Source organism: Dyadobacter pollutisoli, from assembly GCF_026625565.1.
Taxonomy (GTDB): Bacteria; Bacteroidota; Bacteroidia; order Cytophagales; family Spirosomataceae; genus Dyadobacter; species Dyadobacter pollutisoli.
The window spans coordinates 5,135,261-5,365,946 of record NZ_CP112998.1 but is presented as its reverse complement, the minus strand read 5'-3'; the positions used below and the strand labels follow the sequence as shown (position 1 = coordinate 5,365,946).

Annotated in this window: 175 protein-coding genes, 1 tRNA gene and 1 pseudogene (2 of these 177 cut by a window edge); 99 read left to right on the top strand and 78 right to left on the bottom strand. The window is 45.5% G+C overall.

All coding sequences use genetic code 11. From position 1 onward, the window contains the following. The 5 genes from ON006_RS21785 to ON006_RS21770 all read right to left on the bottom strand — a co-directional run. Positions 1 to 679, bottom strand: partial view of an RHS repeat domain-containing protein gene (locus tag ON006_RS21785; RefSeq protein ID WP_267609904.1) — the 5' portion only. It extends 380 nt beyond the left edge of the window; 679 of the gene's 1,059 nt are visible here — the first part of the coding sequence; it begins with the start codon at positions 677 to 679; its stop codon lies beyond the left edge, outside the window. A gap of 236 nt (positions 680 to 915) precedes the next feature. After that, the gene (locus ON006_RS32445; protein WP_445438772.1) at positions 916 to 1,092 is read right to left on the bottom strand and encodes a DUF7683 domain-containing protein; all 177 of its coding nucleotides are present in this window, start codon (positions 1,090 to 1,092) and stop codon (positions 916 to 918) included. A 147-nt stretch (positions 1,093 to 1,239) separates the two neighbouring features. Then, positions 1,240 to 1,497, bottom strand: coding sequence for a DUF7683 domain-containing protein (locus tag ON006_RS21780; RefSeq protein WP_244825185.1), 258 nt, complete (start codon positions 1,495 to 1,497; stop codon positions 1,240 to 1,242). A 7-nt stretch (positions 1,498 to 1,504) separates the two neighbouring features. Next, positions 1,505 to 2,515, bottom strand: coding sequence for a colicin E3/pyocin S6 family cytotoxin (locus ON006_RS21775; RefSeq protein WP_244825184.1), 1,011 nt, complete (start codon positions 2,513 to 2,515; stop codon positions 1,505 to 1,507). A 177-nt stretch (positions 2,516 to 2,692) separates the two neighbouring features. Beyond that, positions 2,693 to 3,214 (bottom strand): hypothetical protein, encoded by a 522-nt coding sequence (locus ON006_RS21770; protein WP_267609903.1) that lies wholly within the window; start codon positions 3,212 to 3,214, stop codon positions 2,693 to 2,695. A gap of 82 nt (positions 3,215 to 3,296) precedes the next feature. On the opposite strand from ON006_RS21770, the gene ON006_RS21765 reads away from it, so the two are divergent. Both ON006_RS21765 and ON006_RS21760 read left to right on the top strand, forming a co-directional pair. Beyond that, a complete protein-coding gene (locus tag ON006_RS21765) occupies positions 3,297 to 3,581 on the top strand; it encodes a transposase (RefSeq protein WP_244825190.1) in 285 nt (94 codons plus the stop codon). Between the two features lie 5 nt (positions 3,582 to 3,586). Next, on the top strand, positions 3,587 to 4,417 hold the full coding sequence (locus ON006_RS21760; protein WP_267609902.1) for an IS3 family transposase: 831 nt from the start codon (positions 3,587 to 3,589) through the stop codon (positions 4,415 to 4,417). Between the two features lie 219 nt (positions 4,418 to 4,636). Here ON006_RS21760 and ON006_RS21755 read toward each other — a convergent pair whose 3' ends face one another. From ON006_RS21755 to ON006_RS21740, 4 genes are read right to left on the bottom strand one after another with little or no spacing between them, the layout of a single operon-like run. Beyond that, positions 4,637 to 5,467, bottom strand: a complete 831-nt coding sequence (locus ON006_RS21755; protein WP_267609902.1) for an IS3 family transposase — start codon at positions 5,465 to 5,467, stop codon at positions 4,637 to 4,639. A gap of 5 nt (positions 5,468 to 5,472) precedes the next feature. Continuing rightward, positions 5,473 to 5,757 (bottom strand): transposase, encoded by a 285-nt coding sequence (locus ON006_RS21750; RefSeq protein ID WP_244825190.1) that lies wholly within the window; start codon positions 5,755 to 5,757, stop codon positions 5,473 to 5,475. A 38-nt stretch (positions 5,758 to 5,795) separates the two neighbouring features. Beyond that, positions 5,796 to 8,936, bottom strand: coding sequence for a DUF6443 domain-containing protein (locus tag ON006_RS21745; protein WP_267609901.1), 3,141 nt, complete (start codon positions 8,934 to 8,936; stop codon positions 5,796 to 5,798). A gap of 48 nt (positions 8,937 to 8,984) precedes the next feature. Beyond that, on the bottom strand, positions 8,985 to 12,521 hold the full coding sequence (locus ON006_RS21740; protein WP_244824462.1) for a T9SS type A sorting domain-containing protein: 3,537 nt from the start codon (positions 12,519 to 12,521) through the stop codon (positions 8,985 to 8,987). A 267-nt stretch (positions 12,522 to 12,788) separates the two neighbouring features. On the opposite strand from ON006_RS21740, the gene ON006_RS21735 reads away from it, so the two are divergent. The 9 genes from ON006_RS21735 to ON006_RS21695 all read left to right on the top strand — a co-directional run bounded on the left by ON006_RS21735 (position 12,789) and on the right by ON006_RS21695 (position 28,923). Then, positions 12,789 to 12,983 (top strand): hypothetical protein, encoded by a 195-nt coding sequence (locus tag ON006_RS21735; protein ID WP_244824461.1) that lies wholly within the window; start codon positions 12,789 to 12,791, stop codon positions 12,981 to 12,983. 42 nt (positions 12,984 to 13,025) lie between these two features. After that, entirely contained in the window at positions 13,026 to 16,391 is a 3,366-nt protein-coding gene (locus ON006_RS21730) for a SusC/RagA family TonB-linked outer membrane protein (RefSeq protein WP_244824460.1), read from the top strand. 24 nt (positions 16,392 to 16,415) lie between these two features. Then, the gene (locus ON006_RS21725; RefSeq protein ID WP_244824459.1) at positions 16,416 to 18,074 is read left to right on the top strand and encodes a SusD/RagB family nutrient-binding outer membrane lipoprotein; all 1,659 of its coding nucleotides are present in this window, start codon (positions 16,416 to 16,418) and stop codon (positions 18,072 to 18,074) included. A gap of 287 nt (positions 18,075 to 18,361) precedes the next feature. Next, positions 18,362 to 21,766 (top strand): SusC/RagA family TonB-linked outer membrane protein, encoded by a 3,405-nt coding sequence (locus ON006_RS21720; protein WP_244824458.1) that lies wholly within the window; start codon positions 18,362 to 18,364, stop codon positions 21,764 to 21,766. A gap of 36 nt (positions 21,767 to 21,802) precedes the next feature. Continuing rightward, complete coding sequence (locus tag ON006_RS21715; protein WP_244824457.1) at positions 21,803 to 23,443, top strand: SusD/RagB family nutrient-binding outer membrane lipoprotein; 1,641 nt, start codon at positions 21,803 to 21,805, stop codon at positions 23,441 to 23,443. Positions 23,444 to 23,552: 109 nt separating this feature from the next. Then, positions 23,553 to 24,818 (top strand): hypothetical protein, encoded by a 1,266-nt coding sequence (locus tag ON006_RS21710; RefSeq protein WP_244824456.1) that lies wholly within the window; start codon positions 23,553 to 23,555, stop codon positions 24,816 to 24,818. A gap of 38 nt (positions 24,819 to 24,856) precedes the next feature. After that, the gene (locus ON006_RS21705) at positions 24,857 to 26,218 is read left to right on the top strand and encodes a PhoPQ-activated pathogenicity-related family protein (RefSeq protein WP_244824455.1); all 1,362 of its coding nucleotides are present in this window, start codon (positions 24,857 to 24,859) and stop codon (positions 26,216 to 26,218) included. A 56-nt stretch (positions 26,219 to 26,274) separates the two neighbouring features. Continuing rightward, on the top strand, positions 26,275 to 28,053 hold the full coding sequence (locus ON006_RS21700) for a purple acid phosphatase family protein (RefSeq protein ID WP_244824454.1): 1,779 nt from the start codon (positions 26,275 to 26,277) through the stop codon (positions 28,051 to 28,053). A 21-nt stretch (positions 28,054 to 28,074) separates the two neighbouring features. After that, entirely contained in the window at positions 28,075 to 28,923 is an 849-nt protein-coding gene (locus ON006_RS21695) for a glycerophosphodiester phosphodiesterase family protein (RefSeq protein WP_244824453.1), read from the top strand. 94 nt (positions 28,924 to 29,017) lie between these two features. On the opposite strand, the gene ON006_RS21690 is transcribed toward ON006_RS21695, so the two are convergent. Then, positions 29,018 to 30,304 carry a hypothetical protein gene (locus ON006_RS21690; protein WP_244824452.1) on the bottom strand — a complete coding sequence of 429 codons (1,287 nt, stop codon included), beginning with the start codon at positions 30,302 to 30,304 and terminating at the stop codon, positions 29,018 to 29,020. Between the two features lie 140 nt (positions 30,305 to 30,444). Between ON006_RS21690 and ON006_RS21685 the strand changes: the two genes are divergently transcribed. Further along, a complete protein-coding gene (locus ON006_RS21685; protein ID WP_244824451.1) occupies positions 30,445 to 31,677 on the top strand; it encodes a DegT/DnrJ/EryC1/StrS family aminotransferase in 1,233 nt (410 codons plus the stop codon). Positions 31,678 to 31,702: 25 nt separating this feature from the next. Here ON006_RS21685 and ON006_RS21680 read toward each other — a convergent pair whose 3' ends face one another. Together ON006_RS21680 and ON006_RS21675 are read right to left on the bottom strand one after the other, a co-directional pair. Then, entirely contained in the window at positions 31,703 to 32,095 is a 393-nt protein-coding gene (locus tag ON006_RS21680) for a DUF4240 domain-containing protein (RefSeq protein ID WP_244824450.1), read from the bottom strand. Positions 32,096 to 32,132: 37 nt separating this feature from the next. Beyond that, the gene (locus ON006_RS21675) at positions 32,133 to 38,246 is read right to left on the bottom strand and encodes an alpha-2-macroglobulin family protein (protein ID WP_244824449.1); all 6,114 of its coding nucleotides are present in this window, start codon (positions 38,244 to 38,246) and stop codon (positions 32,133 to 32,135) included. A 243-nt stretch (positions 38,247 to 38,489) separates the two neighbouring features. On the opposite strand from ON006_RS21675, the gene ON006_RS21670 reads away from it, so the two are divergent. Continuing rightward, on the top strand, positions 38,490 to 39,560 hold the full coding sequence (locus tag ON006_RS21670) for an efflux RND transporter periplasmic adaptor subunit (protein WP_244824448.1): 1,071 nt from the start codon (positions 38,490 to 38,492) through the stop codon (positions 39,558 to 39,560). Between the two features lie 22 nt (positions 39,561 to 39,582). Continuing rightward, positions 39,583 to 42,696, top strand: coding sequence for an efflux RND transporter permease subunit (locus ON006_RS21665; protein WP_244824447.1), 3,114 nt, complete (start codon positions 39,583 to 39,585; stop codon positions 42,694 to 42,696). A gap of 29 nt (positions 42,697 to 42,725) precedes the next feature. Here ON006_RS21665 and ON006_RS21660 read toward each other — a convergent pair whose 3' ends face one another. The 4 genes from ON006_RS21660 to ON006_RS21645 form a co-directional block, all read right to left on the bottom strand. After that, on the bottom strand, positions 42,726 to 43,808 hold the full coding sequence (locus ON006_RS21660; protein WP_244824446.1) for a fatty acid desaturase family protein: 1,083 nt from the start codon (positions 43,806 to 43,808) through the stop codon (positions 42,726 to 42,728). A gap of 215 nt (positions 43,809 to 44,023) precedes the next feature. Continuing rightward, positions 44,024 to 45,304 (bottom strand): methionine adenosyltransferase, encoded by a 1,281-nt coding sequence (metK, locus tag ON006_RS21655; protein ID WP_244824445.1) that lies wholly within the window; start codon positions 45,302 to 45,304, stop codon positions 44,024 to 44,026. Positions 45,305 to 45,526: 222 nt separating this feature from the next. Then, positions 45,527 to 46,405 (bottom strand): lipoyl synthase, encoded by an 879-nt coding sequence (gene lipA / locus ON006_RS21650; RefSeq protein WP_244824444.1) that lies wholly within the window; start codon positions 46,403 to 46,405, stop codon positions 45,527 to 45,529. 63 nt (positions 46,406 to 46,468) lie between these two features. Then, positions 46,469 to 47,242: a hypothetical protein gene (locus ON006_RS21645; RefSeq protein WP_244824443.1), complete on the bottom strand. Its 774-nt coding sequence runs from the start codon at positions 47,240 to 47,242 to the stop codon at positions 46,469 to 46,471. Positions 47,243 to 47,549: 307 nt separating this feature from the next. Between ON006_RS21645 and ON006_RS21640 the strand changes: the two genes are divergently transcribed. Further along, complete coding sequence (locus ON006_RS21640; protein ID WP_310590226.1) at positions 47,550 to 48,716, top strand: 3-deoxy-D-manno-octulosonic acid transferase; 1,167 nt, start codon at positions 47,550 to 47,552, stop codon at positions 48,714 to 48,716. A gap of 40 nt (positions 48,717 to 48,756) precedes the next feature. Here the strand turns inward: ON006_RS21640 and ON006_RS21635 are convergent, their stop codons facing one another. Next, positions 48,757 to 49,980, bottom strand: a complete 1,224-nt coding sequence (locus ON006_RS21635) for an ROK family transcriptional regulator (RefSeq protein WP_244824441.1) — start codon at positions 49,978 to 49,980, stop codon at positions 48,757 to 48,759. Between the two features lie 356 nt (positions 49,981 to 50,336). Between ON006_RS21635 and rsgA the strand changes: the two genes are divergently transcribed. Both rsgA and mce read left to right on the top strand, forming a co-directional pair. Further along, positions 50,337 to 51,269 (top strand): ribosome small subunit-dependent GTPase A, encoded by a 933-nt coding sequence (rsgA, locus tag ON006_RS21630; protein ID WP_244824440.1) that lies wholly within the window; start codon positions 50,337 to 50,339, stop codon positions 51,267 to 51,269. Between the two features lie 15 nt (positions 51,270 to 51,284). Beyond that, on the top strand, positions 51,285 to 51,686 hold the full coding sequence (mce, locus tag ON006_RS21625) for a methylmalonyl-CoA epimerase (RefSeq protein WP_244824439.1): 402 nt from the start codon (positions 51,285 to 51,287) through the stop codon (positions 51,684 to 51,686). 8 nt (positions 51,687 to 51,694) lie between these two features. Here mce and tamL read toward each other — a convergent pair whose 3' ends face one another. The 4 genes from tamL to ON006_RS21605 all read right to left on the bottom strand — a co-directional run bounded on the left by tamL (position 51,695) and on the right by ON006_RS21605 (position 62,621). Beyond that, positions 51,695 to 54,139, bottom strand: a complete 2,445-nt coding sequence (tamL, locus tag ON006_RS21620; protein WP_244824438.1) for a translocation and assembly module lipoprotein TamL — start codon at positions 54,137 to 54,139, stop codon at positions 51,695 to 51,697. Next, positions 54,129 to 59,069, bottom strand: coding sequence for a translocation/assembly module TamB domain-containing protein (locus ON006_RS21615; RefSeq protein WP_244824437.1), 4,941 nt, complete (start codon positions 59,067 to 59,069; stop codon positions 54,129 to 54,131). The genes tamL and ON006_RS21615 overlap by 11 nt, the downstream gene beginning before the upstream one ends. 135 nt (positions 59,070 to 59,204) lie before the next feature. Next, positions 59,205 to 59,918 carry a hypothetical protein gene (locus ON006_RS21610; RefSeq protein ID WP_244824436.1) on the bottom strand — a complete coding sequence of 238 codons (714 nt, stop codon included), beginning with the start codon at positions 59,916 to 59,918 and terminating at the stop codon, positions 59,205 to 59,207. 276 nt (positions 59,919 to 60,194) lie between these two features. Further along, positions 60,195 to 62,621 (bottom strand): TonB-dependent receptor, encoded by a 2,427-nt coding sequence (locus ON006_RS21605; RefSeq protein WP_244824435.1) that lies wholly within the window; start codon positions 62,619 to 62,621, stop codon positions 60,195 to 60,197. 248 nt (positions 62,622 to 62,869) lie between these two features. Here ON006_RS21605 and ON006_RS21600 point away from each other — a divergent pair, with 248 nt between their 5' ends. The 5 genes from ON006_RS21600 (at position 62,870) to lolA1 (ending at position 69,739) form a co-directional block, all read left to right on the top strand. After that, positions 62,870 to 64,498: a beta-N-acetylhexosaminidase gene (locus ON006_RS21600; protein WP_244824434.1), complete on the top strand. Its 1,629-nt coding sequence runs from the start codon at positions 62,870 to 62,872 to the stop codon at positions 64,496 to 64,498. Positions 64,499 to 64,778: 280 nt separating this feature from the next. Next, on the top strand, positions 64,779 to 65,270 hold the full coding sequence (locus tag ON006_RS21595) for a hypothetical protein (protein ID WP_244824433.1): 492 nt from the start codon (positions 64,779 to 64,781) through the stop codon (positions 65,268 to 65,270). Positions 65,271 to 65,367: 97 nt separating this feature from the next. Next, entirely contained in the window at positions 65,368 to 66,399 is a 1,032-nt protein-coding gene (locus tag ON006_RS21590; protein WP_244824432.1) for a quinone-dependent dihydroorotate dehydrogenase, read from the top strand. A gap of 48 nt (positions 66,400 to 66,447) precedes the next feature. Next, entirely contained in the window at positions 66,448 to 68,949 is a 2,502-nt protein-coding gene (locus tag ON006_RS21585; RefSeq protein ID WP_244824431.1) for an FtsK/SpoIIIE family DNA translocase, read from the top strand. Positions 68,950 to 69,088: 139 nt separating this feature from the next. Continuing rightward, positions 69,089 to 69,739 carry an outer membrane lipoprotein periplasmic chaperone LolA1 gene (lolA1, locus tag ON006_RS21580; protein ID WP_267609900.1) on the top strand — a complete coding sequence of 217 codons (651 nt, stop codon included), beginning with the start codon at positions 69,089 to 69,091 and terminating at the stop codon, positions 69,737 to 69,739. 95 nt (positions 69,740 to 69,834) lie between these two features. Here the strand turns inward: lolA1 and ON006_RS21575 are convergent, their stop codons facing one another. The 5 genes from ON006_RS21575 to ON006_RS21555 form a co-directional block, all read right to left on the bottom strand. Beyond that, entirely contained in the window at positions 69,835 to 70,305 is a 471-nt protein-coding gene (locus ON006_RS21575) for a ferritin-like domain-containing protein (protein WP_244824430.1), read from the bottom strand. A gap of 162 nt (positions 70,306 to 70,467) precedes the next feature. After that, entirely contained in the window at positions 70,468 to 71,568 is a 1,101-nt protein-coding gene (locus ON006_RS21570) for a DNA topoisomerase IB (RefSeq protein ID WP_244824429.1), read from the bottom strand. 150 nt (positions 71,569 to 71,718) lie between these two features. Next, positions 71,719 to 74,004 carry an ATP-binding protein gene (locus ON006_RS21565; RefSeq protein WP_244824428.1) on the bottom strand — a complete coding sequence of 762 codons (2,286 nt, stop codon included), beginning with the start codon at positions 74,002 to 74,004 and terminating at the stop codon, positions 71,719 to 71,721. Between the two features lie 15 nt (positions 74,005 to 74,019). Continuing rightward, positions 74,020 to 74,625 (bottom strand): biliverdin-producing heme oxygenase, encoded by a 606-nt coding sequence (locus ON006_RS21560; protein WP_244824427.1) that lies wholly within the window; start codon positions 74,623 to 74,625, stop codon positions 74,020 to 74,022. Positions 74,626 to 74,651: 26 nt separating this feature from the next. Next, positions 74,652 to 75,245, bottom strand: coding sequence for a response regulator (locus tag ON006_RS21555; protein ID WP_267609899.1), 594 nt, complete (start codon positions 75,243 to 75,245; stop codon positions 74,652 to 74,654). Between ON006_RS21555 and ON006_RS21550 the strand changes: the two genes are divergently transcribed. The 24 genes from ON006_RS21550 to ON006_RS21435 all read left to right on the top strand — a co-directional run bounded on the left by ON006_RS21550 (position 75,244) and on the right by ON006_RS21435 (position 100,763). After that, the gene (locus ON006_RS21550; protein WP_244824425.1) at positions 75,244 to 75,807 is read left to right on the top strand and encodes a DUF4142 domain-containing protein; all 564 of its coding nucleotides are present in this window, start codon (positions 75,244 to 75,246) and stop codon (positions 75,805 to 75,807) included. The two genes, ON006_RS21555 and ON006_RS21550, sit on opposite strands and share 2 nt — an antisense overlap. 251 nt (positions 75,808 to 76,058) lie before the next feature. Further along, complete coding sequence (locus ON006_RS21545; RefSeq protein ID WP_244824424.1) at positions 76,059 to 77,561, top strand: sulfatase family protein; 1,503 nt, start codon at positions 76,059 to 76,061, stop codon at positions 77,559 to 77,561. Between the two features lie 15 nt (positions 77,562 to 77,576). Beyond that, positions 77,577 to 79,034, top strand: a complete 1,458-nt coding sequence (locus ON006_RS21540) for a phytoene desaturase family protein (RefSeq protein WP_244824423.1) — start codon at positions 77,577 to 77,579, stop codon at positions 79,032 to 79,034. A 10-nt stretch (positions 79,035 to 79,044) separates the two neighbouring features. Continuing rightward, the gene (locus tag ON006_RS21535) at positions 79,045 to 80,133 is read left to right on the top strand and encodes a formylglycine-generating enzyme family protein (RefSeq protein ID WP_244824422.1); all 1,089 of its coding nucleotides are present in this window, start codon (positions 79,045 to 79,047) and stop codon (positions 80,131 to 80,133) included. Positions 80,134 to 80,154: 21 nt separating this feature from the next. After that, the gene (locus tag ON006_RS21530) at positions 80,155 to 80,724 is read left to right on the top strand and encodes an RBBP9/YdeN family alpha/beta hydrolase (RefSeq protein ID WP_244824421.1); all 570 of its coding nucleotides are present in this window, start codon (positions 80,155 to 80,157) and stop codon (positions 80,722 to 80,724) included. 102 nt (positions 80,725 to 80,826) lie between these two features. Continuing rightward, a complete protein-coding gene (locus tag ON006_RS21525) occupies positions 80,827 to 81,429 on the top strand; it encodes a YceI family protein (RefSeq protein WP_374760246.1) in 603 nt (200 codons plus the stop codon). 99 nt (positions 81,430 to 81,528) lie between these two features. Next, entirely contained in the window at positions 81,529 to 82,683 is a 1,155-nt protein-coding gene (locus ON006_RS21520) for a beta-1,2-mannosidase (protein WP_244824419.1), read from the top strand. Positions 82,684 to 83,092: 409 nt separating this feature from the next. Continuing rightward, positions 83,093 to 83,812 carry a 3-keto-disaccharide hydrolase gene (locus tag ON006_RS21515; RefSeq protein ID WP_244824464.1) on the top strand — a complete coding sequence of 240 codons (720 nt, stop codon included), beginning with the start codon at positions 83,093 to 83,095 and terminating at the stop codon, positions 83,810 to 83,812. Between the two features lie 67 nt (positions 83,813 to 83,879). Further along, the gene (locus tag ON006_RS21510) at positions 83,880 to 84,731 is read left to right on the top strand and encodes a sugar phosphate isomerase/epimerase family protein (RefSeq protein WP_244824418.1); all 852 of its coding nucleotides are present in this window, start codon (positions 83,880 to 83,882) and stop codon (positions 84,729 to 84,731) included. A 103-nt stretch (positions 84,732 to 84,834) separates the two neighbouring features. Further along, the gene (locus ON006_RS21505) at positions 84,835 to 85,896 is read left to right on the top strand and encodes a ThuA domain-containing protein (RefSeq protein ID WP_244824417.1); all 1,062 of its coding nucleotides are present in this window, start codon (positions 84,835 to 84,837) and stop codon (positions 85,894 to 85,896) included. Positions 85,897 to 85,935: 39 nt separating this feature from the next. Beyond that, on the top strand, positions 85,936 to 86,763 hold the full coding sequence (locus ON006_RS21500; protein WP_244824416.1) for a sugar phosphate isomerase/epimerase family protein: 828 nt from the start codon (positions 85,936 to 85,938) through the stop codon (positions 86,761 to 86,763). Positions 86,764 to 86,926: 163 nt separating this feature from the next. After that, entirely contained in the window at positions 86,927 to 87,730 is an 804-nt protein-coding gene (locus tag ON006_RS21495) for an alpha/beta fold hydrolase (protein WP_244824415.1), read from the top strand. Positions 87,731 to 87,787: 57 nt separating this feature from the next. Further along, positions 87,788 to 88,861 carry an aldose 1-epimerase family protein gene (locus ON006_RS21490; RefSeq protein ID WP_244824414.1) on the top strand — a complete coding sequence of 358 codons (1,074 nt, stop codon included), beginning with the start codon at positions 87,788 to 87,790 and terminating at the stop codon, positions 88,859 to 88,861. 79 nt (positions 88,862 to 88,940) lie between these two features. Next, on the top strand, positions 88,941 to 90,155 hold the full coding sequence (locus tag ON006_RS21485; RefSeq protein WP_244824413.1) for a class I mannose-6-phosphate isomerase: 1,215 nt from the start codon (positions 88,941 to 88,943) through the stop codon (positions 90,153 to 90,155). A 116-nt stretch (positions 90,156 to 90,271) separates the two neighbouring features. Then, positions 90,272 to 91,309, top strand: a complete 1,038-nt coding sequence (locus tag ON006_RS21480) for a sugar phosphate isomerase/epimerase family protein (RefSeq protein WP_244824412.1) — start codon at positions 90,272 to 90,274, stop codon at positions 91,307 to 91,309. A 48-nt stretch (positions 91,310 to 91,357) separates the two neighbouring features. After that, the gene (locus tag ON006_RS21475) at positions 91,358 to 92,518 is read left to right on the top strand and encodes a Gfo/Idh/MocA family protein (protein ID WP_244824411.1); all 1,161 of its coding nucleotides are present in this window, start codon (positions 91,358 to 91,360) and stop codon (positions 92,516 to 92,518) included. Positions 92,519 to 92,650: 132 nt separating this feature from the next. Next, the gene (locus ON006_RS21470; protein WP_244824410.1) at positions 92,651 to 94,153 is read left to right on the top strand and encodes a sugar ABC transporter ATP-binding protein; all 1,503 of its coding nucleotides are present in this window, start codon (positions 92,651 to 92,653) and stop codon (positions 94,151 to 94,153) included. Positions 94,154 to 94,234: 81 nt separating this feature from the next. Continuing rightward, on the top strand, positions 94,235 to 95,209 hold the full coding sequence (locus tag ON006_RS21465) for an ABC transporter permease (protein WP_244824409.1): 975 nt from the start codon (positions 94,235 to 94,237) through the stop codon (positions 95,207 to 95,209). Between the two features lie 64 nt (positions 95,210 to 95,273). Next, positions 95,274 to 96,209, top strand: a complete 936-nt coding sequence (locus ON006_RS21460; protein ID WP_244824408.1) for a sugar ABC transporter substrate-binding protein — start codon at positions 95,274 to 95,276, stop codon at positions 96,207 to 96,209. Positions 96,210 to 96,303: 94 nt separating this feature from the next. Continuing rightward, on the top strand, positions 96,304 to 96,867 hold the full coding sequence (locus ON006_RS21455; protein ID WP_244824407.1) for a hypothetical protein: 564 nt from the start codon (positions 96,304 to 96,306) through the stop codon (positions 96,865 to 96,867). Next, the gene (locus ON006_RS21450) at positions 96,864 to 97,568 is read left to right on the top strand and encodes a nucleotidyl transferase AbiEii/AbiGii toxin family protein (RefSeq protein WP_244824406.1); all 705 of its coding nucleotides are present in this window, start codon (positions 96,864 to 96,866) and stop codon (positions 97,566 to 97,568) included. The genes ON006_RS21455 and ON006_RS21450 overlap by 4 nt, the downstream gene beginning before the upstream one ends. Positions 97,569 to 97,661: 93 nt before the next feature. Then, positions 97,662 to 99,029, top strand: coding sequence for a Gfo/Idh/MocA family protein (locus ON006_RS21445; RefSeq protein WP_244824405.1), 1,368 nt, complete (start codon positions 97,662 to 97,664; stop codon positions 99,027 to 99,029). A gap of 91 nt (positions 99,030 to 99,120) precedes the next feature. Then, a complete protein-coding gene (locus ON006_RS21440; RefSeq protein ID WP_244824404.1) occupies positions 99,121 to 100,062 on the top strand; it encodes a glycoside hydrolase family 43 protein in 942 nt (313 codons plus the stop codon). A gap of 125 nt (positions 100,063 to 100,187) precedes the next feature. Then, positions 100,188 to 100,763, top strand: coding sequence for a DUF4136 domain-containing protein (locus ON006_RS21435; RefSeq protein WP_244824403.1), 576 nt, complete (start codon positions 100,188 to 100,190; stop codon positions 100,761 to 100,763). A gap of 340 nt (positions 100,764 to 101,103) precedes the next feature. On the opposite strand, the gene ON006_RS21430 is transcribed toward ON006_RS21435, so the two are convergent. Further along, positions 101,104 to 102,561 (bottom strand): TlpA family protein disulfide reductase, encoded by a 1,458-nt coding sequence (locus tag ON006_RS21430; protein WP_244824402.1) that lies wholly within the window; start codon positions 102,559 to 102,561, stop codon positions 101,104 to 101,106. A 123-nt stretch (positions 102,562 to 102,684) separates the two neighbouring features. Between ON006_RS21430 and ON006_RS21425 the strand changes: the two genes are divergently transcribed. After that, a complete protein-coding gene (locus tag ON006_RS21425; protein WP_244824401.1) occupies positions 102,685 to 105,636 on the top strand; it encodes an FAD-binding and (Fe-S)-binding domain-containing protein in 2,952 nt (983 codons plus the stop codon). 1 nt (position 105,637) lies between these two features. Here the strand turns inward: ON006_RS21425 and ON006_RS21420 are convergent, their stop codons facing one another. Further along, the gene (locus ON006_RS21420; RefSeq protein ID WP_244824400.1) at positions 105,638 to 105,895 is read right to left on the bottom strand and encodes a hypothetical protein; all 258 of its coding nucleotides are present in this window, start codon (positions 105,893 to 105,895) and stop codon (positions 105,638 to 105,640) included. A gap of 210 nt (positions 105,896 to 106,105) precedes the next feature. On the opposite strand from ON006_RS21420, the gene ON006_RS21415 reads away from it, so the two are divergent. Then, positions 106,106 to 106,846, top strand: a complete 741-nt coding sequence (locus ON006_RS21415) for an outer membrane beta-barrel protein (RefSeq protein ID WP_244824399.1) — start codon at positions 106,106 to 106,108, stop codon at positions 106,844 to 106,846. Between the two features lie 81 nt (positions 106,847 to 106,927). Here the strand turns inward: ON006_RS21415 and ON006_RS21410 are convergent, their stop codons facing one another. Together ON006_RS21410 and ON006_RS21405 are read right to left on the bottom strand one after the other, a co-directional pair. Beyond that, entirely contained in the window at positions 106,928 to 108,388 is a 1,461-nt protein-coding gene (locus tag ON006_RS21410; protein ID WP_244824398.1) for a SusD/RagB family nutrient-binding outer membrane lipoprotein, read from the bottom strand. A gap of 23 nt (positions 108,389 to 108,411) precedes the next feature. Further along, on the bottom strand, positions 108,412 to 111,549 hold the full coding sequence (locus tag ON006_RS21405; protein WP_244824397.1) for a SusC/RagA family TonB-linked outer membrane protein: 3,138 nt from the start codon (positions 111,547 to 111,549) through the stop codon (positions 108,412 to 108,414). Positions 111,550 to 111,921: 372 nt separating this feature from the next. On the opposite strand from ON006_RS21405, the gene thrA reads away from it, so the two are divergent. The 6 genes and pseudogenes from thrA to ON006_RS21375 all read left to right on the top strand — a co-directional run bounded on the left by thrA (position 111,922) and on the right by ON006_RS21375 (position 117,580). Then, complete coding sequence (thrA, locus tag ON006_RS21400; RefSeq protein WP_244824396.1) at positions 111,922 to 114,378, top strand: bifunctional aspartate kinase/homoserine dehydrogenase I; 2,457 nt, start codon at positions 111,922 to 111,924, stop codon at positions 114,376 to 114,378. A 37-nt stretch (positions 114,379 to 114,415) separates the two neighbouring features. After that, positions 114,416 to 114,754 carry a nucleotidyltransferase domain-containing protein gene (locus ON006_RS21395; protein ID WP_244824395.1) on the top strand — a complete coding sequence of 113 codons (339 nt, stop codon included), beginning with the start codon at positions 114,416 to 114,418 and terminating at the stop codon, positions 114,752 to 114,754. Further along, positions 114,751 to 115,143: a HEPN domain-containing protein gene (locus ON006_RS21390; protein ID WP_244824394.1), complete on the top strand. Its 393-nt coding sequence runs from the start codon at positions 114,751 to 114,753 to the stop codon at positions 115,141 to 115,143. Before ON006_RS21395 ends, ON006_RS21390 begins: the two co-directional genes overlap by 4 nt. Further along, positions 115,140 to 116,076, top strand: a pseudogene (locus ON006_RS21385) (homoserine kinase). The gene ON006_RS21390 and the pseudogene ON006_RS21385 overlap by 4 nt, the downstream one beginning before the upstream one ends. Positions 116,077 to 116,164: 88 nt before the next feature. Continuing rightward, positions 116,165 to 116,491 carry a HesB/IscA family protein gene (locus tag ON006_RS21380; RefSeq protein ID WP_244824392.1) on the top strand — a complete coding sequence of 109 codons (327 nt, stop codon included), beginning with the start codon at positions 116,165 to 116,167 and terminating at the stop codon, positions 116,489 to 116,491. A gap of 189 nt (positions 116,492 to 116,680) precedes the next feature. Continuing rightward, positions 116,681 to 117,580 carry a nucleotidyltransferase family protein gene (locus ON006_RS21375; protein WP_244824391.1) on the top strand — a complete coding sequence of 300 codons (900 nt, stop codon included), beginning with the start codon at positions 116,681 to 116,683 and terminating at the stop codon, positions 117,578 to 117,580. Positions 117,581 to 117,640: 60 nt separating this feature from the next. Here the strand turns inward: ON006_RS21375 and ON006_RS21370 are convergent, their stop codons facing one another. The 4 genes from ON006_RS21370 to modA form a co-directional block, all read right to left on the bottom strand. Beyond that, positions 117,641 to 118,318 carry an SGNH/GDSL hydrolase family protein gene (locus tag ON006_RS21370; RefSeq protein ID WP_244824390.1) on the bottom strand — a complete coding sequence of 226 codons (678 nt, stop codon included), beginning with the start codon at positions 118,316 to 118,318 and terminating at the stop codon, positions 117,641 to 117,643. A gap of 71 nt (positions 118,319 to 118,389) precedes the next feature. Next, positions 118,390 to 119,286 (bottom strand): sulfate/molybdate ABC transporter ATP-binding protein, encoded by an 897-nt coding sequence (locus ON006_RS21365; protein ID WP_244824389.1) that lies wholly within the window; start codon positions 119,284 to 119,286, stop codon positions 118,390 to 118,392. Then, on the bottom strand, positions 119,267 to 119,941 hold the full coding sequence (gene modB / locus ON006_RS21360) for a molybdate ABC transporter permease subunit (RefSeq protein ID WP_244824388.1): 675 nt from the start codon (positions 119,939 to 119,941) through the stop codon (positions 119,267 to 119,269). Before modB ends, ON006_RS21365 begins: the two co-directional genes overlap by 20 nt. 52 nt (positions 119,942 to 119,993) lie before the next feature. After that, the gene (modA, locus tag ON006_RS21355) at positions 119,994 to 120,746 is read right to left on the bottom strand and encodes a molybdate ABC transporter substrate-binding protein (protein ID WP_244824387.1); all 753 of its coding nucleotides are present in this window, start codon (positions 120,744 to 120,746) and stop codon (positions 119,994 to 119,996) included. Positions 120,747 to 121,014: 268 nt separating this feature from the next. Here modA and ON006_RS21350 point away from each other — a divergent pair, with 268 nt between their 5' ends. The 3 genes from ON006_RS21350 (at position 121,015) to ON006_RS21340 (ending at position 124,095) form a co-directional block, all read left to right on the top strand. Continuing rightward, positions 121,015 to 122,172, top strand: coding sequence for a pyridoxal phosphate-dependent aminotransferase (locus tag ON006_RS21350; RefSeq protein WP_244824386.1), 1,158 nt, complete (start codon positions 121,015 to 121,017; stop codon positions 122,170 to 122,172). Positions 122,173 to 122,205: 33 nt separating this feature from the next. Next, positions 122,206 to 123,063 carry a prephenate dehydrogenase gene (locus ON006_RS21345; protein ID WP_244824385.1) on the top strand — a complete coding sequence of 286 codons (858 nt, stop codon included), beginning with the start codon at positions 122,206 to 122,208 and terminating at the stop codon, positions 123,061 to 123,063. Positions 123,064 to 123,330: 267 nt separating this feature from the next. Beyond that, positions 123,331 to 124,095, top strand: coding sequence for a murein L,D-transpeptidase catalytic domain family protein (locus ON006_RS21340; RefSeq protein ID WP_244824384.1), 765 nt, complete (start codon positions 123,331 to 123,333; stop codon positions 124,093 to 124,095). On the opposite strand, the gene ON006_RS21335 is transcribed toward ON006_RS21340, so the two are convergent. From ON006_RS21335 to ON006_RS21325, 3 genes are all read right to left on the bottom strand, one after another. Next, the gene (locus ON006_RS21335) at positions 124,068 to 125,264 is read right to left on the bottom strand and encodes a L,D-transpeptidase family protein (protein WP_244824383.1); all 1,197 of its coding nucleotides are present in this window, start codon (positions 125,262 to 125,264) and stop codon (positions 124,068 to 124,070) included. The genes ON006_RS21340 and ON006_RS21335 overlap by 28 nt on opposite strands. A 194-nt stretch (positions 125,265 to 125,458) precedes the next feature. After that, positions 125,459 to 128,125 carry a permease prefix domain 2-containing transporter gene (locus ON006_RS21330; protein WP_244824382.1) on the bottom strand — a complete coding sequence of 889 codons (2,667 nt, stop codon included), beginning with the start codon at positions 128,123 to 128,125 and terminating at the stop codon, positions 125,459 to 125,461. Positions 128,126 to 128,128: 3 nt separating this feature from the next. After that, positions 128,129 to 128,482 (bottom strand): PadR family transcriptional regulator, encoded by a 354-nt coding sequence (locus ON006_RS21325; RefSeq protein ID WP_244824381.1) that lies wholly within the window; start codon positions 128,480 to 128,482, stop codon positions 128,129 to 128,131. A 515-nt stretch (positions 128,483 to 128,997) separates the two neighbouring features. Here ON006_RS21325 and ON006_RS21320 point away from each other — a divergent pair. From ON006_RS21320 to ON006_RS21300, 5 genes are all read left to right on the top strand, one after another. Continuing rightward, a complete protein-coding gene (locus tag ON006_RS21320) occupies positions 128,998 to 129,591 on the top strand; it encodes a 2OG-Fe(II) oxygenase (protein ID WP_244824380.1) in 594 nt (197 codons plus the stop codon). A gap of 61 nt (positions 129,592 to 129,652) precedes the next feature. After that, positions 129,653 to 133,906, top strand: a complete 4,254-nt coding sequence (locus tag ON006_RS21315) for a T9SS type A sorting domain-containing protein (protein WP_244824379.1) — start codon at positions 129,653 to 129,655, stop codon at positions 133,904 to 133,906. Positions 133,907 to 133,949: 43 nt separating this feature from the next. Next, entirely contained in the window at positions 133,950 to 134,570 is a 621-nt protein-coding gene (locus ON006_RS21310) for an START domain-containing protein (RefSeq protein WP_244824378.1), read from the top strand. 228 nt (positions 134,571 to 134,798) lie between these two features. Next, complete coding sequence (locus ON006_RS21305) at positions 134,799 to 135,158, top strand: ISAon1 family transposase N-terminal region protein (protein ID WP_267609898.1); 360 nt, start codon at positions 134,799 to 134,801, stop codon at positions 135,156 to 135,158. Then, positions 135,142 to 136,125, top strand: a complete 984-nt coding sequence (locus ON006_RS21300) for an ISAon1 family transposase (RefSeq protein ID WP_445440900.1) — start codon at positions 135,142 to 135,144, stop codon at positions 136,123 to 136,125. The genes ON006_RS21305 and ON006_RS21300 overlap by 17 nt, the downstream gene beginning before the upstream one ends. A gap of 331 nt (positions 136,126 to 136,456) precedes the next feature. Here the strand turns inward: ON006_RS21300 and ON006_RS21295 are convergent, their stop codons facing one another. The 3 genes from ON006_RS21295 to hflX form a co-directional block, all read right to left on the bottom strand. Then, a complete protein-coding gene (locus ON006_RS21295; RefSeq protein WP_244823873.1) occupies positions 136,457 to 137,518 on the bottom strand; it encodes a hypothetical protein in 1,062 nt (353 codons plus the stop codon). A 361-nt stretch (positions 137,519 to 137,879) separates the two neighbouring features. Continuing rightward, positions 137,880 to 137,951 (bottom strand) — tRNA-Arg (locus tag ON006_RS21290). Positions 137,952 to 138,128: 177 nt separating this feature from the next. Beyond that, entirely contained in the window at positions 138,129 to 139,364 is a 1,236-nt protein-coding gene (gene hflX, locus ON006_RS21285; protein WP_244823872.1) for a GTPase HflX, read from the bottom strand. A gap of 329 nt (positions 139,365 to 139,693) precedes the next feature. Here hflX and ON006_RS21280 point away from each other — a divergent pair, with 329 nt between their 5' ends. The 6 genes from ON006_RS21280 (at position 139,694) to ON006_RS21255 (ending at position 144,519) form a co-directional block, all read left to right on the top strand. Further along, positions 139,694 to 141,079 carry an MATE family efflux transporter gene (locus tag ON006_RS21280; RefSeq protein WP_244823871.1) on the top strand — a complete coding sequence of 462 codons (1,386 nt, stop codon included), beginning with the start codon at positions 139,694 to 139,696 and terminating at the stop codon, positions 141,077 to 141,079. A gap of 229 nt (positions 141,080 to 141,308) precedes the next feature. Next, complete coding sequence (locus tag ON006_RS21275) at positions 141,309 to 142,700, top strand: MBL fold metallo-hydrolase (RefSeq protein ID WP_244823870.1); 1,392 nt, start codon at positions 141,309 to 141,311, stop codon at positions 142,698 to 142,700. Positions 142,701 to 142,745: 45 nt separating this feature from the next. Beyond that, positions 142,746 to 142,955, top strand: a complete 210-nt coding sequence (locus ON006_RS21270; RefSeq protein WP_244823869.1) for a hypothetical protein — start codon at positions 142,746 to 142,748, stop codon at positions 142,953 to 142,955. After that, on the top strand, positions 142,940 to 143,302 hold the full coding sequence (locus tag ON006_RS21265; RefSeq protein ID WP_244823868.1) for a type II toxin-antitoxin system VapC family toxin: 363 nt from the start codon (positions 142,940 to 142,942) through the stop codon (positions 143,300 to 143,302). The genes ON006_RS21270 and ON006_RS21265 overlap by 16 nt, the downstream gene beginning before the upstream one ends. A 99-nt stretch (positions 143,303 to 143,401) precedes the next feature. After that, positions 143,402 to 143,977, top strand: coding sequence for a YeeE/YedE family protein (locus tag ON006_RS21260; RefSeq protein ID WP_244823867.1), 576 nt, complete (start codon positions 143,402 to 143,404; stop codon positions 143,975 to 143,977). 77 nt (positions 143,978 to 144,054) lie between these two features. Then, positions 144,055 to 144,519, top strand: a complete 465-nt coding sequence (locus ON006_RS21255) for a DUF6691 family protein (RefSeq protein ID WP_244823882.1) — start codon at positions 144,055 to 144,057, stop codon at positions 144,517 to 144,519. Here ON006_RS21255 and ON006_RS21250 read toward each other — a convergent pair whose 3' ends face one another. The 10 genes from ON006_RS21250 to ON006_RS21205 all read right to left on the bottom strand — a co-directional run bounded on the left by ON006_RS21250 (position 144,520) and on the right by ON006_RS21205 (position 152,721). Beyond that, complete coding sequence (locus tag ON006_RS21250; RefSeq protein ID WP_244823866.1) at positions 144,520 to 145,263, bottom strand: class I SAM-dependent methyltransferase; 744 nt, start codon at positions 145,261 to 145,263, stop codon at positions 144,520 to 144,522. A gap of 54 nt (positions 145,264 to 145,317) precedes the next feature. Next, positions 145,318 to 146,709: a hypothetical protein gene (locus tag ON006_RS21245; protein ID WP_244823865.1), complete on the bottom strand. Its 1,392-nt coding sequence runs from the start codon at positions 146,707 to 146,709 to the stop codon at positions 145,318 to 145,320. 20 nt (positions 146,710 to 146,729) lie between these two features. Next, positions 146,730 to 147,071 (bottom strand): heavy-metal-associated domain-containing protein, encoded by a 342-nt coding sequence (locus ON006_RS21240; protein WP_244823864.1) that lies wholly within the window; start codon positions 147,069 to 147,071, stop codon positions 146,730 to 146,732. 27 nt (positions 147,072 to 147,098) lie between these two features. Continuing rightward, positions 147,099 to 147,335, bottom strand: a complete 237-nt coding sequence (locus tag ON006_RS21235; RefSeq protein ID WP_244823863.1) for a heavy metal-binding domain-containing protein — start codon at positions 147,333 to 147,335, stop codon at positions 147,099 to 147,101. Positions 147,336 to 147,361: 26 nt separating this feature from the next. Next, positions 147,362 to 147,940: a helix-turn-helix domain-containing protein gene (locus ON006_RS21230; RefSeq protein WP_244823881.1), complete on the bottom strand. Its 579-nt coding sequence runs from the start codon at positions 147,938 to 147,940 to the stop codon at positions 147,362 to 147,364. A gap of 6 nt (positions 147,941 to 147,946) precedes the next feature. Then, positions 147,947 to 150,172: a TonB-dependent receptor gene (locus ON006_RS21225; protein WP_244823862.1), complete on the bottom strand. Its 2,226-nt coding sequence runs from the start codon at positions 150,170 to 150,172 to the stop codon at positions 147,947 to 147,949. Between the two features lie 87 nt (positions 150,173 to 150,259). Then, on the bottom strand, positions 150,260 to 150,724 hold the full coding sequence (locus ON006_RS21220; RefSeq protein WP_244823861.1) for an HYC_CC_PP family protein: 465 nt from the start codon (positions 150,722 to 150,724) through the stop codon (positions 150,260 to 150,262). An 18-nt stretch (positions 150,725 to 150,742) separates the two neighbouring features. Further along, the gene (locus ON006_RS21215; protein WP_244823860.1) at positions 150,743 to 150,952 is read right to left on the bottom strand and encodes a heavy-metal-associated domain-containing protein; all 210 of its coding nucleotides are present in this window, start codon (positions 150,950 to 150,952) and stop codon (positions 150,743 to 150,745) included. Positions 150,953 to 151,079: 127 nt separating this feature from the next. Then, complete coding sequence (locus ON006_RS21210) at positions 151,080 to 152,273, bottom strand: alginate lyase family protein (RefSeq protein ID WP_244823859.1); 1,194 nt, start codon at positions 152,271 to 152,273, stop codon at positions 151,080 to 151,082. A gap of 109 nt (positions 152,274 to 152,382) precedes the next feature. Continuing rightward, positions 152,383 to 152,721 (bottom strand): tRNA-binding protein, encoded by a 339-nt coding sequence (locus tag ON006_RS21205; protein WP_244823858.1) that lies wholly within the window; start codon positions 152,719 to 152,721, stop codon positions 152,383 to 152,385. A gap of 107 nt (positions 152,722 to 152,828) precedes the next feature. Here ON006_RS21205 and ON006_RS21200 point away from each other — a divergent pair, with 107 nt between their 5' ends. Beyond that, positions 152,829 to 153,932, top strand: coding sequence for a lactonase family protein (locus ON006_RS21200; RefSeq protein WP_244823857.1), 1,104 nt, complete (start codon positions 152,829 to 152,831; stop codon positions 153,930 to 153,932). On the opposite strand, the gene ON006_RS21195 is transcribed toward ON006_RS21200, so the two are convergent. Continuing rightward, positions 153,933 to 155,339: a TlpA family protein disulfide reductase gene (locus tag ON006_RS21195; RefSeq protein WP_244823856.1), complete on the bottom strand. Its 1,407-nt coding sequence runs from the start codon at positions 155,337 to 155,339 to the stop codon at positions 153,933 to 153,935. 107 nt (positions 155,340 to 155,446) lie between these two features. Between ON006_RS21195 and ON006_RS21190 the strand changes: the two genes are divergently transcribed. Beyond that, positions 155,447 to 156,220, top strand: a complete 774-nt coding sequence (locus ON006_RS21190) for a YdcF family protein (RefSeq protein ID WP_244823855.1) — start codon at positions 155,447 to 155,449, stop codon at positions 156,218 to 156,220. Positions 156,221 to 156,231: 11 nt separating this feature from the next. Here ON006_RS21190 and pfkA read toward each other — a convergent pair whose 3' ends face one another. Then, positions 156,232 to 157,206: a 6-phosphofructokinase gene (gene pfkA / locus ON006_RS21185; RefSeq protein WP_244823854.1), complete on the bottom strand. Its 975-nt coding sequence runs from the start codon at positions 157,204 to 157,206 to the stop codon at positions 156,232 to 156,234. Positions 157,207 to 157,525: 319 nt separating this feature from the next. On the opposite strand from pfkA, the gene ON006_RS21180 reads away from it, so the two are divergent. The 5 genes from ON006_RS21180 to ON006_RS21160 all read left to right on the top strand — a co-directional run bounded on the left by ON006_RS21180 (position 157,526) and on the right by ON006_RS21160 (position 162,720). After that, on the top strand, positions 157,526 to 160,015 hold the full coding sequence (locus ON006_RS21180) for a glycosyltransferase family protein (RefSeq protein WP_244823853.1): 2,490 nt from the start codon (positions 157,526 to 157,528) through the stop codon (positions 160,013 to 160,015). A gap of 3 nt (positions 160,016 to 160,018) precedes the next feature. After that, positions 160,019 to 160,546: a YfiT family bacillithiol transferase gene (locus tag ON006_RS21175; protein ID WP_244823852.1), complete on the top strand. Its 528-nt coding sequence runs from the start codon at positions 160,019 to 160,021 to the stop codon at positions 160,544 to 160,546. Beyond that, positions 160,536 to 161,123 (top strand): Crp/Fnr family transcriptional regulator, encoded by a 588-nt coding sequence (locus tag ON006_RS21170; RefSeq protein WP_244823851.1) that lies wholly within the window; start codon positions 160,536 to 160,538, stop codon positions 161,121 to 161,123. The genes ON006_RS21175 and ON006_RS21170 overlap by 11 nt, the downstream gene beginning before the upstream one ends. A 74-nt stretch (positions 161,124 to 161,197) precedes the next feature. Continuing rightward, a complete protein-coding gene (locus ON006_RS21165) occupies positions 161,198 to 161,899 on the top strand; it encodes a DUF8737 domain-containing protein (protein WP_244823850.1) in 702 nt (233 codons plus the stop codon). A 65-nt stretch (positions 161,900 to 161,964) separates the two neighbouring features. Further along, the gene (locus ON006_RS21160; protein ID WP_244823849.1) at positions 161,965 to 162,720 is read left to right on the top strand and encodes a GDSL-type esterase/lipase family protein; all 756 of its coding nucleotides are present in this window, start codon (positions 161,965 to 161,967) and stop codon (positions 162,718 to 162,720) included. Between the two features lie 21 nt (positions 162,721 to 162,741). Here the strand turns inward: ON006_RS21160 and ON006_RS21155 are convergent, their stop codons facing one another. The 3 genes from ON006_RS21155 to ON006_RS21145 are packed head-to-tail and all read right to left on the bottom strand — an operon-like array spanning position 162,742 to position 164,776. After that, positions 162,742 to 163,845: a Fic family protein gene (locus ON006_RS21155; protein ID WP_244823848.1), complete on the bottom strand. Its 1,104-nt coding sequence runs from the start codon at positions 163,843 to 163,845 to the stop codon at positions 162,742 to 162,744. Between the two features lie 56 nt (positions 163,846 to 163,901). Then, entirely contained in the window at positions 163,902 to 164,273 is a 372-nt protein-coding gene (locus ON006_RS21150) for a DUF983 domain-containing protein (protein WP_244823847.1), read from the bottom strand. Next, positions 164,273 to 164,776, bottom strand: coding sequence for a hypothetical protein (locus tag ON006_RS21145; protein ID WP_244823846.1), 504 nt, complete (start codon positions 164,774 to 164,776; stop codon positions 164,273 to 164,275). The genes ON006_RS21150 and ON006_RS21145 overlap by 1 nt, the downstream gene beginning before the upstream one ends. A 301-nt stretch (positions 164,777 to 165,077) precedes the next feature. Here ON006_RS21145 and ON006_RS21140 point away from each other — a divergent pair, with 301 nt between their 5' ends. Continuing rightward, positions 165,078 to 165,446: a hypothetical protein gene (locus ON006_RS21140; RefSeq protein ID WP_244823845.1), complete on the top strand. Its 369-nt coding sequence runs from the start codon at positions 165,078 to 165,080 to the stop codon at positions 165,444 to 165,446. A 201-nt stretch (positions 165,447 to 165,647) separates the two neighbouring features. Here the strand turns inward: ON006_RS21140 and ON006_RS21135 are convergent, their stop codons facing one another. From ON006_RS21135 to ON006_RS21110, 6 genes are all read right to left on the bottom strand, one after another. Continuing rightward, on the bottom strand, positions 165,648 to 167,426 hold the full coding sequence (locus ON006_RS21135; protein ID WP_244823844.1) for a RagB/SusD family nutrient uptake outer membrane protein: 1,779 nt from the start codon (positions 167,424 to 167,426) through the stop codon (positions 165,648 to 165,650). A 21-nt stretch (positions 167,427 to 167,447) separates the two neighbouring features. After that, positions 167,448 to 170,966, bottom strand: coding sequence for a SusC/RagA family TonB-linked outer membrane protein (locus ON006_RS21130; RefSeq protein ID WP_244823843.1), 3,519 nt, complete (start codon positions 170,964 to 170,966; stop codon positions 167,448 to 167,450). Positions 170,967 to 171,182: 216 nt separating this feature from the next. Continuing rightward, positions 171,183 to 172,190, bottom strand: coding sequence for a FecR family protein (locus tag ON006_RS21125; RefSeq protein WP_244823842.1), 1,008 nt, complete (start codon positions 172,188 to 172,190; stop codon positions 171,183 to 171,185). Between the two features lie 66 nt (positions 172,191 to 172,256). Next, on the bottom strand, positions 172,257 to 172,841 hold the full coding sequence (locus ON006_RS21120) for an RNA polymerase sigma factor (protein ID WP_244823841.1): 585 nt from the start codon (positions 172,839 to 172,841) through the stop codon (positions 172,257 to 172,259). 230 nt (positions 172,842 to 173,071) lie between these two features. Then, entirely contained in the window at positions 173,072 to 174,199 is a 1,128-nt protein-coding gene (locus tag ON006_RS21115) for an aldo/keto reductase (RefSeq protein WP_374760237.1), read from the bottom strand. A 17-nt stretch (positions 174,200 to 174,216) separates the two neighbouring features. Further along, positions 174,217 to 175,125 carry a helix-turn-helix domain-containing protein gene (locus ON006_RS21110; protein ID WP_244823840.1) on the bottom strand — a complete coding sequence of 303 codons (909 nt, stop codon included), beginning with the start codon at positions 175,123 to 175,125 and terminating at the stop codon, positions 174,217 to 174,219. 193 nt (positions 175,126 to 175,318) lie between these two features. On the opposite strand from ON006_RS21110, the gene ON006_RS21105 reads away from it, so the two are divergent. From ON006_RS21105 to ON006_RS21070, 8 genes are all read left to right on the top strand, one after another. Then, positions 175,319 to 175,759: a carboxymuconolactone decarboxylase family protein gene (locus ON006_RS21105; RefSeq protein WP_310590219.1), complete on the top strand. Its 441-nt coding sequence runs from the start codon at positions 175,319 to 175,321 to the stop codon at positions 175,757 to 175,759. An 8-nt stretch (positions 175,760 to 175,767) separates the two neighbouring features. Next, positions 175,768 to 176,583 carry an isocitrate lyase/PEP mutase family protein gene (locus ON006_RS21100; protein ID WP_244823839.1) on the top strand — a complete coding sequence of 272 codons (816 nt, stop codon included), beginning with the start codon at positions 175,768 to 175,770 and terminating at the stop codon, positions 176,581 to 176,583. A 133-nt stretch (positions 176,584 to 176,716) separates the two neighbouring features. Then, positions 176,717 to 177,292: a helix-turn-helix domain-containing protein gene (locus ON006_RS21095; protein ID WP_244823838.1), complete on the top strand. Its 576-nt coding sequence runs from the start codon at positions 176,717 to 176,719 to the stop codon at positions 177,290 to 177,292. A 319-nt stretch (positions 177,293 to 177,611) separates the two neighbouring features. Then, positions 177,612 to 178,319: an HAD-IA family hydrolase gene (locus ON006_RS21090; RefSeq protein ID WP_244823837.1), complete on the top strand. Its 708-nt coding sequence runs from the start codon at positions 177,612 to 177,614 to the stop codon at positions 178,317 to 178,319. Positions 178,320 to 178,346: 27 nt separating this feature from the next. Next, positions 178,347 to 179,477 (top strand): TIGR03364 family FAD-dependent oxidoreductase, encoded by a 1,131-nt coding sequence (locus ON006_RS21085; protein WP_244823836.1) that lies wholly within the window; start codon positions 178,347 to 178,349, stop codon positions 179,475 to 179,477. Positions 179,478 to 179,498: 21 nt separating this feature from the next. Continuing rightward, entirely contained in the window at positions 179,499 to 181,163 is a 1,665-nt protein-coding gene (locus tag ON006_RS21080) for an alkaline phosphatase family protein (RefSeq protein ID WP_244823835.1), read from the top strand. Positions 181,164 to 181,168: 5 nt separating this feature from the next. Then, entirely contained in the window at positions 181,169 to 182,527 is a 1,359-nt protein-coding gene (locus tag ON006_RS21075) for an aspartate aminotransferase family protein (RefSeq protein WP_244823834.1), read from the top strand. 21 nt (positions 182,528 to 182,548) lie between these two features. Then, entirely contained in the window at positions 182,549 to 183,850 is a 1,302-nt protein-coding gene (locus ON006_RS21070; protein ID WP_244823833.1) for a DUF5690 family protein, read from the top strand. Positions 183,851 to 183,908: 58 nt separating this feature from the next. Here the strand turns inward: ON006_RS21070 and ON006_RS21065 are convergent, their stop codons facing one another. After that, entirely contained in the window at positions 183,909 to 184,136 is a 228-nt protein-coding gene (locus ON006_RS21065) for a hypothetical protein (RefSeq protein ID WP_244823832.1), read from the bottom strand. 256 nt (positions 184,137 to 184,392) lie between these two features. Between ON006_RS21065 and nhaA the strand changes: the two genes are divergently transcribed. Then, positions 184,393 to 185,562 (top strand): Na+/H+ antiporter NhaA, encoded by a 1,170-nt coding sequence (nhaA, locus tag ON006_RS21060; protein ID WP_244823831.1) that lies wholly within the window; start codon positions 184,393 to 184,395, stop codon positions 185,560 to 185,562. A gap of 17 nt (positions 185,563 to 185,579) precedes the next feature. On the opposite strand, the gene ON006_RS21055 is transcribed toward nhaA, so the two are convergent. After that, the gene (locus ON006_RS21055) at positions 185,580 to 186,089 is read right to left on the bottom strand and encodes a hypothetical protein (protein WP_244823830.1); all 510 of its coding nucleotides are present in this window, start codon (positions 186,087 to 186,089) and stop codon (positions 185,580 to 185,582) included. A gap of 56 nt (positions 186,090 to 186,145) precedes the next feature. Between ON006_RS21055 and nfi the strand changes: the two genes are divergently transcribed. Then, positions 186,146 to 186,886 (top strand): deoxyribonuclease V, encoded by a 741-nt coding sequence (gene nfi, locus ON006_RS21050; protein WP_244823829.1) that lies wholly within the window; start codon positions 186,146 to 186,148, stop codon positions 186,884 to 186,886. Here nfi and ON006_RS21045 read toward each other — a convergent pair. The 6 genes from ON006_RS21045 to ON006_RS21020 form a co-directional block, all read right to left on the bottom strand. Further along, complete coding sequence (locus tag ON006_RS21045) at positions 186,878 to 188,041, bottom strand: glycoside hydrolase family 18 protein (RefSeq protein ID WP_244823828.1); 1,164 nt, start codon at positions 188,039 to 188,041, stop codon at positions 186,878 to 186,880. The genes nfi and ON006_RS21045 overlap by 9 nt on opposite strands. A gap of 94 nt (positions 188,042 to 188,135) precedes the next feature. After that, positions 188,136 to 188,909, bottom strand: coding sequence for a non-homologous end joining protein Ku (ku, locus tag ON006_RS21040; protein ID WP_244823827.1), 774 nt, complete (start codon positions 188,907 to 188,909; stop codon positions 188,136 to 188,138). Between the two features lie 129 nt (positions 188,910 to 189,038). Continuing rightward, positions 189,039 to 189,791, bottom strand: coding sequence for a LytR/AlgR family response regulator transcription factor (locus ON006_RS21035; protein ID WP_244823826.1), 753 nt, complete (start codon positions 189,789 to 189,791; stop codon positions 189,039 to 189,041). Then, positions 189,788 to 190,846, bottom strand: a complete 1,059-nt coding sequence (locus tag ON006_RS21030; protein ID WP_244823825.1) for a sensor histidine kinase — start codon at positions 190,844 to 190,846, stop codon at positions 189,788 to 189,790. The genes ON006_RS21035 and ON006_RS21030 overlap by 4 nt, the downstream gene beginning before the upstream one ends. A 27-nt stretch (positions 190,847 to 190,873) precedes the next feature. Continuing rightward, complete coding sequence (locus tag ON006_RS21025) at positions 190,874 to 191,524, bottom strand: hypothetical protein (protein ID WP_244823824.1); 651 nt, start codon at positions 191,522 to 191,524, stop codon at positions 190,874 to 190,876. A gap of 53 nt (positions 191,525 to 191,577) precedes the next feature. Then, complete coding sequence (locus ON006_RS21020) at positions 191,578 to 193,743, bottom strand: TonB-dependent receptor (protein ID WP_244823823.1); 2,166 nt, start codon at positions 193,741 to 193,743, stop codon at positions 191,578 to 191,580. 341 nt (positions 193,744 to 194,084) lie between these two features. On the opposite strand from ON006_RS21020, the gene ON006_RS21015 reads away from it, so the two are divergent. From ON006_RS21015 to ON006_RS20995, 5 genes are all read left to right on the top strand, one after another. After that, positions 194,085 to 194,297: a hypothetical protein gene (locus ON006_RS21015; protein WP_244823822.1), complete on the top strand. Its 213-nt coding sequence runs from the start codon at positions 194,085 to 194,087 to the stop codon at positions 194,295 to 194,297. Between the two features lie 29 nt (positions 194,298 to 194,326). After that, a complete protein-coding gene (locus ON006_RS21010; protein WP_244823821.1) occupies positions 194,327 to 194,521 on the top strand; it encodes a hypothetical protein in 195 nt (64 codons plus the stop codon). Positions 194,522 to 194,657: 136 nt separating this feature from the next. Further along, on the top strand, positions 194,658 to 195,887 hold the full coding sequence (locus ON006_RS21005) for a multidrug effflux MFS transporter (protein ID WP_244823820.1): 1,230 nt from the start codon (positions 194,658 to 194,660) through the stop codon (positions 195,885 to 195,887). Positions 195,888 to 195,913: 26 nt separating this feature from the next. Further along, positions 195,914 to 197,809 carry an AAA domain-containing protein gene (locus tag ON006_RS21000; RefSeq protein WP_244823819.1) on the top strand — a complete coding sequence of 632 codons (1,896 nt, stop codon included), beginning with the start codon at positions 195,914 to 195,916 and terminating at the stop codon, positions 197,807 to 197,809. A gap of 92 nt (positions 197,810 to 197,901) precedes the next feature. After that, entirely contained in the window at positions 197,902 to 200,697 is a 2,796-nt protein-coding gene (locus ON006_RS20995; RefSeq protein WP_267609897.1) for a DUF5686 and carboxypeptidase regulatory-like domain-containing protein, read from the top strand. A gap of 155 nt (positions 200,698 to 200,852) precedes the next feature. Here the strand turns inward: ON006_RS20995 and ON006_RS20990 are convergent, their stop codons facing one another. Together ON006_RS20990 and ON006_RS20985 are read right to left on the bottom strand one after the other, a co-directional pair. Then, positions 200,853 to 201,062, bottom strand: coding sequence for an alkylphosphonate utilization protein (locus ON006_RS20990; RefSeq protein ID WP_244823878.1), 210 nt, complete (start codon positions 201,060 to 201,062; stop codon positions 200,853 to 200,855). A 62-nt stretch (positions 201,063 to 201,124) separates the two neighbouring features. After that, positions 201,125 to 202,138, bottom strand: a complete 1,014-nt coding sequence (locus tag ON006_RS20985) for a PDDEXK nuclease domain-containing protein (RefSeq protein WP_244823817.1) — start codon at positions 202,136 to 202,138, stop codon at positions 201,125 to 201,127. A gap of 212 nt (positions 202,139 to 202,350) precedes the next feature. On the opposite strand from ON006_RS20985, the gene ON006_RS20980 reads away from it, so the two are divergent. Beyond that, the gene (locus ON006_RS20980; protein ID WP_244823816.1) at positions 202,351 to 203,001 is read left to right on the top strand and encodes an NAD(P)-dependent oxidoreductase; all 651 of its coding nucleotides are present in this window, start codon (positions 202,351 to 202,353) and stop codon (positions 202,999 to 203,001) included. A 28-nt stretch (positions 203,002 to 203,029) separates the two neighbouring features. Here the strand turns inward: ON006_RS20980 and ON006_RS20975 are convergent, their stop codons facing one another. Then, positions 203,030 to 206,014 carry an FAD-binding and (Fe-S)-binding domain-containing protein gene (locus ON006_RS20975; RefSeq protein WP_244823815.1) on the bottom strand — a complete coding sequence of 995 codons (2,985 nt, stop codon included), beginning with the start codon at positions 206,012 to 206,014 and terminating at the stop codon, positions 203,030 to 203,032. 442 nt (positions 206,015 to 206,456) lie between these two features. Between ON006_RS20975 and ON006_RS20970 the strand changes: the two genes are divergently transcribed. The 5 genes from ON006_RS20970 to ON006_RS20950 all read left to right on the top strand — a co-directional run bounded on the left by ON006_RS20970 (position 206,457) and on the right by ON006_RS20950 (position 218,388). Beyond that, positions 206,457 to 209,510 carry a SusC/RagA family TonB-linked outer membrane protein gene (locus tag ON006_RS20970; protein WP_244823814.1) on the top strand — a complete coding sequence of 1,018 codons (3,054 nt, stop codon included), beginning with the start codon at positions 206,457 to 206,459 and terminating at the stop codon, positions 209,508 to 209,510. Between the two features lie 18 nt (positions 209,511 to 209,528). After that, complete coding sequence (locus tag ON006_RS20965) at positions 209,529 to 211,019, top strand: RagB/SusD family nutrient uptake outer membrane protein (protein WP_244823813.1); 1,491 nt, start codon at positions 209,529 to 209,531, stop codon at positions 211,017 to 211,019. 121 nt (positions 211,020 to 211,140) lie between these two features. Then, entirely contained in the window at positions 211,141 to 211,683 is a 543-nt protein-coding gene (locus ON006_RS20960; protein WP_244823812.1) for a hypothetical protein, read from the top strand. Further along, positions 211,684 to 215,019: a VCBS repeat-containing protein gene (locus ON006_RS20955; protein WP_244823811.1), complete on the top strand. Its 3,336-nt coding sequence runs from the start codon at positions 211,684 to 211,686 to the stop codon at positions 215,017 to 215,019. It begins immediately after the preceding gene. A gap of 36 nt (positions 215,020 to 215,055) precedes the next feature. After that, positions 215,056 to 218,388: a VCBS repeat-containing protein gene (locus tag ON006_RS20950; protein WP_244823810.1), complete on the top strand. Its 3,333-nt coding sequence runs from the start codon at positions 215,056 to 215,058 to the stop codon at positions 218,386 to 218,388. Here the strand turns inward: ON006_RS20950 and ON006_RS20945 are convergent, their stop codons facing one another. The 6 genes from ON006_RS20945 to ON006_RS20920 form a co-directional block, all read right to left on the bottom strand. After that, positions 218,389 to 220,782 (bottom strand): TonB-dependent receptor, encoded by a 2,394-nt coding sequence (locus tag ON006_RS20945; protein WP_244823809.1) that lies wholly within the window; start codon positions 220,780 to 220,782, stop codon positions 218,389 to 218,391. A gap of 15 nt (positions 220,783 to 220,797) precedes the next feature. Further along, on the bottom strand, positions 220,798 to 222,009 hold the full coding sequence (locus ON006_RS20940; protein ID WP_244823808.1) for a DUF4249 domain-containing protein: 1,212 nt from the start codon (positions 222,007 to 222,009) through the stop codon (positions 220,798 to 220,800). A gap of 1 nt (position 222,010) precedes the next feature. Beyond that, the gene (locus ON006_RS20935; RefSeq protein WP_244823807.1) at positions 222,011 to 224,752 is read right to left on the bottom strand and encodes a TIM-barrel domain-containing protein; all 2,742 of its coding nucleotides are present in this window, start codon (positions 224,750 to 224,752) and stop codon (positions 222,011 to 222,013) included. 95 nt (positions 224,753 to 224,847) lie between these two features. Beyond that, positions 224,848 to 225,852: a hypothetical protein gene (locus tag ON006_RS20930; RefSeq protein WP_267609896.1), complete on the bottom strand. Its 1,005-nt coding sequence runs from the start codon at positions 225,850 to 225,852 to the stop codon at positions 224,848 to 224,850. An 81-nt stretch (positions 225,853 to 225,933) separates the two neighbouring features. Beyond that, complete coding sequence (locus ON006_RS20925) at positions 225,934 to 227,130, bottom strand: hypothetical protein (RefSeq protein WP_244823805.1); 1,197 nt, start codon at positions 227,128 to 227,130, stop codon at positions 225,934 to 225,936. Positions 227,131 to 227,357: 227 nt separating this feature from the next. Further along, complete coding sequence (locus ON006_RS20920; protein ID WP_244823804.1) at positions 227,358 to 228,146, bottom strand: SDR family oxidoreductase; 789 nt, start codon at positions 228,144 to 228,146, stop codon at positions 227,358 to 227,360. A gap of 137 nt (positions 228,147 to 228,283) precedes the next feature. Here ON006_RS20920 and purH point away from each other — a divergent pair, with 137 nt between their 5' ends. Both purH and ON006_RS20910 read left to right on the top strand, forming a co-directional pair. Next, entirely contained in the window at positions 228,284 to 229,819 is a 1,536-nt protein-coding gene (gene purH, locus ON006_RS20915; protein WP_244823803.1) for a bifunctional phosphoribosylaminoimidazolecarboxamide formyltransferase/IMP cyclohydrolase, read from the top strand. Positions 229,820 to 229,897: 78 nt separating this feature from the next. Continuing rightward, positions 229,898 to 230,686: the 5' portion of a hypothetical protein gene (locus ON006_RS20910; RefSeq protein ID WP_244823802.1), read on the top strand. It continues 87 nt past the right edge of the window; only the first 789 of its 876 coding nucleotides appear in the window; it begins with the start codon at positions 229,898 to 229,900; its stop codon lies off the right edge, out of view.

Below are 230,686 nucleotides of genomic sequence, written 5' to 3'. Positions count from 1 at the left end.
GAATGCCATTACTGTTGACTTTCTGTCCGTCATATGCTCGCCCATTCCAAATGTAATCCGCCCAATCTGCAACTCCTGATACTAGATACATAACTTGTGTACCAACAGTAGGTGCCGAAATATCAGCATTCGTAGATCTTTTAATACTTACCTGAGCTAATTGAACATCATCCTTAATTACATCAAATTTACTCATGTCAAGATCATTGACATTATAAGTCGTGTCACCGGATGGATCGACGTATAAAAATGGGTTATTCAAACCATATGAATATGGAGAGAAATGCTCAAATACATCTACCGCCCCATCTATACCAGTCATCCTTCCAACCTCAGGCATATACATTCTCGCCCCATAATCTGCAAGCCCCGTCCCAACCTGCAACTCCTTCCCATTATACAGAAACCGGTTCACATTATTCCTAGCCGAAGGTGTCTGCACAGGAGCATTCCGGTCAATCTCCAACGCAAAAGGATAATAATCCGTCCGCTGCAAAATTCTCCCCCTCTCATCAAATACCACCCGGACATTGCCCAAATGGTCTTTCAGGAAATAATCAAAACGAATGGTATCCTTCCTGTAAACAGCCTGCCCGTCACTGATTGCCAACCTTTTAAAAACATTCAGCTGATTATACTCAAAACCACCGTCGTACTTAACAGTCAATGTATCAGCCATATATCCCATTCTTCACAGCTAAATTACTTCTGGAGGCATCACTGACAGCCGATGTAAGCTAAAAAACTGACCGGGGAACTGAAATGCGAAGACAGCATCTTTAAACTCGTCGATAAAATGCTCACCAGCAATAAGTTTGAAGGGTTTATTAATAAAATGAGGCAGCTCTGTTATAGCAAAAATACCCCGGATTGGATTAATCCGGGGGCATGAGATTTAATGCTTAAACTTTTAAATCATTCTTCTGCCGAATATGCTTCTATAAAATATGAATATTTCAAAAAGTCGAAAGAAACAGAGGGCAAGAATTTATGAATCCATTCGACTTGCTCTAAATTAATCTCGTAGGGTTGGTAAAGAAGCGGATCATCTTCTCTAGGAGAGAAAACATTCAGCATCTCTTCAAAAGGGATTATTCAATATTGAAGTCTCCTTGAAAACTATCGTCTAAATTGTTATATTTTGTGATTACTCTCTCGATTTTCATAGCTTCTAACACAGACATCAAACAACCTCAAAATGAGGTCGGCCGATTAGATTTCTGAGATTACTAAGATATGTTAGGTACCTGCTGTAAAACAATCCAATTGATAACTGTACTTCTCAAAATCAAAAGAAAAAGGGAAGTACTTATTTAACGATACTCCAATTTCAGGAGATATATCATATACCATATACATCAAAGGATCATCGGGGTACGGGTCAAATATTGTTTTCAATTCATCTAGACTGATAAGGACTTCAATATTATATTCACTTATTAATGAGTCCGTTTCTTTATCAAACCAGCTTATTAGCCTTTGTACTTCTGTTTCCATAGGTTCCTTAGTTCTGTGTTTTTCTTCCAGGTTCGCGAGGTTTGGTTTGCTCTCCGGTATTAGGATCAAATTCCCCTTTGTGACTTCCTCTTTTATCATAACGCTCAACTCTGCCATGCTGATAATCCCATTCCAAAATATCTCCATCTGGTGTTTTCCACCTAGCTCTACCTGATTTGTTTTTATCTCTCGCTGCTCCTGGGAACCCTGGTAAAGTTCTTGGTGGTATATTGTAGTTCACAGTTGCCGGATTTACCGTCGAACCTTCCCCCGCTGATGTTGGGCTCAAAACAAAAGCCAGCGTCATCAAAGGTATTGTTACACCCACTTTAAGGGCATTCAAACCTACTTGTGGCGCATTTTCGGCAAAGGCACCTAAGCTATACCATAAGGGCAGGCCGATGGTGGTGGCTTCGGAAGGCCTTGCGGCCCGCTCTGCCATTTCTCCCTTGCTATTGTATACGCTGGCGGTTTTCCCATCATAAGTAAATAATTCCTTAGAATCCCGGTAAATATCATATGCTTTGTCCTTGGTACAGCTCGGGCAGTCACCTATTACCCGCTTGTCCATACTCCCAAACCGTGTTCCGCGTTTTAAAATTTCGTCATCTGAGCCGTTAACACTAAATGACATCATGCCATCAGGATCAATATTTGTGACCGGGTTGTTTTCCGTGTAATTATAAGGGGATAGGCTCTGGTCAAACTCTGCCATCGGATCGCTCACACCCCACCTACCAATCTCCGGCATATACATCCTGGCCCCATAATCCAGAAGCCCCGTCCCAACCTGCAACTCCTTCCCATTATACAAAAACCGGTTCACATTATTCCTGCTCGAAGACATCGGCAACGGAGCATTCCGATCAATCTCCAACCCAAATGGATAATAATCCGTCCTCTGCAAAATTTTCCCCTTCTCATCAAAAGTCACCCTCACATTACCCAAATGGTCTTTCAGATAATAGTCAAAACGAATGGTATCCTTCCGGTAAACAGCAGGAGGTGTAGAATGCATTTCATTAACCAGTTGTTAAGGTGATGTCTTTTAGACGGATTCCTTAACAACTGGTTACAGTTTTATGAAAATTTAAAATAACATAACTTATGAGTAATGGGTAGCTTATTTTCTTTAAAAGTCTTCTGAGATTCTAACCAGCAAGAAGCTTCTCTGTAGTTATTATCCCCTGCCAATTTAATCCAGGGAAACCGTTCGCAAATTATTGATCAACTCACTGTCAGGTAGTACTTCTTTATTTTCCGTTGGCACTACTTGAATATTGTACCCGTCTTTTGCGTAAAACTGCTTGTAGATAAAATACGATGATTTCGAATAAGGCATGTTCTCTCCCAGCACACCAATAGAGAACGGTACAAACCGCTTATCCCCATCAATAAATTCAACTGTGGAAACAACTTTTTTATCCTTTATGAAAATCAAAAGTAAATTTCCCTCAGTAATAAATCCCATGCCTCCACCAAACTCCCATGGTATGCCAATTTGCTTTTCAATCTCTCTTTTCAATACATTGCCCGGAATCGAATACATCTTGTCCCACTTAAATTTCGTCAATGTATCGAGCCTAAAAAAAGCGCGCTCGCCTTTTTTTAATTTCAGGTCGGCTTTCTTGACGACTTCGTTCAGTGCATTCTTGAATTGTTTGTCTTCGACAGACTCGAATGTACGGACGTCCGAACAGGTGCCCAGTATGAGCATCACTAAGAAAGTTGATGCTACCAGTATATAATACTCCCCAATAATTGGACAGCTACTAAAATTTCTAATTTAGTAGTTGACTATGAAAAGGGAACGTAGAAAATTCAGCGCGAGCTTCAAGGCCAAAGTGGCCATAGAAGCCATCAAGGAGGTAAGCACCGTCCAGGACTTAGCTTCTAAGTACCAAATCCATCCAACGCAGATTGCGGCCTGGAAACGAGAGTTTTTAGAGAAAGCCGAGTTGGTTTTCGACAAAGAGGCACCGGCAATAAATGAGGCAGAGAACTCTAAGGAGCAGGAACTGTACGCCAAGATCGGGGAGCTTCAGGTCCAGGTGGATTTCCTAAAAAAAGTCTTGGGGAAATGACAACCATGGAAAAACGCGAACTTATTTCTCCGGAATACATCAATCTCAGCGTTTCAGCACAATGTAAACTAATTGGTTTACAGAGGAGTAGCTATTATTTTAAGCCAAAGGGAGAATCGTTGGTAAATCAACGCCTGATGAAAGCCATAGACCGAAAGTTTCTGGAATGTCCATTTTATGGAGTGGAACGCATGACTGATTACCTGCGTGGCTTAGGTTACCACGTTGGAGTAAAGCGTATACGAAGGCTATATAGGCTCATGAATTTGCGCACGATTTATCCCAAACGCAACCTGAGCAAGGCCAAAGCAACAGACTACAAATATCCATATCTGTTAAAGGGCTTGAAAATTGAGTGTCCTAATCATGTCTGGCAGGCCGATATCACCTATATCCCGATGTTTCGTGGATTTATGTACATGTTTGCCATCATCGATGTGTATAGCCGAAGGATTGTCGGATGGAGCATATCGAACACAATGAGCATGGAATGGTGCCGGGAAATCCTCTTGGATACTATTCGTACCGAGGGACGGCCCGAAATATTTAATACCGATCAAGGTAGCCAATTCACTAGCCCCCACTTTGTTAACTCATTGTTAGGCAGTGGCATAAAGGTGTCAATGGATGGGAAGGGAAGAGCACTTGACAACGTTTTCATCGAACGATTTTGGAGGTCGCTCAAACAAGAATATGTATACTTAAACCCTCCCAACGGCGGTATGGATCTGTATAGAGGAGTAAAAACATATGTGGAATTTTACAACGGTCAACGCAAACACACCGGTACTGGATTTATCCCTAATGACTTGTTCTTTGAATCAAAAGCATCTTAATTAAAATTAACTTTATCCATTTGGCTGTCCAGTAAAACGGGAGTGTTTCAGTATTCTATTTTTGATTCGGTTATTAATGTTTAAAATCATCTTCCTGTTTTCTCATAGTTTTAATGATCTCCCTAATTTTCGATACTTGACTTTCATACTTGTTTTCTGACAGATTTACTGAAACACTCCCGTTTTACTGGACAGCCAAATGGATAAAGTTAATTTTAATTAAGATGCTTTTGATTCAAAGAACAAGTCATTAGGGATAAATCCAGTACCGGTGTGTTTGCGTTGACCGTTGTAAAATTCCACATATGTTTTTACTCCTCTATACAGATCCATACCGCCGTTGGGAGGGTTTAAGTATACATATTCTTGTTTGAGCGACCTCCAAAATCGTTCGATGAAAACGTTGTCAAGTGCTCTTCCCTTCCCATCCATTGACACCTTTATGCCACTGCCTAACAATGAGTTAACAAAGTGGGGGCTAGTGAATTGGCTACCTTGATCGGTATTAAATATTTCGGGCCGTCCCTCGGTACGAATAGTATCCAAGAGGATTTCCCGGCACCATTCCATGCTCATTGTGTTCGATATGCTCCATCCGACAATCCTTCGGCTATACACATCGATGATGGCAAACATGTACATAAATCCACGAAACATCGGGATATAGGTGATATCGGCCTGCCAGACATGATTAGGACACTCAATTTTCAAGCCCTTTAACAGATATGGATATTTGTAGTCTGTTGCTTTGGCCTTGCTCAGGTTGCGTTTGGGATAAATCGTGCGCAAATTCATGAGCCTATATAGCCTTCGTATACGCTTTACTCCAACGTGGTAACCTAAGCCACGCAGGTAATCAGTCATGCGTTCCACTCCATAAAATGGACATTCCAGAAACTTTCGGTCTATGGCTTTCATCAGGCGTTGATTTACCAACGATTCTCCCTTTGGCTTAAAATAATAGCTACTCCTCTGTAAACCAATTAGTTTACATTGTGCTGAAACGCTGAGATTGATGTATTCCGGAGAAATAAGTTCGCGTTTTTCCATGGTTGTCATTTCCCCAAGACTTTTTTTAGGAAATCCACCTGGACCTGAAGCTCCCCGATCTTGGCGTACAGTTCCTGCTCCTTAGAGTTCTCTGCCTCATTTATTGCCGGTGCCTCTTTGTCGAAAACCAACTCGGCTTTCTCTAAAAACTCTCGTTTCCAGGCCGCAATCTGCGTTGGATGGATTTGGTACTTAGAAGCTAAGTCCTGGACGGTGCTTACCTCCTTGATGGCTTCTATGGCCACTTTGGCCTTGAAGCTCGCGCTGAATTTTCTACGTTCCCTTTTCATAGTCAACTACTAAATTAGAAATTTTAGTAGCTGTCCAATTATTGGGGAGTATTATATACCTTATTCGCTGTTGGATCATTGTTCTTATCAAAAGTAACGATTGTTAACTCACCGTTGAGGCCAGCTTCCAGGACTTTACTTAAAACGTCGGAATTGGAAGCTGTAAAGGAAAGACCGTCACCAATTTCAACTCCAAGCTGGTTATTCGCTAAATCCATGCTAAGAAGTGGGTCGTGCTTTTGAGTCAATTCATTTAAGTTAGTAATTTCTTTACCGTCCAATTTGCCAATCCGCATGGAAACAAGCGCCGATGAAAACGCATGCTTTACTGCATTTTTTACTCCTCCGTCATGAGGCGATTTTGTTCTGTCAGTAGTCTCTCCATTCATTCCGAGACCATTACCCAGTTTTGCTTCCAGGCTTTCACCTTGCAATGCTATTTTCTGAGCCATTAAAGCATTAATGGGGTGCTTTCTGGCATAATCTTTAAAATGCTCTGGAATTTTATTCCAGTCGGACCGATCTTTTATTGATTCTTTGAATCGATTCCAGAGCCCTTGTCCAGGCCACATTCCATCGGGATCGATAAATCTCATAGGGTTATCAAAACCGTAGGTGTATGGGCTCCAACGCCTTCCGTTCTCGCTCATCGGATCCACCACCCCCCACCGCCCCACCTCCGGCATATACATCCTCGCCCCATAATCTACAAGCCCCGTTCCAACCTGCAATTCCTTCCCATTATAAAGAAATCTATTCACATTATTCCTGGCCGAAGGCATCTGCAACGGCGCATCCCGATCAATCTCCAACCCAAAAGGATAATAATCCGTCCGCTGCAAAATTCTCCCCCTCTCATCAAATACCACCCGGACATTGCCCAAATGGTCTTTCAGGAAATAATCAAAACGAATGGTATCCTTCCTGTAAACAGCCTGCCCGTCACTAATGGCCAGCCGCTTGAACACATTGCTTTGGTTATATTCAAAATCCCCCGCATATTTAGCAGTCAATGTATCAGCTACATATTTGTGCTTTGTACCGCTGGCATCGTAGTCATAAGTTAGTGTTTTGCCTGCAATGGTTACTGTTTTGGGCAGGTTTAAATAATTATAAGTGAGCACTGCTCCCCGGTTTCCATCGCTGGTCATGTTGCCATTGCCGTCATAACCATAATTGCTAGCCCCATTCTTCACACCTGTATTACTCCCGGAGCCATCCGTGACGGCCGATAGCCGATTGCCGACGTAAGCATAACTCAAATTATCCAAAACAACCCCGCTCCTGATCAATGTCTTGATATTCCCATTCTTATCGTAACTGATGCCGCCTTCTGTTTCCGCGTAATTGTTCAGTCCTGTAGACCCTAAAAGCCGGTTAGCTCCATCATAGGTAAAAGCCAGCCCTTTTGTAAAAGTGTTTTCTGCTTTACCGCTCCATTGCATCTGGCTGATGTTGCCATTGGTATAGTTGTTCCCGTTGGCATAGCTGAGTGAAAAGTTGTAAAATGAAGAATCTGGCTCGTTTTCTTTGGTTTTGTAAAAAGTCTGTTCCTGGGTAAGCCAGCCACGGATGTTGTGGATGTAGGTGGTCCTTCTGCGGAAATTAATGCCATCATCTGAATGGAACCACTTGTGCTGCAACTGGCCCAATGCATTGTAACGCTGCGCAAGGGTGATAGCTTCCCTGGATTTGCTGCCGTTGACAACCTTTTCTTTCACGCTCAAAAGTCGGTCAGCATGGTCATACTCGTAAGTTTTTAAATGCACATTCGTACCAGTGGAAATGATTTGTTCGGTCTTTTCCTGGGCTATCACGGGTGCCAGATCATATTTATATTGCATTGAAACCCGCTCGATGGCGCCGGCACCGAGATCATACAATTCCCTGACTGTCTGGACAGGCCGGTACTCAGAATCATAGTAGGTTGCGCTGGTCAGCCACTGATTGGCACCTGCCAGCATCCGTGCCCGGCTTCCGGTTTGCAGGCCTTTGGCAGAGTTTATTGCATTGATGCCGTAAGTATTGGCATAGCCCAGGTTAGCTGGTTTTGGGAAAGAGTAATCGTCATAATAGTTGACTACCAGTACATTGGCCTCGACAATATTGGGAAGTGTATTGCCAAGCGAGTAACCAACCCCACCAGCAGCCTTGTCTTCATGGTGCACCTGGTTGGCATTGATACTGGCCTGCCAAGTAGCGCGGCTGGATGCGGAAGCGATCTCGCCAGTCAGTATTGCACGGTTCAATGCATCGTATTTGGTAAATCCCCAAACACCGCGGGCCAGCTGCGCGGCGTCCTGGGAGAGTACCTGCCTGTCGAAGTTATCGTAAACCAGATTTACAATGTCTGCACCAGGTATTTTCTTCACTACCACGCGTCCACGGTTGTCATACTCATACAGGAAAGCGTAGTCAGCGGTGCTGGCATTGTCCTGATACTGGGGCTGCAACACGGACCGAAGCTGGCCATAGTCGTCATATACATAATAAGTAGCCAATATTTCATTGCCGGAAGCAACGGCTTTCCGGCAGACAAGCCTTCCCTGCATGTCCGTAAACTCAGTGCTGATCTTTCCGTTTTCATCGGTGGTTTGAATGCGGTACAGCTTTCCCGCCGCGTAGTCACCATTGCTGCTGACGGTCAGCAGGATATTGACATTGGGTACATAATCGTAGCGTTTTACTTCACCGGCAGTGTTGGCACCGTTACTGATGTTGGCCTGGGTACTTTTGTTGCCGGGAGACCTTTGTGTTAACGGGCGATTTAGTGGGGAAAGCTCAAAACCAGTTTCCGAATAAGGCCTTGCCAGGTCTGCGGGTTCCAAACCGGCTGAATTGGCGGAGTAAAACCCGGCCTGGGCACCGGGAGCAGCAGGCTGAAAAGCACCGCTACCTGCGACCGCATAGGGAAGATATTGTTTCACCTGGCGACCAAAAGCATCGTATTCAATGGGCTGAACAAGATCTGTACCTATCGGACTTTTTCCAACCGTCACATTTTGCAAAGGCCTGCCCAGGCCATCGAGGTACTGAACTTGAATGTTTACTTTGCTGACATCATTGGGATCCGCACCGGTTTGTTTGTAAGCGCGGTTGATGATGTAATTTTTACTGCCCGTCTGTCCAATGCAAAAAATGGGCAAAAGGATGAGCAAAAAGGATAAATTATGCCTCATAGTGATGTGAATTTTACAGTTAATAAATGTTGCGACCGAAAGGCAAGCTTACTTTTTAATGATACGATGAGTACTCACCGCGCCGTTGGTAGCTGTGATTTGAACAATGTAGATTCCTGCCGCCAGGTGACTGGTACTGATCATCCCGTTTTCGGTTTTTCCGGAATAAAATACATTGCCCGACAAGTCGTAAATCTGCACTTGACTAACCTTTTCAGGTGTATCCAGATGCAATTTATCGCTGATGACAGGGTTGGGGTAAACCTTTATACTGTTGTCAAAATGGAGATTTTCAATGTGACTGTATGCGAAAGTGCCATCCGAATCCATCATTTTTAGCCGGTAAAAATTATCTCCGGATATTGGACTGTTGTCTCTAAATGAATAAAATTTAGTTGTGCTGCTTTCTCCATGCGCGGCTATGCTCCCTATTTTGGTCCATTCTTTCCCGTTGATACTGTGCTCGATATCAAACCTTTCACTGTTGGTTTCTGATGAAGTGTTCCACGTCAAGAGTGCTGCGAATTCATCTTTCACGGCCGTGAAACGCACCAGGGTTACCGGCAATGGAGTACTTTTGGAATCGGGCAATAGGAACAAAGGGATAGGATTTATGGTACCGGCCGCTGCGATAACGGCGCAGTCTATTGGTTGCCCGGCATAGTTGTAGCAATAGGAGGCACGAACGGGTCCAGCCGCATTGTTACCGCGGACATTTTTCAAGCGATTGAATGAGTCGTAATCGTAAAATGTGACCTTCCCATTTGCATCGGTCATACTTTTAATCCCTACAAGCGGCTGGTATTGATATGACTTGGTTTGAGCGAATGCAGTATTCAATCCGGTGGTCTCAGCAGACAATAAATTAGCATTGCCTCCATTGACGTGCCATTCCAATCCGGTGACCATGCCGTTTCGGGAGGTGTATTCGGTCGCATAACCCCGGTCTGTGTAGCTATTGAATGTGACTTCCGGAAAAACGGGGCCAGCTACATTGTTTTCGATTCTTTGAGAAGAAATGATGGAAGGTACATATATACAGGGGTTTGAAGTTCCCCAAGCACCCGCGGCGCAAGCGTAATCCGTTTTGCTTGCCACGACAAGGTTACCTTCTTTTGCAGTTTGCAAAATCACCGGGGTTACCACATTTGCATTGGTCATATTTGAGTACGCCGGGAGATCAAAAGGATAGGTATAAGTCGTTTCAATGACCTGGCCTTCACTATTGCTGAATGTTTTTGATTTAGGTAAAAGATAATCGGCCGGGTATTGATAAGTTTCTGTCGTACTGATTCCTCCATTGCTGTTTGCATTTTTTATAACCTGCTTTTGGCTCAGCAAGGCCGAGCCTGTTTTGATTTTATAATCAAACAGCCTGAAAGCGTCCATCGTATGGCCGCACACAAGGTGAGCGAAGGACGGTTCACCGGTGTCAGCATCTATGGTAAAAGGTTCGATGTATTGTGCTTGAAGCGAATCGCGGATTATGTTGGTATACTGGTAAGTTTCCTTTTCAATGGAGGTGTAAGTGCCTCCCAGATGTCCCAGTGTTTCTTTTGAAAGTAAATTCGAGCCCTTCCAGAAATCTACATTCGCCAGATACCTGATAAATGGATTGTTTGAAAAAAACAGACTCGGACTGTCATAAGTGAATACCGTTTTGCCCTGATTGGCATTGACATTGCCAATATATTCGGTTGCATTGGTGTACAATACAGGACTGGTTTGAAAATAGGCTGAACCGTCTACAATATCAGAAGACACTTTGAGCACGTAGGTATTTTCTGCCTCACAGCCACTTTGAAGGGTTACATGTTTGTTCATATAGCCCATTGTCCAGAAACTTTCCGTCTGAAATGGGTTGAGCCGTATAAAACCACAACCCGCACATTGCTCGCCGCCATATTCGTAACTCTTGATTTCCTGCTGGCCTTCGACATGATTGATGATCCTTTTCACACGTAAGCCGCCCGCGCTTGTGGCAGTACTTGCCCACCAAACTTTGTTCCCTTCATATTCAAATTCCGTTGAACCGGCAGTAGGGTAATTGATTTTCTTTAAAACATAGTATTTAGTTGTCGTTTCATTCGCTTCCCGATTGGCAGTGCCCGACGAATAACTGGTTTGCCCGCCGCCTTTACCTGTGACTAATACCTTGTAATTTCCGGGTATTAGACTACCATTAGCATTCATACCATTGTAATACCCCCAATAATCGAGGCCTTTCAAGTCGACAGGATTGTTAGGGGCTGGTTGGGGCGGTTCGTTGTATTCGAAGCTGTGGGTCTCAGATGTAGCACCGGCCGGGACACCAAAACGTTCGAGTTTGGTGAGTTTGTAGCGCTTGACATCGCCTGTGTACATGCCCTGGGAAAAGGAATGTTTTTGCACCAAATTATTGCCAGCATCAAAAACTTCCATGGTTTTCAGTTTATTGCCGTCAAAAGTGGTGGGTGCATTACCGCCTGTTTCATAAGAAAATAACACCTTACCATTCTCCCATTCAATGGACTTAAGTAATGTTACATAATGCGTAGAGGTGATGATCCCCTGTGAGATATTGATCTGTGAGAAAGCGTTTGCGCCAGGCGTAACAAAACTGTTAATAGACTGTGGCGGGTTTCCGATATCAAAGCTGTTGATCTTTCCGAGGTCCGTTCTGTTACTGCTACTATAATAAATCCCGGTTGTATACTTCAATGTAATGTGCTCCTTACCTCCCTGGGAAATGATATCCGTCAGCAACCAGCTGGTGGTAAATGACCTGCCTGCATTCTTCTGATCGGGGTAGGTCGTTTCGATCACATCTACATTAGCTACCGAACGTCCATAGCGATACGTCACGCCATCCTCATCAATTATTTCAAAATGGGTGAAGGTTGAGTTAAAGGAAGCTGCATTCGAGGAAATCTTAATGGGCCGATATGGCACTGTTATCGGTTTGTTAGCACCGGTATAGTTTCCGCTGGCATCGAAAATATTTTTCAGCATAAATTTCCCGCCATCAGAAGGGAAATTGTAATAGAAAATATCCGGCTGTAAATCCGTTCCCGAGGCTGTTTCATCAGCGGCAAGTTGCAATTGATAAAGCCGTCTGTCAGCATCAATAGCATCAATGGTTGTTCCGGTTAGCTGTCCTGCCGGAACTATCTTGGCAGGCGTTGAGGCCAGCTCGTCCGGGTCTCCGATCACAGTTCTGGAAATGCGCCCTCCCGCGTTCAAAGACCAGCCGAGACCAAGTACTCCGCTATTATCCCGTGGTTTGAAACCTGCGGCATGGTAAGACATTGATATGGGCAGTATAAGTTTGCCTGTATTGATTGTAAAAAGAGGAATGTTAATTTCAGGGACACCAGTTACGTGACCCACCGGGTAGTCGCCGTAACGTTGAAAAGAGGCAGACTGCGGGGATGGTGGCGATACCTTGGTATAACCGCTTTCGGCCTGTATCGCATTTTCAGGATCGACAGGCTCTATAACATTGACAGTATCGACAGGTGACTCTGGATCTGATGGCAGCTGAGCCATAGCAGAATGACTGACCCCACTGATAAAAAAGAAAAAAAGAAGGACAAGATGTTTCATAAAAAGTCAAAATGGATGTATAGTTTGGAAATAATACAGATGATGGTTTTCTGTATTTAGACGCCCATTCCAAAATAGGTAACGGCTGTTTGAGAAATATTTCTAGAAATGCGGTGGCCCGGTGTAAATCAGCGAGTATGTGGTGCGAGAGCGCGGGAAGTGGCGTTGCTGAATTAATGCTGTGTTAACTTTTTTAAAAAAAGTATATACGAATAGTCTTTTCCATAACACTGCCAGTATCCTACACAACTAAACCTTGCTAATACTATGTCACTTTCCCGGGCTGAAAAATTGATTAATAAACTGATCAGCAACAAACTCACGGGAGAAGAACTGTCCGAACTGCTGGAAGGCATTACGAGCGAGGAAGACCAGCAAAAATATTCCGATGCGCTGGAGATTTACTTTAACAATCTTTTAAAGGACAATCAATCGAATGGTGAAGCCCCCGAGGGGAAATAGAATTGTAAACCCGATGTATTTAAACCGTTACCCATTTATAGTATGAATTCAGTTTCTACATTTCGTAAATTTTTACTGCGCACACGCTTTGCCATTGTTCTGGCGGTGGTACTCGCCTCTGCGGCTGAGGCACAGGTAGTGAAAGGAAAAGTTACCTCCAGAGAGGATGGTACTACTATGCCAGGTGTTAATATTCTGATTAAGGGCTCGCAGACTGGAACGAGCACCGACGCGTCTGGGGCATATTCGCTGGAAGTTGGCCCAGGAAATCCCACACTTGTATTTTCATTTGTTGGTTATGTTCAGGAAGAAGTTTTGGTGTCAGGCCGCAGCGTTATCGATGTAGCTATTGCGCCAAGTGCTGAAAACCTGAAAGAAGTAGTGGTGACAGCCCTCGGCATTAGCAGAGAAGCCCGGTCGCTGGCTTATTCGGTGAGTAGCATTAAAGGAGAGGATATGGTGAAAGCCGGTAACCCGAACCTTTTGAAGTCGCTCGACGGTAAAGTGAGCGGTGTGAACTTCACCAACCTCAGCAGCGACCCTACTTCGTCAGTATTGGTCAACATCCGGGGAACTACGGCTATGCCTACTACAAGCAATGGCGGTACCAACGTATCCATCAGATCGCAACCACTTTATGTTATCGACGGTATCCCGGTGGGCACGCAGTCATTTACACAAAAAGACGGTGTCGATTTTGGTAACATCCTTTCTCAGCTCAACCCGAACGACATTGCTTCGGTAACGATCCTGAAAGGCGGTAGCGCGGGTGCATTATATGGTGCAGAAGGCGGTAATGGCGTCGTGATGATCACAACCAAGTCGGGCAAGGGTGCCAAAAAAGGCCTGGGTGTTTCATACAACAGCATGATAAGCGTTGAAAAACCTTACCAATTCATTGAAAGCCAGACCGAATTCGGTCAGGGCGAACGAGCGTATGAATGGCAGTATGACAATACTGATACCTGGGGCCCTAAGCTGGATGGCAAGTTTGTTTCAGACTACTGGGATGTGAAATCAAAGGCGTGGAAAAATGGTCCGATGGTATCATCAAATGAAAACCGCGTGAAGGCATACCTTCAAACGGGAAGCACATTCAGCAATAGCGTAGGCGTTACAGGAAATTATGAGAAAGGCTCTTTCCGGCTTTCTTTATCCAATATGACCAACCACGGGGTAATGCCTAATACCAAAACCCAGCAGAAATCGGTCACCTTTAACTCGCAGTACAACATCACCAACCGTGTCTCAGTGTCGGTGAATGCGAGTTATATCAATACATTCAATCCTAACAAAGCCAATACAACAGGTTCAAACAGCGTTCTGAACAGCTTGTTGTTCAATATGCCAAGCAACCTTCAGCCGCTCAGCGATATGAAAAGCTACTGGATGGATGGCTTTGAAGGCGTACGTCAGAATGGTGCCCTCATGAAAGATAATGGTATCGACGTCGCTGAAAGCAATCCATGGTGGACTACTTATGAGAAAATCCACCGTTTCGGCCGTGACAATTACTTTGGCAAGATCCAGTTGAACTGGCAGCTTACTGATAACCTGTCCTTCTTGCTCCGTACAGGTACTCAGAACGTGAAAGAAAACTATGAGCTTCGTAAATCATGGGGTGACAAAGGCGATGCTTACGGTCAGTATGTACAGGGATCGAACAGCAGTGTGGAAGCCAATACGGACGCTATCCTGACTTACAGCAAGAATTTCGGAAGACTTTCCCTGACTGTTGCGGGTGGTGGTAACTATCGCTACACCAATTCGAGCAGCATGGAAATTTCCGGTGGTGACCTGAACTCTCCGGCATTATTTACACTTGCCAACATTAAAGCTGGTACGATGACTGTCGGTGGAGATCCTTTCATTACAGAGAAATCGATGAGCGTTTACGGAACAACCACCGTGGGATGGGACGACAAATTCTTCCTGGACGTGACCGCCCGCAATGACTGGAAAGGTATCCTGGCAGAAGAAAAAATACATTACTTCTATCCATCGGCTTCATTTAGCTGGCTGGCTTCGGAAACATTCAAATTGCCTGAGGCATTCAACCTGGTGAAATTCCGTCTCGGACTTGCAGATGTAGGAAATGGTTTGGTAAGACAGCGTTCTATCGACACTTACAGCTACGACGCAAGTCCATGGGGAGCGATCAACACGGTGTCGATGAATGCAAGATTGGTTGATCCGAATATTCGGGCACAACACTCAGTTACACAAGAGGCCGGTCTTGATCTTGGCTTGTTCAGAAACAGGGTAAAGTTTGATTTTACTTACTTTATCAAAACCCAAAAAGATCAGATCGATAACATTCCGCTTCCAAAAGGATCGGGTTATACGGGAATGCTGACAAACATTGGTGACGTTCGCAGCAAAGGATATGAATGGGGACTGACTTTTACACCGGTTAAAACTGCTAATTTCTCATGGGATGTATCAGGCAGCTTTACACATTATAAAGCTTCGATCATTGGCTTATCCAGCGTTTTTGCACCAAATGGCTATGTGTTCGCAAGCTATGACGGTAAGACGAAAGTGAAAATTGCAAAAGGTGAGACAGTTGGTAACATCTACGAGGAAAATCCTATTCTTCGCGTAAAATCGGGTAAATATGCTGGCATGCCTTTGCTGGACAGCGACGAAGGAAAGATCCAGAAATCGTCTGACGAACGTGACCGTGGCCAGTTAGGTAACTTCAATCCCGACTTTATCTTCGGCCTTAACACGACCCTGCGTTACAAGCAATTCACATTGAACATGGTAGGTAGCCTAAGAAAAGGAGGTAAATACATCTCGGTAAATCAGCAATACCTTGAATCGAACGGACGTGCGATCACTACATTGGGCTCAGGCGATAACAACCAATGGTGGGTAGGTGGCCGCGATGCGGAACATGGTGGTATGGTTTGGCCAGCGGTAGGTGCTAGTCAGTATGAGGCTATCAATAACAATAATGATGGCAAACGGTCTGATTTCCAGGATGCTAGTTACGTAAAAGGCGTGTTCCTGAACCCGGCTTACGAAGGCAAGCCTGAGGATGCAAAGGAATCTGACTATATCGTGAATGGAGCTGACGCTAAAAACACTTTCTATGATTTCCCTTACAATGGCTATGGTGATGTGATCTGGAACTTTACAGCAACCCGTACCTACGATGCAACGAATTTCAAGATGCGCGAAATTTCCCTCGCCTATACTTTGCCAACAGCATTGACAAGACAATACAAGCTGAACAATGTGACCCTGGCACTGGTAGGACGTAACGTATTCCAATGGAACAAGTCGGGCCGTCATGAGGATCCTGAGTCAGCGTTCAGCGGCGTAGGAACAAACCAGGGGGTTTTGAGGGCAACACTGCCAAGTATCCGGTCGTACGGCTTCAAACTATCTCTTGACTTTTAATTACCATTTTCATTCAGAATTAACATGAAATCGATAAAAATATTTGCCATAGTTGCAATCGCCGGACTGTTCTCCTGCAGTGACGATGAGCTCCGTACCTACGATGCATTGCAGCAGAAAGACGCCATTGAATCCGTTAACGATCCTTACCTGCTGGCGTCGATCATTAAAAAGACTGCATTGTTTTACCAGAAAATGGGGTACGATACCCGCATGCTGCCTGGTGCAGTGCAACACATGGGAAGCAATTACCAGAGTGGCGACAACTTCTACTCAGGGTTCAAATCGCCGGTAACGGACATGTATACTTCGATGGAAATCCTGAAACTCATCGACGGCTCCATCGGGCTTGCGGAAGATCGGGGCTCCAAAACACACGAAGGTATTTTCAAGGTATTTCGCGTGTTGCTTTTTTCTTACATGACTGATTTTTACGGTGACGTATATTACTCAGAGGCACTTAAAGCAAGAGAGGGAGTTCTTTATCCGAAGTATGATAAACAGGTCGATATTTATAACGGGCTTTTAAAAGAACTCGACGATGCCAATGCATTAATGGATGCTGGTACCGAGACGGTTTCAGGAAGCTATGACCTGATGTTTGGAGGAAGTAAGGAGAAATGGAAGAAGTTTTCGAATTCGCTGAAACTGAGATTGCTCATGCGCGCATCAAACAAATTGCCGGATGCCGGTGCCCGCATTGCGGCGCTTGCTAATGCCCCGGTATTGAGCGATCCTACTGACAATGCTTCTATTTCTTATATAGGAACAACTGGCCCAATAGGTAGCGACCCGGGAAACTCCTGGACAGGTGGCCCGCTAAACTGGGGTACTATCGACAACTTTGATACCCGCAGACCATGTAAGACGCTGATCGACAAGCTGACAGAGCTGAATGACCCACGTATGCAAGTATGGTTTGCGCCGGTGGAAAAACCCTGGACAAGCGATCCCGCAAAGCATGGCGTGAGTTTCACAACCACAGATCCAAACGGATATACCTATACATCTACGTGGGAGTACATCGATCGTAAGAACAAGGACATCGCGGCTTATGCGACTAAGGAGATCCTGCTTGATTCGAACAAGGTGTATGCAGGTTTTGTAGCTGGTATGCTAGCGGACTGGAAAAATGGAAACGGTCATTACGATGTTGCTGCCGGTGGAGCAGTTGGTAATTTCAAGGTTTCCAAATTCTCTAAGTTGTTCAGGGAAAACAAACATTCACTGCTTAAAGCCATGGTGATGAACAGCGACGAAGTACAGTTTATTCTGGCTGAGGCGGCTGCAAAAGGCCTTATTCCAGGAAGCGCCGACGCTTATTACCGCAAAGGGATTACAAATTCACTTTTACGCTGGGGAGTTAACCAGGTTGCTGTGGATAAATACCTGGCACAGGCTGTTGTTGCGCTACCAGCGGACAAAGCAGGGCAACTTGCAAAAATTGCCGATCAGAAATGGATCAGTTTGTTCCTCGTGTCATCAGAAGCTTATCTGGATCTTCGCCGCACGAAGTTGCCGAATATATTTAGCAATGGCCGTTTGAGCGGATTCCCATTCCCGGAACGCTATCGCTACCCGGGTGACGAGCTTGGACAGAATAAGCCGGCGTACGACCTGGGCGTGTCTTCACTGACTCCGGCGGTTGACGATCAGTTTTCAAAAATGTGGTTATTAAAATAACTTGAATTGTTCAGGCAGGGAGGTCAAAACAGCGCCCTGCCTGAATAAATAATGCAAACCCTCCTCTGTTATATATAATAGTTTTGAATAAATTAAAAATGAGGTACTTACGATAGTACTTAAGTTGGAATACCAAGTAATGTAGATAGGATTAAAAGAGAAGGGTAATCATTTACGCTGTATAAATTCTTAGACGCTAGTTATATAAGTTTTTCGGGCTGTTGAATTCTTTAATAAGCTCTGTTTCAGTAATAATGCATGTGACAATCACCTTAAACTCAAAACTTATGGATCCAAATTCTATTATTGGCCTGCGTCGAACACTATGGTGCTTCCTCGTAGCGGTATTAATGGCGATGCCTGACTTTTCGCAGGCTTCCGGTGCCCCCAGACTGGACAAGACTATTAAAGGTAAGATCACGGCAAAGACCGATGGTTCGGCCATGCCCGGTGTGAACATTATCGTCAAAGGTACGCAAGTCGGTACCTCGTCCGATGCCTCAGGTAATTATTCTATTACAATTAGTGACCAACCCAGGCAGGTACTGGTGTTCTCTTACATTGGTCACGAAACCCAGGAAGTAACTGTTGGAAATGAGTCAGTTATTAATATTTCGCTAGTAGAAGGAGCCGAAACACTGGGCGAATACGTCGTTACAGCCCTCGGCCTTTCGCGTGAAAAACGCTCATTGGGTTATTCTGTGGGAGAGATCGATGGCAAAGACATCAGTCGGGTAGCACAGGAAAACGTATTGAATTCGATGGCCGGCAAAGTACCGGGCGTAACCATCAGCTCAACCGGCGGAACAGGCTCCTCAGTGAGTATGATCATTCGCGGCGCGACCTCGCTAAGTAATGATAACCAGCCACTTTTCGTGGTAGACGGTGTGCCCATTGCCAACACTTTGAACAACGTTAGCCAGATCGGTAATGACAACCGCGTGGATTATGGTAATGCAATTTCAAGCATTAACCCTGACGATGTGGAAAGTGTATCCATTCTGAAGGGGCCGAACGCTGCTGCCTTATATGGTTCGCGCGCAGGCAATGGCGTTGTCCTGATCACTACAAAAAGCGGAAGCAAATCGAAAAAAATGACGGTGTCGGTCAATTCCAATACGGTTTTTGACAGACCTTATAGATACTTGAACATGCATTCCAAATTTGCGACAGGTATCCTTCCATTTACACCCGACAACAACCCATATCCAGGCGGAGTCCTGATGATTGAGGAAGGTTCGGCCGGTGGTGTAGGTCCTGAGCTGGACAAAGGCTATAAGGCAATACAATGGAACAGCCCGAAAGATGCAAACGGCAATCCTATTGCAACCGAGCTGGTTTCCCACCCGGATAACGTTAAAAACTTTGTTCGCACCGGTATCACCACCACAAATGGGGTCTCTATTGCCAACAGCACAGATCTGGTATCATACCGTTTGTCGTATTCGAACATGACCAACAGAGGTATCATCCCGAATTCAGACTTGTTCCGTAACTCGCTGAACATGAACTCATCGGTGAAGCTCAGCAAAAATGTGAGAATTAGCAGTAACATTGATTTCAGCCGCAATAATTCCAATAACCGCCCCGCTACGAACAGGGGAGCAAACCCATTGCAATGGGCGTATGCAGTTTCCCCTCATATTGATATCAGAGATTTAAGAGACTATTGGGTACCTGGGCAGGAAGGTCTGCAGCAACTGTCGCAAGCAAAGGGCGCATATAACAACCCTTATTTCCTTGCTTATGAGGTGAATAACGGCTTCGTTCGTGACCGTGTATTTGGTAACATGAAGGCCGACTGGCAGATCACCCCACATTTGAGTTTAATGGGACGGTACTCTTTGGATACTTACCGCGAAGAACGCGAAACCAAGATCGGCAACAGTTATACTAATGACAGCCGTGGTGCTTACGGTGTGATCAATTTGTCGAGATTTGAGCGTAATGCAGACTTTCTCGCTACTTATAAAAGAGACGTGAGCGATTTCAGCGTATCGATTTCGGCAGGTGGTAACTCACGTTATCAGAAAAATACTGACATCAGCTCAGCTACCAGAAATGGTACAGGTTTGATCATCCCAGGTCTTTTCACGATTTCCAACATTGCTCCTGCCAGCCTTAGTTACGGAAATTACAAATCAGAACGGGCGGTGTTCAGTGTGTATGGTTTGGCTAACTTCGGGTTTAAGGACATGGTTTACCTGGACGTTACAGCTCGTAACGACTGGTCCAGCACGCTGCCAAAGGCAAACAGATCCTACTTTTATCCATCAGCTTCGCTTAGCTTATTATTGAATCAGGCACTTCGGATGCCTAATCAGATCAGCCTGCTGAAACTGAGAGGTGGTGTTGCCCAGGTAGGTAATGACACAAATCCATATAGCTTGCTGGCAACATTAGGCAATGCAGGCGCATGGGATGGCATAACCAGACTGAGCAAATCAGGTACTATTCTGCTACCTGATCTGAAACCTGAAATCGCTACATCTTACGAGTATGGCCTGGACCTGAACATGTATGCCAACAAGTTGCGTTTTTCAGCCACTTATTATCAGGTTGAAAATCGTAACCAGATCATCCCAACCAAACTTCCCGGGTCAAGTGGATTTAATTCTAAAAACATCAACGCCGGTCTGCTTGTCAGCAAAGGTCTTGAATTGACATTGGGAGGAACACCTATTGATAAGGACGGATGGAGATTGGATGTCAACGCCAACTGGTCTAGAAACCGTACCACTATCAAATCGTTGTCAGATGGACTTGACCTCTATACGCTCTGGACTGACGCAAAAGGTGGTGCCTGGACGTATGTTGGAGACAAGATCGGAGATTTGTATGACTCGGAGATCGTAACTGTAGAAGACAAAGCATCGCCTTACTTCGGCTACCCAATTCTTGACGAAAACGGATCGTGGCAGAGTATTGCGGCTGCCAGGACCAAAAATAAGATCGGTAATTTCAATCCGGACTTTATTCTGGGAATGCAAACTTCACTGTCTTACAAAGGTTTCAGCCTTAATATGACATTCGATTGGAGAAATGGCGGAGACTTCGTATCACAGACTTACCGCTACGGTGAATCGGATTTGAAATCACAACGCTTCCTGGATAACCTGATCAATCCAAACGGAATGACCGGCGATCAGCTGAGAAACTACCTGGTTGACAACAATAAGGTGATCATTGAAGGTAACAAGTTCAACATTGTGGGTGGGCCGACAGCTGAGTATGGCGGATTCCCATTTGAATACGGTGGAAATACTTACAACTATGCCGTGTTTAACCCGGGTGTAATTGCTGAGTACAATTCAGAAGGCGAGATCACTGGTTATACCGAAAATTTAGGTGGTGCCGGTACTAAGTACATTCCTTACGGAGACAATTATCCATGGGATTTCACCCGTGCCGCTACATTTGATGCATCTTTCGTAAAGCTTCGTGAAGTTTCCCTGGGCTATGATCTGCCAAGCGCATTTGTGAAAAGAATCGGCCTGCAAAATGTAAATGTTGCCGTGTACAGCCGTAACATTATCTTGTGGACAAAAGCCAAGATTGGTATTGACCCTGAAATGGCATTCCAACAAGAATCCGGCGCTCAGGCAGGAACTCAGTTCAAGCAAGGAATTGAGCGGTACAATGTAACTCCCTGGGTGATGCCAATCGGTTTCAAACTTGGTCTAACATTCTAAAAACAGTCACATAGTCTATTTAATATAAATAAACTCATGAAAAAATTGATCAAAAAATCCATCATATTCCCGTTGCTGGCGACGATGTTGATCTTCTCTTGTAAAGATCTGTCGGAGCTCAACGAGAACCCGAACGGAGTAGGGCCAGAAAGTGTAAATCCCAACTTGGTCATGCCTACGGTGCTGACAGAGGTGGCCAAAAGCTATGTAAACCTGGGTTATCAGGATATCGCGGGTGTTGTTCAGCATACACAAAAGGACGCGTGGTCCAGCGGGCATAATGATTATGACTGGAGTAATCAGAGCTGGAATGGTTACTACGATATTTTGAGAAACAATGATCTGTTTTATAACAGGTCTGTCGAGCTTAATTTTGAATTCCATCAGGGAGTATCACTAGTCATGAAATCTTTCGTTTTTGGATTGATCACTGACCTTTGGGGAGATGCGCCTTATACCAATGCTCTAAAAGGAGAAGCCGGAGCTGTTGGTGATATTTTGCCTGCATTTGACGGCCAGGATAAAATTTACGCCGGAATTATTGCCGATCTTGAAAAAGCCAACACATTGCTTTCCAAACCCAAAGCCGAATACGAAGGTATTGTTGACAATGTGGATGTGTACTACGGTGGCGATCCAACGAAATGGAGGAAAATGGCAAACTCGCTGCTGCTGCGTTACTATATGCGTTTGTCGGTAAAACAGCCTGATATTGCCAAAGCAGGAATTGAGAAAATCGTTGGCAATGCTGCACAGTATCCTATCATTACGACCAATTCCGAAGATGCGACCATGGGTTTCCCTGGTAACAGCGATGCCGATGCGTGGCCTGCCAATGCGGTGTTCGATGCGAGTGGAAGCAACTATCGTCGTATCAAAATGTGTGCGACATTGGTTGAAAAATTACAGACATTGAAAGATCCGCGCCTGGGTATCTGGGCTAATAAAGTGGAAGTGCCCTTAGTTGTGGACGCTACACAACCTGCCGGAACTGACAAAATTGTAGACGGAAAAAGGATTTTATCTCCGGAAAAAGTGAAAAATACGCTGTACGATACAGATCCTGAGTACGTTGGGCTGCCACCAAGCTTCTCTGCTTTGCCATCAGCATACAACCTCAACCCGACTCCCGGACAAACATCGTTTAACCCGCATGCATCTTTCCTGAATAACATTTACAAAGCGGCAAAGGGACCACTGCTCCGGGCACGTTTGATCTCGGCTGCCGAAGTGCATTTCATTCTGGCCGAAGCGGCATTGAAAGGATGGGCTGCTGGTGTTGCGAAAGACCACTACGAAGCTGGCATCAAAGCATCCATGGATACGTGGACAGTAGGGAGTTCCTACACAGCCTACATTGCTACGCCTGGTGTTGTTTTTGATAAAACGATCAAGCAAGTTTTGGAACAAAAATGGATCGCCAGCTGGACAGCCGCAACCGAAGCCTGGTTCGATTTCAGAAGAACGGGTTTTCCAGAGTTGAAAGCGGGACCTGCTGCCAAAAGAGAAGTGCTGCCGGTTCGTTTCTACTATATGCAGGATGAACTTCAAATCAATAAGGCCAATGCGGAAAGTGCGGTGAGTAAGCTGGAAATCACCAGTTATTCCCAGGCCGACAAAGGAAATAGTGCATGGTCTAAACAATGGCTTATACAGGGAACTGCAAAGCCCTGGTAATATTTTTTTGGTGGAGTAATTGAAACCGGGGCTGTCCAATGTGTACCGACAGTTCCGGTTTACTTTTGAAACGCATAAAATTTTGAAACAAATTCCTAAACCCTTTACAATGAAAGCAAGAATCATACTTATTCTCAGCCTGGTTTTTATTATTCCGCAAGTGATGTATGCCCAGCATTTCAGGGCTGCTGCTGCGGTCAGGATCATTACACCTGATCCGCTACTGCCAGTTTCTGGCGGGATTGGGACACCGAAAAAAGCGACTGAGAAAAATGGTGATCTGTACGCAAGAGCATTGGTACTGGAAAAAGGCAATGTCAGAATTGCTGTCGTGAATATAGACAACCTGGGTTGGCCAGCCGCATTAGGCAACAAATCCAGGGCATTGATTAAAGGTATCGCCCCCGAAAATGTATTGATCGGCGCCACGCACACGCACAGTGGGCCCGATGCTTACGGTTTCCCCAACGAAAAGGGAGAATCGTTCGCAGACCTGAAATACCTTGATTACTGCACCAAGCAAATCGCGGACGCAGTAAATGAGGCCGTTAAGAACCTCGAAGATGCCTCATTGAAAATCGCAGTAGGCGAGGCCAAAGGCAAAATTGCCTATAACTATTACGCGGATCAGCTGTACGATCCACGTTGCGGAGTGATACAAGCAATAGCTACATCGGGCGCGAAAAAAGGGAAAGCCATCGCCACATTGGTAAACTACGCCGTACATCCGGAAGTGATCGGTTCAGGCAGAGGTATTCTGAGCCCCGATCTCTGCGGGCCACTTTATGACCGGATCGAAACGCAGGGAGGAGGTATTGCGGTGTTTATGAATGGTGCACAAGGAGGAATGGTTACTGCGGATAACCGTCTGGAAAATGGCAAAGAAGCAAGTGACTGGAACGAATGCAAACGGATCGGTGAGCTGCTGGCTGATGAGGCATTGCGGATCGTGAAAGATGCGCCATTACAAGAAGACCCGCAATTGTACTGCGCGGCAAAGAAGATCGAATTTCCGGTAGACTCGGAAATCATGCGGTATATTCTCAAAAAATCACCGATTGTAAATGAAATAACAGGCGATAACCGGGTAGTTACGCAGCTCAACCTGCTGAACATCGGCACGGCCCAGGTACTGAGCATTCCCGGAGAAGCATTGCCCAACATTGGTTTTTACGTAAAACGCCATATGAGCACGAAACAGCCGTTTTTGTTTGGTTTAACCAATGATGCCTTCGGATATATGCTGACGAAAGTGGATTTCCAAAGCTTCAAAAGATACGACTATGTGAGCCGGACGAGCCTGGGGGAAATGACCGGGGAAATTTATATAGAGCAAGCACTCAAACTAATTCAGGAAAGTCCTAAACCACAGTAAATTAAATAACCTTAGCCAACTACTAAAAGCTTCAATCTATGTCTGTGAAAATGATCAAGATCACATTGAAATTACTGCTGATCCAGTTTTTGTTTGTATTTACCTCCAATGCTCAGAAAAAGATCACTCCCGAAACTGCATTGGAAAGTTACCTGAACAATGGTGATAAAACCTTCAAATGGGAGCTCAAAGACTCATTTACAAAAGAAAACCTTACTTTTTATAATGTACTCGTTACGTCGCAGAAGTGGCGAGAATTTATCTGGACGCACCAGCTGACCATTATCGTTCCAAAGGACAACCAGCATGATGATGCCTTGCTTTTCATAACTGGTGGTTCTAATACAGACGGCCTTCCGAATTGGAATGGTAAAAAAGACGAGAAGATGTATGCGTCGCTGGGCGAGGTGGCGAAAACCAATCACGCTATTGTGGCTTTGCTGAAGCAAACACCTAATCAGCCGTTTTTCGGGGATTTGACCGAAGATGCATTGATTTCATATACGCTGCACAATTGGAAAAAAGATAAAGATTATAGCTGGCCGCTGCTGTTTCCGATGGTTAAAAGCGCGGTGAAGGCCATGGATGTGGTACAGGAGTTTTCAAAACAAAAACTCAATCATACCGTGAACAAGTTCGTAGTGACGGGTGCCTCCAAACGCGGCTGGACTACCTGGCTCACAGGCGCAAGTGACAAACGGGTGGAAGCGATAGCGCCAATGGTGATCGACGTGCTGAATATGCCGGTTAGTCTCGACTATCAGATCAAATCCTGGGGTGATTACAGCATTCAAATTGAAGATTATGTAAAGCTGGGCATTCCGCAATCGACTGGTTCTACCGACGGCGAAGCAATCACAAAAATGATCGATCCGTACTCATACCGCGCCAAACTGACCATGCCAAAAATGATTTTTATGGGCACCAATGACGAGTACTGGGTGGTGGACAACATTAAAAATTACCTGGACAAAATCCCCGGCAACAACATGCTGCATTATGTACCGAACGCGGGACACGACTTGGGTGATGGTACGCAGGCGATGCAGGCTTTGAGTGCTTTCTTCGGAGCTACGATTACCAAAAGACCTTATACCGAATGCAAATGGACACAATCGGTGGCTGGTAAGGAGATCAAGCTGGATATTAAAGCGACTTCTGATGCATTGGTTGACGTCATTCTTTGGTCGGCCAGTTCGACGGATCAGGATTTGCGTAATGATACCTGGACGAGCAAAAGCCTTGGTATAAGCAGTAAGTCAGCTGTGAAGGTGACCGAAACATTTCCTGCAAGTGGCTTTCGGGCATTTTATGTGGATTTGAAATACAAAACACCCAAAGGCGACACTTATACAGAAAGCACAAGGGTTTTTCTGACAAACAGTAAAAACGTTCTATAAACTAAGGTTCCTGAAAGAGTAAATTGGCATTGATATAGTTGAAAATACTAGCCCTGATGAAAATAAAATATATACTGCTGCACGGACTGATCATGTCCGTAGCAATGATGGCTTGCCAAAAACAGGAGCAGCTCCCGACCGGAACTGTGAAGGAAGTGGTAGATAATACTGTGACACGGTTTTACAAAACGCTTAAACCCGCACAGCTCGACACCATTTCGGATGCTTATGTGCTTGGGTTTCTCAATGATGAGGAAAAGGCAGTTTTGGCAAAAAAATTCTGGACATTCGAGGCTAATGTACCGGTGACGGTTTCACTGATGCGGCATACTGAGCAGAAAATACTGCCTTTCTGGTTGGAAAGCAGTGGTTTTAAGAAGACCTCGATGCTGGTCAAAAATGAAGAATTTACCTATGAAGTATGGCAAAGGGATTTTGACAAAGGCGCCGTCGGGCTCGGAATCAATGGATTTGACATGCACCGGCCCGTCTATTTTATCAGTGTTGCTCCGCAAAACAAAAGTGACAAGCTTGAAATTACCAATGTCGCGCCTGCCGAGTACAAACTCGACACGATGCGCGTCGGCGCATTTACCTATCATGACTGGGACGGCCTCGTGCTGGACGAAGTTCCCGACCAATTAAAAGGACAGGTGCTTTTCACAACGGTACGTGGCAGGGCACGCGAGGCCCATCTCGTGCATGCATTCAGGACAACGGACACGCCGTCTTCTACCGAGCCAGATCAGGTAATGCTGACATGGAGCGGCGACCCCAAGACCTCGGTTAATGTGCAATGGAGGACGAGCCCTGAAATAGCATCGGGGAAGGTTAAATACTGGGTGCCGGGAAGGCAGGATACGGTCAGTATGGACGCCTCAGTCTTTAAAATGGAAGACAGACTGCTACAAAATGACCGGTACGTGAACCGTTTCACAGCCAAACTAAAAGACCTGAAACCGGGGACGACTTACCAGTACGCCATCGGAACAAATCCGAACAAATGGTCGGCGCCTACGTCATTCAAAACAGAATCTGCACAAAATGACGGCTTTTCATTCATATGGTTTGGCGACACGCATTTCTCGCCCATTTGGGGAGATATGGCTAAGAAAGCGGTGAAACGCCATCCCGAAACAGCATTCTTTTCAATAGCGGGAGACCTGGTGAGTACAGGATTGCACCGCGATCATTGGGATCAGCTCTGGGACCATAGTAAAGGAGTTTTCACTGGCAAATCGCTTATGCCGGTTCCGGGAAATCACGATAGTCAGGACGGACTTGGGGCGTGGATGTACAAAGAAATGTTCAGCCTGCCGGAAAATGGCCCGGCTGGACAACCCTCGGAAATGACGTATGCATTTAATTATCAGAATGCGTTGTACCTGATGATCGATGCGACGCTGTCGGTTCCCCGGCAAAGTGCTTGGGTGGAGGAAAAACTCAAAAATTCCGATGCCAAATGGAAGTTTGTAATGTTTCATTTTCCACCTTATAATTTCGAAGAGCCATATGATGAGATCAAGAAAGAATGGTGCACGCTTTTCGACAAATACCATGTGGATATGGTTATGAACGGGCATATGCATTATTACCTCCGCACGAAACCAATGAATGGCGATAAAGCTGTTGCTACCCCGGCACAAGGCACCATTTACACGATGTCGATCAGTATTCCCGGTAAGCAGGTGCGGTGGCCGGATGAAGAATATGCGGTAGTGAGGTACAAAGACGGCCCGCTTTATCAGCACATGACGATCAACGGAAATACGCTCTCCTACAAATGTTATACCCCCGACGGTGAGGTGAAGGATGAGCTTATCATTACCAAGTAGTTTTCAATAATTTCAATTATAATGATCAGGATTACATTACCCGCTATTCTCTTATTTTTTGTTGTTTGTCAAACCCAAGCACAAAAGCAGCTTGATCCTATTAAAAAGGACTTTCTGAATCCCAATTCAAAAAATATACTGGTGGCATCGCATCGTGCGGTCCATCATCAATTTCCCGAAAATTCAAGACCCGCCATCCAGGAAGCCATACGGCTTGGTGTCGACATTGCTGAAATTGATGTGAAGGTCAGCAAGGACGGTATTCCAATGCTTATGCACGACGGGAAAGTCGACCGGACTACGAATGGTAAAGGTAGTTTTGAAACACTGACGTTCGAGGAATTGCGCAAACTGAGACTGGTTTCCAACGGCAAGGTAACGGACGAAACTATTCCGACGCTGGAAGAAGCCCTGCAAATTGCAAAGGGCAATATTCTGGTAGATCTCGATCTGAAAACAGACCAGATAGATAAAGTGATAGAAGTAGTGAAAAAGATGGAGGCGACCGGGTTCGTTTTCTTTTTCGACAGTGATTATGAAATACTTTCCAAAGTAGATTCCGCCTCCAAAAAATTTATGATCATGCCCCGTGCATATTCCCACGCGATGGCAGACTCGGCGCTGGCCCGTTTCAAGCCGGAGGTAGTGCACATTGATTCGAAATTCTATACTCCCGAGGTAACATCCCTGATCAAGGGAAAGAAAGCGCGGATATGGATCAATGCACTCGGCCAGCCGGATGCGGAAATCAGGAAGGGAAAGGCGCGTGAAACATTGATATCTCTCACCAAACAAGGCGCTAATATCATTCAGACGGACGAACCTGAGAAGATGATCGCCACGTTACGTGAAATGGGACTGCACCGCTAGACTTTTAAAGCGTTACCGCAGCTATTGCGCCAAAAAGGGGCCTGGAAATATTTCCCGGCCCCCTTTTTTGTTGTGCGATCTCAGATCGCAAGAATTATTCAAACCGACTATTAGCCCCTTTCAGCTCGCCATGCGAACTGACTGCAACGGCTGTTAATATCGCGAACAGGGCCATTACAAACAGAAAATTAACCGCCCAGCGACTCACATTCAGTCCCCGGTTACTAAACGACGGCTGAAATTTATTGATCAGAAATCCGATAACGATCAAATTGGCAATGTACAGGTACTGCTCGATCCGGTATAGACTCATGAAGGCGCAGGTAATAAGCAGGCTGTAAACGGTATACAAGCCCAGATTTCCGAAGAAAAATAGCTGTAATGCTCTGTCGTCATGTTGTAGCAGCTCGCCATGTTTTAAAATATAATATTTGTAGAAAGACAATCCGGCAAATGCGATAACCAGCAGCAAAGCAACCCATTGAACATAGGTGGTAATGCCGGCGGCGTCAGCTATCGGGTCAAAGCCTTTGATGGTTTCGATCAGACGTTCTGTTTCAAAGGATTGGTCCCATACAAAAAATGGAATGAGCAATGTGAGGATGATAATGGGTGCTATGATGCTTTTTTTGCTGATCGAATCGCCGGAACTCTCCCATTCGGAAGTGAATGTGCCGTAAGCCATTCCCGCCCCGCCAAAAAATCCGATCGAATATTCCATGACATTCCAGAAATTGAATTTGACGCCGGAAACGTGTCCCATTACCTGTAAGAAATTGCCGAATGCAAACCCGAACCCACCTCCGAGTCCAGCAAAAACCGCGACCCGTATCGCAGCATACTGTTTGTTCCTGAGCATAAACCAAAACATGGCCACCGTCATTCCAAAACAAGCAGCCCAGGCCTCAGACCGCGGAGGAGTCATGGTCCAGCCGAACTCCTCGATCAATAAATAATAGAATATAATCGCCCCAACCGTCATCTCAACAATCAATTGTGGCCATTTGACAGGCTTTTCTTTGGTAGACGCCAATGTTAGACCGAACAATCCTCCTCCGATCAACCCGAACAATCCGCCGATCACGAACAGCATCAGAAATCCATAATACACATTCCCGAATTCCAATCCTCTGGCGTAGCCCACCACTTTGCCATAACTGATAATACCACCCACTCCCCAGCCGGCCGCGGAAGCCAGCGCCAGATGAAAAGCTTTTGCATACCAGTCTTTTCTTTTGGCAAGGAGCACGATGATCAGCCCTCCGATACCGCCAGCCCAAGCAGCCCCTTGCTCATGTCCGAATTGCCCTCGGATGGCCCACGCGGTGCCGAGCGACATGCCCGCAATGAGCAGAGAATAAAGTAATTGTCGGTTATTCATTGTAAATAAGGTTGTAAGGATTGTGGGATAAATACTTTTTCATCTGGAAAACGGACTATAATTTTCGATAGAACCTCAAAAAATAGCCTGAAAAAGATTTTACCTAGTATAAATGGAAACACGATCACAGTACGATACCCATGAAAGCAATCGAGATGGACCAGAACCTGGCAATTAACGGAGGAACCAAAACAGTTACCAAGGCCTTTCCATGGCCGATATATGATGAGCAGGAAGTGGATGCGGTTGCCGAAATCGTGAGAAGCGGGAAGTGGGGGAATCCGGATTGTGGCGACCAGGTAGCGAAATTTGAAAACGAATTTGCCGCTTATTGCGGAAGTAAATATGCGATAACATGTGTCAATGGCTCCGTTTCGTTGCGTCTGGCGTTGATAGCCTGCGGCGTGAAACCGGGCGACGAGATCATCGTCCCACCTTATACCTTCATCACAACGGCTTCTTCCGTAATAGAATGCAATTGTGTGCCGGTGTTTGTCGACATTGATCCTGACACTTACAACATTAGTCCGGCTGCTATTGAAGCCGCGATTACGCCAAGGACGAAAGCCATCATTCCTGTGCATTTCGGAGGTTTGGCCTGTGATATGGGTGCGATCATGGACATTGCAAACAGGTACGGATTGAAAGTAATCGAAGATGCCGCGCATGCGCACGGTGCCGAATATAAGGGGAAGAAACTGGGGTCAATTGGCCATGTGGGTAGTTTCAGTTTTCAGTCTTCCAAGAACCTAACATCGGGAGAAGGCGGGATCGTAATCACCGACGATGACGAATTATATGCCATGATGCATTCATTGCGGAATGTTGGGCGGATCGAAGGCGGACAATGGTACGACCATTATAACCCAGGCTGTAACTACCGGATCACACAAATGCAGGCGGTGTTACTTTCGAACCAGTTGAAAAGACTGGAAGGACAGACTCGCCGGAGAAACGAAAACGGCTTGTACCTGAATCAGCTTTTGGAAACTGTGGACGGCATTACACCGTTGCAGCGGGACGAATCCATTACGATGCATTGCTATCACATTTATATATTCAAATACGATTCAGCGAAATTCGGAGGGTTGCCCAAAGACACTTTTGCTGAAATGCTGGCCGCCGAAGGAGTACCTTCTTTCAAAGGTTATCCTCATCCATTGTACCGGCAGCCTCTTTTTCAGAATAAGAACTTCATGTGTTACGCGATCCCTGAAACCGCCGATTACAGCGAGGTCAACTGCCCTGTGGCCGAGCAGGCGTGCAACACGGATGCTGTGTGGATTTTGCAGCATGCAATGTTAGGAGAAAAAGAGGATATGGAATTGTTTGTGAAAGCGATTTTGAAGATTCAGGCGAGGGAAAAGGATTGAGTCAATCCCGCGCCATTTTTCATCATCATTCTTCCTCAGCGCTCCAAATATCTTCCTCAAATCGACGGAAAAACACTCTTGGGATCTCATAATACACTTGTTGCTTTGAATGTGGTTCGACACTGGCCGGAGTTTTTTGAGGATGTTCGTAAATATCGAGGTAATAGTCGCGACCCTGGCCGACGATCCATCTCGTAACATCATCCGCACCGTCTTCAGAAGTACCTGGATCCATATACTGGATGTATTCTTGACCTAAAATTGCTGTCGCCAGGTTCAAAAACTGATTATGAAAAGAGATAATTTCTTCGCGGGTCATCAATTCAAGAATTAAAGCCATTTTCGCCCGCTCGCGATTTGCCTTGTCGATAATTGCCCAAAAATCGGTGGAAACTTCCAAGGGACTCAGTGTGCTCATTTTGCTTCTATTTATTCGATTAATGCTTTTCTTAACATCATTTCTTATTCACCACTTTCATCCTTACACCTTCACTGTGGGCCGTGAATTCTGGCGCGTACATGCATTGAATGCTGGTGATGCCATTGCTGAAATCCCCCTCGTGAGTTACAAAAAGCGGATATTCAAACACATAGGTGCCTTTTCTTAATGTGCTGAAAAAGAAATTGGTGCTCGCGTCCCTGGTGCTTTCATAGTAACCCAGTCCGTCTTGCCATTTGAAGCCACTCAGTACATTCACGGGTTCGAGACCAGAAGCGCGCATATCTTTCATATGAACATACTCCATGTCCCTGTCCGCGCGCAGCTCTACCCGCACCTTGATTTTGTCGCCAACATGAAGAATGTCTCCATTTTTGACTGGTGAAAGTACAGGGCCGTTATCCGAGTTTTTTTCAAGAAACAGCTGTTTCGATAGTTTCAATGGAGTTTCAGCCATTGAAATTTTGTCGAGATCTTCGAAATACTGCCAGTAAACGGCTCCCCAGCCGGGTTGCTTCGAAACATTAGCAGTACCACTTACCTCAACCTCGATATTTCCCATAGTGGCCACTACATTTTCAGCATTGATGGATTTTTTGAAATATCCGGTGCCCGATTCCACACTGTTTTCTTCCTGTTTAATAGAAGTGTCGCCCAATTTCACTGTGGTAATTCTTTCATCCGCCAGCCAATTGATACCCTGAGATAATAATGCATAACACGCTTCGGCAGTTGCTTTTGTACTTTCCCAATTGTTGGTTTGTTTGTTTTTCAAAAGCCAGGTTTTCAGATCATCGACTGTTTGAACGTCATTAGTAATTTCCTGAAAAGCCTCAATCAGCAAAGCCTGGCGCTCAATGGGCGCTTCGTGCCACCACCAGCCACGTTGGTTGTTTTTCCAGTACATTCCTAATTCCTCGCTGCGAATCGCGGTCTCTTTCAATGATTTCAAAATGGCTTTTGGGGTAGTCACATCATTGGTTCTTTGTAATGCCAATGCGGTAAGTCCCTGTAAATATTTGGATTGGGAAGTCCAGGTAAGTTTTGCTCGTTCTTTGAAGAATTGATAAGCTTTTTGAGACGCGGCCGGAATAGGCTTCCCTGGGAAGAAACTTCTCATATACAAGTACTGCAACTCGTTTGGCCCGGGCGTGTATTTGGCCAGCATAGTTTTTGCCTTGACCAACTCATCATAACGTTCCTTTATTCTTTTGTCCAGATAAGGAATAGCGGCCGTTTCAATGGCATTTATTTTTGGCAGCTGATCTTTTCGAAGCGCATTGATTTTTTTCAAATGGCCGATACCTGTTAAAATATATTGTGTCATATAAAGGTCATCTGGTCCGCCTTTAAACCAAACGAAACCGCCATTGGAACTTTGCATTTGAATGAGTTTGTCCAAACTTGCGGTTAGCTCGCTACTCATTTTCACAAGATCAAAAAGCAGGGCAATGTTCCTTTTTTGCTCAGCCTCCGTTTTTGCAGCGAGTACCCAGGGCGTTTCTTCGAGCAACACCGATTTTAGCTCCTGGTTTTTTTGCAAATTACTCATCAGCGCAGTCGTGTCCGTGGTACGCCATTTCTCGAAAACCTGGGCAATGCGGGGACTGCTTCCGACAACGTAGGTAGCGAGCGAATTGGCGTAGTACCTGTTCCACGTCTGTTCGGCGCATTCGTAGGGATACTCCATCAGGTAAGGCAATGCCTGTATCGCGTACCAGGCGGGATTGCTGGTGTATTCTACGGTCAGGGATTTGCTTTTCAATGTCTTTGAGCTTCCCGAATTGAGCAGTTTTTGGAACTTGAAATTCTTTGTGCCGGTACCGCGTGTTGCGATCGGCAGGCTTTCTGTTACCAGCATTCGGTTCGATAGTACTGGTAAAATATTCTCCTCTCCATCGGAAAGATTACCCGATTTGGCTACTACCCGCCAAATGACTGCTTTGGTGTAGTCCTTCGGTATTTCAATCGGGAAAATGATCGTAGCGCTTTGCCCGGCTTGTATTTCAAAAGGCTTTTCGGCTCCTATGTTTTTGAACAAATCATTTATGCTCAGATTCGTCTCTGCATCCATTAGTTGCAGCGAAACGATACCATTTAATGCGTGATCGGTCAGGTTTACGACTTTGGCCGGAAAACTGAGCTGATCGCCTTCCCTCAAAAAACGTGAAGCATTCGGCTGCACCATCAGCTCTTTCTGGGTCACTATTTCCTTGCTGCTATATCCGAGAGCGAGGTCTTTGGTATGTGCCAGCGCCTGAAATTTCCAGCGGGTTAATGCCTCAGGCATGGTGAATGAAAACGAAATATCTCCATTTTCATCTGTTTTCAAGTCTGGGAAAAAGAATGCAGTTTCATTGAAATTTTTGCGGATTGCGGGTGCATTTTCACTTGCTCCATTCTCTCCATGAGCCGGTTGTTCCTTTTTAGTTTGGGAACCATAACCTACGGTCACCACTGAAAATAACTCCTCTTTATCTTCTCCAATCATAGGTGGAGCGCCTGGGGCCTGGCCTTTTACCTGATCACGCGCTATCCCACCCACCTTCATAGCAAGAGCTTCGTTTATGTTTCTGTTCCGCACATTCCTTCCGCCGCCAGCCATTGATTTCTTCTGAACGTTGCTAATCGATTCAACTCGAATTAGTTGGTCATAGCTTTTGTCATGAGACTTATAATCGCCCGCGTACAGATAGCGTGTTTCGGCATTGGAGGAAGCAAAATTCTCACTTCTATTCCAGTCGGGTAATCTGTGAGACATTCCCCAGACATTGGGTTTGATCCAGTTATGAACATAAAACTGCTCCAATGAAGCATCGTACATGCTGGCGAGCATTTCCGCTGCTACTCTTTCCTTCTTATACCCGCTGATTCTGACTCTCCATTTTTCATCGCTTCCCGGTAAGGTTTTGTCACGGAAAGTTTCATAAGTAATGAGGAGTTCCTTATTAGTCCAGGGAACAGCGATTGTTTCCGAATGTTGATATACGCGGTTATGCTTGACAAAAAGGTAATTCACCGTGTAGCCCCCGCGGTCTTCCTCTGTTGCAGAAAAATTCAAAACTCGCTTCTCATTTTGTAATCCAAAAAATTGATATCCTTCTTTCTTATCAGATTTCTTGCTGGAACTGTTGATCACAAACACATTGTCTGCCGTCGTGCCAATTGTCAATGTAGCGTTTTTACCCGGTTCAATGGGTCTGCTTTCATTGGTCCAGAGATACTCAGGTTTAGCCAGTTTGGCCGAAGATGGGTTGGTCAATTCAATGTGCTTGGTATCTGTGACTTCCTCGCCGCTTTCATTCTTGGCGGTAACCTGAATTTTATAAAAACCCGCATTCAGGCTGAGGTCAGAAATATCAAAAGGTTTATACTTGTCAAGGCTGGCCAATTTTGTTTTCGGCTGTCCCGTTTCCCGCCAGTTTTCCATTTCGGTCTCCTGGTCAAATTCGTCATTCGGGAAATGTGTGATGTAGTCATTTTTGGTCATCACAAACAAATCCGGCCCGTGCCAGTAGCGCTCTCTGATCAAACGGCTTTCGGGTTCAATTTTGGTGACTTTAATGGTAATATCCGACTTGACGAATTCTCCATTCATGTTTTCGGTCCTTAGAGAAAGTGTTTTCAGTTCACTTGCTTCGGCTTTTTCTGGAATGCTGGCTTGGAGGAGGAAGGATTTGTAGCTCACTGAAATAGTGGATTCTGCACTTCTCGTTTCGCCATTGGAATCCGTCACGTCCGCATAAATCGTGTAGTCGAAGATCGGATCCAATTTTTTGTCGGTTTTCAGGTCCGGTATCGCTTCAAATGTTAGCTTGAACTTCCCATTCAAATCCGTCACAGCTTCTCCATGCGTAATTTCCATGGTCGAAGGCGGTAGCCACCAGCGTTTGAATGACCAGGCATAAATGAAACGGGAGTTTCGAACTACACGATAAGTAACTTTGGCACCGTCAATCGCATTTCCAGCATAAGCCGTGGCAGCGCCGCTGACCGTGATTGTATCATTGACTTTATAGCTGTTTTTCAGCGTGTCCAGAGCGACGGAGAATTTGGGTCGCTTATAGTCTTCGACATGGAATTCGGTCCTGTACACATCATCGGCTTCAATGTAAAACGAGCCGTTCAAGCCAGTTTTAGGTAGGTTAAATGTCCCGGAGAAGCTTCCGTATTCATTGACTTTATGCGTGGCTTTTCCTACCTCCTCGCGATTTGCATTATACAGAACAACATCTATTTCATAAGTTTTGTCTTTCAAAACAGCATTTGAATCTCGCGTAATGCCTTTGTAGTGAACCATTTGTCCCGGCCGGTATAGACTACGGTCTGTGAAAAGGTAAATGGCATCCAAATCTCGCTGATCTGCCCGCTCTTCATTATAATAGTAAGTATTGTTCTCTTTCTGCAAAAACAGCCGATCTTCTCCGTGCGTTATTTCCAGAAGTTCGTTGCTATTTGTTTTGGTGTCGCGCTTTGGTTTTTTACAGTATCCATTCCGGTCCGAAATAAGTAATGCGCCTTTAATTTTAATGTATTTTCTCAAACCATAATCATAGCTGCTTTTCCATATCCGCACATTCGCTTTTTCCAATGGCTGGCCCGTATCCCTGTTGAGCACAAAAATATCATCCTGCTTTTGCACGTAGCTGATGTTGGAAATATGAAAAGAGCGGGCACCAAGTACTGCTTTGCTATCCTTAAACGAAGCCTCATTGCTTGCAATCAATATATATTCACCGACCGGCAGCGCGTCAATTTTTATTTCAACCCGATGTACCTGATAGTCTTTGGTATCAACCAGTGACTGCTCCCAGGCGCGTATCGGCTGCATGGAAGTGATTATATTCCATTTAGAATTGTTATTGTCGTTTTCCAGGAGATTATTGATCACGTCCGTGGCCTTGACTAGCCGGAGGTATAGCCTGTAGAAATTCCGATACTCTACCAACGTACGAAATGGTTTTGAAGGAATATTAACATTTTCGACAGAGAATGTCAGGCTCTTTTCCGTCATACCCGTCAACAGGTTGTAAGCACCGATCCCGCCTTGTGTATCGGGGTTTTCTTTAATGATCTTTTTACAAATTTCGATAGCCTTTACTCTGTCAAACCGGTTCGTGGAATCTTCGCCTGCTACATAACGCGAACTTTGATCATTATACCAAGCCGCTTTTAAAAACCAGGCCTGTGCCGCTGCCGGTGTAGACTGGTACTGTTCGGCCAGATGATTGATGGCCATCAAGTATAGGTCATTAGCGTCAGGGTGAACAGATTTTTGCTTCACAAACAGCATTCTTTCAATGTCCGCGTCGATCAGCGCGTCGGGTTGCGGATCATTGATATGAAAAGCAATGATCTGCTGGTAAAGTTGAAGCGCATAAAATTCGAGGGACGTGGAATCCTTTGTCTCAAATTTCCGGTGAATAAAATCAGCCGCCGGATCAAATGCCGACGCGTTATTGATTTCAAATGCATAGGCCGGTTTCTTAATGTTCCGCTCATCGGACGAAAAATATGGCAGGGCTGTGAAAACAAGCAGATCATACAAGGTAGGGCGTAGCTTTCTTGCATTGCCTTTTATGATAATAGCCTCATAATGTTCCAGTTTCGTTTGTTTTAATAGCGCATCATGTTGCAAGGAGGCGAGATATAACGCAGTTATTTTTTGATGGAAATCCTCCGTTCCCCAGGTACTGACGTCTTCTTTGGAATATGCCGAAGTAGCAGTGCGGTTGTACAACTGCCAGCGAATGTTTTGATAATACTGATGATATTGGGACGCAAGCAGGCTCGTCAGGATAGATTTCGCAGGTTCTGCGCTCGCTTCGACTTCTTTTTCCAACGCCCGGATAGCTGCAATGTCATGATCTTCCTGGTTTTCGGCTTGCAGCGTGATCATATATACAGCCGCCTTGATCACCTGAGCGTCCTGTTTTTCCTTTTTTGCCAGCTGGTAGATCTTTTCTACCTCTTCCAGGGCAGATTTTGGCAGACCTTTTGTTTGATGACCTTCGACGATCTTCCATTGAGCGTCGTAGTTTTTGATGATATTCTGACCATTCGTGTGCATAGTTAACAATAAGGTAACGAGTGTAAGCAAGTAGCCGAACGGCTTTGGATGTATTTTCATTGTAGCCGGATGAAGTAATGTTCCAGAGAAAAATAAATGTAAGCGAAAGGAAGAATTTTTTACAAACCAATTATCCAAAGGCCGTATTTAAAAAGCATTGGTTACGAGAAATATGGATTACAGGAAAAGTATAAAACTATCTAATTGCCGCTTTGTACAATATGAAGTATCTTTAAAATAGGACTTTACAGAAATATAATTTATTAGTATTCTAATTGAACGAAATTTATTTTTAATTGATCTATGCGTACCATCATGTTGGTTGGAGGAGTTATTATCTTACTGATTTTGGGCAAACTTTTTGTTTTCTCGAAACCCGGAAAAGATAAGCCTTCGGAAATGAAAAAAGGCGGGGCTAGTAAGGGTTCAAATACTGGTGGAGGCGCTGTGCCGGTCAATGTGTACGTCGTCGGCAGGGAGACTATTGAGAACCAGATTTTTGCGTCGGGTACTGTTTTGCCCAATGAGGAGGTAAACCTGATGGCTGAAACTTCCGGAAAGCTGATTAAACTGGACATTCAGGAAGGCGCTTATATTACCAAAGGCCAGCTTATCGCCAAGATCAATGACCGAGAGCTACGGGCGCAACTTCAAAAAGTAACTTATAATCAAGAGCTTAGTAAGAAAATAGAAGCCCGCCAGAAGAAATTGCTGAATGTGGAAGCCATTAACCTGGAAGAATACGATGTTACTTCCAATAACATCAGGGTGCTGGAAGCGGAGCGGGAAGTGATAGAGGCGCAGCTTGCCAAAACGGAGATCCGCGCACCATTTAGCGGAAGGATAGGATTGAAATTCATCAGCGAAGGCGCATATATGTCACCGGGTACGCCCATCGTCACCATTGTCCAAAGCAATCCTGTTAAGATCGACTTCACCGTTCCAGAAAAATATACACCGAATATCCGGGTAGGTAATGTCGTCAAATTTAACCTCGACGGCGATCCTTCGACCTTCAATGCGAGAATCCTGGCGGTGGACCCGAAAGTGGACGAAAACCTGAGAACATTACGGGTGAGGGCGGTTGCGCAAAATCCCGAAGGACGATTTTTTCCGGGCATGTTTGTGAAAGTTTTGGCCGATCTGGACGCTAATAAAAAGGCAATGATGATCCCGACAGAGGCCATAGTCCCTGTTTTGAAAGGAAAAAAGGTCTTTTTGGTTAAAAACGGAAAAGCGCAGGAGGTGATGGTAACGACCGGCCTCAGAACGGACAAGAAAATACAGGTCATTGAAGGATTGCAGCCGGGCGACTCACTGATTACTTCCGGTATCATCGCGATTAAGCCTAACACCGCTGTTAAGGTGAATTGAGCACCCACATTAATTCTCCATTATGAGTATTTCAACTCTCTCTATCAAGCGACCGGTTCTTGCGATTGTCATGAACCTGCTGATCATTCTTTTCGGTTTTTTGGGGTATAAATTCCTGGGGATGCGGGAATTTCCATCCATTGACCCGCCGGTCGTGTCCATCCGGACCAGTTATACCGGTGCCAATGCCGACATTATTGAATCCCAGATCACTGAGCCGCTCGAAAAACAGCTGAACAGCATCGAAGGGATCAAATCCATTAACTCTACCAGCAGCCAGGGAACAAGCCAGATCACGGTGGAATTCGACATTGGGGTGGATATGGAACGTGCTGCCAATGATGTGCGGGACAAAGTAGGGTCGGCGTCGAGGACATTACCGCTTGATATCGATGGCCCGCCGGTGGTGGCCAAAGCGGATGCCAACTCGGAACCGATCATTGTACTGACATTCAAAAGCGATACAAGATCTCACCTCGAAGTGAGTGACTATGCCGAAAATGTAATCGCGCAGCGCTTGCAGACCATTGAAGGCGTGAGTGAGATTCGGATATTTGGTCAGAAAAAATATGCAATGCGCGTTTGGATGGACCCGATAAAAATGGCTGCATTGGGTATCACGACGCAGGATGTGAAAGTGGCTTTGGACCGGGAAAATGTAGAATTGCCAAGCGGAAAAATCGCCGGGGATAATACCGAGCTTACCGTAAAAACCATTGGCCGGTTTCGTACCGAAGAGGATTTTAACGAGCTGATCATTAAGAATTCAGCCACGCAAACCATTCATTTAAAGGATATTGGCTATGCCCAGCTTGGGCCGGAGAATGAAGAGACGATTTTACGGCTCGATAATGTTCCGATGATCGGTCTGGCGATCTCCCCGATGCCCGGCGCCAATTACCTCAACATCGCCGAGGAAGTAAATAAGCGGATGGCGGATATCAAAAGAGAGCTGCCGAAGGATTACCAGCTGGACACGCTGATCGACAATACGATTTTTGTAGAAAGGTCCATTGAAGAGGTAGGCGAAACGCTTTTGATCGCGATTATTCTGGTGGTGATCATCATCTACCTGTTTTTCCGCGACTGGCTGATCGCTTTCAGGCCGCTGATCGACATTCCGGTATCGCTGATCGGGACTTTCTTTGTAATGTATATCATGGGATTCTCCATCAATGTGCTTACGCTGCTGGCGATCGTACTGGCGACCGGGCTTGTGGTGGATGACGGTATTGTAGTCACGGAGAATATTTTCAAAAAGATAGAGCAGGGGATGAGTCCGATAGAGGCGGCTATCAAAGGGGCTAACGAGATCATTTTCGCAGTTTTATCAACTTCCATCACATTGGCGTCTGTGTTTCTTCCGGTGATATTTATGGAAGGTTTTGTCGGAAAGCTCTTCCGGGAATTTGGTATCGTGATCTCCGCAGCGGTTTTGATCTCTGCATTTGTTTCGCTGACATTGACTCCGATGCTCAATGCTTACCTGGTTCGTAAAACACACAAAAAGAGCTGGTTTTATGAAAAAACAGAACCTTTCTTTGAGAAAATCACAGAGAATTATGGCAATGCATTAGGTCAGTTTCTCAAAATGCGCTGGGTTGCTGTCCCCATTGTATTGATAACAGTGGGTATGATCTGGTTTTTTGGAAAAGGCCTGCAATCGGAACTGGCGCCCCTGGACGACCGCAACTGGTTTCGTATCAACATGACAGCGCCGGAGGGTTCTTCGTTTGAATTTACCGACAGATATGTTCAGCAGGTAGGCAATATGTTAATGGACTCGATGCCGGGCAGAAAAGGCCTGATGTTAATAACTTCACCTGGAAATTCCGGGCTTGGGGCAGCTAATACAGGAAGCGGCCGTATAGCATTGGTAGACAGGAAATTTCGTATAGAATCGCAGCAGGAAATTGCGGATTATATCAATCAAAGACTGAAACAAATGCCGGACGCGAAGTCTTTCGTGGTGCAGCAGCAAACGATATCTGTGGATTCGCGAGGCGGTTTGCCGATCCAGTATGTCATTCAGGCGCCGGATTTTGAAAAATTACGCGAGTATCTTCCCAGATTCATGGAGGAAGCGTCCAGTGATCCCACATTCGCGATCACTGATGTGAACCTGAAATTCAGCAAGCCTGAAATCCAGATCAAAATCGATAGGGAGAAGGCGAAGTCGTTGGGAGTATCGGTGCAGGATGTCGCTCAAACCATGCAGCTGGCTTTCGCGGGGCAGCGTTTTGGCTATTTTACAATGAATGGGCGGCAGTATCAGGTGATAGGCCAGTATGACCGTGTCAACCGCGACGAGCCGCTGGATTTGAAAAGTATGTTTGTCAAAACCAATACCGGGAGATTGGTACAGCTGGACAACATTGTGAAGGCCGAAGAGGAAAGCAGTCCGCCGCAATTATTCCATTATAACCGTTATATGAGCGCTACCGTGCAGGCTGCACTGGCACCGGGTAAAACCATCGGCGACGGCATAGCAGCTATGGACAGGATCCGGGATAAGCTTAAAGACGAATCGATACAGACTTCTCTGAGCGGATCATCGAGGGATTATGCTGAAAGTTCTTCCAATACCATGTTCTCATTCTTTTTGGCATTGGTACTGATCTATTTTATCCTCGCGGCGCAGTTTGAAAGCTTTATCGATCCGTTTATCATCATGTTTACAGTTCCGCTGGCGATTGGCGGTGCGGTGTTCTCATTGTGGTATTTTGATCAGACATTGAATATTTTCAGCCAGATCGGGATGATCATGCTGATTGGTCTTGTGACGAAAAACGGAATTCTGATCGTAGAATTTGCCAATCAGCTGCGGGAGCAGGGAAGAAGCGTGCGCGAGGCTGCATTGGAAGCCGCTACCCTGCGTTTCAGGCCGATTTTGATGACCAGCCTTGCTACGGTGCTGGGTGCGCTGCCGATTGCGATGGCGCTGGGTTCTGCCGGTAAGAGCAGGATGTCGATGGGGATTGTAATTATGGGAGGATTGCTCTTCTCGCTGGTACTTACATTATACGTAATCCCGGCCATCTATACATTCTTTTCAAGGCCCAAAAACTTTGAGAAAATGAAAATGATAGAACGCGTCGCCCGCCAGAGTGAACTGGAAGAACAAACACATTTGTAATGAACGAATGTGTGAAGGATCGTGTGGGGTTATCTGGTGCCCATACTTTTCAGCATACGAATGTGAGAGCCAAGTGCGTTTGCAAAATTGGCTTTCGCATTATAATGCAATCCAAATTCCAATGCCGTTTGCCGCACAATAGGGGACAAAGCGTGGTAATGGATATGAGAAATGGAAGGAAACAAATGATGCTCTATCTGATAATCCAACCCTCCGATATACCACGATAAAAAGCGGTTTTTACCGGCAAAGTTAGAGGTCGTTTGCAACTGGTGAACTGCCCATGCGTTTTCTACACAGCCTGTGTTATTTGGCTCAGGCTGATCTACGCCTTCCACCACATGCGCCATTTGAAATACAGTACTCAGAATCATTCCAGCTGTGCAATGCATGGCAAAAAAGCCAATAAGCCATTGTCCAAAGCTCAGTGACGTGAAATAGAGCGGGATAACGCAGATAAAGACCACATAGGCCAGTTTGGTAATGATCAACCTAATGAGTTCTTTTTTAGGGAACGGCTTGGTCATCCCCGATTTTGACATTTCGTTAAACAGGGAGATCTCCTTAAAATCCTTCCATAAAAATGACAATGTCATCAGGCTGTATAGAAAGAATGCGTAAATATGCTGGAAACGGTGAATGCTCTTTTGTTTTTCCTGAAACGATAAACGCAGCAGAAATTTGCCTGTAATGTCTTCATCTACTTCGTGAATGTTGGTGTATGTGTGGTGCAACCTGTTATGCTGTACCTCCCAGTTGTAAGCATTGCCACCCAGCAGGTAAATAGAGGCCCCGAAAAATTTATTCAGAATGTTGGACGTCGCCAGCGAGCCGTGAATGGCGTCGTGCATAACCGACATTCCCACTCCTGCCACACCAAATCCCATGACGATCGTCATCGCAAACATCGCATAGGCTGAAAAGTATCCCGACAGGATCAACAGATAAGGGATCAGGTACAAACTCAACATGAAGAAAGCCTTGTAAATGATCTTCTTCCCACCCGACTTGCAGAGATTGTTCGTGGAGAAATGCTGATCGACCCGCTGTCGCAGTGTTGGGAAAAAGGTGCTTTTTTCGAGATTGTTAAATTTGATTTTCTGATATTTCATATGGAAGAGGGGATGCGCGGGATCGTTATAGAAGTTTTACTCAGCCCCTTAGGAACGGTAATATCCCGAATTTATTAGTGAAAGGTAAACATTAGTTGGGCATTCAAATTATTATTCTGCAAAAATGGCAACTTTCCGAATAAAATTAATGTCGTGGCAAAATAAAAAAATAAGGCCGGTAACTGGCCGGCCTTATTTGTCATATCTGAGAAAATTTACAGAGAGAATTTTGATTTGATTGCATCAACGAAATCAAGTTTTTCCCATGTAAACAATTCAACCTCAACTTCTTTTTCTTCTCCGTTTGCTCCTTTGAATGATTTCTTGACGAACTCATTTTTGCGGCCCATGTGACCGTAAGCGGCAGTTTCAGAGTAAATAGGATTACGCAATTTCAGGCGCTGCTCGATAGCATACGGGCGCAGGTCAAAAATCTCTCCGATCTTCGAAGCGATTTCGCCATCGTTGCCAGCTACTTTGGATGTACCATAAGTATTGACATACAAACCACAAGGCTCAGCCACACCGATCGCGTAGGAAACCTGAACGAGTACTTCGTCGCACAAGCCTGATGCTACCATGTTTTTCGCAATGTGGCGGGTTGCATATGCCGCGGAACGGTCAACTTTGGAAGGATCTTTACCAGAGAATGCGCCACCGCCGTGGGCACCTTTTCCGCCATAGGTATCGACGATGATCTTACGGCCAGTAAGCCCGGTATCACCGTGAGGTCCGCCGATTACAAACTTCCCGGTAGGGTTAATGTGGAAAGTAATGTCGCCGGAGAAAAGCTGCTGCAATGCAGGGGTAAGTTTTGCTTTAACGCGAGGGATCACAATGTTGATCACATCGGTTTTTATTTTGGCAAGCATGGAAGCCTCTGAATCGAAGTCATCGTGCTGCGTAGAAACTACAATGGTATCAATGCGCAATGGAACGTTTTCGTCGCTGTATTCGATCGTTACCTGCGATTTCGCATCAGGACGAAGGTAAGGGATCAGCGCTGACTCGTTATTGCGGATAAAAGACATTTCCTGAAGAATCTTGTGGGCAAGATCCAAAGCAAGCGGCATGTAGTTTTCAGTTTCGCGGGTGGCGTACCCGAACATCATTCCCTGGTCACCTGCTCCCTGTGCGTTCGCTTTTTCCTCGAAACTCTCAGTAGCTACGGCTCTGTCTACGCCCTGATTAATGTCTTCGCTCTGATCATGAATGGCCGATAAAATTCCGCAGGAATTGGCTTCAAACATGTATTCACTCTTCGTGTAACCAATTTTTCTAATGACTTCACGTGTGATTTTCTGGACGTCAAGATAAGTATTGGTCTTTACTTCTCCGGCCAAAACCACCTGTCCGGTAGTTACCAATGTTTCGCAGGCTACTTTACTATTGGTATCCCACGCTAAAAAATTGTCAATTAAAGCATCTGATATTTGATCGGCTACCTTGTCAGGATGTCCTTCAGATACGGACTCCGAGGTGAATAAGTATGGCATAAATAAAAAAATATTAATGGTTAATTCCGTCCGGAACTGCGCTCTTAGTGTATGGATTAAAAAACAAAATTGAATTTTTTTAAGACATTAACCAAATTAAAATGACGGAAAAAGCAGGCTTAGTCTATTGGTTTTGAATGGAACTGCGATTTGTTATAAATTAAAAACCCTGCTTAAAGAAAGTAAGCAGGGTTTTTAATTTATGCTTTTCAAAATCAATGTTTAAATCGGCACATTCACGTGACGTTCGGCATGATAGCTGGAACGCACCAGCGGGCCTGATTCTACATATTTCAATCCTCTTTTCAGCCCTTCTTCTTTGTAGTTTTCAAACATCTCCGGCGTGATCCATTCGATCACCTCATGGTGCATTTTGGTAGGTTGCAGGTATTGTCCCAATGTAAGGATATCAAGACCATTCTCTACCAGATCGTCCATTGCCTTGTGAACTTCGTCAATGGTTTCGCCAAGTCCCAGCATAATCCCGGATTTGGTACGCTGGCCGAATTCTTTGGTCCGTTTGATCTGTTCAAGGCTTCTGGTATATTTTGCCTGAGGACGTACCGCACGGTATAAACGTTCCACGGTTTCCATGTTATGCGAAACCACTTCCTGGCCTGCTTCAATCATATGGATCAGCGCATCCCAGTTGTTTTTCACATCGGGAATAAGCGTTTCAATCGTAGTCTCGGGAGTGTTTTCCTTTACCTGGCGTACAGTCTGGTACCATATTTCAGCGCCTCTGTCTTTCAATTCATCACGGTTAACGGAAGTAATCACGGCGTGTTTCACCTGCATCAGTTTGATCGCCTCAGCCACGCGTCTCGGTTCATCCGCGTCATATTCATTTGGCCGGCCGGTAGCTACTGCGCAGAAACTGCAGCTTCTGGTGCAAACATTGCCAAGGATCATAAATGTAGCAGTACCCGCACCCCAGCATTCACCCATATTCGGGCAGCTCCCGCTCTCACATATCGTATGCAGTTTATAATTATCAACCAGCTGCCTTACTTTCCTGAATTCAGGTCCTGCCGGAAGTTTCACTCTTAACCAATCGGGTCTTTTTCTACGCTCCGAAGGGATCACTGGTAATTCAATCATATCAATCTGTAATCTCTGACAGCCCGGTCGCTTAAGTGCCGGAACGTCAATTAGTAATATTAACTATCTTTTTTTGCTTCCAAAATAAAGGGTCAGGTAACCGGAAGTATAGAAGCTTCTGTTTTCAGCAAATGCCATAATCTGAATTTTTCTGGTAAATGCTTCTGCAATAAAACCTATTTCCACACCTGTCACATTTTCCCTGAATGCGCTTAGTTCAAAACTCATCGCTGTTTTTACGTGAAGCCCCGGAACGATTTTCGTTTGTCCAAAACCCTGAAAAAAGCTTCCTGCGCCTACTATTCCCGTTGTTTGAGAACTTCCGGCGTGTTTTACAGGGTCAAAAGGTTCTGTCACCACGCGGCCGTCGGAAGTCTGAAATTGAACCATATACGGCTTTTCAAGGCCGAGTGAAGGACCCGCTGCTACAATCGCGCTGATGGATATACCTTCATCTTCATGTCTGTTGAATAATGTCAGCTCCCGGCCATATTCTGGTCTGAGAACAAACAGGTAATTCTGCTTTCCGTAAACAAGCCTGGCGCCTGTTACAAAATCCTGGGTAGAAAGTTCTTTAGGGTGTTTTACATTCACCAGTTCCAGTGCCAGATATCTGTATTGATTTTTACCGAACAGCTTGGAAGAAATGGCTGATGACTGACGAAATACAGCGCCTCCCAGGATTCCTGAGTTAGTATTTGTGGTAATACCCACAGAAGTGAATGATTTATAGCTCTCCTCACTGTCCTCAGTCTTCGTCGTCCGGCGTTGAGCGTATATATCTGTCGATAGTGCAAACAGAATAGATACTGAAAGTAAAAGTTTTACACGCATCATATTATAAATAAATTCTCTGTGACTATGTATGTGTCGTATGAACAGTGAAAGTACAAAATAATAGCGTAAGCAGCTGTATACCGACACCACTTTAACGGTTTTTTGTACATTTATGTTCTTTAAACGAAAAAAGAAGTAAAAAAGCCTGCCAAAGACTGCGGACCTGTGCGGTTTTTACAAATAAATTTTTCCATAATATCCTTTTAATCAGAATCCTTTGGCCGAAATCGCTTATCAATTTACAATAAATCTGTTCGCATTTTTAATCCAATTTGTTGCACCTTTTAACCGGAAAATAAAGCTTGGCGTGACCGGGAGGAAAGGGCTCATCGATGAGATGGAAAAGTCGTTTCAAAGCCTGGCAGCTGGCAGGCCGGTCGTATGGTTCCACGCAGCATCTCTGGGCGAATTTGAGCAGGGCAGGCCAGTGATGGAGGCTTATCGAAACCAGTATCCGGGTCATTTTATTCTGCTAACATTCTTCTCTCCGTCCGGTTACGAGATCCGTAAAAGTTACAGCGGCGCGGATTATATCTGTTACTTACCCTTTGATACATTATCGAATGCAAAGCGTTTTGTGGAAATTGTCAATCCGCGTATCGTCTTTTTTATCAAATACGAATTCTGGTTTAATTACCTGATTGAGCTCAAAAAAAACGGGAGTTATATTCTGTCTTTTTCTTCCATATTCCGGCCAGGGCAAGTATTTTTCAAATCTTACGGAGGGTTTTTCAGAAGAATGCTTGAAAGTTTCAATCATATTTTTGTGCAAAATGCGCAGTCCATTGAATTGCTTCACGGAGCGGGAATTATGTCATGCAGCATTGCCGGGGACACAAGGTTTGACCGTGTTAAAACCATTGCAGATAATGCCCGTGATCTGCCGGAAATCGCACTTTTCAGGAATGAAAAAATTTGCATGGTGGCAGGCTCGGTCTGGGCGGCAGATATGCAGGTTTTGATCCCGGTTCTTAATGGTTCAAAAGGTAAACTGAAAGCGATCATCGCGCCGCATGAAATCAAAAAAGACGAGATTTCAGGCTGGCGAAACAGTCTGGAAGGGAAATCATTGCTGTACTCTGAGTTAGACAAAACAGCTGATACCGAGCAATTTGACTATCTGATTATTGATAATATCGGTATGCTGTCATCGCTGTACAGGTATGGTGACATGGCCTACATTGGAGGTTCATTTGGTGCAGGTCTTCATAACATTCTCGAAGCGGCTACATTCGGATTACCGATTATTTTTGGCAATAAAGGGTACCACCGGTTTCAGGAAGCCGTGGATCTGAAAGAGAAAGGCGGTGCCATAGCGGTCGCAGACTCGGATTCAGCAAGAAGTACTATCAATCAATGGATTGAGAACCCTGGCGATAGAATGGGTGCCGGAAAGGTAAACGAACAATATGTGCTTTCGGGAATTGGTGCAACCGACACCATTATGGACAAAGTGAAAGAAACATTGGGCTAATGTCGCTTTGTAAATGGCGGCACTAACCCAATGTGAAATGTCAGGAGAATTCTTTACCGATAAGGTGTTCAAATAAGTGAACCTGGGTGCCCAAAAGTCTCGCTTTTGCGCCCAGCTTCGAAATGTGGATCGAGAGCGGATTTTTGAAATCTGACAAACAGTATTTGTTGATAGCCTGTTCGATCGGATTGGAAATAAATGGCCCTGCTTCGGCCAGTAAGCCACCTACAATGATCACTTCGGGGTTGAACAAGTGTACTGCCGTTGCCAGCCCTTTTCCCAGCTCGGTACCCACAGTACTCAAAAGATCTATCGAAAATTCGTCGCCAGCATGTACCGCTTCAATGATGTGCGAGGTATCCAGCAAGTCGAGATTATTGTTAACGATCTGGGTAAGGATAGTGGCCCTGCCGCTGCTGATACCTTCTTTTGCCTGACGGATCAGGGCCAGGGCGGAAGTAATGGTGTCGAGACAGCCTATTTTTCCACAATGACAGAGCAGTCCGTCAGGTTTTACCTGAATGTGACCAAGCTCCCCAGCAAAACCCGAAGCGCCGTTAAAAACCTCTCCATTAATGATAATACCGAGTCCGACGCCCCAGTCAATGTTAATGGTCAGTACCTGCGTTTTCTCAACGGCAAATCCAAACCGGTGCTCACCAATGGTAGTAGCCTTTGTATCATTGAAAAGGCATACAGGAAGTTTGAAATGCTTTTTCAGGTGCTCAACCAGCGGTACGCCAGGAGGTGTGAGGTTCAGATACGTAAGGTTAATACCCTGAGATGAATTGATCAGTCCCGGCATGGAAACCCCGATACCCCATAATTTACTATGGCTTATGTTGTTCGATTTGAGGAAATCGTCCGTCGATTGGAAAAGTTGTTCCAGAAATGTTGCGGAGTCATCCAGTCTGATATCTACTTTTCTTCTAAGGATCAGCTGGTTATGCAAGTCAAAAATGACGAGCTGCGTGTCATGACGATTAACGTCCATGATCAATGTCAGATACTTCTTGGCGTTCAGTCCATAAAGCACCGGTGGTCTGCCTGCCCTTGCCGGGCCGGTTCCGGTTTCGGTGATCCAGCCTTCCCGCATCAGTTCGTTTACGATACCGGTGGCGGACGGAATGCTGGCATGGAACAACCTTGCCATTTTGTTGATTGAAGTATCGCCCGATTGGTATAAATGAAGCAACAGGTTGCTCCTGATACGGTTTTTACGGATATCAATGACCGAATTCGGTTCTTCTACAACTAAGTCCATTATTGGGGGGAGTGTAAATTTATTGTGGCGATGTTTTTTAATATTCTTTATTATCAAAGGATACTAATGTATGGAAAAAGTATTAAAATGCCCTGTAATATTAAAAAATATTATTATTTGTATTTTTAAACTGAGCGAGACTAGATTTTCTTGTTAGAAAATAGGTTGAGAGCAAAACCGGAGGATGAGCAACTGACACGTTATTGTCTGCAATGATTGTTTTAAACGTAAAAAACAGTCTTGTTGATAAAACTACTTAAATTAGGTTCTGACAATTTAGCGCAGTGCTTTAATTTTTACATTGTTCTGCGAAACTCCTCTTAAATTCGCTAATTGCAGAAAAAATTGATCAGAGAATGTTAGTAAAAGGGTTGGTGCTGCGCTCCACGGGCTCGTGGTATGATGTGAGAGACAGCAGGGACGGTCACATCTGGCAATGCAGGTTAAAAGGGAAATTTAAGGCACTGGGATTAAAGGTTACCAATCCCATTGCAGTAGGTGATTCTGTGAATTTTGAAATAGAAGACGACGTACAGAATTTCGGTATCATTCACGAGATCATGCCGCGTGAAAATTACGTAGTTCGTCAATCGGTACATAAAGCGGCTCATTCGCACCTTATCGCTGCTAATGTTGACCAGGCAATACTAATCGTTACATTGGTATTCCCGAGAACATCCCTGGGTTTCATCGACCGTTTTCTGGTGGCGATTGAGTCTTTTCGCATTCCTGGGATATTGGTTTTCAACAAACAGGATTTGCTCAATGACGACATGAAGGAATTTCAGTCGGAGCTCATGGAGTTGTATGAAGGGCTAGGCTATCATTGCATAACTACTACTGCCTTAACGGACGAGGGCCTCGAACCATTTTCCGAATTGCTCAAAGGGAAAGTTTCATTGCTTTCGGGGCATTCCGGCGTAGGCAAGTCAACATTAGTCAATGCAATTGCCCCCGATCTGGCGATCAAGACGCAGGAGGTTTCCACATTTGCCAATAAAGGGGTCCATACTACTACTTTTGCTGAAATGTTCGAATTGGAGCCTGGCACCTTTATCATTGACTCTCCCGGAATTAAGGAGCTTGGCCTGGCCGATATGAAACCAGAGGAGATCAGCCATTACTTTCCTGAAATGCGTGATTTGCTGAACCAATGCCGTTTTAATAATTGCCAGCATATCAACGAACCCGGCTGTATGGTAAAGCATGCGGTCACAGAAGGCGAAATTGCGATGAGCCGGTACGAAAGCTACCTCAGTATGGTAGGCGGTGGCGATAACCGCAAGTAATGTAACCCTGGTCCTATGAAAAACGTAGAGCACATTGGTATTGCCGTAAAGGAGCTGGCCGCCGCTGAGCAGCTTTTTTCAGCGCTTTTTAATGCCAATCCATACAAACGCGAAATGGTAGAATCAGAGGGTGTTGCTACCTCATTTTTCAAGATCAATGAGACGAAAATAGAGCTACTGGAATCACTATCGGCCGATGGTGTAATCGCCAGATTTATAGAAAAAAAAGGCGAGGGGTTTCACCACATCGCCTTTGAAACAGAAGATATTATTGCCGAAATGAAGCGTTTGCAAGAAGAAGGTTTCATCCTTCTGAATGACACTCCCAAAAGAGGCGCAGACAACAAGCTGGTCTGTTTTCTCCACCCCAAAAGTACTAATGGGATTTTGATTGAGCTTTGTCAGGAGATTAAGTAGCGACTGCGCTAAAACGGCAGCCCGACCGCAATGTTCAGGATCAGGTTCTCCTTTCTCCAAGCTTTGCTGCCGAAGTTAATTTCATTAAACACCCACGGATTTTTGTATGTAACCTCGCCTTCGGGAGTTTCTGTGTCCACAACCTGAGTATACCATGGTTTTCTGAAAGGTGTAGCCAGGTCTAAGCGGAAAATAAGGTACGAAAAGTCAAGCCGCAGACCGATTCCACCGCCAACTGCAATCTGTTTTAGGAATTTGCTGCTTATTAAAGCATTCTTGTCAAAATAGCCAGCTCTGGCGCCGTCTCCAAAAGACCAGATATTTCCTGCGTCCATAAATACGGCCCCATTAATGATGTTTGTGAATTTAAGGCGGAGCTCAGTGTTAAACTCCATTCGTATATCGGCAAAATTCTGGTAACCGAGGAGGCGAATTGACGCCGTATCTGGCGCAAGGGCACCTGGGCCGAGTGCTCGCGCCCGGAAGGCTCTAATTCCGGTACTACCTCCACCAAAATATTGCTTGAACTGAGGTGTTGTCATGTTCTTAGAATTCCCGTATGGTTTTACTGCCCCCAACATCAATCGGCTCGCCCATTTGATACCAGGTGTTATCGTTCGGTAATACCTAACGTCACCATCCAATTTGACATACTGGAATACTGGAACGTGCAAAAACTCTTTTGCATATATTCCCAAAGTGTCATCAGAAGCTCTTTTTGCAAAAAGACTTAGCAAATTGCCACCATAGTCTATGCCACCCGTCAAGGCGTATTGATTTCTGCTGAAAGGTTTCGGAATAGGGCGATATGATATCGAGTAATTGGAACCTGCTATGAAGTATTTTTGATCGACAAGTTTATAAAGCCTGTCAATATCTATCGGATTGGTATTAGGATCTGTAACGATTTCGGCCAATAGTTCAGTATTGACATTTCTCGACTGTACCAGGTTAATAGAGAATGGAGTGAGCGTATGCTCAACTTCCGAATTCTTCCTCCAAACATAAGACCAGTCGCCACGGATTGAGGTTATGGTGTACAGGTTTTTTTGAATCCGGTTTTCATAGTTCAATGACAAAATGGTCTTGGGCAGCGCCTGACTTTTTTCAGGTCGTATTCTCACGAATGGAATGATGAATCTTGGAAAGGCAAGATCTGCGCTGGCACCATACCGATAGTATTCATTTCCAACCTTGTTGGGATTGGCCGCTTTATTGCCTCCTAGTTGAACGTCAAATCCAAAGTAGCCTCTTACCGACAACATCTCCGCACCTCTGAAAAAATTTCTGTTCCGCCAGGTAACATCCAACTGTGATCCACCAAGGTTGTTCGATTTCGTGCTGGCACTTATGGTGGTCTGTAGCGACTTCTTCTTCATCGGTGCCAGGTCGTAATGCACGTCCAGCATTGCTGAGTCTGAGCGTGGGACCAGATCAAAGCGGTTTTTTACAAAACGGAAATTTTGAAGATTGACCAACCGCTGCAACGATACATCGTGCATCGTGTTCGTATACATATTACCTCGCCGGAAACCGATCGCATCATAAAAAATCCGACGTTTATAAAGGTTACCCGGGTCTTTAATGGTTAATCCCCGCCGTAACCGGCCCTGGTTCACGACTGTGTCGGCAGATTTGTTTTCCTCCGTGCCAGTATTCACGTAAATACGGTTGATGAAATACTGTTTCAACGAAGTTTGCGCGGTTTCTTTTTTTACTTCGAGAAACAGATTTACCTGCTGAGGGCCTAGTGTGGAATCGGCCTTACCAATGGTCGAATCTACTTTGACGATCAGGTAATCGGGATTGAAATAATAATAGCCTTTCCCTTTCAGCTCACTGTCGATCCGCGTCCGTTCTGCCGTTATGACGTCGAGCCGGATCGGATCTCCTTTTTTTAAATACGTGTCTTTTTTTGAAAAAACGAGGTCTCTGTTGAAAAGAGAGCTATCCGGTACCACGTAGCTAATCTCATTGATCACATACCGTGGCATCACATAAGCCTCATATTCCGCAACCGCGGTCCTGCGTTTTTTCTTTTTGCTGGGCACCAGTTTTCCCCTGGCCGATGACCGGTAGTAGCCTTCATTATCGAGAAAAGACACCATATTTTTGGCATTGATATCGACAATACGCTGTGTCGCATACTTTGGAGGTTCACCCAGTTTTTTCCGGAACCAACTCCTTAGCCCGCCTTCATCTTTGGGTTCGCCAATCCAATAGTAGAACCATACTTTCCATGCAAACCCGAAGATCGTCTTATTAGGCGGCGGCTTAATGATCCCTTCCAGCTGATCGGCAACCCCCGAAACATTGGGTTTCGATATGCTGTCAGCAGTTACTTTGACATTGTTACCAATATATAGACTCTGGCCCTCCGGCACATACTTATTGACCGAGCAACTGCTCAGCAATATGCCTATGACCATGATGCCGAATACACTATTTTTCATTTCGTTGCTTTTGAAAAATTTCACGAAGCAGATCGTAATCCGCGGTTATTATAAAGCTCACCCCGGTTTCAATTATAAAACCTTCAAGAATGGACTGATATTGGTTTTTACGGTATCCCCGGAACATATATCTGCCATCCCTGGTAATCGAATAATCGAGCGCAATATTGTCAAACACTTCATTGGAGTTTGCAGACTTGTTCTGACTTTCCAGTTCAAAGTTTTTACCGACCGAAATTTTGAGACGGTCATTTAAAAATGCTTTACTCAAGCCTAGATTAAGGTCAGTACGGGCACCGGTTGTCTGGTCGGCCGTTGAGTTGAGGCCAATGTTCAGGTCAACGCCTTTGATCAGGTCAGACGCAAGGTTGTTCAACTGGTCGCTTAATAACTGGCTCACACTCTGCCTGGCAACCGCTTCCGCGCTGGATCCGACATTGAAACCGGCCGTCGACTGATCGGTGATGAATTTATTGGTGATCAATAACGCGAAGGCCTGTTTGTTCGTTTCGGACGGGTTCCCGATCATATCTGACCAGAAAATCTGGCTTGTGATGTCCTTTTTGATCTGCTCGTCAATATTTTTTCCGGGAACAATATTGAATGTAATGTTCGGGGTGGTGAGGTTCCCTGTGATGATGATCTGTACGTCAATGGGTATCTTGCTCGCTCCCTGAAATTTAGTGGCAATGGATCCTGGGTCCACCATGACCCGGTAGGAGGCAGTAATATTCAGATCGGCTTTCATAGGGTCGCCTGTCCAGAGCAATGTACTTTCTTTCTGAATTTCAAACTGTCTTTTCAGGATCTGTAAAGTCAAATCGTAAGAGCCTTCGGTAAGATCATATGAGCCCAGCAAAAACAACTGACCATTCGGTGCGATACCGGTATTAAGCTGCGCATTACCTTTCAGCCTGATATTATCTCCGTTCAATTCATCGATCACGACCTTAAATTCAGATTTGTCGTCCACCGCAATTTCCAGATTAATTTGCGACGCAAAGTCTACCATAAGTTCGGTGGCGATGGAATCCGCCTGCGCTACTTGCGTCGAATCGCTCATATCTACAAACTCAATCACGCCTTTGGTAGCGTCGCCAGCTTCCGTGGCATCATTGGGCATCACTACGGTAATATTGCTACCGGGGTCAACTTTGATGTTTCCATCAATCACCGACTTGCTTCCCTGTCCTTTTACGGTCAGGTTGGCGTCTATATTAGCTTTTCCGAAAAATAGCTCATTTTGTTTCTGGGTCGAATTAAGGACATTGAAATTCTTGGCGTTAATGGTCAGATTATAGCCCACATTAGGAATGTCGGCAATGCTTACATTTCCGTCGATTTTCATTTGCTGGTTCACAGAGTCCGCAATAATGAAATTGTTGAAAACGATGTTTTGACCATTGAAATTGATCTTCTGATTAGCCAGCGAATATCTAGCCCCCAGCTGTGTAGCATTAAATGCTACTTTGTCAAAATTCACAGCACCATTTAATCTCGGGCTGTCGGTCGATCCTGTGATAGCAATGTCGCCGGTCAGATTTCCCTCAGCGTTGCGCAGCTCGCCAAAGCTGAATGCTTCGATTGTTTTGGCGCTTAGTTTTTTCAAATCCATTTTAAAGTCCATCGGACTGTCGGATTTTAAATTATAGCCACCAGCGACGCGCATATCATTCTCACCACTGGTCAGCGACATGTCCACCCGGATCAGGTTCTCAGTTTCATTCGTCGATTTCAAAGCCAGGTTTCCGACCGGTATTTTGGTTACGGCAAGGCTGTCAATAGTCAGGTCGCCAGTGTAAACCGGGGCTGTCATGTAGTTGCTCAGGAGTATCTTGCCGTTCAGGATCCCCGACGCCATGGTGGAGTCGAGGGTAACGATTTCAATCAGTGGGCCAATTGAAATATTACTCAACGCAATGTCCAGCGGGCTGTTTGGTGCAGCGGTAGTGGAATTGATTTTAATGGCCTGTCCTCCATTTTTGATCACAAAATCTTTGACATATAAACTGTCCGTAGCATATTGAATGTACCCTGCGGTGTCCGTTTCCCATTCCACGTAGTTCAGTAAAAGGTCGTCCCGGAGGTTCAGGCGGTAGTGGCTTCCTGCAACCGCCAGGTCTCCCTTCAACATGTGCCGGTCGGTATCTACGGAATCCTTAACAATGAAGTCGAATTTTACATCATTGTTGACGATTTTACTTTCCAATGATGCATTCTGCATTCGGAAACTGCCGGTATTTACAAGTCCTACATATGCATTTAAAGTCGCATTTTCTTCGACATTAGCGAAGTTCACCGACACGCGCTCGGTGCGGATGCTATCATAATCCACCATCGGAATTGTAAGCCTTGCAACGATCGAAGAATCTTTTTGGTTGTCGAGCTGCGCATGCAGCTGAATATCCTTCATCTCCTTCAACTGCGGTACGAACATTTGGAGAGCCGGATGGTTGGTCACGGTAGCATCCAATGTAAAGTTAACGGGTTTGGTAATGGTGTTATAAGTAAGGTCGGGGGCTTTAAAATGCTTTCCTACTTCGGTCAAAAGTACGTCGGCGATCTCAGTATACACAAAGTCACCCTTCATTTTGGCTTTCAAAAACGGCGATTCAATGTCCGCCTGTTTTAGACCACTCGAATCGGTGAGCGCCACATTGATACTATCGATTCCGATGGGCTTGCGATGGTGGGTAAGTACCAAATCATTAATACGGATATTGCCCAGCGGATTTTCGGGGTTTGCCGCAGGCATATCTACCTCAATATCGCCTTTTACCCGCAACGAGTCCTCATATAAATGCAGTGCGGTAAGATCCAGATTGTCAATAGAAACATCTGCTTTGACCGATGGGAATTCTTTGGACAAATCAGCCTGGGCTGTCAGGTTAACATCAATGTTCCTGTCATCCATATTGGCCGCAATGTTGGCCATACCATTATCGACGTCTCCGCGAAGTGAAAGGTTGTTGTATACATAGCCCTTAATATCTGCACTTTGAATGGTGCCGTCCAATCGTGCTTTCATGGTCTTGGGGGCGTATCCAATACCTTCAATGTCGGTTCTGAGGCTCAGCTTGCCCATTTGCTCGGGCGGCTGCTTCATCAATTTGCCCAGATCAAAGTCATTGAAAGCCAATGTACCATTGTACTGGGCTTTCAAGCTATCGGTAATGTTTTTGAGGTTACCCGAAAATGTGCCGTTACCGAATGAAGTGTTGATCGTCGTCGTCAAAGTCAGGTTTTCCATTGATCCTTTGACCTTTCCCGAGATCTTGATTTGCTCAGGAAGTTCAATGGAAGCCGGCACCGTGCTGTCGGGAAGCATTTTGAGCAAGTCCTGTCTGGTCGACGATATTTCGTTGATCGCCAGGTCCATGTTCAATTTATTTGCATCAGGCAATCCACGCAGCCTTCCATCCGCACTCAGTACGGTTCCGTCGAGCATCGTGAACCGCGCTTTGGAAATCAGCATATCGTCGACCGAACCTGCAATCTGCCCCGATCCTTTCACCATTCCACTGGGTTCCTTGTCGAAAGGAGGTGTTTTGGCCAGGTCGGGAACCAGCAACAGAATGTCTGAAAATGCAATTTGACTGTTCGTAAGCCGCAGTTTGATCTTGACTTTGCCAATGTCTTTGGTAAGGTCGTCGAGGCTGTTGTATCGCAGACTAAGTTCGTCTCTCAGTAATGTTTTCGGGGTTTTTACAAACAGGTTTCTGAGGTAAGTTTCCTTATCACCATAAGCGAAATTCGTGCGAAGTTCCTGTAAAGTAAATCCGCTCTTTTCTTTGAAAGAAGCTGATTTCAATGCGCCGGCTATTTTTTCAGGAGAAAAAACGAATTCCTGCAAGGCAACATTCAAATCTTTTACATTCAAATGTGCATAGTCCAGGCCTTTGGGTATGGCCGGGCTATTAAAGTCATCGTAACGGAGATCATTATTGACCAGCTTGATGTCTCCTACTTTTACATGCCAGCCTTGCGTTTCGTCAGCCGGGGCATTCGTTGCCGTAGTGACAGTATCTTTTAAAGCTTCTGCTTTCACCTTTTTTGCAAACTCTGCATACAGCGACATATTTTCCAGGGACACATTTTTCACTTCTACCCGCTGGCTTCCCATGAAAATTTTGTTGACGTGGCCTTGCAATCTGCCCACGGTCACGCCATTCTTTAATCCTGAAATTTCATCATCAAACTGAAATTTGAACTGGCTGATATCAATGTCGCCCAATTTCAGGTCGAGCGAATCGGTCGGGTCTGGTTGTGGGGCAGGCCCGGCTGCGGCTACTTTTAGCGCCTTGTACATTCTTACTTTCGCCTGGCTGTTCAGAATGGCCAAAGTAGTGGGGTGGTATTGGGAGAGGGTAGGGTTGAATTTGTCAAATTTCACCAATGCCGAATCAATGTTGGTCGATGCGTCGGTTCCTGTCACCGCGTCGCGATAAGACAGCTTTACATTTTTCAGGCTGATCTGGTCAAGACGCATTTCCATCGGCGCAGAAGCAGTATCCGTCTGAACCGTGTCGGTACTTGCAAAAGCATCGACGATAAACTGAAAATTGAAAACGGTATCCGGCAGTACCCGGTTGATATTCGCCGTTACACCTTCCAGTTCAACTTTATTGATGCCTACATTGCCTTTGATCAGGCTGTACATATCAAGATCTACATAAAGTCTTTTGCCCGCAAGCAATGTATCTCCGTGTGTGTCTTCCAGATAAACGCCTTCGAGCATGATCCAATCAGGAATGTCGAAGCGCACTTTCTCAATATTGACTTTTGTTTTGAGCTTTTTCCGTAGAAAAGAATTGGCCTGCGATGTCAGAAAATTCTGCCCAAAAGGTGTCTGAATGCCCCAAATCAAGACTCCTACCAGAATCAATACGGTCAAAATTACAATGGCCAATACTTTTAGTGCTTTCTTCATTCCTACGTATTAATCCTGGACTTAAACTTCGCCAGGTGATTGGAAACTGGGCTATTCGTAAAAAATCTGGATAGTCAAACTTTGGAAAATTTAACTATCCAGAAATAAATGTTTTAATCTGCCTGAATTGGATTGTTATCGTTTGAACAACTCCATACTCACCGGACCATTGATGGTAGCAGTGGATCTGATGGTTACCGGTTTTTTGTCGACGGTGTTTATTTCCACAAGTTTGGTCGGATATAATATCCCATACGCTGACTTGGCATAATCTGAAAAATCAGTTGTGGTTTCCACGCCAGCCTGCGTCTCCTTCTGGCGAACGAGCAAGCCGGTTTTTGCGTCAAAATAAAGATTATATTTCACGCCCTGTCCCTGCAATTCCACTTGATTTACCTGCACGCCGTTCAATGTTTCGGTGCCTACCGTGGTCGCGATCAATTGTCTGTTTTTGTAATCGATAAATGGCACAAGAGAGCTGTAAATCTCCATGCGCATGTTTTGCTGCTCAGCCTGACTAAGATCTTTCACATCTATTTTTTGTCCAATAGGTACTTTCAGCCAGCCCTGATTGCCTTTTACGGTATATACGAAGCTGCGTTTCATAATAGTCTTTGTTTTGGACATCGATTGGTCCGGAATGGATACCGTAATGTTGGCGTCGTAAGGTGCTGCGGACGCTGCGGTGTAGCCTCTTTTCAGGTTATAAGATTTAATGCCGTCCCAAAGCGCTTTCCCCCCGGTAGCCTGGTAGTACTTCGCGAAAATAGAGTCTGCGGGGAGTTTCTGGGCGTGCGATGCGACAGAAATCAGCAGCAGCATCGTTAAAACTTTCAATGATCTTTTCATGTCAATGTGTTTTTTATTGTGTTAAAACCTGTTTCTAATTTGTTCGAAGAAGCTGTTGTTTCTTCCTGGATTAGATCATGAAACGGGTTCGGGGTTTAATTAAGTAAAATTTATCGACTACTGCTATGGTTTGTAATTGCAAAAACCATTCCACCAAACCTCAATTACGTATATTCCCGACATTTGAATAGCATAAAAAATCGCGGAGCCCTTTAAAAAAAGAAAGGAAGGATAATCGATACCCTTCCTTTTTCTAATATAAGTTATTGACTGTGACTATGCATCGTCTCCGCTTGCCGTGATTTTTCCAAATCTGTATTGGAAAGTGAGGTTAACAAGACGGTTGGTTTGCTGCCAGAGCGAATTTTGAGAATAGGTAGCGGTGTTCAACTGGCTTTTGTAGGCCCTGGACAAAAATATGTCCTGAACATTAAACGAAATTGTTGCTTTTTTTTCCAGGAGATCCTTTCTGATACCCATATTGGCGATAAAAACACCTTCGCGGGTACCTTGTGCGATAGCGCGCGGGCCCTCGTAGTTCACATACGCGGATGCACGGAAATCCATTGGTAATTTTATAAATGCATTCAGGTTCCCCGAATAACTCCATGTGCGGTTATCAATTTGTGCTATTTGCGATACTACCTCACTGCGGAATACCCTGCCGCTTCCATTAATTTTTAATATCTCGCCGATTGTCTGAGAGAAATCGGTTTCAAATCCGTAAGATAGTTCACGGCCCACATTGTCGAAACGGGTAAGTGAAATACCGCTTTCATCAATCGTCCTGATCTGGGTAATTGCATTGTTGGAGTAATCCATAAAGAGAGAAGGCCCAAAGCCGCCGGACGCTTCATAATTGGAATAACCCATTTCGGCCTTATGTGTAAACTCAGGTTTCAGGTTAGGATTGCCGGATTTTACGTTGCGCGGATCGGAAATATCGGTATAAGGGTTGAGCCAGTCAGCTTCCGGACGCTGTACGCGGCGGCTGTAATTCAATTTTAGCTGTGAAGTTTCGCCCAGTTTTCGGGTCAATGCAAGTGAGGGTACCAATGTGAGAAAATGTACGCTGAATTCACGGTTAACGCTGATCTGGTTGATCTCCTGGTTGTAATCTGTCACACGCAAGCCGGCACGCATTCCCCATAGATCGGTTTTTTGGGAAAATGTCATAAAACCGGTGTAGGTAGCATCCCTGTACCCGAAAATGTTACTGATGTTCGGATCAAATCCATAGCTGCCTGTTTCCTTGCTCATGGTATAGAAAGCATTGGTGTTGTCATTAGAGCTTGTCCGTGACCGTAAACCTACTTCCAACGTTGATTTTGGCGTAATGGGCCAGGTATAGTCCGTATTCAGGAAGAGAGACCTGCGTTTGGCATCCCTTATATTTTGCTGATTTCTCAACAGGCTATCAATTTCGCTTTCCTGTGAAAGGTATGATTCTCCGTCGGACGAGCCGAGGGAGTAGCTGCTGGTAAAGTTGAGCTGATGATCTTTATCGGCGAATTTTTTCCGATAATCAAAGCTAAAGTTCATGTTATTGCCATTACCGCTGGTATTGTTGAGGCGACGGAAGCTTTCGGAAACGATACCCGGTGTTACGCTCGTTTCGTTGAGAATGCTGCTGTTGTTTTTGTTTTCATCCAATGAATAGTTCACCCCGACTTCTACTGAGTTCTTATCATTGAAATCGTAATTCATTCCCACGCGGCCAAATGCGTTTTTGCCTTTATTTCCGCCTGTCCCTGATTGTTGCAGGTGAGAGGTGTTCTCAGAAATAAAATTGTCGCGGCTGAGGTTTCGTTTCCAGGTCATTTGTCTGCTTTGGCCACTTAACGAAGCATTCAGGCCAAATTTTCCAGCTTTGTAATTAATGTTGCCAGATAAATTGTGATTGTTTTTGTTTCCCAATGTAAGCCGCATTCCGCCGTTGGTACCACGGATCTTCGTTTTTTTGGTAATAATATCAATAACCCCTGAAGCACCTTCACCTTCATATTTTGCCGAAGGCGTGGTCATGACATCGATTCGTTCGATCAAGTTGGCAGGAAAAGACTGCAAAATGGTAGGAAGGTCACTGCCGTATAAATTGGATGGCTTCCCGTCGATCAAAACGACCACATTACCTTTTCCACGAACCTGCGGGTTGCCGTTTTCGTCGAGCGATACTGCAGGTACCTTTTCCAGCAGGTCACTTACATTGTTACTGGTTGCAAGCATATCCTTCCCAATGTTGACCATTTTCTTATCGATGTCGTCGACGATCATGCTCTTTTCGCCCCTCACGATGACTTCATTGAGTTTTTTTGCTTCTGGCAGGATTGTGATATTTCCAAGATCAAGCAGGTTACCTTCTGCTGCTACGCTGACATTGGGTACAAACAGGGTTTGGTAACCCATATTGGTAATCCGAAGAATGTATTTTCCGGGATTAACATTAGCAATGGTAAAGACACCGTTTTCATCGGCAACTCCGCCATTGGTAAGTGCTGAATCCTTGACCATCAGCAAGGCTACGGTTGCAAAACTAACGCCAACGTTTCCAGGCGACTCGACGATTTTACCTACCAGTTTGCCACCGTCTACGTACCCGGTTTTTGTACCGTTTACAGGAAATGCAATGGCTGGAAGTGAAACGAAGAATGTGTTTGTGAGTAAAAATAGCGCAATAAGGTTTAGAAAAGAGGTTCTCTTCACGGGTATAGGTTTTAGATTTTTATTAGGAGTCAAGTCATTTATTCAGTCAAGCAGGGTACCCGGATATAACAAAACCTTGCCATGTAAAATTTGGTGTGATATCGTTACCAGGAATCTTTTCAACGCCTTATTCTTTCAAATAATTACATAAAATTATAAAAAAATTAAGAATGGTAGTATTTTAAAAGCTAACAAACTTAATTTGTGAATTCTTAAATAATTTTAATAAGTCATACCTTTTCAATTGAATGAAACATTTCCTGCTCACATTTCTTTGCCTGGGACTACTTCATGTAGTCGGCGCGCAACCCAATATCATTCCAAAACCTTCCCAGATTTTGCTGGCGAGAGGGGAATGGACAATGAAATCGAAAACGAAGATCGGCGCACCGGAAGATGCGAAATGGTCACATGTAGCGGGCATGCTGGCCTCTCAGCTGAGCAAAGCAACCGGAATGGACATTAAAACAGCAAAAGGAAAAGGTGACATTACGCTCGCTATTTCTTCGGATGCCAGCTTGGGTGAAGAAGGTTACAGGTTGCTATCCACGCCAAAAGGTGTTACCATTCAAGCTCAAACTGCGAAAGGTGCATTTTATGGTGTGCAAACTTTGCTACAAATGCTTCCGGCCGAGATATTTAGCCCTGTGGCGGTTCCGGCAGTGAAGTGGACTGTACCATTGGCGACGATTAAGGACGTTCCTCGCTACGGGTACCGTGGTTTAATGCTGGATGTCTGTCGCCATTTTATGCCCATCGAGTTTGTGAAAAAATACATTGATCTGATCGCTTTGCACAAACAAAATCAGTTTCACTGGCATTTGACGGACGATCAGGGTTGGAGGATTGAAATTAAAAAATATCCTGAACTGACAACAATCGGCTCCAAACGTCGTGAGACTATGAAAGGCCATTACTCAGATCAAAAGTATGACGGCATTCCTTACGAAGGCTTTTATACTCAGGAACAGATCAAGGAGGTTTTGAAATATGCGGAAGACCGTTTTGTTAATGTAATCCCCGAAATTGAAATGCCTGGACATGCTTTGGCTGCTCTGGCTGCGTATCCTCAATTGGGCAATAACCCGGATAAGATATATAAGGTAGGAACGAAATGGGGTGTTTATGACGATGTTTTCATGCCTCGTGAGGAAACACTGCAATTTTTGGAAAATGTACTTTCGGAAGTGATCGAGCTGTTTCCGAGTAAGTACATTCACATTGGCGGTGACGAATGTCCTAAAACACAATGGGAAGAAAGCAGGTTTGCACAAGACCTGATCAAAAAGGAAAATCTGAAAGACGAGCACGGATTGCAGAGTTATGTGATCAAGCGGATCGACAAGTTTATTACTGCCAAAGGTCGCAGGATGATCGGCTGGGACGAAATACTGGAAGGCGGACTATCGCCTAATGCCACTGTGATGAGCTGGCGCGGGATAGAAGGCGGGATTACCGCTGCGAAGGAAAATCATGACGTAATCATGACTCCCGGTAATTTTGTGTATCTGGACCATTATCAGGCGGATGCCAAAACCCAACCGGTCGCTATCGGTGGATTTACTGATCTGGCGGAGTCATATTCTTACGATCCTACTCCCAAAGAATTGTCAACGGAAGAAGCAAAGCATATTCTGGGTGTGCAGGGAAATGTATGGACAGAGTACATGAAAACACCGGCTTACGTGGAGTATATGGTCTGGCCGCGTGCCGTTGCGTTGTCGGAAGTAGGCTGGACGTCGAAAGAATCCAAGAATTTTGAAGATTTCAGCAAGCGTCTCGAAACGCATAAGAAGCGCCTCGACTACCTGGGAGTCAATTATTTTGGCGCTCCGATCAATGACAAATTCGAATACGTGTGGCCTGCGAAGAAGTAAGGTAGCGTTTGAGTTGTAACGAGAAGGTATCCTGCGCGGCGGGATACCTTTTTTGTTATATTTGTTTGTAATTCTTTATAATAGCTATGAACAAGGGAAGAGTCATAACAATTTTTAAGGATCTAAATGATCCTTATATCCAGTCCATGATAGATGGCGCAAAGGAAAGTCCTGAGGAAAGAAGTATTAAATTTTTCCAACAATGGAGAGAGATGGACTATTTTTTTGGCAACATCCAGCCAACTGACGGAGAGCGCAAAATTACAATCCGTAAGGCAGAATGGATTTAGAGAATAGTGATTTCCTGAATTTCACGAGGTGTGCACAGCAGTATAATCTGGAATACATGGTTGTGGGAGGTTTTGCTTTGTATCTGAATGGATTGAATAGAGCTACAAATGACATAGATATCTGGATCAACCCAACACAGGCAAACGGGATGCGGTTGGTCGAAGTGTTTCGCTGCATGGATTTGGATGAAAGCGAGCTAGCCAAAATAGGGCAATTGGATTTTACACAACCTCAGATATTTGGTTTTGCAGGACAAATTGATATCCTAACCAGAATTCATAGACGTTTTGAGTTTCAGGAAGTTTTTCAAAGATCCAGAACATTTGAAAATACGGAAGGTAGTCTCATTCATTTTTTACATTTGAACGACCTTCGCGAAATTAAAATCCTGGCGCGGCGCCCACAGGATGTCAGGGACGTTATCATGATTGACGATTTTCTCAAGGTGCAGGAAAATCGTGACGATGCGGACAAAGCCTGACATTACCGGCCCGCATGATTTCTCCCCCTCCTCCCCACAAAAAATAAAAATCTCCCTCTCCGCCTGCCCTTCCTCTTAAACATTATATTTTTGCAGGATGTATAAAATTCTCATTTCCCCTATACTTTTCCTGTTTGATGCTGAGCGAATTCATTACTTCGTTTGCGAAGTGCTGCATATTGCATTCAAAATCCCTTTTGTGCCTGACATTCTGAGGTCCATGTACACCTTTGAGCATCCTGACCTGGTTCAGGAAGTGGCCGGGCTGCGTTTTCGCAACCCTGTGGGACTGGCGGCTGGGTTTGATAAGAATGCGGAAATGGTGGATCAGCTGGAAGCACTGGGGTTTGGTTTCATTGAAATAGGTACCGTGACGCCGCGCCCGCAGCCGGGAAATGATAAACCCAGATTGTTCCGATTGAAGCAGGATCAGGCATTGATCAACCGTATGGGGTTCAATAATAAGGGCGCTACTGTGGCGGCAGCGAAGTTGAAACAACGCAAATCCAAAATTCTGGTAGGCGGAAATATCGGTAAGAATAAAGACACACCAAACGACCAGGCGCTGAGCGATTACCTGATCTGTTTCCGGGAATTGTTCGATGTGGTAGATTATTTCGTGGTCAATGTAAGTTCTCCCAATACGCCCGGACTGCGTGATTTGCAGGAGAAAGAGCCGCTCACCGCATTGCTTCGTGAATTGCAAACCAAGAACAAAGAAAAGTTTAATCCAAAACCTATATTTTTAAAGATAGCACCCGATCTGACATTCAGCCAGCTGGACGATATTATTGACATTGTAAAACAAACCGGGATCGCCGGCGTTATCGCAACAAACACGACCATAAGCCGCGAGAAACTCCGTACCAGCAAACAGGAAGTTGAAAAAATAGGAGCGGGCGGGTTGAGTGGCGCGCCACTTGCACATCGGTCGACTGAAGTAATTCGTTACCTTTGCGACCGGTCGAACCACGCATTTCCGGTGATAGGCGTAGGTGGAATAGTTTCGCCTTCGGAAGCAATGGAGAAGCGAAAAGCCGGGGCCGGGCTGATACAATTGTACACCGGTTTTATTTATGAAGGACCTGGCCTGGTGAAAAAGATCTGCAAAGCAATGGTTAACCAATAAGAGTACCAGAAGCAAAATACCACTTCACGCATCCCAGAATTGAAATAAATGTCAGTAAATAAGCCAAGAGAAAACACACAACGCCAGAAAGCAGACGAAGCAAGCGGTTCCCGTTTTCGTGTCTCTCTGGACTGGGAACATATATTTACAAGTCCGAAAAATACTTTGGCATGGGGTACATTCTTCATCGTGATGGGTGTCATCCTGGAAATATCTTTCCTGTCTTACATTATCACCGGGCTGTCCGATCAAAGTGTGGTCGATGGGCTTGGCCAGCAATCCATCCGGGATGCAGGCCGCCAGACGCGTAACTTTTTCGGGGTACTGGGCGCGGTTGTTTCCCATTTTTTTGTGTACCGCTGGTTTGGGGTAGGCGCATTGCTTGTGCCGCTGGTTCCGTTCGTTGCAGGCTGGAAAATTGCTTTCGGGAAGGAGATTCTGCCTTTGACCCGTACTACTAAGGAGATTATCTTTTTTACACTTTGGGTAAGCGTTTTAATGGGGTATGTGGTGCTGATGAGCAACACTGAAAACACATTAAGCTTCGTTTCCGGCGGGATAGGTTACATTGTCAACATTGCATTGTTCGACTGGCTGAAATGGGGTAGCATTATCCCCATTATTTTCGCATTGTTTGTGTTCGCGGTATTCTTTTATGATGCCAAATCCGCATACGAAGCGTGGCAGCTGAAACACGCAAGACCTGAACCGGAAGCAGAACCGGTTGTAGGAGAAGAGGAAAAAGTGAAGGCTCCCGAAAGCACGTATGTATCCGTGGTGGATGATACTTATGACGACGAATTCGCTGCGGTAGAAGAGCCTGTCACAGAGAAAGAGGTCGTTTTAGAAAAAAATGTAACTCCCGTATCAGTTCCACTCATCACTGTACCACCGGTAATACCTGTTATTCCAGTAACACCTCCAGCGCCCGCCGACCTGAAGCTTGAACTGGAAGTGGAGGATACGGCGCATGTTACCGAGGAAGTTATTGAAGAGGACGAAGACATCAATGCTTCTGTATTAAGGGAATTTGGGCAATATGATCCAATGCTGGATCTTCCTTCGTATCAATTTCCCAACATTGGATTGTTGAATGAAGTGTTTGAAAATCAGCATGAAAAAGTAAGCCAGGAAGAGCTCGAAAGCAATAAGACGAAGATCGTTGACACGCTGGGAAGCTACGGGATCAACATTTCCAAGATCAAAGCCACCATCGGGCCGACGGTAACATTATATGAGATCATTCCGGAAGCGGGAGTAAGGATTTCAAAAATCAAAAACCTGGAAGGTGACATTGCTCTGAGCCTTGCCGCGCTTGGGATACGGATCATCGCGCCTATGCCGGGCCGCGGTACGATTGGTATAGAGGTTCCCAACAAGAACCGGGAGACGGTATTTATCCGCTCGGTACTGGCGAGTGAAAAGTTTCAGAAAGCGAATTATGACCTGCCGATTGTGCTCGGGAAGACCATTTCCAATGACATTCACATTGTCGATCTGGCCAAAATGCCCCACTTGCTCATGGCCGGTGCTACCGGGCAGGGAAAGTCAGTCGGGTTGAATGTGATCCTTGCTTCGCTGATCTATAAAAAGCATCCCGCCGAGTTGAAATTCGTACTCGTCGATCCGAAGAAGGTGGAATTGACACTTTTCAACAAACTGGAAAGGCATTTCCTTGCCAAGCTTCCTAATGCAGAGGAAGCGATCATTACGGACACTAAAAAGGTAATTTTTACATTGAATTCGTTGTGTATCGAAATGGATTCGCGGTATGACCTGCTCAAAGAAGCGGCGGTGAGGAACCTGAAAGAATATAACGCCAAATTTGCCCAGAGGAGGCTGAATCCTGAAAAAGGGCACCGCTTTTTACCTTATATAGTCCTGGTAATTGATGAGTTGGCGGATTTGATGATGACAGCCGGCAAAGAGGTGGAAACACCTATTGCCCGACTTGCCCAGCTGGCCCGCGCTGTCGGTATTCACCTGGTCGTAGCTACCCAACGTCCTTCTGTAAAGGTCATTACCGGTTTGATCAAGGCCAACTTCCCGGCACGTTTGTCATTCCGTGTAACGTCCAGCATCGATTCGCGCACGATCCTCGATATGGGCGGGGCCGAGCAGCTGGTGGGGCAGGGAGATATGCTTTTGGCGATCAATTCGGAGGTGATACGCCTGCAATGTCCGTTTATTGACACAAGAGAAATAGAGGATGTCTGCGAATTTATCGGTGCCCAGCGTGGCTACGATGATGCCTATGCGCTTCCTGAATACGAAGGCGAGGATGCCGCAGAGGGGAAAAGTGACCTCAATCCGGAAGATTTTGACGGCTTGCTGCCCGATGCTGCCCGACTGATCGTGACGCACCAGCAAGGCAGTACTTCGCTGATCCAACGTAAAATGAAGCTCGGTTACAACCGTGCAGGCCGGATTATGGATCAGCTGGAAATCCTGGGTGTAGTAGGGCCGTTTACAGGAAGCAAGGCCCGTGATGTCATGTTCCACGATCTCAGCGGACTGGAAGAACACCTTCGCGTAATGGGCGTAATTTAACCATTCAGTTTACATTGACCCCTTTTACCGTTTCTTTGAAGTTCATTTTTAAACCTTCATAGTACATGTTGGTCTAAATTTTGTTATATCATAAATAAGCCCCTGTTTTTAAGTAAGTCACAGTATCAAAACGTTAAATATGAAAAATTTGAAAATTAGTAATCGTTGGTTTTTTGCAATAGCAATGTCACTTTTTACGGTCGTGAGCGTCAGTGCGCAGGGAGATAAAAAGTCGTCGGCTATACTGGAAGCAATGAGCGATAAATATCAGAAGATCAAATCCTTCAAAGCAATATTTACCTACCTCCCGGGAGGTGGGAAGCCGCTTAAAGGAGAGGCTACTGTGAAAGGAACGAAGTTCAGGCTGAAAATGGCCGGACAGGAGATTTTTAATGACGGAAAGCTGATGGCAACCTACATTAAAGAGACCAACGAAGTAAATCTTCAGGACTTTGACCCAGCTGCAACCGGAGACCTGGATCCTACCAAGATCTATTCTGCCTATAAAAAAGGATTCAAATATGTCTTTTTGAAAGAAAGAAAAGAGGGTAATAAATCACTGGAAGTAGTCGAACTGACTCCAACCAAAAAGGACAGTCAGATAAGCAAAGTGCAGATTGAAGTGAACAAAGCTGATAAATCGATCAATAGCTGGAAGATTTTCCAGAAAAACGGCCAGGAAGTGACCTATAAAGTAGATCAGTTCCAGCCGGATGTGAATGTAGCGGACAGTTATTTCGCATTCAATTCAAAACAATATCCTGGTGTGGAAGTAGTAGACCTGAGATAAGAATTCAATATTTCTTCCATCAAAAAAGAGGTGAAACCGATTAGGTCTCACCTCTTTTTCATGATAGCATGTGTCTGATAGTGTGCGTCGTGTAATCAATTATTAACCGCCTGATGCACGTCACGGTATTTCTTAATCAAATTGTGTGATTCGAGCAGCTCTGCTTTCTGGTTGGTGATCATCTGGCGAATGTCAACCGGCAGGTCTGCGTCAGTAGCGAGCGCATCGTCATAAGCTTCCTGCGCAGCGTCCTCGCCATATTCACAGCTTTCGAGTGCGGAAGTTCGGTCGTGGCCGGTGAATGTCGCTTTAATGTCCATCCACACTCTGTATATTTTGCCTGAGCCGGTCGTGCCGGTTGCTACTTCGCCACCCAGATTTCTGACCTCAGCACTTAGTTCGTTTATATTTTCACGGCTTTCATTGGCCATTTTTTGAAATATGCCTTTCAGATCAAGATCGATATCTTCTACTTCGTTGATCGCTTTTTCATATCCATCGATACGGTCATTATTGATTCTGATCAGGTCATTCAAGACCTCCACTAGATTTTCATTGGTTTCCATAATACTGTAACTTTTAAGTTTGTGATAAGTTTTATATCCCTTTTGCGATCTGCTTTAAAATCCTGCGCCATGACAGAAGGGTACTTCTCAGCTCAGATGTAAATACTTAAAAACCAACGTATATGTAGTGGTTTTTGCACGATGTCGCACAGAGTCGGCACTTTATCCCTGATGCGCCAACAATGATTTCACGAGTTGCTCGCTGGCCGAGAAATGTTTCAGTTCGTGAGTCGGTTTGTTCAGATATCGCTGGATCCTGCCATTTTCATAAGCCCGGAAAACCGCCGGATGCACGTAATACTTCTTGCAGACGGTGCGGGTATTTCCCAAATGCGCAGCTACCACATCCAGGCAGGAATTGACTGTCCGTGTGAGCTGGCGCTGGGTTTCATATTTTTCCTGTTCAATGAGATATTCAAAAGCAGTAACAGTTCCCATCCATGTCCGGAAATCCTTGGCAGAGAAATTGGCGCCTGTATGCTGTCTGATATAGTCGTTCACCTGGGATGCATTCAGGGAACATTTGGAGCCATTTTCGGTGGTATACTGAAAAAGCCGCTTTCCTGGCATTTCCTTGTATTGCTTCACGAGCCGGGCTAGCTGAGTGTCCCGGAGTGTAATGTCCTGTTTGATACCTTTTTTTCCCGTAAACATAAACCTGATCTTGCTGCCCTTGACTGTAGCACAGCGCGCATCAAGCGTGGTAATGCCCGACGAGCCATGCTTTACCTTGTAGCGTTGGTTTCCGACACGAATGCAGGTTTTGTCCATGAGCTTAATGACCAGGGCAATGGATTTATTCACATCGAAATTCCTTTTTCTGAGATCATGTTCCACTTGCTCCCGCAACTGGGGGAGTGCTTCCGAAAATGTCAGCAGCCGGTAATATTTGGTCTGGTTGCGGATCAGGTTCCAGTGGGGGTGATACCGGTACTGTTTACGCCCCGCTTCGTCCACCCCTGTCGCCTGCAGATGCGCGTCCGGGTCGTTGCTGATCCATACTTCTTTCCAGGCAGGCGGCAATACCAATGCTTTGATCCTGGCGATGATGGCTTTGTCTTTGCATCGGTTACCGTTTTGATCTGTATAATAAAAACGCGGAGCTTTACCTTTACGGAAAAATCCGGGTGCTTCACCGGACCGTATATAATGTAATCCTGCCGCTTCTGCTGTCAATGCGGGGTCTTTACGAAGTTTTTTGAATTGTCTTACAGAGATAACAGGTGCGTCTGTTAATGTTCCTACTGCTGCGGCTACCGACATGTGGTTTACTTTAAACTGTTTGCCGATGCTAATACCAAATTGATACCAGTCTGAAAAGCACACTACAGACCCAATAAAAATCCTCAGCAGGCTTCCGGATGGAAGACGGCTGAGGAACATTCTACTCATTTTCTAAAATCAATAGGCGATTCAGGCAGGGAAATAGAGGCTGAACACCGATCCTTTTTCAGGTTCTGAATGTGCCCGGATAAAGCCATTGTGGTTTTCCATGATCTTCTTGCATATCGCCAAACCAATGCCCGTGCCTGGATATTTGTGCGCAGGATGCAATCTTTGAAATACGTCAAAAATCCGGTTTTCATATTCCTTCTCGAACCCAATCCCATTATCTTCAAAACTGATCCTGTGATAGGATGTAAGCCGTGAGGCTTTTTCATAGCTGATATCCGCACCAGTTTCAACCGAGGCCGTAATGCGTATTTCCGGATTTGTGCCGGGTTTTGTAAATTTGATTGCGTTGCTGATCAGATTAATAAACAGCTGATGAACCTGAAAAGGAATAATTTTCAGCGTTGGTAGCCTTCCTGCTGTGACTATGGCGTTTTTTTCCTCAACGTTATCACGAAGCTCGGCGACTACGGCACCGAGGATCAGGTTCAGATCAATGGTTTCAAAAACCTTTTCCATAGTCCCGGCTTTGGAATAGGCGAGAATGTCTTCGATCAGCAGCTGCATTTTTTCAGCCGCGAACCGCATCCGTTCCACCGAATCCTTCACCTGCGCCGACAAGTCCGGATCTTCCCGATCCAGTACCTTCGAAGCAAATATCTGGATTTTCCTCAATGGCTCTTTCAGGTCGTGGGTGCTGATCCAGTTCAGGTTGGCCAGTTCCTTGTTGGCAGTTTTGAGCTCTTCGTTCAGGATGCGGTTTTTGTCCTCCTGAGTGCGGATCAAATGAAAATTAATGTGTTTTTGCAAAGCATAGGAAAAGCTTGAAGCCGCATTGATCTCAGATTTCTTCCAGGGCAAACTCTTGTTTTTTACCACTTCCATCCAAAGTTCAAACGACTTGCGCGGCGAAAGCCTCACACCTTCTTCATTGGGCAGCACCGCTTTATCAGGGTTTCCTGCCCAGTTGATGGTCTCAATTTTCTCTTGCCGTAGCCAGAGAATGCCGTCGTTAGCGCCCGAAGGCAGCGCGTGATAAATGATCCCGGCTGCACGTTTGGCAATCGGTTCCGCTGCCGGGTATATGTCGAGAAGGCGGTCGGTATGAAAGTCGTGCGTTGGGTGTTTGTTTGCAAGGAAACTCATCAAATCAGTTAATGCCTCATCCGCTGGGCATGATCCGTTCTTGGAAAGCTTTCCTTGATAATATATAGCAGCTCCGGACGCGTTGGCTAGTCTCAGCAGCTCAGGGGATTGGAAATGTGCTCCAATAAAATCCTCATTTTCATGAAGTGACGCGAGAGAAGCAACCAATGCTTTTTCTACACCCTGGGATACTTCAAATTCTTCGGCTGTTTCCCTCACAGCAATCTGCGAAGTAAGGAAATGTCCCTGCAACATGGCCGAAAGCCTGGTATAATGCGGGAGTACCTTTGGTGAGTAATGATGGCAGGCGATCAGGCCCCACAGCTTCTGATTTTGTAACAATGATATCGTCAATGTAGCCCCTACACCCATATTTTTCAGATATTCAATATGCATAGGAGACACGCTACGCAACACTGAGAGGCTCAAATCCAGCGATTTATTGGTTTTGTCGGCGTTATTATCAATGGTTAGTAAAGGCACCGGCGTGTAATTGATATCGGCGATCATACGCAGCGGGTTGCGGATGTACAGTTCCCTCGCCTGCACAGGTATATCGGTATGTGGGTATTTTTGTCCTGCAAACGAATTCAGGTCGTCCCTTTTACTTTCTGCAATGACTTCACCATTATAATCCTGGTCAAATTTGTAAATCATGACCCGGTCGTATCCGGTGATCGAACGGGTCTCCTTTGCAATCTCTCCGCATAGCTCAATCAAATGGCTGGATTTCTCCATCAGCGACACGAATGTCCGGGTTTGATTATATAGGTTGGGCAAATTGAGCGTGCCGTCGGGGAAAGGTTCGAGTTCCAAAATCAGCGTTTCGCCACTTTCATGAACCGTTGTATTGAATAAGGTACCGTTAATGGTAAACACAAATGGCTTTGCTGAGTCGATCACGTCGGCATTTGCGTACTGCCTGAAATTATTGACAATGGAGTCAGTGAAAATAGCGGCCAGAGGTTTACCCAGAAGCTGCTCAGGGGCAAGTCCCGAATAAACGGCGCAGTTTCCGCTGCAAAATTCGACCAGATAATTGTCTTTGGTAAGTCCCAGCAAAAATCCGTGGGGCTGTATACTTCCCGGGATATGAATGGGTTCGCTCTCACAGTTCGTCAGATTGACAATATCCCGGTTTACGATATCTCTAATGTTCATTAGTTAACTATTCAATTACTGCTTGCTAAGCCAGTTATCTATAATTATAAAAGTTTTGACTGCGCTGTCTGTGATCTGACTGCTGTTGTCATTTTCTACCGCAAATTGTGAGAAGGCAGATATGAAAGACTTCCACAAAATGCCGGTCTGCGTACCGTATCCCCAAAAATAAGCCGCGCCTCTCTCCGGGTCGAAACCGAGCGTTTCGTGGATGTGCTTGTACAAAATCCGTCCGCCCAATGTGGAGCCTTCGATCACATACATGATCCCAAGTGCCTCGGAAGGTGAAGAAAATTCAAACCGGCAAACAGGCAACGCATCTATCTGAACGTCGGACATTCCGGTAAACGAAAGGTCTTCAATGATCTTGTTAGATTTGTAACGATCCTGTAAATCAGGGATAATAGCACTGATGGCAGGGAAAACCTGGTCTTCGCAGGCAATGGTCACGGCATATAAAGCGGAAAGGTATGCCTGATAGTCTGATAGGGAAACCGAAGGGCTCAGTATTGCTTTGGAAAGCCTGTTCTCTTCTAATTGCTGGTGGCTGGCTGCCGTTTCCTGTCTTAAATTTTTGATAAATAAATCCTGATCGTTCTTGAAAACAGTCGTTTCACTCATAGAATGCAAATTGAAAACCAGTAAGATTAATTTGTGATCAAAAATTGTTCCACATCGGGAGATGCATCATTTTCCGGAGAGATACATTTTTTCAGAATCTCAACAAGTCCTGTAAAGCTCGTAGGTTTTTGCACATACCTGTTCGCACCGTTTTTATAGGCCGATTCCCACAGATACCGCGCCACGGAAGTAGATAGGATCACGATGGGTATATTTTCAAATCCGTTAAAATTTCGGATGTCTTCCAGGCATTCCAGCCCGTTCTTCACCGGCATGTTCATGTCGAGGAAAATCAGGTCAGGTTTCGGAACGCCTGATTTCAGGACTTTCATCAGTTCCATGCCGTTTTCAGTCACAGTCAGCTCAGCCTTGATTGGGATTTGTTCGAGCGCTTCCTGAAACAGAAAGGTATCGTCATCATCGTCCTCGGCAAGAAGGATTCGAAAAGGCTTCATTGGATTCATCGGTTCCGAGGATAGGGAGGTGTAATGTTGGTAACCACTGCAATAATAAAGAAAAACCGTCCGATCAGCAATTTCGGTTCTGGACGGAACAGCTCTGCTGGCACGCTTTTTTACAAACGGGTATCCATAATTCATCAAAAAAATGAAATTAATCATGAAAAAGATAACATTAAGTTCGCTTGTAATTGCTTCCATGCTAATGTTTTCGGCGTGCAGCAATAATAAATCCGACGACACAAAAGAAATTGCAGAGGAGCAAAATGAGCAAAAGCTCGATGATACGAACCTCGAAGATGACTCCGAATTTGCAGTTGCCGCGGCGGATGGCGGAATGATGGAAGTACAGCTCGGCGAGTTGGCCCAGACTAATGGTGCAAGCCCTGACGTGAAAAAGTTTGGAGAAACCATGGTGAAGGATCATTCCAAGGCCAATGAGGAGCTAAAAGCCCTTGCACAGCAGAAAAACATCACACTACCCATGCAATTGAGTGACGACAAACAAAAAAAATACGATGATTTTTCGAAAAAGAAAGGGGCCGAATTCGATAAGGCATACATTTCGTATATGGTAGATGACCATAAGAAGGACATCAGCGAGTTTGAGGAAGCAGCCAAAGACGCCAAAGATCCGGAGGTGAAGTCCTGGGCTGCGGGAAAAGTGCCGACATTGAAACACCATCTCGAAATGGCACAGGCGCTTAATGACGCTAAGAAGTAGGATTATTGGATTAATGTGAAGCCGGGGCCTGCGATGTGGGTTCCGGCTTTTGTTTAAGTGCCTAATGGTAAAAAGATAAGATCAATTTGTAATTTTAGGCTCTGTCAAAACCGTAACAAGTAATTCTGTTAAAAACTTGTTTAATCCTTTAGTATAAGTTTATTTTGTCTACCAGTTATATAGAGTAATTCATGTTTACAATGCTAAACCTATCCCGCCGACTGTTAAGTTGCCTTTTTATTTTTTCGCTGATGGCCTCAGAGCAGGTTTTTGCCCAGCAGTCGCAGCGGCCCAACATCATTTTTATTTTTTCAGATGATCATGCGTATCAAGGAATCGGGGCCTATGGGAACAAGATCGCAAAAACGCCAAACATCGACCGTATCGCCGGGGAAGGTGCATTGCTGACTAATAATCTGGTCACCAATTCGATATGCGGCCCCAGCCGGGCAACATTACTGACCGGTAAGTACAGCCATTTGAATGGTTACAAACGTAACGATAACACAAGGTTTAATACCAACCAGACATTGTTGTCGGAAACACTTCGCAAGAGCGGCTACCAAACGGCCTGGATCGGTAAAATGCACCTGAACAGCCTGCCCGCCGGGTTTGACTACTGGAATGTACTACCAGGGCAGGGACATTATTACAACCCGGATTTTATCGGACAACCTAACGATACGACCCACTATACAGGTTACGTTTCAGACCTGATCACCAAGTTTTCCACAGAATGGCTTGAAAAGCGGGATAATTCCAAGCCGTTTTTCCTCATAGTGGGCCACAAGGCTACCCACCGCGAGTGGTTGCCGGATTTGCAGGACCTGGGCGCTTATGACGATGTTACATTTCCTTTGCCTGCCAATTTTTATGATGATTACAAAGGCAGAACAGCGGCCAGGCAACAGGATATGACCATTGATAAAACAATGCGATTGAAACAAGACCTGAAAGTGGATGTGGATTATGAGAAAGATTTTACCTACAAACGATTGAACCCGGAGCAAAGGAAGGTTTTCAAAGCCTATTTTGATAAAGTAAATAAGGAGGTTACCGACAAAAATTTGACTGGTAATGCACTGATCGAATGGAAGTACCAGCGTTACCTGAGAGATTATTTTTCCACAGCTAACTCTCTGGACAGAAATATCGGGAAATTGCTGGATTATCTCGACAAATCAGGTTTGTCTAAAAATACGGTAGTCATTTACGCGTCAGATCAGGGCTTTTATCTGGGCGAACATGGCTGGTTCGACAAACGGTTTATTTACGAAGAATCTCTGAAAACACCATTTGTGATCCGTTATCCTGGGGTGATCAAGCCGGGTACCAAAGTGGACGACCTGATCCTGAATATTGACTGGGCGCCCACGGTACTGAACATTGCCGGAGCTAAGATTCCAGCGGATATTCAGGGGAAATCATTCCTGCCGCTATTGAAACCAGCAACCACGGCGCAAATACCATGGCGCAAAGAAGCATATTACCACTATTACGAATTCCCTGAGCCGCACCACGTGTTCCCGCATTTCGGGCTGCGCACCAGCCGTTACAAACTGGCATATTTCTACGGAGGCGCTGATTCGTGGGAATTGTATGATCTGGAAAAAGATCCGACGGAAGTTGCTAATATATATGGTCAACCCGGCACAGAAAAAATAACGGCAGACCTGAAAAGCAAGCTGAAAACTTTGATGGGCCTTTACAAAGATGACGAAGCATTGAAAATTCTGGCGACTGCTAAGAACTAGTAACCGACATTAAAAGTGTATAAAACAGAATACGACGCAGTGGTGGTAGGTTCCGGGCCGAATGGGTTGGCTGCGGGGATCACCATGCAACGGGCGGGATTATCTGTTCTAATTGTAGAAGGCAAGCCCACGGTGGGCGGAGGAATGCGTTCGGCAGCGTTAACATTGCCCGGCTATGTTCATGATGTGTGTTCGGCAGTACATCCCATGGCATTGCTTTCACCATTCTTTAAAGATTTGCCTTTACACGAGTTTGGGTTGGAGTTTATACAGCCAACATTAGCAGCCGCCCATCCATTTGACGATGGTACGGCAGTTACGTTGGACCAATCGCTCGCCAAAACAGCGGAACGATTGGGAGAGGACGGAGAAGCATATCTGAATTTTATGGAACCGCTTGTCAATGATATACCCCGGTTGCTGCCGTCGTTACTGGGGCCATTGGCCTGGCCGGAAAATCCGTTGGCATTGGCGAAGTTTGGTCTGAAAGCATTGCCGTCGTCGCTGAGAAGCAGTAACCGTTTTAAAACCAAAGCAGCGAAAGGACTTTGGGCAGGAATGGCGGCTCACGCGATACAGCCTTTGGGAAACCTGGCGACGTCCGCGTTCGGTATTATGCTGATGGCGGCGGCGCATTTGAACGGCTGGCCCATACCAAAAGGAGGAAGTCAATCCATTGCAGATGCATTGGCTAGTTATTTCAAAGCGATCGGAGGAGTTGTTGAAACTGGATTTCAGGTAAATGATTTAAACCAGTTACCACCTTCGAAAGTAGTATTGATGGACGTAACGCCCCGTCAGCTGCTGAGTATTGCAGGAGATCAATTGAGCAGTTCATACCGTAGCAGGCTGGAAAAGTATAGATACGGTTCCGGTGTTTTCAAAATAGACTGGGCGCTGAATGATGTGATACCCTTCAAAGCCGAGGAATGTAAACTGGCCGGAACGGTACATTTAGGGAATACTTTGGAAGAGATCGCACATTACGAGAAAAGCATTGCAGAGGGGGAACCTGCCGGGAAGCCGTTTGTATTATTGGCCCAGCAAAGTGTTTTTGACCCAAGCCGCGCCCCGGAGGGAAAGCATACAGCATGGGCATATTGCCACGTACCGAACGGATCGCAGCTGGATATGACCGCCGCTATTGAAAACCAGATAGAACGTTTTGCTCCCGGTTTCCGCGATTTGATTATTGAAAAAAGCATTATGAATACCAGGGAAATGGAAGCCTATAACCCGAATTACATTGGTGGGGACATTAATGGTGGCATTCAGGATCTGTGGCAGCTTTATTCCAGGCCAGTCTGGAGCGTTTCACCTTATCGTACCTCCGCCAGCAATATATATTTGTGCTCGTCATCGACACCGCCGGGCGGGGGAGTACATGGAATGTGCGGATATCATGCAGCCAAACAGGCGATGAAGGACGTTTTTAAAATGAATAAAATTGATTCTTTGGAAGTACGAGTATAATAGACGGGTTATGAGATTTTTTGGGAAAGATTTTTTGGGAATATATCTGATCGGGTTCGCAGCGGTAGCAAGTCTGGGGTGTGAGAAGAAGCAAACGGCTGAGGAGAGAAGGGCCGACAGCCTGGCACATTGCATTGCCGACGGCATTCCGTCCAGGGCGGCTGCTATTCAGAATGCAAGTTATGTAGCGGAAGGTAAGGGTGATACCAAAGGCATGGTTTGGATCAATGGAGGCAAATTCCTGATGGGCGCCGATGAGTTCCCTGATTCCCGGCCGATGCACGAAGTGGCTGTGAATGGATTTTACATCGACGAGCATGAAGTGACCAATGCGGAATACGGGGAATTTGTAAAGGCAACCGGCTATAAAACCGTGGCAGAAAGGCCATTGAATCCGGCTGATTATCCGGGCGTTCCCGCTGACAAACTCGTTCCGGGATCGGCGGTGTTTACGCCAACTCCCACACGGGTTTCGCTGGACAATCCGTTGCAATGGTGGAATTATGTGGCAGGCGCAAGCTGGGCGCATCCCGAAGGACCGGCAAGTTCAACCAAGGGAAGAGAGAATTTTCCGGTGACCCAGGTTTCTTACGAGGATGCTGCGGCTTATGCCAAATGGGCCGGCAAAAGGTTACCAACAGAGGCTGAATGGGAATACGCGGCGCAGGGAGGAAAGGGAAACCATACCTACTACTGGGGCGATCAGCTGAAACCGGGTGACAAGTGGGTGGCCAATATTTACCAGGGAAGCTTTCCGGATAAAAACACCAAAGAAGATGGGTATCTGACTGCTGCGCCAGTGAAATCCTTCCCGGCAAATCCCTATGGATTGTACGATATGGACGGTAATGTGTGGGAATGGTGCGAAGATCTTTACCGCCCCGATTATTACCAGAAAAGCCCGAAGGATAACCCGAAAGGACCTTCGGATAGTTACGATCCCGATGAGCCGGGAGCTGTTAAAAGAGTTCAGCGGGGCGGATCTTTCCTGTGCAGCGACGACTATTGCATTCGTTACAAAGCAGGAAGCCGCGGCAAGGGAGAAGTGACGAGCGGTAGTAACAATCTGGGTTTCAGATGTGTTAAAGATAAAAAGTAAGATTAAGTAAGCGTATTTTATATGACAACCCACTTTCTGACCGTTCCTGGGCTGGCTAGTTCAGGGCCGCAACATTGGCAGACCATCTGGGAGAATCAGTATCCGCATCTATTTAGCAGGGTTCAGCAGGAAAACTGGGACTGGCCGGTAAAAGATGACTGGGTTGGGCAGCTGCAAAAACAAATTAGCGAACTGAGCGTTCCTACTGTGCTGGTTGGGCACAGCCTGGGCTGTATCACGATCGCACATTGGGCGCAAGAGCATTTTTCGGAATATATCAAAGGCGCATTACTGGTAGCCCCGGCGGATGCGGAGCAGTCGAAAAGGTTGAACTTTGTAGTAGGTTTCAAGCCGATCCCTGTGCGGGCGCTGCCATTTAAAAGTATCGTGGTAGCGAGTACCAATGACATTTACGCCAGCATTCTCCGGTCCAAGGTTTTTGCTGCAAACTGGGGCAGTGATTTTGTCAATATTGGTAAGAAAGGGCACATTAATGCAGTATCGGGGCTGGAAGACTGGCAGGAAGGGAAAATTATCCTCGAAGAGCTGGGCTCGTTAGAGTTGGTTCAAAACGAAGCAACGAAAAGCTGAAAAATTACGTAACACAATTTTAAAACCATTTTTTAAATTCATCTTATTACCTTACAAATCAAATTTATTTAACTCTAAACAATTGGAATGACTATGAAAAAAATGTTTGTTTTCGCGATAGCTGGTTTGCTATTCAATGTAGCTGCTATTGCTAATGGTCCTGATAAATCCAAAGCGGCTGATAAAACGCTGGCTGTTGATACAAAAAGCAGCACGGTAGTTTGGGGTGCAAAAAAAGTGACTGGCACGCATGCGGGCACAGTAGCCCTGGAAAGCGGAGCCCTGATTGTTGACAATGACAAGTTAAAAGGCGGAAACTTCGTAGCTGACTTGAAGTCGCTTGTAGTAACGGATGTGACTGATAAAGACATGAATGGCAAATTGACCGGCCACTTGAAAAGCGATGATTTCTTCTCGGTAGAAAAACATCCACAGGCGAAACTGGTGATCACTTCGGTAACACCGAAAGGAGGCGACGCTTATGACGTTACAGGTAAACTGACTATCAAGGGCATTACTGAGGAGGTGAAATTTCCCGCAACTGTAAAAGCAGATGCTAAGAAAATAACTGCTAATGCGAAAGTTAAGATCGATCGTACGAAATATGATATCAAGTTCCGTTCAGCTAATTTCTTTGAAAACCTTGGAGACAAGGCGATTGACAATGATTTTACACTGGATGTGAATCTTGTTGCTAACAAATAAGCTGTTATAATACTACAATGAGAATCCGGTTTGACCTTGGTCAGGCCGGATTTTTTGTTGCTATATTTGAAATAGAATTCAATAACTTAAAGAAAATATATGAAAAATTTGATGACCGGGCTGGCCATTTGTGCCTTGATAGCGTCAGGAAATGTTTTCGGCCAGACAGAAAACAAGCTTCCCGACTGGACCTTTGGCGGTTTCAAGCGTCCGGCCAATGTCAACCCCGTGATTTCTCCGGACACTACATCCACGTTCTTTTGCCCAATGAATAAAAGGCAGATCGACTGGGAGTCCAATGATACATTCAATCCTGCCGCGACCATTAAAAACGGTAAAATAGTGGTGCTCTACCGTGCGGAAGACAAGGCGGGCCGGGCGATCGGCAAGCGTACTTCCAGGCTGGGTTACGCAGAAAGTGAGGACGGGATTACATTTAAAAGACGAAAAGAACCGGTACTATATCCCGCCGAAGACAGCCAGAAAGCAATGGAATGGCCGGGCGGCTGCGAAGACCCGCGGGTGGCAGTGACCGAAGACGGATTATATGTGATCATTTATACACAATGGAACCAGGATAAAGCCAGGCTCGGCATTGCGACATCAAGAGATTTGCTGAAATGGGAGAAGCATGGTCCGGCTTTTACCAAAGCATATGGTGGGAAATTCAATCAGATATGGTCTAAATCGGGCTCTATACTTACCAAACTGGTAGGCGATAAGCAGGTGATCGCCAAAGTGAATGGAAAATATTGGCTCTACTTCGGGGAGGCGAACGTGAATGTAGCCACCTCGACTGACCTGATCAACTGGGAGCCGGTAGTGGATAAAAGCGAAAATCTGGTGAATCTGATCTCTCCCCGCAAAGGATATTTCGACAGTAACCTGACCGAATGTGGCCCGCCTGCCATTATCACCGACAAAGGAATTGTGCTGCTGTATAACGGTAAAAATGACAAAGGCGAGGACGGCGACAAACGTTTCACGCCGAATAGCTACTGCGCAGGACAGGTACTGTTCGATAAAAACGATCCGACCAAAGTACTGGCCCGGCTCGACGTGCCATTCTTCCGTCCGATGGAATCTTTCGAAAAAAGCGGACAATACGTAGCCGGTACGGTTTTCATTGAAGGAATGGTTTATTTCAAAAAGAAGTGGCTGCTATACTATGGCTGCGCAGATTCGCGTGTTGGCGTAGCTGTGTACGATCCTAAAATGAAAGGTCCGGGAGACCCGCTTCCGGCGGCTCGCTAGAATTGTTTTTGAACAAATGCATCCGGACGAAGCCGCTGGTCGTATATCAAAGTAAATCAACAAGCACTGATTTACAAAGTTTTGATGCCTTGATGGTGATAGTGAAGTTGGTTGAGGTGAATGGTTGTTTACAAGCGGGAGAGCGATATGCTTTCCCGCTTTTTTGGCTTAAGACTTACCAAGTCTTCAAGACTTGGCAAGTCTCTACTCGGAAGCAGGTTAGTACAGGATAGTCCGACAGATAATTTTAGGAATTTTTGGATATTATTTTCTTCTTTTTAAAGAGTAATATAATCAAAACTTCCCCTTGTGATAAGGGGAATCAGTCGTTCAGAAGTCACTAAACCTATAAATGCAATCAAAAATGAATTCCAGATTTATCAGTGCCAGAGTTCTGCTGGCCGTTTTAATGATCATTGGATGCCAGATCAGCGGCATCGCGCAAAAAAAAGAAAAAGGATTCGTTTCAATATTTGATGGCAAAACGCTGAAAGGCTGGGACGGCGATCCAAAGTACTGGCGGGTTGAAAACGGCAGCCTGGTAGGAGAGATCACACCGGAAACATTGCTGAAAACCAATTCATTCATCATCTGGCGTGGTGGTGAGCCCGGCGATTTCGAGCTCAAAGGATCATTCAAAATTGCAGTGGCAGGTAACTCAGGGATCAACTACAGAAGTGAGCAGCTGACCGATGTTCCATTTGCATTGAAAGGATATCAGGCCGATATTGACGGAAAAAGAAACTACACCGGCCAGAATTACGAAGAAAGAAAAAGAACTACCTTGGCTTATCGTGGTCAAAAAACAACCATTAAGGAATATACAGGAGAAAAGACGCCGGAAGCAATTAGAAGCAATGTGAAGGCCAATGCCTGGACAGGGTTTGAAGTAACCGGTTCATTGGGAACATCCGATTCTCTGAAAACTTTGATTAAAAGCGAAGATTGGAATACTTTTCATCTTGTAATAAAAGGAAACCGTTTGCAGCATTACATCAATGACGTCCTGATGAGCGATGTGACTGATAATGATACCGTAAATGGTGCAAAAAAAGGATTGTTAGGCGTGCAGGTCCACGTCGGCCCGCCTATGAAAGTGGAATACAAAGACCTAAGGATCAAACAATAGTAAAGTGTCCAAAAGCTAACGGGCTAAAAGCTACCAGCCGTTAGCTTTTCAGCCAAAGCCAGTAAAAATGAATAAAATAGGATTTAATGTGCTTGCCTGGACGGCAGCGGTCTCCGATGACGTTTTTCCGATCATTGACAGACTAAAAACGATCGGGTATGATGGAGTAGAATTTTATCTGGGCACGCAGGATGCCCCCGCTTACCAGAGGATGGGTAATTATACCAAAGATCTTGGCCTGGAAACCACGGCGGTGATGACGCTGGGAAAGGACGATAATCCCGTCAGTGAATCCGCGGAAATCCGTCAGAAAGCACTGGATAAGATCAAATGGGCTGTTGATCGCGCGCATGAGCTGAATTCAAAGATCATTTGTGGGCCATTTCATTCGGCACATACCGTTTTTGTAAACCGCCCGGCTGAGGATCGTGAGTATGCGCTAGCCGGTGAGGTGTTGAGCGCTGCTGCCGATTACGCGGCCCAGGCCAATATTGTGTTTGCTCTCGAAGCACTCAACCGCTTTGAATGCTACCTCTGCAATACCATGGAGCAACTGACCAAGCTGGTTAAGGCGGCCAATCACCCCAATGTGAGGGCGATGTTCGACACGCACCATTCCAACATTGAGGAAAAGAAGTACTCCACTGCATTACAAACCATCGCACCGGTGCTTGCTCACGTGCACATCAGCGAGAACGACCGCGGTACACCCGGTGACGGACAAGTACTGTGGGACGATGCCTTTTCATCCTTAGCTGCTATCAAATACCAGGGATGGCTTACTATCGAAGCTTTTTCAAGAAATGACCCTGATTTTGCCAATGCAATCGGAGTGTGGCGGGAGTTCTCAGATCCTTGGGACATTGCGGAAAACGGCTACAAGTTTATCCGTGAAATGTCTTTGAAGCATGGATTGTAGGGGCATCGTCCGTCGGCTATCAGCTATCGGCTTTTGTCCTGTTTCGATATTATTATTATTACAAAAAAGTCGACGGCCGACTGCCGAAAGCCGATTGCCAAACATGAAAACCACATTGTTATCCATACTTGTTTTCCTGCTTTTCATTTCCCAGTCCAATGCTACGGACTTGTCGACTCAGCAGGATGATGTCAGCAAGTACCGCGTCGTTTACAAAGGCGATAAAGGCCCGGGGGTGGGTAAAAACATCGTTTTCATAGCCACAGACCATGAGTACCGGGGCGAAGAGTCACTGCCCGCGCTCGCCCGCATACTGGCGAAGCGCTACGGGTTTACCTGTACCGTTGTGTACGCGCTCGACGAGCAGGGTAACATCCTGCCGGGAGGCTCCAATGTGAAAGGTCTGGAAATACTGGACAAAGCTGACCTACTGGTGATGTTCATGCGGTTTGCGCATTTTGAAGACAAAGAAATGCAGCATATTGACAATTATATCAAAAGAGGAGGCCCCATTGTCGCCTTCCGGACTTCTACCCACGCATTTGATATTAAAAATGATCCTAAATGGGAACATTACGGTTGGAACTACAACGGTCCCAAAACAGACTGGAAAGATGGTTTTGGTGAATACGTGCTGGGAGAAACCTGGGTTTCGCATTATGGTACTAATCATAAGCAATCATCAAAACTGATCATTGAAAAATCGCAGGCGGCGCATCCGATCATGAGGGGCGTGAAAGATATGTGGGTGCAGTCAGGCGGCTATACTGCTGAACCAAAAGGTACCGTACTGGCGCGCGGCCAGGTACTTAATGGAATGACCGTAACTTCCGAGCCTGACAAAACCAAAGAACTGCTTCCTGTGGCCTGGATACGTGATTATCAGGTCGAGTCAGGCAAAAAGGGCCGTGCATTTACGACAACTCATGGCGCATCCGAAGACATTTTGAATGAAGGTTTTAGAAGAATGGTGCTCAATGCAGCGTTTTGGGCGATGGGTATGGAAAGAAGCATCAAGCCGGATAACGACATTGCTTTTGTCGGTCCGTACAAGCCTACCACATTCAATTTCAGCGGCTACAAAGCCAATGTAAAACCTGCCGACCTGGCCGGATGGGATTCACTCATCATGCCCGGAGAAATTGTCAAAAAGAAGGGCAAATGATCATTTAATGAATTGATTAACATAGTAACAGTATTTTAAATGTCACAAAATATTCCATTCCGTTTTGGTTCAGAGGTTTACACCTGGTTTATGAGCAATAGCGGCCAAACGCACCACGGGCGATTGGGCCACATGATCGAAGTAATCGCAAAAGCAGGTTTCACAGGGATTCAGCCAATTTTTACCTGGATGGGTGATCTGATCGACCCAGACAAACTGGAAGCAAAACTGAAAGAACAGGGCATAGAGCTGGCTGCGCTGGCACTGGCGTTGGACTGGAATGAGGCAGAAGAAACGGAACGCGAACGTGAAGTGGCGGATCATGCGATCAGAGTGCTGGAACGTTTTCCGGGGGCAGTTTTAAATACCGTTCAAATCCCTACCGGCCGCCATGACCTCGCCGAGAGACAAAAACGATTGATCAATATTGTCAATACGGTTTCCAAAAGAGCCGCAGATAAAGGAGTAGCGTGCAGCTACCATCCCAATTCTCCCCACAGCTCCATTATCCGCACCGAGGAAGACTACAAAATTGTACTGGAATCGTTGGATTCGTCGGTTACCGGCTGGACGCCGGACGTGGGCCACATTATCAACGGGGGTATGGACCCGCTTGCCAAAATGAAGGAATATCAGTCGCTGATCAATCACGTGCATTTCAAAGATTGGGACGGTAACCCTGAATTTGCGTTGATGGGCAAGGGAAAAGTTGACCTGCTGGGCGTAACGCAATGGCTGAAAGACATCAATTACAGCGGCTGGATTATTTGTGAGGATGAAGGCGAGGAAGCGTTGAAAGATCCGGACTTTGTAACATTACACGACGGAAAATGGATTCAGCAAGATCTGATTCCGGCATTGAAATAACGTCGGCAATCGGCTGTCGGCCGTCAGGTTTAAAAATGGCCCCATCGGGGCCACCTGTTTATAGAAAAAAGATACAAAATAGTTTATGCCCCGGAGGGGCTACCTGTTTATAGAAAAAAAGGTACAAAATAGTTTATGCCCCGGAGGGGCTACCTGTTTATTTATGCCAACGATAAAGACAAACGGAATTAACATGTATTATGAAGAGCGTGGCTCGGGCGAGCCGCTTCTTCTGATAATGGGTATTACTGCGACGGGTGCTTCATGGAATGTACACGTTGCCGACTGGAAACATCATTTTCGCTGCATTATCGGGGATAACCGCGGTGTTGGCGAAACAGATAAGCCAGCCGGGCCGTATTCGACAGAGCAAATGGCCGATGATTATGCCGGTTTGCTTGACTCGCTGGGCCTTGATAATGTTCGTGTGATAGGCTGCTCGATGGGCAGCACGATTGCACAGCAACTCGCGATCCGGCACCCTAATAAAGTAAAATCGCTCGTCCTAATGTGTCCCTGGGCGCGTTGCGACAATTATGCGAAGGCGCTTTTTCAACATATTATGAACAGTAAGGCGCGGTTCCGGCCGGAAGAGTTCAGCCTGTATATTCAGTTGCTTATTTTTTCCAAATCATCGTGGGACAATGAGCAGAAGCATGCGGAACTGGAAACCGGGAGGAAGCAAGACGCTTTTAATCCATACCCCCAACCATTGCACGGGCTGGAAGGACAGGCGGCCGCTTGTATCAACCATAATGCACTGTCCGATCTTGGTAAAATAAATAAACCGACATTGGTTATCGGAGGTAGAGAGGACATTTTTACCCCGGTTTGGATGGCAGAGGAAGTAGCGAACGGAATACCGGGCTCAGAGTTATTTCTATATGAAAAGTTGGGGCACGCATTCCACTTCGAGAACACCGAGGATTTTAATGAAAGAACAAGAAATTGGCTGCAAACACATTAAAACAGGCCCGTTTAGGTCTTTTTCAAATTTAGATTGTCATTGATTAAATAACAAATAATGGAGAGTGCCGAAGCAATAAATCCGGACTGGAAGGATAAGGTATCCAATCATTTTCAATTGGGAGGAATAGAAACTTCCATCATTGACAATGGGGCTGGAAGAGGCACAAGAATAGCCTGGATTAATACTGGCACCGGTTTGCGTTTCAAGGTGGTGATCGACAGGGCTATGGATATTGCGGATGCATTTTTCAATGAGCATAGTCTGGCTTGGCTGAGTCATGGCGGCATTACTTACCCGCAGCCATTTTCAGATAAAGGCATTGACTGGCTGAGAACTTTTGGTGGCGGTTTGCTCACTACCTGCGGATTAACGCATGTCGGAGGGCCGGAATCAGATAGTTACGGCGACCGCGGCCTGCACGGGCTGATCAGTAACACGCCAGCTGAAATTGTATCGATCATTCAGCCGGACCCAAGGGCGGGGAAGCTGGAAATGAGCATTACGGGGATTATCAGAGAGACAAAACCATTTGGTCCAAGCCTGGAATTGAGAAGGACGATTTCGGCCACATTGGGTCAACCAGGGCTGCGCATGCATGACGAAGTAAGTAACAAAGCCAATACGCCGTCGCCTCATATGCTGCTGTATCATTTCAACTTCGGCTGGCCGCTGGTGGATGAAGGCACTGATATTCTTTGGAATGGTAAATGGTTTCCGCGGCATGGAGAGGAAAACGCGAAGATCTTCAAAGAAGGAAATGATTTCAAAAAATGCCCTGCACCGCTGGAAAGCCATTTGGGTTCGGGCGAAGAAGTAGCGTTGATCGATGTAGAGGCGGATATTTTCGGGGACAGCATTTGTGGTCTGCATAATTCTAAAATAGGACTGGCGGTTGCATTGAAATTCAAAAAAGAACAATTACCGTGGTTAGCCAACTGGCAACATTGGGGGAAGGGCGAGTATGTAACAGGTATAGAACCTAGTACGCATCCATTGACAGGGCAGGCGAAAGCACGTGAAGACGGGAATTTGATCTTTATTGAACCGGGCGCGTCGAAGTCTTATGAGCTGGAATTGAATGTGTTGACAAATAAGGAAGCGATCGAAGAATTTATTTTGAGTACGTAGACTTGGCAAGTCTGCAAGACTTACCAAGTCTTTTTTGAAATCAAGTATTAACTAAACCAATTTTATTAAAACAATAGCAATGGGACTTTCAAGTATAGCTGAAAAGGCATTAGAGCAGGGAAAAGGAATTTTACGTTTGGCTCCTACCTGGGTGCCCCGTTCATTTTGTGTACCTGGTCGGAGAATAAAATTGCATCCCGACGATTATTATATTTTGGGGGGAGAACGTGGCGGTATCGATGAGCGTTGGCTTTCATCAACAACTCCGGCTGAAAACGGACCGCTTACCGGAGAAAATGAAGGTTTAAGCCAAATCGTCTTTAACGATGGATCGGGCGATCAAAAAGTAACATTGAAAGATGCCGTTGAAGAACTGAAAGGAGCGATCATAGGCGACAGGCTGTGGGATCAATATAAAAGCTGGCCGATGTACTCCAAGTTTTTTGACAATATGGGACCACTTCCGCACCATATCCACCACAGGGACGAGCACGCTGCGATGGTAGGCCAGAACGGGAAACCGGAGGCATATTATTTCCCGCCGCAGTTAAATAACCATGGCGGTGATTTTCCCTACACATTTCTAGGCATCGCTCCTGGTACGACCAAGGAGGAGATCAAGGAGTGTCTGATGAATTTCACGAAAGGCGACAACAAAATCACGAACTACTCGCAGGCATTTCGTCTTGAGCCCGGAACAGGATGGGATGTTCCTCCTGGCATGTTGCACGCTCCCGGTAGCTTATGTACTTATGAGCCACAAAAAGCTTCGGACATTTTCGCTATGTATCAATCTCTTGTTAACGAGGCGATTATTCCGGAGGAACTCCTTTGGAAAGGTACACCGCAAGACAGAATCGGTGATTACGACTTGTTGATGGAAGTAATCGACTGGGATTTGAATGTGAATCCGAACTTGATGGAAAAACACTTCATGAGACCCAAACCAGTAAAAGACGTGGCGGAGATGGCAGCTGAAGGATATAGCGAAAACTGGATATGCTACCGAAATGAGGCATACAGTGCGAAAGAACTTACTGTTTTCCCTGGCCAAACCGTAACAATCAAAGACGGCGGAGCCTATGGTATGATCGTGATGCAGGGACATGGCAAGTTTGGTGTTTGGGACATTGAAACGCCAGCGCTGATCCGTTACGGGCAATTGACCAACGACGAGTTCTTCGTAAGCGAAAAAGCCGCTCAGGAAGGTGTTGTTCTCAGCAATCCATCTGCGAATGATCCAATCGTGATATTGAAACACTTTGGTCCGCTTAATCCCGATTTAGTATTGTAGAGACTTCGGCTGTCGGCTTTCGGCAGTCGAAAATCATGAATATTGATTTATAAATAAGTAAAAAGGCCGAAAGCCGATCGCCGACGGCCGAAGTATAACTAGTAACTTCTTAAACCATGCCTGAAAATAATTTCCCCAAACTCCACAATGCCACATGGCCTGGTATTGTCGGCAAAGGTTCTGATTCGGAGCCTGTGATTTCATTTGATACCATGCTTGAAAAAACCGCCGCTGCCGAAGTGGACGGAGTGAAATTCGATGGTGTCGATCTGGGCCTTTTTGACCCTCATATCGATCTGGATATGAGCGATGACGGAATTAAGAGATTGGTTGACAAAATAGGAGGACTGGGCTTGGAAATCGGAAGCCTTGTGGCGCCGATCTGGGGAGGCCCGGCAATGGGCAGTAAAGAGGAACGCGACACATTTGTAGAAATGGTGCGCAAATCCTGCGTTTTTGGACAAAAACTAAGAGAACACGGCATTCGCCCGCACGGTATTGTCCGCATCGACTCGGCAAGCAAGCCGGAAGCATGGGCACTTGATCCCGTTGCCAACACCAAACTGATTGCTGAAACTTTCAGACGGGCTTGCGACGTCGCCGCCGATTACGGCGAAAAACTGGCTGCCGAAGGTGAAATCTGCTGGGGTGGTATGCACAGCTGGCGAACCATGATCGATACCATGGAGGCGGTTAGTCGTCCAAACATGGGTTTCCAGGCTGATATGTCACATACATTCCTGTATCTGTTGGGTTATAACCGTCCCGAGGACCGCGTACTGCCTGTTGATTTTGAATGGAGCGACCGTGCTGCTTTGGACGAAGCGCTTAAAACAATGACGGCTGCATTGCGTCCATGGACGATCGATTTCCATGTTGCACAAAACGACGGAACAGTTCACGGAACAGGTTCTCATGATAAAACAGGCCGTCACTGCCTGGCGACGGACCCTAATGGTAAACTCGACATTACGCATGACGCGGGCTATTGGCTGCGGGACGAAAATGGTAACATTACCAAGGCGTTCGGTCACATTTGCTGGGACGGATGTATGTTCCCGAACTCGGTGATGGAAAGCCAGCAAACCTGGAATGATATCCTGGCAGCTTTGATCAAAGTACGCAAGGCGCACGGCTGGTATCAGGAGGCATAAATCATAACCATTTAACCATAGGCTTCAGCCTATGGACTCAGAGAAATCATGTCAGAAAAAAAAGAAATCAGAATTGCCCTGATCGGAACCGGACTCATGGGACGGACGCATTCGAATGGCTATAACAGAATTACAAACTTCTTTCCCGAGCTGGAATATACGCCTGTGCTGAAAGTAGCCTGTTCACGTAATGCAGAAAAAGCAAAGGCTTTTGCTGAGCAATGGGGCTACGAATCTTTCGAAACAGACTGGAAAAAAGTGATCGCGCGGGACGATGTTGACGCTGTCGACATTTGTACTGCGAACGATACCCACGCCGAAATCGCGATAGCTGCTGCGGCGGCGGGGAAAATGATCCTTTGTGAAAAACCGCTTGCCAGAACATTGGCAGAGGCCAAAACGATGGTGGATGCAATCGAAAAGGCAGGTGTCAAAAATACGGTATGGTATAACTACCGTCGCGTTCCGGCTGTTACATTGGCCAAACAAATCGTTGATTCAGGTAAATTGGGGAGGATTTTCCATTATCGTGCCAACTTTTTGCAGGATTGGACAATCAATCCGGATGTGCCACAGGGAGGTACCGCAACGTGGCGACTGGATGTAGACGCAGCGGGTTCGGGAGTAACCGGCGATTTGCTGGCGCACTGCATTGATACCGCGATGTGGATCAATGGAGGCATTAAAGATGTTTCCGCGGTGACTGAAACTTTCATCAAGGAGCGTGTGCACGCAGGCAGCGGAGAAGTTCAGAAAGTAGGTATCGACGATGCCTGTATTTTCCATTGCCATTTCGACAATGGTTCTCTGGGGCTCTTCGAATCTACGCGTTACGCGCGTGGCCACAAGGCACTTTATACATTTGAAATCAATGGCGAGCATGCATCTATCCGTTGGGACCTGCATGACCTGAACCGTCTCGAATATTTTGACCATAGCGACGAGTCGATCGTTCGTGGATGGAGATCGATCCTGGTAACTGACGGCGATCAGCCTTATATGAAAAGATGGTGGATTCCCGGAACCAGCATTGGTTATGAGCATTCATTCATTCACCAGGCGGCCGACTTTTTCGAAAGCCTGCAAACCGGCGAACCTTGCTCTCCAACCTTCAAGGATGCCTACGAAACCCAGAAAGTATGCGAAGCAGTTCTGGACTCCGCGGCATCCAAAAGCTGGAAAGACACCGGTGTAACCTGGGAGGGATGACACGCCGATAGCCCAGGGCTTCAGCCCTGGGACGTGCGCGATCGCATCCGTGACCCGCAGCAACACCCAAAGGCTTCAGCCACATTCCGCAGATCAAGAATGTGGTTGAAGCCTTTCTTGAAATTAAACCATATGTCTGATTACATTCTCTCCGTCAACCAGTTGTGCAAATCATTTTCAGGTGTAAAAGCGCTTGATCATGTGCAGTTTAACCTTAAAAGAGGTGAAGTGCATGCATTGATGGGCGAAAACGGGGCAGGCAAGTCGACATTTATGAAGATCCTCATCGGGCTGCTTGCTCCGGATTCCGGAGAAATTGTTTTCGAAGGAAATGATTTAAAAAATAGTAATGTCAGCGAAACTTTAAAGAAAGGTATTTCGATGATCCACCAGGAAATTCTGATCGTTCCGGAACTGACGGTTGCGCAGAATATTTTCCTGGGAAGAGAAAAAGAAGTTTCAGGTAAAGCCGGGTTGCTGGCTGGCTGGCTCAATGATACGGGTATCAACCGGCAGGCGGAGCAGCTTTTGGAACAAATAGGTGTTCAGATAGCCCCCGACACCAGAATGAAGCAGCTGAGTGTGGCGCAAATGCAAATGATCGAGATCGCCAAAGCGATTTCGAATAATGCCAAAGTGATTATCATGGACGAGCCTACGTCGGCCATATCGGACAAGGAAGTTTCGACCCTTTTCAAAATCATCAGCGATCTCAAATCCAGGGGAGTGAGTATCATCTACATTTCCCACAAAATGGATGAAATTTTTCAAATCTCGGACACCATTACGGTTTTGCGGGATGGTAAATATATTGGAACAAAAAGAGCAGAAGAACTGGACCAGAATTCGCTGATTACAATGATGGTAGGGCGCGAAATTGGTCAAATGTTCCCGGATGCAGTTCACAAGCCGGGAAAGGAAGTTTTGTTGGTGAAAAACCTGGGCAGGAAGGAAAAGTTTTCGGATATTAATTTCAATGTACGGGCAGGAGAAATTCTCGGACTGGCTGGCCTAATGGGTGCCGGCAGGACAGAAATCGCCCGTGCAATATTTGGCCTGGACACATTGGATGAGGGGGAGATTATCATTTCGGGAGAAATAGTGAAAGTTAATTCTCCGGTGAAAGCTATCAAAAATGGCATCGGCTATGTGAGCGAGGATCGGAAAGGTTTTGGCTTTGTTCCAGCCATGTCAGTCAAGGATAATGTCACACTCGCGAGCATTTCCAGTCATCGGAAAGGGATTTTTATTAATCAAAAAAGTGAAAAATCCGTCGCTGGTCAAATGATCTCCGATCTGAAAGTGAAAACGTCGGGAATGGACCAGAAAGTCATTTATCTGAGCGGTGGAAACCAGCAAAAGGTGGTGATAGGAAAGGTACTGCTAGCTTCCCCGGATATCATTATCCTCGACGAACCGACCCGGGGAGTAGATGTGGGCGCAAAATTTGAAATTTATAAACTGATCAGAAGCCTGGCCGAAAAGGGAATTGCCATCATCCTGATTTCGTCCGAACTACCTGAAATTCTAGGTATGAGCGACCGGATACTGGTACTGTCAAAAGGAAAGCAAACAGCCTTATTATCGAAGCAGGAAGCGACGCAGGAGCTGATTATGAAGTATGCGGTAGCTTAACGGCTTTCGGCTGTCAGCTACCGGCTTTCGACTAAAACGAGAGCGTTATTATAGAAATTTTTTATCAACCAAAAAGGCCGATTGCCAAAAGCCGACGGCCGAAGTAACGTGAATACATCCTCCCGCTTTACCAATTTTGGCCAGTATGGCATCTACCTGGCTTTTGCGATTATTTGCCTGGTGCTTGCACTGAGCACGCCACGATTTTTTACCGTGCCTAATCTGATGATCATCGGAACACAGGTTTCGATCAATGCACTACTGGCCTTTGGGGTAACGTTTGTCATCATCACTGGCGGAATTGACCTTTCATTGGGTTCAATGGTAGCCGTGGCGGGCGTAGTAGCGGCAACTTTCGCCCATCCCGACACTTATCCGCTGATTGTTCCGTTGCTGGCCGCTATCACGGCAGGATTGCTTTTTGGCGCATTCAATGGTCTCGTTATTACCAAAAGTAAGGTGCCGCCATTCATTGTAACATTAGGTACCATGACCATTGGGCGAGGACTAGCATTGATTTTAAGCAAAGGACGGCCCATTTCCAATCTTTCGGACTCGTTCAATTTCATTGGTGGCGGAAACATCTTCGGGATTCCGTTCCCGATTATCATTCTGATTATTGCCTTCCTTGTGTGTTCCGTTATTCTGAACAAAACCATTTTGGGGCGATATATGTACGCGGTCGGTGGTAATGAGCAGGCGGCCAGGGCTTCCGGGATTCGGGTTAGCAATGTCAAAATGTGGGTATATACACTTTGCGGGATACTTTCTGCATTGGGAGGGATCTTGCTTACATCCAGGATCACAACCGGGCAACCTAATTCAGGAGCAGGTTTTGAGCTGGACGCGATCGCCGCTGCTATTATTGGCGGAACCAGTACTTCGGGTGGCACAGGTACTATGGCCGGCACACTGATAGGCGCATTGTTGATCGGCGTCATCAGCAATAGTCTGGACTTGTTGAATGTAACATCGTACTATCAGCAGGTGGTAATGGGCATAATTATCATTGGCGCAGTAGTTTTAGACAGTGCCGGTAAAAAAGGAAGAGAATAAAACAAGAAGGATCAACTGAATTCGACTGCCGAGAGCTGACAGCCGACGGCCAAAAAGCCTCATTATGAAAATCAAGTACTACATATTATTAGCCGGATCGCTCCTATTCAGCTGCAATCAATCAAAAACTGACGAGTCTGGTGACGGATCTGCCAAAAAACTGGTGATAGGCGCTACGATGCTTAGCATGCAGAATGAATTTATTGTCAATGTAAATGACGAAATGGAGGCCAAGGCCAAGGAACTTGGTGTAGAGCTAATCACCGTGGACGCCGAACGGTCTGCATTGAAGCAGGTAGAGCAGGTAGAAAGCTTTATTGCGCAAGGTGTGGATGCTATTATCATGAATCCGTGTGAGGTAGAAGCTAGCTCACCGGCTATTAAACTGGCTATGGATGCCAAAATTCCGATCATTAATGTCAATTCGGAAACATCAGCCAAACCCACTGCATTTGTAGGCTCTGATGACACTGAATCTGCACGGATCGCAATGAAATACATTGTCGACAAGCTGGGAGGAAAAGGAAATATCCTGATGATGCACGGTTTTATGGGACAAGCGGCGCAGATCAAAAGGGATAATGGAGCGAAGGAAATTTTGAAAGCCAATCCGGGTTTAAAGCTTCTGGCGGAACAATCAGGAGAATGGGACAGGGCGAAAGGAATGTCGCTGACGGAAAACTGGATTCAATCTTTTGGTCCAAAAATCAATGCGATCTTTGCTCAGAACGATGAAATGGGTATGGGTGCCGTCAAAGCATTGGAAGCTGCAGGCTTGAAAAACAAGGTCATTGTAGTCAGTGTGGATGCGATCCCGGATGCCCTGCAAGCTGTTAAAAAAGGAACACTCGACGCCACAGTTTTCCAAAACGCCAAAGAACAAGGCGGGAAAGCTATTGAGACGGCTGTCAAAGCCGCCAAGAAGCAGGCATTCGAAAAGGAAGTTCTGATTCCGTTTCAGTTGGTAACGAAAGAGAATGTGGGGGAGTTTTTGAAGTGAGAGATATCCCAACATCAATATTCAAATCTAAAAGCATGAAAATTTACGATTTGCAATTTGCAAATCGTAAATTGCAAATCGTAAATCAACTTTTATGAAGGATCATAAGGGAATGCGACCACAGGATATTGTGGTGTTACTGGCGATAGTTGCGCTTCAGAGAGGGGGCTGGGATCGAAAAGGATTAAAGTCTGTCCATCGATTGCCGTTTCCGTTAAATAAGACGATAGCGGAATTACTTAACATAAGTACCGCGGAAATATCAGCATCATTATACCGTTCAGCCTATGCAGGCCTCATAACAGACATTGCTTACAGCAAAAATGTACTTTTAAAATCTACGCTGGAATTCTTGAGATTTGGTCTTAAATATGTTTTCCCTGTTCAACCCGGTGCATTAGTGAGAGGCATTCCGACGGCTCACTCTGCCGATCCTTTAAAAAATCAACTATCTTTTCAAGAAGAAATTGTGTGGGAACATGCTGATGGAACTGTACGAGGGCAGGCGATTTTACCATTATATAATACCGTTCCGGAAATTGTTACGAAAAACAAACTACTGTATGAGCTTTTGGCTTTAACTGATTCATTAAGAATTGGAGGAGCTCGGGAAAGAGAGTTGGCGATCATTGAGCTGGAAAAACGGTTCTTCCAATGATCTACAATAAGCATTTGTATGTAAAACGGATTAAAGAAGTCGCTGAAAGACTCGATTACTTGCTTGATCAAGTTGTTTTTGTCGGAGGGGCAGTCGTTGCCCTTTATGCTGATGATCCCGCAGCTGCCGAAGTACGACCTACGGAAGACATCGACATTGTAGTGGGAATTTCAACAAGGGCTGGCTTTTCAACTTTCGAAGAGAAATTACGTCAACTGGGTTTTAAGAATGATATTGAATCAAAATTTTTAGGACGTTATAAAATCAATGGGATCATTGTAGATTTTATGCCCATTGAAGAAAACGTGCTTGGATTTAGTAATAAATGGTATAAAACAGGAATTGAGCAAAGTTTTTCATACCGGATTGATAATGACATTTCAATTCGCCTGATGCCTTTTCATTACTTTATTGCCTCCAAAATAGAAGCGCACAATTCCCGTAATAAAACAGACTTGCGTACCAGCAAGGATTTTGAAGATATCGTTTATTCATTTGACAATCGCCTTGATCCGTTAAAAGACATAAATGATTCCAGCGGAGAAGTAAGAGAATATTTAATTAATCAGATAAACAATCTTCTCGGAAATCCCAACATCGAAGAAGGACTGGTTAGTCAGTTTAATTATGGGAGTGGGCCCGCACGGGCGAGACGTATCAAACGAATTTGGGCTGATTTCGTATTGGATCTGGCATTATAGTCTGATGTTAATAGTAAAGTTCTTTATAAAGACCCTTTTATTAGCGTCCGGGCACGGGCGCTATTTTTATTCCTAACCAACCAAACTTTGCTAATGAACACTTTCAATATCAATCGCCGGAGTTTTCTTCATGGCGCTACGGCGGCGCTTGCGTTATCCTCGTTCGGAGCCCGAGGCATGGATCTGATCAATCCGGCCAAAACACTTCGTGTGGGTTTAATCGGCACAGGCTGGTATGGGAAAAGTGATCTGTTTAGATTGATACAAGTGGCTCCTGTTGAAGTAATTGCGCTTTGTGATGTGGATAAAAATCAGCTGAATGAGGCCGGTAAGCTGGTAAGTCAGCGGCAAAAGTCGGGCAAGGCGCCGAAGTTATATGGAGACTATCAAAAGTTGCTTTCCGAGAATGAACTGGACATTGTACTCATCGGTACGCCTGATCATTGGCATGCTTTGCAAATGATCGATGCAGTGAAAGCCGGGGCACACGTGTATGTGCAAAAACCGATTAGTGTGGACGTGATGGAGGGCGAGGCGATGGTAGCCGCTGCAAGGAAATACAAGAAAGTAGTTCAGGTCGGAACGCAGCGAAAAAGTACGCCCCACCTGATTGATGCTAAGAAAAATATCGTTGATGCCGGTTTGCTAGGTAAGATTTCGCACGTGGAAATGTGCTGCTATTACCATATGCGGAACAATGGTAACCCGCCCGTGGAAGCCGTTCCGGAGTTTTTGGACTATGAAAAATGGACGGGCCCTGCTCCTTTGAGACCTTACGACGGCCTGCCTCACGTTCGCTGGTGGCGAACGTTTATGGAATATGGCAATGGTATCACCGGCGATATGTGCGTACACATGTTTGATACCGTTCGCTGGATGCTCAAATTGGGCTGGCCTACCAAAATCAGTTCGACCGGCGGTATTTATGTTCAAAAGGAAGGTAAGTCTAACATTTCGGATACGCAGTCTGCGATTTTCGAATATCCCGAGCTGAACTGCGTTTGGCAGCATCGTACCTGGGGTACGCCGAACAATCCGGATTATCCCTGGTCATTTACATTGTACGGAGAAAAAGGAACGCTCTGGGCCAGCACGATGGCTTATGATTTCATTCCGCAGGGTAAAGGCGATAAGATTCACAAAGATGTTATTTATGAAAAAGAAAAGTATCCGGAAGACCTCAAAGAAGACAGAATAGAATTGAATGCAGCACCGGCAACGCGTCTGCATATGCTTGATTTTCTGAGTGCTATCGATAACAGTAGTCGTCCGGTAGCTGATATTGAAGAGGGTCATATTTCAACCGCAAGCTGTATTCTTGCCAATCTTTCGATGAAAACGGGCAGACCTATTGTTTATGATCCGGTAAAACGCGAAATTGTGGGTGATAGAGAAGCAAATAGTCTTTTGGCGCGTTCCTATCGCTCCCCCTACAAACATCCTGACTATAAAAACGTTTAGTTTAGCATAAAGAGCTTGTGGTCCCCAAATAAATTCCCAGTACATCGCGTCCGGTTGAACCCGGGCGCGTATTTGTTTAACCCCTTCTTGTATGCGGTTTAAAACTCTCGTCTTCTTATTTCAAATGTTGATGCTGGCTGGTGCTGCCAGCGGGCAGGATCATGTTTACCTGTTTTCCTATTTTCTTGATAATGGGCAGGATGGTCTTCATTTTGCATATAGCGAGGATGGCCTGACCTGGAAAGCATTGAAAAACGAGAAATCCTTTCTGACCCCCACTGTCGGTAAAGATAAGCTGATGCGCGACCCATGTATCATTCAAGGGCCTGACGGTGTTTTCCATATGGTGTTCACAACGGGCTGGCATGACAGGATCATTGGCTATGCATCTTCCAAAGACCTGATTAACTGGTCGCAACAAAAGGCGGTTCTCGTCATGGAACACGAGCCAACCGCGATGAATAGCTGGGCACCGGAAGTGTTTTATGACGATCAAAAGAAGAATTACATGATTTATTGGGCCACGACGATTCCGGGAAGACATTCAAACGTCGCTGATTCTGAAAGTGAAAAGGGGCTCAATCACAGGATATATTACGCAACCACACCGGATTTTAAGAATTTCAGCGAGACCAAAATCTTCTTCAATCCCGATTTCAGTGTCATTGATGCCACCATTTTGAAAAAGGGCGCATGGTATTATATGTTTTTGAAAAACGAAAATCCAAAACCTGCTGAAAAGAATATCAGGATCAGTAAATCGAAAAATGCAGCCGGGCCGTATCCAACAACGGTTTCGGCACCTATAACGGGGAATTACTGGGCGGAAGGGCCAACGGCCGTTGAAATTGGAGACTATGTTTATGTATATTTTGACAAGTACCGTGACCACCGTTACGGCGCTGTGAGATCCAAAAATATGGCGTCGTGGGAAGATGTTTCGGATCAGGTGAAATTTCCCGCCGGAATACGACACGGCACCGTTTTTAAGGTGTCTCAGAGGGTATTTAAAGGACTAAATGACACCCGGTAAACGAAATTTTTAAACTAATATACCAACATCATTTGTTTATTAGTTTAATAGTTGTTATCCGAACATTTAAACCTTTTACCCTCGGAAAGTGTCAAAGAATAAGTAAACTAAACGTTCAAATTAAAATGAAAAGCATAGTGAAAGTGATAAAGGCCGCCGGGATGGCGGTAGTGGCGGGAGTCTTCATGATGGCATGTAGCCAGGCCCTTCAGGTAAGTTACGATTACGATTCATCCGTTAATTTAAAGCAGTTCAAGACCTTCAAAGTAGAAGCTGAACATAATATGGAAACAGATCCTTTGTTGGGCAGCGAACTGAACAGAAGGAGGCTGGGTGATGCAGTAGTTGAAGTAATGGAATCCAAGGGTTACAAGCTGGATCAGAAGAATCCTGAGATCATTGTAAGGTTTATGACTGACGTGAAAGATCGCCAGCAGGTACGTTCCAACAACATGTACTCACCTTATATGTGGTGGTACGGTGGTGGAAACAATATATCGACCTACAATTATCAGGAAAGCCGTTTTATTCTGAATATTTATCAGAAAAACAGCGACCGGATGATCTGGCAGGGGTGGGCATCGGGCAAAGTAAAAGCGCCTACCAAAAAGGACGACCGTGAATCCATGGTGAAAAACACCATGGCCGATATCCTGAGAACATTCCCGGAAGCCACGCTGGATACATACAGCAGGAAGTAACGAAACGAAAACGAAACTTGCCAAGTCTGGGCGACCCCGTCTCCAAGACTTGGCAAGTTTTTTTATTTAGCTACGGCAAGATTTTTTGGCTCCGAAATAAGGACGTCTAGTGGAAAGCCAAGACCACTATGAAGGTTTCGGATCATCTCAATCGAAAGATTACGTTTGCGGTTTAATACCTTCGAAACATTTCCTTTATTGCCGATATAGGGAACGAGGTCCAGTTTGCTTTCCTAACCGTTTAGAACCATGAAACAAGATAGATTTTCGAGTCTGGGTGGATTTCGTAAAAATCTCCTATTTTCTTGAAACTGATTACGTTAATCTAATGGTGTATAATTTATTTCGCAACCTTCTGAAGCTCAGCATCGAGCGTCTTATTATTCGGAAATTCCTGCGGGATCCAGCGGTTTACGATTTTGCCGGAGGCGTCGGTGACCAGGAACGGATAGCGGATATCAATCGCGTATTTTTCTTTTAATTGCTCAATAACCTCATCGGAAGCCCACAGATGCTTGGCGTTTGGGCGATCTTTGGCGTACTGTTTCCAGGTCCTGAAAGGAATCCCAGGTGCAACGGACACGTATACGAAACTCGCTTTTTGGCCGTATTTATCTTCAAATGCCTTCAAACCAGGCTCATGCTGCCCGATACTGAACGAAAAAACCATACAGACCGGCTTGCCTTGAAGAGATGAAACAGCGACTGCCGAGCTATCCACATTCAGCAATTGAATGTCCGGCAACGCAGCTCCGGCTTGCAAAGTTTCTTTGGTCTGTATCAATTTGGCAATGTATTCTGTGTAGGGCGATTGTGGAAAAGTCGCTTTGTAGTCTTCCAGTAATGCTTTGCTGGTTTCCAGCGTTGGTATTGCAGTCGCCGCGTAATTCAGCCAGTAGGTGAGCAGATATTCTTTTTGCTTCGGGTAATCTGCGAGTTTTTCTTTGCTGAATGCATACACATCCTTCAATGCATTGGGGCTGATCTCATAGCGGGAATCGGATTCCAGTGGAAATTTCCGGGTCGAGGGGATCAATGCCCAGTTGCGGAGCTCGTCCCGATATGCCTGGCTCAGCAATGCGTCGTCAGCAAGTATTTTGAAGTCAGATAATGTGAAGTCTTCCAGTTCTTTACGCTGAGCGGCATCCAGTTTCGTTACCCGGTTCCTCCTCATTATTTTTTCCTGGATCGCCCTGCGCGTCAGCGATGGTTCGGTAGTGGTAGTGGCTAGCACATAAGCTTCAAAAGCCGGTACTACCGGATTAGCAGTTTTGAATTTTTCGAAAGCCTCTGTTCTTACTTTTTTGAGGCTGTCGCTTTGCTGAACAACGCTTTTATTATCGATCTGAGAAGGTTTGTAGCCGAAAACGGGCAGATACTGATATTGATTTTCGAGAAAATAGTTTTTCAGGAAAGTCTGATAGTTGGCATTTTCGCCGGCAAATGTAGGGTCCGCGTTTTCAGCAAAGTTAATGATGAGATCGTCACCCGGCTGCAAAAAAAGCATCCAGGTTTTGTTCACCGCGTTACCGCTGTATTGTAAACGCATCATTTTCGGTTCATTCAATTGAATGACCGATTTTTCAGAAGTTTTTTCATTAAAATTGACGGATACCACCGGTTCCAGCTTTACATCCGCCAGCCCAATGCCCAGATTGGGGTGAAAATGTACATCCTCCTGCACCAGTGTCACATTGACGGGGCCTTGTTTTGAACTGGTAAGGGTTATAGTTGCAGTATTCTGAGCTTTTACCACCAGGCTAGCAAATAGTAATATCAGTAGTGTTACTTTTTTCATTTTGTGTATAATATGAATTTTAGGTCAGCAATAGAGTGTAAAAAGTGTGCCAATATACGTACATAGTGTATCAATGCCCTGTACTTCTCTTAACTTAGCTTTTTAATCTTTGTTTCTTTTGGAATGAATCGCGTTTCCCAATTTCAGTTCACTACCCTTCGTTCCCGGTTCACGGGAGAGCTTTATTTTGATGATTCGACGCTGCATGCAGCGCAAAAAGCGATCTATGCGACCGACGCTTCTGTCTATCAGGAAAAGCCGCAGGCAGTGGCTTTGCCGCGAACGGTTGAAGACATTCGTTTGCTGATCGAATTTGCAGGAAACCATAAAGTAACCCTTATCCCGCGTGCTGCCGGTACTTCATTGGCTGGTCAGGTGGTAGGTAATGGTATTGTGGTGGACATTTCGAAGCATTTTGGGAAAGTTCTGGAAATCAATGCGGAGGAAAAGTGGGTGCGCGTGCAGCCCGGTGTCATTCGTGATGATCTTAACAAGCATCTCGCTCCGTATGGCCTACTTTTCGGACCTGAAACTTCTACTGCGAGCCGGGCAATGATCGGCGGAATGATCGGTAACAACTCGTGCGGGCTGCATTCCATTACCTGGGGTGCCACCCGCGACCATTTGCTGGAAGTAAAAGCGTTGCTGTCCGATGGTTCTGAAACGGTTTTTAACAATCAGTCTATTTCGGATTATACCAAAAATATTACTCAAAAGCAGGTCAGGGGACGTGAGCAGGGGATTCTGGCAGGAATGTATGGCCTGATCTCCAACCCGGTGGACCAGGAGCTGATCAAAAAGCATTTCCCTAAACCGACTGTAACGAGAAGAAACTCGGGCTATTCACTGGATGCATTGGTCCGCAATTTTGAAAATAGCAACATTAACCTTTGCAACCTCATAGCAGGGTCTGAGGGTACACTATGCTTTGTTACCGAAGCCAAACTCGCGTTGGTTGATGTTCCTCCCGCGGCTGTGGGCGTAGTGTGTGTGCATGCCGATTCGCTTGCCGAATCGCTTCATGCTAACCGGGTTGCGATGACTTTTAATCCAAAAGCCTCTGAATTAGTAGACCGGTACATTATGGATTTTACCAAAAATCATAATGTATATTCTCAAAACCGTTTCTTTATGCAAGGAGACCCTGCGGCACTGCTTATGGTTGAATTTTGGGGCAATACCGAGGCGGAAGTGGAGTCGCAGGCAGCATCATTGATTTCCAGTTTAAAGGCCGAAAATCTGGGTTACGCTTATCCATTGTTGTTTGGTGACGATGCTAATAAGGCCTGGGAGATCAGGAAGGCAGGTTTAGGGCTGATCAGAAACCTGCCCGGCGACACTCAGCCAGTGAACCTCATTGAAGATTGTGCCGTGGCGGTAGAAGACCTGCCGGCCTACATTGACGAGCTCGCTGCGCTATTGGAACAGCATAATCTACACGCGTCCTATTATGCACACGCGGGCGCGGGTGAGTTGCATGTAGAACCGATGATCAACTTGAAAACTTCGGAAGGTAAGCAGCAGTTCAGAAATGTGCTGGCGGATACTGCGAAATTGGTCAAAAAATACAATGGCGCACTTTCAGGTGAACATGGTGACGGAAGATTGCGGGGCGAATTCATCCCATTTATGATGGGTGAGGAGGTGTACGAGATGTTCCGGCAGGTGAAGCGTATCTGGGACCCGGACGGTATTTTCAATGCCAACAAAATCGTGGATACGCCTCCGATGAATGAGTTTCTGAGGTATGAGCAGGATAAGCCGCAGCCGGAGATCAATACGGTTTTTGATTTTTCGAGACAAGATGGAATGTTGCGTCTGGCCGAAAAGTGCAGTGGGTCAGGCGATTGTCGCAAAACAGAACTGACTGGAGGTACCATGTGCCCCAGTTATATGGCAACACGACGGGAAAGAGATACTACACGAGCGAGAGCCAATATTCTGCGGCAGTATTTGACGCCGATCAAAGAGAAGCAAAAATCCATTACCCCGAAAATGGTGAAGGAAGTGCTCGATCTCTGTCTTTCCTGCAAAGGCTGCAAATCTGAATGTCCGTCGAGTGTGGATATTGGCAAAATGAAGGCGGAATTTACGCAACAATATTACGAGATCCACGGTGTGCCCTTGCGTAGCAAGCTCATTGCCAACTTCTCAAAGCAAATGAAACTGGCCTCTATTGCTCCCTGGGCGTTTAATGGCGTGTTTGGGACACCCGCATTGCGAAAAATTGCCAACAAAATGGTAGGCTTCCATCCCGAACGAACAATGCCGAAACTGCATAGCCAGACATTGAAAGATTGGTGGCTCAAAAGGAAATCAATAAGCAAAAGCCAGACTGCTGACAGGAAGGTATACCTGTTCTGCGATGAATTTTCCAATTATAATGATGTAGAAGTTGGCAAAAAGGCCATTGAATTGCTGGAAGCGCTCGGCTACCAGGTCATTATCCCTGATCACGAGGAATCGGGACGGTCGTATTTATCAAAAGGTTTTGTGAAGGAAGCGCAGAAACTGGCCGTTGAAAATGTGTCATTATTGCGGGATAAAATCACTTATGATACCCCTTTGATCGGTATAGAACCTTCGGCAATATTGTCTTTTAGGGACGAGTATGTAGACCTTGTTCTCGAAAATCAGCGAAATGATGCGGAGAAAATCTCTGAAAATGCATTGCTTTTTGAAGAATTCATCGCCCGTGAGATCGACGCCAAAAGAATTGATAAAGGTGTTTTTACACAAAAAAAGCAGCTCATCAAGCTGCATGGACATTGTCATCAGAAGGCACTTTCTACATTAACCGCTTCCAAAAAAGCAATGTCCCTGCCTGAAAATTACCAGGTACAACTGATTCCTTCGGGATGCTGCGGTATGGCGGGCTCGTTCGGCTACGAAGAGGAACATTATGCCGTTTCCATGCAAATTGGTGAGCTGGTGCTGTTTCCAACGGTCCGGCAGCAACCGGATGAGGTGATCATAGCCGCCTCAGGGACCAGCTGCCGTCATCAGATCAAAGATGGAACAGGACGTAAAGCTTTACATCCTGTGGAGATCTTGTGGGATGCGTTGTTGAAGTAATTTATTCCGTCCCCCGAACGCTTTTCATGATTGTATCTGAATCGAGGTTCATCGTTGTATCGGAGGCCGCTGTGCTATCGGACGCCGACGTCGCGTTTTGAGATGGATTATCGGCTTCACCGAAATTTTTATCGTGGTTTATATATCCGCCGAACCATGCGATGAGCGAAAGCACAATACCAACTCCGACGATCCATTTCCAAACGTTTTTTACATTCTTTGTTGCCCTGGCTTCCTTGTCTGTTTTTTGCCTGTTCATGGGTTTAATTATTTAGTTTCATACAGCCATACCAATTTTGTACCAAAGGCAATTGGAAAGGTAAAAGGCGATTTATATAACATTGTGTTGATAAAATTTCCCCAAACTAAGTCACCAAAAAAAAATGTAATAAAACGGGTATGTTTGATGTTACCTTAGTTGAAATTTGTTTTCGTTAAGAAGATACTACTATCATTTATAACCGGATTCATGAAAATTTTCCTCAACAGCCAAACGTTCCTGATTGCATTATTTTTATTTATTGCCTTCCACGCCCAAGCGCAAAACACGCGTAGCTTCTTTTCAGTAACAGGTGGTTATAGTTTGCCGGTAGGGGAACTTGCACGCGAGAAACTGGACGATCCATTCGCGGGATTAACCGGTTCCGGATATTTCGGACAGGCCAATTATGACTTTCGCATTGCCCGCTGGGTAGGACTTCGTGTTTCAGGAAGTATGAATTTAAACAAAACCAATTCGCAGCCTATCATTGACAAGGCCAATAGCTACGCTGCGGGACTGGGCGAAACTTTCACCTGGCAGGCCAATGTATCGAAATGGAAACTGAATGCATTAATGGTCGGTCCGGCGTTATATATCAACATGGGCAGGGCGCAAATTGAACTGCACGCGCAAGGTGGGAAAGTCTGGGCCAATTCGCCTACGGTAGACCTCATTGGTACTGCCGAAAATGGTGGCGAGCCGATCACAGTAGGTTTGAAACCTGCTTCCACGTCAGCATTTGGTCTGGCGGGCGGGGCTAGTTTGAGGCTGCCTATTGCTGGTAAACTGTACTTTCAGCTGAGCGGAGATGTAATTGGTGCTGAGGCTGAGATTAAAGATGTTACCATTAGGGCAGTAAGAGGTAGTTTTGACTTTTCTGAGAAGGTGAGTGAAAAGCGTTTCATAGGGGTAGTGAATGTGGGCGCAGGGCTTGGAATTGCATTTTAGAAATAATTGAATGCCAAAAAGAAAACGGGTCGGATGCCGCACGCATCTGACCCGTTTTCTTTTACACTAGCCTATCCCCACTTATTTGGCGAACCAAAGTTTCATTTTCATATCATTCTTGCCCCCCTGGCTGGAAAGCGCTGCCGAGAAGTTTGCCAGGTTCAGCGATTCTTCCGAACCCGGGTAAGGCATACGTGTAGGAATGATATTCTGGTTGGTATTCAGCAATGGTGGCTGCAATGCAGGAATGCCAGTTCTGCGGAACTCGGTCCACGCTTCCAGTCCTTGTCCATACAATGCGATCCATTTTTGCTCCATAATTTGCGTGAAACCATCCGCACCTGCTTTCAATGCATTGGCCGTCAGGTATTCAGGTGCGACGGTCAGCTTATACTGTGCGTGAGATGCGGTAATGGCATCTGCATAATTTTTGGCTGCCTCCCCGGCTGCTGCAATTCCTTTGTAAGCGAATTCTGCTTTCAGGAACAACAACTCTGCGTAGCTGATGATGACTGCAGGAGCAGTAGGAGCAATAAAATAAGCGCCTACCCTTGATGTAGCCTCCAAGCCGAGCTTACCGGCTTCGGAAGAAGATAATCCATTGGGCACACCTACATAACCGGGATTGAGCGTCGATAGGTTAGCATAAATTGGAAGCCGAGTATCGCTCAATGCTTTGAGTTTGTTCACCAAAGTAGCGCTGACACGGTGGTCGTCACGTGTTTTACGATTGACATTGATCGGATTCTGGTTGTTGGTAACATCCAGATAGTTGAGCTGAATGTTTTCAGAGACAGCGCCGATTACGGGATACTTGGCAGGGTCGCTCAAAATTCTGGTGATCTCAGTTTTAACATCAATCGGAGCATCGGTTTTGTCGATCATTCTGCTCAATATCCGCAGACTAAGCGTGTTTGCGAATTTTTTCCACTTCGTCAGGTCATTGTTAAAGAGAATATCGCCGCTTATTGCGATGCTTTTGTCAGTGGCGTTGATGGATTCACCGGCTGCTTTCAGCTCCGCGATCAGACCTGCATATACATCCTTTTGCTTGTCGTACTTAGGAAGTAAATTGCCCTCCAAGCCTTGCAACGCATCTTTGTAAGGAATATCACCATAAATATCGGTCAATAACGAGAATGCCCACGATCTTAAAATGATGGCGACAGACTGGTAATTAACATTGTTGGTTTCCACTCCGATTTTGTAAATACGCTGGTAGTCGGCCAGCGATTCAATGTATAATCCCTGCCAGCCAGCTGTGTACACATCGCTTGACACCGTGTACTGGTCAATGTCGGTATACTGGATCCTTGCCCAATGTTGCGAGAAACCGTCGCCCACATCCATACCAAGGGAACCGCCCCAGTAAATATCCACGGCACTCTGAATGCCATGCGGCAGGAACAGGTCAGCAGTACCGGTGGCGGCGCTGTTGTTATTGGTATTGATCTCGTCAAAATCCCCGGTACAGGCTGAAAACCCTAACAAAGTAGAGGACAGAAGGAATCTGAAAATGAATGAATTTATAGTCTTTTTCATATCGAATCGGTTAATAAAATGTCTTATAAATTGAAGCTGATGTTGAAACCTACCGTCTTGGTAGTAGGGATCTGACCGTTTTCTATGCCTTGAAGGTTACCGTCGTTGTAATAGCTGGTTTCAGGGTCGATGTGCGGAAGATTGCTTTTCAGCAAAGCAAGGTTACGTCCCACAACAGAAACAGCGATATCGCGGAAAGGCAGCTTGTTGAAAACTTTGCCGGAAATCATATAAGTCAATTTTACCTCACGCAGCTTCACGTAGCTTGCGTCGAAAATGGTGTTCTCGTTGTTGGTCAGCAGGTAATATTTGTGGTGATATTCTTCCGATGAAATCCTTTTTTCGTTCGCCACATATTCAGGGCTGGCTGCGGTTCCTTTGTTGACCACACCCGCGCCGATGACGCCTTCCTCACGACCGAATGTAGTTTCTTTCAAAACCCCGGTATAGCGGCCGACATTGATGGATTGCGAGAAGATATCCCCGCCCGATTTGATGTCGATCAATGTGCTTAGAGAGAACCTTTTGTAAGTAAATGTGTTGGAAATGCCGCCGATCCAGTCAGGAGTGAAGCTACCCAATACGCGGCTCACAGGATCGATCATCGGATATCCTTGTGCGTCGTAAACGATCTGTCCGTCCGGGGCGCGCAAAAATCCTTTTCCGAAGAATGTGCCATAAGGCTGCCCTACACGGGCTTCCACAGATAGTCCACGGAAAGCGCTGTTGGTAGTCGCTTGTGTCAGAGGATTGTAGCTTGTGTTCAGCTGGTAAGTGGTAAGTCCGCCTTCCAGGGAAAGGACCCGGTTTTTGTTTTTGGCCCAGTTCAAGCCAATATCCCATTGGAAATTACCAACCTTGATCGGCGTAGCCGTCAACTGGATTTCAACACCTGAGTTTTTGATTTTACCCGCATTCAAAAGTTTGGACAAGAACCCGGTCGCATTGGAAATATTGACATCCAGGATCTGGTTTTTGGATACTTTGCTGTAATAGGTCACATCGATACCTACGCGGTTGTGCCAAAGTCTGATATCCGTACCGATCTCGTAAGAAGAAGTAATTTCAGGTTTCAGGTCAGCATTGAGCATTGCATTGTTTTCAGATAAGCTCGGCGTGCTGCCCCATGCATTTTCGTATTTGTAAGCACTTGTCAAACGATACGGATCGGTATCATTACCCACTTGCGCCACACCAGCCCGGATTTTAGCAAATGACAGTATCGATGATTTTACATTAAACATATCGGTGATGATCGCACTCACAGCCGCAGAAGGATAGAAGTAGGAGCGGTTGTTGGAAGGCAGCGTACTCGACCAGTCATTTCTGGCGGTAAGGTCCACAAACAGGTAGTTTCTAAAACCGAGATTGGCCGAAGCATAAAGGCTATTAACGGTCTTTTTAATGTAGCTGTTTTCTCCAACCAGTTTCTGGCGTGAGTTACCAAAGTTATAAACACGAGGGATCGCGAGCTCGGTAGCGCCCATATAGTTGCGTTGCGCGTAATTTGTCCGGTGGTTTCCGCCAATGTTGGCAGTAATGTCAAACTCGCCGAATTTATGGGTTGCATTCAAAAGGAAATCGGAGTTGGATTCGCGGACGAAGATCTGCTCTTCGTTATATGCATCGTACAATGAAGAAGTACCAATGACAGCCTGGCGGGCAGCAGTCTTGGTTTTACGACGATCTTCGTAGAAATCAGTTCCTGATCTTGCGGTCAGAGAAAGCCAGTCGGTGAATTTGTAAGTGGCTGAGAAGTTACCGTACAGACGGTCTTTTTCGTTGGCCTTGGTGCTTTCGTTGAGCAGGTAGTAAGGGTTAGTCCAATAGTTATCATTCCAGTTGTTCTGGTAAATGCTGCCCGGCTTTTTATAGGTAGTCAGTTTGTCCATATCGACCTGGCGGCCGAACCAGATGAAGTAAAGACCGAAGTTATTCCTGTTGTCGCTTCCGTCTTTCACATAGTTTCCGGTCGCTCTCACGCTCAGTTTTTTGGTCAGGTTCCAGCCTACATTCAGCGATACGGTACGGCGTTTATAATCAGTATTTGGTAAAATACCTGTCTGGCTTAAATTAGTGAATCCGAGGCGGAAATCGGCTACGTCATTACCTCCGGTTACGGCAACACTATTCGTATACGTTTTGCCTGTTTCGTAAAATTTGTCAACATTATCAGGGTGTGCGATCCACGGGGTTGGAGTTCTGGTTCCGTCTGCGGCGATTGGCGAGTCGAACTGTGGCAGTAAGCGGCCATCGAGTTTCGGTCCCCAGCTTTCATCTACACCATCTCCTTTTCCACCTCCTTTTCCATCCACGTAGGAGAACACGCCACCGGCGCCTTGTCCATATTCATTTTGCCATTCAGGGATTCTGAACGGGCTTTCGAATGCTGTATTAGTGTTAAATGAAACACCAATTCCCTTGGTTCCCTTACCGCTTTTGGTAGTGATCAAAACCACGCCGTTCGCACCGCGGGAGCCGTAAAGCGCAGCCGCACTAGGTCCTTTTAGTACACTGATAGACTCCACGTCGTCAGGGTTGATAGACGCAGCAGCATTGCCATAATCGACAGCCGTTCCCGATCCGAAGTTGCTGTTATCGACAGGAACACCGTCTACAACGAACAGAGGCTGGTTATTGCTACCGATCGAGCTGGCGCCGCGGATGATCATCCGGGACGAGGAGCCAGGCGCGCCATTGGAATTGGTAACCTGTACACCCGCAAGTCTTCCCGAAAGTGAATTGACAAGGTTAGTCTCCCTGGCTTGTGTAAGCGTTTTTCCGCTCACTTCCTGTACCGAATAGCCCAGTGCTTTTTTCTCACGGGCAATACCCAGGGCCGTTACCACGATCTCGCTGAACTGGGTTGCGTCCTGTTCGAGGTTAATCTCAAAAAACGTTTTGGTTCCGACAGGCACTTCTAGGGTTTTGTAGCCGATGAACGAGACTACCAATGTGGCCCCGGACGGCGTGCTGATACTGAACTCACCGTTTGCATCAGTTGTGCTTCCTCTGCTGGTGCCTTTGATGAGGATACTTGCGCCCGGAAGATTCCCGTCTTCCGATTGAACCTTTCCCTTGATGTTCAGGTCTTGCCCGAAACCCGTTCCCGTGAGGAACAGAAGAAAAGATAGAAAGCCTAAAGTAAAGACTTTTCTCATGGTTGAATTTTTAAGGAGTGAAACAGTTAGGTAAAGAAAATGGACAGAACTATATTCTATCATAGTTCAAATTGGTACAATAAAAAATTAGATAAAAGTCTTTTTAAGGAATATTAATTGTAGTAAATGAGATTATTTAAAATATTATATTTTTAAAAATAATCATCCTATGTAACCTTCGGTTTTGGATAAAACCAATTCGAAAGGGTTTGCTTTTTGGTATTATTCAGCGACTTATCAAAAAGTATCAGCGATAGGCGCATTTCAAGGGATCATTGAAGTATGCGGCGTTTGAATTGTTATATTTGCATTCAATTCAAAAACAAAAGGCGGTGAGCCGGATGTAATCTGCGTATTCGAATATAGCTTTAAATGAAGGTTCTTAAATTTGGCGGTACCTCTGTCGGTTCGGTTGACAGCATCAAAACAGTAATCAGTATCCTTGAAGACAATCTGGCGAAGGGCGAGCGCATCGCGGTTGTTTTCTCAGCAATGGGAGGGGTCACGAACCGTTTGATTGAAATTGGCAAAATGGCTGCCGCCGGTAATACAGATTACATTGAATTTCTGAAAGTGGTTGAAGAAAGACACTTTTCAGTGGTAAGAGGGCTGATCCCGGTGAAGAACCAAAGCAGTACTTTCGCGGCGGTAAGGGGTATTTTCAATGAGCTGGAAGATATTTTGAAGGGCGTTTCCTGGATCAAAGAACTGTCGGAAAGGACATTGGACTTGATCATGAGCTTTGGCGAGCGACTTTCGACACTCGTAATCACTGAGATCCTTAAAAGTAAAGGCATCAATGCCGAATTCTGCGATGCACGGCAGATCATCCACACCAATGCTACCTATGGCATGGGGGATGTTAGTTTTGAAATTACAAATCATCAGATTTTAGAATATTTTGCAAAAACCGCTGCATTGCAATGTGTAACAGGGTTTATTGCATCCACTGCCGAAGGCATTACGACCACACTGGGTCGCGGCGGTTCTGATTATACGGCTTCCATTTTGGCCGCGGCACTGGAAGCAGATTCGATTGAAATATGGACGGATGTGGACGGTATGATGACGGCAGATCCGCGTAAAGTGGCCAACGCATTCACGATACCTTCTATTTCTTATGCAGAGGCGATGGAACTGTCACATTTCGGGGCGAAAGTGATTTATCCGCCGAGCCTGCAACCTGCATTTGCCAAGAATATTACATTAAAGGTCCTGAACACATTCAATGTCGATTTCGAAGGTACCTATGTTCAGAAATCTGCTAACGGCAAGGAGTATGCGATCACGGGTATTTCGTCGATCGACGAGATCGCGCTCGTGAACATCCAAGGTAGCGGGATGATTGGTGTGGCTGGGATTTCGGGAAGATTATTTACGGCGCTTTCCAATAATGCGATCAGTGTAATCCTGATCTCGCAGGCTTCGTCGGAACATTCCATTTGTTTTTCAATTGACCCAAAAAATGCTGCGCGTGCCAGTGAAGTACTGGAAAAGGAATTTGCCACAGAAATAAGTATGGGGCATATCGACAGCATTTCGATTGAAAAAAACCTGTCGATCATTGCCATAGTCGGCGAAGGTATGAAAAAGAGCACTGGGGTTTCCGGGAAGCTTTTTTCTGCTTTGGGTAAAAACGGTATCAATGTAGTAGCCACGGCTCAGGGTTCTTCGGAGCTGAATATTTCGGTTGTGATTGCCAAAAGTGATCTGTCCAAAGCATTGAATGCGATTCACGGCGTATTCTTCCAGTCTGAAACACGCTCGCTGAACCTGTTTATTGTAGGTGTTGGGCTGATCGGAGGGACGCTTTTGGAGCAGATCAGAAACCAGACTCAGTATTTGCGGGAAGAGAAATTGCTCAACCTGAACATTGCAGGACTGTCCAATACTAAAAAGATGCTCCTGGACCCTGACGGTATCAAGCCCGAAAACTGGCGTGACAGGGTGATGGATGAAGGAGTTAAGACCAGTCTGCCTGCTTTTGTGCAAAGAATGATAGAGCTCAACTTGCCAAACAGTGTTTTTGTGGATTGTACGTCCGAAAAGGACATTGTACAATACTATCACGTGCTGCTGGACGCGAGTATTTCGGTGGTAACGCCTAATAAAGTAGCCAACTCCGGTACCTATGCGGAATACCTTTCGTTGCAGCGTACGGCATTGCAGCGGGGCGTTAAATTCCTGTACGAAACCAATGTAGGGGCAGGTTTACCGATCATCAATACCATGCAGGGATTGATGGCGAGCGGGGACAAGTTCCTTAAAATTGAAGCTATTCTGTCGGGTACTTTGTCCTATATTTTCAACAATTTCGGTTCGGACAACCGTTTTGTGGACATTGTGAAGGAAGCGAAAGCCAAAGGTTTTACCGAGCCAGATCCGAGAGAGGATCTGAGCGGAGCGGATGTAGGACGAAAAATACTAATCCTGGCGCGGGAAGTAGGAGTACCGCTGGAAGCAGACGAAGTGAAAATTTCGCAGATACTACCCGGCAACTGCCTCAATGCACCGACTGTTGACGCATTTTTTCAGGAGCTTGAAATTTCAAACGGCTTCTTTGCAGATCTTCAATCAGAAGCGGAAGCAGCCGGGGGAAAGTTGCGGTACATTGCCACGCTGGAAAATGGCAAGGCCAGCATTGAACTGAAAACAGTGGATGCGCAACATCCATTTTACACGCTCTCAGGCAGCGACAACATTGTATCCTTTACTACCGAACGCTACAAAGACCGTCCGCTGGTCATCAAAGGCCCCGGTGCAGGCGCAGAAGTAACAGCCTCAGGCGTTTTCGCGGATATTATGAGTATTAGTAGCTATTTGGGTTAAAGGATTTTAAATTGTGATGATTTAAGCAATCAATGCTATGAGTAATAGAAACATCCCTGAACCAATTAAAGAGTTGACAGAAGAGTTTGTCAACCGGCTGGGTCAGTTATATGGCGAAAGGCTTCATAAAGTGATTTTATTCGGGTCGTATGCGAGAGGCGATTATCGCGAGGACTCAGATATTGATTATCTGGTTGTGTTGAATGATGAGGATATCAAGTCTTATGAAGAAATCAGTAACCTGTCAACTACCACTTTTGACTTGTCCTTAAAATACCTGATGTCGGTCTCTGCTGTTCCGGTTTCCAGGAATAAGTTCGATCATTATGGATCTCCGTTATTGAAGAATGTTCGTGAAGACGGTATTTTGCTATGAAAGACGTTTCTCTTTCGGATATAGTAGCAAAAATGGTCGGCTGTTTGGACGATGCAAGAGAGATATTAGATCTAAGGCGGACTGAACCAGTATTGAATCGTTCCTATTATGCCATGTTTCACGGCGTCCAGGCTCTTCTTTTTACCATTAATTTACCTGCCAAATCACACACAGGAGCACATAATGCTTTTCACAAAGAATTTATACTGACTGGATTAATCGAAAGAAAACTGGGGCTAGCCTTGAAAAGGACTTTTGGGAAAAGGCAGTTCAGCGATTACGAATATGATGAAGTTTCTTACAAAGACGCGCTCGAATCTTTTGAGGATGCTGAATATTTTGTCAAAGGCGTCGTCAATTATTTAAAAGAAAACAATTATTTAAAGTGAATTCAATAAAAGCTTTTGCGCCGGCGACGGTGGCTAATGTGGCGTGTGGGTTTGATATTTTTGGTTTTGCGATCGAAGAGCCGGGAGATATAGTGGAATTGTACCGGCGCGATGAGCCTGGTATAGTGATCAGGGACATTACCGGTGATGAAGGCCGGCTGCCACGCGCTGCTGAAAAAAAATTCGGTAACTGTGGTTATGCTGCATTTACTGAAACATTTGGGTATCAAAAATCTGGGTTGCGAAGTGGTGCTGCATAAGCAAATGCCCCTCGGTAGCGGGATGGGTTCCAGCGCGGCCAGTGCAGTGGCGGGGGTGGTGGCGATGAATGAGTTGCTCGGTAATCCGTTGACCCGTCAGGAACTGTTGCCTTTCGCTATGGAAGGCGAGCGCATTGCCTCCGGTTCGGCACACGCGGATAACGTCGGTCCTTCGCTGCTGGGCGGTTTTGTGGTGATCAGAAGTTATAATCCGCTGGATATCTTTACGATCCCGGTACCAGAAGACCTGTACTGCACCCTTGTTCACCCTGACATTGAAATCAATACTAAAGATGCCCGTTTTATACTTAAAAATGAGGTGTCGCTAAAAAATACGATCGCCCAAATGGGTAATGTCGCCGGTCTGGTAGCAGGACTGATGAAATCCGATTATGGCCTGATCAGCCGCTCGATGGTGGACGTGATCATTGAACCGGTTCGGTCTATTCTGATTCCGGAATTTAAAGCAGTAAAACAGGCCGCGATCAGCAATGGTGCATTGGGTTGCAGCATTTCAGGTTCAGGACCGTCGATGTTTGCGTTGAGTCGTGGGCTTGAAAATGCTCAAAATGCGGGTAAGGCTATGCAGGAAAAATTTGCATCGGCCGGAATTGAATCAGGCCTGCATGTTTCAGCGATCAATCAGGGCGGGGCGTTCATTTTGAATGATTAATAAGAGTGACCTTCATTTTTGAAAAAGAGTGAACTTTCTTATTCGTGTAGGACGTTATTTTGGGGTAAGTACAAAAATTAAAAAGATCATGGTTACTGTAAGTGATACTGCTAAAAACAAGATTGTTGAACTCCGGAATGCGGACGGTCATGAGGACGATTACCAAATTCGGGTAGGTGTTCTCGGCGGAGGTTGCTCTGGTTTGACTTACAATCTCGAATTTAACTCGGACTCAAAACCTAATGATATGGTTTTTGAAGATAAGGGTGTGAAGATCATTGTAGACAAGAAAAGTATCCTTTATCTGGCCGGAACGACGCTGGATTTTTCAGATGGTCTTAATGGTAAAGGTTTTCAATTTATAAATCCAAATGCTACCCGTACCTGCGGATGCGGCGAAAGCTTTGCGGTATAGGAAATTCTTAAAATATTTTATTTTGGAAAAACGCGCTCTTTAAACCGGAGCGCGTTTTTTTTTACGTGACGAATGGACTTAATTTGCCGTCACAAATGACAAATTTTCGGCAGATAATTCACTTTAAAAGCGCTGAAAGCAGTTTTTGGATTTTTGCACACAACGGTACTGCCGTTTAAAACTAATTGAATGAAACCAACTCTTTTGATTTTAGCTGCCGGAATAGGCAGTCGTTACGGTGGTATCAAGCAACTTGACCAGTTCGGTCCCAACGGAGAAACTATCATTGATTATTCATTGTATGACGCGATACGCAGTGGTTTTGGAAAAGTGGTTTTCATCGTGCGTCAGGAAATAAAGGAAAGCGCTGAGGCACTATTTGCCCCGAAACTGAAAGGGAAAATTGACTTTGATTTTGCAATTCAGGGCGTGCAATCATACGTACCGGAGGACCTGGGAACAGTGGAGCGCGTGAAGCCGTGGGGTACAGGTCACGCTACATTATGCGCCTGGAAACAAACTGACACTCCTTTTGCGGTGATCAATGCTGATGACTTTTACGGTCGCGATGCATTTGCGACTATGGCTCAATTTCTTCAAACAGATACCAACGACAAGCAACATGCCATGATCGGCTACGAATTAAAACGTACGCTTTCCGAGAATGGGACAGTATCCCGCGGTGTGTGTGTCGAACGTGAAGACCACAACCTCGAATCGGTTATAGAGCGTACCAAGATATTTGAAGACAATGGCGCTATTTATTTTGAAGAAGACGGAGCGCGTACCGAATTAGCGCCAGAAACACCGGTTTCTATGAATTTCTGGGGGTTCAAACCTTCGATGTTCCCGATCACCAAAGACCTGTTTGATACTTACGCAAGAGAAAATATTAATACGCCGAAAGCAGAGTTTTACATTCCGACCGTCATGACCCACATCATTAAAAGTGGCCTGGGCGATTGCCGCGTTTTCCGCAGCTCGTCCGACTGGTTTGGAGTAACCTACCCCGAAGATAAGCCAACAGTGCAGGCTTCATTATCAGCCTTGCATGAAAAAGGCGAGTATCCGGGTAAGCTCTGGGACTAGGACCATTAAAAAGGGCTGCTTCAATTTTGAAGCAGCCCTTTTTAATGGAATTTCAATAACCTACTTCTGTACCAAAGCTTCCAACATCTTCTCGGCCAGAAATTTATTGCCGACGTCGGTTAAATGTACGCGGTCGCTGGTTAGGATGCCTTTTTCTTTATTTTCAGGGTTGTTCTGGATCAGGTAGTCCTGGAAGGATTTTCTGAGGTCGCATAATTGCAGGTTATTGCGGGTTGCAATTTCACGTATCAGCTTGGAATATTGGTTGAGGTCGCCATCCTGTGAGTTGGATGCGTCGTTTCTCTCACCGATTACAGTGGGAGTACAAACAATGACACGAATGTTCTGAGCCTTCATTTTTTTGATCAAAGCTTCGTAAAACTTCACATATTTATCGGCGTCAGTACCAGTTCCTGAGGAAGCTTTGTGCCATACATCGTTGATACCCACGTAGATGAAAACGATATCCGGCTTTTTGGACAAAACGTCGTCTTCCAAACGCAGGTAAAGATCATACACTTTATTACCACCAATTCCGGCACCAAGTAGTTCATATTGACCTTCCTGGCCCTTTGCTTTTAGCATTTCACCCATTTGTGTAATGTATCCGGTTGGACCTACGCCCGCCTGGGTAATGGAGTCTCCGAAGAAAATGACGCGCAATGGCTTGTCCTGACGCATCGCCATCAACGGCAATGCAAAAATTGCAATTTGTAATAATTTGAAAAGTACCCGCATATAGAAGTAAAATATGGTTTTTTGAAAAAGACAGCTGCCATTTAAAATTACCCTTAAACCCGATCGGTGATTTACCGGTTGTTGACTAATCTGATACGGTTTGGATCGAGTGAATATGGCAATGTAAAATTGTTTCCCGGAAGCATTTGTGGCTCCATATCCAGTGGAAGCGTGAGCTGACGGACTTTATTTTCGATCAAAGCGCTGACGAGTAAATGGCCGTGAAGCTTCTGGCAGCTCAATACCTCGCCGGAAAGCGTGAGATCGTCAGCATTGTCTGTCTCGCTGGTGTAAACTTCCGCCGGACTGCCTAGTTGTGTCACTTTCCCATGGTTCATGATCATTACCCGATCGGCGAGCCGGAATATTTCCCCAATATCGTGGGTAACGATAATGACCGTAAAATGGTAAAGCCGATGGAATTTGAGAAGCAGGTTCTGCAACTGGTAGCGCATGGAGTGATCCAGTGCCGCAAATGGTTCGTCTAGCAGCAGTAAATCCGGTTTCCGTACCAATGCCCGGGCCAGTGCGACCCGCTGTTGTTGTCCGCCTGACAGCTGGTGTGGCTTTCGTCCATGCAGTTGGGTGAGCCCCATGGCATCCAGGAGCTCGTCGACAACTTTTTCGTCCCCTTTTGTTTCAAGCGCAAAAAGCAGGTTTTCCTTTACAGTCATATGTGGAAACAATGCATAGTCCTGAAAAACGAAGCCAATGTTGCGCTTTCGGGTGGGTATCTGAATGTCCTGTGAAGTATCCAGCCATAACTGCTGATCCAGTGAAATTTTCCCTGATTGTGGATTCACCAGTCCCGCGATTTGTCTCAGCAATGTAGTTTTCCCTGCACCGGAAGGCCCTGTTAAAGCCAGAATATTGCCTTTTGAAAGCGAAAAAGAGACTTCCATCGGTAAAATTCCATTGGCAGTTTGGAGCGAATGCCGGATGTTGATGTCAAGAAGATTGTCGGACACGAAGCAGGCGGTTGTTAATAGAGTAGACCAACAGCAAAATAACGAATGTAATTGCAAAAAGCACCATTGCGTATTGGTTTGCCGCCGGATAGTTAAGCGCCTCCACTTCATTGTAGATCGCTACCGACGCTACTTTGGTGACGCCCGGAATGTTGCCGCCGATCATCAGTACCACACCGAACTCTCCGACTGTGTGGGCGAAAGTGAGTACAAAAGCGGTTAAAATGGCTGGTTTGCAGTTGGGTAGGAGCACTTTGTAAAAAGTTGTCCATTCACTTTTTCCCAAAGTATAGGAAGCTTCCCGCAATGAAGACGGTAATGATTGCAGCCCGGCCCTGATCGGGTACACCATAAAAGGAAGGCTATACAATATGGAGGCGATCACCAGCCCGGGAAATGAAAACACAAGCCGCATGCCCAAAACCTTTTCAATCCACGCACCAAACCAGTAGGACGGACTGAATGCTAAAAGAAGGTAGAAACCAATGACGGAAGGTGGCAAAACGAGCGGCATGCCAATGATCGCTTCCACTACCCCACGGCCCTTGAATTTCCCAAAAGCCAGCCAGTAGGCTACCGGCATCGCCATTACCAGGAGGATCACCGAGGTAATGCTAGCGAGACGGAAAGTGAGCCAGAGGGGTTGCCAGTCCATTATTTTAGGAGTTCATGAGTTTATAAGTTGATGGGTTTATGAGTGTGTATGATCATTTGTAGCCGTATTTTTTGAAAATCTGCTTGGCTTTGTCGGAGTATAGGAAATGATAGAATTTCGTGCTGGATTCTTTTTTTGGAGAGGCGTCGCTGTGTTTTAGCAGGATTGCGGCTTGCTGAATGGGCTTGTGAAATGTGGAATCAATGATGATGTAGTGGCCTTTGTCTTTCATTTCAGGGGAGAGTACAATGGACAATGCATTGAAGCCGGCTTCCACCGATCCGGTAGAGATGTACTGGGCTGTTTGTGCAATGCTTTCGCCGTAGACCAGTTTTTTCTCAGTTTTTTCAAAAAGTACCTGAGCTTTCAAAACTTCGATTGCGGCCTCACCATAAGGAGCGTTTCGGGGATTGGGTACGGCTATTTTTTTTACTTTTTCGGTTGCGAGAATGGCCGTGCTGAGTTCCGTTTCGGGAATGTCCTTTGCCCATAGAACCAGCGATCCGGTCGCATATATCCTGGGCTCTTCCTCCGATCCGCCGTTTTTGTATATTTCCTGAGGATACTTGGTGTCTGCCGAAACAAAAACATCGAATGGCGCACCTTCTCTGATCTGGGCCGTGAGCTTCCCGGATGAGCCTACCACGATCTGAATTTCTTCACCGGTTTCCCTCGCAAATTCCTTCTGAATTTCCTTCATCACATACTGCACATTGGCAGCCGTAGCGACGACGATCTTGTCCGATGGTTTGGAACAACCGGCAAGAATTACAGAAAAAAGAAGAAAGACGCGTTGGATGTTCATGTCGCAATTTAAAGGATTTTTGTTTCGCAATCATCGCTATTCGGGAAGCTCCTCCGGAGCTTTTTATGGGTAACGCCAATCTTGCTAGAAACAGGGTGCGCCTCTGGCGCAATGATAACCGACGCTACCAGCATGCAGAAACCGGTCATAGCGGGACCTCCTGTTTCTAGGAATTTATCGTAAATTGCGCCCCGTTTCGGCCGGATGATCCGGGAGAAACATACTAACCGCTCAGGGCGATAGCCAAAAGCGTAATTTAAAAATAATAATGATTATAGAAACCGCTCAGCGCACCAAGCAGACTTCGGAGTACTACTTCTCCGTCAAGCTGGCAGAAGTGCGCAAACTGATTGCCGAAGGACATGATGTGATTAACCTGGGGATTGGAAACCCTGACATGATGCCTTCCGAAGAAACCCTGACGGCTTTATCAGAAGCTGCTCAGAAACCGCAGGCCCACGGCTATCAGCCTTATGTTGGAACGCCTGCTTTTCGCAATGCAATCTCGGATTTTTATTATCATACTTACGGAGTAAAACCTGATCCCGCTACTGAAATACTTCCTTTAATTGGTTCAAAAGAAGGTATTACGCATATTTCACTCACATTCCTTGACCCGGGCGACGAGGTACTCGTGCCTGAGCTGGGCTACCCGGCCTATCGTGCGGTAAGCCAGATGGTAGGTGCAGTTGTGAAGGAATACCCGCTTCGCGAGGATTACGGATGGCAGCCCGACTGGAAAGCAATGGAGTCGCTGGTAACCCCGCGTACGAAGATTATGTGGCTCAATTACCCACATATGCCCACAGGCGCACCTGCGACACGTGAGTTGTTTGAGGAAGCCGTTGCATTTGCGACCAGGCATAAAATACTGCTCTGCCACGATAATCCGTACAGCCTGGTACTCAATAAGAAGGAGCCCATCAGTTTGCTGTCCATTGAAGGGGCGAAGGACGTAGCGATCGAACTGAATTCCATGAGCAAGTCGCACAATATGGCGGGATGGAGGCTGGGCTGGCTGGTTGCTGGTAAGCCTTACATTAATGCTGTGCTCACGATCAAAAGCAATGTAGATTCCGGTATGTTCTGGGCCATGCAGGAAGCTGCGGTGGCCGCATTACATAATTCAGATACCTGGCACGCAGAAAGAAATGCCGTGTACCAGGGACGTTTGGACGCCTCAGAAGCACTTTTAACCGCGCTCGGCTGTACCTGGGACCCGAAGCAGGAAGGAATGTTCCTGTGGGGCAAGCTGCCCGACTCAGTTGGATCTGCTGAAACTTTGGTGAACAACCTGTTGGTAGAAAAACACGTGTTCATTGCTCCGGGCTTTATTTTTGGCCCGAAAGGACAGCGTTACATTCGGTTGTCGCTCTGTCTTCCCAAAGAGCGAATCTGGGAGGCTGTGGCACGCATTCAAGCATAAAGATCAGTTTTTGACATTTATTGAAAATTTGAAATGGTAATCAGTATAATAGGAATAGGTTTATTGGGCGGGTCGTTTGCATTGGGGCTTCGTGAAAAATATCCTAACATCAGGTTTGTCGGAGTGGATAATTCCTCTGTCAATCAGAAAATCGCATTGGCAAAAGGCATAGTGGACGAGATCGTGTCGCTGGAAGAAGCTTTGGAGATTGCTGAGCTGAATGTGCTTGCGACGCCGGTGGATGCCATTACCAAGCTGCTACCTTACATGCTCGACCGCCTTCCGGAGGGAAGAACGATCACGGACCTCGGTTCTACCAAAGAGCTGATCTGTGCGCTGGCCGACTCTCATCCAAAACGAGGTCAGTTTGTGGCGGTACATCCCATGGCTGGTACTGAGAATTCAGGCCCGGGAGCAGCTTTCAGGGAAATGCTCATTGAAAAAAATGTGATCATTTGCGATAAAGAGAAAAGCAACCGCGATTCCCTCGTCCTGGTGGAAACATTCCTTCGAGACATAGGCATGAAAATCCATTACATGAAACCCATTGAGCATGACCTGCACCTGGCGTATGTTTCGCATCTGAGCCACATCAGTTCATTTGCGCTGGGGTTGACGGTTTTGGATAAAGAGCGGGACGAGCGAGCGATTTTTGACATGGCGAGTACGGGTTTTTCTTCCACAGTGAGGCTGGCCAAGAGTTCACCGCAAATGTGGGCGCCCATTTTTGATCAGAACAAAACCAATGTTTCCAAAGCATTAGGGGACTATATCGAGCTTTTGAAGAAATTCAAGGAAGCCATTGATAGCAAAGACCTCGATACCAGTCTGAGCTTTATGAGCCGGGCCAATGACATTGGGCGGATTTTGGCTGGGATTGAGAAGAAGTGAGGTTTTGAGTGAATGTGTGAATGAGTGAATGAGTGGATGGGTGGATGTTTTGATTTTGTTTAATGTGTTGTTAATCAATAGTTTATAGTTAAATAAATTTGGTTTCGGAACCATTGTTGTGGAGGGGGCTGTTAACTTAGCGACTCTTTGAAGTACCTACTTCATATATCTGACCGCCGGTTTCAATCGTTTATTTTTACAAAACCGGCCAATCAGGCTCCTCCTTTTAAATAATCGAAATAGATTTTTTCAACAAAACTATCAGAAATGACAAAGGTTCAGGCGGTATTTGTAGCAGTAATGATAACGCTCAGCGTTTCTTTCGGCATCCACCAGATCAATCCATTCCCAGCACTTTCTACTTCTAAAAACATATCAGTTGTAAAACCGGATTCTGCATTGGTAAAACCTCAATGGATATCCATTTACGATTCTCTTGACCTTAAAAAGCAAGGTTTGTCGGAAAAGGCTTTTTACTACGCCTGGATCGGTTTTCAAAAAATGAACCTGCACAATCCGGTCATGGCCATTGCTGATTTTACGCAGTCGTCCCGCAACAAAAGGCTTTATGTGATCGATCTGATCAAAAGGAAAGTGTTGCTCAATACTTATGTAGCACACGGCCGGAACTCGGGGCAGGAGTTTGCAGAGCATTTTTCGAATGATAACTCGTCATATCAGTCGAGCCTGGGCTTTTACAAAACATTGGGTACCTACCAGGGCAAGCACGGGTTGTCATTGAGGCTGGAAGGATTGGAAAAAGGTATCAATGATCGGGCATTGGAACGTGCGATAGTCATGCACGGAGCCGATTATGTGAGTGAATCTTTCATCAAAAACACCGGCAGACTTGGCCGCAGTCTTGGCTGCCCCGCCGTATCCATTGCCGATTCTAAGAAGCTGATCGATCTGATGTACGACGGTGCCGGGCTCTTCATTTACTCCGCAGATCAGAAATATTTCAAATCGTCACCATTGCTCTCCGGTTTGCTGCCGGACAATGGTCAAACTTTGGGAGCTCCTCTTTTATAAACATCGGGAAAGTAAATCAAATCCCCTTTTTCGTTACAGTCTGCGCCGAGATATAGCAGAAACACCGGAATCCTTGCTTTTAATTTATGCCATTTGGGTGGTGTGGAGACAGTATCGGGCTCCGTCATGAAATCATTGTCAAGCAGTTTTGTGCCCGCCATATAATTTGCAAGATCTGTCGGTTTTTGTACACGTACGCAGCCGTGGCTTCTCCATCGCTTGTTATTTGTAAACAAATATCTTGCATTGGTGTCATGCAGATAAATAGCCAGCGGGTTCTTGATTTCCACTTTTAGCAAGCCCAGCGAGTTATCCTCGCCCGTTTCCTGGCGAAAGCGATAAGGGAACTTTTCAGCAGTCAGTTCCTCCCAGTCAATGTCTTCCGGGTTAACAGCTTCGCCCTTTTTATCAATAATTTCAATGCGGTTCCTTGACAGATACTCTGGGTCATTCATTGCTTTCGGGAAAATTTCCTTGATCGCGATGCTTTTCGGTACATTCCAGTAAGGATGTGTCACAATGCTGGTAGCATAGGTATCGATAGTAGGGGTAGGTGTATCACTCTTGCCAACGACCGTCCGCATACTCAATACATTTTTACCGGAAGAATCCATTGCAGTGAGGTACGCGCCGCGAATATTGACCATCACAAACCGGGGAGAACCCTGGATTTGACGGTGGATCCAGCGATATGCATTCAATGCTTCGGCAACATAGGCGGCGCTATCTGTCTTTTTGGCCTCTATCAACCTCGCATAATGTATTTTGAGGTTATGATAAACAGGGAAAACCGGTTCCAGATTCTCCATTACTTTTTCTACCGACTGGCCTTTCACCAGTTCCTCAGCCGCATCGCGGATCAGAGCCGTGTCCGCAGCGATTTTTTTCTCGGTGTATCGAATGGTTGGCTTGTGTCCGAAGCTTATTTCTTCCAGTAATGCAAAAACGGGGGCAGTATCTGCTGTCGCCTGGAATTTGCTGACATTAACCCCGGCCTTTTGGGAAAATTCCAGGAGCTTTTCGTAATGCTTTTCCTTACTTAGTTCTTCCGCAAGCTCTTCTTTTGTCATTTCCTTGGGATTCTTTCGGCATGACTGGAAAATGGCAAGCGTAAACAAAATGATGAGGGGGATATATTTCGACCGGCCCAGGCCTGATAGCATTTGCATTGTATCTCTGTTTACGTTTCAAAGATACCTATACAATTGTTATGCTAAGCAGTTGAAGGACGGGTGAATACATTCACTCACCTGTTTATTAGGCTTTTAACCAAAAATAAAGGGATCGCGGATTTTCGGACAGGCTTGAAAATGGGGAATTTGATGGTCATTGTCTTGTGGTATAGTTAACCTTTAAACAAGCCTCATTCATTCCGTAAGCTCTTCACAGGATCAACAAGTGCCGCCCTGATGGCCTGAAAGCTAACTGTCAGCATGGTGATGATGAGTACGGTTGAACCCGTGGCAACATACATCCACCACCTGATATCTGTTCGATAGGGATAGTTTTGCAGCCATTTATCGAGGCCAAACCATGCGAGGGGCGAGGCGATTACAATCGCGATTACAACAAGCTTCACGAAATCACCCGAAAGCATGGTGACAATGCCCGTCACCGAAGCTCCCAGCACTTTGCGGATGCCTACTTCTTTGGAACGTTGCTCCGCTGCCTGCACCACCAGGCCGAAAATGCCTAATACTGAGAGGAACATCGTCAGTCCGCTGAAAAACATAAACAGCTGATGCAGCCTTGTTTCGGCTTCGTACTGTTTGTCAAGCAATTCCTCAATGTTATTTATTTCCAATAATTTGGCCGGGTAAAACTGCTTCCAAAGCTTTTCTATGGAAGCAGACACCCGCTGCTCCATACCCGGCTGTGTGCGTACCAGCATTCCTGCATATTGGGGCGACCGCTGCGCGAGGATAATAGTCGGTTTGATCGGTTCGTAAAGCGATTCATTGTTGAAATTTTCAATGATACCTACCGGAACAGTATTGGCGTTTTTGATGCGTTCATCCAGTTTACTTACACCGAGTGCCTTTGCGGCAGAGGCAGTTAGCAAGGAACTCTGCAATATCTGCGCCTGCTCAAACTTCTCAAAACTGACTTTTTGCAGCGAATCAGCATTTAGGGCATCAGTAGAAAACTGATGGCTGAACATGCGCCCCTTGACCAATTTCAGTCCCATTGTTTCAGGCAGATCTACGTCGCCTGCAATGTACCAGACTTTTATCCGCTGTTTTGAATTGGCAGGGTCTTCGATTTCCCGTTGCATATAACCGCCTCCCTGCGTGGGTACCCACAGCGTAGCACTCGCGCGGACAACCCCTGGAATTTGTAGTAATTCACCTTTAAATGCGTCTCCTTTTCCATCCCACGATACATTGTCGATGGCGAGCAGGTTATTTGTGTTATATCCCAAATCCTTGTTCTCCATCAGGTTAAGCTGCTTCCATACGACAATGGTTGCCAATAAAACCACAATTGAAACGGAAAACTGAACAACTACCAGGCCTTTTCGCAGCCAGTTTTGCCGAAATGATGCAGAAGAAGTGAAAATTCCTCTCAATGTATTGGAAGGTTTGAAACCCGAAATCAGCCAGGCAGGATACAGTCCGGTAAGCAAGGCTGTCAGCAAAACGACTGCCAGTGCATCCACGGCCATTGGCACATTGGATGTGAATGTTTCAATAAGCCTATGCCCCAGAAATTGTTCGACGGATTTGAGGGAGAAGAAGTAGAGAAAAGTGGCCACTATGGCGGCTGTACCAAACAACAGCAAAGTTTCAGTCAGAAGTTGAATGATCAATTGCGAGCGAGATCCGCTTAATATTCTCCGTACACCGGCTTCCTTCAATCTTGCAAATGCTTTGGCCGTGCTTAAATTGACAAAATTGACGCAAGCAATAAACAATAGCAGCAGTGCAATGCCAGAAAATATGTAAATGGTCCTCGCATCGCCCCGGACATTCTGGCTTTCGGCAAAGTCGGAATGCAGGTAGATGTCCGGCATGGGCTGGAATTCGAAACCGTGCTCGTCAGTTCTTTTGCTAAATTTCTGATGCCATTTATTGACCTTCGCGGTAAACGCCTGCATATCGGTACCTGGTTTCATGCGAATGTAATTCTGTGAAAATGTAATAAACCCGTTGGCTTCGTAAGGTTCAGGCTTGTTGATGTGCAGCAGGACCACGTCAGCGCGCAAATGACTGTTATAAGGGAGATCCGCTATCAAGCCGGTAATCTGGTAGTCATTGGCTTTGGTACCATACTTTGGAATGTCCTGAATGATCTTGCCAATAGGATCCTGGCCTGGGAAAAAGCGATCTGCAAAGCTTTTAGATATAAGCAGGTTATTCGTCCCCGGTACAAAGTCCCGCGGATTTCCAGCCAGCACTTTCAGATCGATTATTCTCCACGCTGACGTATCTGCCCGTAAAACCTGCGTAGCTACGCCATTGAAATCTTCCTTTTTGAATTTGAAATGACGCGTCGTGGTAGAAAGCTCTGACGATGCCACCGCCTCCGGATAAATCTTCACAAGCTCAGGTGCCAGCAACTGAGGTGATGAAGAAATACGTTCCTGCAATCCCGCACCTGCCTTATTCATCGAAATAATCCTATAGACATCATTGGCGTGGCTCCATTTCCTGTCATACGAAAGGCTGTCTATTACGACAGTCGCAACCATCATGCAGGCCCATAATCCAATCGAAAGGCCAGTAAGGTGAATAAAAGAATAGCCTTTGTTTTTCAAAAGGACACGGGAACCGATCTTAAAGTAGTTTCTGATCATTTCGAAGCTTAGAAAAGGAATAGAAGGATACTCAGGAGATTTTCTCTTTATAACCGAGGGTCTTAGCAATGCTGCTACCTCTTTCAGATAGAACAACTTTGCTTTTTGCTGACCAAATTTTTGATACCGCAAAGCATAACGCTCCTGCAGGTCGCCCAGGAGCTCTTCGCGGAGGTGTGGGGCGCAGATTCGGGTTGCCAGCTTGTCGAGCCAGCGGGGAGGAAGTGGTTGCATCGGTCAGCTGTTTGAAAAGTCAAGTCCCATTTTTGACAATTCCGCTGGGGTAATGCGGTTCCAGAGGCTGTTCCGCACCGAACGCGCATCATGCAGGATTTTGCCGCCGTAAGCTGTTACAGTGAAAAGCCTTTTGCGCCTGCCGCCGCGCTCCTGCGTGGCCTCGCCCAAATATGAGCTCAGGTAGCCCTTTTGTTCCAGCCGCTGCAATGCGGCGTGTACTGCACCCGTGCTGATCGTCTGCCCGGTTTCGTTTTCCAGCTCTTCGGCAATGCTCACCGAGTATGCCCCCGGTGCCAGCGCAGCTACCGCGAGCAATACGATTTCTTCAAATTCTCCCAGATCGCTTCGTCTCATTGAATGTGTTCGGAGTTATTATATCTATTTCCGTATGTAAAATACCTTGCCAGTAGTCGAAAATGCCATTTGCATTCAATGTAAGCATATTTTACAAAAAAACCCTGTTCAAAAACGGACAGGCTTTGTCCGCCGTTGTACAGGGATTTCATTGAAATTGGGGTTTTCTATGGTAGGGCTGACGGGTATTTTTCGCTTCTTACAAAATTCATATGTAGCGCTTTGGTATCCATATTTTCCCGAGTGTGTGGCTGCCACCTTTTTTTTAATGTCATTTAAACAACATTAAAACAAAGGAAATCATGAACAATTTGAGCAACAAAGTAGCATTGATCACAGGTTCGGCAAGAGGATTGGGCAAAGCCATCGCGGAAACTTAAGCAACATTGCTGTGCAACCAACTGATACTGAATTTGAAATATATGCGGTGGAATAGGGCTGGCGGGTTATGAACCGGTGAATTAAGATTACCTTCACCGGGCTCGTAACATGGCCAGCCCGTTTTCTTTCCTCCTTTGCAAAAGATCTTTGATGAGCTGATTACGAGTTATATTGACAATAATATTGGCGTCGCCGATTCGTTTCTGACCGAGTCGCTGGCCGGACATTTAAAAGACAACCTGACTGCGCTATACGCGGCGAACCTGCTGCTGCCAGCCGGAATAGGCAATAATAAGGACCTCGTTCATGACAAATCCGTGAGAGGTGACCGGATTTACTGGCTCGACCGCAAGCATAACGACCCTCACGAGAATGATTTCTTTGACCAAATGGATCTTTTTGTGAGCCACCTGAACAGTACCTGCTACACCGGCATCACAGGGTACGAGTTTCATTATACGATGTATGAAGCCGGGAGCTTTTATAAAAAACACCTTGATCAGTTTCGGAATAACGGAAGCCGCCAGTATTCGATGATCATTTACCTGAATGCAGGCTGGCAGGAAAGCGACGGCGGCGAGCTCTGCATACACCACGACGGTTCTTTGCAAAATATCAGTCCGAGTAATGGCAAGAGTGTGATGTTCAAAAGCAGCGAGCTCGCACATGAAGTATTAGTGACGCATAAGCGAAGAATGAGTATTACTGGGTGGCTGAAGATTGGGTAGATGTATAAATATGTCACCGGTTTGACTTAATTTTAGAGGCGAATTTACTTACCTCCCCTCTATGCAGAAAATTTACCTGTCAGCACTTTTGCTGATCACTACCCTTGGTGCGCTCCGTGCTCAAACCCCCACTATTTCGATCTATTACCCTGAAAATGCTTGTCTTGGTGCCATTCAGAGGATCCAGGTTTCCATGGCCGGGAGCTTCAAAGACGATAATAAGTTTACTGTTCAGGTACGGAAGACTGATGCTTCGCCGGTAGCTGCTGAACTGCCTGCCACGTTACGTGATGGAAAACTGGAAGTAGTCCACCGCGATTCGAGTTTGTCATTGTATCAAAATATCCAGATGCGTGTCGTGTCTTCTTCACCGAAAGTGGAAAGTCAATGGGTTTATTTCAGACTGAACAGCAAAGGAACCACCCAACTGTCACTTGCGGCGGCCGACACGATCAACGCGGGGGATGATCTGCAGATTAAATTTACCACTTTCAGTTCAAGCGGGGTACAGATCACCCTGAATGACAGTACGCGGTTTAGTGTTTCATCTTATGCTGAAGGTGCGTTTGTAACCTATCATCAGCTAGGCACTGATCATACCCAACCGTTTTATATTGCGCACGCCGAGAATGTGTGCGGCGCCATGCAGGTGAGCGGGCAGGTGAAAGCAGTCATCAATTCAACATCTTTGCGGACAGTCGGAATATCGCCGGTAGCAGCCTGCGAGGACAGCGAAGTAAAGATCAGCTTTTCGACGATGGGGCCTGCACTGACTGCTCAAACCAAATTCCGTATCAAATTTATTGAACTTGTCTATTCGATGGACCAAACTCCTCGAACTGCTGAGGTAACGGCTGAACTGAGGGACAATGTGCTGGTTGCCAGTATCCCGAAAACACTCAAAGTAAAAGGCCGAACTCAATTCAAGTTGCAGATCATTGCTGAAAACCCTAAACTAATGGGTGCTCATGGTGACATTCTGCTGGTTGTTTACCCGCAAGCTTCGGTTGAATTTTTTACTCCCAGTTTGACCATTAACACAGGGGACAATGTCCAGATCGGGTTAAATTTTACAGGAATGCCACCGTTTTCGGCATCATTGACCGATGGATCTGTTGTCTCCGCGAGCTATAATGGTCAGGCGTACATTTCCGTAAGACCGGGAAAAACGACGCTTTACACGGTAGAATCCTTGAAGTCGGGTTGCGGGACAACTTCCGTTTCAGGCTCGCAAACGATGGTTGTGACGGTTAAAGAAGGGGTATACCTTGACTCAGAAGGCAATTATGAAATTATTTGCTCGGGTGGTACCGCGAAAATGAAGGTCATTTCCAACTTTGCCAACAGCGCTGCAACTACATTCACTGTTCATGGTGTGCTGTCGAATCAACAAGTTTATTCATTTCCTGCCAAAAAAGTGGGCGATTACCTAGAATTCAACATCCCATCGCTTCCCGACGGAATCAGTCGAGCACTAAGCTATGACAATATGAGGGTGTTTTACGTGACTACCCAAAGCCCTGCATCACGTTCCAATTACTCCTATAAATATGTGGTTCAAAGTAAGCCGGATATGGTTGTAACCGAAAATAGTATCCTGAATTATGACGTTCCCAAGAGGATACAGTTTGGTTATTATTTGTACGGAAGAGGGCCCTACACGATCACAGAGACTTCTGGCAAGATTAATCGGGTTGATTATGAAGCCTGGTATCCCGATTATTTCCTGAGTAAAACAACGGATTTTCAAATTCAGTCGATCAGCAATTCCTGTTTCAAAAAAGAGGGCATTGGTACTGTACGTCTGACGGTCGACGGGAGTAGTGAAACGACACCCGGTGTTTATCTGGACCCTGTTAAAACGCCTGTTTGTGTGCAGGACAGCATTGAAATTGTTTTTTCCAAATCAGGGAAATTCAATGCAGGTAATGTGTTCAACATTCAGGGTTATGGCGATTGCTGTAATTTTCAGACATTAGCGACGGTTTCGGATGGCGGGAAGTATAAGGTTAAGATCCCGGCAAATCAGTATTCAAATTATACCCAATTCAGGGTTGCTTCTACCAATCCGGTACTTTTCAGCGAGCAGTATCAGCTGGAAATGCAACGTGATCCGAGTAATTTTTACATTAGCCCGGTAGGAACCGCCGAAAATCCTGCTCAGATGCTCAAGGAAGAAAATGTATTCCTTACACTTTCCAGCCAGGGCGGGGCATTGTCTTCGTTTGTGTATTCAGATGGCGTTTCGGATAAGACTGCAAAATTTGAAAACTATAATTATGGTGAAAAAATAACACCTCCCGTAGGCGTAACGACTGCCTACACGATCAAATCTGCTACGAACCAATGTGGTACGGTACCGGTCAATCTTACTACCTACATTAAAATACTGCCCTACCGGATCGTAATTTCGGAGGCTGATAATTATGTTTTTGAGTTCTGTGCGAACGGTCCGATGACCATACCTTTTGGTGTGGTGCAAGGCGACGCGGGCAATGCGACTTTCTCTCTTGAAATTGCCAAAGACGGTAATTACGACTTTACAACGCTTGTCAAAGATGTTTCATCAAGGCAGTTTGATACCAAAGTTCCCGGTGACCTGTCACCCGGGATTTATCAGCTAAGGATCACATCGTCGGACGGCGGTATTTCCAATATTCTGAGGATCAGGATAGGGGCGGTCCCGACGGTGAACATGCTCTCGGACAGAGGAGAGCCGCTAATGGTGAATGCGGGAGAATATATCGCATTCAAATTGAATTTCACGGGTTCGGCCCCATGGACGGCTGTTTTTGAAAATAACACAAAAATTTACACCACTAGCAACCCTGATTATAGGAATATATATGTTCCGAAAGGAGGGGAGTATTCTGTAAAATCGGTTTATAATACTTGCGGTTACGGCACTGCTACCGGCAAGATCACGGTAAAAGTAAGAGCTCAGCTCAGTACCGGTTCAGACAGCTACACGGTTTGTGAAGGAGGAAGTTTCACGGTGCGGTACAATTTGTTGGGTGATGCAGACCTTTCCGGCGACTACATTCGGTTTGAACTGCTGGATATGGCGAGCCTGAATGTAACGGTACTTGATTCTGTGAAGACGCTTTCAGGTGTAAAGGTTTTGAAAATCCCTTCGTCACTCTCGGGAAGTGCATACCAGATCCGGAGCACAGTAAGAAGTTTGAATCTGGTGTCCGTTCTAGGCGTAGGCGTCACCACGAAAGCCGACGTTACATTGACAGGTAATACATTGATCAACAGTGGAGAAAGTACCAATCTGATTGTTCGCAGCAATAAAAATTACGGTGAATCGATCACCTACAAGCTGTCGGACGGAACGACGGGTTCGTTCTACGGAGGACAAGGCCAGCCTGGGACGTTTATTAAGGTTACGCCGGATAAAACCACGACCTATACATTAAGTTCTGTGACCAATTCGTGTGGTACGGGTAAAGTTTCAGGAAGTGCGCTGGTGGAGGTTAATGCGCCCAGCGAGCGGGCTGTTACCGTAACAAATATTTATTCAGGCAATTACAGTCTTTGTATCGGGGACACGGCACTGGTTACTTTTAGTTCAAAAGGTAATTTTTCCGCGGGTAACGTCATGACCGTTCAAATTTCGGATACGACTGGAAAGAATTTTCGCTCGGTACCGACGGTTGGCAAAACTTCGCCGCTCAAAGCAGCATTGCCAGCCGATCTGTTTTCAATGAAAGCCTACCGGGTGAGAGTAGTGGCGTCGGATGCGAATACCGCCAGCGGTGCTTACCAAAATCCGTTGTATGTAAGCCAAAAAGCAAAAGCAAAGTTTGCGTCGGAATCGGTCATTTATGATGGCATTGTGAATCCTAAAATTGTCGTTTTGCTGGAAGGGGGCGGACCGTGGCAGTATCAGTATGGCACCGATCTTTCGATCCAGTACAGATATAGTGCGCTATCTTCCGACACGATAACACTTTTACAGGCATCGCCGAACCAGTATTATAAACTTTTCAGCGTGTCTAACAGTTGTGGAGTTGGTACCATTGAAAGTCCGGGTACCGTTCGGGTAGAGGTGATCACTGCCAATGAGCCAGCATTTACGCGGAGCATTGTGATAGCGCCCAATCCGACACAGGATTTTTTACAGGTCAAATTTGAATCAGGTTCCAGCCGGAATATCGTGCTATATAATTTATCCGGAACCAATCTTCATCAGCGGGTGAGCAGGGGAACGGTTGAGAATATAGATTTGAGGCACTTATCATCCGGGATTTACATTCTGCATATTGAAAGCAAAGGTCAGAGGGCTTCTTATAAAATTATCAAGCAATAAATGCTTTGCGGGCCTTGCGTGGCCGGGGAAAACGGTTATTACCATGATCTTTTGTTTGCTGATTTTTAGTGTTAATGCTCAGACAGACTGGAAGTTAATTGCGGAAAAGGAACAGATCAGGATATTTTCCCAATCTGTTCCTGAATCAAAAATCAAAGCCATTAAAGTGAATTGCACCGTGGACGCTTCGGTGACGCAGCTGGTCGCATTGTTGATGGACGTGGAGGGCGGCGTGAATTGGGTTTATAAAACCAAATCCTGCGTTTTACTGCGAAAAGTTTCTCCCACGGAACTGTACTATTACTCGGAGATAAGCTTACCGTGGCCACTAGAAAACCGTGATTTCGTAGCGCACCTGCGCCTTACACAAGACCGGGCTACCAAAGTCGTGACTATTGACGGGCCTGTGGTCAACGGAATGGTCAGTATCAAAAAGGGCATTGTCCGGGTCAATCAATCCAAAGGCCGGTGGGTGCTCACACCAGCAGGCCGCGACCGGACCAAAATCGAATACACCCTACATACCGATCCGGGAGGTAATGTCCCCGCCTGGGCCGTAAACCTATTCGCCGCAGAAGGGCCCATGGAGACTTTCAAAAGTATGAAGCAGCAATTGAAATTGGCTAAGTATAGGAATGCGGTTTTGGGGTTTGTGGTGAATTGAGGGAGGGGAGAGCCTATCTGGCGCAGAAATTACCTCTTACACCATTACCGCAACTACTTTAAAATGGTGCCAAATTGACGTAGCAAGCATACTCAATACGACATTGTGGCGTGGCTCAAAGCTACCATTAGGTTGTATTAATAGATAGGGTCTTAACGGATCAAATCAAAAACTTGTGGAGGGGATAGGATTTTTCTAGGTTTGTGTTTTTAATCAAACCATTTTGTTTTGGAGAGTTTCTTGCCGCTTATCGAGTTAATCTTACCGGATTTTATAATTGAGAATTATTTGCTGACCCATGTAGAGAAGTCAGACGAACGTTATCATGTTTATTTGGAAGAGAAGAATTACGAAGAAGCCGATCCAAGACGTTCAGATTTACTCTCCAAAGGTTATTTTCCCTCCATTACTCTACAAGATTTTCCAATTCGAGGTCACAAAGTTTTTCTTCATGTCAAACGTCGCAGATGGCTCAATACTATGACGGGTAAAGTTGTCCATAGAGATTGGAACGAGGTAGCAGAAGGAACGCGGATGACGAGTGAGTTTTCCGCTTTTTTAAAAGTGGTTGGTGGATACGAGGGCTAATGATGTTTGGAGTATTGGCCGTTTTTATGGCGTCAATGGCAAGGATCTGTTACGCCACTACCGTGATTTTCAGAGCGGATTCAAAGATTGGGACCAGAGAGGGCACGCAAAAAAATGGCTTCTGTACCCTGAAAATTTGGGACCACAGCTATCGATAGACGAAACCAGCCTTTCCCGTGGTGAACTTTATACAATACTTACAAACAAAGCTGCTAAAGGCGGAAGAGGGAGTATAGTAGCTATTGTGGCCGGCACTAAGGCGGAAGTGGTCATTGAGGTCATTCGTAAGATCCCCGAGGCTCAACGCAAAAAAGTAACAGAAATAACTCTGGATATGGCCGGTAGTATGACTATGATTGCTAAGCGGTGTTTTTCGCAAGCTACACGCGTTACTGACCGTTTTCACGTGCAAAGGCTAGCTGTTGAAGCTTTGCAAGAACTCCGCATCAAACACCGCTGGGAAGCTCTGGATAGAGAAAATGATGCCATTGAACAAGCGACAGTCACTCAAACCGAATATGTCGCGGAAGTATTGTCAAACGGAGACACCGTTAAGCAACTGTTGGCACGTAGCAGATATGCACTTTACAAAAAGCCAAACACCTGGACTGAGAATCAAAAAGAGAGAGCCCATCTGGTCTTTGAGCGCTTCCCAGACCTTAAAAAAGCATATGATCTGGCTCAGGAACTTAGCAATATCTTCACCAATACGACCGAAAAGATTTACGGATTAACTAGGCTTGCAAAGTGGCATGAAAAGGTCAGGCAATCCGGTTTTAAATCATTTAATACGGTCGCCCGATCGATCGAGAACCACTATAAAACTATCGTCAATTACTTCGATAATCGGAGCACTAACGCTTCGGCAGAATCCTTCAACGCAAAGATCAAAGCGTTCAGGAGTCAGTTCAGGGGTGTCAGAAACGTCGAATTCTTCCTTTATCGCCTTACTCAGTTATATGCTTAATCCAAGTTGCTCCACAACATTTGGTCTTGATCCGTCTTAACGACAAATGAGTCGATGCCAAATAGGTTCGACTCATTTGTGGCCCCAATTTCAACTTTGAAATTTCCACAAACGCATTGGTCATGGACAAATCAAAGGCAATCGGGGGCGTTAACGATGGCTGCAAAAGCTATTAAAGCATATAATTTGCTTAGAACCGTCCGGCTCCACGCTCAACAGATAGCTGAAATTGACTGCCGTATCCGGAGCGACACTTTACAGCGCTGCTATTAACTTCCTACAGGCATATTATTCATTAGTTTCAAGTTTAAGTCAAAGTTAGAAAAAAATATTAAACAATCTCCTTCGGAGCTTCTTTCTTTATAGAGAATAAAAAACCTTGCCCAGGCGCTAAAAAAGGAATTTTCTTATACTTGATTGTGTCTGAAAATGGATCAATTACTCTTCCTTTTAGTAGAGACTTTGGGAAGGTTGGAAACACATCAACAGCCAGCCCGTCCGGTAACTTGAACGAGATCTTTATATTTAAAGTATGATGATTCACATAGAATATATCTTGCATGGCATTGTTGAAGGTAAAGTTTCTGTGCCTAGCGATGAATCTTTGTTGGACTTTTATAGGCTTGTTTTTCTCAAGTATAATGGGATCAACCAGTGAAAATTCGTCATTCATTTGGCCTGCATTTTCCCCATTTTTCTTGAAGTGGGTGTTTTTGTCAAGGTGAATGGGTTTTTCATCTACCCACATTGGTTGAAAACTAGCTCTTGAAAATTCGTAAGAAACCTCTGGTGTGTCGCTCAGCGTGAATGGCATATCGTATTTTAAAGTTTCTTCTTGGCCGGACACATAAACCACGGTGAACACAAGCTCATTGATGATTTCAAGCTCATCCTTGTCTAATTTTAGCTTATATTTAACTTGAAGATTTTCTCGTAAAATACTAGAATTAAAAAAGCCTGCTTTCAATATTCGCTTGACAAACTTACGAGGCATCTTATCTTGTAAGATTGCTGAAAATAGATTCTTTTTTAATCTCCGCGCAGTTTGATTGCCCTCGGTTCGAAAATCGGACATCAATGAACCAACTTCTCCCTTCATGTCTTCTGACAAAGAGGTGACCAACGATGTGATAATGTCCTGCTGTCCCTTAGCATTCAGTTCTTCAACATACATGTGTAGAAAGAACATTACGAAAACAGCTTCTCCGGCGATAATCAAAAAGTGAGAGAATGCTGACGTTAAGATGTGATGAATTATAAATATGTCGGTTAGGACTCCTAGAGCTATCAGAAAGAAGCCAAACCCCATCGAATGATAGGGGTGTTCTATAGCCCATTTTCGAATTTTTTGAAATATTCCGTTGTTTGACGCCGGTTCGGTTAAATTAGTCATTTAGAGAGTTAGGTTTGCATGGTTGCAGTAAAATCGGGAAACTCTCACAATTAGCAATAAGCAATTTATTAACCGGTTGAGATATAGGGTTGTTAAGCTCACGGAAAGACTTGGGTGACCATATCCAGAGTTTCGGCTGGGGTCGCATTCGACAACTCCTATCCTATCCGTTGAATGTTGAGGCCATCACAACAAAAAAGCCAGGCAAAAGCCTGGCTCAGTGACCGCGACGGGAATCGAACGGCACCGGCCGCCCGGCCATATCTAGAGTTTCGGCTGGGGTCGCATTCGACAACTCCTATCCTATCCGTTGAATGTTGAGGCCATCACAACAAAAAAGCCAGGCAAAAGCCTGGCTCAGTGACCGCGACGGGAATCGAACCCATATCTAGAGTTTAGGAAACTCCTATTCTATCCGTTGAACTACGCAGTCGTTCAATTTATATTCTGCCCTGTGACCGCGACGTGAATCGGTCGAACGCGACCCCGGACCCATATCTAGAGTTTAGTTGGAGTCGCACTCGACAAACTCCTATCGCGCGGCGATCCGTTGAACTACGCAGTCAATCGGGGTGCAAAACTCGCAAAAAATCATTTGAATTACAAACTCTTATTCTTCTGATTGTACAGCAGTATACCCCAAATCAAGCCAGTTCGGATAAATTGAAAAGTGTTTCTCCTTCACCAGTGAAAACAATGTATTCTTTAACTCGTCGACATTTTCCTTTTTCTCAGCTGAAATAAACACTACACGCTCGGCTTTATCGGCGATATAGCTCTTTTTCAACTGCTCTAATGTACTTTCAGACGATTGTTCCGGCTCTTCGTCCAGATGTTCATCATTGTAAGACGGTTTGTAAAGGTCTATCTTGTTGAAAACCAGAATGGAAGGCTTATTCGCCGCGCCGATTTCTTCCAATGTCTTGTTCACCACATCCAGGTGCTCTTCAAACAACGGATGCGAAATGTCAACCACATGTACTAAAATATCAGCCTCTCGAACCTCGTCCAATGTCGATTTAAATGACTCGATCAATGTGGTAGGCAGCTTGCGGATGAATCCAACGGTATCGGTGAGCAGGAAAGGGACATTCTCCATGTTGACCTTCCTTACCGTGGAATCAACGGTAGCGAACAGTTTATTTTCAGCAAAAACATCTGCCTTGGACAAGCTGCGCATCAGCGTTGATTTACCCACATTGGTATAACCTACAATGGCGACACGTACCAGTCGGTCTCTTTCTTTTCTTCGCGTAGTACTCTGACGGTCAACCTTTTCAAGTTTTTCTTTCAGGAAGGCAATGCGGTCTTTTACAATCCGCCTATCCGTTTCCAATTCCGTTTCACCAGGTCCGCGCATACCCACACCCGCGCCCGACTGGCGACTTAAGTGAGTCCAGAGCCTGGTCAGTCTTGGGTACATATATTGGTACTGTGCCAGTTCTACCTGCAATTTCGATTGGGCCGTCTGTGCCCGCATAGCAAAAATCGACAGGATCAGAAGGCTGCGGTCAATCACTTTAATGTCCTTGAAAACGGCCTCCAGGTTCCTCACCTGAGAAGGCGACAAGTCATCATCATAAATGATCATATCGACCGGATTGGCGGTCACATATATCATTATTTCTTCCAGCTTGCCCTTTCCGGTGTAAGTACGGATGTCGGCACGTTCCAGATTTTGGGTAAAAGTCTTAACAGTTTCAACGCCCAATGTGGTCGCCAGAAACGCCAGTTCTTCCAGGTACTCCCGTGTTTTTTCAGCAGGTTGTTTTTGGGTACTTACTGCTACCAATACGGCTGTTTCCTGCTTTTCAGCCGTGGAGTATAACTTCTTTTTATCAATCATGCACAAATTTTTTGTTTCTGAACTTCCGGCCGCGAACGGATTTTTGTGCCGATGTAAGCCGAAAGAGTAGACTGGCAACGGTTTGCCGGCAGCAAAAGTTCACGGGCCGAATCCGTGAAGTTACGTTTACCTGACAATAAATCCATTTTTTTGTTTGAATATTAGAAAGACAGTTTTGTATATTTGCCCAAATTCAAAAGCCTATGCTGCTCTTCATACTCGGTTAATATTTTAACCGGTTCCCATTTCAAGTCCTCTTTCGGGACATTTTACTGTGGCTCTTTTTGAGTCGCATTATTGCTATTATTCATTTCAATTTATTATCATCCATGAAAAAGTGGTTTCAACTACTTCGTCAGGCTATTCGTGGCTCCGAAGAAAGTTTTACCGAAGGAAGCATCAACCGTGCTATATTTTTACTTTCCGTTCCCATGATCCTGGAAATGGTAATGGAGTCATTATTCGCTGTCGTTGACATTTTTTTCGTTTCAAAAGTCAGTACCGAGGCTGTGGCAACAGTCGGCCTTACCGAGTCAGTCATTACATTGGTTTATTCCGTGGCCATCGGGCTGAGTACTGCCGCTACTGCGACCATTGCACGCAGGATCGGGGAAGGTAACACAGCTCAGGCCAGGCAGGCAATCGGGCAGGTTATTTTGATCTCGCTGGTGGTTTCGTCTGTTGTGGCCAGCATTGGGTCATTTTTTGCAGGAGATATCCTTCGCCTGATGGGTGCTGACGATAAGGTAATTGCAACCGGTACGACCTTCGCCAGGATTCAGTTTCTGAGCAGTCCGGTAGTCGTTTTACTTTACTCATTAAGTGGTGCTTTACGGGGTGCCGGTTCGGCTGCGACCGCCATGCGTTCGCTGATGGTGGCTAATGGCATCAATATGATCCTGGGGCCAATACTGATATTCGGCGTCGGGCCTTTTCCTGAACTGGGAGTAACAGGTGCAGCATTGGCCACGGCCACAGGACGGACCATCGGTGTCGGTTATCAGCTGTTTTCTCTGACAAAGGTCAACAAAATGCTGGGGCTAGTCTGGGAGGATTTGCGTCCTGATCCTGAGACCATTGCCACAATCGTCAAAGTAGCTACCGGCGGTACAGTACAGTTCCTGATCGGTTCGGCGAGCTGGATTTTCCTGACGAGGATTCTATCCGAATTCGGTAGTGATGTGGTGGCGGGTTACACGATCGCGATCCGTGTGATCATGTTCACACTGCTACCCGCGTGGGGGTTGGCGAATGCAGCCGCAACACTTGTCGGACAAAATCTGGGGGCCGGGAAACCGGAGCGGGCGGAAGCATCCGTCTGGAAATGTGCGTCTTATAACCTGGTGTTTCTTTTAGGCTTGTCGGTTTTTATGTTTATCGGTGCCGAAACGATCATTGGTTGGTTTAGTACCAATGTGCAGGTCGTGGAAACTGGTAAAACAGCGCTGCGGGTACTGTGCCTGGGATATGGTTTTTACGCATACGGAATGGTGGTAATTCAGTCGCTTAATGGTGCTGGAGATACCAAAACACCTACCGTACTAAACCTGATCTGTTTCTGGATGATCCAGATTCCTTCTGCGTATGTGCTTGCCGTTATCCTCGATCTGGGCCCGATCGGTGTTTTTGCCGCAGTGCCCATCGCCGAATCCGCGCTGGCAATGCTAGGCATCTGGCGGTTCAGATTGGGTGGTTGGAAGGCTGTAAAAGTGTAGCGTTTCTTAATGAAGCAGTTTTTAAATCATGAAGTTAATAAGCATAATCAGGCATCTTTCCGGCCTGGTCAGGAGAGTCTTCATGGTCGTTATGAAGTTGTCAAGGTTTGTCATGAGGTAAAGTGACATTCCCTGGCAACAAGGACCACTATTGACAATCCCGACGTGATCGGGAGAAACAAAAATGGTTTTCCATTGGTTTAAGGTTAACAAGTTGTAAATAGTCCGCATGAAAATAGAACAAATATATACCGGATGCCTGGCGCAGGGAGCCTATTTTATAGTTTCCAATGGAGAAGCTGCGGTGATTGACCCTCTTCGCGAGGTGCAGCCGTACATTCAAAAGGCCGACAAGATCGGTGCGAAGATCAAGTATGTTTTTGAAACCCATTTTCATGCGGATTTTGTATCCGGTCACCTCGACCTGTCAGAGAAAACCGGTGCAGGTATCGTTTATGGGCCCAATGCCAATACTGCTTTTAAAGCGCACATTGCCAACGATGGTGAAGTATTTCATTTAGGAGATATTAGGATTAAGGCATTGCATACACCGGGTCACACGCTGGAATCTACCAGTTATTTGCTTTTTGATGAAAACAATAAACCCACTGCGCTTTTCAGTGGCGATACATTGTTTATAGGAGATGTAGGCAGGCCGGACCTGGCACAAAAAAGTGATCTGACAATGGAAGATCTGGCGGGAATGTTGTACGACAGCCTGCGTACGAAGATCATGCCTTTGCCCAATGATGTGATCGTGTACCCGGCCCATGGCGCTGGCTCGGCATGCGGGAAAAATATGAGCAAGGAAACATCGGATACATTAGGTAACCAAAAGATGTTCAATTACGCGCTACGAGGCGATATGTCCAAAGAGGAATTTATCGGCGAAGTAACAGCAGGCTTACCAGAGCCACCGCACTATTTTCCTGAGAATGTAAAAATGAACAGGGATGGCTACGAAAGTATCGACGATGTGCTTGAACGTGGTGATCAGGCGTTATCGGCGGAAGCATTTGAAGCAAAAGCCAATAATACAGGAGCTTTGATATTGGATACCAGAGACCCGTCTGAGTTTGCCAAGGGTTTTATTCCTAATTCTGTTAACATCGGTATCCAAGGTGGGTTTGCTCCATGGGTCGGCGCGCTTATTCCCGATCTGAAACAGGATTTGCTCATTGTCACCGAGCCGGGCAAAGAGGAGGAAGTAGTGACGCGGCTGGCCAGGGTTGGCTATGACCATACCATTGGTTATTTGAATGGTGGTTTCGAGACCTGGCTGGCGTCGGGCAAGGAAATGGACTCGGTAACATCTGTATCCGCTACCGACTTTGCTGAGAAATTCCAATCCGGGAAACTGGAAGTTATTGATGTAAGAAAACCTGACGAATTTGCTTCGGGGCACATTGAAACAGCCAGAAACCTGCCTTTGGATTATATCAATGATCTCATGGCCGAGTTCCCCAAAGACAAAACCTTGTACATCCATTGCGCAGGAGGTTACCGGTCCATGATTGCAGCCTCGATACTAAAATCGCGTGGCGTTGACGACGTTATAAATATTGAAGGAGGTTTCGGCGCAGTTTCCAAAACCAATGTCCCTGTTTTAGAAGGGGTTTAAGTTGAGGAATATTTTTTGTAGCTTGGTCAAATAAAGCTTTTAACTATGGAAACTCTTGTCGTTGAACTAACTCACAAAAACGCTTTACGGCTACTCAGGGACTTAGAAGAAATGAATATTATCAGGTTGCATGATAGTACTGAAAGTGATAGTAAAAAGCTTTCTGAGAAATATAGAGGTGTGCTTTCCAAGGAGGAGAGTCATGATTTAAGTAGGCATATCGGCGAGAGTCGCGATGAATGGAAGAATATTTAGTTGATACCAATGCAGTTTCGCACTACTTGTCCGGAAGTTTGCCTGATGCAGGGATGACTTTTCTTGACAACGTAATTAATGCGGTTCCCAATCTTTCAATCATTAGTCAAATTGAACTTCTCACTTGGAACTCCAATAAAAATCAGCTGATCAAAGACTTTATAACTGATAGCTCTATTTTCAACCTCGATACCGAAATTGTGAATGTTTGCGTGAGTATCCGCAAAGGGAGAAAAATCAAAACGCCCGATGCTATTATTGCCGCTACGGCATTGGCTAATGGATTTACATTAGTAACTGATAATGAAAAGGATTTCGAAGGTATCCCCAAATTGAAAATTATTTAATCCCAAGAAACTATAATTAGTACTCCAACTGAATTTTGATCAGTCACGAATTGTTATTTTTGAAAACACTATTAATTCGATAGATATTGTATTGAAAATATGGAAATCCTTGAATTGATAAAGAAGCCCTGGCCGTGGTATGTGGCAGGGCCGCTGATCGGGCTAACTGTTCCGATCCTGTTGCTGCTTGGCAATAAGTCATTTGGCATTTCTTCCTCGCTGAAACACATTTGTGCCGCAGTGATACCTGCTAATATTTCGTTCTTTAAATATGATTGGAAAAAAGAATCCTGGAACCTGTTCTTTGTAGCAGGAATTACGATAGGAGGGTTTCTGGCCAATTTTTTTCTGGCAAATCCCAATGCCATTGTCATCTCAGAATCGACCCAGAATACATTGTCGGCTTTTGGAATCACAGATTTTTCTGGCCTGATGCCGATGGATATTTTTTCGACAGTGAATATTTTCTCAGCGAAAGGCTTCATTTTCTTCGTGTTAGGAGGTTTTCTGGTCGGTTTCGGAACGAGGTATGCAGGAGGTTGCACGTCGGGACATGCCATCATGGGGCTTTCTAACTTGCAATGGCCTTCCCTGGTAGCTACGATTAGCTTTATGATCGGCGGCTTTGCATGTACGCATTTGCTACTGCCTTTTTTGCTGAAACTTGCACAATAACATTTGAATATCACTCAACAATGGAAAATATAAAAAACCGCTCATCTCAGAAACACAAATCAAGCCACGCTGATCTCATGCTGGCCGACGGTTCTGATGGCGCCAATCAACAGGCTACCTCGGAAGGATTTGTTGCCAACATCAAATACCTGATCGTAGGAGTACTTTTTGGGATCGTTTTTGTAAAAGCCGAAATCGTTTCATGGTTTCGTATCCAGGAAATGTTCCGCCTTGATTCCTTTCATATGTACGGCGTCATAGGTTCGGCTGTAGTGACCGGACTCGTCTCCATTCAATTGATCAAAAGATTCGGAATCAAGACATTGTCCGGCGAGCAGGTACACATTGTTGATAAAGCCTTTAATAAAGGACAGATTTATGGGGGCGTTCTTTTCGGGATCGGCTGGGCGATCACGGGCGCGTGTCCGGGACCACTTTTTGCGCAGATCGGAAGTGGCTACCTGGTGGTTATCATCACATTGCTTAGTGCAATCGGCGGAACGTGGACTTATGGTTTGCTACGATCACGGCTCCCGCATTGATTACAGTTTGCGGGCAACAAGATAAAGCTGCTCGTCGCCCAAAGTGAATGGGTCAGCTTCCAGATTTCCAAAAGTACCCACAACTTCCAGTCCTGCGTTTTCAAACATAAAACACAGCTCCGACAGGGAGTAAATGTGCTGACGAACCGTATGGGTCACTTTTTCTGAACCGGCGATAAAGGTTTGTTCAGCTTCAATGTAGCCTTCCTGCGGGAAATATTCGTTTTCGGCAAGATAAATAATGTCGTCTTTGACGGGCATCCAGTTTCGTGCCTGAAAATTGGTCAGGATACTTTCTGCTAAATTCTCAGTATGAATCGCGACGTGGCCACCTTGCTTTACCGCATTAGCCATTTTTCCAATAAATTGCTGCATATCCCGACGTGGGAAAAAACTGAAACTATTCCCAAAGCAGTAAGACGCATCAAAATCCTGATCAGAAAAGTCATAGTTTACCACATCCGCGTTGATTACAGTGACCGGAAGGTGCTTTTTCTGCGCAATGGTCTGTAATTCCTCACAATATTCTGCCGAAATGTCAATACAAGTCATAGCACATCCTCCTTCGGCAAGCGGCAAAGCATGTCTGCCATAACCAGCCAGCATGTCCAGTACCTTGCTTTCCGGACCTAGTTCCAACACATCCCGAAGAAAATCTACTTCGTATTCGGTATATTCTTCGTCCTGGTGCAATTTCCAGGCAAGTTGGGGGAGTCCTTTGAAATAAGTATGGTACCAGGCCACGAGGAGGTGCGTTTTAATGAGGCCCAAAACTACGAAAAAGCCGTGGTTTGTGGGCTACATTTTCATCAATGCGGGAGTCAGCCGTAGATATACCTGGCCTGAGAGTGGTGATTTTCCATACGGCGATTCCAGGTACTTATCAACGGCATATACCCCGATTTGTCCGCCAGCCTGTAATAGTGTGCTGCCAAATGAGGCGATCTGCCGGTTGACGCCCACCGAAAACAACGATATTGGAAACCGTTCTTTCGGGATCACATCATACCAGGTCAGTCCCAGTTCGGCACTGCTTTTTTGAACCCACTCGTACCGGCCATAAACAGCCCATTTATTGAGCTGGACATTGGTTTCCAGCAGCAATGAGTTCTCTTTGTGGTGACCTCCGGCGTTGTTCAGTCCCCACACGGCTGTTGAGGAAATCCATTTGTTTTCACCATTCAAATTGGCCGAATGCTGGACCGAGGCCGTGGTTCGCGTTACATCTTCGTCGGGTTCCAATGGTTCGGGGCTGTTGATAAATCCTCTGCTCACCTGCAAAGCCCAATTTGCGGAAGGATTGAAAAGCAGCCGGTAGCTATATGAATCAAAGCGTGGCTTGTCAAAATCAAAACGGTTTTCGTCCGGCTCGCGGCCTGTGAATGTGGAAGCTTCCAGTTTGAACTTGCCGTAGCGGACACCCGCCGTTACTACCCCGAATGTAATGTGGGTAGCATCCTGCCAATGGTGGCCCAAAACGGCATCGGGGTTATTGAATGCAGACATTCTGTGCATAAATGCGGTAGGGCCGAGAGCAGGCTCGCCCGGATAACCGGCGTAAATACTCACATCAATTTTCTCGGAAAGCCGTTGGGTATAAGCCACCGACAATTCGGAAATAAGGTCGTGCGGATGCTGGCGATTGATGAGTGGCTCACCTTTCCAGCTTTCTCCGGATTGGAAAAGTAATGGATACCCTGCTCCTCCGTCAAACAATCTGTCGAGGGAAACCATCGCCCTGACATTCAAAAGACCGTTTTTGCCTACCTGCCGCTGTGCCATTCCCATAAACCAATTGGGCACACTAAATTTTGCAGATGAGCCCATTCTGCCGTCATTGTTAAAATTCTGTGCTGTGTAACGCAGGTAAATGCTCCCATGCAACATATAATTCCACTTGTTCCCGTGCTTCATGTATGCATATAGAGGCGTTGCATCCGGTTGCCAGCCTGTACCCGAGCCATTACGCGTCATGGGGAGGCTCAGGGAAAAGCTGTGCGTCATCTGCGACGCGCCATGTTGCATCGTTTGTTGATCCATACCCTCGTGACCCATTCCTTTCATGTCCTGCATCTCATGTTGGGTAGTGTCCTTGGCAGGCTGCTGGTGGTGTTCGTGCTGTGCAAAAGCGGGAGATATGCCCGCGACGAGGCCAGCTAATAATATGATTTTTAGCTTGTTGATTTTCATGACGAAGTAAGTTTAGTTACTTAATGTGCCGCAGCTGTTTTGCGGCAGCAGCTTGGCAGCTTATCGTGCGCTTTCTGATTGGCGACTTGCGTATCAGCATCGTAACCGGTATTGATGATCGTCGCTTTAATGGCTTCGGGCGTGGTTTTGTTAGGATTGTATTTCACAGTCACCACTTTATCGGTCAGGTTCAGATTGGATTCCTTCACTCCTTTGGAAAGGCCCAGATTACGTTCAATGCGCGCTTTACACATTTCACAAATGGCCGAAGTTTTAATCTTGATTTCTTTGTCCCCGTCCGCATAAGCGAAATTTAGTCCCAAGAACAGAGCTGTTATGATAGATAAGATCGTCGTTTTCATGATTGAATATTGGTATAATGTAAATGATCAATGTTGATGTGTTGAATCGGTTTCGGCCATGGCTACTTCCTGTAAGTCCATTTTGCAAACGGGGCATTTACCAGCTTCGGTATAGGTTTTTTCTCCTTCGCATTGCATCGGGCAGGCGTAGGTCTTCGCGGCGGATACTTTGGCTTCGGTACCTTCGGCTTTTTCTGTTTTTTCGTTTTTCGCCGCGCAGGCAGTGAAAAGGAATATGAAGGATGCGAAAATGACTTTGTTCATGATGATCGAAGGTTTTGATTGATATTTTAAAATTGACTAGCTCCTACTTTATCAAGTGATTTTCTGTTTAAACTGCCCTTTTTGAACTCGCCAGGCGTCATTCCCGTCACTTTTTTAAACTGATTACTCAAATGCGCGGTGCTACTGTATGAAAGCCGCCATGCTATTTCACTCAATGTGAGTTCATTATATGAAAGCCACTCCTTCACTTTTTCGACTTTTTGAGCAATGATGTATTGTTCAATAGTCTGGCCGGTTTCGGATGAAAACAAGTTACTGAGGTAAGAGTATTCATATCCTATTTTTTCAGACAAATAATCAGAGAAATTCATTTGAGCAGGCTTGTGGCCCTTTAAATTCTGAACTTCGTCGATTACTAATGTCTTAATGTGTTCCACCAGGGCTAGCTTGCGGTCATCGAGCAGTTCAAAACCATTGGCTTCCAATACCGATTTGACCTCCTTTAATTTGGCGGCATCAACTTCGGCGACGGTCTCGACCTCGCCTAGCTCTACCATCGTCAATTCGATCCCCAAACCTTCCAGTTCTTCGCGTACTACCCGCTTGCAGCGGTCACAAACCATATTTTTTATATGCAGTTTCATCATTTTCTATCGTATAATCTTATAACGTATTCCTGCATAAATCATTCGGCCTACTACCGGTCCCCAGGCCATTCCTGCATCAAAATGCTCACCAAAAGGTTCACCAGCGCCCATAATTGGGTCTTTTTGCCGGAAGTTTGCCAGATTTTCGCCACCCAGATAAATGTCCCATTTCGGAAAGGTACGTGTAACCTGCGCATTGAAGTTGTAAAAGGATGGTGCCATCGTCGAAGTAATGTTGTCCGGGATGTGGTGCTCGGCTACATGGCCCATGTAGGGGACCCTTCGCTTGCCGTTCCATTGCACTGTAGCATCAAACTTCCATTTATCGTAAGGCAACGCATACCCGGCATTGAACAGCACCCTGTCGCGGCTTACCATCATTCTAGGCAGCAATACATTCTCATCGTATACATTCCGGATGGTTTGTTTTACATCAAATAAACGGTATGCCAGTTTCAGGTCAAAACGTTTAATCGGTGTCAGATTTGCTTCTATCTGAAAACTGTTGGCAAATGCCCTCCCTTCCAGGTTGTAAAACCGTATGTAGCGGGGATCTTCCAGGTCGGCGACCAACTGATTTTCGAAATTGGTACGGTAAAAGTCCGCGATCAGGTTCCCGTCCATTTCGCCCAGTTTGAACTCCTGCGTAACACTGGCACCATAATTCCAGGAAACCTCAGGGCGAATACTTTCACGGAACTGCACAACCCGCGAGCTCACCAGATTTCCATAGTATTCAGCCAAAGGATTGGAAACTCTGAAACCTTTTCCTGCCGATGCGCGGAATGTGGTTTGATCCGTAAGGTTATACTTTACATGTACCCTCGGCGTCCATTGCGTTCCATATAAATTGTGAAAATCAACCCTGCCGCCTGCTACGAGTACAAATTTGTCGAGATTATTATAAGTGTACTCAAAAAATGCACCCGGTACCGATTCGTTTCTGGTCAAATGAATGTCCTTGTATTGTTCATTATAGTTGTCCAGCAGGTAACTCAGCCCCGTTTTGTAAGAATGGTTGGTATTGCCAATGATGGATTGGTAGATCAGGTTTCCGTATAAAGTTTTCTGGCGGCCATCGTAATTGTTTAAGCCAAAATACGATTTGGAATCATGCAAAGAAGCATTGACAATAAGGCCCAGGCCTTTGTAAGGCTTGTCAGGAAATAGCCGGGCTATTTTGGAAAAAAACTCATAGCGGTTCACTTTCGCGCCAAACCCGTAAGCCTCGGTTGTACCTTTCATTTCACGTCGAAAATCCTTTTGTCCTCCCAAACGGTCTTCATACAAAGCTTTTACGCCAAACTGGGCCATCATTTTGGTGCTCTGATATTTCCAGCGGTTAATGGCATTGTACTGCGTGTAGAGCGGCAAATCCAGAAATCCGTCGCCATTTTTATCGATCCTGTTTTTCAATGTACTACCGTGCGTCAGCAACCCGGTACTCCATTTATCATTAAGCTGGTGAGCCAGGTTCAGGTTTACTTCCGCCCGGCCGAAATTGTTAACATAAGTGTTCAGATAAAACTTTTCGCGGGTATCTGGTTTTTGAAGTTCCACATTGATCTGCCCGGTCATGGATTCGTAACCATTCACCACCGAGCCTGCACCTTTACCTACATCAATAGATTGGATCCAGGTTCCGGGTACGAAATTCAGCCCGAAGGTAGACGCCAGGCCGCGTATCGATGGAATGTTTTCAACGTTGGTCTGAATGTAGGTACCGTTCAGGCCCAGCATCTGGATTTGTTTAGAACCCGTCACCGCGTCGCTATACGAAACCGATACCGATGCATTCGTTTCAAAGCTTTCAGATAAATTACAACATGCAGCTTTGGCTAAGGCACGGGTAGTAATAATCTCGGTTTGGTGCGGAGAAAGGCGGTCGATTGTGGAAGCATTAGCGCGAACCACCACTTCATTAAGTGTCTGGTCGCTTCGCAATACCACCTGTAATTCACTCTCCGATCCGATTTTAATGGTATCGTTTCTAAAACCTACAAAACTGATGACCAGCAGATTAGATTGTGCAGATCGGGGGATGCTGAACTTGCCGGCCGTGTCAGTAGCAGCAGCCTGCGTAGTTCCCGACCAGTATACATTGGCCCCGGTGATGGGTTTCAGGTCCTTGCTATTAGCGACCTGCTCATTGACCGAGCCCGTTATACGTTGTGCGAAAAGAGCGAAGGAAAAGAGAGTCAGAATTCCTCCTAACACATATTTGGTCATGATTACTTTGATTCATTGGAATAAAAGAGAATGATGTGAACCTCATTCAAAGAGCGAGATTTACATGAATCGGCTGTTAATCAATGATCAAATCAAAAATGACTGGATAAAAGAGAGCATACTTCTCCCATGAAGTCGGGAAGAGAAGGATATGTCGGGAGATGCGGGTTCCGATGAAGGAAGAGTCCATTCGGCCCGGATGAATGAGTAAGAAGTGGCAGCCCAGACGAAATCCCCGGCCCACACTTTCAGAAGTTTGGCAATGGCTTGATTAGCAGAGGATACTACGTCAATTTTTTCAAATTTCTGACTGTCTTTGCAGCAATCTGTCTTTTTAAGAAAGGTGCCTTTTGATTCTTTCAATTGCTTTGCTTTCGCACAGCAAGAGGAGACCACTTTTTTTTCGCAGGAGTCCGGCTTCTTTTCAGAAACAAGCTGAACCGATTTACCACGCATCATGCACTGATGCTCCACAAAAGCAAACCCGGTGCTGCTCAGCAGTACCAGAAAGGCCATTATGACGGTGATTGATCGGTTCAGATTACTTTTCATGTTCAAAGATATTAATTATCAGGCGATTTCTTCGGCAATGTAACCTGCGTTTTTAATCAGCTGTGCGATTTCCTCAGGTGAGCGGTCTGTTTGCACTTCGAGTACTCTTTCAGGGCTCACGAGATCTACATCCCACTTTTCGACGCCATCAGCACCGTTCAGAAATGGAGTGACGGTGGCTACGCAGCCGCCACATTTGATATTGGTTTTAAATTTTAATGTTTCCATGGTTTTGAAATTCCGGACAAAAGCCCGATAATTTGGTTATTTAACGTGCTACAAATATCGGCATGGCAGCACCCGGGAATGTTACAGAATTACAGAAATGATTTGCAGAGTTTTTGTATTGCGGTTATCAATTCTTAAAATACGCGTCTAAAAACCAGATAATGGGGTTCCTTATTGGCAAATTCCTGATTACTTCCTCCACTTTGGGGTTATGGTCAAGACGCTTCCAGGTTATTAACCAAGCAGAATTTTTAAATGTATTTGCTCCAAAAACCAGGAATGGATGCGCGATCGGCCAATTGTCCCAGTACATGACGTCAGGTTTCAGCGGCCATTTGGTTTTATCTTCAACAAAAGGATACAGATATTCAATTGCCTTTTTAATTCCCTTCCCATCCGTAGTCTGATAGTTCCAGAGATCATTATCGCCGTCAGATAAAATCTGGCAAAGCATAACCATCGCATCCAGGTTGAACAACGAGTAACCGTAAGGTTTGGTCCGTCTTAATTCCAGAGGAAAGCTTCCATCAGTACCCATTTGATTGGGTAAAAAAATGGTTTTGTAACGGTTCCGGCAAAAATCGAGCATAGTCTGGTTGCCGGTTAGAGATGCAAAAGATGCGACCTGCATGGCCCAGCAGGTGCCATGGTTGTTTTTGGCTTCCATTTCCTCTTTTCCGTACTGATGGGTTGTGAGCCAGCTGATATACTCTTCAAACCACTGTTTGACATTCGCCAGCATGCTTTTGTCCACAGCATTATCCTTTTCCATCACCTTTATTCCCTGAGCTACCTCCATGAGATGGATCGTATCAATGACACCAATGCCACGCCCTGTCGCTCTTCCTTTAATGGCCTGGGCGTATAGCAGGGAAGGGTTCATACGGGTTTCGGGATCAACAAACCAGGCGTTAATGTGCTGGAATGCATGTTTAATGTATTTTTTATCATGAGTAAGCTTGTAGGCAGAAGCCAATGCGCCCACAATTTTGCTGAACCGAATCATGGCCAGGCGGTGCGCAACAAAATTTTCAGGATTGGTCATTCCGTCGCGCTGAATGTAAGGTCCGTTGGGATGTAGCGAGTCGGGCCACCAGTAGTCTCCTTCCGAGTAAAAATCATGCTTTGTCCCAGCACTTCTCGGGCAAGTACTAGCCGTCACGGTGACCGGGGCCTGCTTCAACGCCCAGCTTGCTTCCGCAAGAATATGTTTTTTAAGTGTTTGCGTTACTTCTTTTTCAATCTGCGTCTCAATAGCAAAGGCCGGAGCTGTCGCAAGAAACAACAGAAAGAATAAGGGTCTGAATAATGATCTGGTCACGAAATATGGTTTGTCTGAAAAGTGATGGATACCTATTCCAATAGACTATAATCAAGATATTTACCCTGAGTTTGGGAGTGATTTCGGGTGAGAGTGCAGTAATTTGACCCTACGCCAACTTCGTTCCATTCGGCACCTCAAAATCCGGACTAGCCAGAATTACCTCTCCATCTGGTAGTATGAACCCGGTCGTGAGTACTTCGGATTTGAAATCTGCGATTTGTTTGGGAGGGAAGTTGGTGACACAGAGTACCTGTTTTCCCAGCAACTGCTCTTTTGTGTACCGCGTCGTGATTTGTGCTGAACTGGCTTTGATACCTATTTCCGGGCCGAGATCTATGCGGAGCTTGAATGCGGGTTTTCGGGCTTTGGGGAAATCGTCGACCTGAATGATTGTGCCCGCAACCAAATTGACTTTTTCGAAATCCTGCCAGCTGATGGTATCCATATGTGATGCTATTTGGTTAAAGGTCAGTTTATATTCTTCAAAATAACATTAAAAAACGATTGCGTACGGCTTTACAAGACATTGGTATCTCATTTAAAATGGAAAATATGAAAAAGCTGATTGTTCCTGTAATCCTTTTGCTGGCCGGTTTGATGTCCTTTTCGTTTCAGGATAAAACCATTTCCTTTTATATCGGAACGCAGGATAAGGGCGCTAATTCATCCGTTTCATTGTGTGAGCTCAATCTTTCAACCGGCCAGGTTACCTTATTAGATACTTTCAATAATTGCGTCGGGCCGGGTTACGTGGCGATTTCTCCCAATAAAAAGAATTTATATGCAGTCGGTGGAGATAAAATCGTCTCATTCGCAATTGGTGCCGACAAAAAACTGACTTACCTGAACAGCGAGTCTTCGGTCGGTGCCGGGCCATGTCACGTTTCGGTTCATCCTTCCGGAAAAACAGCCTATGTTGCGAACTATGGCGGAGGCAGCTTTTCGATGTATCATGTGCAGCCTGACGGAAAAGTCACTCCGGCAACTTACACGGAACAATATGCAGGAACAGGGCCTAATGCGAAGCGTCAGGAAAAAGCGCACGCGCATTTTGCTACCGCAAGCCCCGACGGCAAATATGTGTTTGTGACGGATCTGGGAAGCGACAAGATTATGAATTACGTGTCAGACAGCAAAAGCGGGGCATTAAAACCCAATCCTGCGCAGCCATTTTTCTCAGGCAAACCAGGCGCAGGTCCACGCCACCTCATCATTCATCCATCGGGCAAGTCACTATTTCTGCTCAATGAACTGGAAGCAACGCTTACTTCGTGCTCCATTGACAAAAACGGGGTCATTACTGCTATTAAAACTTACCCTACGATCCCGGCAGATTACTCGGGACCGACAAATACCAGTGCGGCCATTCACTTGCACCCAAATGGAAAGTTTGTTTACGTTTCCAACCGGGGCCATAACTCCATTAGTGCATTCAAGATTAATGCAAACGGGGAACTTGAAATGGTGGATCAACAGACAAAATCCATTTCCACGCCAAGGGATTTTAATATCGACCCGAGCGGAAAATTCATGATCGTAGCCAATCAAACTGCTGACAATCTGGTGGTTTACGATGTCGATCCAGCCACCGGCAAGTTTACTTTCAAGCATGAAAGTATTTCAGTAAAGCTGCCGATTTGCGTAGCATTTTTGTAATTAAAGCTTTCTGGCCATTTTATTCTGGTAGTAGTTCAAAAAGTCTTCCAGCTGCTCCACAGGCATTTTGCGGGCAATGATCTTTTTGTTTTTATCCAAAATATAAACGGTAGGCGTAGTAACTACGTCGAATTTCTTGTTAAAATCAATCTGGTTCAAGGAATCGAAGCCATTGATAATGTCTTCGAAATGGTATGTCGTGATAAATGACTTCCAGTCTTCTACGTTGTGCTCGGTCGAAATCGCCATCACCTTGATACCATTCGCCTTGTTCTTTTCGTAGAATGCTTTCAATGTCGGAGATGCTTCTTTGCAATGCCCGCAGGTAGGTGCATAGAAGAAAAGAATGGTGTAATTGGCTTGAACAGTCTGTACACTCACTTTTTTACCGGCTGGGTCGGTGAGCGTCAATGCCGGAAATGTCTTGTTGACCAGCAAATCCTTTAATGTATTGACCTTCTCGGCAATGCGTTTTTTGACATCTTCGGAAGTGCCCATTTCGCCAGACAAGTAATATTTATTGGCCATATGCACCCACACGGCCTCAGTACCAACCGTTTTTGGGTTTTCGTACTGATTGGTAATATAGAAAACCACCATTGCCTTCACATCTTTATTAGCCGATGCCTTTTTGACGATCATATCGGCATCTTTGATTACCGAATCGGGTACTTGCACGACCAGATTTTTGAAGTAACGCTCCAATTTTGGTTCAAGAAACGGTGTATTGAGGATTCTGCTGTCTGCAAAATCGAAGGTATCCCAGTAATGTGATTTGTAATAATTGAAAATCCAGGTGGAGTCCGCCTTTCCGTTGGCGAGTTTAGGTGCCGCTGGAATTTCCGGTTCCGTCGACATTTTCAGTAGCTGAACGGTGAAACTCTGCGCATTATCAGCCAACGTTTTTGCACGATACGCAGCAAAACTGTCCTGTATCGCTCTTATTTTGCTTTGAGATTCGGGGCTTTTGACCTTGTTCAATTGCTCTATCTGCATAGAACCCGATTTCAGTTCCTTTTGATAAGTATAAAAAATCTGATTCTCTTTCGATCCCGTCACCTTCATTTGACCGATCACGTCAGCCGTGTCTGTTTCAATCGAGAAATTCGTCTCCTTTCCTGAATAGACCAGCTCTACCCACCGGTTGTTACCCGGAAAAAGAATCACATATAGCCCGCCGGGAAGTGCTGTTTTGCCTTCAAACACCATTTTTCCATTGGCGTCGGCCTTCGCAGTATCTTTTGGGACAAACTGATTATGGCTGCGGTTATAATGCCCGATGATCAACGATGAGTCCCTCAGGCCCTTGATGGTCGCTTCAATGCGGTAACCCTGGGCGGATCCTGTGGTATAAAGTGCAATGGTGAGCAGAAATGCGAAAAACAATGTGCGGGTATAATCTTTCATCAGGGTAATGGCCGTTTGTTTATGAACAGTTTATTTGATTATTTCAAAGTTTTCAGGAGTAACAAAATTAACTCCAAAACGATCATAACACCCAGCTTCTTATTCAAATGTTTTATTTTCTATCCAAAGCCATAGACTTTCTGGCCATGCCAACGAGCATTATCCTGATGCTTTTGCTATTTGGCGCATTGGTAAGGAGCAATAAAGCGAGGAAAAGGCTAGTGGTTGCCTCACTGATATTACTACTCTTGTTTTCCAATTTGTATCTGACAATGCTTGCTTTTAACCAATGGGAGCCGAAACCTGTCAACATTCGCGATATCAAGGAGCAGCACGATGTAGGGATTTTGCTTTCCGGCGGACTGATCAGTTCCCAGCAACCCAACGAGGATCATCCTTCCTTAGGCGGAAATGGTGACAGAGTATTGCAAACCTTCCTTTTATACAAAGCCGGGAAGATCAAAAAAATATTGATCACAGGTACGAGTGCGGACCAGCTTATCGCAATGAAAAAGGGCGAAACACGACGTGCAGCTGAATTACTCGTAAGCTGGGGCGTTCCGGCCAAGGACATTATTTTTGAAGAAAAAGCGAGAAATACGCGGGAAAACGCAGTTTTCTCGGCGAGGATATTAAAACAAAAATTTCCATCGGGGAAATATATACTGATTACCTCCGCATTCCATATGCGCCGGTCAGCCGGGTGTTTTGAAAAAGCGGGTATCCAAACTACTATTTTCCCGGCCGACTTTTATGGGGGGTATAACAGCATGAGTTTCAGAGATGCCGTTATACCCGATTCGGATGCCATTGCGTATTTCAGCGTACTATGGCACGAATGGATTGGTTATATTGTGTATAAAACTGTCGGTTACTGCTAACCGTACGAGGGTTATACGCTGAGGATTTTCACCATTCTAAGCAAATCTTCGTTGATTGGCTTCGGAAGACGGATCGTATCTTCGAAAGGCGTGTAAACAAGATCATTGTTGATAATCCCCGCCATTACATTCTTCTGTCCGCCGATTAATCCTTCCAGCGCGCCCAGTCCCAGGCGGCTTGCAAGAATGCGGTCATATGCGGACGGTGGACCCCCGCGTTGGGTGTGTCCAAGCGTAGTCACACGGATATCCGCGTCTTCGTGAACCTGCACCTTGATTTTTTCGGCTACCTCTTGCGCGCTACCTTCTTCGTCTCCTTCAGCCACAATGATAATGGATGACGATTTCGAACGGCTCCACCCTTGTTTCAATGTTTCAACTACTTCTGAGATCGGCGTCAGAACTTCCGGTACCATCACGAGCTCAGCACCACCTGCTATACCCGATTGTACTGCGATATAACCTGAGTCACGGCCCATTACTTCAATGAAGAAGATCCTGTCGTGTGAGCTGGCGGTGTCGCGGATACGGTCGATCGCATCGAGCGCAGTATTTACAGCGGTGTCGAAACCAATGGTGTAATCTGTTCCGTACAAGTCGTTGTCAATGGTTCCTGGTGCGCCCACAGTGGGTATGCCGTACTCATTACCAAAAATCATGGCTCCGGTAAAAGTACCATTACCACCGATAGCTACCAGCCCTTCGATACCCAGGTTAACCAGATTGTCATATGCCTTCTTTCTTCCTTCAGGAGTCATGAACTCCTTGCTCCGTGCCGATTTGAGGATGGTTCCTCCTCTTTGAACTATATTGCTTACCGAATGAGACTCCATCTTGTAGACATCTCCGGCAATCATTCCGCTATATCCTCTTCTAATACCAAATACTTCAATACCATGGTAGACAGCTCCACGGACTACCGCCCTGATGCAGGCGTTCATACCAGGGGCATCTCCTCCTGAGGTAAATACTCCAATTCTTTTCATTTAATTTCGGGTTACTTCTATTCTATCTCTGTACAGTTCCAATAAACCTTAAAGGCACAATTTCCGCAAATTTATCGGGTATTTTCTTAAAATATATGACCTAATTCTGAATTCTATTAAAAAAATGCACGAAGAAGATTCGATTTTTACATCTCAAACATATATCAATACTTATATATTTGCGCCGGTTAATAAAAATTTAATATTCATTAACACGCATTCGCCGAAACTTTTACTGTTTGAAAAGTCATATTTGCGGTGATTTGCATCGATCTTGTCTTCACGGTATAAAACAAACCCAAAGCCCAATATTATTAAAATGAAAAATCTGTTCTCCTGGCAACGAATCTGGCCGCATCTGGTAGCTGTAATTGGTTTTATGATTCTGTCAGTCGCATACGTCTCGCCCGTTTTACAAGGAAAAAAGCTTATCGCACAGGATGATATATACGCCAAAGGCGCTGCCCGGGAAGTGTTGGATTATCAAAAACAAACAGGAGAATGGTCGGCGTGGACCAATGGAATGTTTGCAGGAATGCCGGCATACCTGGTAGCGGCGGACTATCCCACCAGTGTTTCCACCAAACTGGGGCAGGGTATCAATAAGATTTTACCAGCTCCGGCCAACTACTTCCTGATCGGGATGGTGAGTGCCTACATTCTTTTCCTCATACTGGGCGCAAGTGGCTGGCTCGCGGCGATAGGTGCTGTTGCATTCGCTTTTTCGGCGTTTAATGTCATTAATCTGGAAGCAGGGCACGTTTCGCAGGTGATCGCGATCATGTACGCGCCGGGCGTTTTGGCGGGTGTGATCCTTGCATTCAGGAAGAACTGGCTTGCCGGGGCCGCATTGACTGGCTTGTTCCTATCATTGGAGCTATACGCCAACCACGTTCAAATCACCTATTATCTAGGGATCGGGATTGTCATATTGGTGATCATTGAGAGCGTTTCTTATATTAATAAAGGAAGAGCAAAGGATCTTATGCTGGTGTTGGCAGGACTTGGTTTCGCAGGCGTTGTCGCCGTTGGAACGCATACTACCCGGCTTTGGAATGCTTATGATTATACGAAAGAAACGATCCGCGGAAAGTCAGAACTCACTGCGCTGGACAATGCTCCGGGCGCAGCGAAAGCTGACGGATTGGGTAAGGAATATGCCTTTACGTACAGCTACAGATTGGGTGAGCTGCTAACCCTCGTAATCCCCAATGCCTACGGAGGTACCTCATACGGGCCGCTTTCCACCAGTTCCGAAACCTATAAAACATTGACCGGACGTGGCGTGGACGCTGCTACGGCGCAAAATGTCATTCAACAGATGCCACTTTACTGGGGAGATCAGCCTATCATGGGCGGACCGAACTATGTCGGTATCATTGTCTTCTTTCTGTTTATTCTCGGCCTTTTTATTGTCAAAAATCCAATCAAATATTGGGCTGGCGGCGTGATTCTCCTGTACATTGTCTGGGCGTTGGGTAAGACCTTCGCTGGTGTTAACTTCCTGTTTTTTGACTATTTTCCAATGTTCAACAAGTTCAGGGCGATGACGATGGTGATCTCTCTGGCCCAGTTGCTCATGGTTTTGGTCGCGGTACTTGGGCTGGTTGCTATTGTTGAAAGGAAAGTTGAATCGAAGGAATTTCAGAAATCATTCCTCATCACATTGGGCATTACCGGTGGCGTAACACTCATTCTGGCGCTGATGCCGGGCATCTTTTTCAGCTTTCAGTCGGCTAATGACGCGCAGCACCTCGACCAGTTTACACAGATGGCGCAGGATAAGGCATTTGGACAGCAGATCATGAATTCTGTTATCCAGGATCGCGCAGGTCTTATGAAAAGTGATGCGATCAGAAGCTTGATCTTCCTGCTGCTTGCCGCCGGAGTGGTTTGGTTTACGATGAAAGATAAAATCAAACCCGTTCTTTTTTACGGTGTAATGCTGATACTGATCATTTTTGACCTTTTTGGAGTGGACAAAAGGTACCTGAATAATGAAGATTTTCTAAGTAACTACGCTGCGCAGGGTGTAACTACGCCTTCCCCTGCCGATGAGCAGATATTACGCGATACCGATCCCGACTACCGGGTATATGACCTGAGCTCGCGCCAGGGGCCATTCAACAGTGCGGATGCTTCGTATTTTCATAAATCACTGGGCGGCTACCATGGTGCGAAACTGCGTCGCTATCAGGAGTTGTTTGAACGCCAGATCGCCACTCAGAAGCCCAATACCAGGATTATCAATATGTTGAACACCAAGTATATCCTGGTGCCAGATCAGCAGGGGAACAAGGTAGCTCAACCCAATCCGGAGGCGTATGGCCATGCGTGGTTTGTGAATAGTTTCAAAATTGTACCGAATGCGGATGCTGAAATGACCGCTCTGGATTCGCTCAAACCACGTGAAGAAGCGGTTTTGGATCAAAAATTTGCGGATAAATTGAATGGTCTGAAAATCCAGCCCGACTCTACTGCCAAAATTAGTCTGATCAGCTACAAGCCTAATGAGGTGATTTATGAAAGCAATTCCAGTTCAGAAGGATTGGCTATTTTCTCTGAAATCTACTACAATGTCCGCGATGAATGGAAAGTGACGATCGACGACAAGCCTGTGGATATGCTGCGTGCAGACTACATATTGCGTGCATTGCGTGTTCCTGCTGGCAAGCATACGATCAAGTTCCGTTTTGAACCGGTATCGGTCACTGCCGGAAGTAAAGTTGATCTGGTAAGTTCATTATTGCTCGTGCTGCTTATTGCCGGGGCAGTTTTTGCGGAGATCAAAAAAACGAAAAAAGCATAAGCCATGATTAATCCCAAGTACCCGATCGGGCTGTTTACTTTACAGGAAGATTACGCGAAAGAGGAAATAGACGACCTGATCCATGTAATAGCGACCATACCGGCAGAGTACAAAGCCCGAGTTGAAAACCTTTCGGACGAAGATCTGGCAAAAACTTATCGTGAAGGAAGCTGGAATATCCGCCAGCTTATCCATCACGTCGCCGATTTGCAGTTTTTGCATTACCTGCGGATCAAAAAAGCGGTGACCGAGCCTGATTATAAAGAGCCTACTCTCGTTGATATGAATGCCTGGGCAGGAACCATCGATTCTCTGAATGCGCCCGTTGCAGATTCATTAATGATGCTGGAAGGTGTCCATCATCGCTACGCATTCTTTGCGGCAAATCTTACCGAGGAGCAATTGAATGTCAGTTATTACCATGCCGTCAGGAAGATATGGTTTACCCAGAAACAAGCTTTGGCGATCTCGGTTTGGCATGTAAAGCACCACTTGGCACATATTGATATCGCTTTGGGAAATGTCGGGTAATCCTGATTTATTGGTCCATTACATTCTTCAAACCATCAGTATTGATGAAGAGATAGCGCGTACCATTGCTTCGAAGTTTAGTTCAAGAACATTAAGTAAAGGAGAAGTCTTCCTGAAAGAAGGCGCAGTGAACGATCAGTATTTCTTTCTTGAAAAAGGGTTTCTACGTTCCTATCTGCTTGATATTGACGGGAATGAAATCACGCTCAATTTTTTTTCTCAAAACACACCAGTCTTCGAAGTAGGATCATTTTTTCAACGAATTCCATCGCAGGAAAACATTGAAGCGCTCACTGAATCAACAGGCTGGGTGTTGACTTATAGTGAATTGAATGAACTCTTCCATACCATTCCGGAATTCCGGGAGTTTGGCAGGGCGGTGTTGGTCAAAGGGTTTGTCGCATTCAAAAACCGCACGCTTTCGATGATCAACAAAACGGCCGAGCAACGTTACGAAGCATTGCTCAAATCAAGTCCTGAAATATTTCAAAACGCCCCGCTCAAATACATTGCTTCCTACCTCGGCGTGACGGATACCTCTCTCAGCAGGATCAGAAAAGAATTTTCTAAAAAATGATTTCTTGCCAAATGGTAAGTGATACTTTGTGTTGAGGATCAGACCTTTGCATGGTTCGTTAAACATTTAAAGTCATGCAAAATATACCTGTATTCGTTATCGTCCTGTTCGCATTCGCGACGTTTTTTACCATTTTTCAATTCTATATCGCGGCTGGTAAGTCGGGGAAATTGTTGGTCGCCATGGTTGTTTACATGACGGTACAATCAGTGCTGGCCATTGATGGTTTTTATAAAAATGGCATGTCCATTCCTCCCAGGTTCATGTTTCTGATAGGCCCTGGAATGCTGTTTGGGCTAAGTCTTTGTTTTTTCAATTCCGGGAAAAAATTTCTGGACAGTCTGGACCTGAAAGCGCTCACATTGCTGCATGCTGTGCGACTGCCTGTTGAAATCATCCTTTATAATGTATTTGTGGCCGGTTTGATCCCGGAACTAATGACATTTGAAGGGTATAATTTCGATATCCTGTCTGGTATCTCAGCGATTGTTGTCTACTATCTTGTATTCGTAAGGCAAAAGGCTGGTAGTAAGCTGTTGCTAATCTGGAATATAGCCTGTCTTCTGCTTTTGATCAATATTGTGGGTATCGCTATTTTGTCTGCCAAAACACCTTTTCAACAACTGGCCTTCGATCAGCCGAACATTGGGGTTACGTACTTTCCGTTCGTTATCCTTCCTGCCATCATCGTTCCTGCCGTGTTGGTATCCCACATCGCCGCTATCCGTCAGCTTCTTTTGAAAAAGGCGGCGCAAATACCGCGACAGGTTCATTGAATTGAAAATAAGGCCTAAATTTGGAAAGTAACTGAACCCCAATTTTTCATCCTACTTTCTTTGCAATGAAGTTCAACATTTCCTTTCTTTTTCTGTTCGTTCTCGTCACGCTACAAACCCAGGCGCAGACTAAACTTTCCATCGTTTTTATAGGCAATAGCATTACGCAAGGCAAAGGCGGCGATAATGGACTTCCTCCGCCGACGCATGCGGTCAACTATCTCAAAGAACAGAAAGGGATTGAAGATGTACAGTTTATTAATGTAGGAAAAAGCGGTTCTACGACATTGGATTGGTTGCCGGGCAGCGGGAAGTATGCGGAGTTGGCTACGAAAGCAGCGGACAGTTTGTATGCCAAGAAAGATCACCAACTGGTTTTCTCCATGAAGCTGGGAACTAACGACAGCGCGATCGAAGGGCCGAATGGCGCACCGGTCTCAAAGGAAAATTATCGCAAAAACATGCACACAATCATATCAGAGCTGCTCACCAAATATCCGGGAAGTAAAGTCGTGGTGCATCACCCGATCTGGTACAGTGAGAATACTTACAACCGATCAAAATATTTAAAAGAGGGCCTGGAAAGGCTAAAAACTTACATTCCGGAGATCGACGGAATGATCTCAGAGTACAAAGTTTCCGATCCGGGCCGTGTTTTCAAAGGCGATACCAAAGCATTTAAATACTTCAAAAAACATAGCGAAAAGTTATTCAAACCCGAAAACGGCCAGCAAGGAACATTTTACCTGCATCCCAATGAAGAAGGCGTAGCGGTTTTAGGGAAGTATTGGGGGAAAGCGATTGCGAGGATAAAGTTTTAATGGGAGGCGAAGAAGTGCTGCTTACCAAAGCAAATCATAAGCAGTACTTCTTCCGCCTGCATTGTCTTTCGCTAATATTCCTTTCGCCACCAAGTCCTGAATGTCTCTGCCCGCAGTATCCTGCGAAGATTTGGTGATCTTAGCCCATTTAGACGATGTTAATTTGCCGAAGAAGTCTTCCTGCATTTTACTGATCACCAAACGTTGTCTTTCGTTGAGAGATGTGGCTGGATGTTTGTCCCAAAATTCTACACGACGTAAAACAATGTTGAGCGTTTCATCAGTGGTAAGTAAAGATTCATAGAGGCAGGAAAGAAACCATTCCAGCCATTCTGTAATGTCGAGCCCGTTTTTCTGCGTTTTTTCCAATATGGCGTAGTATCCATTTCTGCGGTGCCGGATTTGCGAAGACATACTATAATACCGACGCGCATTTCCATCGGCACGTGTCAGAAGCATATCTGCGATTGCGCGTGCAATACGACCATTTCCATCATCAAATGGGTGAATGGTAACAAACCATAAATGAGCAATTCCTGATTTTATTACGGGATCAATGTTGCTGGTTTGATTAAACCATTGGAGAAACAATGCCATTTCTTTTTCCAGGCTATCAGCGTCCGGTGCTTCAAAATGAACCATTTCGCGACCGATCGGACCGGAAACGACTTGCATTGGGCCTTTGTCATTATCCCTCCATTTTCCGGTCACGATCGTGAACATGCCACTTCTGCCGGACGGAAATAAGGAGGATTGCCAGCCAAAAAGACGCTCTTCTGTAAGTTCCTGGTCGTAATTTTGAGTAGCGTCCAACGTCATTTCAACTACTCCCTCCACCTTCCTGTCTGAGGGTACGAGGCCAGCAATTTCCAGGCCCAGACGACGAGCTATCGAAGAACGTACCTGATCGGAACTTAACACTTCGCCCTCGATTTCTGTGGATTTCAGAACATCCTCCGTAAGTGTTTTGAGCATGGCTTCTGTCCGCGTTGAGAATCCCAATGCGTCCATTCTACCCGCTATCTTTCCCTGAAAATACCTGACCTCTCCCAAAACCACGGATAGCTTGGTTTCATCCCAGGTAAAATCCGGCCAGCCTGCTTTCTGATGAATGTATAAGGCCATAAATTCTTTTTGCGGTGAATATACGATTTATTCTCCGCAAATTTGCGGAGAATAGGCTACTTAATCTCCGCATCGCTGTCATAATCCACAAAAACATGTATCCAGATAGCCCTGCCGTACCTTATGATGATGGGTTGCAGCAGAAATAGAATGAGGGTGAGAGCAACGAAAAACAGGTTCAGCTCCATTTTGAAATAGACCAGCAGCAAAACAGACAGCAATGTCATGATAAAAATGACGATCGGGAAGCTGGTCCAGAGCGCGCCAATGTAAAAACCGGGCTCAATTTTGAAGTCCTGACCGCAGACGGGGCAGTTGTCGGGCATGTCCAGACTATCTTTGAAACTATAAGGATTGGGTTTCGAAAATAGATTTCCTTTTCTGCATCGCGGACATTTGAGCCGGAGAACACTGTATAGCTTCGACATTACTTACGGACAGGTTTTAGGCCTTTAATAGCTTGTAAGCCCATGTTTGATGGATTTTGTACGGGCAAATCGAGCAACTTAGTTGGAACTTTGGGTTCGTCGAATTCTTTAAAGTCCCTTAAATATCTGTTTGCAATAAAATCCTCTTCGCGTTCAAATTGAATGGCCGATTGATCGATGAAGGCAGAAAGATCATACAGACGTTTATGCCAGATCGCCGCATTCAGGTTGCCATCGAAGTGATAATGATTTTCAAAACCTTTGTCAAATTTGAAAACAATCGCTTTGCCTGCATTGGCCAGCATGCTTTCCGGCGTACCCGTTAATGTGATCGGAATGTAGGTTTTCTTGTCATAGATGAAGCCTCCATGCGTATTCTTAATGTACTCGCGCATATTTCTGGGCGTATCTCCCACATATAAGACGTCCACAAGCAGGATTTGCTGTGCGGCATAAAACTGTCCGGGATTCTGGATTAAGGGAAGTGTTGAGATTTTGATCATTTTATAACTTTAATACTGCGAAAGGTCAACGTTCCAGAATCCTGATTAAATCCTCATTCATGTAGTAAATTTCTTTACCATCCCGTTTAGGAGCGATATGTTCATTTTTGCAGGATAATTGAACATGTTCCAAATATATGTCCATATACTGGACAGATTTCCGAGACATGTTCAATTTTTGTCAAAAACTGAACATGTAAATTCGCCGCGTGAAAAGAAAAATACTAATTTCTGAATCTCGAAATAATGATTATATTTTTAACTTGAACGCCAGAAAAGAACTAGTAGAATTATTGAAATAATGGTAAAAACATACAGATTTATAGCGCTGCTCGGGCATGGCAGGGAGCGGTTTCATGATACGGAACTGGACGCAGAATGGCCTACTGAACCCATTGTGATTGATGCATACGCCTTTTCGGACGTTTATCGGTACTCAGGATATGTTTTTTTAAGCGAAGATTGGTTTGCCAAATACAGCAAAAACTGGCAGAACGACACGACTGAAATAGACAAACTCCTTGTCAATCTGGCAAAGTACGCAGTGAAAGGTTCGCACTCCGAAAATCTCCAAAAGATCAAAGCCTACCTCGAATCGCCACCAGAAACAGTTGATGAAGCCGTAGCAATTTGGAGAGGGTTTTACGATCCGGAACTGAAAGTGATTTGAGATTTACTTTGTCATCCTGAGGAGTAATTTGCAGGCGCAAAAAGCAATATTTAATGACGTTTAAAGTTGTCACGCTGAGCGGAGTCGAAGGTCGTTATTAGCTTGGAACTGCGTCTTTTGCAGTGTGCATATGCACTTCGACTTCGCTCAGTGTGACAAAGTAAGTGTTTGACTGATAATAAATTAATAAAATTTAAAGCCTTAGTTATACCCCGGGTTCTGCTTCAACTTCGGGGCACCATCCACCACACTCATATCGATCTGGAACTGAGGGATTGGGTAGTAATTGTTCTTGCCGTTTGTGAATTTTCCTCCTGCCAGGTCCGTAGTGATCTTGGATTCGTAGCTGAAAAATGAATTCAGGCTGGTATCGGCGATTCCCCAGCGAACCAGGTCGAAAAAGCGATGTCCTTCCATGGCGAGCTCAATACCGCGTTCGAAATAGATCGCTTTCAATACATTATCCTTTCCTTTTGCAGCCAATGTGCCTGCCGGATAGGGACTTACTACATAATTTGCAGCTGGCGTTGAAGAGAAGCCCGTCAATGGATTTTTGTTATCAATGTACTTATAAAGCCAGCCCGTTTTGTCAGCGGCACGCGCACGTACTCGGTTGACGTACTCTTCTGCTTTGGCCAGGCTACCCGCATTTGCCTCTGCCTCAGCGGCCATTAACAATACATCGGAAAAACGGATCACGAGGACATTGATAGCATTACCCGGCGCCCATGAGCTTAGGTCTGCATATAAATCTTGTGTTTTTTGTCTGTGAATGTTCTTTTTGGGAGCATATGGCCCGCCATAAGGCTGGTCGCGTACCCAGTTCATTCCGGGAAACAGCCCCCAGTCGTGGTAGGGAACATCACGGCGGCCAACAGTCCAATCGAGACGTGGGTCTAGTGGCCCTGCATCTGGTGTGAATGCGGTGGCGGAAGTAAGACCGAGGTCACTTTTTACCGCGTGGCTGTTCGCTCCCTCTATATAAGGTAACCCGGTGGCATCGGTGCGGTAGGCATTCACCAGCATTTGAGTGGGCTGGAAAAACCCGCAGCAGCTGAATGGCGCGCCGGTACCGTAGGGGAAGTTTAGCATTCCGCCCTGGTTGGCATTGGTAATGTCGAGCGTACCGTCATTGGCCACCATCTGGATAGCAAATACTGACTCTGCATTGTTTTTAGTAGCCGCATCAAAGTTGTCTTTGAAAGAAACCAGGTCATATTTCAGGCCATTGGTAGTAACCCCGCTGTTGATCACCTGCGTAAATACGGTCGCTGCTTCCGCAAATTTTTTCTGGTACAAATAAGTCTTGCCCAGGTATGCGCCTGCAGCCCATTTATTCGCCCTGCCCACCAGTGTATGTGTGGCTGGTAAAGTTTCATAAGCCGCTTTGAAATCCGCCTCGATCATCGGCCAGATGTCCTTATCGTTAGGCTGGTTAAAATCGGTTGTGGATTCGTCGATCCAGGGAACCATGTTCCACATTTTTTTCAACTCAAAATAGTAATGCGCACGAAGAAAACGTGCCTGACCTTCGATACTGGCTTTATTTTCCGCAGATACGCCTTCCAGAAGTGCCAAAACTTTCAGGACAGTATTCGCTCTTGAAACGCCTTCATACAATGCCCTCCATTTGGTATTAAAAAATCCATTGTCTGCGCCTGAGGCAAAAGTTGCGATTGCATTAATGGGTGTTTGGTCACCGCCGTCGCTGCCTTTATGTGCGTCTCCGCCGGGAATGGCGCCATATACCCAGTTGTCGGGCGGGGACTCCCAGCCGCTTCCGCCGGTAAAGTCACCCTGGCCGTCGAGTGCTGCATAAGCACCCGTCAGCAGGCCGTCGATGCCTTTTTCGTTGGCAAGAACATCATCACCCAGTGCGCCCTGCACCGGTTTATCCAAAAAATCATCTTTGCAAGCCTGTAAGAACAGGAAACCGGCCATCATACAAAGAACGGCCATATATTGAATTGACTTTTTCATATCGCGTTTCTCTGATAAGGATTAAAAAGTAAGATTAAGACCCACAGTATATTGTTTGGAAGAAGGATACGAGCCCTCGTCGATGCCAAACACGGTCGGGTTACCATCTGCATTTCTGCTTACTTCGGGATCAAGGCCGGAATATTTGGTAATCGTGAAAAGATTGGTCGCCTGCACGTAAATGCGGAACTGCTGGGTCTTGATCTTTTTAAGCCATGCACTCGGGAATGTATAACCCAGCTGCAAATTCTTCGCCCTCAGGTACGATCCATTCTCTACGAAATAAGAGTTAGGCACATTAATGGTACTGAATGAGCTGGAATTTTCCTGAATCGGCGCTTTGGCATTGTGGTTTTCGGGCGTCCAGGAGTTGTAAAGCGCGGTTTGGCTTTTCGCTCCCGACCGGGAAGAATTGAAATCATTCCACCAAAGTGTCTGGTTCCAGATCTGGTTTCCCTGCACACCGTAAAGGAACAAGCTGAAATCAAACTGTTTGTAGTTAAATCCAAGGTTCAAACCATAGCTGAAATCCGGGTTGGGGTTGCCGAGCATCGTACGGTCTGCGGCGGTAATCTGTCCGTCGCCATTCACATTCTCGTAGCGGAAGCGGCCCAATGCTGCGCCATCCTGATATACCGCATTTGCGTCGCCGGTTTGCTGTACAGCCTGCGCATTGGCCTGCTGGATCTCCTCTTCGGAATTCCAGAATCCAATGACTTTATATCCAAAAAACTGCCCGATGGAGTTACCTACGCGGTTACGGACAATGGAGGCGCCGTCGAAACCGCGTCCTTCGAGGTCAAAATAATTGGTGCTGTTGGTTACTTTCAGGATCTTGTTATTGTAAGTTGTGAAAGTGAGCGTAGCATTCAGTTTCAGGTCCTGGGTAATGTCAAAACGGGAGGTAAGCTGTAAATCAATGCCTTTGTTCTTCATTTGCGCAATGTTCACAAAAGGTACCTCGCCACCGCCGGCAGTACCGATCAGGTCAGGGTTGTAAAGGAGGTCCTTCACATCTTTAACATAGTAATCAGCGATCACGTCCAGCTTGCCTTTGAAGAATGTGGCGTCGATACCCACGTTGGTACTGATGTTTTTCTCCCAAATCGCATCCGGATTTCCAATGTGGCTTTTTTCAAAACCTTCCAATGCGCCTGAGCCGCTGGTACCGCCGAGGTCATAATAAGAGCTTCTGCGGTTGGAGCTGTAAGTGGTAAATGCATTGCCCGACCTTACATTGATCTGGTTGCCCATGATCCCATAGTTGGCTCTGATTTTCAGGTCGTCCAACCAGGTAACGCCTTTCATGAAGTTCTCCTGGGAAACCCGCCATCCTGCGCTCACCGCCGGGAATACGCCGTAGCGTTCGTTGATGAATTTGGAAGATCCGTCCCTTCTGATGATCGCTCCGAAAAGGTATTTATCATTATAAATGTAATCAACGCGACCAATAAGCGAGTACAATGCGTCCGTGGAACGGCTGCTGGAATTGCTGCGCGCGCCCGAACCCGTTTCCAGGTTCATATAGTTCGGGTTAAATGAGAAGAAGCCCTGCGTACTGCCGCTTACATTGTAACTCTTGCCGTTATACGCCTCGGTGCCTGCTACTACCGTCAGGTCATGCTTTTGCATGGATTTGTGGAATGTGACCAGATTAGTCCATGTCCAGCTGAAACCTGAATATGCGCCTTCGGAGTAAGTATTGGTATTGCTGTTTTCCTTATTTTCATAGGTGGGAAATGCAAAAGAATTCCATCTGCCCGAATAGTTTTCTCCACCGAAACTCGTCCGCAATGTGAAGTTTTTGAACAAATCCACCTCAGCGAAGACATTACCGAACAAACGGTTGTCCAAACCTTTGTCATAACGTGTACGATCGCGCATCGCTACCGGGTTGAACGCGTCCCCCATACCTGAGGCGCGGCTTCCTGCATAGTTGCCCATGATGTCATGAACCGGAATGATCGGCTGCATCCTGAATGAGAATGCGATCGCTGATCCGCCGTCGGAAAGGGCGCTTTTGGGGTTGTCGGTGATAGAAAATGCAAGATTTTCGCCTATCCTGATGTGTTTGCCAATGTTGTACTGGCTGTTCGATCGCAATGTATAGCGTTTCAAATACGTGTTCGTCAAGGCACCTTGCTGATTGAAATAATTCAATGAAAACAAATAGTTGCCCTGATCGCTTCCACCGCTCAAAGAAATATTGTGACTGGTAGAAGGCGCACGTTTGAAAATCTCGTGAAACCAGTCGGTACCTGCCTTATTCGCTTTTACGATCTGGTTGAATTTGTTGAAATCATCAACCGAAGTATAGTTCGGATTGACGTAATATAGGTCAGGATTGGTCCCCGGATCACCTTCTTTGGCGCCAGTTGGTAAAATATAGTCAGGCAGAACCGGCGATGTACCATATCCGTACTGATCGTCACCGATGGTCGCGCCAGCGTTTTTCTGAACCTGGAACTTCAATTGTGCCTGCTCCATTGGATTCAGTGTTTTCCATACATTACCATTCGGAGGCGTTTGCACACCATACCAGGCGCTGTAATTTACCTTTACCTTATCCTTGCCCTTTTTGGTGGTAATAATAATCACTCCATTCGCCGCCCGTGATCCGTAAATAGAAGCTGAACCGGCATCCTTCAAAACCTGCATGGAGGCAATGTCATTGGTGTTCAAATCCGTGATCGAGGTAGTGGGTACACCGTCGACTACATATAATGGAGAGTTGTTTCCAAATGTGTTCAATCCGCGGATACGTACCTGCGGTGTTTCGCCCGGCTGTCCCGAACCGATAATGGTCACGCCCGAAGCACGTCCCTGCAACTGGTTCGCTACCTGCCCGTCCGGGGTTTGTTTCAACTGTTCCACGTCCACAACGGACACCGCGCCGATCAAATCCTTTTTACGCTGTGCGCCGTAACCGGTCACGACCAGCTCCGACAGTGTGGAAACGTCCGGTATCAGCTTGATATCAACCGTGGAACGTGAGCCTACCATGATTTCCTGGGCTGTAAAACCGATAAAACTGAAAATCAGGATGGATTCGTCGCCAGCGACGTCGACGCTGTAATTACCTTCCAGATCCGTCATCGTACCCTCATTGGTACCCTTCACTCGTATCGCCACGGAGGGTAACGCTTCTCCTTTTTCGTCGGTAACCTTACCTTTCACCGGCCTCAGAAGAACCTGAGTGGTGGTTTGAGCGGCTTCACGGGCTATTTCAAGTTTGGTTTTCCCCGTAACACCGATCATCTTGCCTACCTGTCTGAATTCCAGCGCAGTTTGCTTTTCGATCATTTTGAGGATTTCCGGTACGGGCAGCCCCATTGCATACAATGTGATGTCCGGAGCATTGCGGACCAGTTTTTCGTCAAATGCAAAAGTTACCCCGGTCTGCTGTTCAATTTGCCTGAACACAGTTTTTACACGGCTCTGCCTGACGTCCATATTAACGTGCTGCGCCTCGGTGGTGCCGGCCATTAATAAAGCGGTTGTCAGTACGTTTATGCCCAGAATAAGCGTAGAAATGCGCATACATTTTTTGAATAAGGGGAGTCCCTTATGGTAATAATTCACCATATTTGTCTGATGTTTAATGGTTAACCTGTTAAACCTGGTCCGTCCGCGCTATTGATGGTTCGAAGCATTGCATAGCAGGAGGACATTCAAGAGCCGGGGACATTTGCCGTGTTCCCGGTTTATTTTTGGGCTTATCTTCCTTGAAAACCTACCCGTGATTTATTTCCCTTTCTATCTGATTACAATCGTGCTATCGTTTAGTTGTGAATAATTGAATTTTTTGGAAAAGCCCAGGACTTTCAATACGTCCGTCATGGGCTGATTGTCAAGCGTTAATGTAATTTTTTCATTCGCCAGGTCTTCTTTCTCAATCACAATGTGCTGATCGTATTTCCTTTCCAGCGCGTGGAACACTTCGGATAATAACTCATCTTCGAAAACCAGTCTGTTGTCTTTCCAGGGTGCAATTGCGGGTTTGCTGATCTCACTGACATGAATTTTGGCTGTTTTTTCAGGAACCACCGCTTGTTCGGCAGGTAGCAGCATGAGGGCCGGGGTTTCGGGTTTGTCACGAAGCGTGACGCCTACCTTTCCGGTTCTCACTGTTACCTTAATGTCCGCATCATTTTCATAGGCTTTCACATCAAATGAAGTCCCGAGCACGGTAATGTCCAATGTTTTGGCGTGGACAATGAAGGGCTGTTCTGTTTTATGCACAATGTCAAAAAACGCCTGGCCTTCCCGCAGTACCACTTCCCGGGTTTTTCCTCTGAAAGAATCGGGGTAGGAGAGACTGGAACCTGCATTGAGCCAAATGGAAGAGCCGTCGGGCAGTGTTACTTTCAATGTTTTTCCCAAAGGTGCCTGCACGATGTGTATAGTTGTTTCGATCGGTTTGTGATGATTATTAGTCCAGTAAATAAAACCGCCAATCACCATCGCCGCGGCCGCGGTAGACCACGTTACCAGTCTTCGGATCAATGGGAAGCTGGATTTTTGGACAGCAGGCTGCTGCATGGCTTTCAGATTCGAGCGCATGCGGTTTTTTACCTCGTCGGCATCTTCGGAAGTGGTAGTATAAACGGTTTGCACCCCTGGTATTTCCGGATTCTGTTGGTCATACCAGTCGTGTAAGATCTGTTTTTCTTCCTCGGAAGCTGTTCCGTTGAGGAACTTTCTGGCCAACTGTCTGATGTACTCCTGTGTCATTGCAAAGCGGATTTGCTCTTTGGAATACATAGAGGGGAGATGTAAGAGAAACCCCTTAGTTGAAAAATAAAAAAGTGATATTTTTGTGGATACCCTCTAAAATTTGGTTAGAAGGAGTATTTGCAGAAGAAAATGAGCAACGCCGCTCAGGTTGGCACGGACCATTTTAAGGGCTTTGGTCAAATGTGCTTCCGCGGTTTTCGGGGAAATTTTGAGCTCTTCGCAAATGTCGGGAAGTGACCTGTCCTGCAATTTGTTGTACTGGAACACCAGGCGACATTTCTCCGGAAGGCGGTTGGTAAGATTGGTAATGATTTCGATCAGGAGTTTATTTTCAATTTCCTGATCAATGGAAACAGAAGTAATGGCCTGCTCTTTGATAGACATTTCTATTTCATGCGCCTGTTTCGACTTCGCCAGGTAACGATACACTTCATACCGAAGCATCGCGGCGAGATACGGTTTCAGCGACTGGATTTCAAGGGTTTGTCTTTTTATCCAGAATAGCATAAAAGTATCCTGGGTAATTTCTTCGGCTATTTCAGCCGACTTCACCATTTTGTGGGCAGTATAAAAAAGTTTGTCCCAGTGCCGGTTGTATATTTCGTCAAATGCACCTTCCTCCCCGTCCTTCATCAAAGCGGCCAGCTCATCATCAGAATAGTTTCGGAAGTCAATCATTTATAATCAGGTGTTTAAGGGAATTGCCAATTCTCTACCAAATATAAAATAATTTACCAACCGAAGAATGGTGATTTAATATAAATACAATATTAAAAATGGCTTAAAATGATAACCGGCTGATATTTTAACATAAATACTGGAAATAGCAATATTTTATTTTGAGGAAGACGGGGAGACTTGGCAAGTCTTCAAGACTTACCAAGTCTAGGCGACCCTGTCTTATTATATCAATGGTTCACCATTTTCATAGCACCTTCGCTATACCGCTCGCCGGTATTAGGGTAGCGCGCTACGAGCTCGTCAATTTCACTAAGGTCTGCAACAGAAAGCGTTACGTCCAATGCGCCAGCGTTCTCTTCCAGGTATTTCCTTTTCTTGGTACCCGGGATCGGGATAATGTCCTCGCCTTGTGCGAGTACCCAGGCCAGTGCAAGCTGTGCGGGAGAACAATTTTTGCCAGCAGCAATTTCCGCGAAACCTTTCACAAGTTTGGCATTGTTGTCTGCAAATTCCTGCTGGTACCTCGGCAATGACCTTCTGAAATCGCTGTCGGCCAATGTCGCCACATTCAATGTGTCGGTAACCAGGCCTCTTGCAAGCGGGGAGTAGGGAACCAGCGAAATACCCAGCTCACGAACAGTGCCGAGGATCGACGCTTCCACATCTCTGGTAATCACCGAGTACTCACTTTGCAATGCCGCGATTGGGTGAATCGCATTGGCCTTACGGATAGACGCGGGTGATGCCTCGCTGAGACCGAGGTAACGCACTTTTCCTTCCTTAACCAGTTCTGCCATAGCTCCTACCATTTCTTCCACGGGCACATTCGGGTCTATGCGGTGGGCGTAGTAGAGGTCAATGGTGTCGATTTTTAGTCTTTTCAGGCTGTTTTCTACCGCGACTTTCATCCAGGCGGGAGAACCGTCAAAGTAGGCACCGGCTGAGTTTTTAGGCCCGGCTACATTTTCTCCGTAGCGGAAACCGAATTTGGTGGCGATGAAAATTTTGTCGCGGTTTGGTACCAATACTCTGGAAATGAGTTCTTCATTTTCTCCATTGGCGTACATATCCGCGGTATCCCAAAAGTTGATGCCCAGATCAAGCGCTTTGTGCAGGGTAGCAATGCTCTCGTCGTCGTCGGTAGGGCCGTAAGCAAAGCTCATGCCCATGCAGCCCAAACCGATGGCTGATAATTTTTCATTTGTAGTTCCAAGGCTCCTGAATTTCATACTATGTTTTTGGCTATCGGCCGTCGGCGGCAAGCTTCCGGCTTTGTGGTGAATGTTTCTGTCAGCTTGTTTTGCTGACAGCACAAAATTAATATCCAGGCTTGTGGTCGGATTTATAACATTCAAACAGATGTTTATAAAAATCAAATAGCCCTGCTTCTCAGGCCGCCCGGGGTAAGGCCCGTTTGTTTCTTGAAAAAGATATTGAAGTAGGCGGGGTACTCGAAGCCGAGGCTGTATGCGATCTCGGACACATTCCAGTTGGTATGGTTCAGCAACGCCTGCGCTTCCTGTGTAATTCTTGCGGAAATATGTTCTGTGGTGGTTTTTCCGGTGATTTCTTTGACCGATCGGTTCAAATGATTGGCATGAACTGACAGGCTTTTCGCGAAGTCGTTGGCTGTTTTCAGTTTTAAGCCATTTTCCGGCGCGTCGATGGGGAATTGTCTTTCGAGTAACTCCATAAATAGTGAAGTAATGCGGCTGGAAGCGTTGATCTGGCGCTCGAAACTCTCGGCGGGCTGCATTTTCATCGCCTCGTGAATGATCAGGTGCAGGTAGTTGCGCAGCATTTCGTATTTGTGAGCGTAGTCTGATTCAATCTCGGCCATCATTTTTCTGAAAATCGCGGAAAGGTCTTTTTGCTGTTGCTCATCAACAAAAAACACCGGGTCGCCACCGATCTTGAATAGGGGAGAGTCTTGAAGAAAGTCCTTCCGCTCAGCAGGATGGACGAAAGTTTCGGTAAATAAAGAAAACCAGCCAAGCTGTTCTTCGGAAGTAGCCTCCCAGGAATAAGGTACCATTGGATTGGAAAAAAGCAATGCAGGCCGGTCAATGTCGATCCATTTGTCGGCATAATGTAACCTGCCTGTACCGATGATGAACGAAACTTTGTAAAAATCCCGACGGCTGTATGGAGTCTTTTTGTAGCAGGAATTCCTTTCAAAGACATTGAAATGACCTGCTCCTGCATTATTAAGAGAGAGTCCGGTAGCATTAGCTTGTGGTACCCGGCGGTAAAACTCCTGAATGGTTTCTGTATTGCTCATTTGGTAAAATTATAAAATTCAAATAACTGAGCGAAAAAGTTTCAGGGAAATTTCACCTGGTTAATTATTTTTTTAATTCAGTTTGGAAAATCATTGGCGATAACATTGGACTACTCAAAATATTCAAAATGGATCAATGTGGTAGTCCTGTGTTGTGGTATTTTTGTGAATAGTAAATAATAACCAGTATGTAATGATGTCACATCGAAGTTCAACGAAAGAAGTAGATCCCAGAGCGTATGCCGCAATACGCCAACTGGAAGCGTACATTTCAGAAAGCGGCCTGGACAAAGTACATTATAAGCTGATCAAAATCAGGGCTTCGCAGATCAACGGCTGTGCGTACTGCATCAACATGCATACGCGGGAGGCCCGAAAGCTGGGAGTAAGTGAGCAGAAGCTCTATTTGCTGAGTGCCTGGCGGGAAACGCAGCTTTACACGGAGGAAGAAAAAGCGATTTTAGCATTGACGGAGGAAGTTACGCTGATCGCGAAGCACGGGGTCAGCGATGCGGTTTACGACAAGGCGGTGGAGCTGCTGGGTGAGGCGTACACCAAAGCGGTGGTGATGGCAGTGGTGACCATCAGTGCCTGGAACAGGGTTGCGATTACGGATCATCTGGCGCTTGACTAATGAATAATATGTTCAATAGTCCATTAACCCAAAGTAAGCCGTCGGAGCAAGCCGATGTCTTCAAAAAGCTGCATTACAGCGAGGATCTCTTGGTATTACCTAATATCTGGGACGCTGCCGGAGCTACATTGCTCGAAGAAGCGGGCTACCGGGCTGTGGCTACGGCAAGTGCTGCCATTGCCCGTGCCAACGGATATCAGGATGGAGAAAATATCCCTTTTGAGATGGTTTTAAGCATTTTGTCTCAAATCGTGAAGTCAGTAAGTGTGCCGGTGACGGCCGACATTGAATCGGGGTATGCGTCGGATGCTGCCACATTGAAAATGAATATCCGAAAACTGATCGAAACCGGTATCGCAGGTATTAACATAGAGGATAGCGATCCGACAACACGTAAGCTGCTGTCCATCGATGCGCAGGCGGAACGGATCAGGCTGATCCGCAGGGTTGCGGAAAGGGAAGGTATAAGATTATTTATCAACGCAAGAACGGATGTCTATCTGCTGCGTCCCGACTTGGAGCCGGAAGTCCGGCTGGAACAAACGATTGAAAGAGGAAGGGCCTACGTGGACGCCGGAGCGGATTCGGTTTATCCGATTCTGGTCAAAGATGAGGCTTCCATCGCCAGTCTGGTGCAGGAACTATCTGTGCCGGTGAATATTCTGGCCACCACCGGAGTTCCTGACATCCAGGTATTGCGGAAGCTGGGGGTGGCCAGGGTGAGTTTTGGTCCAAATTTTCAAAAAGCAGTACTATTAGCCATGAAAAAGTTGCTTAGTGAAGTGAAAAGTGAAGGTAGTCACCGGTCTGTTACCGGAATTTAGCGACTTCTGATTTTTGCTTTTTTTTCAATCTCCCGGTTCCTGGATCGGGAGATTTTATATTTTTAGATTAAATTATAATTTACCTTGCTCATTCATTGAGGCAAATTCAGTCGACAATTAACAGCGATTCCCTATGCAGGAGGATATTCTTTTACAGATCAGTAATAAGTTAAAAGAGGTCAGAAAGAATAAGGGTGTCACCCTTCAGGAGATTGCAGATGAGGCGGGCGTTACCAAAAGTCTTGTGTCCCAGATAGAAAACAGCCGGACCATTCCTTCGCTGCCTGTAATGCTGGGGCTGATCAAAGCGCTTGACATTGACCTGAACGCTTTTTTTAAAGACATTATCTCTGCCCCCGGTGAGAATGTGCTGATCAGGAGAAAGGAAGAATATCAGCCGTTTACGAAGGAGAATGCCAAAGGATTTTACTATCACCGGATTTTTAGCAAACAGTTTAAGGATAACCATATCGATGTGGTTCTGTTGCGGCTGGAAAAAGATGCGCGCCGTCCCATGGTCCGCACCAATGCGTTCGAATTCAAATATGTGCTCGAAGGGTCGGTGGAATATACCGTCGGGAAAAATAAATATATACTGAATGAGGGCGATTCTATGTTTTTTGATGCCAATGAGCTGCACAATCCCAAGTGCATTGGTGGTGACGAAGTGCTGTTGCTGGTGATCTACTTCTTCAATGAATCTGTTTAATTCTTCTTTACGTGAAAAGTGTTCGCGAAAATTCTCAAAAGTTAAATATTAATTAACATTCCGGTAATATCTGCTCTTTTATTTGGCGTTATTTTTGCGGTATAGGGGAGGATTTGCTTAATTTTTTTCAATATTAATTAACTTTTTCTTGTGTATGTAATGATTTGAAGATACTTTTAGCTACAAATCAGCACGTTGAGAAAAAGTGTTTTTAAAAAGTTAAGTAATGCTTTACATTTGATCTTCATTAGTTGCTCTGATTTTTCTAAATCCAATCCGGGTAAAGTTCAATATTAGTTCACCAATTATAATTACGAAGATGTTAACAGAACTTGTTGTCTTTGATATGGCGGGTACCACTGTCAAGGACAAAAATTATGTAGGAATTGCGTTTCAGCAAGCAATGGAATCGCAGGGGTATAGTATTGCCATTGAAGACGTGAACCCGTTGATGGGATATGAAAAACCGCTGGCGATCCGGATGATGCTGGAAGTGCGGGAGGCGGATAAGGACAAAATAACCGACGAGCTGGTGGCCGCGATCCATGCGAAGTTCGTAAGCGGAATGCTGGATTTTTACCGTTCTACGCAGGACATTGCGCCTCTTCCCAATGTGGAGGAGACTTTTGCGAGTCTGCGTGCGGATGGTGTGAAGATCGCATTGAACACCGGTTTTTCACGGGACATTGCCGACGTGATCATCGATCGCCTGGGCTGGGAAGACAAGATTGACTACCTCGTGGCGAGCGACGAAGTGCCTTTTGGTCGTCCATACCCGGATATGATCCAGAAAATCATGAAAGCCCTTGGCGTAAGCTCGGCTGAAAACGTAGCGAAAGTGGGTGATACGGAGGTGGATATCAATGAGGGGATCAATGCAGGCTGTAAATATGTGATAGGGGTAACGACCGGTGCATTTACACGTGAACAATTGCTTCCCTACAAGCCAACCCACGTCATCGACGATATCGCGGATGTGCTCAGCATTCTCTCGGCCAGCAGCACTTTGGCCGCTCAAAAAAATTAATCAGCAACCCATTCCAAAGCATTTATAATGAGTAAATCTGCTATTGTTATCGGAGCAGGGATCGTAGGGCTGGCCACCGCGCGTGCGCTGGCGGTACGCGGTTATCAGGTTACAGTCATTGAGCGTTCGTCCAAAGCGATAGGCGCTTCGATCCGCAATTTCGGAATGGTGTGGCCGATCGGGCAGCCGGAAGGCAAGTTGTACGAAAGGGCTTTACACGCCAAAAGTATTTGGAAAGAGACGCTGGCAGGTGCTAAATGCTGGTCATACGAAGGTGGTAGCCTCCATATGGCGTATCATCAGGATGAGCTGGAAGTGATGAAGCAGTTTGTGGAAGTGAGTCCTTACCGGCCGGTGAGCGTGCTGAATGCTGTTGAAACATTGGAAAAATCTCCCGCCGTAAACGGAAAAGAGTTATTAGGATCGTTGTGGTCGGCGGATGAAATGATCGTGGACCCGAGAGAGGCCATTGCCGCAATACCTGGTTACCTGGAATCTCAGTTGGGGATCACGTTTATCTGGAATACTGCTATATCAAAAGTGGGATATCCACATGTTTATTCTGGCGCCAAAAGCTGGTCAGCGGACGAAGTTTTCGTTTGCAGCGGCCAGGATTTTGAGACACTTTATCCGGAAGAATTTTCAGCGGCCCCGCTTACCAAATGTAAGTTGCAAATGCTAAGGCTGGAAGCGCAGCCAGACGACTGGAAAATCGGTCCGGCATTGTGTGGGGGCCTTTCATTGATACATTACCACGGATTTCAGGCAGCGGCTTCATTGCCTGGGTTGAAAGCCAGGTATGAAAGCGAATACAGCGAACATTTGAAGTGGGGCATTCATGTCATGGCGTCACAGAATGGATTGGGCGAAATCACAGTGGGTGACTCGCACGAGTATGCATTGACTTTCGATCCGTTTGACCGGGAATTTATCAATAAAATGATCCTGGATTACCTGGGTACATTCGCCCAGTTCAAATCGCCGAAAGTGTTCCAGACCTGGCACGGGATCTACCCGAAAATGACCAATGGAAAAACAGAAATTGTCATCAAACCGGAAAGTGGGGTCACGATTATCAATGGTCTGGGTGGTAACGGGATGACATTATCATTTGGATTGTGCGACGAGGTGGTTGGAGGGACATATCAGGCATTATAAGACCAACCTAATTTTATTCCTATGTTTTCAAAAGCATTGTACATGTTGTCGGCGGTGGTGTTGCCACTGGCAGCGTGCGCTCAAAATTCAGAAACAAAGCCGTCGGGTATTGAGCACGTGATCGTCATCGGTGTAGACGGGCTGAGTCCGGACGGTATCAAGAAGGCGAAAACGCCATTTATCGGGAGCCTCATTGAAAACGGAAGTGTGAAATGGAATGTGCGTACGGTCCTTACTTCGGCGAGCAGCCAGAACTGGGCTTCCATGATCATGGGCGCGGGCCCGGAGCAACACGGAATTATTAATAATGACTGGGAAATGGACGATCACACCCTGCCTCCGATCGTGAGTGAGGCGGACGGACGTTTTCCTACGATTTTCAGTGTTTTACACAAAGCAAAGCCGCAAGCGGAGATCGGTACAGTCTATCATTGGGATGGTTTTGGGCGGTTATTCCAAAAGAATTCGGTGAATTATGACAAACGATTTTCTACCGAAGATTCCACGGCTGCTGACTTTATCCAATACATTAAAACTAAAAAACCGGTACTGGGTTTCGTGCATTTCGACCATGTGGACCATGCAGGCCACCACGGCGGGCATGGGTCGGCGGAGTACTATCTGTCTGTTTCCAAAACGGATTCGTTGGTTAAAAAAATCATTGACGGGATCAAGGAGGCAGGAATGATGGACAAGACGCTGGTGATTATCTGGGCGGATCATGGCGGGCTGGGCTACGGTCACGGTGGCGCTACTCCTCAGGAGGCTGAGATCGCCGGTATCTTTTATGGAAAAGGTGTCAAAAAAGGGTATGTGATCCAGCAGCAGGTATATACCTATGACCTCGCTTCGACCATTGCATTTGCTCTTGGCGTTCAGCAGCCCTATGCCTGGATCGGCCGGCCGGTTAAACCTGTTTTTGAGGGATTGAATGAACCTGAGAATTTATGGCTTGGTGAAAAGACGGTGGAAGCACCTGTCATTTATCCAGACCGGAACCTGTACCAGCAAGCGGGTGGGTTGTATGTGAATGAAAAGCCTAAGGTTAAAATTGAATCCAAAGTGGCCAATGCGCAGATTCGCTATACCACCGACGGTTCCTATCCGCTTTTTTCAAAGCTTGTTTATAAAGAGCCATTTGAGGTTAGCAAAACAACTGTTGTGAAAGCGAAAACTTTTGATGAGAAAGGTAACCCAAGTCTGGCTTCCACTGCTTATTTTAGATTGGTGAAAAGCGGGCAGGGTAATGGGGTGACCACTACTTTTTATCAGGGTAATGATCTGCGGAAATTGCCTGATTTTACTCAGTTGGAAAAAGGCAAAACGTGGATCAATGCTGAATTTGGCATGGAAAGGGAGCAGATCAACAAGTTGCTGGAAAAAGGAAACGAAAGTTTTGCGCTGCAATTTGAAGGTTTTATCCAGATTGATAAGGATGGAAAATACCAGTTTTCAACACAATCCGACGACGGTAGCAAGCTGTTTATAGATGGAAAACAGGTGGTAGACAATGACGGAAACCACGGTGTTCAGGAAAAAAGCGGTTCTGCTGAGCTGAAAGCAGGTAAGCATGCGATTAAAGTAGAATATTATAACAATGGCGGTGGGTTTTGGCTGGATACTTTCTACAAAGGCCCGGGCGTAACCAAGCAACTGATTCCGGCAGACAAACTATTTGTAAAATAGATACGATGGCAGAAGTACATAACAGGACGGAAGGCGACATTAATTTATCATCTGCCAGGCGTGATTGGTACGCGGTCATCAGCGACCCTGAAACTGCGGGCTACCTGCATGAGGACGCCGAGTACTTCTTGCATCAGTCGCTTTCTACACCGTGCCTCGACGTGCTGGTTGAATGTGAAGGTATTTATCTCACGGATTTGCAAGGCAAGCGTTACATGGATTTCCACGGTAACAATGTGCATCAGCTCGGTTACCGTAATCCTTATATTATTGAAAAACTGAAAGAGCAGCTGGACATTCTGCCTTTTTCACCAAGACGATATACCAACATTCCGGCGATCGAGCTGGCTAAAAAACTCGGGAGCTTGCTCCCCGGAGACCTGAACCGCGTACTTTTTGCGCCGGGAGGTACTTCGGCGATCAGTATGGCGCTGAAACTGGCGCGGATCGTGACGGGAAGGCATAAAGTAATATCGCTCTGGGATTCATTTCACGGCGCATCGCTGGACGCAATTTCGGCTGGTGGTGAGCTGGATTTCAGGAAAGATATGGGCGCATTAATGCCTGGTGTAGAGCGCGTTCCACCTCCTATGACTTACCGTGGCCCTTTTGCTGCGGCCGGAAACAGTGACCTGGCGTATGCCGACTACCTGGAATATGTCATTGAAAAGGAAGGCGATATCGGCGCTTTTATCATTGAAACCATTAGAAATACAGACGTACAAATTCCCTCGCAAGCATACTGGATACGCGTGCAGGAGATTTGTAAAAAACACCGGGTACTGCTGATCCTGGACGAAATTCCGATCGCTTTCGGCCGTACCGGCAAAATGTTCGCGTTCGAGCATTATCCTATCGAGCCGGACATTATTTGTCTCGGAAAAGGCCTCGGCGGCGGTGTGATGCCTATGGCGGCCATCGTTGCCAGAGATGCTTATAATATTGCCCAGAGCGTTTCATTGGGACATTTTACCCATGAAAAGAGCCCGCTGGGAAGTGTGGCCGCGCTGGCCATGCTGGACTACATGGAACAAAACCATATCCTGCAAAAAGTACAGGAAGATGCATTGTTCATGGCGGAAGAATTGAACAAAATGAAAGACAGATTTCCGTTGATCGGAGATATCAGGGGCGTGGGATTATTGTGGGGAATTGAGCTGGTAACAAACAGGGACACCAAAGAAAAAGCCGTTAAAGAAGCAGAAATAGTGATGTACGAATGCCTGAAAAATGGTCTGAGCTTCAAAGTTTCGCAAGGTAATGTACTGCAATTGTCGCCGCCGCTGATCATCAGCCGCGAACAATTGAAAGAAGCCTTGCGGATTGTGGAGCATGCCATTGAGACGGCATCGGTTTTTGTTTAAAAACTCCTAAAAATCTTGGTTATGCGTTTGAAAGAAGCACTTTTGCGTTCTAATTCGCTGTTTATTGCCTGGGCTGTGATCGCGTCTTTTGGTACTTATTTCTGCATGTATGCATTCAGAAAGCCGTTCAACGCGGGCCTCTATCAGGGGTTGGAGCTGTGGGACGTGAGCTACAAGGCGGTACTGATCATTTCGCAGGTCGCGGGGTATACACTTTCCAAATTTGCAGGTATCAAAGTCATTTCCGAGCTGAAACATAGTTCCAGGATCGGGTTGATCATTGGACTTATTCTGGTCGCTGAGATTGCATTGTTGTTTTTCGGCCTGGTTCCTTATCCTTACAATTTCGTTTTTCTTTTTATCAATGGCCTTCCCCTGGGAATGGTTTACGGGGTCGTTTTTAGTTTTCTGGAAGGGCGGCGCTTCACCGAGATGCTGGCGATGGGGCTCAATATCAGCGTGGTAGTCGCCTCCGGTATTTTGAAGACATTCTACATTGAAATTCACCGCGTATTTCCGGGCATCTCAGAATTCTGGATGCCTTTTTTTATGGGCGCGTTGTTCCTGCCATTCTTTTTATTGTTTGTGTGGATGCTATCAGTCATCCCTGCGCCGAGTGCGGAAGATATCAGTCTCCGGACCGAACGGGTGCCGATGACAAAGCAGGACAAGCAACTGGTCATGAGGCAATTTGGTTTTCCGATTGTCTGCCTGGTTATTTTCTACGCAACGCTGGTGGTAGTTCGTGATTTTCGCGACAACTTCACCATTGAGATCTGGAACGAGATTGATGTCAACTGGGGTAGCAGCGTCCTTACTACTACCGAAATGATTACCGGAATTGTCGTTCTGGTCATCATCGGAAGCCTGGCTTTTGTCCGGGATAATGTTATCGGTTTCCGGCTCACCAACCTCATTCTTTTTGCGTCGATTTTCTTAATGGGACTGGGGACGTTTTTATTCCAGGGTAATCTTATCAATGGTTTTTACTGGATGCTGATGGTCGGTCTGGGGACGTTTTTGGCTTACACTGTTTTGCAAACAGTCGTTTTCGAGCGGATGATCGCGCTTTTCAGGATCAAGGCCAATGCGGGATATTTCGTCTACATCTGCGAAAGCATTGGCTACATGGGGAGCGTGGGGCTGCTGTTATATAAAGAATTCTTTATCAAGGACCTTAGCTGGTCCAAAGTATTGATGCAATTCACTTACATTCAATTGTTTCTGGGATTCGTGCTGCTCGCGTTTGCGAATATTTATCTGGAAAGACACCGGGCCAGCCGGGAACAGAAGTCCGGCGATCCCACCCTTGCTGCTATATAACGACACAAAAAAAGGAGACCAAGTGGTCTCCTTTTTAATCTCAATTTTTCACCTTTTTCTATTTTGCAACTTTAAGCTCTACAATAGCAGCTTTTTGCGCAGGAGTGTATTTGTTAAAATTGTCTACCGTTTTGGTATGTTGTGGTGCCGGAGTTTCCAATGCAGGCGTTGCAGCTGGCAGGGGAAGTTTAGCAGTAAATTTTGCCTTATCATCTATATGGTTACCGAATACTAGCGAAGTACTGAGCGCCATTGCGCAAACGAATGATGTTACTGAATTTTTCATAGCTGATTGTGTTTTCTTGTCTTTGTCTTATTTGACTGTACAAATGTAAGTGCGTTGTATGGGAATGCATCACGTTTTTTTAACAAGTGAGCCAATGGTATTATGAATGGCTGATGTTGAGTAATTTAATGGATATTTTCGCATATTGCTATGATGATCAATGTTGCTTTTGTGCAATCCTGAATAAGTATGAATGTTATTTGAAAAGTACAATATCTGAGTAAAACGGATAATTTTCTTTTTGCTAAATTGCCATATGGCCAAATCTATTAACCTGAAACCCTTTCGCGAATTTTTGCAGTCAGAATCGCTGGGAGGCGCAATCCTTATCGTCTGCGTCATTATTTCTCTCATTATTGCCAACTCTTCGCTGGGTGCTGCTTTTGAGAGTTTTCTAAGTATCGATCTGGGTTTCAATACAGAAAGTGTTCATCTGAAATATCCCATTTTGTTGTGGATCAATGATGGGTTGATGGCCATTTTTTTTCTGCTTGTCGGGCTGGAAATAAAAAGGGAGCTGGTAGAAGGAGAACTATCGTCTTTCAAAAAAGCGGCATTGCCGATTTTTGCGGCATTGGGAGGTGTCATAGCTCCGGCGACGATCTACTTTATTTTAAATAAAAACACGGAAACCGCGGCTGGCTGGGGTATTCCGATGGCTACTGATATTGCATTTGCACTGGCGGTCATTACCATGCTCGGAAAAAAAGTACCATCGTCGCTTAAAATATTCCTGGCCGCACTCGCCATCGTCGACGACCTGATGGCCATATTGGTAATTGCAGTATTTTATTCCTCGGATCTCCATTATGTGTACCTTTTATATGCGGGCGGGATTTTTGGAATGTTGCTTTTAATGAATAGGCTGGGTGTGAAAAATCTTGTCGCCTACGTCATTCCGGGCCTTTTTATCTGGTATTTTATCCATCATTCCGGTGTGCATGCGACTATCGCCGGGGTACTAACTGCATTTGCGATTCCTACCAATTCAACGGCTGACGAATCTCCGCTCGAAAAGCTGGAACACATCCTCGTTAATCCTGTCAATTTCGTTATTATGCCGCTTTTTGCATTGGCCAATACCAACATTCGTTTTGTTCCCGAAATGCTCGACGGGCTTACTACCAGTTTGGGGCTCGGTATCATACTCGGCCTGGTGATCGGCAAGCCGCTGGGGATTACCATACTTTCATGGCTTACCGTCAAAATGAGGATCAGTGTAAAGCCGGCAGGAGCTGGCTGGATTCATATTGTCGGGGTCGGAATGCTTGGCGGCATCGGGTTTACAATGTCTGTCTTTATCGCATTGCTGTCGTTTCCGGGAGCAGAACTGATCCTGTCCGAAGCCAAATTCTCTATTTTGACTGGTTCTGTTTTGTCCGGAATTTTGGGTTATTTGCTGCTGAACCAGGTCAGCCGCAAATAATAAATGGTACGACAGGGCTATTCGGTTTTGCTTTTTATCAAAATGTAATCAACCTGACCGCCGGATGCAAAAGCTGCGATCTGGGAGTATTTTTCATAATTATCCCATCGTTTCAGACCATTCTCGTCAACCTTGGGTTCAATGTTCTCCTTTAAATTCAGCAGGCCGAGGATCACCCTGTTCTCAAAATCAAAGTCGTTCAGATTTTTAAGTGTAATGCGGTCGGCAATCTCATTGATAAATATGATCTCAACTTTTCCGTCCCTGTAAATCAGTTTAGGGCACTTATCACATCCTGCCTTCTCGTCTTTGTAATAGCTGTCCAGTTTTCCTTTGCCCAATACAGCCTCTACCTCCTCCTGGTTTCGGAACGCCACCTGCGACAGATCCAGTTCTACGACCACGGTCGCATTTTCATCTCTTTCATCCAGCACAAAAAATTTGATAAATACTGCAATAAGGATCACTATGAAGGCGATGAATTTCCAGTTCGCCCATTTGCGCTTGACGCTAATATGTTGTTCCATGAGGATGGTTTGGTTTTTGTATTAATCTTACATGTACCAGTCCAATACGAAATATCATGCCAGTGATTTCAGCCGAAATGCCCGATACACCCGAGTCTAATTATGACCGATTGACCATTGCGGAGGCCACCGCCATTCAGAAAGACCTTAGAAGCAAACTGAGCTTGATCCCACTGGAAAAACCTGTCAGGACTATCGCAGGGGCCGACATTTCACTATCGCTTTACAGTCAGACCGTTTACGCAGGAATTGTGATCTTGTCCTACCCGAAATTGCAGGTAGTGGCCTATTCACTCGTGAAAGGAAATACAAATTTTCCTTATGTGCCTGGTTATCTGGCGTTTCGGGAAATTCCGTCAATACTCAAAGCATTTGAACAGATGCCCGTAAAGCCCGACCTGATCATGTTTGACGGAAATGGGATTTTGCACAAAAGGAGAATGGGTATCGCTTCCCATTTCGGGGTGCTGACAGATACGGTCACAATGGGATGTGCGAAGAAGAAGCTTGCCGGGCTTTATACGGAACCAGGCGAAACAAAAGGCCAGTTCACAGCGGTGACTGACAGTGGCGAAACCATTGGTTTTGCAGTCAGGAGCAAAAATAATGTCAAGCCCGTGTTCATTTCTCCCGGACATCAGATGAGTTTACAGGACAGTCTGGACATTGCTTTTAAATGTATCGGCAAGCACCGGCTGCCAGAACCCACCCGCAAAGCACATGAGTACGTTAATCTGTTTCGTACGGGCGCTTTGCAGGAGGGCTATCACGAAGTTGATGAATGGAAGCTATTTTAATGATTTGTCGATTTCATCCAGCAGATAATGTTTCGGGTCAGAATCATATTCCCAGAACATTACACCGCCCATTTTTTTGTCCAGTACATACTTGCATTTTTCTCTTACCGACTCTTCGTCGTCGTAGCTGAGTATCTGACCAGTAGTCGCATTGAGCAAATATGGCGCTTTGGCTACTGTGTCGCGGTATTCTTTGAAGCCTTTTTTGTTGACCAGACTATCTTTAATGTAGGTATAGCCGTCCAGATATTCCTGGGCAGTTTGCTTTTGGCCTAACCCTTTTTCCAATTTGGCCACCGTGAACATACGCCCATAGAATGGAAGTCCCATGACCAATTTACCGGCAGGAACGCCCGCCGCGGTGAACGCTTTGAATGCGTTATCGGCTGATTTAGCTGTTTTGTAAATGTCGGACGGATACAAACTCGCGTGGTGGACAACGGTATCGCCCTGAAAAAGGTCGTAGGTCATCAGGTTGACATAATCCAGAAATTCCTGCGCCTTACCCATTTCGGTCACATTCAGGAACTCAACAAAACCGGGAATAGCAGTAGTGAGCAATTTTTTCTTACCTGTTTCTTCTTCCAATAAATTCAGCTCATTGCGGATCGCTTTGAACATGAGTGTAAAGTTCTGTTTGTCTTCCGGACGGAACACATTGCCTTCTTCGCCCATCATTCCAGGGTATTCCCAGTCAATATCGACACCATCCAGATCATATTTTTTGATGATATCCACCGAACTTTTGGCAAAAACCTTCCTGGAAGCTTCGGTAAGTACAGCGTCGGAGAAATTCTCACTCCATGCCCAGCCGCCGATCGAGATCAGGATTTTAAGATCAGGATTTTGGTCTTTCAATAGTTTGAGCTTACGGAAATTGGTGGAATCGGTTTTTTCATTGGTAAGAAATGCTTTGCCATCCTGCACATTTACAAATGCATAATTGATGTGCGTCAGCTTTTTGGCTTCGATGCGCTCGGTATTCAGCAAGCCGTGAAACCCGCCTACATAGCCGATCACGACAGGTTTGGTTGCGGTTTCCGTAACTTCTTCTTTCTTTTCTTCGGATTTGCAGCTGGTAAAAATGGAAGATACCAGAACAAAAAGTAGCTGAGCGGCCAGGTTTATGGGTTTTATTGTTTTAAAAAAGTACATAGGTAAGGAGTATGGTTGAAGCAATAAAGTAACTATTACTTCGAAACAACTCCTAATGTATTATTGAAGTTACAAATCAGTTCCGTGTGCTTTTTCATGATGCTTTTCGTTTTGGAGCGCTAAGGCTTTCTTTTAATTGAGCCATCAGGTCCTTGCTTTTGGAATGCACTACCTTCATCTTTGAAGTGGCTGGTTTTTTGCCCTTCGCTTTGGCCATGATCAGTTTCAGCAACTTTTCATTGTAAGTGTCCTTGTATCGTGAAATATCAAACTCGGTTGTAAGCTGCTCTATCAATTGCACAGCCATCGCCATTTCCGCGGGTTTGATCTTGACATCAGGTATCGTCAGATCTTCGGGGTCGCGTATTTCTTCCCCGAACCGTATCTTGTTCAATATTAGGAGATCGTCCTGGGGTTTGATCAATACCAAACTTTCCCGGTTGCGCAAAACATATGTTCCGAGCCCTGCTTTACCCGTTTTTTTCAAAGCATCGCGCAGTAAGGCGTAGGGTTTGCCGCCGGATTTTTCGGGTTGGAGGTAATAGGGGGTTTCGTAGTAAATGCTGTCAATATCTTTTTCATTGACAAACTCGGCGATCTCGATGATCCTGCTCTTTTCCGGGCTGGCTTTTTCGAAATCGGTTTCATCCAAAACCACATAATTGTCCTCGATTTTGTAGCCGCGAACAATGTTTTCCCACTTCACTTCCTTACCGGTGTTTGCATTTACCCGCTGAAAATGAATGTTAGCGTGGTCTTTTTTGTCCAGCATGTCCAGATCCAGCTCGCTACCCTGGGTTGCGCTGAAAAGTTTAACGGGGATATTTACCAGACCAAATCCAATGGCCCCGGACCAGATTGCTCTCATATCTATTTTTGAAATAATCAATAATAGATATTACCTTAAAAATCTGTGCCTTACCACATTTATTTAGCCACGAATACACGAATGGACACTAATATATTCGTGAGTATTCGTGTATTCGTGGCTAAAAATTTATTGCCCCAGCCAGCTCTTAAAAGCTCCCATTTTCTCCCTGCTGATCAGAATATCATTATCAGCACAATTTTCCAGATGGATTTTCAGGCGGCTGTTGGAGTAAGTGAACACATCTTTGATCGCGGAAATTGCGCTGATGTATTTTCGGTTCAGCCGGAAGAATGTATCTGGCGACACCATTTCTTCCAACTCGTCTAATGTGTAGTCGATGATGTATTTCTTCCCCGCCCGAGATTGAAGGAAAGTGACCTTGTCTTCACTATAAAAGAATGCAATGTTCTGTACATCAACCGTCTGAATGCGTTCGCCGATTTTGACGAGAAACCTTGTTTTGAACGATTTCGGTGGCGGCTGTATCAGGCTGCGGATGTGTTCCAGAGAAATAACTGGCTCCCGCAGCCCCGATTTGAATTTGTTCAATGCATTGGTTAGCTCTTCCGGATCGACGGGTTTGAGAAGGTAGTCAATGCTGTTCAGCTTGAATGCCTTGATCGCATATTGGTCGAAAGCGGTACAGAAGATAATAGGTGCGGTAACTTTTACTTTTTCAAATATCTCAAAACTGATCCCGTCTGCCAGCTGAATGTCGAGAAAGACCAAGTCGGGCCGTGGATTACTTTCGAGCCACCTTACCGCAGCGGTGACGGTGTCAATGCTATCATAAATTTCAGCTTCCGGCATTCGCTCCTTAATGAGCTGGATCAGGCGCCGGGCGGCAGGTTTTTCATCTTCAATAACGAGGATCTTCATATTTTCAGCAAAGGCAATTTCACAATAAATGATTCGCCGGAATTGTCAACGGTGATATTTTCGGCACTCAGCAACTCGTATCTTTTACTAATATTCGAAAGTCCAACGCCCGTGGATTCATCTGGAATACTGCTTTTCAGCTGCAAATTATTTTTAACAGTCAATACATTGCCATTCAAAAGAATATCGATTTTTAATGGATGTTCGATGGAAGCAATGTTGTGTTTGATCGCATTTTCAAGCAGTAGTTGCAGCGACAATGGAGGCAGGAATCCGAGGTTGGCCTGGTCGACCTGAATGTGGTATTGCAGACCATCTTCGAACCGGATTTTTTGTAGGGACAGATAATTATTGGCAAAGTTGAGCTCCTGCTGCAGTGTGACCAGTTCTTCCTGCTGCACTTCGAGCACATAGCGATAGATCCCCGACAACTGGCGGATGAATTTGGCCGCTGTGTCCGGATTTTCGTACACCAGGTTACTTAGTACATTCAACGAATTGAAAAGAAAATGCGGGTTCAGCTGGTCTTTCAGCGACTGGTATTGCTGCGCAAATCTTTCTGTTTTCAACTGCTCGGTTTCAATGGCAGCCTTGCGCCATTCGAGTAAAAAAGAGCGACTGATCAATATGAATGATAAAACAAAGGAAAGTTTCATCGGGAATTTAGTCCAGTTCACCAGGTCTTTCCATGGAATTTGGTCTAATGTAAAAGCCTGGCGGATGAAATAAACATGCAAGAATATGATCACAAAGCTCGTGCAGAATACATACAAGAAGTACGACAAGCATTCCAGAACAAGCCTTTTTACAGGATATTGAATCCATGAAATCGTTTTATCAAAATAATGTTCGACCAGAAAACCGCCATAGCTCAATGTGCATGACATTAAAAAAGATACTGGCAACTCTTCCATTAAAGCACGCCAGCCTTCACCTGTTAGGAAGCATTCGAGACAGGAAGTCAGGGCGATCATGAGTGCGATCAACAAGTTGATGCCCAGGAAAGCTGGGGAGAAGTTCCAGAATTTTTTCGATCCTCGCGTTGTGACTATCATAGGGTTACAATATCGGTCAAATTGCAATTATTGACAGCCTTTGACCATTTTTTCTGCTAGATTTCTGCCCCAGGTAGGTTGAAGATCGGCTATTAGTGCCGCCTGATCCTGCCCGGCAAATATAGCCAGACTTTGCTTCGCCGATCCGCAAGCTTTCTCAGTCCCGGAGCCAAAGAACTTGGCCATACCATATTCCATTTGAGCCAGCAAGATGAGTGCCCGTGGATTTTTGTCATTCAATGCTAATGCTTTTCCAAACGTCTGCATCACCTGGCCGGACAAGCTTTGTCCCCGGCCCGACGGATCGACGCTTACTTTGGCCATCGTGATAAACCCCTGCAAAGCCACGATTTCGGAGTTGTTTGGCGACACTCCATCCGCTTTTTGGGCTATTTCCTCTGCTTTGGCCAATGCTTCATCTTTTTTGTCAGCAGTGAGTGCATTGTTCACACCCTGATAAGTGTAGGCCAGCGCATGATAGTAATAAGGCTGCCATTCTTTTGGATTCAGTTCGCAGATTCGGGCAAATGCATTCGCCGATTGCTGCAATACCGGTAGCGAGTCAGTTTCAATCAGTTTGGCGATCTCTTTTTTCATCGCTTTTTGGTAGGGTGACTCTTGCGCGTTTGCGTTAAGTACCGTCAGGAATAATGCGAAAATGAGTGTTAGCTTTTTCATGATTTTGATTGGTTTGAAATGAGACTTACCAAGTCTCCAAGACTTGGCAAGTCTTATAAATTGTTCAACTGATTAGCATTCTTGTCTTTCGAAAGGGTAATAAACAGCCCGATAAAGGCAAATCGACGAGCTCCCTGTCCCACCGGCAGGCTGGCGAACGCCCCAGCTTCGTCCGGCTGCGACGCGTACCGGTAACCGAACACATTCGAGCGGCCTAGCACATTGGAGCATGCCGCATGCAGGATAATGTTAGGCCGGGGCAGGTAACTCCAGCTAATGCTCATGTCGCTATATGCCTTAGTTTTTCCCTGCATTTCGCCTGGAAGATTGGGGTTGTGATAAGTATAGCCGCTGTTCCACGACCAGGAAGTTCCCACTTGCGATTTCAATGCACTTACAAAATGCTTGATTACGACAGAACCGTTGTGTTTGGGCGCAAATGAAGGCTGAACTTTCGCGTCGAAGTTGGCGTAGCTGCGCTTGCTGTCGACAAAACTGTAAGTGATCCAGAAATCCGTGTTTTTCACAGTTTTTCTGTCGCGGTAGAAGAAGTCGATTCCTCTGGCGAAGCCTGAGCCATTTTGGGCAAGATTTTGAGGATCAGTTGCCGGGCCTTTGTAAGTGACCAGGTTGTCATAGATTTTGTAAAAAGACTCAGCGCGGAATGTACGATTGTTGTTGACAATGAAATAGTTAAGAATGTAATGTGTGGCCGCAGCATTTTTGAGGTCTGTTTGATGTATCCTCATCTTTTCTTCCGGAAGCTGTTTGAATTTTCCTGCCGCAAATGAAAACTGCCCCTGATTGTTCAGCTTGTAGGCTACCGAGAATCTCGGCGTTACCCAGGTTTCTTTCGCAAGAGAGCTATGGCCGGTTCTCAACCCGGCGACCATGATCAGCCGGTTGCTGAAATAATAGGTGGCCTCTATAAAGTGGTTGACCTGCTGGTCGGTGTAATTTCTTTTAAGGCTTTCATCGACCAATGCTTCTGAATAGCTTTTGACATACCATTCCAAGCCGTTTTTAAGTGAAAATTGGGGCGAAAAATCTTTGACGGCTACGGCTTTGGAATGAACCAGCTGGGTGATCTGGAGAATCGGGTCCAGGTTTAATTTCAATGCGTCGCGGTTATGTGAGAACGCCAGTCCGCCATAGTAAAACCAGCCTTTGTTGCCTAAATGCTTGAATGACAGGTTTCCGTAAGAGTACCGGTTGTTGAGCTCTACCCGGTCACCCCGACCATTATCTCCCGGAATTTTTTGCCAAATGGCCATATTACTTCCTTCGGTGTGGAAATAAGCTTTCAGAAAACCGGATTTTCCCTCGGTAGCATTTCCCCACTTTTGTCTCAATGAAATTTCAGTGTCCCAGCTGGAAGGGCTTTTCTCCCAATCAAAATTTTGCTTTACCAATGACTGGTAGGGCGCCAGGTTGTAATAGTTGCCGGATGCAGTGAGGGCGTTTTGCTTGCCTACCAAAGTTTGTGTGTATCCGCCGCCGAGCGACATCACGCTGACATCTCCCTGGTTTCTGAGCGGCAAATCCAATGTATTCAAAGCCAATGCAGAAGAAAGCGCCTGGCCATATTCCGCTGAATAGCCGCCGGTACTGAAAAACGATCCTTTGAAAAGATTGGGACTGAAACGCGTCCGGGTAGGGACATTGGAGGCTGTACTGCCAAATGCATTGCCTACCTGCATGCCATCAATATAGATCACAGTTTCGGAAGCATCGCCGCCTCTCACAAACAGTCGTCCGTCGTTACCCACCGTGGAAGTACCGGGCAATGTGAGCAATGCAGCCGTGATATCGCCCATCGCGCCGGAAGTAGTGACAATATCAATGGGTTTCAACACAACCGATTTCTTTTCATCGCTAGCTTCCATAGCGCCCGCAGTAATGGTCACGGCAGTGAGCAGGTTAATGCTTTCGGCCAGTGAAACTTGCAGATTAACAGGCTGTCCAATACATTCCACACTTATTTCCTGGGGTTTGAATCCGAGGGCCTGCACATTGAGCAGTTGTTTGCCGGATTCGTCGGTACTGAAAGAGAAATTTCCCGCGGCGTCGGAAGAAGTACCATCATAGGTGCCTTTAATGTAGATATTCACTCCGGGTACCGGCCCGCCTTTCTGGTCTGCCACTTTCCCGGAGATCAGCGTTTGTGCCGATGCCAGGCTGGCGGTTAAAAGTGTCAGTATTAATAAATATGTTTTCATAACGCTCTTGGTTTGATCCAAAATTGAACAGAAAGAAAACGATGGGAAACTCAGCTTGACCGAAGTGCAGGATGAGGCGGATGAAGCGTAAGAGTTGTGGAGTGAAGTGCATGTGTGGTCTGTCCGGTTTTCATTATTCTGGTAACCGGTATAAATATTTTATAAATTTTCCAAAATGCTTGTAATCAGATATTTGAATTTCTATATTCAGAAAAAAGTTACCAAACTACTGCATGGGATAACGTCTATACGCATAGAAATTGATCAGGCTGGCACATTTATTTATCGGTTGCTCCCCGAAATCAATTTCACATACGACTAACTCTAAATCCAATATAACAATGGTAGCTACAATTGGTAACAATGCAATCAGTACCCTAAAACCGGGAGCAGTACTTACAGTTACAGGCGCCCAAAGTGAGTCAGAAGCGCAAAGGGAAGTGGCGGATTTTCTACAATTAAGTAATAGGAGTGACCTCAGCTATTTCCCCATTTCGAAAGATTACTTTTTGCTGTATCTGAAATCGGGAAGTTCGTTAAGTGGAATTGCATAAAGCATTAACATTTTTCCATTCACAGAGATATGGTACAATCAGGTACATTCAAATTGCTGGGCCAAAAGCTCATTAATATCATTATTCACAGACAAGACGTAGTTAAAATAGCGCCGATCAAAAAAGGGAGGGGCTGCATTATCTATCTGAAAAATAAGGTGCCCTACGCGGTAAGTGAAAGTGAGAGAGAGGTTTACAAAAAGCTGGATTGGCTTGCAGCATAAACATTCAGTCTGTTGCCGTGAAAATATGAAGGCTCTGGTGAAAACCGGGGCCTTTTTTGATGTTAATATTTTTCGTTTCTCCGAACCCGCCGCCAATGTTAGGCGTTATCAGACCTTATTCACACCACATCTACTAATGTCCAGAAAGACGTATTTCTTTTTAATCCTTATTTTAGGAAGTTTAACCGCATTAGGCCCTTTTTCAATCGATATGTATCTCCCCGGCTTTCCGGCTATTGCAAAAGACCTTCACACTACCGCTGCCAAAGTATCGCTTTCGTTATCAGGGTTTTTCATTGGAATTTCCGTAGGCCAGTTGCTCTACGGTCCGTTGCTTGACCGGTTTGGCAGAAAAAAACCATTATTTATAGGACTGTGCGTATACATTCTCGCCTCGGCTGGCTGTGCGATGTCAGGTAGTATCAATGAACTGATCGTTTGGCGGGTAATACAGGCAATCGGAAGCTGCGCTGCGACGGTGGCTTCGGTGGCCATGGTGCGTGATCTGTTTCCTGTAAGCGATAATGCAAAGGTATTCTCTTTGCTTTTGCTGGTGGTAGGCGTGTCACCGATGATCGCTCCCACAGTTGGAGGCTACGTGACTGCCGCGTTTGGCTGGCACGCGGTGTTCCTGATCCTTACCGGAATGGGTGTTGCGATCCTGGCCGCGACGGCACTCTGGCTTCCCGACAGTTACAAGCCCGACAAAACCATGTCGCTCAAACCCAGGCCGATCATTCTCAACTTTTTGGCGGTTGTACGCGAACCACAGTTTTATACATACTCATTGACTGGTGCCATTGCATTCGCAGGCTTATTCGCTTATGTCTCCGGTTCGCCGCTGGTTTTCATGGAAGTGTTTCATACCGACGAAAAAGTGTATGGATGGATATTCGCATTCCTTTCCGTCGGATTCATTGGTTCAAGCCAGCTGAATACTTTGTTTTTAAGGAAATTTACCAGTGAGCAAATCGTCAATATGGCATTGATCTGCCAGGTGATTATTGGTTTTACATTTCTGGCAGCGGCTTTAAGCGGTATGCTGACGTTGATCACCACTGTCGTGTTCCTATTTCTGTTTTTGTGCTGTGTCGGGTACACCTATCCCAATGCTGCGGCTTTGTCTCTCGCGCCATTTACCAAAAATGCTGGCAGCGCATCTGCATTGATGGGCGCTTTTCAAATGGGAATGGGGACATTGATATCAATCGCCATCAGTTTGTTTGAAGAACCTTCCGTTGTTCCAATGGTAGGGGCAATGGCAGGATCTGCATTACTTGCACTGGTAGTTTTAGTGGTTGGTCGCCGTTTTATCACTGAAAAAGTGGATGTTCAGCAAGGTGCGGATGCTGGTGTTATGCATTAATCCGATTAGTTGGCTTTATTTTGCGCATGGATTATTTCAAAAAGCTCCTCGATTTACTTAAAACAGAAAGAGAAGAAGACCGCCAGTCTTACCTGAGAATTACCGAAATGTCGTCGGTGTCCGAGCGTCGGGCGAAGGGACTTTCGTGGTATCCCATTGCCATACGCGGCACGGAAATGAGCCGGGGCGATTATTTGTCTGTTGAAGTGGAGCGTACTACCCACCAGGATATCCCGCATCAGCTGCGGTTTGGCGTACCGGCGATGCTTTTTAGTAATCATGATGCCAAAAAGGACAGGGCAGAGGGGATCGTCACTTACCAGGGCGGCAACAGATTGAAAATAACATTGCGTACGGACGAACTGCCCGAATGGTCGCGCGACGGCAAGCTGGGGATCGATGTGCTGTTTGATGACAATAGTTATGATGAAATGCAGAATGCCCTGAAAGCAGCCTCTGCATTAGCGGAAAATGAAAAGGAAGGCAGGCTGGTCAACATACTGACTGGCGAGAAATCGCCAACTTTTCATCCCAATCTTCCCAAAATCGAAATTCCCCGCCTGAACAGCTCTCAGCTCGAAGCAGTCAACAAGATCATTGCAGCCAATGAGCTGGCCATTGTGCACGGCCCTCCCGGTACTGGTAAAACGACCACGCTGGTACAGGCGATCAAAGCGCTGAATCAGCTTGACCATCAGAAAATCCTTGTGGTAGCGCCCAGCAATACGGCTGTGGACTTGCTAAGCGAGAAATTGAGTGAGGAAGGCCTGAATGTGGTCAGGGTAGGGAACCCTGTGCGGGTTTCGGAGCGACTTACTTCCCTGACATTGGATAGTAAAATGGCTGGACACAGCGCCATTAAAGATGTGAAAGCGCTGAAAAAGCAAGCCAATGAGTATAAGAACATGGCGCACAAATACAAGCGTCATTTTGGAAAAGCGGAACGTGATCAGCGAAAAGCATTGTTCGATGAGGCTCACCGGATCATGAAGGAAGTAGGTACTATGGAGCAATATGTGATTGACGATGTGCTGAACAAAGCGCAGGTGATCACGGCGACGCTGGTGGGGGCTAATCACCACACGGTCCGAAATCTGAAATATAAAACCGTCGTCATCGACGAAGCGGGGCAGGCATTGGAGCCTGCATGCTGGATCCCGATATTGAAAGGTGAGAAAGTAGTGCTCGCCGGAGACCATTTCCAGTTATCGCCTACGATCAAATCCAGTGAAGCCGCCAAGAATGGATTAAGTACGACCTTACTTGAAAAATGCGCTGCTACACATCCCGAATCGGTGATTCTGCTGGAAGAACAATACCGGATGAATGAGGCGATTATGGGTTTTTCTTCTAAAATATTTTACGAAAATCGCCTGAAAGCGCACGAGTCCGTCGCGCATCATTTGCTATTTCCCGGCGACGCTGCTCTGGCATTCATTGATACCGCTGGCTGTGGTTTTGATGAAAAACTGGAAGGTACCAGCTCCACCAATCCCGAGGAAGCGGTGTTTCTTTTCAAACATCTGACCCAGTTTGCGGCAATGTTGAATCCTGCCGATTTTCCTACTATCGCCATTATATCGCCATATAAGGAGCAGATCAATTTACTGAAAGAACAACTGCTGCACAGTCCTTCATTGCTGGCGTTCGGGGATAAAATTTCGGTCAACACCATTGATAGTTTTCAGGGGCAGGAGCGTGATGTGGTTTACATTAGCATGACGAGAAGTAACCCGGAAGGTGAAATCGGGTTTTTGTCTGACATCCGGCGCATGAATGTGGCCATGACGCGCGCCAGAAAAAAACTGGTAGTGATCGGAGACAGCGCGACGCTTTCTCAGCTTCCGTTTTACCTGGATTTTATCGCCTATGCCGAGCAGCTGAACGCATATCAGAGTGCGTGGGAATTTGCGGATCTCTGAGATAGCATTTAAATCTGTTTGCTTTTACATGCAACCACTTTATATTTAGATGCATCTACCAGATAGCCATGTACTCTTCAATCCGGACCGGTATGCCTCAACGTTTCCTGTTAACCACATTCTTTATCCTTTTTTTGGTCTCAACCATCTTTGGACAGACGACCACACCCGCTTCCGGTATTAAAGGGACGATCAAAACCAAAAAGGGAGAGCCGTTGCCTTTTGCAGCTATTGTGGTGAAAGGAACCAGTATCAGTACCATTTCCAATGAAGAAGGTAAGTATCTCCTGAACCTGAAACCGGGTTACTACGATGTTATTTTTCAATATCTGGGGTTCAAAACAGGTCAGAAAGGGTTTACCGTCGAAAATAAAATGGAGACGTTCGACCTCACCATGGAAGAGCAGGCGCTTAGCCTGGGCGAGGTACGTATCGGGAGCCGCGACGAGGATCCCGCATATACGATCATGCGACGTGCAATTGCCAAAAGCAGGTACCATTTGTTGCAGGTCGACAGTTATGTGGCAAAGGCTTACACCAAATCCTCAATCGTGGTTACGGATCTTCCGATGGAGTTTTTGTACAAGAAGGAATTGAAGGAAATCGAAAAAGAGTCTAACTTCAAAAAAGGCGTTCCTATCCTGAATGAGAGCGTTTCCGAGGTGACCTTTAAACAGCCTAACTCTTACAAGCAAAGGGTAATCGCTGCCCGGAACAGCCAGGATAAGGGTTTTGCGAATCCCAATGCATACTTACTCACCAGTTTCTATCAGCCCGAAGTCGTAAAAGCTGTATCCCCGCTTTCGCCAAGGGCATTTGCTTACTACAAGTTTGAATACCAGGGTGCTTTCAGGGAAAATGGCATTGAAGTGAATAAAATCAAAGTCACTCCCCGCTCTTATGGTGAAGGCGTTTACCGCGGCACGATCCACATTATCGAAGACGAATGGAGCATTTATAGTCTTGATCTGCAAACGGTCAACACGGGTTTCACCATTGATATCAAACAGGTTTATAGCCCCGTACAAGGCGTGTGGATGCCAGTTAATCAGCAATTTCATGTGCAGGGAGGCATTTACGGATTGAAAGGGAAAGGTGATTTTGTGATTTCCCAATCATTTTCCAACATCAAGATCAATCCTACTTTCAAGCCTGACATTGTGGTGGTGGATGATAAAAAGCAGAAAGAGGAAGCGAAAAAGATCAAGCTGACGGGCCGCGAAATAAAATCTCAAAAACTGGAAGATGTAGTGGGTAAGCAGAAGGAATTTTCGGCTAAAAACCTGCGGAAAATGATGAAGGAATATGAAAAGCAGGACCTGAAAGCGAAGGAGGAAAAAGGCGAGGATGTGGACCTGAATTTCACCCGAAATGATTCCACACAGGTGGATTCCATGGCGAGTATGCGGAGCACGGCGTTTTGGGATTCGATCCGGACGGTACCGCTCACCGTGGCAGAAGTGAAAAGCTACACCCGGCTGGATAGTATCATTGTGGTCAATGAAGGTACTCAGGAACAGCGGGATAGTCTCAAAGTTTCGAAGTCTGATACGACAAGAAACGGAAAAAGAAGAAGCGGTAATGATTTCATTGGCGGCGTGTTAACGGGCCACAGTTTCCGGCTGGGCAAAAAAAGCCCGTGGCGGCTGGATTACGTTAGTCCGCTTTTTGGAGCACAGGTTAATACTGTGGAAGGACTGGTGTTAAACGGGGGCGGCCTGAAACTGCGTTATCGGGGAGGTAACCCAAAAAATGATCAGGAAGGAGTGCAGCTGAGCTCTTCGGGCATTAAACGTTTTTCGGTGAGGCAGGGGCAAGAATGGTCGTTCAATGCGTTGACCAGGTACTCTTTTGCCCGTGAAAGGTTAATGCCTATTTTGGGAATTGACTACGGCTGGAAGCGGAGTATTATTAATGTCTCGGTAGGACAAACCGTTTCCCAGTTCAACAGTGAAAATCCAATGCACCCGCTGCTAAATACATTCACAACATTGTTTTTGGAAAGAAATTTTATCAAAATATATGAAAAGAACATCATCAGAATGGACTTCAAAACCAATCGTGAAAATGAGCATTTTGAACTGAAAGCGAACATTGAATATGCGTTGCGCTCTCCATTACAAAATTTAAACAAAACGAACTCGTATCGCTGGATTGATTGGAAACGCAGGGAATTTACCTCTAACATTCCCATGAATGCGGAGGTGGCGGACGAGAATGTAAATCCTACTTACGAAATGCCCAAGCACCAGGCGCTTACTTTGGGTGTATCCGCAGCTTACAAGCCGTGGCAGAAATACAAAACAAAAAGTGGCAAGACATCATTCTACGATGATGATTCTCCCAAATTTACGATCAATTACCGTAAAGGTTTCAAGGACGCATTCGGCAGTGAAGTTGATTTTGATTTTGTTCAGATCGGTGTGCAACACGGATTTGAAACTGGTGTAAGGAGCAAGCTGAGCTACAAGCTGGCGGCTGGGAAATTTTTGAATGACAAGGCGGTGTTCTTTCCGGACTATCAACATTTTGCAGGCAACCGGTTTTTCTTCCAGCTAGGTGATCCGGTGGGTACGTTCAGGATGCTGGACTACTACCGTTACAGCACGGCAAATCAGTTTTTTGAAGCACATGTGCTGAGCGAATTCCGCAAGTTCCTGCTTACCCAGATCACCTGGTTTCGCGTTTTGGGTATCAAAGAAAACTTTTTCCTGCATTACCTTGCCACACCCGCCTCTGATAATTATACTGAGCTCGGCTATGGCCTCGACGTAGGTATCCGCTTTCCGTTTCGAGTGGAGGTTGTGAACAGTTTTGAGGGTTTCAAATACAAAAACACCGTCTTCCGTATCGGGACGACGATGAATTTTAATTTGGGGAAAAACTGAAAGCGGTTCTAAAGGCCGGGATTGTTACAGGATAAATTCATCGAAATTGTCTTTGTGTATGACTTTTTGGGAATGGATTCTTTTTAGGAATCCTTTCCCAAAAAGAATCCATTCCCAAAAAGTAGTGTTTTTGATATTTTTTAGATGCCAGAGCTCTACACTTTCTGCAAGAACATTGTTTTCAGAACCATAACAGTCCTTTCAACTTTGCCTTCAATTTCTTCTGCATCATCAGTCAGGCGAATGTTCTTCACGAGCGTTCCTCTTTTCAATGTCGTAGAGCTGCCTTTTACTTTCAAATCCTTAATTATTTTCACCGAATCACCTTCGGAAAGCAAGGTGCCGTTACTATCTTTTACTTCCATTTTGAATGTATTGTGGGTGGTTTTTGAATGGAACAAAGGTACGTAAAGCATTATGAAGAACCCTACTTGTAGAAATCGGTCAACCTTTCAGCAATTTCTTCCGGGCTGGGCAAAAGTTGTTTGAATTTATTCGGAAGCAAGTTAGTAGTGTTATATGTTGAAACACCAATCGGGAGTGTACCATTTTTCAAGGAGTACTCTACGATGGTTCTGTCCTTGTTTTTACAAATGATAATACCGATGGATTCATTCTCATGAGGCAGCTTAACCTTATCATTTAATACTGCGAGATAGAATTCCAGCTTCCCTTTATGCTCGGGCTCGAATTCGCCGATTTTTAAATCAATGGCAATGAGGCATTGTAGTTTGCGGTGATACAGTAAAAGGTCAACCCAGTAATCGCGGTCATTTACTTGAATTCTGTACTGATTGCCTACAAATGTGTAATCGCTTCCCATTTCCAGCAGAAATTTTCTAATGTTCTTTACTAATTCCACTTCCAACTCGTTTTCTGAGTGCTCGTTGGCCAGATTCAGAAAGTCAAATGTGTAACTGTCTTTGATGGCAAGCATCGCTTGTCTACTCAAAGTCTCAGGCAATACCTGATCAAAGTTTGTCTGATTAAGCAGATATTTCTCAAACGTTTTGTTTTCGATCTGGTGAATTAAGACATTTTTTGTCCAGCCGAATTTCTTGGCAGACAGAATATAAAATTGTCTCTCCTGACTGTTTTTACATTTCGAAAGGATCACAATATGCTTGCTCCATCCAATTTCTCCAACCAATGGTTGGAGATTTGTATTAGACTGATAATCAGTATAAAACTGTACCATATACCAAATGTTGGTTGTCGAGAAGCCGCCGGTTCCAGGGAACTCCGCTTGCAACTCTTTGGACAGTGTTGGGACAATGGATTTGCCCCAACTTTCGGATTGTCTTTCCGCAATGGACTTGCCAATTTCCCAGTACAGACTAATTAATCTGGTATTGACTGCGGTGAGCGCTTCGTATTGAGCTTTCCTTATTTTCTCCTTTATATTGGTTATAAAGTCTCTCTCGATATGGCTTAAATTCATGATTTTGAATTAACAGACTTTATCAATGAGACGGAATGATTTCATTTTGGTCACTTCTGAGCTCAATCTTTTCCAAAACCCCTTATCTTTGTCGCATTCAAATCTCCTGATAAAATATAGAAACATCAGTTGCAGCGTGACTTATCAGCTGTGACAACCGGCGCTAATCGGCGTTGGGCTGAATTTTATATCATATATTTTATCAAAGAGAAATGGAAGCAATTCAAAAAATAGCTGTCATCGGCGGTGGAGGCCGTACAGGCAAATATATAGTAGATCAATTATTACAGAAGGGGTTCTCATTGCGCTTGCTACTTCGGAATCCCAACACTTTCACCATTCAAGATCCACTCATTGAAATAATCCACGGGGATGTTCTGGACGAAAAAATAGTCAATGTGCTGATTGAGGGCTGTCAGGCAGTGATCAGTACTGTGGGGCAGCGAAAAGATGAGCCTCTTGTGGCCAGTCGTGGTGCTAAGAACGTGATCAGCGCGATTCAAAAGCAACAGATTTCTGCGGGAAAGGTCAGGTATATACTACTAGCGGGCTTGAATGTCGATACACTTTTTGATAAAAAAAGTCCCGAAACACAAAAGGCGACAGCGTGGATGAAAGAAACGTTTCCTGCTATTCACGAAGACAGACAGAAATCGTATGCGATTTTGGAAGCTAGCGATGTAGACTGGACGCTGGTCAGGGTGCCTTGCATTGAGTTCAGTGATGAAAAGGGCAATGTAAAAGTTGACCCGGAGGATTGTCCCGGAAGCAAAATAAGTGCGGGAGATATCGCGCGTTTTATGATCGGGCAGTTAATGGACAATACCTATTTGAGGCAGGCTCCTTTTATTGCTGGTTTTTAAAAAGCCCAGGACTTAAGTCCTGGGCTTTTTAAAAACCAAGCGCATCCCAAAGAATTTCCGCAGGATGCAACGCTTTGCGGCCTGTGCCATCATGTATCTGGTGGCGACAACTTGTTCCCGGTGCGGCAATGATCACTTCTTCGGGCTGTTGACGTACGGCAGGGAAAAGTACTAATTCGCCGATCTGCATGGAGATGTCATAATGTTCCTTCTCATAGCCAAATGAACCCGCCATTCCGCAGCATCCCGACGGAATCAGTTGAACAATATAATTCTCCGGAAGAGAAAGCATTTTTTTTGTCGGTACCATGCTGGAAATTGCCTTTTGTTGGCAATGTCCATGTAATTTGATCAAACGTTTCTCCTTGGTGAACTGATCTCGCGATATGTGTTTCAACTCAATTTCACGTGCTATGAATTCGTCAAACTGCAATGCATTCAACGCAAGATTTTTAGCGTCTTCCAGCATATTTTCACTCACAAGGTCAGGGTACTCGTCACGGAATGTTAATATCGCCGACGGCTCGATACCGACCAACGGTGTTTCGTGGGAAATGACATCTTTCAGAAGACGAATGTTTTCTTCTGCTATTTTTTTTGCGTCTTTCAAAAGTCCCTTCGATAGTTGCGGCCGTCCGGACGGGCCGTGTTTCGGGATAATTACTTCATAACCCAGTTTTTCTAAAACCTGGATAGATTTCTTGCCGATTTCAACATCATTATAGTTTGTGAATTCGTCGCAAAACAGGTAAACCTTCCGTGATGCTGTTGTATTAGTCTTTTTGCGCTGCTCGTACCATTTCGTCAGCGTAGTACTGTGCAGCAATGGCATCGTGCGTTCCGGGTGAAAACCTACTACGCGGTTGGCGATTTTACGCAGCGGCGCATTCTTGAAAACCAAATTGTAAGCCCACGGAACATAGCTCGCAATTCCGGTCATTTTGGAGAAATTCCCCACCAGCCACGACCTTAGCGGGACACCGTGAACATCATGGTACTGTTGAAGAAACTCCATTTTCAGTTTGGCCACATCCACATTGGATGGACATTCACCTTTGCAGCCTTTACAAGCAAGGCACAGGTCATATACTTCTTTAATCTCCTGGTTATCAAACCGGTTTTCTTTCGGCGAGCGGGTCAGCATTTCGCGCAGAATGTTGGCACGGGCGCGGGTGGTGTCCTTTTCATTGCGGGTGGCCATGAAACTCGGGCACATGGTACCGCCGCTCATTTCCGTTTTGCGACAGTCTCCCGATCCGTTGCATTGTTCCGCATGCTGTAATATATCCTGGTCCTGGAAGCGGAAATACGTTTTAAACTCAGGCGTCTGCTGGTCAGCTTCGTAGCGAAGGAAAGTATCCATCGGAGCGGTGTCGACGATCTTGCCGGGATTGAAAATGTTATTCGGGTCCCAGGTTTTTTTGATCTCTTTGAAAAGCTGGTAATTGTGCTCACCAACCATTTTAGGAATAAATTCGCCACGTAATCGACCGTCACCATGTTCCCCTGAAAGCGATCCGTCATACTTTTTAACCAGATCGGCAATTTCCTCGGCGATCATCCTGAATTGCTTATGCCCTTCACTGGTTTTAAGGTTAATGATGGGCCGAAGGTGAATTTCGCCGGTACCAGCGTGAGCATAATGCACAGCTGACATGCCATGTTTTTTAAGGATCACATTGAAATCGCGAATGTAGTCCGGCTGGTCATAAACATCCACAGCCGTGTCTTCGATAACAGCTACCGCCTTTTCGTCACCGGGTATATTAGCAAGTAAGCCAAGTCCAGCTTTTCGCAGCGTCCATATTTTTTTAGTATCATCTCCAAAAAGCAGTGGATAATGGAAGCCGATACCTGCTTCCTGCAACTCTTTGGTCATTTCCGCTGCAATCCTTTCGACTTCTTCCTGCGTTTCTCTGGAAAGGTCTACTACCAGGATAGCGGGAAATTTTCCGTCAGGTTTATTCTTAACAAAAAAAGCATTTTTCTTCTGTTCTGCATTTGTGGTGGCGCATTCGAGCACGTAGTCGTCAATCAGTTCGACGGCGTGCGGCTGGTATCTCAATGTCAATATCGTGGCACGAAGCGCTTCGTCGATGGTATCACAATGGACGCAGACCAGCCCCTGTGTTTTGGGAGGCAGCGGTACCAGATTTAATTTTATTTCAGTTAAAAAACACAATGTACCTTCCGATCCGGCGATCAGGCTGCACATGTTAAATGGCTTTACATCTGCTGATTCTGAATGGTTTGCGTAAGGTTCAGTGTGCAACAGCATGTCCAGCGCATAACCAGTGTTCCGTCTTTCGATACTTGGTTTAGGGAAGTTTTTCCTGATCTCAGCCTGGTTTTCAGGAGAGTTTAGTATCTCGTTGGTTTTCAGGTATATCTTATCAAGAAGGGATGCGCTTCCGTTTTTCTGTTGTGCATTGCCCAGTAATGTTTTGAAATCCGAACCTGAAACAGCCTTGAATTCGGCGTCCGATCCATCCGCGAGAATCGCTTTTACTTCCAGTGTATGCTCTCTGGCGCTGCCGTACACAATGGAATTGGAGCCACACGAATTGTTCCCTACCATTCCACCAATCATGGCCCGGTTGGCGGTAGAAGTTTCCGGCCCGAAATATAGTCCGTAAGATTTTAAAGCCATGTTCAGCTCATCTCTTACCACACCCGGCTGGACTCTTACCCAGTGTTCTTCGACATTGATTTCCAGTATTTTGTTGAAATTCTTCGAGACATCTACGACAATTCCGTTACCTACGACCTGCCCTGCCAACGAAGTTCCAGCCGTTCTCGGTATCAGAGAAATACGGTTTGCCGTAGCGTAGGAGATCAGGGTTTTAAGGTCACTGATCGTTTTAGGAATAGCTACGGCCAGGGGCATTTCCCGGTACGCAGACGCATCCGTAGCATATAAAGTGCGCATTGTATTGTCGGAATACAAGTCACCTTCAAGTTGTTGGGCAAGCGAACTCAGGTCAGATTTGGAAACAGGGGCCGGCGATGTCATAAATGTGGATAAACTTAGAAAATCAACTCAAAGTTACGCACAACGGAGAAGGATTTCCAGCAAAATTTCAAGATAGATTTCCTCACGTATAATATTCTGAGAAACCGCTTGGGGATTAAATGTTTGCAAAAAAAATGCCCGGATGTGACTGTATTTGTACTTCTCAAATAAGGCTGTTGTACTATAATTGGAAATCTAGTCGATTTGTTAAATAAGGTGAATTTTATGCACATTTTTCAGAGAGGTGCTATTGTATTATCCGAGTTATTTATATTATTTTGTATGTAACCAACTGTGATATTTATACTAATTCACGTATTTGTTCATGAAAATGGGCTTTTGGGCAGCCTTATAGCTTTTTTTGATGAATGGATGTGACAATGTTAAAATGATACAATTGCAGTTCGACATTTACCTAATTAATATCTAACCTATGATGAAAATGTCCATTTTTCTACTTCGTCAACATGATCCGCACCGTAAAAATAACGGTCTGGCAAAGTTAAGACCATCGACTGGCAGAGCAGGGCTTCTGGCAGTATTGTTGATGCTGATCAGTACTACAATGAGCGTAATGGCTCAGGATGTGAGTGTATCCGGTAAGGTAACGGATGCCAAAACAGGAGGTATTCCAGGTGTTACTGTAACACTCAAAGGAAGCACCCGGGGAACCAATACGGATGTGGAAGGCAATTACCAGATCACTGTTCCGGGAAATGCAACATTATCTTTCAGCGCAATTGGCTATGAAACACAGGATGTTGCGGTTGGAAATAAATCAGTAGTGAATGTAGTCCTTTCGGAGGATGTTAAGGCCCTGGAAGAAGTGGTGGTTGTAGGGTACGGAACGGTGAAGAAAAAGGATGCAACCGGCGCTGTTTCAGCTTTGGGATCCAAGGATTTCCAGAAAGGGATTGTAACCTCACCTGAGCAGCTGATGCAAGGCCGCGTTGCTGGTGTGCAGATCACCCAGTCCAGCGGCGAGCCGGGCGGTGGTATCAATGTTCGTATCCGTGGTACGTCGTCTGTACTTGGTGGTAATAACCCTCTTTTTGTTATCGACGGTGTGCCCCTTAGCGGAGATAATACGTCAAGCGGAGGTGATAACCAGGGTGTTGGTCGTCAGCCTGCGAAAAACCCGTTGAACTTCCTGAATCCGGATGATATTGCCAGCATGGACATTCTTAAAGATGCTTCTGCGACGGCGATTTACGGTTCTCGCGGTGCCAATGGTGTTGTTTTGATTACCACCAAAAGAGGTAGAGGAAAAGGCGCGCTGGACTACGGGTATTCTGTTGGTTTCAGTAACATCACCAAAAAATACGATTTGCTCAATGCTGCGGAATACAAAGCAGCCGGTGGACAGGATCAGGGAGCGAATACTGACTGGCAAGACTTGTTGTTCAGAACGGCATTGACCCACCAGCATAACCTGTCGTATGGTGGCGGAGACGCCTCAGGTAACTACCGGTTTTCGCTGGGATATTTGAACCAGGACGGTATCGTGGAAACTTCCAATGTAAAACGATATAGTGTAGGTTTCAGCGGAAATAAGAAATTCATCAACGATAAATTGACGATCGGAAGCAACCTGAATTTTGCAAATACGCAGGATACGGGCGTTCCTATCTCGGAAAATATCGGTTTTGAAGGAGATTTGATGGGTAGCATATTGAAAGCAAACCCGACCCGCGCGGCTTACAAGAACGACTCATTGAACCAGTCGACAACTACGGAGCCTAACCCGCTCGCTTTCGTGAAACTTTCAAAAGATTACAGTAACACGTTGCGTGCGTTGGGTAACATCAATGCGGAGTTTGAAATTTTTACCGGCCTTAAATTCAAAACGGTTCTTGGTTTTGACAAATCTATGTCGTCGAGAAAGCAGGCATATTCAAGAGACCTTGTGGTGTCTGGGATTGAGAAAATTGGTCGTGTGTATATCCGCGATGTGGAAAGTGATAACAAATTGTGGGAAAACTATTTCACCTATGAAAAGGAGTTTGGTAAAATATCGCTGAACGCATTGCTAGGTTACTCATACCAAAGTTTCGAAAATAGCAGCAAAAATGTAGCTGCCGCTAATTTCAGGACGAGCAATCTTGACTTGATGATTAATAACCTGGGTATTGCAGGAACGGTTAACGTAAAAAATGAAACTTCACTTTCGAGTGTTGGTTCGGTCGTTCAAAATTCCAGCTATGTGAAGGATGAACTGCAATCGTACTTCGGACGTGTGAATTTGGGCTTTGGTAGTAAATACCTGTTCACAGGTACATTGCGTGTGGATGGGTCTTCCAAATTCGGTGGAAACAACAAGTATGGTTATTTCCCATCCGGTGCATTCAAATGGAAACTGGTTGAAGAAGATTTCGTGCCCAAGACAGTATTTACCGATCTTTCTTTAAGAGTAGGTTATGGTGTTACCGGTAACCAGGCAATTCCTCACAACGTATACGATAGAAGGGACCGTTACAGTGACTACGTGATCAACCAGGCAGGTGATGCGATCACTGGCGGTGGCTTGAATGCGGTTGCGTTTAACAATCCTGATTTGAAATGGGAATCGACGGCTGCATTCAACCTGGGTCTTGATTTTTCTATCCTGAAAGGAAGGCTTTCAGGTAGCATCGATGTTTACAACAAAAGTACAAAAGATCTGCTGTTCAAAGTGGTAGCAGCTCAGCCTGCCCCGAACCCGTTTGTATATCGTAATTTGGATACGGATATTCAGAACCGTGGTATAGAGTTGGCTCTGAATGCTGTTGTGGTGGACGGTAAGAAGTTTTCGTGGGAAGTGCTGTTTAACGCGTCATACAACAAAAACCTTGTTAAAAACCTGATCGGTACATATGATACCGGTGAGATCAACGGACAGGGCTTATCTGGTGCATTTGCACAACGTTTGGCAGAAGGACAACCATTATTCGCTTACTTCCTGCGTGAGTTCGGCGGATTTGATGAAAATGGAAACTCTATTTATCCCAATGGAGACTTTCAGCAATTCCTGGGAGGAAAAAGCCCGCTGCCAAAAGTTAATGCCGGTTTGACGAATAATCTAAAATATGGTAATTTTGATCTGAGCATTTTCTTCAACGGTGTATTCGGTAATTACCTTTATTCCAATACGGCTAATGCATTCTTTACACAAGGATCATTTTCTAACGGACGTAATGTTACAAAGGACGTGATCGGCAACGGCGAAGGTGCATTGAATGCTCCTGACGTATCAACCCGCTTCCTGCAGAAAGGAGATTTCATCAGAATGCAGAACTTTACCCTGGGCTATCGTATCCCGATGAAAAGCAACAAGATCCTTAATAACGCAAGAATCTTCGTTACAGGACAGAATTTGTTTACGATTACAAAATACGATGGACAAGATCCTGAGGTTAGCACGAACAAGTCGCTTAATGATATCCCATCATTTGGTATTGACTATACAGCGTACCCGAGAGCAAGAACATGGACGGCAGGTATAAATGTCTCATTCTAATTTCAAATTGTTAAGAAGATGAAAACCAGTAAAATATACAAGATAATCGTTGCGGGGATGAGCATTGCTGTTTTTTCAGCTTGCACAGACCTTGTCACCGAAGAGAAAGATTCGGTGGTGAACAAATCGGCTGATGGCAAATTTGCGCCGGTCAACGTTTCCGAAGCACTTGCTTCAGCTTACAAAGACTTGTCCACTTACTCCGACCAGGCAGGGATTTACGCCCTCGGCGAGCACACGACAGCTGAAATGATCCCGCCAACGCGTGGTGTGGACTGGGGTGATAATGGTGTGTGGCGTACATTGGACCAGCATACCTGGGACGCTTCCCACTCCTATATCCTAAGCGCATGGAATGCATTGAACCAGAGAGCTTATAAGGCTACCGAGATCATCGCTTCTAATCCTACTGCAGTACAAAAAGCAGAAGCTCAGTTTTTGAGAGCATATAATATGTACTGGGTAATGGACTACTGGGGCGTTGTTCCTTTCCGTGAAGTAACACAAGGTGTGAATGACCTTCCCAAAGTACTGACTCGCTCAGAGGCATACGACTACATCATGAAAGACCTGGAAGAAGCACTTCCGAACCTTCCGAAAAAAGGACCGAGCGTAACGAATGGTACGGCTTCAAAAGCGGCAGCGAATTTCCTTCTTGCCAAAATGGTCTTGAATAAAGCAGTGTATAAAAGCGCCGCTCCGGAAGGTCCATATACATTCGACAAGGCTGATATGGATAAGGTAGTGGCTTATGTTGATGCCATTACAGCTGATGGATATGCGTTAGAGAAAGATTATTTCGCAGCATTTTCTGCAAGCGCAAAAACAGAGCCTATTTTCAATGTGCAGGAAGGAACAGCTCAAAACCGCTGGTTCATGACCCTGCACTATGGTCAAAACCCATCGGGCTGGAATGGATTTGCAACCCTGGCGGACTTCTACGATACTTTTGAAGCAAAAGACTCCCGTATCGGTGCGCCTGGAAAAAGAGATGGTTCACAGTTCTCTGGTATCGGTACAGGTTTCCTGATCGGGCAGCAATATGACGACAAAGGTGCGGTAATCATTGATAGTCGTACCCAGAAGCCATTACAGTTTACCAAAGATGTGCCTTTGTCCGGTGCTGCAACGGATAAAGGGATCCGGGTTATCAAATATCACCCTGCAAACTCAGGTAAATACCTGTTAATGCGCTATGCAGAGGCTTACTTGATGAAAGCTGAGGCGCTACTGAGAGGGGGAAATGCAGCAGCGGCGTTAACACAGATCAATGCGCTGAGAACAATGCGTGGTGCCACTGCACTCGCTTCGTTAACAGAGGCTAATCTGTTCGACGAGATCGGAAGAGAGCTTTATTGGGAAGGTGGTAAAAGAACTACCGAGATCCGTTTTGGTAAATTCACTACCGGGCTCGGTACCTCTGTGAAAGAAGCCTACACTGTATTGTACCCAATTCCTTCTGCTGCTTTGGTGTCTAATGCCAATTTGGTTCAGAACAAGGGATATTAATTTTTTTAATTTATTTTTTGTCAGAGATGCCCGCAGTTTCCGGGCATCTCTGTTTTTTATTAGATATCAAATGATCCGTTCATTGCTATTAAACGTTGTCTTTATATTGACAGCTTGTTTTTTGAATTCATGCCAAAGTCAGGATGCGGTAAAAGAAAAATCGGAGGAGATTTTCAGGACCTTAAAAAATAATGAAGCGCGCATTCTTGTTAGAATCGGTGACAAAGAATTTTACAGCCCGGAAAGCGTTTTTACAGGACAGATCCTGATGTCAGACAACATGATGAGTATGACATTGACCGATCAGTTCGAAGGAAAAACGATCATTAACCTGGGAAGTAAGAAATGGTTTTCCAAAAAGCCAGTCCATGAGCTGATCAATGCCGAAAACCAGGTTAGTACCAATGTTAAAATGGGCAAAATTGTAGATAGGGAGAAAATGATCGGGGAAGGTTATATGATGGCATACGGTGAAATCACGGCTGTGGAATTTTTAAAAGATAAAATGGTTTTCAAGATAATGGGTAAGGTGGGGAAGTATAGTGATTTTCAACAACCCGACAAGTATCTGCCGGCAGAGGGAATTATTGTTTATAAAAAACCGGCAGTTAGTTTCGGAAATGTTACTGAAAACGAAGTTTTTAGCTCCACGACTTCTAATTAAATGATAGAGAAAATAAAAAGTCCCGCCGTAGCGGGAGCCCTTCTGGTTCAGGCTTTGCTTTTTTTGTCTTGCAATAAATCCGAGAAGCAGGAAGGATTATTTAAAGAACTGGGTGCATCGGAAACCGGGATCGACTTTGTAAATAAGGTCGAGGACCGCGAGGATATTAATATTTTCAACTACCGGAATTTCTACAATGGTGGTGGTGTCGCGATCGGAGATATTAACAATGACGGGTTGCCCGATATTTATTTCACCGCCAACATGGGTGAAAATAAACTGTACCTCAATAAAGGCAACTGGAAATTTGAAGATATCACTGAGAAAGCGGGAGTGGCCGAACCTACGAAGTGGAGCACCGGCGTGGTGATGGTGGATGTGAACGGCGATAAGCTGCTGGACATTTATGTTTGCAATGCAGGGTATCAGAAGTTTGTGAATAAGCAAGGGAATTCGCTTTACATAAATAATGGCGACCTCACTTTTACGGAATCGGCAGCGAAGTATGGCCTGAACGAGTCAGGGTACACGACACATGCGGCGTTTTTGGATTATGACATGGACGGCGACCTGGATGCCTATATCCTGAATAACAGCTTTATACCGGTCAATACCCTTAACTATGCCAATGACCGCAATTTGAGGGCCAAAGATTGGCCCGTCAAAGATTTTTTAAAAGGCGGAGGCGATAAGCTGCTTCGTAATGATAATGGCAAGTTCGTGAATGTGAGCGAAGAAGCAGGGATTTATGGAAGTCTCATTGGATTCGGACTTGGTGTGACGGTAGGCGACATTAATGGCGACCAGTATCCAGACATTTATGTTTCCAATGATTTTTATGAGAGAGATTATTTCTATATCAATCAAAAGGACGGCACGTTTTCAGAGGAACTTGAAAAACGCATTAAACACACCAGTCTGGCGTCAATGGGTGCTGATATGGCGGACATCAACAACGACGGATATCCCGAGCTCTTTGTAACGGATATGCTTCCCCGCGACGAACATCGGTACAAAACCAGCACTTCATTCGAAAACCATTACTTGTTCAATCTGAAAAAGGAAAAGGGCTTTCATAATCAATACATGCAGAATAGTCTGCAATTCAATAACCAGGATGGTACATTCAGTGAAATCTCGAACTACTCAGGCGTTGCTGCAAGTGATTGGAGTTGGGGCGCCTTGTTGTTTGATGCAGACAATGATGCCCTGACAGATATTTACGTAAGCAATGGCATTAACCATGACATTCTTGACCAGGATTTTATCGATTTTTTTGCCAATGAAGTGACTCAGAAAATGGTCATGTCAGGGGAAAAACAGAACATGCAAGACATTATCGACAAGATGCCTTCTAACCCGATTGCGAATAACTTCTTTCACAATGAAGGTAATTTGAAGTTCGAGGAACGGGGCGAAGAATTTGGCCTCGGGGCAAAATCTTTTTCCAACGGCGCCGCTTATGCAGATCTGGACAATGATGGTGATCTGGACCTGGTTGTTAACAATGTGAACCAGCCCTGTTTTGTATATAAAAACCAGGCGGAACAAAAACAGAACCATTATGTCAAGCTGAAACTGACCGGTGAGGGAAAAAATACGTTTGCGATCGGAGCTAAAATCGAGGTTTACGCGGGTAATCAGATTTTTAGCAAACAACTCAATCCAGCGCGAGGTTTCCAATCGAGCACCGAGTATCCGATGACCATTGGATTGGGGAAAATTTCGCAGATTGACTCGGTGCGCATCATGTGGCCTAGCCGGAAAGTGACGAAGGTGGGAAAGTTTAAATCAGATACTACATTAAATTTTTCCGTCAAGGACGCGGCGGATGTGGTCGTGTTGCCTATCAACAAAAACATAACACCTTTAACCGCCATCGCGGGGAATGGGTTTGATGCCCACAAGGAAGACAGATACGAAGACTTTTATAATGAAAGAAATATTCCCGTCATGCTGTCGCAGGAAGGCCCGAAGGCTGCGATCGGCGATGTGAATGGAGACGGTACCGACGATGTTTACATTTGCGGTGGCAAAGGACAGGGAGGGCAGCTTTATTTGCAAAAAGGTGGTTCATTCGTCAAATCTGTCCAAAAAATTTTTACCGAACTGGCCGGTTTTGAGGATACAGCCGCTTCTTTTTTCGACGCGGACGGTGATGGGGACAAGGATCTGATCGTAGGAAGCGGAGGAAATGAAACGCTGGTAACCAGCCCCGACCTGCCAACCCGGCTCTATTTGAATGACGGTAAAGGTAATTTCGCGATCAATACCAGGGCATTGCCACCCAATTCAATGAATACGGCCGTTATCGCAACACATGATTATGACGGAGATGGTGATATAGATCTTTTTGTAGGTAGCCGGAGTGTGCCCCGTGAATATGGATCAAGTCCGAGAAGCTATCTTTATCAGAACGACGGAAAAGGTGTTTTCAAGGATGTAGGAAAGGAAATTGCCCCTCAGTTTTTGAAATTAGGCATGATCCGGGACGCTTCCTGGGCGGATGTGGATGGCGACAAAATCAGGGAACTGATCGTGGCGGGCGATTGGATGGCTCCTGTGATTTTCAAATACCAGGGAGGCAAGTTTGTGAAAATGGAAACTGGTTTCGATGCCTACGCGGGTTTCTGGGGCTGCATCAAGGTGGCTGATATGGACGGTGATGGCGATCAGGACATTGTCTTGGGTAATATCGGCGAAAATTTTTCGCTGAGGGCCTCTGAAAAGTTACCTATGAAGATTTGGATCAATGATTTCAACAAAAACGGGACCATTGAGAAAGTGATTACCAAAGTCGTCGATTCCAAAGACGTACCTATCCTTTTGAAACGAGAATTGACAACACAGTTTCCGTTGTTAAAAAAGAACAGTTTGAAACATTCCGAATACGCGACGCGGTCTATTCAGGATCTGTTTCCGGAGGATATGCTCAAATCCGCTGTGGAAAAATCGGTGACGTACCTGCAATCTGCTATTGCTGTGAATGACGGAAAAGGTCACTTTAAACTCACAGAGCTACCCTATATGGTCCAGATTTCCTGCCTGAATGCAATCCAGACGCAGGATGTAAATCATGATGGAAAACAAGACCTGATTGTGGGCGGTAATTTCACCCATTTTATCCCACAGCTGGGTAGCCTGGACGCGTGCCGCGGCAATGTGCTGATCAACAGGGGGAATATGAAATTTGATGTTTTACTGAGTAATCAAAGCGGTTTTGCGATTGATGGCGAGGTAAAGCAGATCAGTCCGATTACTATTCAGGGAGCACCATATCTGATCAATCTTGTCAACAATGCTGCGCCGGTCTTGTTCAAAATCAACAAACTGTAAAAACACATCGTTTTGTTCTTCAAATTTTCCATACGCTTGCTTCAACCTGTTTACAGTATTCTGCTGGTCAGTTTATGCTGGACCGGTTTGTCCTGTTCCAAAGAGAAAGGTGTGCAGGACTACCATTTTGACCTGCTAACTTCCGAAAAAACCGGTATCGATTTTTCCAATACATTGAAACCCACAAAGGAATTCAACATTTTCTACTACATGTATTTTTACAATGGTGGCGGTGTTGGAGCCGGAGATTTGAACAATGACGGGTTGGTTGATCTCTGTTTTTCAGCGAATCAGGAGCCGAACCGGATTTACTTGAACAAGTCGGGGATGAAGTTTGAGGACATTACCGAAAAGGCGAATTTCAAAGGAGGGAAAGGTTGGTCCAACGGCGTGTCCATTGTGGACATCAATCAGGATGGCATGCTGGACATTTATATTAGCCAGGTGGGCGATTTTGAATCCATGAAAGGCCATAATTTGCTTTTCGTATGTCAGGAAATTACGAAGGAAGGCATTCCGGTGTATGCTGAAAAATCAAAAGAGTACGGACTGGATCTGGTCGTTTTCGGAACACAGGCCATGTTTTTTGACTATGACCTGGACGGTGACCTGGACATGTTTCAGCTCAATCATTCGGTTCACCAGAATGGCACATTTGGCCGGAGGGCGCTTTTTGAAAATACCCGTCATCCATTGGCGGGTGACAAGCTTTTTAGAAATGACAATGGCAAATATGTGGAAGTTACCAAAACCACTGGCATTCACAGCTCAGCCCTGGGTTATGGGCTCGGGTTGGGCGTAGGCGACCTCAATTTTGACGGATACCCTGATATGTACATTGGAAACGACTTCCACGAGAATGATTATCTGTATATCAATCAAAAAAACGGGTCTTTTCGCGATATGACGGACTCGTCGCTGATGCATACCAGCCAGTTCTCAATGGGCGTGGACATTGGTGATCTTAACAATGATATTTTCCCCGAAATCGTATCGCTTGATATGCTTCCTTCTGACTATGAGATCCTTAAAAAATCGGAGGGAGAGGATATGTACAGTATTTTTCAGTTCAAGATCCGGCAGGGTTACAACTACCAGTTTGCGAGGAACAATTTGCAATACAACAATGGAAACGGCACATTCAGCGAAATAGGAATGTATTCCGGCGTTCATGCGACCGACTGGTCGTGGGCGGCGCTTTTTACGGATTTTGATAATGATGGCCTGAAAGATCTTTTCATTTCAAACGGCATTCCGAAACGCATGAACGATACCGACTATATCAAGTTTGTAGCCGATGATGTGGTACAGGAGAAGATCAGGAACAAAAACTTCGATGAAAACGACCCGGGCCTGGCCGATAAGCTGCCGGAGATCAAGCTACCCAATAAATTCTTTTCCAATCAGGGCGATCTGGCTTTCAAGGATTGGGCGGGTTCAATTAAAAACGATCAGGTTTCTTATTCCAATGGATCGGTATATGCGGATCTTGACAACGATGGCGACCTGGACATTGTGACCAATAACATTAATGAAAAGGCATTTATCTACGAAAATCTGGGTGACCAGAAGTCGGCAAGGAATGAATTTACAAGAGTTTATCTGAAAGGAGCCAAAGGAAACCTCAATGCGATCGGTACCAAATGTCTTGTCTTCAAAAAGGATAAAGTCATTAGTATGGAGAAGTTTCCGGTACGTGGTTTCCAATCAAGTATGGAGGTTCCCTTGAATATTGGTTTGGGAAAAAAGACTGACGTAGATTCAATGGTGGTGATATGGCCTGATAGTCATTACCAAGTGCTGAAAGGAAACGACATAAAAGACTCGCTGTCATTAAGTTATCAAGCCAACCTTCCTGTTTTTAACTACCAAAAGTTTAAAGATCAAAGAGCCGACAAGTCGTATTCCTATGAGGATATCGCTGCTAAGCTGGGCGTCGATGTGAAACACGAAGAGAACAATTTTGTAGAATTCGACCGTAATTCATTGATCCCGTTCGAAGTAACCGGAGATGGGCCGGCGCTTGCAGTGGCGGACATTAACCACGACGGGCTGGAAGATATCTTTGTAGGATCATCCAAGAAGCTCAGAAACCATTTGTTTCTGCAAAACGCTGATGGCAAATTCAGAGAATCCATTCAGCCTGCATTGACGAAAGATAGTACCTACGAGGAAGTGGATGCGGAATGGACGGACGTAAACCGCGACGGGCATCCCGACCTGGTGGTGGCCAATGGCGGAAATGAGTATTACAATAACTCGGAGTACCAGATGCCACGCGTTTACCTGAACGACGGAAAAGGCAACCTAGGTCCCAAAATTGACGCTTTTCCCAATGTATACGTCTCTGCTTCCTGCGTCATTCCATTTGATTTTACAGGCGATGGCGTGGTTGACCTGTTTATTGGCGGCCGCGCGGTACCGCTTAATTATGGTGAAATACCGAGGTCCTATTTATTGAAAAACGATGGTACTGGCCGGTTTACGGATGTTACGAATCAGTATGCCAAAGATCTGGCTACCATTGGCTATGTAAAAAATGCCAAACTTGCTGATATGGATAAGGACGGCGACCAGGATCTCGTCATTGCATTGGAATGGGACGGGATTTGCATGATGCAGAACAATGGAAAAAGTTTCTCCAAAAAGATGCTGACCGATAAAAAGGGCTGGTGGAATTTTGTCATGCCTTTTGATTTTGATGGAGATGGCGATGCAGATATTCTGGCTGGTAACCTCGGATTAAATAGCCGGTTGAAAACTAGCGCGGAAGAACCAATTAAAATGTATGTCAATGATTATGACGGCAATGGGAGGAATGAGCCGATCCTGACGTACTATCTGAATGGCAAGGAGGCGCTGTTCCCGACCAAGCTGGAAATGGAGAAACAGATGCCGGTGATCCGAAAAAAATACATTTATGCTACCCAATTTGCAAAGGCAAGCCTTTCTGATCTGGTCGGGGAGGAAAAATTAGAGGCGGCACAAACGCTTTCAGCGGATTATTTTCAAAACGCGGTGTTGGTGAACGATGGCAAAGGCAACTTTACATTAAAGCCATTGGGCTATCGGGCGCAATGGACTCCATTCTACGACGCTCAGATTATTGATGCAAATGGTGATAAATTGCCTGACGTGCTCATTATGGGTAATTTTTATAACTGCAACATTCAAATGGGCCGGTACGACAGCGACTACGGAACGGTACTGATCAACAATGGCAACTGCAATTTCACTGCGGGGCCGTTGAATGGTTTGTCAGTGAAAGGACAGGTTAAGAAGCTCCGAAAGATCAAGCTAAAAAACGGGGAGGCAGTCGTCGCTGCACGGAATAATGATAAACTCGTGGTGATTAGCCGCAAGAAATAATTACAGCACAAAATTATAGGAAACCGACACGATCGGTGTGGCGAAGATGTTGAGCTGGTAGCTTTTTGTGACCGCATTCTCCGTTTTGAAAAACACAGAATAAGCATTTTTTCTGGCGTACAGATTGTAAACAGAGAATGTCCAGTGACCCTGCCATTTTCGATTTTTCATGCTGGGATTGTAAATGTTCCATGCAAAATCGAGCCGGTGATAGTCAGGAATGCGTTTATTGTTACGCTTATCGTAAAACGGATAGATGTTATTCTGGTAATTGATAAAACCAATGGGTTCGGTATATGGCCTGCCGGTACTGTATGCAAATGTAAAACCAAATGAATTGTGACTGTCAATGGTCAGGTCCAGAGATGCATTGAAGCTATGCGGTTTGTCGTAATTGGCCGGGTACCAGCCGCCGCGATTAACGAGTTCAATCGGCTCTGCGCCCTCGTTCACAATGTTCAGGGATCTTGCAAATGTATAATTTGCCCAGCCTTTCACATTCCCTTTCTTTTTGGTGAGCATCAGTTCCAGACCGTAGGATTTGTTCCGGCCTTGTACCAGCTGGGTTTCGGGATATTGCTGCAAAAGGAAGTCTGCCCCAGGTTTGTAATCAATGATGTTATTGGCCACCCGGTAATAACCTTCCACCGACATTTCATAAATATCCGTATTGAATGACTGATAATAGCCTGCCGTAAACAAGTTGCTAATCTGCGGCTTGATGTGCGTATCGCTGGTTTTCCACCGCGAAGTAGGAATGGGTGTGGCCGTATTGGAAACCACCTGAATGTACTGACGCATCAGATTGTAGCCAAATTTGAGCGAAATGTGGTCATTCAAAGCATACCGTAACCCAATACGCGGCTCGAAGCCACCATAGGATTTAGAAACTTCACCATTACCATAAACCGTGGAATCAACCACTGAAAAATCGTCTCTGGGCTGATCGGACAGATAATTCCTGACAACGGATTTGCCGATTGCCATAAAACGGGAGTAACGCAGACCGACGGATAGTGCCAGGTTTTTGGAAAAATTAATCTCATCATCCGCATACCATGCGATTTCGTTAGCTCTTTCGGTAGGCGTGGAAATGTAATTGACGCTCTTGCTGAGCCCGGGAACTAATGTGCCGGGCCTGATCACATAACTTGTTGCGATAAGGCCGGTTTCGAACTTGTGATTGGCCGGCTGATAGTTAATGTTAGACTTCACCTGCTTTTGTTCTACCGAAGACCGCAGCTTGACCACATTGCCATTTTCCTTTTCGGCAGTACCTATTTCCGGGGCATATCGGGCAAAAATGACGGAGGTTTGCAGGTTCAGCTTCGGCGAAATCACATGCAGCCAGCGCAAACTGGAATTTGCGGTAATATGTTTGTAATGCGTATCGTCGCCAACAACATTGGGCAGGTTAGTCAGCAGATCCGTTTTGAAATAATCATTACTGTAATACCCCATTAACGTAATAGTATTCCGCTCATTGACCCGCCAGAAAGACTTGGTCGATAGCTCTCCGAATTTGGCCCGGATGTTATTGAGCCGTTTATCGAGTTTGGGTAAAATAAAATCATTGAACGCCCCGCGACCGGCGATATAAATGCCCAGCTTTCCCTTAATAATCGGCGCGTCGACCATTAACCGGTTCGAAACCAGGCTGATACCGCCTGATAATTTTAGTTTTTCAAGGTTGGGATTTTTGGTAGAGATATCCAGCACCGACGCGACCCTTCCGCCGAAGCGCGCGGGCACATTGCCTTTGTATAGATCCAGACTGTTGACGGTATTGGGTGGAATAACCGAAAACAAGCCGAACATGTGGGTCGGGTTAAAAATGGGTGTGTCGTCCAGCAATATCAGCGTCTGGTCAGTGGTACCGCCGCGAATGTTCACACCATTGGAGGCCTCGCCGACGCTGGAAACACCGGGTAACATCTGCAAGCTGCGCAGAATATCGAGCTCCCCGAATGCAGAGGGCAGTTTTTCCAATGTTTTGATATTGATCTGAAGAGCACCAAGAATGGGTTGCCGGATCGTTTGGTCAAAGCCTTTGCTGGTAATGATCACTTCCTCCAATTGACTGGAAGTAGTCGTCAGGAGGACGTCCAGATTAATTTTTCGGGTACCTTCTTCGATATATTTTTTGAATGAACCATAACCAATGTGCCGGATCACGATCACATGATCACCCGACGGCAGATTGAACGAAAAGTTGCCTTTGTCATCTACTTTAGCCTCTGACCAGCTTTTACGGTAGTCAATGACAATGGAAGCACCGGGTAGCGGCGCCAATGTAGCCGAATCCCTGACCGTACCGGTAATGGTAAGTCCTTGGGAACGGGCGCCCACAGTCGTAAGTATTATCAGCAATAACAGAAAGTAAAGTCTTTTCATTGGGCTAATGATGCACTAGGGTGTCCATTTCCAGTCCTTTGGTAAAAATGGTGTCCGTGAGCTGTTCCTTTTACAAATGGCAACCGGAATAAATGGCCGCTCCGCCGACCGCTCTTCACGGATAGGGTCGCGGTTATGAATGGTTTTGAACAACTGGTTCAGTACTGCCGCGTTGTTAATGTTTTTTCGCCAGAGCATAGTTCGGTATTCAGCCACGGATGATGCCGTGAAGAAGCCAATGACGAGCTCATTTTTGTTGTTCACATTCATAACATTTCCCTGGATCGGGGCGGGCGGAGTGTCGGCCAATGTACCGGAATTAACGGCCTGGTCTTGAATAAGTTTCAGGAAACGATATGCATTGGGCGTCAACGAATTCTGTTGCAGGCTTACCATGCAGGGATTGGACTGGAGTAATGGAATTTGTGCAACCAGCTTGTCTTTTTGGGTCTGTCCATTGGTATAAATATCGGAGAAAATAGTGATGTCTTTGCTGTAAAAAATATCCCAGCAGAGGTCTTCACAAGTATAGTCATATACATTGTTGAACTTCAATGTCAGGTCTTTAAAGCAATCCCCATCGACTCCATTCTCTGCTTCAAAAAGGTAATATTTGCCCTGATTGCAAGTCGCGCAGGTCTTCTGAATTTCCCACAAGGTCCATTGCCAGCGATAGAAATTCCGCTCGGCGGCCGGGTCGTCAAAATCCAGATAAATGTCGTTGCTGGGCGTATACTCGCCATAATACTCGGACAATTTGGGAATTCCTTTTGGATTGAAAACGTCGTAAGCCCTTTTGACAGGGGTTACCGGAAGCATTTTTTCAGCAGAAGACAGATAGCTTTTGCCGTCGTCGGTGTGAAACTGCAATTGGTAAGATTCTCCGACTTTACCCCGGAATGAAAGTGGAAGCCGGTATACTCCGGGTTCGTATTCCGTGAGGTCGTACGACTGGCTTTCGTTGACAATGACCTTTACCTTGGCTTTGGTCATCGGTAATGTCGACAATCCTTTGGTCCAAATCGTTTGTGTAAACTCCGAGCTCTCGTTCGTTGCCTCGGGATTGGTTTTTGAAAGTGTAATGAACTGAGGGCCTTCCATATCGGTGACCACGCCATCCACGACAATGTATTCCTGTGCCGCCCCAAAATTCACACTATATGGTTCCACACAAGCCGATAAGCCTGTGAGTATGAATGTGATGAAAATGGTAAGCCTGTAATTCATGCTATTCAATGACAAATGCTTTGGAATGATAAAAGCCCTGATCGTTTTTCAATTTCAAAATATAGGAACCGCGTACGTCTGGTACTTCAATGGTGAGGTTCAAAATCTTCCCTTTTGCCTGTTTTCCCAGAGCTTCCCGGCGAATTTTCCTTCCTTTTACATTGTAAATTTCCAGCTCATAATTGCCGGTTTGAGGAATAATAGTTTTGACAGAAACCGGTTTGCCTCCTAAGGACGGATTAGGGAATACCGTTAATGTATTTTCCGCAGTGGACGGGTCGATACCCGTGATTACCGACAGACCGTCCCGCACAATGGTAAGAGTGGCGGGGGTTTTGCAATCCCAGTTGTACCGTATTTTCAGTTGCTTTGTCACAAGGTCAAAGTAGGCAATTTCGTTGCCAAAGTCATTCGGGAGGAATACCAAAGGCAGCGACTTACCATTCAAAAGCACGCTGACGGGATTGGAAGTGATGTTTTCTATTTCGTAAAGCATTACTCTTTTGGCAAGAGACTGCGGGTAGTCCTTGGATCGGGTGGTGGTAATGATAATGCTGTCGGTGGAAATGTGACCTTTAAAATCAATGAGCTCATAGTTCCCGTTTTGTAATGTATTCGGGTCAGCGCCATCGTCGTGAAACATGGTGAAAGTAGATGCTGGCACCGAAATGTCCTGGTAAAATTTCACTGTCAGGCTGTCTGACGAATAGTAGTCTGTTGATTTGGTGGTAGTGGATGTCGATATTGGAACAAAACCACCCGCCTTTGCATATACAGGAATGTGATCGACTGTGAGTTTCGGAAAAACGTTACCGCTCACTACCTGATTAGTCCAGAAATCAAACCATTTTCCTGCTGGTAGCGCCACTTTTCGCGAGGGCATCCCATGTAACAGTACTGGGGCTACCAGGAGGTTTTCTCCAAAAAAATATTGATCATTGACATTCCCCATCGCTTTGTCAGCCGTGAAATAATCCATTGGCATACATATCGGACGGCCGGTGGTGCTGTTTTTCCAGGCTAGTGAATAGAGGTAGGGCAGGAGCTGGTACCGGATACCGAGATACTTTTTGACGATACTGTAAAATGGCTCGGTGAGGTTGAATGGCTCCACATTGGATCGCTGGCCGTGCGAGCGCAACACCGGCGTAAATGTGCTGAATTGAAACCATCTGAGATCCAGTTCCTCGTCCTTTTCAGTTTTGTCGGACATGGTCGCAAACCCGCCCGTATCCGAATGCATGTATCCGATGCCCGACATACCTGATTGCAGCATAATGGGAATTTGTAATCTTAGACCGGCCCAGTATCGAGCCACATCGCCACTCCACGGAATGATGCCGTACCGTTGCGACCCCGCCCAGCCGGAGCGGGTGAGATTGAAGAGTCGCCTGGCCGGAAAGTCCTTCCGGAAGTTGTCGTACAGGTTTTTTGACCAAAACAATGGGTATAGATTATGGACCTGCAAAGCCGGTCCAAGTGTATAAATGGCGTCTTTCGGATCGTAGTCCGGCTCGATTTTGTCAGTCCACCAGCCAGCCACGCCTTGTGATGTAAGTCGCTTGTAATTGCCCCAGAGCCAGGCTTGTGCGGCTGGCTTGAAAATGTCCAAAGTAGCGACTGTACCGTTCCAGATAGTTTGCGTGTAGAGTAGATTGCTGCCGGGTTTTTGGGCGAAAAGGGACGCGTTTGCTGCGAAATTATAATTGGATGATTTGGTAGTAATGTAGGGGTCGGTGATGAGAATGGTTTTGACGCCTTTCGAAGCGAGGTTTTTCATCATTTCCGTAGGATTGGGCCAGTTTTTGGCATACCAATCCAGGTTGCCCATCACGGTTTCATCGCCATACCAGTACAGGTCCAGCACCAATGCATCCAGCGGGAATCCCTGTTTCTGCAATGTACTAGCTGCTACGGTGGCTTCGCTTTCGTTTTTATAGCCAAATTTGGACTGAATGTAACCCAGCGCCCAGCGAGGCGGAAGTGGCTGGCGACCGGTCAGTAATGTGTAGTTTTCGAGGATTTCATCATTGTCTGCGCCATTGATCAGGTAGTAGGCCCATTTTCCCTGACTTGCAACCTGAACGGTCAGCTTCGTAGAATCTATCGCGCCTACATACATACGCATGGAACCCGGGAGATCGCTGTCGAAAAGCAGCCCGTACTGATGCGACGCGACGATAAACGGCACATTGAAACTCTGGGATAAACCAGTTGCCTGATCGTAGTAGGCATTTTCATAAGTATTATAAAAATCAAAAGCTTTGCGGTTTAGGTCCGGACCGAACGGGCGGCTTCCAGCACCATGGAAAACGTCTTTTGGGTTAATGTTAAATGCAAAAGTGACGGAGTCCGGTGTTTGTGTGGCTCCTGTGATTTCCTTGATTTTGGTGGTAGTGTCAAATTTTAACGCGACGGTCAGAGGGAATTTGTTGATTTCCAGTGTGCATTGATCTGTTTTGACAAGGAGGGAAGTCTTGGTTTCTTCCACATTGCCAAGCAAATACGAAGGTTTCAAAACGACGGAGTACGAGCTGTCCAGAGAAGGGGAACTTTGTGCAGCCAATGTCTGAACTTTGAAAATCCCTGAATTGAATACTGTTATTTTAAGAATTCCCTTGGTTCCCTGAATTAAAATAGTGTGTTCCGACTTTTTAAAGCTCACAAAATCCCCAGCACCTTGGCCGAAAGACAATATGTTGATGAAGACAAAAAACGGAACAAATAAGTATTTGTATTTCATAGACTTAAAACGACCGACCCCCAGCCCCTCGTTCCTAAATTTAAGTCAAATAAAACAAATTTTCCTTCCTATTGTTTAATTATTTGGAGTGGAGATTAGTCACAATTTTCATAGTTAAATTTCGTGACGGCAGTTACCTTATTTCCAGGATAATCTACTGTGAGCGTAGCTGTTTCAGGAAGACCATTAGGGTGATATTTCCAAAGCGTGTTTTCGATGTAAGGCTCGCGGTCGGGATACGTTACTGTTTTCTTAACGATATTATTCTGCCCATCTGTGGAGTAAAGAATCTTGATGTCATCTGGAATTCCTTTATATCGAGAAGGAATTAGCGCTTCCGGATTTCTGCGGTTATCAAACTGTCGGCTTTCGGAATATTGAAGTTTTGACTGGTAACGGCTTTCTACCAATGTAATATTGTCGTTGGCATCATATTCTATGATTTGTTCAGCCCCTGCATAGGCGCTTCTAATAACCCTTCCTTTTGCATCATATTTGGTATTTTCGGTGTCAGCAAAGACCTTAATTCCATTCTTAAAATATGCAGTTGATTCTGATCCGGTTTCAGATTTTTGTTTTATTGCCTGGACTAGACCTTGGGGATCATATTCATAAGTTTTGGTGAGGTTCGTTTGAAAGGTTTTAGCAAGATAATTATCTCCTTGTACGACGGTAGTATTTTTGTTAAAAGACGACAGAACAAGTTTGTTCGCGTAGGTGAAGGTTGTGATATCATTAATCTCAATTCTACCTTTTTTATAGAAAGGATAATCAAAATATGAAAAGTTACCTTGTTGAAGGATCAATTTATATCGTTTGATCTCCACCAAAAATCCGTCAGCATCGTATTTGAATGTATATTTTTCGTCTTCGCTCTCATTCGACGAAAACGCTGATCCGGGATCTTGATCACGATTTTGCACAACTGTTATAAGCGTCAGTTTACCCTCCTCGTCTTGTTGCAAATGTGACTCATAAGTATAAGTAGTTGTGCCACCCAAAGTTATTTGCTTGGTTAAAGAAGATTTTCCCGTAAACCGGCAATTCTCATTAGGTTCAACTTCGTGGCCTTTTTTATTACATGAAATGGAAAGAACCAAAAAGGCCAGAAAGGTAAATGTAGATCGATAGAGGCGCATTGTTAGCTTTATGAGAATTAAGGATGATGTTGAAATGCTTATTTACAACTTGTAAGTTGCTGAAATACCGACAGTGAACATACGTAGATATTGGTCATAAGTATGCCAGAAAATTGAATGGAATCCACCAAACTGGTTGTCAGGCAATGAAGTGTCGTTCTGAATTTTTGTTAAAAAGGACCTGTTGCGAATTTTCGGGAAAATTCCGCCAATGAATTTTGCGGAAGTATTCAATGTCATACGCTTGCTCAAAGTATAATTGATGCCTAAACCGCTGTTGAACCCGACAAGATATTGTTGACGATCAAGTTTTGACCATCGGTAAAAATAAGTCGTTTCTGCCTGGGGATTGTCCTTAAATCCCGCCGCTTGTTTTATTTCATTCTTCGTCATGAAGGCGAGGGTAGGGCCGAAAAAGACGTATGGCTTAAACTTGCTTTCTTCGGCTTTGGCCAGCAAAACGGTCATAACCAAATCAAGATGAATTGTTTTGGAAGAGAAACCTCTCACTTTGAGAACTGGGTCATATTTTTCGCGTATGTGCGCAGGTTGAGAAAGCGGAAAGCCATGAATACCAGTGCTGTCGATGTTGACGTTTTTCGTGGAGGTCTGATTAATATAAGCCCCCAGATCTATACCGATTCTTCTCGAAAGATTGACCCCCATACGGAGCCCCAATGGAAAGGAGTTGCTGGTAAAAAAAGCTGTTTTGCGATAGTCAACCAGAAAGTCTGCGTAACCTGCATTCAAATCAAAAGCTGTTTTATTGTATCCATAAGCCAGGTATGGGCCAATGTAAACAGTTGTTTTGAATTGATTTAAATTTTCCTGAAAAACGGTAGGCTCGATTCCGTGGGATTGATTAGCATAAACTGTCAAATTAGTTAAGTAACGCGCTGAATAAACAGGTTTTACGTTGGATTTTGCATAGTAAGCCTGCAATACAACCTCGCCAAATATGATGGGCAAGGCCCGCTTCATATGCTGTTGCGAAATAACCAGCATTGAATCATTCTTTTCAATATAAAACAGCTTGTTTCCCTCATTAAAAAGCAAGCTGTAATGTCCTTTAACCAACAGAACAACGAGTGCGGTGCCTTCCCTCAGCGTTTTGCTCGTATAATTCTTCCCGATTTCTGTTTTCACCTCAGCGACGTCCGCAAAGCTTACGGAGCGCTTACCTTCCTTCCCGGCGATTGAAATAGTCTGTTTTTTATGACTAACCGATACTTTTCCCATCAATGGTTTGATCTGGTTCTTTAAGAAAACAGAATCAGACTGGGCAGTTACAGTATTGGAAATTAAAAGAGTATACAAGATCGCAAACAAGAAAACACGTGCAGCAGATATCTGGCAGATTCTGTTTACAGTTTTGGATAGAAGAAACATCAACATTGGCTAAATGAAGTACGGCCAAATGTAATCAAAGTGAACGTAGATATACTTAATAATTTATAAAATTAATACTACAAACCCTCCGTCCTGCCCCCATCCACAGCCAGACTAACCCCACTAATACTACCAGCCGCCGGGCTACAAAGAAATGCTACTGCTGCTGCCACTTCCTTAGCCTCACTGAATCTTCTGATCGGGATGGCTGATTGTAATTCTTTGGCGACTTCTTCTTTGGATTTGTTTTGTGAATTGCTCCTCATTTCCAATACTGCGTCCAGGCGGGACGTTTCGGTGTAGCCTGGCAGTACATTGTTGGATGTAATTCCAAATTGTCCCAGTTCGAGGGATAATGTCTTGGACCAGCTCGCCACTGCTCCGCGAATGGTGTTGGAAACGCCCAATCCAATGATCGGCTGCTTGACAGAAGTACTGATAATGTTGACAATCCTTCCGTAGCCTTCTTTTTTCATGGACGGAACAACAGCCTGCGCCAAAAATTGGTTGTTGATCACATGCATTTGAAATGTCTTCAAAAACTGATCCGGCTCTGCTTCAATGATCGGCCCACCAGACGGGCCACCGGTATTATTGACCAAAATATGTACTTCGGGGCAAAGGCGGAGATAGTTTTGGATCGCGTCTTTTACATTTTCATGATCGGCAAAGTCCGCCACTACATACCGGTGAAGCTGTCCCATGGAAGTGTCCAGATCTTCAACGGCTTCACGCAATTTTTCTTCATTACGGGCCACCAGGGTAACATTTGCCCCGAGTAATGCCAGTTCAATGGCCGAAGCCAGTCCGATTCCCTGGGTGCTTCCGCATACCAAAGCTGTTTTTCCGGTCAGGTCTAGGTTCATAGTTTTTTAGTTTTAAACAGGTTATCCCTTAATCGTATGTCTTTGATTTTAGTTTGATCGTACTTCAAACTTCGTACTTTTTTCGGCTATCTTTGCGGTTTATTTTCAGTTTGTACTCTTACAGCTAACGTTGCACAATGTCTAAAAAAATCCAATCCGCGCTTATATCTGTATATTATAAGGACGGACTTGAACCTTTGGTTCGCCTCTTGCACAACAACGGTGTTAAACTTTATTCAACCGGAGGCACTCAGACTTTTATTGAAAACCTGAATATTCCTGTTACTGCGGCAGAGGAACTGACCGGTTATCCTTCGATTTTCGGCGGTCGCGTCAAAACACTGCATCCAGCTATTATGGGTGGTATTTTGTACCGCCGAGACGATGCCGGTGATATTGCTCAGGCAGAACAATACAATATCCCTGCCATCGATATGGTTGTAGTGGATCTTTATCCGTTTGAAGAAACCGTTGCTTCCGGCGCCAGCGAGGAAGATATCATTGAGAAAATTGACATTGGCGGAATTTCATTGATCCGTGCAACAGCGAAAAATTTTAAAGATACATTGATCGTTTCGTCACGCAGCCAGTACGCCGAAGTAGTGGAATTGCTGAACGCGAAAGCGGGTACCACCGACCTGGAAGACCGTCGCTACTATGCAGGTCAGGCATTTGGGGTGTCGTCACATTACGACGGTGCTATCAATCGCTTCTTTACTTCGGGTACGGAAAAAACTGATAAAGAGCTTTTTGACTTCACCAGCCTTGCTTCGCAAACATTGCGTTATGGCGAAAACCCGCATCAGAATGCGACCTACTATGGCGATCTGGAAGGGATTTTTGACAAATTGCACGGTAAGGAGCTATCCTATAACAACCTCGTGGATGTAGATGCCTGCGTAAACCTGATCGATGAGTTCGTTGGCGCAGATCCTACATTTGCGATCATTAAGCATACCAATGCGTGCGGAATTGCTACTGCACCGACAGCGAAAGAGGCTTACGACAATGCTTTGGCATGTGACCCTGTTTCTGCATTTGGCGGAGTGGTGATTACCAATGCGAAAGTAGATCTGGCTACTGCGGGAGAATTGAACAAACTGTTCATGGAGATCCTGATCGCACCGGAATATGATGAAGAAGCTTTGCAGCTTTTGAAATCGAAGAAAAACAGGATTTTGCTGAAACGCAATGCGGTGGATCTGCCTCAGATCATGTTTAAGACAATCCTGAATGGTGTTTTGGTTCAAGACAAAGACCTTTCTACTGAAATTGCTTCTCAGTTCACGACCGTAACGGAAAAAGCACCTACGGAAAGCGAACTGACGGCATTGGAATTTGCATTGAAAGTTTGCAAGCATACAAAATCCAACACCATTGTTTTGGCAAAAGAAAATCAGCTGCTGGCAAGTGGTACCGGACAGACTTCCCGCGTGGATGCTTTGCGCCAGGCTATTGACAAGGCCAATGCATTTGGTTTTGACCTGAAAGGTGCTGTGATGGCGTCCGACGCATTCTTCCCGTTTGCTGACTGTGTGGAAATCGCACATTTGGCGGGGATTACCGCGGTAGTTCAGCCTGGTGGCTCAATCCGGGACAAAGATTCGACCGAATATTGCAACGCGAATGGTGTAGCGATGGTTACCACCGGCATTCGTCACTTTAAGCATTAATATGTTGCCACGAATGCACTAATGGACACGAATGAATTAGTGTCCATTAGTGCATTCGTGGCATAAAAAAATATCATTTTGAAAAACAACAGTCGAATTAAAAGGGCGATTTTCCGGTCAGGGAAATTTCTTTTGATTGGACTGTTTGTTTTAACATCCAGCCTGTTTTTTCTATATCCTCAGTTATTTTATTGTGAACTGATCGGCTTTTCAGGGTTTCGGCAGGGCGAGGGAAGTACTTATTTTAGTCCGGAAATCAAGCCGGTACATGATAAGGTTTTAAAAAGAATTGTCAGTCAGGCCGAGGCGCGTGTTGATTCTTTTTACTCAGGCAAAAAATCCAATCCGGTCGTCATTATTTGTAGCAATCCACAGGAGTATCAGAAGTATTGCAGCAGTACCGAAGGAGCGGGATGCAGTCTGGGCACACCCTGGGGGCATTCTTTCGTCATTCTGAATGGCCGGGAGATGAATACCGATGTGGTAAGTCACGAAATGGGACATACCGAGTTGCTGGAACGTCTCGGCTGGTGGACCATAGCCACAGAAATTCCGCAATGGTTTAATGAAGGCCTGGCGCTGATGCTGGACCGGCGTTTTGTCAATAACCCCGATCCCGCCGGGCGATACCTCGACTATATGGACGAATGGATGTACTATACCGGCGGGGGACAGGAAATTTCGGAGCTGAAAGACATGGAAACGATCAAAGGGTTTTTCAGCGGAGGGCAAAAGCAGGTTATGCGGGCTTATATGTCGTCGGGCATGGAAGTGTCCTACTGGCTCACATTGGCTGGCGAGGATGGGTTGAAAACATTGATTTCCCAAATTAAAGAAGGTCATTCTTTTGCGGACGCTTACCGTGAA

What these genes read in the sequence shown, in the direction of transcription:
- ku (WP_244823827.1), bottom strand. Translation starts at nt 188,909, where the DNA reads ATGAGAGCAATCTGGTCCGGGGCCATTGGATTTGGTCTGGTAAATATC.
- ON006_RS21485 (WP_244824413.1), top strand. Translation starts at nt 88,941, where the DNA reads ATGGGACTTTCAAGTATAGCTGAAAAGGCATTAGAGCAGGGAAAAGGA.
- ON006_RS21575 (WP_244824430.1), bottom strand. Translation starts at nt 70,305, where the DNA reads ATGGAAACCAATGAAAATCTAGTGGAGGTCTTGAATGACCTGATCAGA.
- ON006_RS21535 (WP_244824422.1), top strand. Translation starts at nt 79,045, where the DNA reads ATGAGATTTTTTGGGAAAGATTTTTTGGGAATATATCTGATCGGGTTC.
- ON006_RS21675 (WP_244824449.1), bottom strand. Translation starts at nt 38,246, where the DNA reads ATGAAAATACATCCAAAGCCGTTCGGCTACTTGCTTACACTCGTTACC.
- ON006_RS21475 (WP_244824411.1), top strand. Translation starts at nt 91,358, where the DNA reads ATGTCAGAAAAAAAAGAAATCAGAATTGCCCTGATCGGAACCGGACTC.
- ON006_RS21310 (WP_244824378.1), top strand. Translation starts at nt 133,950, where the DNA reads ATGATCTTTTGTTTGCTGATTTTTAGTGTTAATGCTCAGACAGACTGG.
- ON006_RS21415 (WP_244824399.1), top strand. Translation starts at nt 106,106, where the DNA reads ATGAAAATTTTCCTCAACAGCCAAACGTTCCTGATTGCATTATTTTTA.
- ON006_RS20995 (WP_267609897.1), top strand. Translation starts at nt 197,902, where the DNA reads ATGCCTCAACGTTTCCTGTTAACCACATTCTTTATCCTTTTTTTGGTC.
- ON006_RS21340 (WP_244824384.1), top strand. Translation starts at nt 123,331, where the DNA reads ATGACAAAGGTTCAGGCGGTATTTGTAGCAGTAATGATAACGCTCAGC.
- ON006_RS21410 (WP_244824398.1), bottom strand. Translation starts at nt 108,388, where the DNA reads ATGAAAAAGACTATAAATTCATTCATTTTCAGATTCCTTCTGTCCTCT.
- ON006_RS21110 (WP_244823840.1), bottom strand. Translation starts at nt 175,125, where the DNA reads ATGAGCAATACAGAAACCATTCAGGAGTTTTACCGCCGGGTACCACAA.
- ON006_RS21750 (WP_244825190.1), bottom strand. Translation starts at nt 5,757, where the DNA reads ATGAAAAGGGAACGTAGAAAATTCAGCGCGAGCTTCAAGGCCAAAGTG.
- ON006_RS21025 (WP_244823824.1), bottom strand. Translation starts at nt 191,524, where the DNA reads ATGAAAAAGCTAACACTCATTTTCGCATTATTCCTGACGGTACTTAAC.
- ON006_RS21270 (WP_244823869.1), top strand. Translation starts at nt 142,746, where the DNA reads ATGGAAACTCTTGTCGTTGAACTAACTCACAAAAACGCTTTACGGCTA.
- ON006_RS21220 (WP_244823861.1), bottom strand. Translation starts at nt 150,724, where the DNA reads ATGAAAAGTAATCTGAACCGATCAATCACCGTCATAATGGCCTTTCTG.
- nhaA (WP_244823831.1), top strand. Translation starts at nt 184,393, where the DNA reads ATGGCCAAATCTATTAACCTGAAACCCTTTCGCGAATTTTTGCAGTCA.
- ON006_RS21335 (WP_244824383.1), bottom strand. Translation starts at nt 125,264, where the DNA reads ATGCAAATGCTATCAGGCCTGGGCCGGTCGAAATATATCCCCCTCATC.
- ON006_RS21260 (WP_244823867.1), top strand. Translation starts at nt 143,402, where the DNA reads ATGGAAATCCTTGAATTGATAAAGAAGCCCTGGCCGTGGTATGTGGCA.
- ON006_RS21660 (WP_244824446.1), bottom strand. Translation starts at nt 43,808, where the DNA reads ATGAAATATCAGAAAATCAAATTTAACAATCTCGAAAAAAGCACCTTT.
- ON006_RS21295 (WP_244823873.1), bottom strand. Translation starts at nt 137,518, where the DNA reads ATGACTAATTTAACCGAACCGGCGTCAAACAACGGAATATTTCAAAAA.
- ON006_RS21150 (WP_244823847.1), bottom strand. Translation starts at nt 164,273, where the DNA reads ATGTCGAAGCTATACAGTGTTCTCCGGCTCAAATGTCCGCGATGCAGA.
- ON006_RS21085 (WP_244823836.1), top strand. Translation starts at nt 178,347, where the DNA reads ATGAGTAAATCTGCTATTGTTATCGGAGCAGGGATCGTAGGGCTGGCC.
- ON006_RS21745 (WP_267609901.1), bottom strand. Translation starts at nt 8,936, where the DNA reads ATGAGGCATAATTTATCCTTTTTGCTCATCCTTTTGCCCATTTTTTGC.
- ON006_RS21670 (WP_244824448.1), top strand. Translation starts at nt 38,490, where the DNA reads ATGCGTACCATCATGTTGGTTGGAGGAGTTATTATCTTACTGATTTTG.
- ON006_RS21165 (WP_244823850.1), top strand. Translation starts at nt 161,198, where the DNA reads ATGCAAAATATACCTGTATTCGTTATCGTCCTGTTCGCATTCGCGACG.
- ON006_RS20980 (WP_244823816.1), top strand. Translation starts at nt 202,351, where the DNA reads ATGGAAGCAATTCAAAAAATAGCTGTCATCGGCGGTGGAGGCCGTACA.
- ON006_RS21195 (WP_244823856.1), bottom strand. Translation starts at nt 155,339, where the DNA reads ATGAAAGATTATACCCGCACATTGTTTTTCGCATTTCTGCTCACCATT.
- ON006_RS21495 (WP_244824415.1), top strand. Translation starts at nt 86,927, where the DNA reads ATGCCAACGATAAAGACAAACGGAATTAACATGTATTATGAAGAGCGT.
- ON006_RS21010 (WP_244823821.1), top strand. Translation starts at nt 194,327, where the DNA reads ATGGTACAATCAGGTACATTCAAATTGCTGGGCCAAAAGCTCATTAAT.
- ON006_RS21145 (WP_244823846.1), bottom strand. Translation starts at nt 164,776, where the DNA reads ATGATCAAAATCTCAACACTTCCCTTAATCCAGAATCCCGGACAGTTT.
- ON006_RS21245 (WP_244823865.1), bottom strand. Translation starts at nt 146,709, where the DNA reads ATGAAAATCAACAAGCTAAAAATCATATTATTAGCTGGCCTCGTCGCG.
- ON006_RS21205 (WP_244823858.1), bottom strand. Translation starts at nt 152,721, where the DNA reads ATGGATACCATCAGCTGGCAGGATTTCGAAAAAGTCAATTTGGTTGCG.
- ON006_RS21515 (WP_244824464.1), top strand. Translation starts at nt 83,093, where the DNA reads ATGATCATTGGATGCCAGATCAGCGGCATCGCGCAAAAAAAAGAAAAA.
- ON006_RS21055 (WP_244823830.1), bottom strand. Translation starts at nt 186,089, where the DNA reads ATGGAACAACATATTAGCGTCAAGCGCAAATGGGCGAACTGGAAATTC.
- ON006_RS21345 (WP_244824385.1), top strand. Translation starts at nt 122,206, where the DNA reads ATGGTAATCAGTATAATAGGAATAGGTTTATTGGGCGGGTCGTTTGCA.
- ON006_RS21755 (WP_267609902.1), bottom strand. Translation starts at nt 5,467, where the DNA reads ATGGAAAAACGCGAACTTATTTCTCCGGAATACATCAATCTCAGCGTT.
- ON006_RS21435 (WP_244824403.1), top strand. Translation starts at nt 100,188, where the DNA reads ATGAAAAGCATAGTGAAAGTGATAAAGGCCGCCGGGATGGCGGTAGTG.
- ON006_RS20965 (WP_244823813.1), top strand. Translation starts at nt 209,529, where the DNA reads ATGAAAACCAGTAAAATATACAAGATAATCGTTGCGGGGATGAGCATT.
- ON006_RS21230 (WP_244823881.1), bottom strand. Translation starts at nt 147,940, where the DNA reads ATGAAACTGCATATAAAAAATATGGTTTGTGACCGCTGCAAGCGGGTA.
- ON006_RS21065 (WP_244823832.1), bottom strand. Translation starts at nt 184,136, where the DNA reads ATGAAAAATTCAGTAACATCATTCGTTTGCGCAATGGCGCTCAGTACT.
- ON006_RS21190 (WP_244823855.1), top strand. Translation starts at nt 155,447, where the DNA reads ATGTTTTATTTTCTATCCAAAGCCATAGACTTTCTGGCCATGCCAACG.
- ON006_RS21105 (WP_310590219.1), top strand. Translation starts at nt 175,319, where the DNA reads ATGATGTCACATCGAAGTTCAACGAAAGAAGTAGATCCCAGAGCGTAT.
- ON006_RS21740 (WP_244824462.1), bottom strand. Translation starts at nt 12,521, where the DNA reads ATGAAACATCTTGTCCTTCTTTTTTTCTTTTTTATCAGTGGGGTCAGT.
- nfi (WP_244823829.1), top strand. Translation starts at nt 186,146, where the DNA reads ATGCCAGTGATTTCAGCCGAAATGCCCGATACACCCGAGTCTAATTAT.
- ON006_RS21215 (WP_244823860.1), bottom strand. Translation starts at nt 150,952, where the DNA reads ATGGAAACATTAAAATTTAAAACCAATATCAAATGTGGCGGCTGCGTA.
- ON006_RS20945 (WP_244823809.1), bottom strand. Translation starts at nt 220,782, where the DNA reads ATGAAAAGACTTTACTTTCTGTTATTGCTGATAATACTTACGACTGTG.
- mce (WP_244824439.1), top strand. Translation starts at nt 51,285, where the DNA reads ATGAAAAACGTAGAGCACATTGGTATTGCCGTAAAGGAGCTGGCCGCC.
- tamL (WP_244824438.1), bottom strand. Translation starts at nt 54,139, where the DNA reads ATGAAAAATAGTGTATTCGGCATCATGGTCATAGGCATATTGCTGAGC.
- ON006_RS21090 (WP_244823837.1), top strand. Translation starts at nt 177,612, where the DNA reads ATGTTAACAGAACTTGTTGTCTTTGATATGGCGGGTACCACTGTCAAG.
- ON006_RS21075 (WP_244823834.1), top strand. Translation starts at nt 181,169, where the DNA reads ATGGCAGAAGTACATAACAGGACGGAAGGCGACATTAATTTATCATCT.
- ON006_RS21120 (WP_244823841.1), bottom strand. Translation starts at nt 172,841, where the DNA reads ATGATTGACTTCCGAAACTATTCTGATGATGAGCTGGCCGCTTTGATG.
- ON006_RS21175 (WP_244823852.1), top strand. Translation starts at nt 160,019, where the DNA reads ATGATTAATCCCAAGTACCCGATCGGGCTGTTTACTTTACAGGAAGAT.
- ON006_RS21550 (WP_244824425.1), top strand. Translation starts at nt 75,244, where the DNA reads ATGAAAAAGATAACATTAAGTTCGCTTGTAATTGCTTCCATGCTAATG.
- purH (WP_244823803.1), top strand. Translation starts at nt 228,284, where the DNA reads ATGTCTAAAAAAATCCAATCCGCGCTTATATCTGTATATTATAAGGAC.
- ON006_RS21500 (WP_244824416.1), top strand. Translation starts at nt 85,936, where the DNA reads ATGTCACAAAATATTCCATTCCGTTTTGGTTCAGAGGTTTACACCTGG.
- lipA (WP_244824444.1), bottom strand. Translation starts at nt 46,405, where the DNA reads ATGATTGAATTACCAGTGATCCCTTCGGAGCGTAGAAAAAGACCCGAT.
- ON006_RS21705 (WP_244824455.1), top strand. Translation starts at nt 24,857, where the DNA reads ATGTCTGTGAAAATGATCAAGATCACATTGAAATTACTGCTGATCCAG.
- ON006_RS21080 (WP_244823835.1), top strand. Translation starts at nt 179,499, where the DNA reads ATGTTTTCAAAAGCATTGTACATGTTGTCGGCGGTGGTGTTGCCACTG.
- ON006_RS21700 (WP_244824454.1), top strand. Translation starts at nt 26,275, where the DNA reads ATGAAAATAAAATATATACTGCTGCACGGACTGATCATGTCCGTAGCA.
- ON006_RS21490 (WP_244824414.1), top strand. Translation starts at nt 87,788, where the DNA reads ATGGAGAGTGCCGAAGCAATAAATCCGGACTGGAAGGATAAGGTATCC.
- ON006_RS21600 (WP_244824434.1), top strand. Translation starts at nt 62,870, where the DNA reads ATGAAACATTTCCTGCTCACATTTCTTTGCCTGGGACTACTTCATGTA.
- ON006_RS21005 (WP_244823820.1), top strand. Translation starts at nt 194,658, where the DNA reads ATGTCCAGAAAGACGTATTTCTTTTTAATCCTTATTTTAGGAAGTTTA.
- ON006_RS21255 (WP_244823882.1), top strand. Translation starts at nt 144,055, where the DNA reads ATGCTGGCCGACGGTTCTGATGGCGCCAATCAACAGGCTACCTCGGAA.
- lolA1 (WP_267609900.1), top strand. Translation starts at nt 69,089, where the DNA reads ATGAAAAATTTGAAAATTAGTAATCGTTGGTTTTTTGCAATAGCAATG.
- ON006_RS21635 (WP_244824441.1), bottom strand. Translation starts at nt 49,980, where the DNA reads ATGGACTTAGTTGTAGAAGAACCGAATTCGGTCATTGATATCCGTAAA.
- ON006_RS21715 (WP_244824457.1), top strand. Translation starts at nt 21,803, where the DNA reads ATGAAAAAATTGATCAAAAAATCCATCATATTCCCGTTGCTGGCGACG.
- ON006_RS21135 (WP_244823844.1), bottom strand. Translation starts at nt 167,426, where the DNA reads ATGAAAAAGTCAATTCAATATATGGCCGTTCTTTGTATGATGGCCGGT.
- ON006_RS20935 (WP_244823807.1), bottom strand. Translation starts at nt 224,752, where the DNA reads ATGAAATACAAATACTTATTTGTTCCGTTTTTTGTCTTCATCAACATA.
- ON006_RS21555 (WP_267609899.1), bottom strand. Translation starts at nt 75,245, where the DNA reads ATGATTAATTTCATTTTTTTGATGAATTATGGATACCCGTTTGTAAAA.
- ON006_RS21235 (WP_244823863.1), bottom strand. Translation starts at nt 147,335, where the DNA reads ATGAACAAAGTCATTTTCGCATCCTTCATATTCCTTTTCACTGCCTGC.
- ON006_RS21695 (WP_244824453.1), top strand. Translation starts at nt 28,075, where the DNA reads ATGATCAGGATTACATTACCCGCTATTCTCTTATTTTTTGTTGTTTGT.
- ON006_RS21505 (WP_244824417.1), top strand. Translation starts at nt 84,835, where the DNA reads ATGAAAACCACATTGTTATCCATACTTGTTTTCCTGCTTTTCATTTCC.
- ON006_RS20985 (WP_244823817.1), bottom strand. Translation starts at nt 202,138, where the DNA reads ATGAATTTAAGCCATATCGAGAGAGACTTTATAACCAATATAAAGGAG.
- ON006_RS21240 (WP_244823864.1), bottom strand. Translation starts at nt 147,071, where the DNA reads ATGAAAACGACGATCTTATCTATCATAACAGCTCTGTTCTTGGGACTA.
- ON006_RS21265 (WP_244823868.1), top strand. Translation starts at nt 142,940, where the DNA reads ATGGAAGAATATTTAGTTGATACCAATGCAGTTTCGCACTACTTGTCC.
- ON006_RS21000 (WP_244823819.1), top strand. Translation starts at nt 195,914, where the DNA reads ATGGATTATTTCAAAAAGCTCCTCGATTTACTTAAAACAGAAAGAGAA.
- ON006_RS21035 (WP_244823826.1), bottom strand. Translation starts at nt 189,791, where the DNA reads ATGAAGATCCTCGTTATTGAAGATGAAAAACCTGCCGCCCGGCGCCTG.
- ON006_RS21380 (WP_244824392.1), top strand. Translation starts at nt 116,165, where the DNA reads ATGGTTACTGTAAGTGATACTGCTAAAAACAAGATTGTTGAACTCCGG.
- ON006_RS21440 (WP_244824404.1), top strand. Translation starts at nt 99,121, where the DNA reads ATGCGGTTTAAAACTCTCGTCTTCTTATTTCAAATGTTGATGCTGGCT.
- ON006_RS21615 (WP_244824437.1), bottom strand. Translation starts at nt 59,069, where the DNA reads ATGAAGAAAGCACTAAAAGTATTGGCCATTGTAATTTTGACCGTATTG.
- metK (WP_244824445.1), bottom strand. Translation starts at nt 45,304, where the DNA reads ATGCCATACTTATTCACCTCGGAGTCCGTATCTGAAGGACATCCTGAC.
- ON006_RS21480 (WP_244824412.1), top strand. Translation starts at nt 90,272, where the DNA reads ATGCCTGAAAATAATTTCCCCAAACTCCACAATGCCACATGGCCTGGT.
- ON006_RS21685 (WP_244824451.1), top strand. Translation starts at nt 30,445, where the DNA reads ATGAAAGCAATCGAGATGGACCAGAACCTGGCAATTAACGGAGGAACC.
- ON006_RS21225 (WP_244823862.1), bottom strand. Translation starts at nt 150,172, where the DNA reads ATGACCAAATATGTGTTAGGAGGAATTCTGACTCTCTTTTCCTTCGCT.
- ON006_RS20920 (WP_244823804.1), bottom strand. Translation starts at nt 228,146, where the DNA reads ATGAACCTAGACCTGACCGGAAAAACAGCTTTGGTATGCGGAAGCACC.
- ON006_RS21765 (WP_244825190.1), top strand. Translation starts at nt 3,297, where the DNA reads ATGAAAAGGGAACGTAGAAAATTCAGCGCGAGCTTCAAGGCCAAAGTG.
- ON006_RS21565 (WP_244824428.1), bottom strand. Translation starts at nt 74,004, where the DNA reads ATGAACATTAGAGATATCGTAAACCGGGATATTGTCAATCTGACGAAC.
- ON006_RS21070 (WP_244823833.1), top strand. Translation starts at nt 182,549, where the DNA reads ATGCGTTTGAAAGAAGCACTTTTGCGTTCTAATTCGCTGTTTATTGCC.
- ON006_RS21160 (WP_244823849.1), top strand. Translation starts at nt 161,965, where the DNA reads ATGAAGTTCAACATTTCCTTTCTTTTTCTGTTCGTTCTCGTCACGCTA.
- ON006_RS21470 (WP_244824410.1), top strand. Translation starts at nt 92,651, where the DNA reads ATGTCTGATTACATTCTCTCCGTCAACCAGTTGTGCAAATCATTTTCA.
- ON006_RS21405 (WP_244824397.1), bottom strand. Translation starts at nt 111,549, where the DNA reads ATGAGAAAAGTCTTTACTTTAGGCTTTCTATCTTTTCTTCTGTTCCTC.
- ON006_RS21710 (WP_244824456.1), top strand. Translation starts at nt 23,553, where the DNA reads ATGAAAGCAAGAATCATACTTATTCTCAGCCTGGTTTTTATTATTCCG.
- ON006_RS21125 (WP_244823842.1), bottom strand. Translation starts at nt 172,190, where the DNA reads ATGTATTCCAAAGAGCAAATCCGCTTTGCAATGACACAGGAGTACATC.
- ON006_RS21545 (WP_244824424.1), top strand. Translation starts at nt 76,059, where the DNA reads ATGGCCTCAGAGCAGGTTTTTGCCCAGCAGTCGCAGCGGCCCAACATC.
- ON006_RS20955 (WP_244823811.1), top strand. Translation starts at nt 211,684, where the DNA reads ATGATAGAGAAAATAAAAAGTCCCGCCGTAGCGGGAGCCCTTCTGGTT.
- ON006_RS21275 (WP_244823870.1), top strand. Translation starts at nt 141,309, where the DNA reads ATGAAAATAGAACAAATATATACCGGATGCCTGGCGCAGGGAGCCTAT.
- ON006_RS21395 (WP_244824395.1), top strand. Translation starts at nt 114,416, where the DNA reads ATGAGTAATAGAAACATCCCTGAACCAATTAAAGAGTTGACAGAAGAG.
- thrA (WP_244824396.1), top strand. Translation starts at nt 111,922, where the DNA reads ATGAAGGTTCTTAAATTTGGCGGTACCTCTGTCGGTTCGGTTGACAGC.
- ON006_RS20925 (WP_244823805.1), bottom strand. Translation starts at nt 227,130, where the DNA reads ATGGGAAAAGTATCGGTTAGTCATAAAAAACAGACTATTTCAATCGCC.
- ON006_RS21770 (WP_267609903.1), bottom strand. Translation starts at nt 3,214, where the DNA reads ATGCTCATACTGGGCACCTGTTCGGACGTCCGTACATTCGAGTCTGTC.
- ON006_RS21375 (WP_244824391.1), top strand. Translation starts at nt 116,681, where the DNA reads ATGAAACCAACTCTTTTGATTTTAGCTGCCGGAATAGGCAGTCGTTAC.
- ON006_RS20970 (WP_244823814.1), top strand. Translation starts at nt 206,457, where the DNA reads ATGTCCATTTTTCTACTTCGTCAACATGATCCGCACCGTAAAAATAAC.
- ON006_RS21680 (WP_244824450.1), bottom strand. Translation starts at nt 32,095, where the DNA reads ATGAGCACACTGAGTCCCTTGGAAGTTTCCACCGATTTTTGGGCAATT.
- ON006_RS21330 (WP_244824382.1), bottom strand. Translation starts at nt 128,125, where the DNA reads ATGCAACCACTTCCTCCCCGCTGGCTCGACAAGCTGGCAACCCGAATC.
- ON006_RS21315 (WP_244824379.1), top strand. Translation starts at nt 129,653, where the DNA reads ATGCAGAAAATTTACCTGTCAGCACTTTTGCTGATCACTACCCTTGGT.
- ON006_RS21525 (WP_374760246.1), top strand. Translation starts at nt 80,827, where the DNA reads ATGTTTGTTTTCGCGATAGCTGGTTTGCTATTCAATGTAGCTGCTATT.
- ON006_RS21370 (WP_244824390.1), bottom strand. Translation starts at nt 118,318, where the DNA reads ATGCGGGTACTTTTCAAATTATTACAAATTGCAATTTTTGCATTGCCG.
- ON006_RS21730 (WP_244824460.1), top strand. Translation starts at nt 13,026, where the DNA reads ATGAATTCAGTTTCTACATTTCGTAAATTTTTACTGCGCACACGCTTT.
- ON006_RS21450 (WP_244824406.1), top strand. Translation starts at nt 96,864, where the DNA reads ATGATCTACAATAAGCATTTGTATGTAAAACGGATTAAAGAAGTCGCT.
- ON006_RS21420 (WP_244824400.1), bottom strand. Translation starts at nt 105,895, where the DNA reads ATGAACAGGCAAAAAACAGACAAGGAAGCCAGGGCAACAAAGAATGTA.
- ON006_RS21045 (WP_244823828.1), bottom strand. Translation starts at nt 188,041, where the DNA reads ATGTACTTTTTTAAAACAATAAAACCCATAAACCTGGCCGCTCAGCTA.
- ON006_RS21455 (WP_244824407.1), top strand. Translation starts at nt 96,304, where the DNA reads ATGAAGGATCATAAGGGAATGCGACCACAGGATATTGTGGTGTTACTG.
- ON006_RS21280 (WP_244823871.1), top strand. Translation starts at nt 139,694, where the DNA reads ATGAAAAAGTGGTTTCAACTACTTCGTCAGGCTATTCGTGGCTCCGAA.
- ON006_RS21690 (WP_244824452.1), bottom strand. Translation starts at nt 30,304, where the DNA reads ATGAATAACCGACAATTACTTTATTCTCTGCTCATTGCGGGCATGTCG.
- ON006_RS21520 (WP_244824419.1), top strand. Translation starts at nt 81,529, where the DNA reads ATGAAAAATTTGATGACCGGGCTGGCCATTTGTGCCTTGATAGCGTCA.
- rsgA (WP_244824440.1), top strand. Translation starts at nt 50,337, where the DNA reads ATGTTAGTAAAAGGGTTGGTGCTGCGCTCCACGGGCTCGTGGTATGAT.
- ON006_RS21170 (WP_244823851.1), top strand. Translation starts at nt 160,536, where the DNA reads ATGTCGGGTAATCCTGATTTATTGGTCCATTACATTCTTCAAACCATC.
- ON006_RS21645 (WP_244824443.1), bottom strand. Translation starts at nt 47,242, where the DNA reads ATGATGCGTGTAAAACTTTTACTTTCAGTATCTATTCTGTTTGCACTA.
- ON006_RS21030 (WP_244823825.1), bottom strand. Translation starts at nt 190,846, where the DNA reads ATGATAGTCACAACGCGAGGATCGAAAAAATTCTGGAACTTCTCCCCA.
- ON006_RS21665 (WP_244824447.1), top strand. Translation starts at nt 39,583, where the DNA reads ATGAGTATTTCAACTCTCTCTATCAAGCGACCGGTTCTTGCGATTGTC.
- ON006_RS21095 (WP_244823838.1), top strand. Translation starts at nt 176,717, where the DNA reads ATGCAGGAGGATATTCTTTTACAGATCAGTAATAAGTTAAAAGAGGTC.
- ON006_RS21020 (WP_244823823.1), bottom strand. Translation starts at nt 193,743, where the DNA reads ATGAAAACATATTTATTAATACTGACACTTTTAACCGCCAGCCTGGCA.
- ON006_RS21590 (WP_244824432.1), top strand. Translation starts at nt 65,368, where the DNA reads ATGTATAAAATTCTCATTTCCCCTATACTTTTCCTGTTTGATGCTGAG.
- ON006_RS21155 (WP_244823848.1), bottom strand. Translation starts at nt 163,845, where the DNA reads ATGGCCTTATACATTCATCAGAAAGCAGGCTGGCCGGATTTTACCTGG.
- modA (WP_244824387.1), bottom strand. Translation starts at nt 120,746, where the DNA reads ATGAACATCCAACGCGTCTTTCTTCTTTTTTCTGTAATTCTTGCCGGT.
- ON006_RS21460 (WP_244824408.1), top strand. Translation starts at nt 95,274, where the DNA reads ATGAAAATCAAGTACTACATATTATTAGCCGGATCGCTCCTATTCAGC.
- ON006_RS21585 (WP_244824431.1), top strand. Translation starts at nt 66,448, where the DNA reads ATGTCAGTAAATAAGCCAAGAGAAAACACACAACGCCAGAAAGCAGAC.
- ON006_RS21430 (WP_244824402.1), bottom strand. Translation starts at nt 102,561, where the DNA reads ATGAAAAAAGTAACACTACTGATATTACTATTTGCTAGCCTGGTGGTA.
- ON006_RS21140 (WP_244823845.1), top strand. Translation starts at nt 165,078, where the DNA reads ATGGTAAAAACATACAGATTTATAGCGCTGCTCGGGCATGGCAGGGAG.
- ON006_RS20975 (WP_244823815.1), bottom strand. Translation starts at nt 206,014, where the DNA reads ATGACATCGCCGGCCCCTGTTTCCAAATCTGACCTGAGTTCGCTTGCC.
- ON006_RS21560 (WP_244824427.1), bottom strand. Translation starts at nt 74,625, where the DNA reads ATGAGTGAAACGACTGTTTTCAAGAACGATCAGGATTTATTTATCAAA.
- ON006_RS21425 (WP_244824401.1), top strand. Translation starts at nt 102,685, where the DNA reads ATGAATCGCGTTTCCCAATTTCAGTTCACTACCCTTCGTTCCCGGTTC.
- ON006_RS20940 (WP_244823808.1), bottom strand. Translation starts at nt 222,009, where the DNA reads ATGAATTACAGGCTTACCATTTTCATCACATTCATACTCACAGGCTTA.
- ON006_RS20990 (WP_244823878.1), bottom strand. Translation starts at nt 201,062, where the DNA reads ATGGAAGTAAAAGATAGTAACGGCACCTTGCTTTCCGAAGGTGATTCG.
- ON006_RS21130 (WP_244823843.1), bottom strand. Translation starts at nt 170,966, where the DNA reads ATGCGCATTTCTACGCTTATTCTGGGCATAAACGTACTGACAACCGCT.
- ON006_RS21510 (WP_244824418.1), top strand. Translation starts at nt 83,880, where the DNA reads ATGAATAAAATAGGATTTAATGTGCTTGCCTGGACGGCAGCGGTCTCC.
- ON006_RS21390 (WP_244824394.1), top strand. Translation starts at nt 114,751, where the DNA reads ATGAAAGACGTTTCTCTTTCGGATATAGTAGCAAAAATGGTCGGCTGT.
- ON006_RS21180 (WP_244823853.1), top strand. Translation starts at nt 157,526, where the DNA reads ATGAAAAATCTGTTCTCCTGGCAACGAATCTGGCCGCATCTGGTAGCT.
- ON006_RS21570 (WP_244824429.1), bottom strand. Translation starts at nt 71,568, where the DNA reads ATGTCGGTAGCCGCAGCAGTAGGAACATTAACAGACGCACCTGTTATC.
- ON006_RS21530 (WP_244824421.1), top strand. Translation starts at nt 80,155, where the DNA reads ATGACAACCCACTTTCTGACCGTTCCTGGGCTGGCTAGTTCAGGGCCG.
- ON006_RS21725 (WP_244824459.1), top strand. Translation starts at nt 16,416, where the DNA reads ATGAAATCGATAAAAATATTTGCCATAGTTGCAATCGCCGGACTGTTC.
- ON006_RS21325 (WP_244824381.1), bottom strand. Translation starts at nt 128,482, where the DNA reads ATGAGACGAAGCGATCTGGGAGAATTTGAAGAAATCGTATTGCTCGCG.
- ON006_RS21780 (WP_244825185.1), bottom strand. Translation starts at nt 1,497, where the DNA reads ATGGAAACAGAAGTACAAAGGCTAATAAGCTGGTTTGATAAAGAAACG.
- ON006_RS21760 (WP_267609902.1), top strand. Translation starts at nt 3,587, where the DNA reads ATGGAAAAACGCGAACTTATTTCTCCGGAATACATCAATCTCAGCGTT.
- ON006_RS21350 (WP_244824386.1), top strand. Translation starts at nt 121,015, where the DNA reads ATGATTATAGAAACCGCTCAGCGCACCAAGCAGACTTCGGAGTACTAC.
- ON006_RS21445 (WP_244824405.1), top strand. Translation starts at nt 97,662, where the DNA reads ATGAACACTTTCAATATCAATCGCCGGAGTTTTCTTCATGGCGCTACG.
- ON006_RS21610 (WP_244824436.1), bottom strand. Translation starts at nt 59,918, where the DNA reads ATGAAAAGATCATTGAAAGTTTTAACGATGCTGCTGCTGATTTCTGTC.
- ON006_RS21015 (WP_244823822.1), top strand. Translation starts at nt 194,085, where the DNA reads ATGGTAGCTACAATTGGTAACAATGCAATCAGTACCCTAAAACCGGGA.
- ON006_RS21595 (WP_244824433.1), top strand. Translation starts at nt 64,779, where the DNA reads ATGGATTTAGAGAATAGTGATTTCCTGAATTTCACGAGGTGTGCACAG.
- ON006_RS21100 (WP_244823839.1), top strand. Translation starts at nt 175,768, where the DNA reads ATGTTCAATAGTCCATTAACCCAAAGTAAGCCGTCGGAGCAAGCCGAT.
- modB (WP_244824388.1), bottom strand. Translation starts at nt 119,941, where the DNA reads ATGGACTGGCAACCCCTCTGGCTCACTTTCCGTCTCGCTAGCATTACC.
- ON006_RS21735 (WP_244824461.1), top strand. Translation starts at nt 12,789, where the DNA reads ATGTCACTTTCCCGGGCTGAAAAATTGATTAATAAACTGATCAGCAAC.
- hflX (WP_244823872.1), bottom strand. Translation starts at nt 139,364, where the DNA reads ATGATTGATAAAAAGAAGTTATACTCCACGGCTGAAAAGCAGGAAACA.
- ON006_RS21720 (WP_244824458.1), top strand. Translation starts at nt 18,362, where the DNA reads ATGGATCCAAATTCTATTATTGGCCTGCGTCGAACACTATGGTGCTTC.
- pfkA (WP_244823854.1), bottom strand. Translation starts at nt 157,206, where the DNA reads ATGAAAAGAATTGGAGTATTTACCTCAGGAGGAGATGCCCCTGGTATG.
- ON006_RS21775 (WP_244825184.1), bottom strand. Translation starts at nt 2,515, where the DNA reads ATGCATTCTACACCTCCTGCTGTTTACCGGAAGGATACCATTCGTTTT.
- ON006_RS21200 (WP_244823857.1), top strand. Translation starts at nt 152,829, where the DNA reads ATGAAAAAGCTGATTGTTCCTGTAATCCTTTTGCTGGCCGGTTTGATG.